Origin of the sequence: Modestobacter muralis, from assembly GCF_010682105.1 — a bacterium.
Taxonomy (GTDB): Bacteria; Actinomycetota; Actinomycetes; order Mycobacteriales; family Geodermatophilaceae; genus Modestobacter; species Modestobacter muralis.
Window position 1 is genome coordinate 56331 of the sequence record NZ_JAAGWH010000013.1, and the last position, 221431, is coordinate 277761.

Genomic DNA, 221431 nt, shown 5'->3' on the forward strand with positions numbered 1-221431 from the left:
GCCCGTCTCGACGCCGGGCGCGAGCTGACCCGCGAGGAGGTCGACCTGACCGCGCTGGTGGTCGACACCGTCAGCGACGCGCACGCCGCCGGGCCCGGGCACCACTGGCAGGTCGAGCTGCCCGACACCCCGGTCGTCGTGCCCGGTGACCCGGCCCGGCTGCACCAGGTGCTGGCCAACCTGCTGGCCAACGTCCGCAACCACACCCCGGAGGGGACGACGGCGACCGTGCGGCTGCGCGCCGAGGACGGTGCGGCGGTGCTGCAGGTCCGCGACGACGGGCCGGGGGTGCCGCCCGCGCTGCGGGCGCACGTGTTCGAGCGGTTCGCCCGCGGCGACGCCTCCCGGTCCCGCACGGCCGGGAGCACCGGGCTGGGCCTGGCGATCGTCGATGCGGTGGTGACCGCGCACGGCGGCCGGGTGGAGCTGGACAGCGAGCCGGGCCGCACGGTCTTCACCGTCCGCCTGCCCGCGGGCGGCTGACGTCAGGCCGGCACCTGGTCGGCCGCCACCTGCTCGTAGACCTGGGCGTGCAGCCGCCGCACCGCCGCCCGCTGCTCGGACCGCCAGGCGTGGTCGACCCGCCCGGGCGCCGGGCGGGTCAGCGCCGCCACCACCGCAGAGGTGAGCGAGGCGCCGTCCAGCCCCGCCCGCGGGTCGTTGCCGTACAGCACCACGTCGGACCACTGCTGGCCCTGCCAGCCACCGGCGGGGACGACCGCACGCGTGCCCGCGTCGCGGCACAGCTCGACCCAGTCCGAGTGCGACCCGCCCCACCACGGCAGCACCGAGACGTGCAGCTCCTGCAGGTGCCGCACCCAGCCGGCCGGCCCGGCCTCCCAGCTGCGGGCCACCTCCAGCTGGCCGCCCTCGGCCAGCTCCAGCAGCTCGGGCAGCCGGGCCGCCAGGTCGACGTCGGGGTGGACGTCGACACGCAGCCGGCCGCCCCCGGACACCGCGCCGGACAGCGTCGCGCGGACCAGCCCCAGCGGGTCGTGCACCTGCGGACCGAGCCGGCCCAGGTGCAGCCCGACCAGCCGGGTCTCCCGGCCGACACCCGGCGTGGGCGGGGCCAGCGACGGGTGGGCGACGACGATCGCCGTGCGCCCGAAGCGGTCGGCGATCTCGTCGGCGGCGCCCGGGGTCAGGGTGAGCACCACCTCGGCGGTGGCCAGCAGCGCCCGCAGGTGGTTGCGGTGCCGGGCGGGCAGCAGCGTGCCCTCGGCGCTCTCCCGCGGGAGGAGGTCGTGCACGGTCACCACGAGCGGGACGCCGCTGCGCCGGACGGCCGCCGTCCAGGCCTCCATCTCCGGCACCGTCAGGTGGTCGAACCCGCCGTGCAGGTGCAGCACGTCGACGTCGGCGGCGTGGGCCAGCAGGTGGTCGGCGTCCAACCAGGGGCTCGGCGAGGCCTCCGGGCCGACCCGGACGACGCCGGCGGGCAGCACGGCGTCGAGGTACGGGGTCGCGAACGGGACGGTCGCGACCCGGACGGGTCGCGGCCTGCGCGCCTCGGGCACTGCGCTCACGCGGTCGTACGCCTCCTGCGGTCGAGCACTGCGACGGCAGGAGCGGTGCTCTCGATGAACGGTGCACATGGTTGTGCCACACCGATCCTCTACCCGGCGCATCCGGGGCCGAACCGGGACGTGGCCCCGACCACCCGTCCGGGTGGCGCCGACCGCCGGCCTGGTCGATCCGGGGGCTCGCCGACCGGCGCGTGGAGTCGCCATGTCGACCGCCGTCAAGTGGCGCATGTCCCCGCAAGACGGGCCCGGCTTCGGTGACTTCTGCCCCGCGTCACGGGGGACGGAGGCCGCTCCCCCGCACTAGCGTCGCGACATGCTCTCGACGCTCGTGGTCCTCGCCGGTGTGCTCGTCGGGCTGCTCGTGCTGCTCACCCTGATCGTGCACCTGTCCGCCCGGCCCGCGACCCGAGGGCACACGACCGGCGTCCGGACGGCGCCCTGGGTGGCCGACTCCGGGCAGCCGCACCCGGACACCTGGTCACCGATGTCGACCACCAGCACCCAGCGCCGCGTCGTCCGCTGAGCCCCGCGGGCGGCCCCGCTAGGCTCGCGCCGATGACCAGCGACGCGCCTGCGCTGCAGGTCTACCCGATCGGGCAGCTCATCGGCGTGCGCGCGGTCGTCGACCAGTTCGACGTCCGGGTCGGCGCCGGCCTGCACAGCCTCACCGCGGCCGACTTCGGCGTGTGGGCGATGGCCCACGGCCCGGCCGACCACGTGCCCCGCCCCTGGACGCCGGCGGCGCTGGCCGAGCAGGCCGCGGCGGTCGGGCTGGCCGGCTTCCCCGAGCGGCTGGCCCGGCTCGAGGCCGACGGCCTGGTCGCGCTCGCCGCCCCCGGCACACCGTCGGCCCGCGAGCTCGCCGAACGGGTGCGGATGGTGCCGCTGGTCGTCGGGCTCGGCAACAGCGCCCAGGCGCCGGACGTCTACTCGGTGGGCCTGCCCGGCCGGCCACTGGCCGTGCTGTCGGCGGCTGCCTACGACCTCTTCGAGTGGGCGCACATGGAGACCAGCCTGTGGCAGGCCTGCGAGGGCGCGGCCGAGACCGCCGCCCGGGTGGGCATCTCCGACGCCCAGTCGACCGACCCCGAGGAACTGCTGAGCTCGCTGCTGGGCGACCTGCACCGGCTGCTGACGCCCAACGCCGTCTGCCTGGACACCTGGGCGGTCGGCTGATGCCCGCGCCGTACGACGAGCCGCTGGTCCTCCCGCTGGGCCACCCGATGGGCCCCTTTCACGCCTCCCGCGGCGAGGCGCCCAGCTACTGGGTGGTGCGGCTGGGCTGGGACAGCCCGCTGCTGCACGACCGGGCCACCGCCGACGTGTGGGCGCTGGCGCACGGCCTCCCCGACCGGGTGCACGACACCCCGTGGACCCGCTCGGCCGTCCGGGCGGCCGCCGCCGAGGCCGGCCTCCCCGACCTCGACGAGCGGCTGGACGGCCTGGTCGCCCGCGGTCTGGTCGCCGAGGTCACCCCGGGCACGGACGTGGCCGAGCAGTTCGCCCGCACCCACCGGGTGCAGTCGCTGCTGCTCGGCCTGGGCGCCCAGCCCGACTCGCCCGGGGTCGACGGCATCGGCCTGCTGGGCCGCCCGCCGCTGGCCCGGGTGCGGCCGGACACCTACGAGTTCTGGCAGTGGGCGCACCTGTGGCCCACGCTGTTCGACGCGGCCGCGGGCCTGGCCGAGATGGCTGCGCAGGCGCCGGGTGCCACCGCCGAGGAGACCGACCCGGCCACGGTGCTGGACCGGGTGTTCCGGCAGCTGCACACCCTGCTGTCGGGCAACGCCGTCTACCTGGACCGCTCGCTCGCCGTCGCCGACGCCGCCCGCACCTCCGCCGGCGGCTGAGCGGCGCTCAGGCCAGCTCGGCCCGGTCGCCGTCCACCCGCACGTGCCCCTCGGCGACCAGCTTGTCCAGCGTCGCCCGGGTCGACTGCGCCGCCGCCGGCAGGACGGCGGGGACGACGTCGGGGTACACGGCCGCGACCAGCTCGGGCACGGTGCGCGGGGCCACGGCCAGCAGAGCCAGCAACTGCGCCTCCCGGTGCGCCCGGTGGTCGACGAGGTGGCGCAGCACGGCCGAGGGGTCCAGGGTCAGCTCCGGGCCGTGCCCGCAGTACAGCGCGGCGGGACCGAGGTCGTGCAGCCGGCGCAGGGAGTCCAGGTAGGCCAGCACGTCGCCCTCCGGGTGGCTGACCACCGAGGTGCCGCGGCCGAGCACCGCGTCCCCGACCAGCACCGTCCCGGAGGCCAGCCGGAAGGCCAGGTGGTCCGCGGTGTGGCCGGGCGTGGGGACGACGTCCAGCGTCGTCCCGGCCAGGCGCAGGCGCTCGCCGGGCGCCAGCAGACGTCCACCGGGCCCGGTCACGGCGGGTGAGGCCGCGGCGACCGGGGCGCCGAAGTGCCGGCCCCAGGGACGGGCTGCGGCGGCGTGGTCGCCGTGGTGGTGGGTGACCAGCACCGCGACCACCCGGGCGTCGCGCGCGGCGAGCGCCGCCTCGACCGCGGCCAGGTGCGCCGGATCGTCGGGACCGGGGTCCACCACGACAGCCTGCCCCGACCCCGGCTCGCCGACCAGGTGGGTGTTGGTGCCGTCCAGCGTCATCGGCGAGGCGTTGGGCGCCAGCACCCGGGTGACCAGGGGCTCCGGGTCGGCGACCCGCGCCATCGTCCCCGGAGCCGGCAGGCCCCAGGTGCTCCGCGGGTCCACCGGCGCGCTCACGGACGGCACGGTAGCCCCGTCGTGGGCGCACCCGCCGTCCACCCGGCCACGTAGCGTCGACCTCATGCGCGCACCTGCGACCCTGCTCAAGGCCGGCCTGACCGCCACGGCCGCCCTCGTCCTGCTGACCGCCTGCGGTGGATCGGAGGACGAGGCCACCGACGCCGCGGCCGCCTCCGCCCCGACCTCCAGCTCGGCCGCGTCGTCGAGCCCGGCGGCTACCGGCTCCAGCGCCACCGCCTCCGGCGGGTCCGACGACCCGGCGGTGCAGGCCTTCTGCGACCAGGCTGGACAGGCGCTGACCCAGGTCAGCCAGAGCCTGGCGTCCCCCGACGCCGCCCAGGTCGCCCCGGCCCTGGAGAAGGCGGTCACCGACCTCGAGGCCGTCCAGGTCCCGGCGGAGATCAGCGGCGACTGGGACGCCGCCAAGGAGCTGTTCGCCGGCCTGCGGGACGCCGTGAGCGGCGTCGACCTGAACACCCAGGAGGGCCAGGCGGCCGTGCAGGCCGAGGCGACCCGCCTGCAGGCGGAGACCGGCGAGGCCCAGGCCCGGCTCGACGCCTGGACCAAGGAGAACTGCGCGGCCTGAGGCCGTCGACCCGGGCGGCCCACGGGGCGCCCGGGTCGCCTCAGCAGCCGCGGATCGTGATCCCCCGCGCCCGCAGCCACGGCACCGGGTCGACCTGACCGCCGTACATCAGGCCGTTCGGGTGCACCTCGAAGTGCACGTGCGGCCCCGTCGACTGGCCGCGGTTGCCCACCTCGGCGATGCGCTCACCGGCGCGCACCCGTTCCCCGTCGGCCACGAAATAGCGGTTGATGTGCCCGTAGACGGTGATCGCGCCATCGTCGCCGCGGATGTAGACCGCCAGCCCGAAACCGGTGGCCGGCCCGGCCCGCTCGACCACACCGGTCGCGGCGGCGTAGATGGGCGTGCCGATGGGTGCGGCGATGTCGACCCCGTAGTGCGTGACGCCCCAGCGGGCGCCGTAACAGCTGCTGGTGCGCCCGACCGCCGGGCGGACGTAGCCCGACCCGCCGTCGTCCTGTCCGGCCCCGCTGTCGGTGCTGGTGTCCGCGGCGTCCTCCTCGGTGGAGGCGTCCGCCGCCGCGGCCGCCCGCGCCCGCCGGTCGTCCTCCTCGGCCTGCGCGCGGATCCGCGCCTCCTCCTCCTGCCGGGCCTTCTCCTCGGCGGCCTTCTGCGCCTGCCAGGCCTGGAAGGCGTTGCGGGCGCCCTGCAGCTCCAGCAGCGCGACCTCGGCGTCCTGCAGCTGCTGGTCCAGCTGCGCCTTCTGCTCGGCGGCCTGCGTCAGCGCGGTCTGCTGGGCGGCCAGCTGCTGGTCGGCGGCCGCCTTGGCGGCCTCGGCCGCGGCCTCCGCGGCGGCCTTGTCGTCCCGGGCGTCCTGCGCGGCGGCGTCCGCGGCGGCCTGCTGCACGCGCGCGTCCTCGAGCATCCCCAGGACGTCGACCTGGTGGTCGCCGACGTAGTCGAGGATCGCCGCCTTCTGGATCAGCTCGGTCGGGCCGTCGGCGTCGAGCAGGGCCATCTCGCTGGTGAGCTCGGATCCGTTCTTGTAGGTGTCCCGGGAGAAGTCGGCGATCCGGGTCTGCGACGCGGTCACGGCCTCCGCTGCGACCTGCAGGTCGCGGGCGGTCTGCTGGGCGGCGGCCTCGGCCAGCTGCCGGGCCTCCTCCGCCGCCAGGTAGGCGGTGCCGGCGGCCTCCGCCTGGAACTGCACCTGCTCCAGCCGCGCCTCGGCGTCGGCCACCAGCCCGGTGATCCGGGCGACCTCCGCGGTGGCAGCGGCCTGGGCCGCCGCCGCGCCCTCCAGCTGCTCGTCGGAGGGGTTGACCGGGTCAGCCCACGCGGTGCCCCCGCCGGCGCCCAGCACGGCGGTCACCGCGAGCGCAGCGGCCAGCCCGCCGCACGCCGTCCGGGCCAGCCACCGGGACGCACGCGGCAGCCGGCCGGGGGCCGGGCACGGGGGTGCCGGGGACGGACGCAGCACGAGCCGCGGCATGGTCGCTCCTGGGGACGGGGATCCTGCAGACGAGCTCCTGCAGGGGGACTCCCCCGAGGGTCGCACCGACCCCATCCGTCCCCAAGGCAACACGCGGCGCAGTCGTCACATGACTCACCGCAGTCAAGATCGCGGTTCGCGCCCCAGCTCCTCGGCCAGCTGGGTGAGCTCGTCGCCGCCGGCCATCATCGTGGTCAGCTCCTCGCGGCTGACCTCGCCCTTCGCGAAGTCACCCAGGCTGCGCCCGCGGTTGAGCAGCAGGAAGCGGTCGCCCACCGGGTGCGCGTGATGCGGGTTGTGGGTGATGAAGACGACGCCGAGGCCCTGGTCGCGCGCTTGGGCTATGTAGCGCAGCACGACCCCCGCCTGCTTGACCCCCAGTGCCGAGGTCGGCTCGTCGAGGATCAGCACCCGGGCCCCGAAGTGCACGGCCCGGGCGATCGCCACCGACTGGCGCTCACCACCGGACAGCGTGCCCACCGGCTGGTCGACGTCGCGCACGTCGATGCCCATCGCGGCCAGCTCACGCCGGGTGACGTCCTTGGCCGTCGCGCTGTCGAACCGGCGGAACGGGCCCCAGCCGGTGGTCGGCTCCGACCCGAGGAAGAAGTTCCGCCAGATCGCCATCAGCGGGATCATCGCCAGGTCCTGGTAGACCGTCGCGATCCCGGCGTCCAGCGCCTCCCGGGGGGCGCTGAAGCGCACCGGGGCGCCGTCGAGCAGCAGCTCGCCGCGGGTCGGCCGGTGCACGCCGGACAGCACCTTGATCAGCGTGGACTTGCCCGCGCCGTTGTCGCCCAGCACGCAGGTGACCTGACCGGCCCGCACGGTGGTAGAGATGCCGTCCAGGGCGATGACCGAGCCGAAGTCCTTGCCGATGTCACGCAGCTCGAGCAGCGGCGCGCCGGTGGCTGCGGTGTTCGCGGCGGTGCTCATCGGCGGGCCGCCTCTGCGTAGCGGCGGACGGCACGGTTGCTCAGCACGGCCAGCAGCAGCATCGCGCCCAGGAAGAAGTAGAACCAGTCGGCGTCCCAGCGCAGGTAGACGATCCCCTGCTGGGTCATGCCGAACACCAGCGCCCCGAGCGCGGCACCGATCGCCGAGCCGAAGCCACCGGTGAGCAGGCAGCCGCCGATGACCGCCGCGACGATGTAGATCAGCTCCTGGCCGGTGCCGGTGTTGGCCTGCACCGAGGTGAGCCGGACGGCGGTGATGGAGCCGACCAGCCAGGCCGCGGCGGCCGTGGTCATGAACAGGGTGATCGTCGTGCGCGCGGCGGGCACGCCGACGTTGCGGCTGGCGACCTCGTCACCGCCGGTGGCGAAGACCCAGTTGCCGAACCGGGTGCGCAAGAGCACGTAGGTGGCCACCGCCGTGGCCAGCAGCCACCACACGACGGCGATGCGGAACTGCTGCCCGAACACGCTGAACGTCGACGCCAGCACCAGCTCGGCCGAGTGGTAGCCCGGCGCCTCGGCGATGCCGCGCACCTGCACCGTGCCGGTGAACAGCTTCGTCAGCCCCAGGTTCAGGCCCTGCAGCATGAGGAAGGTCGCCAGCGTGATGATGAAGCTGGGCAGCCCCGTGCGGGTCACCAGCCAGCCGTTGAGGGCGCCGATGGCCAGCGCCAGCACCCCGGCCACGGCGATGGCCACCCAGATGTTCTGGCCGAACCGGACGGCGACGATCCCGACGGTCAGCGCGGTCGTGCCGGTCAGCACGCCCGCCGACAGGTCGAAGTGCCCGCCGATCATCAGCAGGGCGACCGCGACCGCCATGATGCCCAGCGTCGAGGCGACGTCCAGCCAGTTGGCGATCCCGCTCAGCGACCGGAAGACCTGGCTCTGCGCGGAGAAGAACGCCAGGATGACGACCGCCCCGATCAGCGACCCGAGCTCGGGCTTGACCAGCAGTCGGCGCCACAGGCCGACCGCCGCGACCCGCTCGTCGGCCCGCGCCGGGCGGCCCACCGGCGCCTCGCGGGTGGCGCTCAGCGGGTGCCCGCCGAGGCCAGGTCGGCGATCGTGTCGACGTTCTCGGCGTCGACGATCCCCGGGCCGGTGAGCACCGCCCGGCCGCCGCCGACGGTGTTGAGGTTCTCCGCGTAGAGCTTGAGCATCACGATCGGCAGGTAGCCCTGCTCGTACTGCTGCTGGTCGACGGCGAAGGAGACCGTGCCGGCCTGGATCGCGGCGATGACGTCGCCGTTGAGGTCGAAGGTGGCGATCTCGGCGGTGGACCCGGCGTCGGAGGCGGCCGAGGCGGCGATCGGGGCGACGGCGGAGTTCAGCGTCAGGACGGCGTCGATCGAGGGGTCGGCCTGCAGCTGCGAGGTGATCGTCGACTGCGCGCCCTGCAGGTCGTTGATGTCGACCTGGAGCAGCCGGACGTCGGTGCCCAGGCCCTGCGAGGCGCCGTCGCAGCGCTGCTCGAGGCCGATGTTGCCCGCCTCGTGGACGACGCAGAGGACGTTCTTGCGCCCCTCGGCGGCCAGCCGCTGCCCGGCGCCCTGACCGGCGATCGTCTCGTCCTGGCCGACGTGGCCGATCGCGCCGAACTCGACGGACCGGTCGGCGCCGGAGTTGATCGTGACCACGGGGATGCCGGCGGTGCGCGCCGCGGCCAGCGAGTCCTCCAGCGCGTCGGGGTTGGCCATCGAGACCACGATCCCGTCCACGTCCTCGTTGACCGCGGCCTCGATGAGCTGGGACTGCCGCTGCGGGTCGCCGTCGCTCTGGTAGTCGACTCCGACGCCGAGGTCGTCACCGGCCTTCAGCGCGCCCTTCTGCACCACGTCCCAGAAGGCGTCCCCGGCCGAGCCGTGGGTGACGACGGCGAACTGCAGGTCGCCGTCCGCGGCGCCGCCGCCCCCGCCGCTCGGGGCTGCTGCGGTGGTCTCGCTCTCGCCGCCGGAGTTCTCGGTGGAGCAGCCCAGGAGCACCAGGGGTGTCGCGAGGGTGAGTGCCAGCAGCCGCTTGCGTCGAGCCATGATGTGCCTGTCCTCCTGTGTGGCGGCGCAACGCTGCCCCGCTGGTGCCCTCCCGCGACGACCCCGACCAGGGCCACGACGGGGGAAGTGTGCGGCACCGGCGTGCGCCGACGCCTGTCGTCAGCCCCTGATCATGCCCGGCGCGCCGCGCGATCGTGGCACGGACTCCCCGACCCGACCAGCGCGTCGCCACCGGACACCCCGCCGCCGCCCTCCTGCGGGCACACCAGGGACCTCGAACGCGCCACCTACGCTGGCCGGGTGGACGTGATGGGCTCAGGGCACGAACAGGTCGTCTTCTGCTCCGACCCGGGGTCGGGGCTGCGCGCGGTGATCGCGATCTACTCCACCGCGCTCGGGCCGGCGCTGGGCGGGACGCGCTTCTTCCCCTACGCCTCCGAGGAGGCGGCGGTGACCGACGCGCTGGCCCTGTCGAGGGCGATGGCCTACAAGAACAGCCTCGCCGGGCTCGACCTGGGCGGGGGCAAGGGCGTCATCATCGGCGACCCGCGCACCGACAAGACCGAGGCGCTGCTGCGCGCCTACGGCCGGTTCGTGGAGAGCCTGGGCGGGCGCTACCTCACCGCCTGCGACGTGGGCACCTACAACGCCGACCTGGACGTCGTGGCCCGGGAGACCCGGTTCGCGCACGGCCGGTCGGAGGCCTTCGGCGGGTGCGGCGACTCCTCGGTGCTCACCGCCGCCGGGGTCTTCCAGGGCATGCGGGCCGCGGCACTGCACCACTGGGGCTCCTCGTCGCTGGCCGGCCGCACCGTCGCCGTGGCCGGCGTGGGCAAGGTCGGCTCGCACCTGGTCGACCTGGTCGTGGCCGACGGCGCGTCCGCAGTGGTGACCGACGTCGACCGGGCCGCCGTCGACCGCGTGCTGGCCCGCCACCCCGGCGTGACCGCCGTCGCCGACACCGCGGCCCTGGTGCGCACCCCGCACGACGTCTACGCCCCCTGCGCGCTCGGTGGCGCCCTGGACGACGAGACCGTCGCCGTCCTGCCGGCCCAGATCGTCTGTGGCGGGGCGAACAACCAGCTGCCGCACGCGGGGAGCGCCGAGCTGCTGCGGGAGCGCGGGGTCCTCTACGCACCCGACTACCTGGTGAACGCCGGTGGGGTGATCCAGGTCGAGGACGAGCGGCACGGGTTCTCCTTCGCCCGCGCCGAGGCGCGGACGGCGACGATCTTCGACATCGCCCGGCACGTCTTCGCCACCGCCGACGCCGAGGGCGTCTCCCCCGCGGTGGCCGCCGACCGGCTGGCCGAGGAACGGATGCGCTCGGTGGGCCGGCTCGCGACCATCCGACTCCCCCACTAGGCACCTCGAGGCCCGTCGTTCGTGAGACGACGGTCACGGAACACCCCCTGCAGAGGGGGCTCGGGGGAGGGGACGCGTGCCCGTGACCGATCCGTGTCGTAAGCTGCCCCCAGGACACAGTCACTCAGTCGGGGTCGCCACACGGGCCGTCCAGCCCAGTGCTGGACGACGACCCGCACTCCGTCACGAGGGGGTCGAGCCATGGGGCGCGGCCGAGCGAAGGCCAAGCAGACACGCGTGGCCCGTGAGCTCAAGTACAGCTCACCCAACACCGATCTGACGGCACTCCAGCGCGAACTCGCTGGACAGCCGTCGTCGTTCCCGACCCGTGCGCCGAAGGACGACGACGACGAGGACGAGCCCCCGGCCACCTGGCTGGGGGACGACGAGGACGACGACTGGGCTGCCACCGGTCGTTGACCCCGAGGTCGACACACGTCCCACCGCGACACCGCTGCCCCTCCCGGGTGCAGCGGTGTTCTCGCGTGCTCACCGCCGGCTCCGGCCGGTCACGTCGAGGAGCCCCGACACCACTGGTGCCGGGGCTCCTCGGCATGCCCGGCCTCAGGCCCCGCAGACACGGGGCGAGGCGAGGGGGTCCTCCGTCAGCGGTAGGAGCCGACCAGCCGGGCCGAGGCGGCACCGTCGGACGCCGACAGCGTGCCGGCGACCCAGGCGGGCACCCCACGGTCGGCCAGCAGGGCCAGGGCCGCGTCGGCCTGGTCCGGCGCGACCGCAGCGACCATGCCCACCCCGCAGTTGAAGGCCCGCTCGGACTCCGCGCGGGGCACGCCGTGGGACTCCATCAGCGAGACGGCGGCCGGCAGTGCCCAGGTGCTGCGGTCGAGCACGGCCTCCAGCCCGTCGGGCACCACGCGCACGGTGTTGCCGGCCAGCCCGCCGCCGGTGATGTGGGCGAAGGCGTGCACGCCCGACACGCCGAGCTCGGCGACCAGGGCCAAGCAGTCCAGGGCGTAGATCCGGGTGGGCTCGAGCAGGACGTCGCCCAGCGGGCGGTCCAGTCCGGCCGGCGTCCCGGTGAGGTCCAGTCCCGCGCGGTCGACGACCCGGCGCACCAGCGAGTAGCCGTTGGAGTGGAACCCGGAGGAGGCCATCGCGATCACGACGTCGCCGTCCCGGACCCGCTCGGGCCCCAGCACGGAGTCCTCCTCCACGACGCCCACGGCCGTCGCGGCCAGGTCGTAGTCGTCGGCGCCCATCAGGTCGCCGTGCTCGGCGGTCTCCCCGCCCACCAGGGCCGCACCGGCCAGGGTGCAGCCGGTGGCGATGCCGGTGACGATCGCGGCGATCCGCTCGGGGACCACCCGCCCGCAGGCCACGTAGTCCTGCAGGAACAGCGGCTCGGCACCGCAGGCCACCAGGTCGTCGACGACCATCGCGACCAGGTCGATGCCGACCGTGTCGTGCCGGTCCAACGCCCGGGCCAGGGCGATCTTGGTGCCGACGCCGTCTGTCGAGGAGGCCAGCAGCGGGCTGCGGTACCTCGCGACGTCCAGCCGGAAGAGGCCGGCGAAGCCGCCGAGCCCGCCGACGACCTCGGGGCGGTTGGTGCGCTCGACCGCCGACCGCATGAGGGTCACCGCGCGCTCGCCGGCGTCGATGTCGACCCCGGAGGCGGCGTAGGTGAACTCGCCGGACCGGTCCTGCTGCGTGCTCACGTCGTAGGGCTCCTGCGGGTCAGGGACGGCTGAGGGCGTCGTCGGCGCCACCGGGGACGGTCGGGCTGCCGGCCTGGCGCCCGGTCCAGCCGGTGACGGCGGCCGCCTCGTCACTGAGCGCGCGGCGGCCGATGCCCTCCAGGACGTGCTTGCCCAGCACCGTGGGCTCGGCCAGCGGGATGGGGTACTCACCGGTGAAGCACGCGGTGCACAGCCGGTTGGCCGGCTGCTCGGTGGCGGCGATCAGGCCCTGCTCGGAGACGTAGGCCAGCGAGTCGGCGTTGATCGAGGCGCGCACGCCGTCAACGTCCAGGCCGTTGGCGACCAGCTCGGCCCGGCTGGCGAAGTCGATCCCGTAGAAGCACGGCCACTTCACCGGCGGGGAGGAGATGCGCACGTGCACCTCGACGGCGCCGGCCTCGCGCAGCATCCGCACCAGGGCGCGCTGGGTGTTGCCGCGCACGATCGAGTCGTCGACGACGACGAGGCGCTTGCCGCGGATGACGTCGCGCAGCGGGTTGAGCTTGAGCCGGATGCCCAGCTGCCGGATCGTCTGGCTGGGCTGGATGAACGTGCGCCCGACGTAGGAGTTCTTGACCAGGCCGAGCCCGTAGGGGATGCCCGAGGCCTCGGCGTAGCCGACGGCGGCCGGGGTGCCCGACTCCGGCACCGGGATGACCAGGTCGGCCTCGGCCGGGTGCTCCTTGGCCAGCCGGCGGCCGATCTCGACGCGGGCGGCGTGCACGCCGCGGCCGGAGATCGTGGTGTCGGGGCGGGCGAGGTACACGTACTCGAAGACGCAGCCCTTGGGCTGGCTGTGCGCGAAGTGCTGGCTGCGCAGCCCGTCCTCGTCGATCGCGATCAGCTCACCGGGCTCGACCTCGCGGACGTAGGAGGCGCCGCAGATGTCCAGGGCGGCGGTCTCGCTGGCCACGACCCAGCCGCGCTCGAGCCGGCCCAGCACCAGCGGGCGCACGCCCTGCGGGTCACGGGCGGCGTAGAGCGTGTGCTCGTCCATGAACGTCAGGCTGAACGCGCCCCGCAGCCGGGGCAGCACCTCCATCGCGGCCGCCTCGACCGACATGTCGGGCTTGGCGGCGATCAGCGAGGTGATCAGGTCGGAGTCGGTGGTCGCGGCGAACGCCCCGCTCACGCCCTCGTCGGCGGCCGCGCTGGCCAGCTCGGCGGTGTTGACCAGGTTGCCGTTGTGACAGAGCGCCAGCCCTGTCCCGGCACCCGTGGTGCGGAACGTGGGCTGGGCGTTCTCCCACGTGGAGGCGCCGGTCGTGGAGTAGCGGGTGTGGCCGACGGCGATGTGGCCGCGCAGGCTGCCCAGCGTCGGCTCGTCGAACACCTGACTGACCAGGCCGAGGTCCTTGTAGACCACGACGGAGGAGCCGTCGGACACCGCGATGCCGGCCGCCTCCTGACCGCGGTGCTGGAGGGCGTAGAGGCCGAAGTAGGTGAGCTTCGAGACCTCCTCGCCGGGTGCCCAGACGCCGAAGACACCGCAGGCGTCCTGCGGGCCGGGGTCCTGGGGGTCGAGGTCGTGCGTCAGCCGTCCATCACCGCGGGGCACCTGCTGAGCGTACCGGCTCGCAGGTCCTCCCCCGGGTGGGAGTTCTCACCCGGGGAGGACGGTCACGTGCCGGATCCCCTGCCCGACCTGCGCTTCCGTGGTCGGGCGACCACGCCGCGCCACCCCTGGGGAGCGGGAGTGGTCACTCCCGCCCCCCGGTTCCGTCAGGCGACGTTCCCGGTCTCTGCCGTGACGGTCGTGTCGTCGCCGTGCCCGGTGTGAACGACGGTGTCGCCGTGCAGGGTCAGCAGCCGCGCCCGGATCGAGGCCAGGATCGTCGGGTGGTCGCTGAACGAGCGGCCGGTGGCCCCCGGGCCGCCGCAGAACAGGGTGTCGCCGGTGAAGACGGCCCCCAGGTCGGCGGCGTGCAGGCTGGTGCTGCCCGGCGAGTGGCCCGGGGTGTGCAGCGCGGTCAGCGTCGTGCCGGCCACCGTGAACCGCATCAGGTCGGCCAGCTCGCCGTCCGGCAGCGCCACCGGGTGGACCATCCGCCAGAGCATCGTGTCGGCCGGGTGCAGCCAGACGGGGGCGTCGGTGGCCTCGCGCAGGTCGACCGCGGCGGTGACGTGGTCGTTGTGCCCGTGGGTCAGCAGGATCGCCTTGACCCGCCGGCCACCGATGGCCTCGACGATCGGCTCGGCCCGGTGCGGGGCGTCGATGACGACCACCTCGTCGTCGTCGCCGACCAGCCAGACGTTGTTGTCGACGTCGAAGTCCTGCCCGTCGAGGCTGAACACCCCGCTGACGACGGCCTTCTCGATGCGGGCCGTCATCAGAAGACGACCACGCTGCGGAGGACCTCGCCCTTGTGCATCTTGTCGAACGCGGCCTCCACCTGGTCCAGGGCGATCGTCTCGGAGACGAACGCCTCCAGCGGGAAGCGGCCCTGCAGGTAGAGGTCGACCAGCATCGGGAAGTCCCGGCTGGGCAGGCAGTCGCCGTACCAGGAGGACTTCAGCGACCCACCGCGGCCGAAGACCTCCAGCAGCGGCAGGGTGATCTCCATGTCCGGCCGCGGCACGCCGACCAGGACGACGCGGCCGGCCAGGTCACGGGAGTAGAAGGCCTGCTCGTACACCGCCGGGTGGCCGACGGCGTCAATGGTGACGTCGGCCCCGAACCCGCCGGTGAGGGCCTTGATCGCCTCCACCGGGTCGTTCTCCTTCGAGTTGACGGTGTGCGTGGCGCCAACGTCCTTGGCCCACTGCAGCTTCCGGTCGTCGATGTCGACGGCGATGATCGTGGTCGCGCCGGCCAGCGCGGCACCGGCGATCGCGGCGTCGCCGACCCCGCCGCAGCCGAAGACGGCGACGCTCTCCCCGCGCTGCACGGCACCGGTGTTGATGGCGGCACCCACTCCGGCCATGACGCCGCAGCCGAGCAGCCCGGCCGCCGTCGCCGGCGCCTGGGGGTCGACCTTCGTGCACTGACCGGAGTGCACGAGGGTCTTCTCGGCGAAGGCCCCGATGCCCAGCGCCGGGCTGAGCTCGGTCCCGTCGGCCAGCGTCATCTTCTGCGCGGCGTTGTGGGTGTCGAAGCAGTACTGCGGCTGGCCCTTGCGGCAGGCCCGGCACTCGCCGCACACCGCCCGCCAGTTCAGGACGACGAAGTCCCCGACGGCCACGTCGGTGACGCCCTCGCCGACCGCGGAGACGATCCCGGCCGCCTCGTGCCCGAGCAGGAAGGGGAACTCGTCGTTGATCCCGCCCTCCCGGTAGTGCAGGTCGGTGTGACAGACCCCGCAGGCCTGCACGTCCACGACGGCCTCACCCGGCCCGGGGTCGGGGACGATGATCGTCTCGATGGTGACGGGAGCGCCCTTGCTGAGGGCGACGACGCCCTTGACCTCGTACGGCATGGGGCCAGCCTAGGTACATCGGCAGACCGGCCGCTTCCTGTACTCCAAGCGGCCACACCGCTGCCCTGTGCAACGAATTGGTCTCGGCGTCACCAGGATGAGCGGGGTCGGCGCGCCGAGCTGCGCACGGGGTCGTACCGTCCCACCGGTCGCGATGCAGCTCACAGGATGTGACTCACGCGGCTGGCTCGTCCGCCCGGCCGCGCCGTCACGTCACCTCGGAGGTCTCCGTGGCAGTACCCAGCTTCCTGGCCCGGGAGCGCATCATCGCGCGCCCTGGCTTCAACCGGTGGCTCATCCCACCGGCGGCGCTCGCCGTGCACCTGTGCATCGGTCAGGCCTACGCGACCAGCGTCTACAAGGCCGCCCTGGTCGCGAACTTCGAGTCGAACCTGAAGAACATCGGGTACATCTTCTCTCTCGCCATCGTGATGCTCGGCCTCTCGGCCGCGCTCTTCGGCACCTGGGTGGACCGCAACGGCCCCCGCGCCGCGATGTTCGTCTCGGCCGTCTTCTGGTCGACCGGCTTCCTGGTCGGCTCGCTGGGCATCGCCACCGACCAGCTGTGGCTGCTCTACCTGGGCTACGGCGTCATCGGCGGCATCGGCCTGGGCATCGGCTACATCTCGCCGGTGTCCACGCTGATCAAGTGGTTCCCGGACCGTCCGGGCCTGGCCACCGGCATGGCGATCATGGGCTTCGGTGGCGGTGCGCTCATCGCGTCCCCGCTGTCGCGTCAGCTCATGAGCTGGTACGACCCGAACTACGTCCCCTCCGGCGTCGGCGCCAACGTCGCCAGCGGTGACGCGGTCGCCAAGCTGTTCCTGACGCTGGGCCTCGTCTACCTGGTCTTCATGCTCTTCGGCGCCTTCATCATCCGCGTGCCCGCCGCCGACTGGAAGCCCGCGGGCTTCGACCCGGCGTCGATCAAGGCCAAGCCGATGATCACCACCGACAGCGTGTCGGCCGCCAACGCCATCAAGACCCCGCAGTTCTGGCTGCTGTGGGTCGTGCTGTTCTGCAACGTGACCGCCGGCATCGGCATCCTCGAGCAGGCCAGCGGCATGATCCAGGACTTCTTCCGCGAGGGCGGCAGCTCCACCGTCGCCGTCACGGCCGCCGCGGGGTTCGTCGGCCTGCTGTCGCTGTTCAACATGGGTGGCCGGTTCGTCTGGTCGTCCACGTCGGACTACGTCGGCCGCAAGGGCATCTACATGGTCTACCTGGGTGTGGGCCTGGTGCTCTACGTCCTGCTGGCCACCGTCGGCAACAGCGCCACCTGGCTGTTCGTCGTCCTCGCCGCGCTGATCATCAGCTTTTACGGCGGTGGCTTCGCCACCGTCCCGGCCTACCTGCGCGACCTCTTCGGCACCTACCAGGTCGGCGCCATCCACGGCCGGCTGCTGACCGCGTGGGCCGCCGCCGGTGTCGCCGGCCCGCTGATCGTCAACGGCATCCTGGACTCGCGGGGCAAGGTCGGCGAGCTCGAGGCTGCTGACTACCGCCCGGCGCTGTTCATCATGGTCGGCGTGCTCGCCGTCGGCTTCGTGGCCAACCTGCTGATCCGCCCCGTGGCCAGCAAGTTCCACGAGCCGAAGGCCGCTGTCGACGCCTTCACCTCCCCCTCCACCACGGAAGCGAGCGTCACGCGATGAGCACCTCGGTCAGCAACGAGCCCCAGCGCGGGACCACGCACACCCCGGTGGGCCTGATCGCCTTCGCCTGGGCCCTCGTGGGCGCTCCCCTCGCCTACGGCCTGTACCAGACGGTGAAGACGGCCAGCCAGCTGTTCTGATCCACCGCACACCGGACGCCCCGCCTGCTCACCGAGCAGGCGGGGCGTTCTGCGTCTGCGGGGCGTCCTGCTGCGGCCGGGATCAGGTCACCTGATCGTGCGTGCTCCTGGCTCACCGCACGACGTGAGCCAGGAGCACGCACGGTGAGCCAGGACCACAGATCACGGACGACGGACGACGGCGGCGGCGCGCGACCGCCGGGGCTCAGGCGTGGCGCAGCGGGGGCAGCGGCAGGTGCGCCGAGAGGTCGGCCCGGTTGCCGCTCGCGACGACCCTGCCCGCGGCGACCGACTCCGCCCAGCTCAGCGCCCCGGTGGCCAGCCGCAGCCAGGTCGCGGCGTCGGTCTCGATGACGTTGGGCGGTGTCCCGCGGGTGTGCCGGGGTCCCGGCACGCACTGCACCGCCACGAACGGCGGCACGCGCAGCTCCACCGAGCGCCCGGGCACCTGCTGGGCCAGCCAGCGGGCCGAGGTCTTCACCGCCGCGCCCAGCACCGGGCGGGGCGGCTGTTCGGACTCCCCCGCCAGCCACCCGGCCACCGGCGCCAGGACGGCGCGCAGCTCCTCGGCCGAGATGGGCGCCAGCCCGGCCATCAGCTGCTCGGGACGGTGCCCGCCGGGACGGCGCCCACGACCAGCTCCGGGCTGCCGAACAGGGCGGGCAGGGTGCCCGTCCAGGCCGTGCGCAGCTCGTCCAGCGGCAGCTCCAGCAGGCCCTCGACCACCAGGGCGTCGCCGCCCGTCGTCCCGAGCTCGGTGACCGGGACGCCGGCCTCCGCCGCCGCGGCGCGCACCGCGGCCGGGTCGGCGGTGGTGACGACGACGCGGGCGCCGGACTCGGCGAACAGCGCAGCCGTCGGGTCGCCCTCGACGCGGAGCGCCGCGCCGGTGCCGTACCGCAGCGCGGACTCGGTCACTGCCTGGGCCAGGCCACCGTCGGCCAGGTCGTGGGCGGAGCTGACCAGGCCCTCGGTGGCGAACCGGGCCAGCAGCTGGGCCAGGGTGCGCTCGGCGGCCAGGTCCAGCCGGGGCGGCAGCCCGCCCAGGTGCCCGTGGACGACCGCGGCCCACGCCGAGCCACCGAACTCCGGCCGGGTCTCCCCGAGCAGCAGCACGGTCTCGTCGGCGGCCCGCCAGCCGGTGGGCACCCGGCGGCGCACGTCGGCGTGCACGCCCAGGACGCCGATCACCGGCGTCGGGTTGATCGCCACGTCGCCGGTCTGGTTGTAGAGGCTCACGTTGCCGCCGGTGACCGGCAGGCCCAGCTCGCGGCAGCCGTCGGCCAGGCCGCGGACGGCCTCGGCGAACTGCCACATGACCTCGGGGTTCTCCGGGGAGCCGAAGTTGAGGCAGTTGGTGACCGCCAGCGGGACGGCCCCGGAGACGGCCACGTTGCGGTAGGCCTCGGCCAGGTTCAGCTGGGCGCCGGTGTAGGGGTCCAGCCGGGCGAAGCGGGCGTTGCCGTCCAGCGCGAGGGCGATGCCCAGGTTGCTGGACTCGTCGACCCGCAGCACGCCGGCGTCCTCGGGCTGGGCCAGCACGGTGTTGCCGCGCACGTAGCGGTCGTACTGCTCGGTCACCCAGGACTTGTCCGCACCGTCCGGGCTGGACACCAGCGCCAGCCAGTCGGCGCGCAGGTCGGCCGAGGACGACGGCGGGGCGTCGGCCTGCAGGGCGTCCAGGTCGGCGGGGCGGGCCATCGGCCGGTCGTAGCGCGGGCCCTCCAGGGCCACGGTGCGCGGCGGGACGTCGACGATCCGCTCGCCGTGCCAGTCGATGGTGAGCCGGTCGCCGTCGGTGACCTCACCGATGACGGTGGCCAGCACGTCCCACTTGGCGCAGACGGCCAGGAACGCCTCGACCTTGTCCGGTTCGACGACCGCGCACATCCGCTCCTGCGACTCGCTCATCAGGATCTCGGCGGGGGTGAGCGTGGAGTCGCGCAGCGGGACGGCGTCGAGATCGATGCGCATGCCGCCGGAGCCGGCGGCGGCCAGCTCGCTGGTGGCGCAGGAGATGCCGGCGCCGCCCAGGTCCTGGATGCCGGTGACCAGGCCGGCCGCGAAGACCTCCAGGCACGCCTCGATCAGCAGCTTCTCGGTGAACGGGTCACCGACCTGCACGGCCGGGCGCTTGGCCGGGCCCTCGGCGTCGAAGGTCTCACTCGCCAGCACCGAGACCCCGCCGATGCCGTCGCCGCCGGTGCGGGCACCGAACAGCACGACCTTGTTGCCGGTGCCCTCGGCCTTGGCCAGCTGCAGGTCCTCGTGCCGCATGACGCCCACGCACAGGGCGTTGACCAACGGGTTGCCGGCGTAGGTGGGGTCGAAGAGCAGCTCGCCGCCGATGTTGGGCAGGCCGAGGCAGTTGCCGTAGCCGCCCACGCCGGCGACCACGCCGGGCAGCACCCGGGCGGTGTCGGGGGCGTCGGCCGCGCCGAAGCGCAGCGAGTCCATGACGGCGATCGGGCGGGCGCCCATGGTGAGGATGTCGCGGACGATGCCGCCGACCCCGGTGGCCGCGCCCTGGTAGGGCTCGATGTAGCTGGGGTGGTTGTGCGACTCGACCTTGAAGGTGACCGCGTAGCCCTCGCCGACGTCGACCACGCCGGCGTTCTCGCCCATGCCGACCAGCAGCGCGTCGCTCTTGGGCAGGTCACCGAACCGGCGCAGGTGCACCTTGGAGGACTTGTAGGAGCAGTGCTCGCTCCACATGACCGAGTACATGGCCAGCTCGGCGGTGGTCGGCCGGCGGCCGAGGATGTCCTTGATCGAGGCGTACTCGTCGTCCTTGAGCCCGAGCTCGGCGAAGGGCTGAGCCGTGTCCGGCGACTGCCCGGCGCGGTCGACGGTGTCCAGGTCGGGCATCGACCGGACGGCGGCGTCGGCCGGGCCGTCGGCGGCGTGCGGGGTCGACGTCACGTCGGCGGTCACGCGATCACTCTGCTCGACTCCGGGATCGTTCCGCTCCTCGGTCGCTGGCGCTCCCTGCGATGCTCGCTCACCCGTCGTCATCGGGACCCGACCAGCGAGGTCAGCACGGACGTGAAGAAGCCCAGGCCGTCGGTGCTGGGGCCGGTGAGGCTCTCGACCGCGTGCTCGGGGTGCGGCATCAGGCCGACCACCCGGCCGTCGGCACTGGTCACCCCGGCGATGTCGCGGGAGCTGCCGTTGGGGTTGCCCCCGACGTAGCGGACGACCACGCGGCCCTCGCCCTCGAGCCGGTCGAGGTCGGCGTCGGCGGCGACGTAGCGGCCCTCGCCGTTCTTCACCGGGACGACGATCTCCTGGCCCGGCGTGAACGACGACGTCCAGGCGGTGTCGGCGCGCTCGACGCGCAGCCCCTGGTCGCGGTTGCGGAAGTGCAGGTGGCTGTTGCGGGTCAGCGCCCCGGGCAGCAGCCCGGCCTCGCACAGCACCTGGAAGCCGTTGCAGATGCCCAGCACCGGCAGGCCGGTGCCGGCCGCGGCCACCACGTCGGCCATCAGCGGCGAGCGGGCGGCGATGGCGCCGGCCCGCAGGTAGTCGCCGTAGGAGAAGCCGCCGGGCAGGACCACGGCGTCGACGTCCTTCAGGTCGTGGTCGCCGTGCCAGAGGGAGACGGGCTCACCGCCGGCGAGCCGCACCGCGCGTGCGGCGTCGACGTCGTCCAGGGAGCCCGGGAAGGTGATGACACCGATGCGCACGATCAGTCCTCAGTCAGTCGGGAGGTGCAGTTCGACGTCTTCGATGACGGGGTTGGCCAGCAGCGTCTCGGCGATCTCGCGGAGCTCCGCGGCGTCGGGGGTGCCGTCCACCTCCAGCACGAAGTGCTTGCCCTGGCGGACACTGCGGACACCGGAGTGACCGAGCCGGCCCAGGGCGCCGAGCACGGCCTGCCCCTGCGGATCGGAGATCTCTGGCTTCAGGACGACGTCGACGACCACGACTGGCACGGGCGCCAGGGTACCGGCACCGCCGGACCGCCCCGGACGGGCGCTGTCACCCGGACGGGTGCACGGGCCCGGCCGTTCCGCTGGAGGAACCCGGCGCGGTTGTCGATGATGTCCGCAACCAGGCCGCCACCGGGCGGTCTCACGCGCACGACGGAGGTGGGCATGATCGCGGGCACCGCGAACGTCGACTACCCGGCTGCCGCCACGGGCCTCAGCGTCCTGCCCCTCGGCTCGGACGAGGCGCTGACCAGCCGGGTCCGGCGGGTCGACGACGGCTACCTGTACATCAGCATCCCGCGCACCCCGATCGGCGAGAACGCCTTCTTCGTCTCCCGCGACATGCTCGACGTGTCCTGGCAGGCCGACGACGGGCTGCGCTCGGCGCCGGCGGAGTCGGTCTCCATCGCCACTGACGGGACCTGGAAGGTCAGGCTCACCGGCGCGGCCAGCAGGCTCCAGCGCCGGGACGCCGTCCGTGCCCCGATCGGGCTCCCGGTGTCGGTCAACTGGGGTCGCCTGACCCTCGAGGGGAGCACCGTCGACCTCAGCGAGGGCGGCGCCCTGTGCGTCTTCCGGGGCGGCGGCGAGCTCGGCGTCAACGTCCCGTTCCCGAAGAAGGACCAGCACCTCTCGCTCCGGCTGAACCTCTACTCCGACGAGCTCGTGATCCCCGTCGTGATCGTCCGGCGGAAGCCGCGGGAGGACGCCCTGCACGAGTGGTCGCTGCGGTTCGTCGACCTGCCCGAGGCCTCCGCCGACCTCATCCGCTCACACGTCTTCACCGCACTGCGCAACGCCCGCGCCCGCGGCCTCGCCGCCCTCTACTGAGGCCGGCGCCCGGCCCCCGTCGGGGTTCGGGCCTCAGCTCCAGCTGCGGCCGGTGAGCTTCTCGTAGGCGGTCACGTAGCGCTCGCGGGTGGCGGCGACCACGGCCTCGGGCAGCTCGGGGGCCGGGGAGACCCGGTCCCAGCCGGAGGTGGTCAGCCAGTCCCGCACGTACTGCTTGTCGAACGAGGGCTGCGGTGCGCCCGGGGACCAGGTGATGGCCGGCCAGAAGCGCGAGGAGTCCGGCGTCAGCACCTCGTCGCCCAGCACGAGCGTGCCGTCTGCGGTGCCGAACTCGAACTTGGTGTCGGCCAGCACGATCCCGGCGTCCTCGGCGATCTCCGCCCCGCGCCGGTACAGGGCCAGCGTCAGCGCGCGCAGCGCCTCGGCGCGCTCGGCGCCCACGGCGTCGACGACCTGCGCGAAGCCGATCGCCTCGTCGTGCTCCCCCACCTCGGCCTTGGTCGAGGGGGTGAACACCGGCTCGGGCAGCCGGGAGCCCTCGACCAGCCCCGCGGGCAGCGCGACGTCGACGATGGCGCCGCTGCGCTGGTACAAGTGCGTGCCCGACCCGGACAGGTAACCGCGGGCCACGCACTCGACCGGCAGCATCTCCAGCCGGCGCACCAGCATCGACCGGCCGGCGAGCTCCGCCGGAACGCCCTCGGCCAGCAGGGCGTCGCCGGTGGCCAGCAGGTGGTGCTCGGCGCCGTGCTCGGCCAGCACCGGGGCCAGCTGCTCGAACCACCACACCGACAGCGCGGTGAGCACCCGCCCCTTGTCCGGGACCGGGGTGGGCAGGACGACGTCGTAGGCGGAGATGCGGTCGCTGGCGACCAGCAGCAGCCGGTCGTCGTCGACCGCGTAGACCTCGCGGACCTTGCCCTGCGCGACGAGCTCGAAGGGCAGGGTCATGACAGTGCGGCGAGCCGGTCGAACAGCGGGCCGAGGTTCTGCACGTAGCGCTCGGGCCGGCAGATCTCGTCCAGCCGGGCCTCGTCGAGGGTCACGCCGTCGGCCGCCGCCCGCTCGCGCAGTGTCTGGCGGAACGGCGTCCCGTCCTGCCAGGTGCGCATCGCCGCGGACTGCACGAGGGCGTAGGACTGCTCGCGGCCCATCCCGCCCTCGACCAGCTCCAGCAACACCGAGGAGGTGTAGATCAGCCCGCCGGTGGACTCCAGGTTCGCCCGCATCCGCTCGGCGTCCACGACCAGGTTCTCCACCAGGCCCGCGGTCAGGTCCAGCAGGTAGTCGGTGGTGATCGCCGCGTCGGGCAGGTACACGCGCTCGGTGGAGGAGTGCGAGATGTCCCGCTCGTGCCACAGCGGGATGCCCTCCATGACCGGCACGATCGCCGCGCGCACGACCCGGGCCAGCCCGGCGATGCGCTCGGAGCGGATCGGGTTCTTCTTGTGCGGCATGGCGCTGGAGCCCTTCTGGCCCGCGCCGAAGGCCTCCGACAGCTCCCGCACCTCGGTGCGCTGGCCGTGCCGCACCTCCAGGGCGATCGCCTCGCAGACGGTGGCGATGATCGCCAGCGCGGCGACCCACTCGCTGATGCCGTCGCGCAGCACGACCTGGGTGGAGGCGTCGGCGGCGCGCAGGTCCAGCGCCTCGGCGACGGTGACCTCCACCGAGGGGTCGATCAGCGAGTAGGTGCCGACAGCACCGGAGATGGCGACGACGCCGACGGCCTCCCGTGCCCGGCGCAGCCGGTCGCGGGACCGGGCGGCGGCGAAGGCGAGGTCGGCGACCCGGTGGCCCCAGACGTCGGGCTCGGCGTGCACGCCGTGGGTCCGGCCGACCTTGATGGTGTCGCGGTGGGCCAGCCCGTGGTCGCGCAGCGCGGCGACCAGCCGGTCGGCCTTGGCCAGCAGGACGTCGGTGGCGTCGGTGAGCTGGACGGCGAGGGCGGTGTCCAGCAGGTCCGAGGACGTCATGCCGTGGTGGACGTAGGCCGCAGCCGAGCGGGGCTCGGTGTTGTCCGCCCACGCGGTGAGGAAGGCGATGACGTCGTGCTGCGTCGTCTCCTCGATCTCCGCGACCCGCTCCGGCGTGGGCGGCGGGGCGTTGCGCACCGGCTCGACGACGTCGGCGGGCACCCGCCCGGCGGCCGCGTGCGCCTCGAGGACGAGTGTCTCCACCCGGCACCACAGCTCGTACTTGTGCTGATCGCTCCAGACCCGGCCCATCTCGGGCAGGGTGTACCTGTCGATCATGCGGGCACCGTCTCGGACTGCTCAGCTCGTCGCACCACGGCTCCATCCTGTCGCACGGTCCCGCGCGGGGCCCCATCACCTCGGAGGACGCCGATGTTGCACCGGGCCAACCACGCGGCCCGCCGGGCCCGTGACCGGATCAGGGCGGCCCGCGAGCACGACCCGCACGCCTGGCCGGAGGGCACCGTGCTGGTGCTCGAGGACGGCAGCCGCGCGGTCGTCGACCACGTCGAGGAGGCCGGCTCGGTCCCGTACCCGCCGGCCCGGGGCGACGGTGCCCACCCGGTCGGCAGCCCGCACCCGGACGCACCGGACGCCGACGTCCCGGGCGGGGTCAGCGGGCCGCCGGACCCGGGCGGCCCACCCCCGACCGCCGGGCGCGACCGCAGCAGCGGCAGCCTGCTGGGCCCCGACGGCGCCCTGCGCGCGGCCGAGCGCGACGTCCCCAACGGGCTGCGGATCGCCGCGGCCTGGTCGTGGCGGTCGATCGCGGTGGTGGCCGCGCTCTACCTGCTGCTGCGGGCGGCGGGCTACGTGGCCGTGGTCGTCGTCCCGGTGATCGTGGCGCTGCTGCTGGCGGCGCTGCTGCAGCCGGGGGCGGCGTTCCTGCGCCGCCGCGGCTGGCCGTCCTCGCTGGCCGCGCTGACCATGCTGGTGGTCGGGCTCGGCGTGGTCGCCGGCATCGTGACGCTGGTCGTGGAGGAGTTCGCCTCCGGCTACGACGACCTCGCCTCCCAGGTCGACGAGGGCCTGACCCAGGTGCAGGACTTCGTCACCCGCACGCTCCCGATCACCGACGGCCAGATCACCGACGCCGTCGAGAGCGCCAACCAGGCCGTCGTCGACAACCGGGACCTGCTCACCTCCGGCGCGCTGACCACAGCCGCGACGGTCGGCGAGGTGCTCACCGGCGCCCTGCTGACCCTGTTCACGCTGTTCTTCTTCCTGATGGACGGCCGGCAGATCTGGCTGTGGGTCGTGGGGCTGACCCCCGCGAACTCCCAGGCCTACCTCGACGAGGCCGCCCGCCGCTCCTGGCGCACCCTGATCTCCTACGTGCGGGCGACGGTGGCCGTGGCCGGCTTCGACGCGGTCGTCATCGGCGTCGGCCTGCTGTTCCTCGGGACGCCGCTGGTCGTGCCGCTCGCGGCGCTGGTGTTCCTCGGCGCCTTCATCCCGATCATCGGGTCGTTCCTGGCCGGCACGGTGTCGGTGCTGGTGACCCTGGTGGCGGTCGGGCCGGTGCGGGCGCTGATCGCGTTCGGGATCATCGTGCTGGTCATGCAACTGGAGGGCCACGTGCTGCAGCCGCTGCTGCTCGGCCGGGCGGTGTCGGTGCACCCGCTGGCCGTGGTGCTGGGCATCGCCGGTGGCCTGCTGATCGGCGGCATCTTCGGCGCACTGATCGCGGTGCCGGTCATCGCCTGCGCGAACGTCGCCGGCACCTACCTGTCCCGGCGGACCGAGGGGCCGCGGCCGCCGCAACCGGACACCCGCCGGGCGAAACGGCTGGTGACGACCGGCTGAGCTCGGCCGCCGTGGCGGCCGGGCCCAGACCGACCTGGCCGGGTCAGGCGGCGGTGGGGACGCCGGCGCCGGTGTAGGCGCCGGCCGCGATGTCGGCCAGCAGCGTCGGGCCGGTGGGCGTCCAGCCGAGCAGCTCCTGGGTGTGCGTGCTCGACGCGCTCAGGTCCTGGCCGAAGAACGCGCCCAGGAACCCGAAGTGGGCCACGGCGTCCTCCGGCGCCACCGAGGTGACCGGCAGCCCGAGCGCCGCACCGATGGCCTCGGCGACCGCCCGGGTGGGCACGCCCTCCTCGGCCACGACGTGCAGCCGGGAACCGGCCGGCGCCTGCTCCAGCCCGAGCCGGACCAGCCGGGCGGCGTCCGAGCGGTGCACCGCCGACCAGGCGTTGGTGCCGTCGCCCACGTACCCGGAGACGCCGGTGCGACGGGCTGCGTCGACGAGCATGGACACGAAGCCGTGGTCGCCGGTCCCGTGCACGGTCGGGGCGAAGCGCAGGCTGATGCTGCGGACGCCCCGGGCCACGTGCTCCAGCGCCAGGTTCTCCGCGCCCCCACGAGGAGCGTCCGGGCCCGTGAAGGGCGAGGCGTCGGACTCCAGCACCGGGCGGCCGCTGACCAGCCCGGCGACGCCGGCGGCGAGCAGGAACGGCCGGTCGGTGCCCTCGAGCACCTCGGCCAGGGTCTGGACGGCGGTCCGCTCGGCCCGGTTGGTGGCCGCCATGTCGGCCCAGTCGTGCTTGTTGGCCAGGTGGACGACGCCCTCGGCCTCGGCTGCCCCCCGGCGCAGCGCGTCGAGGTCGTCGAGGTCGCCGTGCAGCGGAGCGGCCCCCTTCTCCTGGAGCGCGGCGGCAGCGGCCGGCGTGCGGGCCAGCCCGACCACCTCGTGGCCGGCGGCCAGCAGCTCGTCGACCGTGGCCGCCCCGATCCAACCGCTCGCGCCCGTGACGAAGACCTTCATGTCCTGCTCCTCTGCGTGGTGACGTCAGTTGCTGTCGTCACCCTACGCCTCGATGTCAGTCGCTGTCATGACTACGCTCGTGCCGTGGCCAGGTGGGAGTCGGGGACGCAGGAGCGCCTGCAGCGTGCCGCCCTCGACCTGTTCGCCGAGCACGGCTACGACGGGGTCACCGTCGCCCAGATCGCGGCGCACGCCGGCCTGACCGAGCGCACGTTCTTCCGCTGGTTCGCCGACAAGCGCGAGGTCCTCTTCCGCGGCCAGGAGGAGTTCGAGCAGGCCTTCCTCACCGGGATGACCGCAGCGCCGGACGGCGACGCGATGTCCCTGGCGATGGCCGGGCTCGCCGGCGGTGCGGCGCCCTTCACCGCCGAGCGGCACCCCTGGGCCCGCGCCCGGCAGCGGGCGATCGACGCCCACCCCGCCCTCCGGGAGCGCGAGCTGCTCAAGCTGTCGGCGCTGGCCACCGCGCTGACGGGGGCCCTGACCGACCGCGGGGTGGGCCCGGTGCCGGCCGCGCTGGCGGCCGAGAGCGCGGTGGTCGTCTTCCGCACGGCCTTCACCGCCTGGATCGCCGGGGACGGCGCACGCCCCTTCGCCGAGGTGCAGGCCGAGGTCCTCGCCGAGCTGCACGCCCTGCTGGCCGCCGCCCGGGCCTGACGAGGACGGCCGATCCGCCGTCGACCGCCGCGGAGGACGACCGGCGCGCTCAGACGGTGATGCGCCCCTCGACGGCGGCCAGCGCGATGTCGGTGCGCCAGTGCGCACCGGCCAGCCGCACCGACGCCAGGCGCTCGTAGACGGTCTGCCGGGCCGCGGCGAGGTCCTCGCCCACCGCGGTCACCGACAGCACCCGACCGCCGGCGGAGTGGACCAGGCCGTCGGGGCCGACGGCGGTCCCGGCGTGCAGGACGCCCTCGCCGTCGGCACCGGTGACCGGGTCGCCCAGGCGCGGGCGCTCCGGGTAGCCCTCGCTGGCGACGACGACGGTCACGGCCGCCCCGTCGCGCCAGCGCAGCGGCGGCTGCTCGGCCAGCGTCCCGGTGGCGGCGGCGTGCAGCAGCCCGGCCAGCGGGGTCTCCAGCAGCGGCAGCACGACCTGGGTCTCGGGGTCGCCGAAGCGGGCGTTGAACTCGACCACCCGGACGCCGGCCGAGGTCAGCGCCAGCCCGGCGTAGAGCAGGCCGCTGAACGGCTCGCCGCGGCGGCGCATCTCGTCGACGGTGGGCTGCAGGACGGTGACCAGGACCTCGGCGACCAGCCCGGCCGGCGCCCAGGGCAGCGGTGCGTAGGCGCCCATGCCGCCGGTGTTCGGGCCGCCGTCGCCGTCGTCGCGGCGCTTGGCGTCCTGCGCGGGCAGCAGCGGCACCACCGTCGTCCCGTCGGTGAGGGCGAACAGCGACACCTCGGGGCCGTCGAGGAACTCCTCGACCAGCACGGAGTGGCCGGCGTCCAGCACGGCCTGGCCGTGGGCGAGGGCGGCGTCGTGGTCGGTGGTGACCAGCACGCCCTTGCCGGCCGCCAGCCCGTCGTCCTTGACCACGTAGGGGGCGCCGGACTCGGCGAGGACGGTGTGCAGCTCGCCCGACCCGCCGACCGCCCAGGACCGCGCGGTCGGGACGCCGGCCGCGGTCATCACGTGCTTGGCGAAGGCCTTGGAGCCCTCGAGCTGGGCGGCCTGCGCCGACGGGCCGAAGCAGGCGATGCCGGCGTCGCGGACCGCGTCGGCGGCACCGGCCACCAGCGGCACCTCGGGGCCGACGACGACCAGGTCGGCCTGCCACTCGACGGCCAGCGCGGCGACGGCGACCGGGTCGGTGGCGTCCAGCGCGAACGGTGCGGCGATCACCGCGGTCCCCGCGTTGCCCGGCGCGCACGCCAGCGCGGTGACCGCGGGGTCGGACTGCAGAGCCACGCACAGGGCGTGCTCCCGGGCACCGGAGCCGATCACGAGGACGCGCACGCTGCAGAACGTACCGATCACCCGGCCGGCCGACCGTTCTCCTCTCCCGTCACACCGACGACTGAGATCTCCCTCACACGGGTGGGGCGACTCTCCAGGTGAGCGCGTCGTCCACCGATCTGACTCCATGACGTCGGCGCGCGTTCACGACACGGCCAGGGAACTGGAGTTCCCTGGAGGCATGCAGGAGACCGGCCTGAAGGCCGTTCGCTCGCCCAGCCTGGAGCGCTCGCCGCTCGTCATCGGGCACCGCGGCGCGCCGAGCTATCGACCCGAGCACACGCGAGCCAGCTACGAGCTGGCCATCGACCTGGGCGCCGACCTCATCGAGCCCGACCTCGTCCTCACCCGTGACCTGCACCTGGTCGCGCGGCACGAGAACGAGCTGTCCCGGTCGACCGACGTCGCCGGCCACCCCGAGTTCGCCGACCGTCGGCGCACCCAGGAGGTGGACGGCGAGGAGCTGACCGGCTGGTTCGCCGAGGACTTCACCCTCGCCGAGCTGCGCACCCTGGGCGCCGTCGAGCGCACCCCCGGGATGCGCCCGATGAACACCGCCTACGACGGCCGCTACGGCGTCCTCACCTTCGCCGAGGTGATCGAGGTGGCCCGCAGCCGCTCGACCTCCGGCCGCGTGGTGCGGGTGCAGGCCGAGTTGAAGTCGCCGTCCTGGTACGCAGCCCAGGGGATGCCGATGGTGGAGCTCGTCGCCGACGAGCTGCGCCGGATGGACGCCGCCTGCCAGGGCGGGTCGGTGGTCGTGCAGGCCTTCGACCCCGCTGCGCTGCGCGAGCTGCACGACGACCTCGGCCCGGACGGCCCGAAGCTGGTGCAGCTGATCGACGAGGAGGGCGTCCAGGACGCCCTGGTCACCCCCTCCGGGCTGCGCGAGATCTCGACCTACGCGCAGGGCATCGCCCCGCACAAGGGCCGGATCCTGCTGCACGGGGCCGACGGCGGGCTGGTGGGCGTCTCCGACCTCATCACCCAGGCCCATCGCGCCGGGCTGACCGTCGAGCCGTGGACGCTGCGGCCGGAGAACGTGTTCCTGCCCGCGCACCTGCGCCGCGGCGGCGACCCCCGGGGCTTCGGCGACGCCCAGACCGAGGCCCGCCTGCTCTTCGCCCTCGGGGTCGACGGCGTGATCACCGACGCCCCGGAGACCGCCTACCGGGCCCGCTCGGAGCTCTCCGCCGCCGCCATGGCCCCGGTCCGCCCCCGCGTCTGAGCCCACCGCCCCACCGACTGTGCGCTCGTCGGGCCGTCAGCACCCCGGACAGCCCGCCGAGCGCACACTCGCGTGCCGGTCGGCCGCACCGCTGCCCGGCCCACCGACTGTGCAGTCAGCGGGCCCCAGCACGGCCGGGCACCCCGCTGAGCGCACAGTCGGCGTCGTCCGGAGTCGGGGACGCACGGGTGAGCCGACGTCGGCACGCGACCACGGCGTCGCCGGAAGCGACTGTGGGCTGACGTCGCGGAGCCGGAGGCTCCCGACGTCAGCGCACGAAGCGGCTCAGCACGAGCCGGGGACCCTGCCTGGCCGCGCTGCGGCCCGGCAGGGTCGCTAGATCAAATCGTGCAGGACGACGTTCTCGTCGCGGCCGGGGCCGACGCCGATGACGCTGACCCGGGCCCCGGAGAGCTCCTCGAGCCGGCGGACGTAGGCCTGGGCGTTGGCCGGCAGGTCCTCGAAGCGACGGCAGGCGGTGATGTCCTCGAACCAGCCGGGCATCTCCTCGTAGATCGGCTTCGCGTGGTGGAAGTCGGTCTGCGTCATCGGCATCTCGTCGTGCCGCACGCCGTCGACGTCGTAGGCCACGCAGATCGGCACCGTCTCCAGCCCGGAGAGGACGTCGAGCTTGGTGAGGAAGAAGTCGGTGATGCCGTTGACCCGGCTGGCGTAGCGGGCGACGACGGCGTCGAACCAGCCGCAGCGGCGGTCGCGGCCGGTGGTGACGCCGACCTCGCCGCCCTGCTTGCGCAGGTACTCGCCCCACTGGTCGTGCAGCTCGGTCGGGAAGGGACCGGAGCCGACGCGGGTCGTGTAGGCCTTGAGGATGCCGACGACCCGCTCGATCCGGGTCGGGCCGACACCGGCGCCGACGGCCGCGCCACCGGCGGTCGGGTTGGACGACGTCACGAACGGGTACGTGCCGTGGTCGACGTCGAGCAGGGTGCCCTGGGAGCCCTCCAGCAGGATCCACTCCCCCGCGTCGAGGACCTTGCCCAGCAGCAGCCGGGTGTCGACGATGCGGTGCTTGAGCGCCTCGGCGTAGCCGGCGTACTCCTCGACGACCTCGTCGACGTCGATGGCCTTGCGGTTGTAGACCTTGACCAGGATCTGGTTCTTCTCCTGCAGCGTGCCCTCGAGCTTCTGCCGCAGGATCGACAGGTCCAGCAGGTCCTGGACCCGGATGCCGTTGCGGGCGACCTTGTCGCCGTACGCCGGGCCGATGCCGCGGCCGGTGGTGCCGATCTTGCGCTGGCCGAGGAACCGCTCGGTGACCCGGTCCAGGGCCCGGTGGTGCGGCATGATCAGGTGCGCGTCGGAGGAGATCACCAGGCGCGAGGTGTCGACGCCGCGGTCCTCCAGGCCGGCCAGCTCACCGATCAGCACCTCGGGGTCGATGACCACGCCGTTGCCGATGACCGGCGTGCAGCCGGGGGTCAGGATGCCGCTGGGGATCAGGTGCAGCGCGTACTTCTCGCCGTCCGGGGTGATCACGGTGTGCCCGGCGTTGTTGCCGCCCTGGTAGCGGACGACGTAGGGGATCCGACCGCCGAGGAGGTCGGTGGCCTTGCCCTTGCCCTCGTCGCCCCACTGGGCGCCGATCAGCACGACTGCGGGCATGGGGGGTCTCTCCTCGTCCACGATCTGCACCGGGGGTGCCCGGTCGGCCAGGTGGCAGGGTATCCGCATGCCTGCGACGCACCTCGACCTGCGCGGCCTGGCGGCGTCCCAGCCGCCGTCCCGCCGGCACGTGGCCTCGGTGGTGGACGGCGCCGAGGAGGTGCACCTGCTCGGTCCGGTGCCGGGCCTGGCCGCCGTCCTGGCCCGGCTGTGGAAGACCGAGCGGCTGCCCGCCGTGCCGGTGAGCTGGGAGCCGGCCGACGACCCGGCCTCTACCGCGCTGGCCCGCTCCTTGGGTGTGGGCAGCGGCGGCGAGCGCGAGCTGCCGCTGGTCCGCGACGACCACGGCGGGGTGCTGCTGCACAGCGGCCGGGTCACGGCCCTCGGCGAGCCGCGGCGCGCGCTGGGGCGGCGGTTCGGCGCGCAGGCGTACTGCGACGACACCCGGGTCGCCGACGGGCTGGTCACCCGGATCGACGTGCGCCCGGACTGGACGGCGGTCGACCGGCTCGCCGTCGCGGTCACCACGCTGCCGCTGCGCCGGGTGGGCCGTACGGGCGGCCGGGCGCTGCAGTTGGCCTGCGAGCCCGCCCAGGTGACCCGGGACGGCGTCCCCGTCGACCGGCAGGTCACCAAGTGGACCTGGTACGCCGACGACCGGGTGCGCTGGCGCCTGCGCGGGTGAGGCAGGGCCCCGGCGCTGGACGGGCCTGTCGGCGGGGCCGTCGTCGCCCCCTCCCGGGCTCGGGGCAGGCCCCTGCGGCGGGGCCGGCCAGCAGGTGGAGACTGGGCACACCGCCCGAGCCCGAGGAGGCCGCGCTGCTGTCGTCCCGTCGCGCCCGTCACCGTCGTCGCAGCGCCCGGTGAACCCCGACCGGCTGTCCTACGCCGGCGCGGCCCCGGTGACGCGCCGCTCCCCCGGACGACGGCTGCTGGACCGGTTGCTGGCCCGCCCGAGCATCGGCGCGCTCCTGGGCGTCGGCCTCGTCCTGCTGATCTTCGCGCCGCAGGCGCCCGGGCTGCTGAGCACCGGCAGCCTGGCCACGGTGCTCGACGTCGCCGCCCCCCTGGGCATCGGCGGGGTCGCGGTGGCCCTGCTGCTGGTCGCCGGCCAGTTCGACCTGTCGATCGGTGTCGTCTCGGTGTCCAGCAGCCTGCTCACCGCGCTGCTGGTCACCGAGCTGGGCCTGGGCCTGTGGCCCGCGCTGGTGGTCTCGCTGACCGCGGCGCTGCTGGTCGGTGCGGTCAACGGACTGCTCGTGGTGATCACCGAGCTGCCCAGCTTCCTGGTCACCCTGGCGACGTTCCTGGTGCTGCAGGGCGGCTCGCTCGCGGTCGCCTCCGCGGTGGCCGGCTCCTCGCGGGTCAGCGGGCTGGCGCAGGCCCCGGGCTGGGACTCCGCACTGGCCGTCTTCGGCGCCACCGCCCAACTGGGCGAGGGCCGGTTCCGGATCTCGCTGGTCTGGTGGGTGCTGGCCACCGCGCTGACCAGCTGGCTGCTGTGGCGCACCCGCTTCGGCAGCTCGGTGTTCGCCACCGGGGGCGCCGGGCGGGCGGCCCACGAGCTGGGCGTCCCGGTGTGGCGCACCACCGTGCTGCTGTTCCTGGGCACGGCGTCCGCCGGCTGGTTGATCGGCACGATCGGCCTGGTCCGGCTGGGCGGCGTGCAGGTCGACCCGGCGCTGGGCGCGGAGATCGAGTTCATCGTCGTGGCCGTGATCGGCGGGTGCCTGCTCACCGGTGGCTACGGCTCGACCGTCGGCGCGGCGCTGGGCGCACTGCTCTACGGCATCGCCCGCGAGGGGATCGTCCTGGCCGGCTGGGACCCGCGCTGGTTCCAGTCGTTCCTGGGCTCCCTGCTGCTGGTCGCGCTGCTGCTCAACGGCGTGGTGCGCCGCCGCCTGGGCCGGGTGCCGCTGTCGTGAGCACCGCGGCCGGGAGCACGGCGGACGGCGGCAGCACGCCGCCGGTGCTGGAGCTGCGGGGGGCGACCGCGCGCTTCGGCAGCGTGGCCGCCCTGTCGTCGGTGGACCTCGCGCTGCGCGGCGGGCAGGTCACCTGCCTGCTCGGGGAGAACGGCTCGGGCAAGTCGACGCTGGTCGGCGTCCTGTCCGGGATGCGGCGGCTGTCCGAGGGCGAGCTGCTGCTCGACGGGCGCCCGGCGCGGTTCCGCTCACCACGCCAGGCGCGGGCCGCCGGCATCGCGACCGTCTGGCAGGACCTGGCGATCGCCCCGCTGATGTCGGTGTGGCGGAACTTCTTCCTCGGCGCGGAGCCCACCCGCGGGCCGCGGCCCCTGCGCCGGCTGGACGTCGCGCGCGCGCAGCAGGTCACCACCACCGCGATGGCGGGCGTCGGCGTGGTGGGGCTGGACCCCGACCAGCCGGCCAGCGCGCTGCAGGCCGGTGAGCGGCAGAGCCTGGCGATCGCCCGGGCGCTGCACTTCGGTGCGCGGGTGCTGGTGCTGGACGAGCCGACCGCCCCGATGACGGTGGCGCAGCGGGCCCTGGTCCTGCAGTCGGTCGTGGCCGCGCGGGAGGCCGGGCTGGCCGTGGTGTTCGTGACGCACAGCCCGCAGTACGCCCACCTGGTGGGCGACCGGTTCGTGCTACTGGGCGGCGGCCGGGTGGCCGGCGACCTGACGGCGGAGGACGTCGACGTGCACGACCTCACCCGGCTGGTCGCCGGCGGCGACGAGCTGTCCCGGCTGACCGAGGCGCTGCGCTCGGCCCGCCCCGGCCACTGAGCGGCCCCTCCCGTCGTCGGGAGGGGCCGGTGGTCAGTTGGTGAAGACGCTGACACCACCCGGGCCGACCAGCAGGCCGACGACGATGAGGACGATGCCCCACAGGACCTGCTTGCGGATGATGGCGAAGATGCCGGACACCACGAGGATGACGGCGAGGATCCACAGGATCGTGGCCATGGGAGAACCCCTCTGCTCGGGGCGACGCCCCACTGGCGTCGACCGGCGGCTGACGCTAGACCTTGATCAACAACTCCGCATCTGGACGATCGCGGGTCGTTGACCTGGGCAATGACCACCGGGCCCGCCGTCCGACGTGCGGACGGCGGGCCCGGTGGGTGGAGTGCCCCGGGACGGGGTGTCGGTCAGGCGGCCAGCGAGGGGTCGCAGTCGGCGAGCAGCTGCAGGCAGCGTGCCTCCTCGTCGACCTCCCCGATCACCCCGGCGGCCTCGGCCAGCACGGTGACGCAGCGCAGGAAGCCGCGGTTGGGCTCGTGCGACCACGGCACCGGGCCGAAGCCCTTCCAGCCGTTGCGGCGCAGGGCGTCCAGGCCGCGGTGGTAGCCGGTGCGGGCGTAGGCGTAGGCCTCGATCGTGTTCCCGGCCTGCAGCGCGGCCTCGGCCAACGCGGCCCAGGCGGCACTGGAGGTCGGGTGGGCCGCGGCCACCTCGGCCGGGTCGGTGCCGGAGGCCAGGGCGGCGGTGCCGGGGTCGACGGGGAGCAGGGTGGGCGGGGGCTCACCGAGCAGGTTGTGACTGTGGGTCATCGGGTCAGCCTGCCTGGGACTGGCCGGCGGACAGCAGGTCCTCGCAGGCCTGCACCACGCGGTCGGCCATCGCGCCCTCGGCCACCTTCATGTAGGTGCGCGGGTCGTAGAGCTTCTTGGTCCCGACCTCGCCGTCGACCTTGAGCACGCCGTCGTAGTTGCTGAACATGTGCCCGGCGATGGAGCGGGTCAGCGCGTACTGGGTGTCGGTGTCGACGTTCATCTTGACCACGCCGTAGGTGATGGCCTCGCGGATGTCGGACAGGTCGGAACCCGAGCCGCCGTGGAAGACCAGGTTGAACGGCTTCTCCGCCGTGCCGAACTGCTCGGCGACGACCTCCTGGCCGCGCTTGAGCACGTCGGGCCGGAGCTTGACGTTGCCGGGCTTGTAGACGCCGTGCACGTTGCCGAAGGTGGCGGCCAGCAGGTAGACGCCCTTGTCACCGAAGCCGAGGGCCTCGGCGGTGCGGACGAAGTCGCCGTCGGCCGTGTAGAGCTTCTCGTTGATCTCGTGGGCGACGCCGTCCTCCTCGCCACCGACGACACCGATCTCCAGCTCGAGCACGATCTTGGCTTTGGCCGCCTCGGCGAGCAGCTCCTGGGCGATCTCGAGGTTCTCGGTCAGCTCGATGGCCGAGCCGTCCCACATGTGCGACTGGAACAGCGGCTCCTGACCGGCGGCGACACGGTCCTGGGAGATCGCGATCAGCGGCCGGACGTAGGTGTCCAGCTTGTCCTTGGGGCAGTGGTCGGTGTGCAGCGCGACCTGGACCGGGTAGCGCTCGGCGACGACGTGGGCGAACTCGGCCAGCGCGACCGCACCGGTGACCATGTCCTTGACCCGGGTGCCCGAGCCGAACTCGGCACCGCCGGTCGAGAACTGGATGATCCCGTCACTGCCGGCATCGGCGAAGCCGCGCAGGGCGGCGTTGATCGTCTCGGAGGACGTGCAGTTGATCGCCGGATAGGCGAACCCGCCCTCCTTCGCCCGGGTGATCATGTCGGCGTAGACCTCGGGGGTCGCGATGGGCATGCGGTGCACTCCTGATGTCGGGACCAGCGGTGGTGCTCTGCTCGGGGCAGTATCCCGCCGGGTGATCGACTCGCGCCCGTCCGGGGTCCTCCCGCCCGTGCCGACCGCTCCGTGACCGACCTCACCCACCCCCGGCGGGGTGGGCCCACGAGTCCTGCCAGCTCCCGGCCAGGTCCGGCCCGTAGCCTGCCCGGCGATGACGATCGAGGCAGCACCCGCGTTCCTGGACTCCACCCAGCTGCTGAACACCTTCGGCCTGGTGGGCCTGCTGGCGGTCGTGTTCGCCGAGACGGGGCTGCTGGTGGGGTTCTTCCTGCCCGGTGACTCCCTGCTCTTCACCGCGGGCATGGCCGCGGCCGGCGGCTTCGCCGGGGTCACCCTCGCGCCGCTGTGGGTGCTGCTCCTGCTACTGCCGCTCGCCGCGATCGCCGGCAACCTGGTCGGCTACTGGATCGGGCACCGGGCCGGGCCGGCGGTCTTCAAGCGCCCGGAGTCCCGGTTCTTCAAGGCCGAGCACGTCGAGCGGGCGAACGCCTTCTTCACCCGGCACGGGGCCCGCACCATCGTGCTGGCCCGCTTCGTGCCGATCCTGCGCACCTTCGCCACGGTCATGGCCGGGGCGTCCCGGATGGACCTGCGGGTCTACGTCCTCTACTCGGTCGTCGGCGGTGTCCTGTGGGCCGCCGGCGTCACCGCGCTGGGCTACTGGCTGGGGCAGGTGTCGGTCATCCACGACCACATCGAGCTGTTCGCGATCGGCGTCGTCGTGCTGTCCCTGGTCCCGGTGGCCTTCGAACTGCTCCGGGCCCGGCGCCGCGCCGCCTGAACCGAGGACCCCTCGCCCCCACGCCTCGTGGAGGGGCCGATCAGGCCAGGTCGAGGTCGGCGAGGGTGAAGACGGCGCGGTACTCCAGGCCGGCGGCCTCGACCGCGGCGCGGGCGCCCCGGTCGACGATGACGGCGACCGCCACCACCTCGGCGCCCGCCTCCTGCAGCGCCTCGACGGCGGCCAGCGGGCTGCTGCCGGTCGTGGACACGTCCTCCACCACCAGCACGGTGCGCCCGGCGACGTCCGGGCCCTCGATCCGGCGCTGCATGCCGTGGGTCTTGGTCTGCTTGCGCACCACGCACGCGTCGAGGAAGCCCTGGCCGTCGGCGGCGGCGTGCAGCATCGAGGCGGCCACCGGGTCCGCACCGAGGGTGAGCCCGCCGACCACGTCGTAGCGCAGGTCGCCGGTGAGCTGGCGCATCACCCGGCCCACCAGCGGGGCCGCCTCGTGGTGCAGCGTCACCCGGCGCAGGTCGATGTACCAGTCGGCCTCCTGGCCGGAGGACAGCGTGACCTTCCCGTGCACCACGGCCAGCTCGACGATGAGCTCGAGCAGCCGGTCGCGGTCGGGGTAGGCGGCCCCGTTCCAGGGGCCCGCCCCGAGGGACGAGGGGTGGGGGGGAACGGGGTCCTTGTGCATGGAGCGACCCTACTGAGGGCTCACCGGCCCCCGCGGGTCAGCCGGCGGGGGCGAGGACCTGGTCGACGACGTAGACGACGGCGTTGGCGGTGGGCACGTCACCGCACACCAGGGCGGCCGGCGCGGCCCCGGCCAGGGTCTGCTCGGCGGCCACCGTCGGGGCGTCGGCCGGGCCGGCGATGGTCACCGTGTCGCCGTTGAGCGTGCGGTGCCGCCCCGGCAGCTGGTCCGGGCTCAGGCGGCCGGCGATCACGTGGTGGGTCAGCACGGTGGTCAGCCGCGGCACGTCCGCCAGCAGCGCGGGCAGCGCGTCGGCGCCCAGCGCGTCGAAGGCGGCGTCGGACGGCGCCAGCACGGTGACGTCCTGCCGGCTGTTGACCGCGTCGACCAGGTTGGCGGTGAGCACGGCCGAGGTGAGCGTGCTCAGCTGCGGATTGGTGCCCACCGCGCCCGCGACCGGCGTCGCCGCCAGCTCCTCGAGGCTACCGGGGCCGTCCTCCGGGAACATCGCGCACCCCGGACCCACCGGCCCGCGGGGGGCGGTGGCACCGGCCGTCGACGTCCCGGCGCTGCTGACCGCGGCCACAGTCGCGTCGTCGGCGGAGCCGGTACAGGCGGCCAGCCCGGCCAGCAGGACCGGGACGGCGGCGACGCGGGACAGGACGGTGGCTCGGGGCGGCCGGGGGGCCTTCACGGTGCTCTCCTGATCGTGGGGACGGACGACGCCGGCGCCGGCGAGTGGGGTGCCGGCCGTCGCAGCATCGCACTCGGCGCGGCAGCCACCCGCGCCCCGCTCCGGGCGTGCCACCCTGGGCCGGTGAGTGCCACGCCGTCGTCGTCCCGTCCGGCCGCCCCCGTGCCGGGCAAGCCCGGCATGCCCGCCTCGGTCAAGGTCTCCGTCGGCGTGCTCGCCCTGCTCGGGGTGCTGCTGCTGCTCAACGCGCTGTTCACCGCGCTGGCGTTCGACACCGTCGTCGACCTGTTCGCCGACGCACGGCCGGGCTCCCCGCGGTCCGAAGCCGTCCAGGCGGTACAGGTGACTCTCGTGCAGGGCGTCGTGTTCGGTGGACTCGGCGCGCTCGCCGCCTGGGGGCTCGCGCGGCGGCGCGGGTGGGCCCGGCTGACCGGTCTGGCCGTCGGGATCGGCCTCGGCGTGGTCACCCTGGTCGGGGCCGTGGTCGCCGGGCTCGCCCCCACGTCCCTCCTGGTCCTGGTGCTGTGCGTCGCAGCGGTCACCAGCCTGTTCGCGCCGACCACGGCCGCGTGGGCACCGCGCGGCCCACGCAGCCGGGTCTGACCCCGGTCACCAGCGGGCCCGGCGCTGCCCCTCGGCCCGGTACCAGGCACTGGACGGCCGCAGCGCCAGCAGCACGACGCCGGCGGCCTGGAGCAGCAGCCCGAGCACGGTGAGCACGCCGCTGCCGGGCGCACCCGTGGCGCCGCCGACGGCCAGCCCGACCACCCCGAAGAGCAGGCTCAGCCCGGCCAGCACCCAGAGGGTGATGCGCGCCCAGTTGCGGCCGGTCCAGGCGAACCACAGCACCACCAGGTAGCCGGCGAGGAACAGCAGGCCGATCACCGCGCCGATGACGGCACCGGTCTCGGCGAGCTCCCGGACCGACTCGGAGTCCACGTCCTGCTGGGCCGCGGCCTGGTCGATCACCTCGTCCCAGTTGGCGAACGTCAGCAGCGACGAGATCAGGCCGACCAGGACGTTGAGCACGAAGGCCGCGATGCCCGCCTTCACCGTGCTCGGGCGGGGCGTCGGCGGCAGCTGGGCCTGCTGCTGCCCGGGGGCCGCCGGGTAGCCCCAGGCCTGCTGGCCGTACGGCGCCTGCTGGCCGTACGGCGGCTGCTGGCCGTGGGCGGGCTGGCCCTGCGGACCGTAGGAGGGCTGCTGCCCCCAGCCGGGCTGCCCGTACTGACCCTGCTGGCCGTACCCGGGCTGCTGCTCGTAGCCCGGCTGCTGCCCGTACGAGGGCTGGCCGTAGGAGGGCTGGCCGTACGGCGACTGCCCCGGGGGCGGCTGCTGCCCGGAGGGCGGCTGCTCGACGTGCCCGCCCTGCTGCGGGTCCTGCGGTGCTGACGTCATGGGAGCTCCTCGGTGACCTGCACGGGCGGACGCCCATGATCCTGGGGCATCCGGGGCGTCACCGGCGAGCTCCCGCCACCGGCTCGGCCGCGCGTCGCGCCACGGGCCGGGCCACCCACTCCCGGCTGTCGCGGTGCAGCAGCGAGCCGAGCAGGACCACGTTGAGCAGGCCACCGGCCACGCCCAGGACGCCGACGTCCGCGCCGAGCAGCCACCCGCCGAGGCGGACCACGGACCCCGTGGCCGACCACAGCACCAGGACGGCCCACGCACCCCGGCCGTGCCGGTCGAAGGCGGTCAGCAGCGCGTGCCAGCCGGTGGCGAGGCCGGCGTACAGCAGGGTCAGCAGGAGCGGGCCCGGTGACCAGCTCGCCCAGGCGACGAGGACGGCCCCGATCGCCCCCCACAGGAACAGCGCCGTCGTCACCCGCCCGATCACGACCACCCAGCGGGCAGCCTGGACGTGCACCCGACCCTCGACCATCGCCGTTCTCCTCCCCGTCCGGCGCCCGGTGCGCCGTGATCCGAGGACCGTACGAGCTGCTCAGCGCCCCAGGTCAGCGTCGTCCACAGGCTGTGGACGGAGTGCAGCGCCAGCCGGCGCCCCCGGCGGAGGTGACCGCACCGTGACCTCGAACGGGTGCGCGGCGGTGGGCTTCCTGTGTGCGCAGGCCCTACGCTCCGCTGGGTGACGACGCCCTCAGGTCAGCAGCCGGAGTACCCCCGCCCCGACGACCAGCCGTCGGGCCCGAACGCCGGCTCCTCGAGCTACGGCCAGCCCGCGGGCTCCGGTCAGCCGTGGGACGCCAAGCCCCCGCAGGACTACACCCAGCAGTTCCCCGCGCAGGGCAGCCCGCAGCAGGGCTACGGCCAGCAGGGCTACGGCCAGCAGGGGCCCGGCCAGCAGGGCTACAGCCCGCAGGGGTACGGGCAGCAGGGCTACGGGAACGCCCCCGGCGGCTACGACCAGGGCGCCCCGGCGAAGCAGAACGGCTTCGGGATCGCCGCCCTGGTGCTGGGCATCCTGTCCATCCCGGCCGCGTTCTTCACCTTCCCGGGCATGATCCTCGGCCTGCTGGCGATCATCTTCGGCATCCTCGGCCTGCGCCGGGTCAAGGCCCGCCGCGCCGACAACAAGGGCATGGCGATCGCCGGCCTGGTCACCGGCATCATCGGCTTCGTCCTCGGGACGATCCTGCTGATCGCCGCGATCGCCTTCGTCTCGACGGCCCAGGACTGCATCACCGACTTCAACTCGACGGGCGACCAGCCCCAGTACGAGCAGTGCGTGCAGGACAGCGTCGGCTGACCCGACCTGGACCGAGGGCCCGTCGACCGCAGCAGCGGTCGGCGGGCCCTCGTCGTCCCGGGCGGGATCAGCCGCGGGTGACGCTGAGCCCGGCGTCGCCGGCGGTGACGTCGGCCGGCCAGTCGACCAGCACCCGGTCGCCGTCCCGGATCTCGCCGGACAGCAGGGCGCGGGCCAGCTGGTCGCCGATCGAGGACTGCACCAGGCGGCGCAGCGGGCGGGCGCCGTAGACCGGGTCGAGGCCGTTGAGCGCCAGCCACTCCCGGGCCGCGTCGCTGACCTCCAGCGTGAGCCGGCGCGGGGCCAGCCGCCGGGCGAGCACCCCGACCTGGATGTCGACGATGCCGGCCAGCTCGTCGGTGCCCAGGGCTGCGAAGGTGACCACGTCGTCGAGCCGGTTGAGGAACTCGGGCTTGAAGTGCCCGCGGACGACGTCCTGCACGGCCAACCGCTTGGCCTCCTCGGGGATCGACTGGTCGGCGATGACCTGCGAGCCGAGGTTCGACGTCAGCACCAGGATCGTGCTGCGGAAGTCGACCGTGCGGCCCTGCCCGTCGGTGAGCCGGCCGTCGTCGAGCACCTGCAGGAGCACGTCGAACACGTCGGGGTGGGCCTTCTCCACCTCGTCGAGCAGCACCACCGTGTACGGGCGGCGCCGCACGGCCTCGGTCAGCTGCCCCCCGGCCTCGTAGCCGACGTAGCCGGGCGGGGCACCGACCAGCCGCGCCACCGAGTGCTTCTCGGAGTACTCGCTCATGTCGATGCGCACCATGGCGCGCTCGTCGTCGAAGAGGAACTCCGCGAGCGCCTTGGCCAGCTCGGTCTTGCCGACGCCGGTGGGCCCCAGGAAGAGGAACGACCCGGTCGGCCGGTCGGGGTCGGCCACGCCGGAGCGAGCCCGGCGGACGGCGTCGGCCACCGCGCGGACGGCGGCGGGCTGCCCGACGACCCGCTTCGCCAGCTCGTCCTCCATCCGCAGCAGCTTCTGCGACTCGCCCTCCAGCAGCCGGCCGGCCGGGATCCCGGTCCAGGCCTGGACGACCTCGGCGATGTCGTCGGCGCCGACCTCCTCCTTGAGCATGGAGTCACCGGCCGCCACCGAGGCCTCCGCGGCGCGCAGCTCCTTCTCCAGCGCCGGCATCCGGCCGTAGCGGAGCTCGGCCACCCGGGCCAGGTCGCCGTCGCGCTCGGCCCGCTCGGCGTCGGTGCGGACCGCCTCCAGCTCCTCCTTGGTGCGCTGGATGCGGTCGATGGCCGTCTTGTCCTGCTGCCAGCGCGCGGTCAGCTCACCGAGGGCCTCGCGACGGTCGGCCAGCTCCTCGCGGAGGGTGGCCAGCCGGGCCAGGGACGCGGGGTCGTCCTCCTTGCCCAGCGCCATCTCCTCGATCTCCAGCCGGCGCACGACCCGCTCGACCTCGTCGACCTCGACCGGCCGGCTGTCGATCTCCATGCGCAGCCTGCTGGCGGCCTCGTCGACCAGGTCGATCGCCTTGTCGGGCAGGAAGCGCGCGGTCACGTAGCGGTCCGACAGCGTGGCGGCCGCGACGATGGCGCCGTCGGTGATCCGGACGCCGTGGTGGACCTCGTAGCGCTCCTTGAGCCCGCGCAGGATGCCGATCGTGTCCTCGACCGTGGGCTCGCCGACGAGGACCTGCTGGAAGCGGCGCTCCAGGGCGGCGTCCTTCTCGATGTGCTGACGGAACTCGTCGAGGGTGGTGGCCCCGACCATCCGCAGCTCACCGCGGGCCAGCATGGGCTTGATCATGTTGCCGGCGTCCATCGCGGAGTCCCCGCTCGCGCCGGCCCCGACGATGGTGTGCAGCTCGTCGATGAAGGTGACGATCTGACCGGCGGAGTCGGTGATCTCCTGCAGGACGGCCTTGAGCCGCTCCTCGAACTCACCGCGGAACTTGGCGCCGGCGACCATGGCGGCCAGGTCCAGCGCCATCAGCCGCTTGCCCTTGAGGCTCTCCGGGACGTCGCCGGCCACCATCCGCTGCGCCAGGCCCTCGACGATCGCGGTCTTGCCCACGCCCGGCTCGCCGATCAGCACCGGGTTGTTCTTGGTGCGCCGGGAGAGGACCTGCACGACCCGGCGGATCTCGGTGTCCCGGCCGATGACCGGGTCCATCCGCCCTTCGCGGGCGCGCTCGGTGAGGTCGACGGCGTACTTCTCCAGCGCCTGGTAGGTGTTCTCCGGGTCGGCGGTGGTGACCTTGCGGCTGCCGCGCACCGAGCGGAAGGCGGCGACCAGGGCCTCGCGGCTCGCGCCCACCCCGGTCAGCACGGCCCCGGTCTCGCCGTCGGTGGAGGCCAGCCCCACCAGCAGGTGCTCGGTGGAGACGTACTCGTCGCCCAGGGCGCTCGCCTGCTCCCCCGCCGCGTTGACCGCCCGGAGGAACTCACGGGACGGCGACGGCGCGGCCAGGTTGGAGCCGGAGACGCTGGGCATCCGACGCACCGCGGCGTCCGCCTTGGCCCGGACGTCGGCCGGGTCGGCGCCGGTCGCCTTCAGCAGTGGACCGGCGATGCCGTCGGACTGCTCGAGCAGGGCGATGAGCAGGTGCAGGGGCTCGAGCGCGGGCTGCCCGCGGTCGACCGCCAGTCGCTGGGCGGCGGCGACGGCCTCCTGCGCACGGGTCGTGAGCTTGTTCTGCGCCATGATCGGTACGGGTGTCCTTCCTGCGGTGCGGTGCGGGGCGTTCCGGTGGTCCAACGGAGCAGGAGTTGAGTGTGTTCCGCTCAACCTGACGTCGTCGGACCACGGTCCGGGAGGACCTCCGAGTGCAGACTGTGGCGCACCACTGGTCACGGATCACAACGACACGGCGGCCTTCTCTTCGGTCGCGCCCTACTCTGGTGGGCATGACGGACACCCCGTCGCCGAGCGTGGCACTCGACGACCAGCTCTGTTTCGCCCTCTACGCCGCTTCGCGGGCGGTCACCGCCCGCTATCGGCCCATGCTGGACCAGCTGGGGATCACCTATCCCCAGTACCTGGTCCTCATGCTGCTGTGGGAGGAGGACGGGCAGACCGTCGGTCAGCTGGGCAGCCGACTGGCGCTGGACTCCGGCACGCTCTCCCCCCTGCTCAAGCGGCTCACCGCCGCGGGCCTGGTGACCCGGCACCGTCGGACCGATGACGAGCGCTCGGTCTCCGTGCGGCTCACCGACGCCGGCCGGGCACTGCACGAGCCGGCCTTCGCGGTGAACGCGGCGATGATCGACGCCCTCGACCTCGACGAGGACCAGTTCGCCGAGCTGCGCGACCAGCTCCGCATCGTCACCGAGCGCGTCACCCAGCCCAAGGCCGACGTCCGCGCCTGAGGTCGGGGCTCTCGCCCGTCCTGCCGGCCCCTGCGACGGGCCCCGGCCCTCGCTCGTCGTCGTGCGCACCGTTCCGCGGTGGCGGGAACACCGCCGCTGCGGAACGGTTGTGCACCACGAGGACGGTGACCGACCGCGACGCACCTGCGCGCCGTGGGGTCACCCCGAGACGAGGAGGTCCGATGCCCACCCGCACCGCACGCACCGCATGGAACGGCTCTCTCCAGGAGGGCTCCGGCCAGGTCGAGCTGTCCAGCTCCAAGGTCGGCACCTACGACGTCAGCTTCCCCAAGCGCGCCGCTGACGAGGCCGGGGGCACCACCAGCCCCGAGGAGCTCATCGCCGCGGCCCACTCGGCCTGCTTCGCGATGCAGCTGTCCGCCGTCATCGGCGAGGCCGGCGGCACCGTGGAGAGCCTCGAGGTCTCCGCCGACGTCTCCCTCGGCCCGGACAAGGACAACGGCGGCTTCAAGCTGACCGGTATCACGATCACCGTCCGCGGCGAGGTCGACGGCCTCGACGCCGCGGGCTTCGACAAGGCAGCCCAGGCCGCCAAGACCGGTTGCCCGGTGAGCAAGGCCCTGACCGGCGTCGACATCACCCTGGACGCCGCACTCGCCTGACGCACGACCCCGGCGACCTCGTCACCTGACGCCGGCCCCGGACACCACGAAGGCCCGTCTCCCCACCGGGGAGACGGGCCTTCGTCGTGCGCCCCCTCGCAGGGGGTCCTCGTTCAGGCGCGGGACCTCGCGGACGCGCCGGCCAGCTCGGCGTCGACTGCGGCCGTGCTGCCCTCGGTGCTGTCCTGCATGCGCTCGTCACCGGACTCGGTGCGCAGCGCGACCTCCCGGATGAAGGCGATGGCCACGATGGTGATCAGCGACAGGACGGCGGCGACGGCGAAGATGCGGCCGGTGGCGTCGCCGTAGGACACCCGGATCAGCTCCTGCAGCGGGGCCGGGGCGTCGGCCAGGCTGGCCAGCCCGACGTCCGCGGAGCCCGCCGCGGCGGCCGCACCCGGCACGTCGGCCAGACCGCCCTGGATCAGGGTGCCCACCCGGGCGCTGAGCACGGCACCGAGCACGGAGACGCCGATGGTGCCGCCGAGGCTGCGGAAGAAGGCCACCGCGGAGCTGGCCGCACCGAGGTCGCGGGCGGCGACGGTGTTCTGCACGGCGAGCACCAGGTTCTGGTTGGTCAGGCCGATGCCGACGCCCAGGACGGCCAGGAAGACGCCGAGCAGCAGCATGTCGGTGGTGTGGTCGATCGTCGACAGCAGCCCGAACCCGACGGCGACCAGCACCGAGCCGACGACCAGGAACGCCTTCCACCGGCCGTAGCGGGAGATCAGGATGCCCGAGACGGTCGAGGAGGCCACCAGCCCGCCGATCATCGGCAGGGTCAGCAGCCCCGCCGCGGTCGGCGAGTAGCCGCGGGAGATCTGCAGGTACTGGCCGAGGAAGACGGTGGACCCGAAGAGCGCCACACCGATGACCATGCTGGCCACGATCGCGAGGGTCGTCGTCCGGTCGCGGAAGAGCCGGAGCGGGACGATCGGCTCCTTCGCCCGCAGCTCGGTGACGACGAAGGCCACGATGGCCAGCACCCCACCGGCGACGAACAGCACGGTCTCCAGCGAGGCCCAGTCGAACTGGTGCCCGGCCAGGCTGACCCAGATCAGCAGGGCCGAGACGCCGGCGGTGAGGAAGGCCGCACCCAGGTAGTCGATCGACACGGAGCGCTTGACCACCGGCAGTTGCAGGGTGCGCTGCAGCAGCACGAGCGCGACGACGGCGAAGGGCACGCCGACGTAGAAGCACCAGCGCCAGCCCAGCCACGAGGTGTCGACCAGCAGCCCGCCGATCAGCGGGCCGGCGACGGTGCCGATGGCGAAGACGCCACCGAGCAGCCCGGAGTACCGGCCGCGCTCGCGCGGGCTGATCATCGCGGCCATCGCGATCTGCACCAGCGCGGTCAGGCCACCGAGACCCAGGCCCTGCAGCGCACGCCAGCCGATGAGGGTGGGCACCGACTGGGAGAGCCCGGCCAGCATCGACCCGACGATGAAGACGACGATCGAGATCTGCAGCAGCAGCTTCTTGCTGAACAGGTCGGCGAGCTTGCCCCAGATCGGGGTGGAGGCCGTGGAGGCCAGCAGGGTCGCCGTGACCACCCAGGTGTACTGCGACTGGCTGCCCCGCAGGTCGGTGATGATCGTGGGCAGCGCGTTCGACACGACCGTCGAGGACAGGATGGCGACGAACATCGCCAGCAACATCCCCGACAGCGCGCTGAGGATCTGCCGGTGGGTCATCCGGCCCTGCTGCTGGGCCGGCGCCTCGGCCGCGGGCGCGGCGGGGCCGGCGGCGGGCCGGACGGGTGCGGGGGTGCTCATCTGCGTCTCTCCTGAGGGGTGGTCCTGGTGGTGCAGGGTCGGCGGCCCGCCGGGGCGGGCGCCGGGGTCAGTCGGCCGGCCGGGCGGGCTGCCGGCGGGCGGCGCGGTCGAGGCCGTCGGCCAGCCGCCCGAGCTGCTCGGTGAACACGCGGGCCTCCTCCTCGGTCCAGTCGTCGAGGGCGGCGAGGGTCCAGTGGCTGCGGACGTCGCGGGTGTGGGCCAGGGCGGCGGCCCCGGCTGCGCTGAGGCTGATCAGGCTGGCCCGCCCGTCGACCGGGTCGGGACGGCGCTCGAGGTAGCCGGCGCGCTCCAGGGCGGCCACCTGCCGGCTGGCCACCGACACGTCGATGCGGGCAGCCGAGGCCAGCGCGCTGCACCGCTGCGGCCCGTCCTGCTCCAGCGGCACCAGCAGCGCCCAGCCGTAGGAGGGCAGGTCGCCGTAGAGGTCGGTGGCGACGCGGTGGCCGAGCTGCTTGGCCGTGCGGACCAGCCGGGCGAGGCCGGCACCGAGCTGCTCGGAGGTGTCCCGGGTCAGGTGCACGACGCCCTCCTCCACTCGGTCGGTACCGGCCAGGTCGCTCGGTACATGTAGACAGCAACCATCTTCACCCCAGTCGTTGTTCCGTGCAACCACCGGCGGGGTGAGTCGCGCCTCAGCGCAGCGGCCGTCGCCGCGGGCGGACGGACCCGCTACGTTCCGGAGCACAGCCGCCGGCGCCGGCCGGCGCCAGGCACCGGGGAGCACCATGAGCGCGGTCGACGGCGTGGAGGTCACCGGCCCGATGGGGCCGCGGTTCGACGAGGTGCTCACCCCCCGGGCGCTGGGCCTGGTCGCCCTGCTGCACCGTGAGCTGGAGGGCCGCCGTCAGGAACGGCTGCGCGCCCGCCGCGACCGGGTGGCGGCGCTGGCCGCCGGCGGCACGCTGGACTTCCTGTCCGAGACCGCCGCCGTCCGCGCCGACGACTCGTGGCGGGTCGCGCCACCGGCCCCCGGACTGGTCGACCGCCGGGTGGAGATGACCGGCCCGACCGACCGCAAGATGACGGTCAACGCGCTGAACTCCGGCGCCCGGTGCTGGCTGGCCGACCAGGAGGACGCCAACTCCCCGCTCTGGGAGAACGTCGTCAACGGCCCGCTGAACCTCATGGACGCGATCGACCGCACCATCGACTTCACCTCACCCGCCGGCAAGCGGTACGAGCTCAAGCCGGACGACGAGCTGCCCACGATCATCGTGCGCCCGCGCGGCTGGCACCTGCCGGAGAAGCACCTGACCGTCGACGGCGAGCCGACCTCGGGCAGCCTGGTCGACTTCGCGCTCTACCTCGCCGCGTGCGGGCAGAAACAGGTCGACCGCGGGCAGGGCCCGTACTTCTACCTGCCGAAGATGGAGAGCCACCTCGAGGCCCGGCTGTGGAACGACGCGTTCGTGCTCGCGCAGGACCACCTCGGCATCCCCCGCGGCACCATCCGGGCCACCTGCCTGATCGAGACCTACCCGGCCGCGTTCGAGATGGAGGAGATCCTCTTCGAGCTGCGGGAGCACTCCGCCGGGCTGAACGCCGGCCGCTGGGACTACCTGTTCAGCGTGATCAAGACCTTCCGCACCCGGGGTGCGGACTTCACGCTCCCCGACCGCAACTCGATCTCGATGACCGTCCCCTTCATGCGCGCCTACACCGAGCTGCTGGTGCGCACCTGCCACAAGCGCGGCGCGCACGCGATGGGCGGCATGTCGGCGTTCATCCCCAGCAAGGACCCGGCCCGCAACGAGTTCGCCTACGGGAAGATCACCGAGGACAAGACGCGCGAGGCCGAGGACGGCTTCGACGGCTCGTGGGTCGCCCACCCCGGCATGGTCCCCACCGCGATGGCCGTGTTCGACCGGGTGCTCGGCGAGCGCCCCAACCAGCTCGACCGGCTGCGGGAGGACGTCGCGGTGACCGCCGCGCAGCTGCTGGACGTGGCGTCGACGCCCGGACAGGCCACCGAGGCGGGGCTGCGCGCGAACGTCAGCGTCGGCATCCAGTACGTGGAGTCGTGGCTGCGCGGGTCGGGCGCGGTCGGGATCAACGGCCTGATGGAGGACGCCGCGACCGCCGAGATCAGCCGCAGCCAGGTCTGGCAGTGGCTGCACACCGGCGTCACGCTGGCCGACGGGCAGCGGGTCACCACCGAGCTGGTGCAGCGGGTGGTCGAGGAGGAGATGGCGGCCCTGGCCGCGGCGCGGGGCGACGCGTTCGCCGCGGGGCGCTGGGACGAGGCCCGGGAGCTGTTCAGCCGGCTGGCGCTGGCCGACGAGTACTCCGACTTCCTGACCGTGCCCGCCTACGAGCGGATGCCCTAGGGGCGGGCGGCAGGGTCCGCCCCTGACCTACGAGCGGTCGGGGGTGGACGTGGCCTTCAACTCGGCCTCGCGGGCCTCGCCGAGGCGGTTGAGCCGGCCGAGCAGCGTGGCCAGCGTGGCCACGTCGGTGGTCTCCCAGCCGGAGAGGTCGGCCTCCCAGCGGGCGCGGCGTGCGTCGCGCAGCTCACTGAGCCGGGCGTGCCCCTCCCGCGAAGTCGACAGCACCTGCGCGCGGCCGTCGTCGGGGTCCGCGGCCCGGTCGACCAGACCGAGGTCGACCAGTGAGGCCACCTGCCGGCTGACCGTGCTCTTGTCCAGCCCGAGGCGGGCCACCACGTCGCTGGCGCGCAGCGGGCCGGCGTCGTCGAGCAGCACCAGCAGGCCGTAGGCAGCCCCGTCCAGCTCGTGGTGCAGCTGCCCGGCGAGCCGGGCCTGGATCGCCCGGCCGCGGCGCAGCAGCAGTGCGACCTCGCGCTCGAGGGTCACGAAGGCCTCGTGGCTGTCACCGGTCGAGCGGGCCTCGCCGGGGGCGTCCTCGGCGGCGGTGCGGGGTGCGCTGTCGACGGTCACGGTGATCTCCACGCTCGAGGCGGACTGTGCGTTCCCGGAACCTGTCACGGATGACCACCCGGGCGCCAGACCACCAGCGCCGAGCTGGACGTCCGGGGCACCAGGTCGCGCCGGTAGGTGGCCGACACCGCTGCCTCGGCCGCGATCCGGCCGGTCTCGGCGACCTCGAGCTCGTCGAGCAGCTCGGTCACCCGGACCTGCAGGGCCTCGACCCGGGACTCCAGCTCGATGATCCGCTTGATGCCGGCCAGGTTGACGCCGTCCTTCTGGCTCAGCCGCTGCACCTCGCGCAGCAGCGCGACGTCCCGCGGGCTGTAGCGGCGGCCGCCGCCGGCGGTGCGGCCCGGCCGCACCAGGCCCAGCCGGTCGTACTGCCGCAGCGTCTGCGCGTGCATCCCGGCCAGCTCGGCAGCGACCGAGATGACGAAGACGGGTGCGTCCTCGGCGAAGGACCGCCCCGGGTCGGGCAGGGTCATCGGGCACCTCCGTTCCGCAGCATGTCGGTGATCTCCGGCCGCGGGTCGTCGGGCAGCTCCGCGGCGAGCTTCTCGATCGCCTCCTTCGCGCCCGGGGTCAGCCGGGCCGGGACGGCGACCTCGACGGTGACCAGCAAGTCGCCCACGGCGGCCTTGCCGACCACGCCGCGGCCGCGGACCCGGAAGGTGCGGCCGCTGGCGGTGCCGGCGGGCACCTTGAGCGAGACCGAGCCGTCGAGGGTGGGCACGGTCAGCGTCGTCCCGAGTGCGGCCTCGGCGAAGGAGACCGGCACGGTGAGGGTGAGGTCGTCGCCGCTGCGGCCGAACAGCTCGGAGCCGGTGACGTGCACGACGACGAAGAGGTCGCCGGCCGGTCCGCCGCGCCGCCCCGGGGCGCCCTTGCCGGCCAGCCTGATGCGCTGCCCGTCCTTGACCCCGGCCGGGATGCGGACGGTGATGGTGCGCGTCTGGTTGGTGACCCCGCTGCCCTTGCACTCCGGGCACGGGTCGTCGACCACCGAGCCGGTGCCACGGCACTCCTTGCACGGCTCGGAGAAGGCGAAGGAGCCCTGGCTGCGGCTGGTGACGCCGGCGCCGTTGCAGACCGGGCAGGTGTGCGGGCTGGTGCCCGGGCGCGCGCCGCTGCCGGAGCAGGTGCCACAGGTGCCCGGGCTCTGCATGCGCAGCGGCACGGTCACGCCCAGGACGGCCTCGTCGAAGGCCAGGGTCGCCTCGGTCTCGACGTCCTGCCCGCGGGCCGGGCCGGTGCCCGCGGTGCGGCTGCGGGTGCCCCCGGCGCCGCCGGGCGCCCCGGCCCCACCGGTGAACAGGCCGCCGAAGAGGTCACCGAGACCCCCGGCGCGGCCACCGGCGCCGGGTGTCCCGGCGCTGCCGAAGATGTCGCCGAGGTCGAAGGCCTGGCCGCCGCCCGCGCCGCCCCCGGGGAACCCACCGGGGAAGCCGCCCGTGCCACCGGCACCGGGCCGGAACCCGCCGGAGCCGAACAGCCGGCGGGCCTCGTCGTACTCCGACCGCCGCTTGGGGTCCGAGAGCACGTCGTAGGCCTCGGAGACCTCCTTGAAGCGGGTCTCGGCCGAGGCGTTGTCCGGGTTCTTGTCCGGGTGCAGCTCACGGGCCAGCTTCCGGTACGCCTTCTTGATGGCCGCGGCGTCGGCGTCCTTGGCGACGCCCAGGGCCGCGTAGTAGTCCTTCTCGATGAAGTCCCGGGTGCTGCTCATCGGGCGCCTCCTCTCTGCAGTGCTGACGGGCGGACCCCACCCCCGGGTGCCGGGGGCGGGGTCCGCCGGGTGGTCGTGCTCAGCCGGCGGACGGGCCGGGCTGGTCGGTCTCGCCGTCGATGACGACGGCAGGCTCGGCGACGGGGGCCGGGGTCTCCGGCTCGGTCACCCCGACCATCGCCGTGCGCAGCACGCGGTCGCCGCGCCGGAAGCCCGGGCGCAGCACCGTGGTGGCGGTCGGGACGGTCACCTCCGGGGAGGTGTCGCTGAGCACCGCCTCGTGCAGCGCGGGGTCGAACGGGTCGCCGGGCACCCCGAAGGTGACCACGCCGAGCCCGTCCAGCAGCCCCAGCACGCGGTCGGCGACCACCTTGAAGGCGCCGGTCAGGTCGCCGTGGTCGCGGGCGCGCTCGATGTCGTCGACCACCGGGAACAGCTGGGCGGCGAAACGCTCGGCCGCCTGGTCGACGACCACGGTGCGGTCGCGCTCGACCCGCCGCCGGTAGTTCGCGTACTCCGCGGTCACCCGCTGCAGGTCCTCGGTGCGCTCGGCCAGCTGCCGCGTGGCGTCGTCGGCCCCGGCCGGGGCCGACTGGTCACCGGAGGCGGCCAGCGCCTCGTCGAAGCCGCTCATGTCGATCTCGTGCTCGTGCTCGCTCATGTGTTCTCCCTGGTCGGGCGGGGTGCCGGCCGCATGGGTGCCGGCCGGCACCGGTGCCACGCCGCTGGTCGGGTCGTGGTGCCGCTCGTCCGGACCGACGGCGGCTCCTCGTCCTGCTGGCTCATGGTCTCCTCCGCCGCCACCGGCCCGGGGAGCCGGGCCGGTGGCGACGGGGGGAGACGCTGGGGTCAGCGCTTGTCGGAGTCGTCGTCCACGATCTCGGCGTCGACGACGTCGTCGTCGGAGCCGGCGGCGGAGTCGGACGCGGTCGCGCCGGTGGCGCCACCGAAGCCGGCCTCACCCGCGGGACCGGACGCGCCGTCGGCCTGCGCCTGCGCGTAGAGCGCACCGCCGACCTCCTGCGAGACCCGGGCGACCTTCTCCTGGGCGGCCTTGATGGCGGCGATGTCGGAGCCACCGAGGGCGCCGCGCAGCTCACCGAGGGCCTCGCCCAGCTCGGTCTTCTTCTCCTCGGGGATCTTGTCGCCGTTCTCCGCGAGGAACTTCTCCGTCTGGTACTGCAGCGACTCGGCGAGGTTGCGGGTCTCGGCGTCGTCGCGGCGCTTCTTGTCCTCCTCGGCGTGCGCCTCGGCGTCGGCCATCATCCGCGCGATGTCGTCCTTGGGCAGGGCCGAGCCGCCGGTGATGGTCATCGACTGCTCCTTGCCGGTGCCCAGGTCCTTGGCGTGGACGTGCACGATGCCGTTGGCGTCGATGTCGAAGGCCACCTCGATCTGCGGGACGCCGCGGGGCGCCGGGGGCAGACCGGTCAGCTCGAACATGCCGAGCTTCTTGTTGTAGGAGGCCATCTCCCGCTCGCCCTGGAAGACCTGGATCTGCACGGACGGCTGGTTGTCGTCGGCCGTCGTGAAGATCTCCGAGCGCTTGGTCGGGATCGTGGTGTTGCGCTCGATGAGCTTGGTCATGATCCCGCCCTTGGTCTCGATGCCCAGGGACAGCGGGGTGACGTCGAGGAGCAGGACGTCCTTGACCTCACCGCGGAGGACACCGGCCTGCAGCGCGGCACCCACGGCGACGACCTCGTCGGGGTTGACGCCCTTGTTGGGCTCCTTGCCCCCGGTGAGCTCGCGGACCAGGTCGGACACGGCCGGCATGCGGGTCGAGCCACCGACGAGGACGACGTGGTCGATGTCGCCGACCTTGATGCCGGCGTCGCGGATGGCCTGGTTGAACGGGGCCTTGGTGCGGTCGAGCAGGTCCTGGGTCAGCCGCTGGAACTCCGCGCGGGTGATCGTGATGTCCAGGAACATCGGGCCGTCGGCCCCGGCGGTGATGTAGGGCAGGTTGACGTTGGTCGACTGCGCGCCGGACAGCTCGATCTTGGCCTTCTCGGCGGCCTCGCGGAGGCGCTGCATGGCCAGCTTGTCCTTGGACAGGTCGACGCCGCTGGAGACGTTGAACGTCTGCACCAGGTGCTTGACGACCCGCTCGTCCCAGTCGTCGCCGCCGAGCTTGTTGTCACCGGCGGTGGACTTGACCTCGATGACGCCGTCACCGATCTCCAGCAGGGACACGTCGAACGTGCCACCACCGAGGTCGAAGACCAGGATGGTCTGCTCGGTCTCGCCCTTGTCCAGGCCGTAGGCCAGCGCGGCCGCGGTGGGCTCGTTGACGACGCGCAGGACGTTGAGGCCGGCGATCTCACCGGCCTCCTTGGTGGCCTGGCGCTGGGCGTCCTCGAAGTAGGCCGGGACGGTGATGACGGCCTCGGTGACCGGCTCGCCCAGGTAGGTCTCGGCGTCCCGCTTGAGCTTCTGCAGGATCCGCGCGCTGATCTCCTGCGGGGTGTACTGCTTGCCGTCGATGTCGCCGGTCTTCCAGGTGGTGCCGATCTCGCGCTTGACGCTGCGGATCGTGCGGTCGACGTTGGTGACCGCCTGGTTCTTGGCCGACTGACCGACGAGGACCTCGCCGTTGCGGGCGAAGGCCACGACCGAGGGGGTGGTGCGCGCACCCTCGGCGTTGGCGATGACGGTGGGCTCGCCGCCCTCGAGGACCGCGACGACCGAGTTCGTGGTGCCGAGGTCGATTCCGACTGCTCGTGCCATGGAAGGCCTCTCCTGTGGTTGCGAGTGGGTGGTGCTGGTCGAGGAGCCGAGGGACCACCGCGCGCTCACGTGAGCCATGCGCCGGGTCCGCTCAACTTTCCTGCCCAGCCTAACGGCAGACCCCGCCGTGGTGTTCCCGCCCCCCGGACACGACCCCACCCACACGCGCCACCACCGCACGACCCGGGCCGGGTGCGTGCGGTGGTGGGCGGACTGGACCCGGCTCAGTCGCCGGGCACCCCCGTGGGGACCGCGGGGACCGGGACGGTGTCCGTGGGGGCCGCGGGCGTCGGGGCCGCCGCGGTCGGGGTGGCGACCGTCGCCGGGAAGACCGGCAGCGACACCTCGGGGCGGTCGGTCACCAGGTCGCACAGCGCCGGGTCGTCGAGGCCGCCACCGGTCGGGTCCAGCACGTAGGTCTGCGGGAAGGCGTGCGGCACGGGGACACCGTCGGCCGCCAGCGGCTGCCGCAGCACCCGGCTGCACCCGTCGGCCCACCACTCCTGGAAGCCGACCTGCAGGGGCCGCCCGTCCTGGTCGTAGAGCAGCACGCCCTGCAGCGGGGTGCCGTCCGCGGCGTAGGGCAGCACGTCGGTGACCGGCCCGTACCGCGACACGAGCGGGAAGTCACCGACGGCCTGGTCGTAGACCACCGGGGTGGCGTACCCGACGTCGTAGGACGGCGACTGCGTCCCGCCCACGGCCACGACGAAGGACAGCAGCGCGAGCACCGAACCGCCGACGGTCAGCAGCCGGGTGTTCGACGGCGACAGCTGCCGGCGCCCGAGGGCGACCGAGCCGGCGACCGCGCCGCCCACCAGCAGCAGGCCGAGCACCCGGCTGCCCAGCGGCGCGGGCACCGGGAAGTCCCACTGGTCGGCCAGCGCGCAGGGCAGGGCGATCAGCAGGTACCCGCGCAGCACCCACCACGCCGGCCGCAGCTCACCCCACAGCCGCCGGACCTCGTCGGTCAGCGGGTGGGCCTCGACCCGGGCGAGCAGCCGCCGGACCTCGTCCCGGCGCGGTGACGGACGGACGTTGCGCTGCGCCGGCAGGCCGGCGGCGGCACGGAGCTCCTCGGCGTAGGCGGCCGGGGAGCCCAGCCGGATGACGACCGGGCAGTCGTCGCCCTCCTCGGCCAGGGCGGCCAGGTGCTGCTCGAGGTCCTCCAGGAGCGCGGCGCGCTCCTCGGCGGGCAGGTCGGCGAGCTCGCGCTCGACGTCGGCCAGGTAGTCCCGGGCCTCCTGCGACGCCCCGGGGGCGATCGGCGCGGTCACGCCGGCGCCCCGTCGAGCAGTCCGTCGACGGCGTCGACGAACGTCCTCCACGTCTTGCCCGAGTCCTCCAGCACCGAACGCCCCCTGTCGTTGATCGCGTAGTACTTGCGGTGCGGCCCCTCGTCGCTGGGCACGACGTAGGACGTCAGCGCCCCCGCCTGGTACAGCCGGCGCAGCGTCCCGTAGACCGACGCGTCGCCCACCCCTTCCAGGCCCGCGGTGCGCAGTCGGCGGACCACGTCGTAGCCGTAGCCGTCGGCCTGGCGCACCACGGCGAGCACCGCGACGTCCAGCACGCCCTTGAGCAGTTGACTGGCGTCCACCGCCACCTCCTCCACCCGACGTCACCGGGTGGCGCCGTCCGCGGTAGTGCACCATGCGCACTAGTGCGGACGGGCGAGGAGCTGCGGCGTGTCGGGGCCCGGACGGCGGAGGCGACACTGGAGCGCATGACCGCTCGCCCGCAGGCCCGCCGCACCCCGGGCGGACACCGATGAGCTCCCCCTTCGGTGGGGCCCGGCGCCGTGGGGACGCCGAGCGCGCCGCCGCCGACCGCAGCACCCGCATGCACTACGCCCGGGACGTCAACGACGAGCGGGCGCTGGCCGACGACCGGCCGACGATCCGCCGGAACCGCAACTGGACCTGGCTGGCCGTGGCGGTGGTGGTGTTCGCGGTGCTGGCCCTGGCCAACACCCGCGGGCCGGGCGAGGTGCCGATCACCGCCGACTGCGCGACGCCACGGATCGCCGTCGAGACCAGCCGGGTCGTCGCCGGGACCCCGCTGCGCTTCCGGCTCACCGGCCCCGAGGACACCGCCTACGTGGTCACCCTGGACGGCGCCCCGGTGCGGGGGGACGCGGGCAACACCGTGACCTACACCGAGACCGCCGCCGGACCGGCGCTGCGGCTGCAACAGTGCCTGAGCCCCACGCTGGCGCTGGCCACCCCGGCCGGCGACGGGCCGCACGAGCTGGCGCTGCTGCGGCTGGCCGGCGACGGCACGACCGCTCCGGCCACCGCCGTGACGCTGACGGTGACCGGCACCCGCTGACCTGCTGGAGGGGCAGTCCGCCCGCTGCTCTCCCGGACCCGGCGCCAGGGAGACCCCACCACTCCCGAGCTCGCGGCGGGACCCGGCAGAGTGGCCCCGTGCTCCTCCACCTGCGGGTGACGGTGCCGACCGAGCGGTCGGCCGCCGTCCACGACCTGCTCACCGACTGCCCCGGCGTCGCCCACCTCGCCGTCCTCCCGGGAGCGGCGCTGCGCCCGGCCGGCGACCTCTTCCTCGTCGACGTCGCCCGCGAGTCCGCCGACGCACTGGTCGACGGCCTGCGCGAGCTGCACGTGGACACCGACGGCGGCATCGCCATGGAGACGGTCGACGCCGCGGTCTCCCGCAGTGCGGAAGAGGCCGAGGACCGTGCACCCGGCGACGGCTCGGACGCCGTGGTGTGGGAGCAGGTCATCCGGACGACGGCCACCGACGCCGCGCTGTCGGTGTCCTTCCTCGCCTTCCTGACCATCGCGACCCTGCTGGCCGCGGTCGCGATCGTCACCGACTCGGCGATCCTGGTGATCGGGGCGATGGTGCTCGGGCCGGAGTTCGGCCCGCTGGCGGCGCTCGCGGTGGGCCTGGTGCACCGCCGGCGGGCGATGACCCGCCGGGCGCTGGTCACCCTGACCGCCGGGTTCGCGGTGGCGATCGCGTCGACCACGCTGGCCGCGCTGCTCGGCCGAGCACTGGGCTGGTTCGGCCCCGAGCTCCTCACCCAGGACCGGCCGGCCACCTACTTCATCACCCACCCCGACCGCTGGTCGCTGGTCGTCGCGGTGCTCGCGGGGGTGGCCGGCGTGCTGTCGCTGACCTCGGCACGCTCGGGCGCGCTGGTCGGCGTCTTCATCTCCGTCACCACCGTGCCCGCGGCCGGCGCGATGGCCCTGGGCCTGGCCCTGGGCGATGCCCGCGAGTTCGGCGAGGCGACCGCGCAGCTGGCGGTCAACGCCGCCGGCATCCTGGGCGCCGCGCTGGTCACGTTGGCCCTGCAGCGGGCGGTGTGGCACCGGGTCCCCCAGGTCACCCCGCGGGTGCAGCAGGTCGGCCACGCCCGGACCTGACCGCACCCGAGAGATGCGGCCGGCTGCCTGCGGAGCAAGATGACCGGACGTGACCAGCCGCGCCGCCGCACCACCGACCGCCTCCTCGCGGCGGGGGCTCCTCCTGGTCGGCACGGCCATCGTGCTGACCGGCTTCAACCTGCGGACGGCGGTCAACAGCGTCGGCCCGGTGCTCGAGGAGATCGAGCGCGGACTGGGCATCTCCTCCGGGCTGGCCGGGCTGATCACGAGCATGCCGCTGATCTGCTTCGCGCTGATCGGCTTCGCCGGCCCGCCGCTGGCCGCCCGGTTCCGGGACGGGCACGTGCTGGCCGCGGCGCTGCTGGTGATGACGATCGGCCTGCTCGCCCGGGTCTCGGTGCCGAACGTGTGGGTGTTCCTGCTGGGCACGGTGGCCACGATGGTCGGCGGCGCGCTGGGCAACGTGCTGCTGCCCGGCCTGGTCAAGCGCTGGTTCCCCGACCGGACCGGACTGCTGGTGGGCGCCTACAGCACCGCGCTGGCCATCGGAGGCGCGGTCGCCAGCGTCTCCACCGCGCCGATCGCCGAGGCCGCCGGTGTCGACGGCTGGCGCTGGGGCCTGGGCATCTGGGCGGTGTTCGCGCTGGTCGCGGCGCTGCCGTGGCTGGCCGTCCCGGTGCGGCCGGGCGCCTCGCGCGGCAGCCACGTCGCCGTCCGGCTGCGGTCGCTGACCCGCAGCCGGCTGGCCTGGCTCATGGCGGCCTTCTTCGGGCTGCAGGCGATGCAGGCCTACGTGATCGTGGGCTGGACGGCGCAGTACCTGCGCGACGAGGGCATGTCGGCCCACGCGGCCGGCTACCTCGTCGGGCTCAACGCGCTCGTCGTCATCCCGCTCAACGCCGTCGTCCCGCTGGGGACGGTGCGCCAGCACTGGCAGCGGCCGATGCTGCTGGGGTTCATCGCCTGCTACCTGGCCGGCTGGACCGGGCTGCTGCTGGCCCCGCTGACGCTCACCTGGCTGTGGGTCTGCCTGCTCGGCCTGGGCATGGGCACCTTCGCGATGATCCTGGCGCTGTTCGGGCTGCGCGGGCGGACCCCGGAGTCGGTGAGCGCGCTGTCGACCGTCGCCCAGGGCTGGGGGTACGCCCTGGCCGGGGTCGGTCCGCTGCTGGTCGGCCTGCTGCGCGGCCTCACCGGCGGGTACACCGGCATGTTCGTGCTGGTCTACGTGGGCGTGGGCCTGCTGCTGGTCACCGGCTGGAGCATCTGCCGGGAGCGCTACGTCGACGACGAGGTCCCCGGCCTCACCGCCGGCCGGGCGCCGCAGCCCCCGGTGACCGAGGCCGCCGGCCTCGACGCCCCGGTCGTCGTCCCGCCGCGCTCGTGACCGGGCTCCTCCCAGGGCCCGCCGCGAGCCTGGGTCCTTCGTCTACACCGACAGCTGCAGGGCGCGGAGCAGCTCCGTCGCCCGGTCGCGGGGCAGCTCGGGCGAGCGGGTGAGCAGGGCGACGGCGACGACGTAGGAGTCCCCGCCGGACCAGCCGTGGCCGTCGGCGGTGATCTCCGCGATGTGCCGGGCGACCTTGGGCTCGCGGCTGTAGGCCCCGAACTCCAGCCCCATGGCCAGGAAGTTGGCCACCTGGTAGCCGAGGTCGGCGGCGGTGGCCAGCGTGGCCGCGGGGTCGGAGTAGCTGGGCAGGGCGACCAGCAGGTGGTCGAAGCCGGCCTTGAGCAGCCGGAGCACGAGGTCGTTGCCGTACCAGCCACCCCACAGCTCCGGCATCCGGATGTCGCCGTCCGGGGCGGGGATGTAGGGCGGGTTGGCGATGACGGTGGAGACGTCGCGGCCGGCCGGGGAGTCGGCCCAGGTGAAGAAGTCGCCGAGCTTGACGCCGTAGCGGTCGCTCACGCCCAGCCCGCCGATGGTCTGCCGGGCCTTCTCCACCGAGGTCGGGCTGATGTCGGTGCCGTGCACGCGCAGGCCGGGCACCGCCCGCACCACGTGCGCGATCGCCCGGGCGTCGCCACTGCCCAGCTCGGCCACGCCCTCGGCCTGCCAGGGCACCAGCGAGGCGTACTGGGTGAGCAGCAGCTGCACCGAGAACGCGTAGTGCGCCGACTCCTCCGCACAGTCGAAGAAGCCGTGCTCGGGGTCGGTGGCCGGCGGCGGCGGGAGGAGCACAGCGGTGTCCCGGGGGTCCATGGAGAGCGCTCTACCCGCTCAGGCGCCCGTCATCCGGCCGTGCACCACAGTTCATCCCCCCGTGTCCTCCGCGTCAGGACGCCGGGTCGGCCCGGCGGGTCTCGGCACGGGAGAAGTTGCGGTACGAGCGGGACGGCGTCGGGCCGCGCTGGTCCTGGTAGCGGGAGCCGTAGACGGCCGAGCCGTAGGGGTGCTCGGCGGGTGAGCTGAGCTGGAACAGGCACAGCTGGCCGATCTTCATCCCGGGCCACAACGTGATCGGCAGGTTCGCCACGTTGGACAGCTCCAGGGTGATGTGGCCGGAGAACCCGGGGTCGACGAAGCCGGCCGTGGAGTGGGTGAGCAGCCCGAGCCGGCCGAGGGAGGACTTGCCCTCCAGTCGTGCCGCCAGGTCGTCGGGGACGTGCACGACCTCGAGCGTGGAGCCCAGCACGAACTCACCGGGGTGCAGCACGAAGGGCTCGTCGCCGACCGGCTCGACCGCGGTGGTCAGGTCGTCCTGCTGCAGCGCGGGGTCGATGTGGGTGTAGCGGGCGTTGTTGAACACCCGGAAGTACCGGTCCAGCCGGACGTCGATGCTGGAGGGCTGCACCATCGCCGGCTCGTAGGGCTCGATGCCGAGCCGGCCGGTGGCCAACGCGGCCCGGATGTCGCGGTCGGACAGCAGCATGGCGCGGAGTCTAGGGACCGGCCCCGACGCCCGTCCGCCCTGCCCGGAGGAGGGACCTCCCGGAGCGGTCGAGCGGCTTGCTAGGCTGTTCGTCACGGGCGAGAGCCCGACGCGGGTGTAGTTCAATGGTAGAACATCAGCTTCCCAAGCTGACAGTGCGAGTTCGATTCTCGTCACCCGCTCCACAACAAGGGCCCAGGTAAACGGCGTGTCAGCCGAGCCTGGGCCTTCGTCGTTCGTAGGGCCAACGGGGCCGCGTGCCCGCTACGTGCCCGATCCCCCACTAAAGCCCGTCCTGCGGGTCATGTGCGCCGTGACCGCTGCCGGTGTCCTTGAGCGGCCCACTCAGGGACAGTTCGCCCGTCCCAGGAGCGCCTGATGGCCAGCGCCGCGCGTGGACGCCTGAGCATGTTCCAGAGCGCTGAGATGGGGAGGGCAACTCCGGCGCGCGCTTGCTCATCCTCTGCGAGATCGATCTGAAGCTCCGGACTGCTGGTCCAGTCCATGCTCCCTCTCACCGTGTGCTTGCCCGGCGGTAGAGGGACATCGGCGAACTCCCCCTGCTTCAGGCGAGCAACCTCGCGACCGTCGACCTGGACGACCAGACGGCGAAGGATCCCTCCACCGTCGTGGGGACGCTGCACGTGAAGACTGGCCACGACTGCGCAACGTACTGGTCCGTTGGTTCGTGTAAGGGTCGCCGGCCGGGCAGTCACCGCGATGGGTGTCCCTGGGGCACCCATGTCCCAGAGCGGCCCACTCTGAGACAGCCGTCGCTGCCTCCCGTAGCCCTTGACTGCGACTTGCTTATGCGCCCTTAAGCGCGTTCTGGGCGAAGGTTGCCAGTCGTGGCATCAGCCGCGTCGCGAGAGGTCGCCGCACCGGTTGCTCGGCCGTGGCCGCAACGCAACGCAACTCTACGTCAGCGACTTCCGACGATCGACTGACGAAGCTTACCAAGTTCCATTTGTGCCACCTCATGGACGGCAGCCTCCCACTCCCCGCGGGCGGCGCCATTCGTTGGGTCTAGATCAACTGCCGTCTGGATCAGGCCCCATGGGGTAACGCCAAGAAAATCGTTCGCCACTTGAGCCTTGAACAACTCTAAAGCTTGCGGTGAGCAGTTGGCCTGGATCATGCCGAAGCATGCAATATAAACCTCCCTGCATGCCATTACGAGACCGTTCGTTGTGGCGTCGAGTGGTGCGCTCGCCCCCATCGCCCCTCGGAAGCCCGCTGGCGTCATGCTCGACTCGATGCTATTGATCCACGAAATGAACCAACCCTCGCTGGGGAAGCCGTCCGCGTTGGCTGAAGTTTCCCCAATCACAGCGGCGGGTTCCTCCAGGTGAAACAGCTTGTCAATGCCGTGGGCGACGGCCACCAATGCCTCAGCGTTGCTTCTCAGGAAGAAGAAGTCGCCGCTGTAACTCTCGCTACCATCGGCAACATCAACTGCCGGCTTGATCAAGCGAATCCCCAGGCGGATCCCACCTGTTGCCAGGCGGTCTACCGACGTGCCGCCCACGCGCTCCGCAGGAATCGAAAACTCAATAGAACCCCTGTGGACCGACCCGACGAGCAGGCGTGTGCTGGTAGCGACTAGGACAGGTTGTAGGGGCTTGTCCACGGACGTTACAATATAGTGAATGTCTTGAATTTCGTTCGCCGATAGCACGTTAGTGAGCGACTGCTGAACGCGAGCCAGCTCGCGCGCATCGGCGGACGCACCGTCCGCAAACCGCTTCAGTCGCGGGTCTAGTTCCACGGCCCTTGGAAATAGCGCCATTTCGATCGTTCCTCCAGTACGGAACCTACAGCGACGTTCTTACCGAAACCTCAGCCGCGCACGGGTGGCCGGCGGACGTTTTCTATTCGTGCGCGGCTGAGGACGCCTTGGACACGAACCGGCCTAACTCGGCGAGTACAGGTCAGAAGGGCAGAGCCCGTGACCTCGGTGGCGGGCCATTGGGTCAAGATGCCACCTCTGCTGGGCGTCTGTGCTCCGCTGGTCATCTCGCTCGTATAGGTCGGCATGTAGCAGCCAGTCAGTGCAGCGCTCTACGGAGGTCAATTCGCACGGTAGCCACCAGCGGCATCACGCCGAATCAGAAGGCCAGTCACTTGTGGAAGCGATCTCTCAGACCATTGGAGCACCAGTAGCCGTCTTGGCAGCCCCAGTTGCATTGCGTCGTTTGACCTGACCCCTTGCCGTTGCAATTCGGGCAGCGCGTGTGCTTCGTCCGCTTCCTCTCCTTACCGCAATACATGTCTTTATCGCTGCCGTATGACATATCCCACCTTCAGGTTGGCTTTGATTCTAGACGCCGTTGGCATGGGGCGATGGCACTTCTTAGCATGCGGTCCCGACTCGGGTCCTTTATGGCCTCCTCCTCTTCGTAGGGCGATACGATGGATGGTTCGGGGATTACGCTCCCCAGAAGGCAGACTCAACCGATCCGACGGATGCCAGGGATCCATCGAGACCCTTCCAGGTACCTGCGATCGGGATAGGAGAGTTATCGAACTCTGGCGGCACGAACCACATTTCGCGCGACTGACTGTCGTCCCAGATCGCGAGATAGAGGCGTCCCCCATCGGACAACTCCTGCGCCACGAAACGCGCAGGTGGCACCCGCCTGGTGCTGACCTGAGTCGACTCTAGGTTCAGAATGTTGCTTGGAGGGCGCCACTGGATGTCCACAGGCCCTCCGGCCAGGTCGTAACAGCGGCTAGCTGCTGCTACGAAGTTCACGAGGCACTGGTCCACACTAAGCCGTGAGGAGAACTTCCGACCAATGAAGGCGTTGGAACTAGAGAGAGATGAGGAGGTATTTCGCCTTCGAGAAAAGATTCCCATACGGCACGGCCCTTCGCAGAGGAGGGAGGGGCTATGAGGCCCAGCGACCGACGACCCGCGCCCCGTTGGTGGCGTGGAGCATGCCAGCTCCCCTACTGCTATGACTAGGGGTAGACGTCCCAGGCCGCGCTCGGCGGTCGACCACCGGTTGGCGGGGGGACGCTGACCGGGGCCCGAGGCCCGGGGCCACCGGGGGACTCGGCGCGGAATGAATCCAGAGACGTACAACCTTTTGCACCTCTGCGCAAGCGCTGACCCGTACGCGTCCCGGAGGGTCGGACGCCCGAGCGATAGCCCTGAAGCCGCCTTCAGGGACGTGGGTGGTGGCGGACAAAATCTGCAGAAGAGGCCCTAGATGCCGCACCCGTGAGCAGCGCGTTGAGGGCTGCCGCGACCGCACGGTCCCGCTCCGGCGTGGTGTGCAGGTAAATGCGAGCGGCCCGCGTAGACGAATGGCCCATGCGCGTCATGAGGTCCGACAGGTTCGCCCCGGCATGAGCGGTCAGGGTGTTGCCGGTGTGCCGCAGATCGTGGAAGTGCACGCCCGTCACCTCGGCGTGAGCCATCGCCGCCCGCCAGTGCTTCTGGAACCCGCTGCGCCGGATGTGGACCCCGGTCGGCCCCGTGAACACGAGGGCGGCGCCGTCGGCGGCGACGTAACGGCGCAGGTGCTCCCGCAGCTCGGGGAGCACAGCCTCGGGCAGCGCCACAGTGCGGCGCCCGGCGGCAGACTTGGGCGGCCCGACGACGAACTTCCCGTACGGCTCGCTGGCGGAGACCCGCACGTGCACCAGGCCGGCCTCAGCATCGACCGCTCCCCGCGTCAGCGCCGCTAGCTCACCCCACCGGAGACTGCCGAAGGTGCCCAGCAGCACCAGCATCCGGAACCGGTCGGGAACACCGTCCGCGAGGGCGTAGACCTGCGCGAGGGTCAACAACGGCCGCTCCGGAGGGCGCTCGGTCGAAGCGCCGCGGATCTGGCACGGGTTGCGCCGCACCAGCCGGTCGTCCTCCGCCGTTGCCATGACCGACTTCAGCAGTCGGTAGGCCTTGGCGACCGTGGACTCTCCCAACCCGCCGGCCAGGAGATTGGCCCGCCACAAGCGGACCTGCGCCGGGGACAGGTCCCCCACCGGAACGTGCCCGAGGCCGGGAACGATGTGCAGCCGCAGCAGTCCCTCGTAGAGCTGCACCGTGCGCGGGCGCAGACCCGGGCGCTCCCTGATCCACGCCGACCCGTACTGCGCCACCGTGACCCGCGAGGACTCCGGCTTGGACAAATCGCCGCGCAGGAGGTCGCTCTCCGTCGCGGCGAGCCAGCGGTCGGCGTCGGCCTTGCGTTCGAACGTGCTCGGGGCGCTGTGGTCGACACCGTCGGTGCCGAGGTAGCGGGCCTGATAGCGACCCGAGGGCAGCTTGCGGACGCGCCCGAAGCGGCGCCGGGCGGCCATCAGGAGGCCTGGCCGAGGTACTGACGGACCGGCGCCTGGCAAGGCTGCACCATCCCGGCCTGGACGTACTCCGCCAGCGCGGACTCGGGGATGCGGACGTGCCGGCCTAGGTGCAGGAACCGGATACGTCGTTCAGCGATCAGGCGACGGGGAAACCGCGAGGTCGTGCCGAGCAGGACTGCGGCCTCGTCGACGGTCAGCAGCTTTTCCACCGGGTGCGCTCCTTCTGTGTCGTGGTGGCTCATGTGCCGTAGGTGCGTGCGCTTGTCGAGGGGTGCGAGCGGGTGCGTACTTTCGCGTCTCTCCAGTCCCGGACCCCGTCACTGCCGGTCGCAGCCAGAGCGGCGTCCCCAGCGGTGAGCCAGCCGATCCCGGCCAGGGCCCAGTCCGACAGGACCAGCGTGGAGTCCTCGGCGGGGTCGTCGTCCTGCCAGCCGGTCGTGCCCTCGTCGCAGCTCTCACCGCGCAGGCGTTGCAGCTGCCACCGCTTTCGGGCCGTCCGCAGGCGGCCGAGGGTCGTGGAGTAGCGGCGAGATTTAGTGGAGAAGTGCCCCCGGAACCCGAGCATCGCCGCCCACCGCACCAGCCCCGCGTAGTGCTCCCCGCCCGTTGACGCGACGTCCAGGACGGTCGCGAGCAGCCGGCAGATGTGGGCGTTCACCCCGAGCCGGGCCGCAGCCTCGGGAGAGCGCAATCGCTGCGGAAGACCGAACTCCTCGCACGCCTTGGTGGCGTACTTCGCGATGTAGGCCGCAACCGTCTCCGGATGCAGGTCCCTGGACTGTTCCCGGCCATCGTCGCGGCTCGCGGTCGAGGTGACCGGGCGTGCGTCGACCTGCTTCCCGAATCGCAGCCGCAGGCCGGGCTCCCCATCGCTGGCCGGGGGTGCGTCGTAGGCGACGAGAGCAGCGGTCTCGCGGATGACGTCGGCCAGCACCTCAGCGGGGACATCGACCAGCGGAACCGGGAACGGGTGTTCTCCCGTGACGGCAGACGCCGGACCGTCGAGGCGAATCAGTGCGTGGAAGTGGATGACCCCACGGCGCTGGAACTCCGCCACCTTCGCGAAGGAAAGCCGGGCCAGCTGGACGAGGCGGGTCTGCGTCATCCCCAGCCGGGCGGCGAGGCGGCGGCGCAAGGTGATGGTGAACCGACGCCACAGCTCAGGGGCGTGCCACTGCCACACCACGTGCTCGGTGTAGCGGTAGCAGTCCCGGCACAAGGGCTGACCGAGACGGGAGTCCCCATCAGCATGGACCGCGTTGCAGCCGACCGGCCGCCCGTGCTGGCAGACGACACGGCGCCTCGGGTGGCAGCGCCCGAGTCCACCCTGCCCGGTGCGAGTGGTGTGGACCGGCCCGAACGAGGGTGCGGTCACCGTCGCGAACACCATCGGGTGCGCCGCGACGCTCTCAGGGACACCCTTCATGCCGCCCGCAGCGCCAGCGGCGAGCAGGTGCCAGGTGTCGCCCTTGTACTCATGCGAGCACGACGGGCAGACCGAGGCCCGCCGGTTCCCGCACCGGACGTAGAGCACTCCATCCGGCTCGCCGGTCGTGGAGTACGTCGACAGGACTTCCCCGGTGGTCTTGTCCAGGGTGGTCGCAGAGCCGGTCAACCGGATCGGCGACGTGCAGTGCCCGGCGGCGGCGGCCTGCTCAGCCCACCGGTTGAAGTTCGGGGACAGCAGGCGCGCGGCGACCTGACGCTCGACCACGACCGGATCGACGCGGCACGCCAGCGACGACGAGGAATCGGTGACGGTCATGCCGCGACCGGTCCGGTCTGAGGAGAGACCTCGTCTTCCACCAGGTGCAGCGTGGCGGGGGCGTCGTTCGTCCCGCTGCCGGTGTCGCTGGTGGTCGGGTCGCTGGGTGCGGCGTACTCGATGGCGAGAGCGGCGATGTGGTCGTCATCGAGGTAGGCGGAGCGGACGCGGACCGGTTCGCGCTGACCGTCGACCTTCACGTACGTCACCCCGGGACTGGTCTCCGGGATCTGGTGGCACAGAGCCCCGGCGTCGCGGGCCCCGTCGCCGAGGACCATGTCGACCTGGGCCTTCTCGTCCAGCCGCAATGCGATCTTCGTCGGGAATAGGTTCCGCAGTCCGACGACCTCCTTGCGGGGGTCCTGCAACGCTGCGACGAGGACGACACCGGGAGCGCGCCCCTGAGTGGCGATCATCGCCAGGGCCTTCTCCGCCCGGTCCCTGAGCTTGCGGTCCGGGACGTACGCCGTCAGTAGGGCCAGCTCGTCCACCAGGACCACCAGGAGCGGCTCGGCCACAGTCGGCTCGTGCTTGCGGGTCGTTCCCGCGAGGCGGGCAGCGCGGGCCGCAAGAACGGTGGCGGCTTCCTCGAGCAGCTCCACCCCCGTCTCTGCCGTGGTGGCGAGGTGGGTGAACAGGGGCCGCCCGGGGGCGAGTTCCATGCCGCCCTTGCCGTCCACCGCCCACACCTGCACAAGACCTGACCGGATCGTCGGTCCCAGCGCGCGCAGCAGCGACCAGATGACCCCGCCCTTACCGGCGCCGGTCACGCCGACGATGAGCAGGTGCGTCCCGGCCAGGCGCAGGCGCCAGGGAGTCCCGTCCTCCTGCACGCCAACCGGCAGCGCCACCAGGTTCGGCACCGCCTCGACCGGCAGTGGTGCAAGGACCCCAGCAAGGGAGTCGGTGAACAGCCACGACACGTCCGCGGTGTTCGGCCCCGTGGCACGCACCCGCACCGAGCGGGCACCGAACGCCGACGCGAGGGTCTCGGCGCAGCCGGCGAGATCATCGACGGTCTGCCCAGCCAGGACCCGGACCCGAGCGGCGAGGACCATCCCCGTTCGGGAGGACCAGCGCAGCTGCGACAGGCCCGGGGTCCAGAACGTGCGGGCACCGGTCCGGTGGGACACGCGGACAGTGGACAGGCCCACCGCCTCGCACGTGCCGCGCCACTGCCTGCGAACGCTGCGGCGCTTGCAGTACCGGAAGCGCGGGCCCGCGACCCGCACCGACCAGAACTCCGGGTAACCCAGCCGCACGACCAGGACGACGACCACGATCACGACGACCACGACCAGCAGGACCGTGGACCCGTAGGAGCGGTACACAGCCAGCACGACGAGACCGCCGAAGACGGTGCCGGGGTAGCGCCAGACGACCTGGACGATGGTTACGGACACGGACCAGGCGAGACCGAGGACGCCGCCGACGAGGGCTTCGAGCCACGCGTCCTCACTGGCACCGCCATTCACCTGACCGCGTGCGGCCGGTGCGCGGCCGATGGGTGTGCCCTGGGGACGGGGGTGCAGGGACATCACGCGGCCCGCCCGTCATCGGCCTTCGCAGCCGTACGCGAGCCGGCTCCCGAGGGTGCGCCAGCGGCCCCACTGGGAGCGCTCATCCGCGCAGCACGCAGTGACCACGCCAGTCGGGGACGAGCCCGGTTCGTGTCGACCCACGGCGTCGCGGTCAACCCCTCGAACACCACCGGACGGAACGGCAGCCCCGGGATCTCGTCCGGCGGGACGGGCTGGTGCTCCCCCGCGATCTTGACGACGACCTCAGCTTGCCCACGCCGGGATTCGGGGTCGGCATCGAGCACACGCACCGCCCACAGCCGCTCGCCGGTGTTCTAGTCGCGGGACTGGATGTCGACCTCACCGGCCTGCTTGCGGTCGAAGTCCTGCACCGCCTCGACCTCACCGACGACGAACGCGCCGTGCGGGAACACGAGGTCCTGTCCCAGCGGAATCGCACCCTGGATCGCCATGCTCACTCCTTGCTCCGAGCCACCCCCTTGGCGGCCTGTAGGAGGACCTTCGCGGTTGACGGGGGGACGTCATCACCACACAGTGGGACGTCTAGGGACGTCCTATCGACCCAACAGACGTCCCTGGACGTCCTAGCGAGCTATCTCAGGAGAGACCTTGGCGAACGAGCGGCTCCGCGACGCACTGTCCAAGCAGGGCCTCTCCCCGACGTCAGTGGGCGAGCGCCTCGGGGTGGACCCGAAGACGGTGACCAGGTGGGTGAGCTTGGGTCGTCCGCCATACCCGAAGTACCGGGCCCAGCTCAGCGCGCTGCTCCACGAGTCCGAGACCTGGCTGTGGCCTGACGCGGTCAGCGCCGAACGCGCCGAGGAGGCGTCCCGGTCGGAGGTCGTGCAGGTCCACCCCCACCGCGCATCGATCAGCGGGGACGAGTGGCTGCGCATGTTCTCGTCCGCCACCGCGTTCGCCGACGTCCACGTCTACGCAGGTCTCTTCCTGCCTGAGCAGACCCCGGCGATCCTCGACGTGCTGCGCGCGAAAGCCGCCGACGGCGCGAGGGTGCGACTCCTGCTCGGTGACCCGGACTGCCCGGCGGTGGCACTGCGCGGCGAGGAGGAGGGCATCGGCTCCCAGGCCGTCAGCACGAAGGTGCGCAACGCCCTACAGCTGCTCAAGCGGCCGCTGGCGAAGGCACCCGGTGTACACGTGCGCCTGCACACCTCGACGCTCTACACCTCGATCTACCGGGCCGACGACACGATGATCGCGAACCCGCATGTGCTCGGGCTCCCGGCAGCGCAGGCACCGGCGATGCAGCTACGACGGCTGTCGGCCGGCGGCCTGTTCGACACCTACGCTGCGATGTACGACAGGGTCTGGGACGAGGCCCGACCCGCCTGGGGGTAGAGGGAGACAGCAGTGGGCCGCACAGAGCACTTCCACGACCCCAATGGGCCACGCCCCAACCGCATCGTCACCGCGGCCACCGCGTTCGTGCAGGACGAGGCGGGTCGGGTGCTGCTCATCCAACGGTCAGACAACGGCCTGTGGGCCCTGCCCGGTGGCAGCCAGGACGTCGGGGAGTACATCGCCACCACTGCCGAGCGGGAGACTCACGAGGAAACCGGCTACCGCGTCTCGGTCACCGGCTTCATCGGTGTCTACTCCGACCCCGGCCACGTCATCGCTTACGACGACGGCGAGGTTCGCCAGCAGTTCGCCCTCTCGTTCCGCGCCGCCCTCGACGGGGGCGAGCTGGCGACCAGCGACGAGACACCCAACGTTCGCTGGGTCTCTCTAGGGGAGCTGGACGACCTGCCCATGCACCCGTCCGTGCGGCTACGCGTGGACCACGGCCTCGCGCACGCCCCGACGCCCTACATCGGCTGACCGGAGCTGGCCGGCCCCAAGCCTGCCCTCGGCTCCTGAGCATCGCCGCTGCTGAGGTGTCTCTACGCCGCCCACTATGGGTTGCCGCCTTGAGTTGGCGCGCCGCATGACGCAGGGCAGCTGAAACACTCAGCCCATGCCAGAGCGGATCATGTTCGTCCAGCTGAAGACGGGACACAACACCGACCAAGGTCCGTGCTGGATCAGCTGGGTCAGGCTTTCCAAGACCTGGCAGACCGCCTATTGGCATGGGAAGACGCTGCGCCGTTGGACAGGGATGTTCGACGCGAACTTCTTCGACGCAGAGACGCATGAGGACTACTGGCTCTCAGGACCGCATCGCGACCGCCGGGATACCCGGTACAGCAGCGTCGTCCCTGAAGTCGATGAGGACGCTCGCCGCGACTATGAGTCCTTCCTGTCCGGCGAACCGCTCCCCGGACGAGAACAGGGCTGACTACGCGGCTATCCCTGAACCCGCCTCGCGGGCGGTGTCCCTGAGCGGCCCACTATGGGACACGTTCTAGGGCGTCCGCGTCACACGCTTGACCGCCGCTTCAAGCTCCGGGGCGATCGCCAACATGCAGCGCCCCACGAGGCTCCCGCGTCCATACCGCTCAACGACCTCGCAGACCCGACCCTTCACATCGAGTCTGGTCCCGTCCGGCCCCGTGGTCGCATCGCTGGCCCAGAGAACGTCGCGATAGGTACCTGGCACATCCTCGAACTCGGCCAACTCACTAGTGAGACCTCGCAAACCGGCCTCCACACGCGAGCAGCTGTGGTGCGCAACCAGATCCACCACCTGATCCGGCCAACCTTCACGCCGTAGGAATCGAGCCCCGTCAACAGGATGGAACCCCGTGTCCCGGAGAGCTGGCGCGTAACCGACGTCATGTAGCCACGCAGCCGCCACTACAGGGGCGGGGTCCAAACCGATGCCCCCCGCATATTCAGCAGCCGTCGCCGCGACCATTTGGCTGTGCTGCCAACGCAGCGGCAGCGATTCCGCCAGGTGCCGCTCCGCTAGCAGTTGGGCCGCACGAGTGTCCATACCCCATTCTCCCAGCACGCCTCACGGTGTCTAGGCACTCCCACGCCGACCAGCCAGCCCATGTGAGCTGTGAGGAGTTTCTTTACTCCGTCAAGGCGGCGTGCTGCGCCCGCCGCACCCGGTCAACGAAGCGCGTTTCACCACCCTGCGCGCGGCCTCCGGCCGTGCTCAGGCGGCTCACGCGCTTCGTTGCCCCGGGCATCGAGGCGAACGGTCCTTCGCGGCGGAGATCCTACCCATTTCCTGGATGTAAACCTGGGACAACAACGCCGTCCGACGCGATGAAAAGTTCAGTTGCAGTCACCACTCTGTGTGCCGAGTATCTGAGCCAGAACGTACTCTGTCGACGTTCCTTATACGCGTCCACGATCTCAGGTGCCCTGTCGTAAGTCATGATCCATTTGCGATCGGCGTACTTGTTCAGGCACGCAGCCAACCGCATATGATCTTGATGCTCGAACGCGTTGAGATAGAGACTGCCACCCTTCTCGTAATAGGGTGGGTCAATGTAGAAGAATGAACTGGACCGCCGAGAATACTTGCGGAACAGGTCAATGCCATCCATGTTGGTAACAGTGATCGACTTAGCTAGCTGTTGGATGGTTTGCAAGCGCGCGATGAGCGTACTGCGATAGAACCGTGCGTCCACCTTGTAGGCGCCCTCTTGCTTCATTCCGCCAATTACGCCGGCACCCAGAACGCCCGATCGGCTCGTACGATTCAAGAAGAGCGTAGCAAAGCCCAGGGACAGAAGGTCTCCTACATCAGTGGCTCGATAGACTTCGCGCTGCTTGAGCCATTCCTCTAGGGTGACATCTACAGTGCTCACCAGATTGGACAACTCGGCGTTCTGATGAACGGCACTATGCCAGAAGGCATAGATGGCCGGGTCTAAATCATTGATCACGATGCGCGAGACATCATTGCTCTTGAGCAGCGCCAGGGCGGCCCCCGCTCCCCCGGCATATGGTTCCAAATACACCAGTTCTGGGTCATTCGCGGCAACGACGCATCGCCGCAGAAACTCCGTGAGCTTCTGCTTGCCACCCGGATACCTTAGTGGAGTGACTGGATCGCGAAGACTTACAGGTATTTCGATTCGGTCAACGGCGGGCAGCCCCATGCGACCCTCCTGAGTAGCCTTCACTTCGCCGCATACTCTCTGATGTGTTTTGTCCAGGCGGCGAGTTCGCCTATTAACTCATCATGAGTATGCATGTGAAGAGCATCCGCAGGGCAGACGGAAGCCTCATCCACAGCGTTCAACGACGTAACTCTAAGGCGATCAAAGATTATACCAAAGTCTCGTTCGTCTCGTCGCGCCATTCCGCGCATGACTTCTTCACGACTGTGAGTCTTGGTGCTGCCCGCCGTAGCGTGCAGGGTGAAGGGCATAAACATCGCTGGCACCCAGTGCTTCGCTGGAATATCTTCGAACCATTCGTGAAAGTATCCGTCGATGTGTGTCGTGATCGACTTGCCCCGCCAGTTCTTGCCGGAGGCGACCTGGCCGTACATGACAAGGCTTCCATAACTCTTGTCGGGAAATGAGCGCCACGCTACTACGTCGACGGTCCCATCCTTTTCAGCTCCGCTCGCCCAAGCCGGCGCGGCTTGCCTGAGCTTACCAAAGCCCAGGCTGTCGACGATAGTCTGCAAAGCTGCGGTGTACGACTTGGCCGAGTCGATCCTGGGCCAGCCGAACCAATATGCATCTCCGCCGATGAAATGTGCCGCCGCCTTGAAGGACAGAATCTGCATGATCCTGTCACTCGCGCGCTTTAACTCCGGAAGCTCATCGCCGACAGCAGCCTGCATTACAATTGATTGTCGACAAAGCGCGATCATCAAGCACGCTACGTAACAGTTGCGCCCACTCTGCACTCCTGCCGTGGTTGCAGCTGCGACGGACAAGGTGAAATCCTCTCCGCGCGCCTTCAGTTCAAATGGGTAAGAGTCACCCATGACTTCAGCTCGGTATGACAACTCGGTCCATACTCTTTCGAGTAGTTGATCGCGTTCTGGGTCCAGGATCTCTTCATCAAGGCTTTCATCTGTTTCCTCATCGAAGAAAGTCCGATGAGGGGTGAAGTCCTCAACTAGCCCTAGTACGCGCGCCAAGCTAGCTGAGGAGACGGTATTAGTGCCGCCACACAGCAAGTTGGCTTCTAGCCAGTCGGCCTGATCGCTAGCTGTTGCAGTTTCTTCAAACGGTTCAACGCGCATGTCAAGCGTCCGACCGATCGGTCGCTACGGACTCCAACTCCGCCTTCATTGCACTATGAATTCCCCGAACTGTACGCAGGGTCGCTTCCGCGACATCCACCAACGCGGGATCACCGCCATATAGACCAATATCACCCGAGACGGATTTGGCTTGACTATACAACTCCCACAACCCGTTCAAGAACCTCTCGGCCTTGTCTTCCACCTCCTCGTAGGCCACGTCCAGATCATTAGTTCCCGCGAGCGACTGGATCGCATGAGGACTTTCAAGGACCGCCAGAAAGCGCTTAAGATCCGGGTTCTGGCTCTTGATGATCGGCTTCTTGTTGCCCTGGCCGTAGAGCCAGACCATAACGTTACCCAGTTGCTCTGAATGCTGCGAATCAACTGGATTCACAGGTAACAGGGAGGCCGCCGAGGGAAGTCCGAGGTAGTCGCGCATGGCTGGCCGAGCGAGACCTGTGTATAGATGCGAGAAAGCGAATCTACCCTGCACTTTTCCTCTATCGAAACCTTGCTCCTCGCTTTGGTGAAGAACTCGATAGCCGTTGACCAACCGCACCACCGTATTATTACTATCACCCAGTCTTCGACTGACGGCGGAAACGTCAGGATCATCCGCAAGCCACTCGGCAGCGAACTTGGCCTTCGCGAAAGAGTCCCACTTGAACGCGCCGTTGATGTGCTTAAAGCCGATGTAATCTCTAGCCTCGGCCCTGCTCTCGACGAACCACACCATCACTTCGGAGGGGTTGGAGGCGGGGTGCCTCGCAACAGGCACGGAGACGCCCAGCTTCTCCGCTGAATGACCGTCATTTAGCAGCCGCAATGCGGCGAGTCGCCTATTGCCCTCGATTACCACATTATCCAGATTGAGAACGGCGTCGTGCCGAAGAACGATAAGCGGCTCATAGTCCATCCACCCTGACGCCCCAATGGACTTGATTAGCTCGTCCAGCGCCGCGTAGGTATTCAAGTACTCAATGGCGTCCGGCTCGCCAGCGAGCTTCTTGTCGGGCATGCGTGGATTCAGCAAGTCAAGGTTCAGATCTTCTGGGGGCATCTGAGCCTTCTCGAACTCACTCATAATTCAGCTGTCCGTCCTGTGTTCACTTACGCCAGCTCCGGCTGACCCGATCGTAGGGGCCAGCGGGGCCGGCGCCTGCCACTGCGACCGCCGAGAGGGCCGTGAGCCGCCGAACTGAGGCGGTTGAGCCAAGCAGCTCAGGCTCCCGAGGCACTGAGGGGCACTCGGCGGACCCTTCAGACCCACATCCAGCGCTGACCTGAAAAAGTTTGATCAGTCGGCGTGACCACGCGCACAGCCCAGGCGGCCGGTGGGCGGCAAGGCTCAGCACATGGGGTCGAGCTCCCCGTGCGGTGGACACTCACGCGAGTTCGAGTAAGAGGTTCACCTTGGTCGTGCCCGCCGCGTGCCCGTCCACAGGGTACGAGAGGGGCGATCCCGGTGGATCGCGGTAAGTCGATGTGCTGCAGCAAAGGGGGCCCCAGGCCGGTAACCGAGTCATTAAGCAGCTTCCCAAGCTGACAGTGCGAGTTCGATTCTCGTCACCCGCTCTCCGCTCCCCCGGCCGGCGCCTCAGCGCGGCCAGACCGCCGCCACCACGCGCTCGCTGGCGTGGCCGTCCTCCAGTGCGCACCAGCGGGCGACGAAGCGGGCCTGGTCGTCGGCGTGCGCCGCCGCCACCGCCGGCAGGTCGAGCAGCGCCTCGGTCAGCGCCTCCTGGTCCAGCACGACGGGACCGGGCGCCCCGGTGCGCAGGTCGAAGGTGAAACCGCGCAGCCGGCCCTCGTAGTGCTCGAGGTCGTAGGTGAACAGCACGATCGGCTTGCCCGTCACCGCGAAGTCGAACATCGACGACGAGTAGTCGGTGACCAGGACGTCCGCGGCCAGGTACAGCTCGGAGATGTCCGGGTACGCCGACACGTCCTGCACCCGTCCGCTGCTGGCCGGTCGGGTCTGGTGGCCCATGAAGTAGTGCAGCCGCAGCAGCAGGACGGCGTCGTCCCCGAGCCGTTCGGCGAGTGCCGCGACGTCCAGCCCGAGCGGTGCGTCGACCGCGCCGTCGGCCTCGTCGTCGCGGTAGGTGGGCGCGTAGAGGACGGCCGTCGTGCCCTCGGGGATGCCGAGCTGCGCGCGGACGCGGGCACGGCGGGCGTCCGCGTCGGGGGCCGAGAGCACGTCGTTGCGCGGGTAGCCGGTCTCCAGGACCTCGCCGGTGTACCGGAACGCCGACCGCAGCAGGTCCGTCGCCGCCGGGCTCGGGGTGATCAGCAGGTCCCAGCGGGCGATGTCCTCGTCGAGCTCGGCCAGCAGCTCGTCCGGGGGCAGCCAGGCGGCGTCCCGGTGGATCCGCTTGAGCGGCGTGCCGTGCCAGGTCTGCAGGTAGGTCGCGCCCGGCTTCTTGGTCCAGCGGTCGAGCTGGACGTGCGAGTTGACCACCACGACGTCGGCGGACTCCAGCGCCGCCACGGCCGCCGGCGTGCCGATCGGCACGGTCACCGTGCCCGGCGGGAAGGCCGCGGCGTGCCGCGGGTCGGCGAGCCACACGTGCTCCTCACCGCCGCCGCGGGCCCGCAGGGCCTCGTACAGCGCCCGGGGGTTGTCGGAGTAGCGGCCGTTGAACGCGTTCCAGACGATCTTCATCGCGGCCCATCCTCGTCCGCCAGGAGCCAGGCCGCGGTGTCGACCGGCAGCACGCCGTCCGGCGCGGGGCCGGAGACGAGCACGGCGCGCAGCCCGGCCGGCAGTGCGACGTCCGCGGGCCCGAAGTTGACCCACACCGTCGTCGTCCCGCGGGTGAAGGCCAGCACCCCGTCGGGGGCCGGGGACCAGGCCAGCGGTCCGGCGCCGGTCATCAGCTCGCGGCGCAGGTGCAGCGCGCGGCGGTAGAGCGCCAGGGTCGAGTCCGGGTCCTGCTCCTGGGCGGCCGCGGTGAGCGGCCCCCACCCCGGCGGCTGCGGCAGCCAGGGCTCGACGGCACCGGGCGGGGAGAAGCCGTACGGGGGCCGGTCCCCCGACCAGGGCAGCGGCACGCGGGACCCGTCGCGGCCGGGGTCCCGACCGCCGGAGCGGGTGTGGATGGGGTCGAGCCGGCGCCCGGTCGGGATGTCCTCGACCTCCTCGAGGCCGAGCTCCTCCCCCTCGTAGACGTAGACCAGCCCGGGGAGCGCCGTGGTGAGCAGCGCGGCGGCCCGCGCCCGGGTCCGGCCCAGCGCGAGGTCGGGCTCCTCGGTGCCCCAGCGGGCCCGCTCGGACTCGTTGGACCCGCGCTCGGGCCACTGCGTGCGGGCGTAGCGCGTCACCTGCCGGACGACGTCGTGGTTGGTCAGCGCCCAGGCGCTCGGCGCACCGGTGAGCGCGGCGGTCGCCAGCCCGCGCTCGACGACGCGGCGCCACGGACCCTCCCGCCAGGCCACGTGCAGCGGCTCGAACTCGAAGGCCATGTGCAGCTCGTCGGGCCGCAGGTACAGCGGCAGCCGCTCCGGCCGGGCCACCCACGCCTCGGCCACGAACACCCGCGGCGGGTCGTAGGAGTCGGCGACCTGGCGCCACTCCCGGTAGACCTCGTGCACCTCGTCCTGGTCCCAGCCCGGGTGCTCCTCGGTGCGCCGGTCCCGGCCCAGGCCGTCGGGCAGGCCCGCCTGCTTGACCAGCCCGTGGGCGACGTCGACCCGGAAGCCGTCGACGCCGCGGTCGAACCAGAACCGCAGGACGTCGAGGAACTCGGCCCGCACCTCGGGGTGGCGCCAGTCGAGGTCGGGCTGCTCGGGGGCGAAGGAGTGCAGGTACCACTCCCCCGGCCGGCCGTCGGCGTCGGTCGTGCGGGTCCACGACGGCCCGCCGAAGCAGCTCTCCCAGTCGTTCGGCGGCAGCGCACCGCCCTCCCCCCGGCCCGGCCGGAACAGGTAGCGGGCCCGGGCCGCCGCGTCACCGGCGAGCGCGGCCCGGAACCAGGCGTGGGCGTCCGAGGTGTGGTTCGGCACGATGTCCACCAGCACCCGCAGGCCCAGCTCGTGGGCCTCCCGGACGAACGCCTCGGCCTGCTCGAGCCCACCCAGCGCGGCGTCGACGTCCCGGTAGTCGGCGACGTCGTAGCCGTTGTCGACCATCGGCGAGGGGTACCAGGGGGTCACCCAGACCGCGTCGACACCGAGCTCGGCCAGGTACGGCAACCGTGTCCGCAGGCCGGCGAGGTCGCCGACCCCGTCCCCGTCCCCGTCCGCGAAGCTGCGCGGCAGGACCTGGTACACCGCGGCGGTCCGCCACCACGGGGACGGGGTCGGTGACGACACGTCAGCAGTCGACCTTGTACAGGTACTCCTGGACCTCGGGCGTCGCGACGTTCTCCGGGGTCGCGAAGACGAACGGCACCGTCTGGTTGCGCTCGACCTGCTCGTCCTTCGACAGCGCCACCGCGGCGTCGACGCCGAGGGCGCCCTCGCGGTAGGGGTACTGCACGATGACGCCGTCGACGGTGCCGTCCTCCAGCGCCTGGATGATCGGCTCGGAGGTGTCGTAGCCGATCACCTTCACGTCGCCGGTGCGGCCGGCCTCGCGCACACCGGTGATCGCGCCCTCGGTGCTGTTGGTGGCCATCGTGTAGATGCCCTTGAGGTTCGGGTTCGACGACGCCGCACCGGAGGCGATGGAGGCCGCGGTGGCGGTGGCGTTCTCGTCGTACTGCACGCCGAGGTAGGTGATGCCCGGGAAGGCCTTGAGGCCCTCGGCGAAGCCCTGCTCACGCAGCTCGCCGATCGGGTTGCCCGGCGTCTGGTTGATGGCCAGCACCTCACCCTGCCCGCCGATCAGCTCGGCGAGGTTCTCCGCGGCCAGCCGCCCGCCCTCGAGGTTGTCGGACTGGATGTTGGCGCTGCCGATGGAGGTGTCCTCCAGGTCGCCGTCGATGGTGATGATGTCGACGCCGGCGTCCTTGGCCTCGGTCAGCGGCACGGCCATGGCCGTCGCGTCGGTCACCGAGATCATGATCGCGTCGGGGGCGTTGGCGACGATGGCGTTGACCACCGAGGTCTGCGCGGCCACGTCGAAGGTCGGCGAGCCCTGGACGCTGAAGTCGATGCCGAGCTCGGCCGCGCGGTCACGTCCGCCGCAGCCGACGGTGCTGTAGAAGGGGTTGCCGGTCAGACCGGGCACGTAGACGACGGACAGCTTCTCGTCGCCGCCGGCGGCCTCGCCGGACCCACCGCTGTCGCTCCCACCGCAGGCGGCGAGGACGAGGGCGGACGCGGCGAGGACGGCGGCCATGGGGGTGCGGTGCACGGGGGCTCCTGGGGTTCGGGGTGGGGCGACGGGAGGAGTCAGGGCTGGTTGCGCCGGCGGCGCTTGAGCTGGTCGAGGTAGACGGCCACCACCAGGACGATGCCGATGGCGACCTCCTGCCAGAACGGCTGGACGTTGAGCTGGATGAAGCCGTTGTTGAGCACGGTCGGGATGGCCATGCCGATCACCGTGCCGATCACCGTGCCGACCCCGCCGAAGAGGCTGGTGCCGCCCAGGACGACGCCGGTGATGACCTCGAGCCCGTCGCTCGTGTGGCCGCTGATCGTCGTGGTGGCGAAGCGGGTGAGGGAGAGCAGACCGGCCAGGCCGGCCAGCGTGCCGTTGGCGGTGTAGAGCCAGAAGGTGTGCCGGTCGACGTCGACGCCGGCCCGCCGGGCGGACTCCTCGTTGCTGCCGATGAGCTGGGTGTGCCGACCGAACCGGGTCTGCGACAGCACGAACCCGCCGATCAGCGCCACGATCGCGGCCACCCAGACCAGCCAGCTGACGCCCAGCGGGCGGTCGGTGGCGACGCTGATCATCGCCTTGGGCACGGTGCGCACGTCGGTGCCGTTGCTGATGAGCAGCGCCGCACCCAGGGCCGCGCCCATGGAGCCCAGCGTGGTGATCAGTGCGGGCACCTTGAGCTTGGAGATGACCAGCCCGTTGACCGCGCCCCACGCCGCGCCGGCGAGCAGGGCGGTGACCACCCCGAGCACCACGGTGCCGGCGCCGTCGCCGCCCTGGGTCTCCATCACCTTCGCGGCGCACACGCCGGAGAAGACGAGCACCGAGCCGATGGAGATGTCGAACCCGGCGGCCACCAGCACGAACGTCGCGCCGACGGCCATGACCAACAGCACCGCCATGTCGGTGAGCACGTTGCGCAGGGTGACCGGGGTCGGGAAGGAGTCGGGCGCGGCGAAGGCGAACACGAGCACCAGCACCAGCAGGACCGCGGTCATGTAGGCCGGCGAGGAGCCGAGCAGGCGCCGCCCGCGACGGCCCTTCGCGGTGGTGCCGGTGCGCTCGGCGTCCGGGGCCTTGGCCGGGTCGATGGCGGTCACCGGTGGTCTCCGGGGGTGTCGGTCCGGACGTCCAGCGCGCCGGTCATGGCCCCGACGAGCTGCTCGACGGTGGCCGTGCGCGCCTCCAGGTCGGCGACCATCCGCCCCAGGCGCAGCACCTGCACGCGGTCGGCCGCCTCGAGCACCTCGGGCATGTTGTGGGTGATCAGCACGACGGCGACGCCGGTGCTGGCGACCCGGCGGACCAGCTCGATGACCTTGCCGGTCTGGCGCACGCCGAGCGCGGCGGTGGGCTCGTCCATGATCACGACCCGGCGGGCCCACATCACCGCCCGGCAGATGGCCACGCTCTGCCGCTGACCACCGGACAGCGCCCCGACCGGCGCGTCCAGGTCCTTGACGTCGGTGCCCATCGAGGTGAAGGCCTCCTCGGCGCGGGCCCGCATCGTCTTCTTGTCCAGCATCCCGAGCCGGCCGGCCAGCCCGGGCCGGAGCAGCTCCCGGCCGGCGAAGGCGTTCTCGGCCGGCCCGAGCTCGGGCGCGAGCGCCAGGTCCTGGTAGACGGTCTCGATGCCGAGTTCGCGGGCTCGGGTCGGGGAGCCCATCTGCACCGGCTTCCCGTCGATCAGCACCTCGCCGCCGTCGCGCTGCAGGGCACCGGACAGGATCTTGATGAGGGTGCTCTTGCCGGCGCCGTTGTCGCCGATCAGGGCGGTCACCTCACCGGCGCGGGCGGCGAAGTCGACCTCGCGCAGGACGTCGACGTGGCCGAAGGACTTCACCACGCCCCGGGCCTCGAGCACGACGCTCATGCGGGGAGCAGGCGGGGACGACGGGGCGGTGTCACGGGAGGGCCTCCAGGCAGGGCGTGGTACGTGCGCGGGTGGCACCGGTCAGCCGACCGTAGCGGCTCGGCGGCGCCCGGGCAGCGCCGAGCGCCCGGGCTCCGCACCGGTCGCCAGAATTATGTAGCAGGCAACCGAATCACTCCGCCCCAGGGTTCACACAGTGGGACGGCCCGCGCGGACGACGCCGGGACGCGCGGCCGGTGCCCTGCTCGTCGGTGCAGGTCAGTGCGCCGTCGGGGCCGGGCTGCACCAGGGCCGGCCGTGGGCGAGGGTGATCGGATGAGCTCCCTCCCCACCGTGCGGTCCCTGCCGACGGCCGACCTCGACAGGACCGAGCGGGCAGCCCTGCGCCGCTTCCTGGACGCCGCCTACGGCGGCCGGTTCGGCGAGGAGTCGTGGGCGCACGCCCTCGGCGGGGTGCACGTGCTCGCCACCGTCGACGGCGAGCTGGCCGGGCACGCCGCGGTCGTCCAGCGGCAGCTCGTCGCCGGTCCGCACACCCTGCGCACCGGCTTCGTCGAGGCGGTCGCCACCGCCCCCGCGCTGCGCCGCCGCGGGGTGGGCAGCGCGGTGATGGCCGAGGTGGAGCGGCTGGTGACCGGTGGCCACGAGCTCGGCGCGCTGTCGGCCAGCGAGGACGGCCGCGGGCTGTACGCGGCGCGGGGGTGGGTCCCGTGGGCCGGTCCGCTGGCCGCGCTCACCCCGGACGGCGTCGTCCCCACGCCGGACGAGGAGGTGTTCGTGCTGCCCACCCCCGCGACACCGGCCGGGCTCGACCCCGCGAGCCGGCTGGTCTGCGACTGGCGCCGCGGCGAGCTGTGGTGACGCCAGGTGCGCCGTCCACGCGCCGCGGGGGCACGTGGACGGCGCCGGTCGGCTAGGCAGCCTTCTGGGGGACCATCCCGTGCGGGTCGATGACGTACTTCTTGGCCGCGCCGGAGTCGAACTCCGCGTAGCCCTGCGGTGCCTCGTCCAGCGAGATGGTGGTCGCGTTGACCGCCTTCGCGATCTGCACCTTGTCGTGCAGGATCGCCATCATCAGGCCGCGGTTGTAGCGCATCACCGGGCACTGGCCGGTCGTGAACGAGATGGACTTCGCCCACCCGGTGCCCAGCGACAGCGACAGCGCGCCGACCTTGGCCGCCTCGTCGATGCCGCCCGGGTCACCGGTGACGTAGAGCCCGGGGATGCCGATCGCGCCGCCGGCGGCGGTGATCTCCATCAGCGAGTTCAGCACCGTCGCCGGGGCCTCCTTGCCCGCGCCCTCGCCGTGCCCGCGCGCCTCGAAGCCCACCGCGTCGACCGCAGCGTCGACCTCGGGCACGCCCAGGATCTGCTCGATCTGGTCCTGCGGCGAGCCCTTGGACACGTCGACGGTCTCGCAGCCGAAGCTGCGGGCCTGCGCCAGCCGGCCCTCGTTGAGGTCGGAGACGATGACCACCGCGGCGCCCAGCAGCTGGGCACCGACCGCCGCGGCGAGCCCGACGGGGCCGGCGCCGGCGATGTAGACCGTCGACCCGGGCTTCACCCCGGCCGTGACCGCGCCGTGGAAGCCGGTCGGGAAGATGTCCGACAGCATCGTCAGGTCCAGGACCTTCTCCAGGGCCTGGTCCCGGTCGGGGAACTTCAGCAGGTTCCAGTCGGCGTAGGGCACCGTGACGTACTCGGCCTGCCCACCGACCCAGCCGCCCATGTCCACGTAGCCGTAGGCGGCGCCGGGACGGGCCGGGTTCACGTTCAGGCAGATGCCGGTCTTGCCCTCCTTGCAGTTGCGACAGCGCCCGCAGGCGATGTTGAACGGCACGGAGCAGATGTCGCCGACCTCGATGAACTCGACGTCGGAGCCCTTCTCGACGACCTCGCCGAGGATCTCGTGACCGAGCACCAGGTTCGGCGGTGCCGTCGTGCGGCCGCGGACCATGTGCTGGTCGCTGCCGCAGATGTTGGTGGTGACCACCTTGAGGATCACGCCGTGGTTGAGCTTGCGGCCCACGTTCGCCGGGTTCACACCCGGCCCGTCCAGCAGTTCCAGCTTCTGGTAGTCGGTCTCGTGGACCTCGACCTTGCCCGGCTCGATGTACGCAACGCCTCTGTTGCCAGCCATCTGGGAGCTCCTCTGTCCTGGGGACGCCGCCGGGCCGGGGAACTCACCCGGCGGTGCATGCGCTGGAGGGCATGTGGGCCCGAGTGTGCTCCTGATCACTCCCGGCGTGCACCCGGGCCGACCTGTGAGTTCAGGCGGGCAGCAGGAGGGTGGCGTAGAGGGTCAGACCCGGCCCGAAGGCCAGCGCGACGACCGGGCCGTCGACGTCCCCGAGCTCCTCGAGGACGAGCAGCACGGTCGCCGAGGAGCAGTTGCCGTGCTCGGCCAGCACCCGGCGCGAGGCGCTCAGCTGCTCCTCGGCCAGGCCCAGGGTGTCCCGGACGACGTCGAGGATGCGCGGCCCGCCCGGGTGCACGGCCCAGCCGGCGACGTCCTCGCTCCGCAGGCCGGCGGTGGCCAGCAGCTCCTCCACCACGCCCCCGACGTGCCGGCCCAGGACGTCGGGGACCCGCGGCGAGAGCCCCATCAGGAAGCCGAGGTCGGTGACGTCCCAGGTCATGTGGTCGGCGGTGGCCGGGTCGGTGCGGGCGACGGTGGCCGCGATCCGGCGTCCGCGCCCGGCGCCGGGCTCGATGACGACGGCGGCGGAGGCGTCGCTGAACAGCGAGTGCGTCACGACCTGCTCCAGCTCCGGCAGCGCGGGCTGCACGTGCAGGCTGGTGAGCTCCAGGCACAGCAGCACCGCGGGCCGGGACCGCGCGGCGACGTAGTCACCGACCGCGCCGAGCCCGGGGAGGGCTGCGTAACAGCCCATGTGCCCGATCAGCAGCCGCTGCGTGCCCAGCGACATGCCGAGGTCGCTGGCCAGCCGGATGTCCAGCCCCGGGGTGGCGTAGCCGGTGCAGGTGGCGACGGCGAACAGGCCGACGTCGCCCGGGGCGAGCCCCGCCCCGTCCAGTGCACCGGCGACGGCCTGCTTGCCCAGCGGCACCGCCTCGGTGATGTAGCGCTCCATGCGGGCGCCGGTGCCCCACTGGGTGAGGTCCTCGTCGCCCGGGTAGGCCACGGCGTGCCGGGTGGTCACCCCGGCGGCCATGAAGACCCGCTCGGCCGCACGGACGCCGTCGTACTGCGCGGCGAAGAACTCGTCCCACACGTCGCGCTGGGTGTAGGTGGCCGGGAGCGCGTGCCCCGCGCCGGTGATCACCGCTCCACTCATGGCCCGACCGTACGTGCGGCGTCGGCGGTGCGCCGCCCGGTCGTGCCCCGCTTGCTGCCGACGCCGGCGAAGAGGATGCCGCTGTAGGCCATGGCGCGCATGCGGACGACGTCGCGCCGGCCCCGCCGCCAGGCCACCAGGTCGCGCACGGAGGGCCGCAGCCCCCACAGCCGCAGGTCAAGCCCCGCCCGGTCGGCGGCGGCCAGCAGCTCGCGGCGGTCGACGAACAGCGCCGGGTCGTGGATGCCCTTCGGCGGGCCACCGGGCAGGCGCTCGGCGACCGTCACCGCGACCAGCCCGGCCAGCCGGGTGCCGGCGATCGAGTCGACGACCAGCACGCCACCGGGCCGCAGCAGCCGGGCGCTCTCGGCGAGCACCTGACCGGGGTCCTCGACGTGCTCCAGGATCTCGCCGGCGGTGACCACGTCGGCGCACCCGTCGGCGAGCGGGACGGCGAGCACCGACCCGCGCACCACCGTGACCCCGTGCTCGCGGGCCGTGCGCAGGCCGGCCAGCCCGATGTCGACCCCGACGTGCCGGTAGCCGAGCCGGGCCACGTGCGGGGCCATCAGCCCGCCGCCGCAGGCGAGGTCGACCAGCAGCGCCCCCGGCCGGGCCGCGGGCGGGACGAGATCGGCGCGCGAGGCTGCGAGCCAGTGCAGCATCGCGAAGCCGCCCGTCGGTTGCCACCACTGGTCGGCCAGCTGGTCGTACTGCGCGGGGTCGTTGGGGCGCACCCGCCGGACGCTAGCCCTCGGCCCCGCCCGACCCACCCCGTAGCGGGTCGTGGCCCCAGTTCATCAGGCTGTACCGCCACTTCGAGGTCTCGACGTCCTCGTGCTCGGGCTCCTGGGCCAGGTGACGCTGCACGTAGCCGTGCACCTTGCGCATGTGCGCCAGGTCGTCGTCGGTGAGGTCGGCCTTCTTCGTGTGCAGCAGCTCGACGATGCGGCGTCCGGACTCGTGGCCGGTCGACTCGGCCGCGCCGTCCTTCTTCTGGCCGACCGACTGCGACTCCTCGGTGGCCAGCCACCCCTCGAGCTCACCGGCGGTCATGTTCACCGACTCGCCGAACTCGCGGCGGATCGTGTCGCTGTCTGTGTCCGCTCCGGACATGTCCGTCCTCCGTGTGTCTGGCCGTGGAGTCCCCGGGTACCGCGGACGCATGCTCGGGAAACCGGCGGCCGGGGGCCGCGTGCCGCACGGCCGCCTGGACGACGAGCTGGTGCAGCGGACCGCCGAGCGCCGCGGCGAGAGCCCCGACCAGGTGCTCGACCGCAACCTCGCCGAGCTGCTGCAGGAGCTGCGGGTCGCCTTCACCGGCGTGCAGCTGCTGTTCGCCTTCCTGCTGACCCTGCCGTTCCAGGCCCGCTTCGACTCACTCGACGACGTCGGGCTCACCGTCTACACGGTCACCCTGCTGTCGACGGCGCTGGCCACGCTGACCCTGGTCGCACCCGTGTCCTTCCACCGGCTGGTGTTCCGGCGGCAGCAGAAGGCCGCCCTGGTGGCGGTGGCCGACCGGCTGCTGCTCACCGGGCTGGCGCTGCTCCTGCTGGCGATCACCAGCGCCACGCTGCTCGTCCTGGACGTGGCGCTGGGCCGGCCCTCGGCGGTGGTCGGCGCCGTGGTCGTGGCGGTGTTCGGCGTCGTCCTCTGGTACGTGCTGCCCATCCGGCAGCGTCGCCTCGGCCCCGTCGGGGACGCCACGCCGCGCCCGTAGGCTCCGCGCCCGTGGTGATCACCAGGAGGCCCCCGTGTCCGTGACCGTGGTCGGCAGCCTCAACGAGGACGTCGTGGTGACCGTCGACCGCCTGCCCGGGCGGGGCGAGACCGTGGTGGGCTCGGCCGTCGCCGTGCTGCCCGGCGGCAAGGGCGCCAACCAGGCCGCCGCCGCCGGCCGGCTCGGTGCGGGCGTCCACATGGTCGGCCGGGTGGGCGCCGACCCTGCCGCGGGCCGGCAGCTGGCTGCGCTGGCCGACGCAGGGGTCAACGTGGGCCGCGTGCAGCGCACCGACGGCGTCCCGACCGGGACGGCGACGATCCCGGTGGAGGCCGCCGGCGGCGAGAACCTGATCGTGGTGGTGCCCGGGGCCAACGCCCGGCTCACCGCCACCGACGTCGACGTGGAGTCGGTGCACCGCGCCGGGGTGCTGCTGCTGCAGCTGGAGGTGCCGCTGGCCACCGTGCAGGCCGCGGCCGCCGCGACCCGGGGCACCGTGGTGCTCAACCCGGCCCCGCCCCAGCCGCTGCCCGGTGAGCTGCTGGCCCGGGTCGACGTCCTGGTGCCCAACGAGCACGAGCTGGTCCGGCTGGCCGGCGCCGAGCCCGGCGCGCGCACCCCGGCCGAGCTGGCCGCCCTCGCCCGCGGCCTGGCGCCGTCGGTGGTGGTCACCCTCGGCGAGCGGGGCGCGCTGGTCGTCACCGGCGACGCACCGCCGCTGCTGCAGGCCCCGCCGCCGGTCATCCCGGTCGACACCACCGGCGCCGGCGACAGCTTCTGCGGTGCACTGAGCAGCGCACTGGACCGCGGCCGCTCCCTGGCCGACGCGGTGCGCTACGCGGTCACCGCGGCGGCGCTGTCGACCACCGGGCCCGGCGCCCGCGGCGCCCTGCCCGACGACGACGCGGTCCGCGCACTGCTGCCCCGCACCCCGGAGGCCGTTCCCGTCGGCTGAGGGTTGCCGGTCGGCGGCCCGGGGCAGGAGGGCGGACATGACCGAGACCACAGGACGCACCCCGCACCCCGAGGAGCCCGCCGAGGGCCAGCCGACGTCGGACGACGTCACCGAGACCGGACGCACGCCGCACCCCGGTCAGCCCGCCGAGGGCGCCGAGGCCGCTGCCGAGGGCGTCGACCCCGACAACCGCATCAGCGGCGCCTGACCTCCGACTCCTGCAGAGCGGCCGGTGCCGCGGGGTCCGGCGTGCCCGGCGACGGGTCCGCCGGCTCGGTCGCGCCCGGCTGCGGTGCGGCCGGTCCCGGCCGGGCCGGCGCCGGGCGGTCGGGACGGCGTCGCGGCGGTGCGGTCGGAGGCCGCACGGACGGGCCCGCCGGGCGGGACGGCACCGTGCTCACGGGACCGCCACCGCGGCCGGCTGCTCCTCGGGGGTCCGCGTGCCCCAGCCCGAGTGCCGGCGGTACACGGAGACGGCCCGGCAGACCAGGTAGATCGTGAACGAGATCGTGGTGACGAACGGGCTGATCGGGATCGTGCCGCCCAGCGCCAGCAGGATGCCGCCGACCGCCGAGACGACCGCGAACACCGTGCTCAGCAGCGGGGCGAGCACCGGGGAGGCCGTCACCCGGAAGGCCGCGGCGGCCGGGGTGACCAGCAGCGAGAGCACCAGCAGCGCCCCCACCACCTGGACCGCCAGGGAGACGGCGAGCCCCAGCAGCAGGGTGAAGGCGATCGAGAGCAGCCCGGCCGGGAGCCCGCGGGCCGCGGCGACCTCGGGGTCGACGCTGATGAACATCAGCGGGCGCCACAGCAGCGCCAGGCCGGTCAGCACCACGACCGAGACCCCCACCAGCCAGCCCAGGCGCACCGTGTCGACGGCGACGATCTGCCCGGTGAGCAGGCCGAACTTGTTGGCCGCCCGCCCCTCGTAGAGCGACAGGAACAGCACCCCCAGCCCCAGACCGAAGGGCATCAGGACACCGATCACGGAGTTGCGGTCCCGCGCCCGGACGCCCAGCCAGCCGATCAGCCCCGCGGCGAGCACCGAGCCCAGCACCGAGCCCAGCGCGACGCTGCCGCCCAGCAGCAGGGCCGCGGCGGCGCCGGCGAAGGAGAGCTCGCTGATCCCGTGCACCGCGAACTGCATGTCGCGGACCTGGACGAACACCCCGATCAGGCCGCCCACCACCCCGAGCAGAGCCGCTGCGATGAGCGAGTTGTGGACCAGGCCCAGCAGCTCGCCGTAGTCGCGGAAGTCGAAGAGGCGGTCCATCAGGCGTCTCCTCCGGCCGGCCGGCGGCCGGGGTCGGCGGGGGTGAGGTCGTGGTGCGTGCAGCCACCCGGTTCGTCCGGCGTCCCGACCACCACGACCCGGCCGCGGACGTTGAGCACGTCGACCGGGGTGCGGTAGAGCTCGCTGAGGGTCGCGGAGGTCAGCACCTCGCCCGGCGGGCCGATGCGGTGCTGGCCGTTGGCGACGTAGAGCACCCGGTCGACCAGGTCGAGCACCGGGTTGATCTCGTGGGTGACGAAGACGACCGCGGTGGCGTGCTCGCGCCGCCGCCGGTCGATCATCCCGGCCACCGCACGCTGCGAACGCAGGTCGAGGGAGAGCAGCGGCTCGTCGCACAGCAGCAGCGTCGGGTCGGTGGCCAGCGCCTGGGCGATCCGCACCCGCTGCTGCTCCCCGCCGGAGAGCAGCCCGACCGGGGCGTCGGCGTACCCGGTGGCCCCGACGGCCTCCAGCGCGTCGGCGATCCGCTGCCGCTCGGCGGCCGAGCGGCGTCGCGGGCCGAAGCGGTGGCCGTCGATGCCCAGGGCCACCAGGTCGCGGGCACGCAGCGGGGTCGCGGCGTCCATCGACTTCTGCTGGGGCACGTAGCCCACCCGGTGCCGGCCGCGCGCGGGCGGCAGGCCGGCGATCAGCAGGTCGCCCGCCGACAGCGGCTGCTGACCGAGCACGGCCTTGAGCAGGCTGGACTTGCCGGCGCCGTTCGGGCCGAGCACGGCGATGAACTCGCCGGGCTGCACGTCGAGGTCCAGGCCGCTCCACAGCACGCGGTCGCCGAAGGACAGCCCGGCGCTGCGCAGGCTGAGGGCAGGGACGGGCGCGGTCATCGGCCGCAGGATCTCACGCAGCAGGGACCGGGGACGAGCGCCCGCCGCTGCGGCCCCCTCCGGTGCGGCGTCCGCGTGTCGTCCGACGGCGTCCCCGCCCCGCTGTCCGGGCGGGACAATTCGTGATAGACGTCTCATCACCCGATGGGGTGCGCGAGTCCGGAGCGGTTTCGCTCACGGTGACGACCAGGGAAGGTGGAGCCCATGCCACAGGACCAGGACAACCGGCCGAACGACGAGACGACCAGCCCCCCGGTCGAGGCCGCGCAGCAGCCCACGGCGGGTGCGGTGTCCCGGATGCTGGCCAACCCGCGTCGCACGCGTCGCGCCTGACCCACCCGTCCGGCCCGCCCCACGGCCACCGCCGACCCCCTCGGGCGGTGGCCCGGGGCAGGTCGCCGGACCGTCACACCCGCCCCACCGAGCACCGGGAACCCCAGGTCACACCACCTGTACCGGTGACGGTGCGCAGTCGGTCCGACACGTCGGCGTGCCGCGAACCGCTCCGTCACGAGGTGCTGCACGATCGCTCGTGTGACTGCCGCTGCACTGCCTCTGCACCTCACCGAGGACGCCGCCCCGGCCCGCCGTTCGCGCGCCGAGCGCCAGGAGATCGTCCTGGACACCGCCGAGCGCCTGTTCTCCGCCCGCAGCTCGCGCAGCGTCGGCATGGACGAGCTGGTCCGGGAGACCGGGTTGGGCAAGATGACCGTCTACCGGCTCTTCAAGAGCAAGGACGACCTGGTCGGCGCCTACCTCTCGCGCAAGGCCGCGACCGTGCTGTCGGCCATCGACGCCGAGCTGATCCGGCTGGAGGACGACCCCCGCGCCGCGCTGCTGTCGGTGGTCGACGCCGTCGAGCGGGACGTCACCCGCGCCGGCTTCCGCGGCTGCCCCTTCACCAACGTCAGCAGCGAGTACGACGACCCGCAGCACCCGGCCCGCAGTGCGGCCGCCGACTACAAGTACGAGCTGCACATGCGGCTGCTCGCGCTGGCCGGTGAGCTGGTGCCCGACGCCGCCGAGGACCTCGCCGCCCAGGTGCACCTGATCATCGACGGGATGCAGCTGTCCGGCGGGCTGCTGGGGCCCGACGGCCCGGCCGCGCACGGCCGCCGGCTCGCCGAGCGGCTCGTCGACTCGGCCGTCGCCGGGCACTGCTGAAGGACCCACGGCCCCCCACCACTCGCACGCTCGCGGTGGGACCCTGCAGCGGGGCCGACGGGCAGAGCGGCGGCGCTGCCCCCACGATGGGTCCGTGACCGACCGCTCCCGCCCCGACCTCGACGACGACGTCGTCTCCGCCCTCGGCAAGCTCTCCGAGTCCCTGGAGACCGTCGAGCAGGCCCGTGGTCTGCTGTACGGGTTCCACCAGCTCACCGGCAAGGCCGACCGGCTGTTGCAGGAGGCCGTCGAGGAGTTCCGCGCGACCGGGAACACCGAGCTCGCCGACTCCCTCGAGCGCGAACTCGTCGGCCGCAACGTGATCGCCGACCGGTGGACCTTCCAGATCGTGGAGGACTTCGACGCCAGCTACTGGTCGGCCTTCCGCGCCGCCGACCAGCAGGCCCGCGACCAGCTCTCCGGCGGTGACCGGCACGTCCTGGAGGCGCGGATGAAGCAGCGCGAGCGCACCGTCGGCCACCCCCGCCATGAGGCCGGCCCCGCCCTGGACTGACCGGCACGCATGACGTGCGTCGTCCCCGGGCAAGGCCAGGGGACGACGACGTCCGCGCCCGCGGCACTCGCTCGACCACCGACCACCCTGGAGGAGCGACCATGACCGAAGGCAGCGGCACCGGCTACGGCGACGCACTGGAGGACGGGTCCGCGCCGTCGCCCGAGAACCTGGTCGACGGCACGCCCGGCAACGACCGGTCCGACGGCGGGGAGCAGGACACCGTGCTGCTCACCGACGACGAGGCGCAGCGCGACGACGAGGTCACCCGCCCCGGCAACGCCTGAGGCCACGCCCTCCGCGGCTAGGCTCGCCGGGTGCTGCTGACCGCTGCCCCGACGGCCCTGGCCGAGGTGGAGTGGACCGCGCGGGAGGCTGCGCACCAGCGGCGGATGGACACCTGGGTCGCCCCGCACGCCGAGCGCCGCCGCACCGGCGTCGCCCACCCGGTGCTGGACTTCCTCTTCACCTACTACTCCGAGACGCCGGGCCGGCTGCGGCGCTGGCACCCCGGCGTGGGCGCCGTCCTGCTCGGTGACGCCGCGCGCGAGCGGCTGACCTGGCCGCTCTACGCGGAGGTCGACGTGCGGGGGGCCGACGGTGGGGTGGTCCGCGGCGTCGGGCTCGACGTGCCGGCGTTCCTGGCCAAGCGGCGGGCCGCGGCCGGGTGGGTCGAGGGCCTGCTGGGCGCCACGGCGGGCCGGGCCGGGCAGTTCGGCTGCTTCGGCATGCACGAGTGGGCGATGCTCTACCGCCCCGAGGACGGCGAGGTGCGCCACGCGCTGCCGTTGCGGCTGGGCCAGGCGGGCACCGACGCCGTCGTCGAGGCGCACAAGGTGCAGTGCAGCCACATCGACGCGTTCCGCTTCTTCACCCGGGCCGGCGTCCCGCGCAACACCCTGCGCCCCACCCGCGACACCCAGCAGGACCTGGAGCAGCCCGGCTGCCTGCACGCCACGATGGACCTCTACAAGTGGGCGTACAAGCTCAGCCCGGCCACCCCCGGCGAGCTGCTGGCCGACTGCTTCGCGCTGGCCGCCGACGTCCGCGAGCTGGACATGCGGGCCTCCCCCTACGACCTCACCGCCCACGGATACGCCCCCGTCGCCGTGGAGACGCCGGAGGGCAAGGCGGCCTACGTCGCGGCCCAACGCGGGTTCGCCGCCCGCGGCGCCGTCCTGCGGGAGCGGCTGCTGGCCGTCTGCCGCGACCTGCTCGACGCCGGCTGAGGCCCTACGGTCGCAGAGGTGAGCACCGACCGCTGGCTGCACCTCGACGGCACCGCCAACACCCGTGACCTGGGCGGCCTGCCCACCACCGACGGCGGGACGACGGCGTCCGGGCGGGTGCTGCGCAGCGACAACCTGCAGGACCTCAGCCCCGCCGACGTGCACCGGCTGGTGGCGGAGATCGGCCTGACCGAGGTGGTCGACCTGCGCACCACCGCGGAGATCCTGCTGGAGGGCCGCGGCCCGCTGCGGGACGTCGCCTCGGTGACCCACCGCCACGTCGGCCTGCTCCCCGAGCGCGGGCTGCGCACCGACGTGTTCGCCGCCGAGGTCGACGACGACGAGCTGCGGGCGCAGCTGCCCGCCGGCTGGGGCGAGTCGGTGCTGCCGCGCCAGGTGGGCCCGGGCGAGGAGGCCGAGCCACCCGCCGTCCGCTCCTACCTCGGTTACCTCACCGACAGCCCCGACCAGGTCGTGGGTGCGCTGCGGGCACTGGCCACCGGCGGGCCCGGCGCGGCGGTGGTGCACTGCGCCGCGGGCAAGGACCGCACCGGCGTCGTCTGCGCGCTGGCCCTGGCGGTGGCCGGGGTGGACAGCGAGACGATCGTCGCCGACTACGCGCTGACCGCGCAGGTCATCGACGCGATCGTGGCGCGGCTGGCCGCCACCGACACCTACGCCGAGGACATGGCCCGCCCCGTCGAGCACCACACCCCGCGGGCGGACACGATGCGCCGGGTGCTGGCGCTGGTCGACCAGCGCTGGGGTGGCCCGCTGGCCTGGCTGGAGCAGCACGGCTTCGGCGCCGACGACCAGGTCGCCCTCCGCGCCCGCCTGCGCTGAGCAGGGCCCGGACAGCAGAGGACCCCGGCTCCCGCTGGGAGTCCGGGGTCGCGGTGCGTTGCTGAGCTCACCCTCCGCCGGAGGGCGGCGGCGTCAGCGCAGGATGTTGGTGAACTGGGTGCTGTTCGCCATGGTCAGCAGCTCGTCCCGCATCGCGGGGCTGCTCGTGCGTGCGACGGCCTGGTCCAGGGCGCGGCGCGTACGCGACGCCTGCCGACGCTGACGCCAGCTGGAGGTCACGCTGCTCATGTCACTGCCTTCTTCCGGTGGTCCCGAGTGGTTGTTACGCCTGTATTAAAGCAGGCGCAACGGCTTCTATTCCATCGGATCGCAGGGTGTGTCGCTCAACTCCCCGACGTATCCGTCATCCGAAGGGGTGACGAGCCGTCGATCCTTCACCCGCCGGACACCTGCGCCGCCCGCCGGTCACCGGCACGACGTACGAGAGCCCCGCCGGTCTCCATCGACCGGCGGGGCTCTCTGCTGGAGCGGGCTCACCCAGGGTGGCCACCGGCACGGGGCCGGCGGCGGGGCGGGCTCAGGAGCCGGCGAGCGCCTCCCGGGCCGCGGTCCGTGCGGACTGCGGGTCGGCCGCGGTCAGGGCGGCCTCGGCGGCCCGCTGACAGGCGGCCAGGTCCACGGTGGCGAGCCGGGCACCGACCCCGGCGATCGAGGGAGTCGCGCACGACAGCGAGCTGATCCCCATGCCGACGAGCACGCAGGCCAGCAGCGGGTCGGCCGCGGCCTCGCCGCAGACGCCGACCGGCTTGCCCACCCGCTGGCCGGCGGCGGCGGTGGCCGCCACGAGCGCCAGCAGGGCCGGCTGCCAGGGGTCGGTGAGGTCGGCCAGGTCGGCGCTCAGCCGGTCGGCGGCCAGCGTGTACTGCGAGAGGTCGTTGGTGCCGATGGACAGGAAGTCCAGGTGCTCGAGGAAGCGGTCGGCGAGCACCGCGACCGAGGGCACCTCGACCATGACCCCGGGCGTGAGCCCGCGCTCGCGCACCTGGGCGGCGAACTCCGCGGCCTCGGTCACGGTGGCGACCATCGGGGCCATCACCCACGGGCTGGTCCCGGTCTCCCGGGCGGCCTGCGCGATGGCGTCGAGCTGCCGGACGAGCATCCCGGGGTCGCGACGGGCGGTGCGCAGCCCGCGCACGCCCAGCGCGGGGTTGGCCTCGTCCGGCGGGGTGGCGAAGGGCAGCGGCTTGTCGGAGCCGGCGTCCAGCGTGCGGACCACGACCTTGCCGTCGGGGAAGGCGGCCAGGACACCGGCGTAGATCTCGACCTGGTCGGACACCGAGGGCTCCTCGGTGCGACCGAAGAACGCCAGCTCGGTGCGCAGCAGCCCGACCCCCTCGGCCGCCGCCGCGGCGGCGCCGCGCGCCCCGGCGCCGTCCTGGACGTTGGCCAGCACCTGGACCGGGTGGCCGTCGCGGGTCGCGCCCGGACCGCGGTACTCCGCCAGCGCGAGGGCGGCGGTCTGCGCGGCCGCCACCTGCTGCTGCGCCTCCGCCGGGTCGGGGTCGACGGTGACGGTGCCGTGGTCGCCGTCGACCAGCACCAGCGCGCCCTCCGGGACGTCGTCCAGACCGCCGACGGCGACGACGCACGGGAGCCCGAGCTGCCGGGCGATGATCGCGGTGTGGCTGGTCGCGCCGCCGAAGCGGGTGGCCAGCGCGATGATCCGGGTCGGGTCGAGCCCGGCGGTGTCGGCGGGGGCCAGGTCGTCGGCCAGCAGCACCGACGGCGTCTCCGGCGAGGGCACCCCGGGCTCCCCCTGGCCGGTCAGCTCGGCCACGATGCGGTCGCGGATGTCCCGCACGTCGGTGGCCCGCTCGGCCATGACGCCGCCCAGCCCGGAGAAGAGCTCGACGAACTGCTCGGCCGCGCCCACGGTGGCGACCTCCGCGGTGGCCCCGGTGAGGATCCGCTGCTCGACGGTCGACAGCAGGCCGCGGTCGCGCGCCAGCTGGGCGGTGGTGTTGAGGACCTCGGCGCTCACCCCGGTGGCGGCGGCGGCACGCTCGGCGAGCCGCTCCGCGACCGCCCCGGCCGCTGCCGTGAAGCGCTCCCGCTCGGCGGCACGGTCGGCCTCCGCCACCTCGGGCCCCGGCGTGGCCGGCAGCTCGACGGAGCCGACGGGGCGCACGACCGGGCCGACGGCGACCCCGGGGACCACGGGGGTCCCGGTCAGCACGGTCGGGCCACCGAGCTCCGGCCCGGCGGTCGCGGTGGAGGAGAGGGACGACATCGGGACCTCGCGTTCGAGTAGGGGCCAGGGGGGCGAGCTGCCGCGGCGGGACACGCTCCCGGCGGACCCCCGGGCCTGCTGGTGACCAGGCTCACGTGCAAGTCTTGACTTGTCAATCGATCGCAGATAAAACAACGGACAACCAGCCTCAAGACAACATGATCGGGCATGTCCCGGGCACGCGTCCGCACCCATCCCACCAGCCGACCTCATCACCACACCACCCGGGAAGGTGTCCGTGTACGCAGAGGAACGCCAGCAGGCCATCGTCGGGCTGGTGACCCAGCGCGGCCGGGTCGCGGTCACCGCGGTCGCCGAGCGCTTCGGGGTGACCACCGAGACGGTGCGCCGCGACCTCGCCGTCCTCGAGCAGGTCGGCATGCTCCGCCGCGTGCACGGGGGCGCGGTCCCCATCGGCGCGCTGACCGTCGTCGAGCCCGGGCTCGGCGAGCGCCGCAACACCCGCACCGACGCCAAGCGCCGGATCGCGGCCTGCGCGCTGCAGTTCGTCCCCGGCGGGCACGGCAGCCTGGTCCTGGACGGCGGCAGCACCACCGCCGCGCTGGCCGAGGTGCTGCCCGGTGACCGCGACCTGCTCGCCGTCACCAACTCGGTGCCGATCGGCGCCCGGCTGGCCGGGGTCGCCGGCATCTCCCTGCACCTGCTGGGCGGCCGGGTCCGCGGCGTCACCCAGTCAGCGGTCGGCGAGTCCACCGTCCACGCGCTCGCCGACCTGCGCGCCGACGTGGTCTTCCTGGGCACCAACGGGATCAGCGCCCAGCACGGCTGCTCGACCCCCGACGAGGCCGAGGCGTCGGTGAAGCGCGCCATGACCCGGGCCGGCCAGCGGGTGGTCGTCCTGGCCGACAGCAGCAAGCTCGGCCGCGAGCACCTGGTGCGGTTCGCCGGGCTGGAGGAGATCGACGTGCTGGTCACCGACGACGAGGCCGACCCCTCCGTCGTCGCCGACCTCGAGGCGCAGGGGATCGAGGTGCTGCAGGCATGACGACCTCCCCCGGCCCGCAGGTGGTCACGCTGACCGCCAACCCGAGCCTCGACCGCACGCTCACCCTGCCCGGCCCGCTGCACCGCGGCGGCGTGGCCCGGCTCGCCCCCAGCACCACCGAGCCCGGCGGCAAGGGCGTCAACGTGGCCCGCGCGGTCGCCGCGGCCGGCGTCGACGTCCTGGCCGTGCTGCCGGCGGCGGCCGACGACCCGTTCGTGCGGGCGCTCACCGCGATCGGGCTGCCCCCGGCCGTCGTCCCGGTGCCCTCGCCGGTGCGCACCAACTACACGCTCACCGAGCCCGACGGCACCACCACCAAGCTCAACGAGCCCGGCGCCGCCCTGGACGACGACGTCCGCGCGGCGCTGGGCTCGTTGTTGACCACCGCCGCCGGCAGCGCACGCTGGGTGGCGCTGTCCGGCTCGTTGCCCACGGGCACCCCGGTCGACTGGTACGCCCAGCTGGTGCGCCAGCTGCGGGCCACCGGCGTCCGGATCGCCGTGGACACCTCCGAGGCGCCGCTGCTCGCGCTGCTGGCGGCCGGCCCCGAGGCGGCCCCGGACCTGGTCAAGCCCAACACCGAGGAGCTGGCGCAGCTGGCCGGCACCACCGAGGCCGCCCTGCTCGCCGACCCCGCCGCCGTCCGGGCCGCCGTCGACGACCTGCACCGCCGCGGGGTCGCCGAGGTGCTGCTCACGCTGGGGGCCGACGGCGCGATGCTGTCCACGGCCGCCGGGTGCTGGTCGGCCGCGCCGCCACCGACGACGGTGCGCAGCACGGTCGGGGCCGGGGACTCCAGCCTCGCCGGCTACGTGCTCGCCGACCTGGCCGGCGCCCCGCCGGAGGAGCGGCTGGCCACCGCGGTCGCCTACGGCTCGGCCGCCGCAGGGCTGCCCGGCTCCGCCGTCCCCCGCCCCGACCAGGCCGACCCCGGCGCCGTGTCCGTCCAGCCGACCGCCTGAGCCGGGAGCACACTCGGTCCAGCACGTCCTGTCCACCAGCTCAGCGCCGAGCTCCCGGAGGTACGTCCGATGTCCACGCTCATCACGACCGACCTGGTGGCGCTCGACGCCGACCTGGGCACCGACAAGGCCGCGGTCGTGCACCGGCTGGCCGCGCTCGTCGCCGGGGCCGGCCGGGCCACCGGCGCGGACGCCCTGGCCCAGGACGCGCTGGCCCGGGAGGCGAAGGCCCCCACCGGGCTGGCCGGGGGCATCGCCATCCCGCACTGCCGGTCCGCGGCGGTCACGCAGGCCTCGCTGGCCTTCGCCCGGCTGGCGCCGCGGGTCGACTTCGGTGCACCTGACGGGCCCGCGGACCTGGTCTTCCTGATCGCCGCCCCCGAGCACGGCGACGCCGACCACCTGACCCTGCTCACCGCGCTGGCCCGGGCGCTCGTCCGGCCGGAGTTCGTCGCCTCGCTGCGGGCCGCGCGCACAGCGGCCGAGGTGGTCGGCCTGGTCGAGGAGGTGGTCTCCCCGACTCCGGCGCCCGCCGTTGCCGGGGCCGGCACCGGGGCGGGGGCCACCGCGACGACGTCCGGCGCCACCCCGCCGACCGCGACCGGCACCAGCAGCGCCCGCAGCCTGGTCGCGGTCAGCGCCTGCCCGACCGGCATCGCGCACACCTACATGGCCGCCGACAAGCTCGCCGCCGCGGCGAAGGAGATGGGCGTCGACCTGCAGGTGGAGACGCAGGGCTCGTCCGGCTCCACCCCGCTGGACCCCGGCGTGATCAGCCGGGCCGGCGCGGTCATCTTCGCCGTCGACGTGGGCGTCCGGGACCGGGACCGGTTCGCCGGCAAGCCGCTGGTCCAGTCGGGCACCAAGCGCGCGATGAACGAGCCCGAGGTGATGATCCGCGAGGCGCTCGCGGCCGCCGACGACCCGGACGCCCGGCGGGTGCCCGGCGCCGCCGGCGACGGCGGGCGGTCCGCCGACACCGGCGACCGCCCCGGCACCGGCTCGGAGGTCCGCCGCTGGCTGCTCACCGGGGTCAGCTACATGATCCCGTTCGTGGCCGCCGGCGGCCTGCTCATCGCGCTGGGCTTCCTGCTCGGCGGGTACCGGATCGTCACCGGCAACCCCGCCTCGGCGGCCGGCCAGAGCTACGCGCTGAGCTGGGCGCTGGACAACAGCTTCCTGGACCTGCCCGGTGGAGCGGAGGGTGAGGGGCTCTACGACGGGTTCCGGGGCTACCTCGGGGCGCTGTGCACGGTGCTCGGCCAGGCCGCGTTCGGGTTCCTCGTCCCGGCGCTGGCCGGCTACATCGCCTACGCGATCGCCGACCGCCCCGGCATCGTCCCCGGCTTCGTCGTCGGCGCGGTCTCGGTGACCATGGGCGCCGGGTTCCTCGGTGGCGTGGTCGGCGGCATCATCGCCGGCTTCGCGGCACGGTGGATCGCCGGCTGGGCGTTGCCCGCGTTCGCCCGCGGGCTGCAGCCGGTGGTGATCATCCCGCTGCTGGCCACGTTGATCTCCAGCGGCCTGATGGTCGCCCTGCTGGGCCAGCCGCTGGCCGCCGCGCTGACCGGGCTGGGGAACTTCCTCACCGGGCTGACCGGCGGCTCGATCGTCCTGCTGGGCGTGATCCTCGGTCTGATGATGTGCTTCGACCTCGGCGGGCCGGTGAACAAGGCGGCCTACGTCTTCGCCACCACCGGCATCGGCGTCGCCGAGCCGAGCCCGGCCAACCTGCAGATCATGGCCATGGTGATGGGCGCGGGGATGGTGCCGCCGCTGGCGATGGCGCTGTCGACGGCGGTCCGGTCCCGGCTGTACACCCCCGCGGAGCGGGACCAGGGCAAGGCCGCGTGGCTGCTCGGCGCCTCGTTCATCTCCGAGGGCGCCATCCCGTTCGCCGCCGCCGACCCGCTGCGCGTCATCCCCTCGATGATGCTCGGCGGTGCCACCACCGGCGCGCTCGTCGGCGTCTTCGGCACCGAGCTGCGGGCCCCGCACGGCGGCGTCTTCGTCTTCTTCGCCATGACGCAGGCGGTGCTCTTCGTCGTGGCGGTGCTGATCGGTGCGATCGTCGGCGGCCTGGCCGTCACCGTGGCCAAGAGCATCGGCCGGCAGAACGGCACCACCCCCGGGGCGGCGTCCGAGGCGGCCATGTCCGGGGCTGCGGCACCGGGTGGCGCTGCCGTGCGCGCGTCCTCCTGAGACGATGATCGTCAGCCCGCCCCCTCCAGAAAGCAGGCATCGATGCCCTCGAAGACCGTGACCGTCGGCTCCGCCGTCGGTCTGCACGCCCGCCCGGCCGCGCTGATCGCCGAGGCCGTCGGCCAGTCCGGCGTGCCCGTGACGCTGGCGACCCCCGGCGGCAACCCGGTCGACGCCGGCTCACCGCTGATGATCATGACGCTGGGCGCCAAGCAGGGCACCGACGTCGTGGTCAGCTCCGACGACGAGGCCGCACTGACCCGCATCGCCGACATGGTGGCCAGCGACCTCGACGCTGACTGACCCCAGCCCCTGCCCCCACCGTCCTGCGGTGGGGGCAGGGCGGTGGCTCAGACGCGGGCCCGGCCGAGCGGACCGTCAGCGCCGCGCGAGCAGGGCGGCGGCCAGGCTGCCGCGCACCGGCAGGCCGGGCAGCAGCAGCATCTGCGCCAGGTGGTACGCGTCGGGCTGACCCACCCAGGTGCCGGAGCCGACCTCACCGGTGGGGGTGAGCTCGTGGTGCCAGCTGCCGGTCGAGGGGTCCAGGAACAGCCGGTCGCCGAGGTCGGTCCAGGTCCGCTGCAGGGTGGCCGCCCGCGGGTCGCCGGTCACCGCGTACCGCACGGCCGCCGCGGCGACGGCCTCGCAGAGGACCCAGTGCATCCGGGCGCCCACCACCGGGGCGTCGGACCAGTCCAGCGTGTACGGGAAGCCGTCGTGCCCGTCGGCGGCCCAGCCACGATCGGCGGCGGCGACGAAGAGCCGGTCGGCGTCGGCGGTCAGCCAGCCCGGGCCGTGCTCCCCCAGCGCGGCCGCCAGGTGCAGGCACAGCCGCGACCACTCGAACTGGTGCCCGACGGTGACGCCGTAGGGCCGGAACGGGTCGGCGGGGCGGTCCCGGTTGAGCTCCGGGAGCGGCTCCCAGTCGGGCGTGAAGTGCTCGGGCAGCCGCCAGTCCCGCTCGCGGGCCCAGCCGTGCACGACCCGCTCGACCGCCCGCAGGGTGTGGGTGCGCAGCCGGGCCGCCGTCCCGGGGTCGGTGGCGGCGAGCGCGTCGGCCGCGGCCAGCATCGCCTCGACGCCGTGCATGTTGGCGTTGGCACCGCGGTAGTCCTCGCCGGTGGTCCACGTGCGGTCGAAGGACTCCCGGGCCAGGCCCTGCTCGTCGTCCCAGAACCGGCCCTCCCACACGTCGAGGGCCTCGTCGAGCAGCGCCCGCCCGCCCTCGACGCCCGCCGCCGTGGCGCTCGCACCCGCCAGCACCACGAAGGCGTGCACGTAGGCGGCCTTGGTGTCGTCGTCCGTGCTGGAGCGCCAGCCGCCGTGCTCGGCGTCGTGCAGCGGGCCGGTGCGCAGCGCGTCGACGCCGTGGGCGGCGAGCCCGGCGGCGCCGGGGTGGTCGAGCAGCGCACCGAGCGCGAAGACGTGCGTCATCCGGGTGCTGATCCAGGTCTCGACCGGCCGGTCGAGCAGCTCCCCCGTGTCGCCCAGCCAGCCGAAGCCGGCCGGCACCGCCGAGCCGGCGGCGAAGGCGAGCAGTGGCTCCAGTCGAGTGCGCATCAGAAGGTGAGGGCGGTGCCCGGGTCGTGCAGCAGGGCACCGACGTCGGCGAGGAACCTCGACCCCAGCTCCCCGTCGATGACGCGGTGGTCGAAGGACAGCGCCAGCGTGGTCACCTGCCGCGGCACGACCTCGCCCTTGTGCACCCAGGGCATCGCGCGGACCGCGCCGAAGGCCAGGATCGCCGACTCGCCCGGGTTGAGCAGCGGCGTGCCGGTGTCGACGCCGAAGACGCCCACGTTGGTGATCGTGATCGTGCCGCCGCTCATGTCGGCGGGCGTGGTGCGTCCCGCCCGCGCGGTGGCGGTCAGGTCGGCGAGCGCCGCGGCCAGCTCGGGCAGGGTGAGCGCGCCGGCGTCCTTGACGTTGGGCACGACCAGCCCGCGCGGGGTGGCCGCGGCGATGCCGAGGTTCACCCGGCTCTTCACCACGATCTCCTGCGCCGCCTCGTCCCAGGAGCTGTTCACCATCGGGTGCCGCTTCGCGGCCAGCAGCACCGCCTTGGCCACGAACAGCAGCGGGCTGACCTTCACCCCGGCGAGCTCGGGGCGGGCCATCAGGCGCTGACGCAGCTTCATCGTGCGGGTGACGTCGACGGTGAGGAACTCGGTGACGTGCGGCGCGGTGAACGCGCTGGCCACCATGGCCGCGGCGGTGTGCTTGCGGACGCCCCGGACGGGGATCCGCGTCTCGTCGAGGACCACCTCGGTGCGCGCCGTGGCGGCGCCGGCCGGGTGGTCGGACAGGCCCCGCACCGCGTCGACGTCGGCACGGGTGACGACCCCGCCCGCGCCGGTGCCGGTGACCGCGGCCAGGTCGACCCCGACGTCCCGGGCGTACTTGCGCACCGGCGGCTTGGCCAGCGGGCGCAGCGGCCCCGAGCCGGGCACCGTCGAGGTCGGCGCGGCGGCCTCCGTGTCGGCGGCGGCGACGTTCGCCTCCGCGGCCCGCCCCACCTCCAGGCCGCCGTGCCGGACCGGCTTGACCGTCACGTCGGGCGCGCTGGCGAGCAGCGGCGGCCGCTCGGCCCCGCTGCCGGGGTCGGCCTCCGGGAGGACCTGCGGGGCCGCCGACCGGCGCGGACGGCGGGCCGCCTCGGTGGTGCGCGGCCCGTACCCGACCAGGACGGCGCTACGCCCCCCGGGAGGCGCGGCCGGCGCGGCAGCGTCCCCGCCGACGTCGATGGTGATGATCGGCGCGCCGACGTCGACCGTCGTCCCGGCCTCGACGAGCAGCGCGGTGACCGTGCCGGCGTACGGGCTGGGCAGCTCGACGGCGGCCTTGGCGGTCTCGACCTCGCACAGCGGCTGGTTGACCGTGACGGTGTCGCCCACCGCGACCAGCCAGGCGAGGAGGTCACCCTCGGCGAGCCCCTCACCGATGTCGGGCAGGGCGAACTGACGCAGGTCGGCCATCAGAACCCCAGCGATCGGTCGACGGCGTCGAGGACGCGGTCGAGGTCGGGGAGGTAGTCCTCCTCCAACTTGGACGGCGGGTACGGGGTGTCGTACCCACCGACGCGCAGCACCGGCGCCTCCAGGGAGTGGAAGCAGGTCTCGGTCACCCGGGCGGCGATCTCCGCGCCCAGGCCCAGGGTCACCGGCGCCTCGTGCACGACGACGCAGCGGCCGGTGCGGCGCACGGAGTCGTACACCGGGTCCAGGTCCAGCGGCGAGAGCGTGCGCAGGTCGACGACCTCCAGCGAGCGGCCCTCGCCGGCGGCGACCTCGGCGGCCTGCAGCACCGTCTTCACCATCGGGCCGTAGGCCAGCACGGTGACGTCGTCGCCGCCGCGCACGACCCGGGAGCCGAACAGCGGGCCGGGCGTGGCGTCGGTGTCGACGACGCCCTTCTCCCAGTACCGCCGCTTGGGCTCGAGGAACACGACCGGGTCGGGGTGCGCGACGGCCTGCTGGATGCCCCAGTACGCGTCGGCCGGGGAGCTCACCGCGACCACCTTGAGACCCGCGGTGTGCGCGAAGTAGGCCTCCGGGCTCTCGCTGTGGTGCTCGACCGCACCGATGCCGCCACCGAAGGGGATGCGGATGACGATCGGCATCGGCAGCCGGCCACGCGAGCGGGCGTGCAGCTTGGCCACCTGGGTGACGATCTGGTTGTAGGCGGGGAAGACGAACCCGTCGAACTGGATCTCGCAGACCGGGCGGTACCCGCGCATGGCCAGCCCGACCGCGGTGCCGAGGATGCCGGCCTCGCCCAGCGGGGTGTCGACCACGCGCTGCTCGCCGAAGTCCTTCTGCAGGCCGTCGGTGATCCGGAAGACCCCGCCGAGCCGGCCGATGTCCTCGCCCATGAGCACGACCTTGGCGTCGTCCTCCATGGCGCGGCGCAGGCCCAGGTTGAGGGCCTTGCCGAGGGTGAGCGTGTCGGTCATGTCAGGCCTCCTCGAACGAGGCGTGGTACGCGACGAACTCGGCCCGCTGCTGGGCGAGCTCCGGCGTCGTCTCTGCGTAGACGTGGTCGAAGATCTCCGTGCCGGCGGGATCGGGCATCTCCCGGGTGCCGGTGCGGATCCGCACGGCCAGCTCGTCGCCCTCGGCGTCCACGGCGTCGAAGAAGTCGCGGTCGGCGGCCCCGGTGCGCGCCAGGTGCGCCTTGAGCCGGGCGATCGGGTCGCGCAGCGCCCACTCCTCCAGCTCGCTGGCCAGCCGGTAGCGGCTCGGGTCGTCGGAGGTGGTGTGCGCGCCCATCCGGTAGGTGAACGCCTCGATGAAGGTCGGCCCGGAGCCCTCGCGGGCGGCGGCGAGCGCGGCCCGGGTCACGGCCAGGACGGCGAGGACGTCGTTGCCGTCGACCCGCACGCCGGGGAAGCCGAAGCCCGACGCCCGCTGGAACAGCGGCACCCGGGACTGCCGCTCGATCGGCGCGCTGATCGCGTACTGGTTGTTCTGGCAGAAGAAGACCACCGGGGCGGCGAACGTCGCCGCCCAGATCATCGCCTCGTTGACCTCGCCCTGGCTGGTCGCGCCGTCGCCGAGGAAGGCCAGGGCCGCGCCGTCCGCGCCGTCCCGCTGCATGCCCATCGCGTAGCCGGTGGCGTGCAGCGTCTGTGCGCCGATGACCACCGTGTACAGGTTGAAGCGGGTGGCCACTGGGTCCCAGCCACCCTGGTCGACGCCGCGGAACAGGCTCATCACGTGCAGCGGGTCGACGTCGCGGGTCCAGGCGACGCCGTGCTCGCGGTAGGTCGGGAAGGCCATGTCCGCAGCCGCCATCGCCCGGCCGGCCCCGACCTGCGCGGCCTCCTGGCCCTGCAGCGAGGCCCACAGCCCGAGCTCGCCCTGCCGCTGCAGTGCGGTGGCCTCGACGTCCCACCGGCGCACGAGCACGAGGTCGCGGTAGAGCGCGCGCAGCTCCTCGGCGGAGACGTCCAGGGAGTAGTCGGGGTGCTCGACGCGCTCGCCCTCGGGGGTGAGCAGCTGCACCAGGTCGGGCTGGTCGGGGAGGTGCGGGGCACCGTCCCCCGGTACCGGGTCGACCAGCTCCGTGGTCCGGGACAGCACGCTCACAGGGGTCTCTCCTCGCCGTCTCGCACCAGGGACACCGGCGATCCCGCGGTTGGGGCCGGGGCCACGCTGGTTGTGGCGCAGCTCACCATGGAAGCACACCGACCGTCCATCAGGAGAACATCCACTGGTCGATCTGCGCAACCACCGCACCCTGTGGTGCGCATCGCGCCCTTACTAGGACGTCCACGCATGCCAGACTGAGCACCGTGACCGCCCGGCTGGACGCCACCGACGCACGGCTGATCCTCGCTCTCTCCGAGGACCCCCGCTGCACGGTGCTCGCCCTGGCCCAGCAACTGGGCCTGGCCCGCAACACGGTGCAGGCCCGGCTGGCCCGGCTGGAGTCCGCCGGCGTCCTGGACCCCTTCGAGCGCCGGGTCCGCCCCGAGGCCCTGGGCTACCGGCTCGGGGCCTACATCACGGTGCAGGTGGTCCAGCGCGGCCTCGACGACGTCGCCGCGTCGCTCGCCGCGATCCCCGAGGTGCTCGAGGTGGTCGGACTGTCCGGCGTCATGGACCTGCTGGTGCAGGTGGTGGCCGTCGACGCCGACGACCTGTGGCGGATCACCGAGCAGCTGCTGGCCGTCCCCGGTGTCCAGCGCACCGACACCAACCTGGCGCTGCGGCGGTTCGTCGACCACCGGATGACCCCGCTGCTCGAACGCGCCGCCTCTACCGCCCGCCCCGGGGACTGAGCCCGCTCAGCGCGGCCGGCGGATCCGCACCGGCCCGCGGGCGGTCGCGACGTCGACCACCTCGCCGCGCTGGGTGACCTCGGCCTGACCGGCCGCCACCAGCCGGCCCGCCGCCGCGCGCGCCGCCGGCATCAGCTCCCGCCAGCCCTCGGGGTCGACCGCCCGGGCGGCCTCCGACGGGCAGATGGTGGTGCCCGGACGGCGCTGGTCGAGCAGCTCGTCGATGGTCCGCTCCAGCACCCGGTCGACGTCGTCCACACCGCGAGCCTCCCCTTCCGGACGCCGACGCGCAGCAGGTGCTGGCGCGGACACCCCCGGGAGGAGGACGCTGCCCGCGTGCGCCGCCTGGTGGTCCTCGTGCTCGGTGCGTTCGTGCTGCTGACCGCGGGCTGGGTGGTGGCCCCCGCGGCGTCGGCCTGCAGCTGCGCGCCGGCGTCGATCGCCGAGCAGGTCGAGCGCGCCGACGTCGTCTTCACCGGCACGCTCGTGTCCCGGGAGGTGCTGCACCCCGTCCCGGGGGTGGTCGGCAGCGACGACCCGGCACTGCACGTGTTCGCCGTGCAGACCCTCCTCAAGGGGACGGCGTCGGCGCTGCAGGAGGTGGTCTCCGCGGACTCCTCGGCGTCCTGCGGGCTCGCACTGGACGGGGACGGACCGTTCCTGGTCCACGCCACCGACCCGCCCGGTGGTCCGGAGGGCCGGCTGACCGCCAGCCTGTGCGGCGGCACCGCCCCCGCCGACGCGGACCTGGTCGCCGAGGTGCAGGCGCTGACCGGCGGCGCGGTGCCCGAGCAGCCGAGCGGCCCGGTCATCGGCATGGCCGAGGGCAGCTCGACGACCACCGTGGCCTGGTTGGTCGCGGGCCTCGTCGGGCTGACCGTGCTCGTCGGGGGCCTGGCCGCGCTCGCGGGGCGGCGGGCCGACCGCCGGGCACTCACCGTCGTCGTCCTGACGCGCGACTGACCTCACCGTCTGCCCGGCGTGGCGGCCCGGGTAGGCGGCGGTCATGGCTGAGCAGACCCCGATCCGGACGATAGGCACGGGCAGGCGCGGGATCAGCACGCTGGGGTGGGTGCTCCGCGGCGCGGCCGCCGGCGCGGCGGGGACGACGGCGCTCAACGCCGTCACCTACCTGGACATGACGTTCCGCGGCCGGGGCACCAGCTCCACGCCCGAGCAGACCGTCGAGGCGCTCGCCGAGAAGGTGCACGTGCAGATCCCCGGTGACGAGGAGACGCGGTCCAACCGGGTGCAGGGGCTCGGCCCGCTGACCGGCCTGGCCGCGGGCATCGGTGCCGGCGTGCTCGCCGGCCTCCTGCGTGCCGCCGGCTTCCGGCCCGCGCTGCTCGTGGGCATCGCGCAGAGCACCGTCACGGTGCTGATCGGGTCCAACGGCCCGATGACCGCCCTCGGCATCACCGACCCGCGCACCTGGTCGGCCACCGACTGGGTCAGCGACGTCGTCCCGCACCTGGCCTACGGCGCCGTCACCCACGCCACCCTCGCCGCGTTCGACCGCGACTGAGGCGTCATGGAGTCCCAGCGCAGCGTTTACCGAGCGCTGGGACTCCAGGACGCACCAGACTGACGGCGTGGACGAGATCACCACCGAGGCGGAGCTGCGCGAGCTACTGGGCGAGCCGACGCCGCGGAGCGCTACCACGGCGAGCAGTACGGGGCCGGCCTCTACCCCGCCGGCTGACCCGCCAGCGAGGCGGTGACCGCCGCCTCGACGTGCAACCGCGTGGTGGGGAAGACCGGTACCGGGCTGTCGGCCTCGCCGACGAGCAGCTCGATCTCGGTGCAGCCCAGGACCACGCCCTGCGCACCGGCGTCGACGAGCCGCCGGATCACCCCGCGGTGGACCTCACGCGACTCCTCCCGGACGACGCCCAGGCAGAGCTCGTCGTAGATGACCCGGTGCACCTCGGCCCGGTCGTCGGCCGGCGGGACGAGGACCCGCAGCCCGTGCCCGGCCAGCCGGTCGCGGTGGAGGTCCTGCTCCATCGTGAACGCGGTGCCGAGCAGCCCGACCGTGTCCAGGCCGGCAGCGGTCACCGCGTCCGCGGTGGCGTCGGCCAGGTGCAGGAGCGGGATCCCGACCGCGGCCTGCACCTGGTCGGCCACCTCGTGCATCGTGTTCGTGCAGATCAGCAGCAGCTCGGCGCCGGCGGCCTCCAGCCCCCGCGCCGCGTGGGCGAGCAGCTCGCCGGCCTGCGCCCACTCCCCGGCGACCTGCAGCCGCTCGACCTCGGCGGAGTCCAGCGAGGCGAGCACGCACCGGGCCGAGTGCAGGCCGCCCAGCCGCTCGCGCACCAGCTCGTTGGCCAGCCGGTGGTACTCGCGCTGGACTCCCAGCTCATCCCGCCCAGCATCCCGATCACCCGCTGCCGGGGCGGCGCCTCGTGGAGTCCCAGGGGTGCGTCTCCCGCGCGCTGGGACTCCACGGGCCGGGGGGACGCCGTCATGCCGGCGCCTGCCAGCCGCCGTCGTCGACCCCGCCGGGCACCGGCGCCTCGGAGTCGTAGGGGGTGCGGGTGAAGACGAAGGTGGCCAGGTCCAGGTGGTCGGGGGCGATCCGCAGGGTCTCCCCGGCGTAGTAGCCGTCCAACCCGACCCAGGTGCCGTCGGGGCGCGGGGCGAAACGGCTGGCCCGCCCACCGCGGCCGGGCAGCGGCCCGAGGTGCAGCAGCCCGCCGGCCTGGGCGCGCAGCACGTGCGGTGCCGGACCCCAGAACCAGACGCCGAGCAGGTCCAGCGGCAGCGGCGGGGCCGACGGCGTCCAGGCCTCCACCACGCGGGGCTCGGCGGCGCGCAGGTCGGCCAGCAGCCCGGGCACCAGCGGGTCCAGGCCACTGGTGGTGTTGGCCAGCGTGACCGCACCGGCCTGCTCGACCCGGTCCACGAAGACCCCGGCGAGGAACCCCGGCATCGACCCGCCGTGCCCGACCAGGGTGTGCCCGTCCACGCGGAGCACCTGCAGGCCCAGGCCGTAGGCCGACCAGCCGGGAGCGGAGGGGTCGACGCCGGCGGGCACCGTCATCTCCTCCAGCGTCGCGGGCGACAGCACGTCCCCGGTGTCGCCGAGCAGGAAGACGCCGAGCCGGGCCAGGTCCGCCAGGGTGGCCCACAGCTGCCCGGCCGCGGCCATCACCCCGGCGTCGTGCTCGGGCTCGGGCAGCACCACGTCGGCCCACGGGTGCACCGCCGACCCCGTCGCCGCGCGCCCGCTGGGCCGGGGCGTCGTCCGGGTCATGCCCAGGGGGGTGAGCACCTCGTCCCGGACGACGTCCTCCCACGGGCGCTGCCGGTGCCGGGCGACCAGCTCACCGAGGAGGCCGTAGCCGAGGTTGGAGTAGTGGAAGCGGCGGGCCGCCCCGAGGACGACGTCGTCCCCGGTCAGCCGGAGGTCCTCCAGAGTGCCGCCGGGCACCCGCTCCCACCAGCCGCCGGGGCTCTCGGACCCGGCGCCGGCCAGGTGGGACAGCAGCTGGCCGACGGTGCGGTCGCCGAGCGGGGTGCCGGGGACGTGCTGCTCGAACGGGTCGTCGAGCCCGAGCCGGCCCTCGTCGCGCAGCCGCATGACCACCAGCGCGGTGACCGTCTTGCTGATCGAGCCGAGCCGGTACTGGACGTCGTCGTGCGGCTCGGCGACCTCACCGCGGCCGGTGGACCAGGCCAGCCCGCCGTCTCGGACGACCCCGGCGAGCAGGCTGGGCGCCCGGCCGTCGCGCTGCACCCGCGCGGTGCGGGCCAGCAGGGTACGGGCGGTGGACGGGAGCACCGGTTCGGCCATGTGCGGAGGCTAGCCAGCCGAGGCGGCCCTGGTCTCCCCCACGGGCAGCCGGCCGGTGCGCTGCGCCCAGCGCTCGAACCAGACGGTGCACAGCGGCGGCACCGAGGCCACCAGGGCCAGGAGTGCCGTCTGCGGCGTCCAGCGGAGCACCCGCCAGGCCAGCAGGGCGACCCCGACGTAGACCACGAAGACGGCGCCGTGCACCGGGCCGGCCAGCTGGACACCCACCTCGGACGTCTTGAGCACCCACTTGACGAACATCCCGGCCAGCAGGAGCACCCAGGTCACCGCCTCGGCGACGGCGACGACGCGGAAGGTGCGGGCGACGGTGCGCGGGTCGGTCAGTGCGGCGGGCACGGGGCTCCTCGGGTGGTCCGGTCGGTGGCCCCCATCCTGCCCGCGGACCCTGTGCGTCTCGGCGGGCACACCCCGCACGCACGAGTGCCCCGGGCGCCGGCTGGCGACCGGGGCACTCGTGCCGGCCTCGTCCAGGGGCTCGCCCGAGCTCGCGGGGCGAGGAGGACGAGGCCCTCGGTCAGCCGAGGCGGCGCATGGCGGTGATGGCACCGACCGCGTCGATGCTGGAGACCTTGACCACGTCACCGGACGTCGGCGCGTGCACCATCTGCCCGTCCCCGATGTAGATGCCGATGTGGTAGACGGGACTGCCGTAGGCCACGAGGTCACCCGGCTGCAGATCGCCGCGAGAGACGGCCCGCCCCGAGGCGGCCTGCAGCCGGCTGGAGTGCGGCAGCGAGACGCCGGCGGCGGCGTAGGCGTAGGCGACCAGACCTGAGCAGTCGAACGAGTCCGGACCAGCGGCAGCCCACACGTAGGGGTCACCACGCTGGGCCATCGCCGCATCGACAGCGGCCTGGACGGCGTTGCCGCCGACGGCAACGGGTGCCGGAGCAGCAGCCGCGACTGGGGCCGCAGGCGGAGCAGCGGACCGGGTCGCCCGGGAAGCCGCCGGGGCAGGCCGCTCGACGGTCGCACTGGACGAGGCAGCACTGGACGCGCTGGGCTCGGCTCGGGTTGCCGCCTCCTCGCGGGCTGCGGCTGCGGCTGCGCCGGCTGCGTGCTGCTCAGCGAGCTGGCGGGCCCGCTCGCGCTCCTCGGCGCTCAGCCGCTCGAGGTCGGCCTTGTACCGGTCGATCTCGGACTGCAGCTCCGCCTGCTGACGGGCCACCTCCTCGACCTGCGCCTGCGCGGTGGCGGCGGCGGCGTCGGCGGCGGCCTTGGCCTGCGCGGCTGTCTGGGTGGCCTGCTCGGCCGCCCCGAGGACCTCGTTGTTGTGGTCGGCGATGGTGTCCAGCGTGCCGACGCGGTCGATCATCTCCTCGGCGGAGGTGCTGGTCAGCATGGCCTGGAGGGTGTCCAGCCGGTCGCCGGTGTAGGCGCTGCGCGCCACCTCGGTGACCTTCTCGCGGGCGGTGCCCACCGCGGCGTCGGCGGCGCCGACCGCGGCAGCGGCCTGGGCGGCGGCGGCCTGCTGGTCGGACAGCTGCACACGGGCGTCGTTGAAGTGCTCGGTGACGACCTCGAGGTCGTGACCACGGGCGGCGACCAGGGCCGCGGCCTCCTCCGAGCTGGCCGGCGTTTCAGGCGCGGCCCACGCGGGAAGAGAGGTGAGGGAGACGACACCGGCGGCGGCCAGCGCGATCAGGACGGCCGCCGTGGAACGGCGGCGGGCAGAGCTGAGCGAACTCGCCATGTGAGGCGGGTGTTTCCCTTCTTCCACTCGCCGCCTACCGAGTTAGCTGACGGGTTCGGGCGGGAAGACGCCCGGCACCACACGGCCCGTACGGGTCGCGCGGAGCTTCACCCCAGTGCTGCGGTGGGTCCCCGGTCCACTGGCCCGCAGTGCTGCACGGGCCGCTGTGGTTCGGCGGCGGTCCAGGCGGTCGCTCCCCGGGAGGGGGCTGAGGTGCCCGTCCGGACCGCCGCCCACCGTAAGCGTGTGATCGGGAGATGACAAACGGTCGGGCGCAATTTGTGCAGAAACTCCTGGCGTGTGCCAGGACACGCTCACCGAGCGTGACAGGCTCGCCGGATGTGGGGCCTGGGACGGCGCGAGTTCAGCCTCGTGCTGCTGCGCCGGATGGCCGATCTGCGGCCTGACCTGGTCACCGACGCCCTGCCCCGGCTGTCCGCCGACCGCGCGGAGGCCCGCGCGGCGCACCGCCGTTGGCAGGCGCTGCAGCACTCGGCGACGGGCCCGCACGGCGTGTCGCGGTACGCCACCGTCCTCGGTCCGGCCGACGAGTGTGAGGAGCGCCGCTGGGGTGAGGTGTCCCTCACCGTCCGGCGGTGGCCGCTGCCGCTGTGGCCGCACCTGCGCTGGGAGGTGGTCTCCGTGCCCGGCGGACCGCTGCTGACCGAGCAGCTCGTGCGGGCGGCGGGCTCGCCGGTGCCCGCGGCCGCCCCGGACGACCTGCGGGTGTGGGAGCACGTGGTGGGCGACGTCGCCGTGCTGCCCGGCGCCCGGGAGGTCGACCCCGGCGTCACCAGCCGCTGGGAGGTCACCGTCGGCCCGGTGCGGGCGCAGTTCGTCTGGGGGCTGTTGCAGGAGGTCCACCCCGGCCCGCCATGATCGGTGTCGTGCCGAGCCTCTCCCCCGCTGCCTGGGACGACCCGGTCGTGCAGCAGCTCACCACCGCCCAGCAGGACGAGCTGCGGACCCGCTACGAGGGCAAGGGCGAGCCCGGCGTCCACCCGTCGGCCGACGACGTCGCCGTCGTCCTGGTCGCCCGGGACGACGACGGGTCGCCGGTGGGCTGCGGCGCGCTGCGGGCGCTGGAGCCGGGCGCGGCCGAGGTCAAGCGGATGTACGTCGTCCCCGCCGCCCGGGGCCGCGGGGTGTCCCGGCTGGTGCTGGCCGGGCTGGAGGCCGAGGCGCTCGCCCGCGGCTGGACCACGCTGCGGCTGGAGACCGGCCCCCGCCAGCCGGAGGCGATCGGGCTGTACACGGCGGCCGGCTACGTGCCGGTCGGCGCCTTCGGCCACTACGTCGGCGACCAGGACGCCACGCACTCCCTCTTCTTCGCCCGCGACCTGACCTGAGCGCGGACTCACAGCCGCCTTGGCGGGCGGTACCGGCCCGCACCTGGTCACATGGTCGCGTGCAGGTGGCGAGAGAGGCGCGCGGCCTGCTGGCGACGATGCGGGAGCGGCTGCGCGGCCGGGACACCGCGTTGATCGCCGCCGGGCTGACCTTCTACGCCGGCATCGCCGTCGTCCCGGCGCTCGTGCTCTCGCTGGGCCTGACCAGCTGGGTCGCCGGCACCGACCAGGTGCGCACCCTCACCGGTGAGCTGGCGTCGGTGCTGCCGGCCGAGCTGGGCGCCCCCGCCGCGGTCGCCCGGCTCGCCGAGGCCGGCACCGGGCTGAGCGTCCTCGGCGCGGTGCTCACGCTGCTGCCCATCTCCCTCTACGGCGAGGGGGTGCGCCGGGCGCTGCTGCGCTTCAGCCCCGCGCACGACCGGTTCACCGCCTGGCGCGGCCGGCTGGCGTCGCTGCCGCTGCTGGTGCTGGCGCCGCTGCTCCTCTACCCGCTGCTCCTGGTCGGGCGGCTGCTGGCCCGGCTCTCCGAGACCCCCGGGTTCGGTGCGACCCTCGGCGGCTTCTCGGCCGGCTACTACTCGGTGCTGTTCGCCCTGACCCTGCCGCTGGTGTGGGTGTTCCGGGTGGTCGCGGCCGGGCGGCTGCGCTGGCGGGCGGTCCTGGTCGGCGCGCTGTTCACGGCCGGCTCGCTGTCGGGGTTCCTGCAGGGCTTCGTGCTCTTCCTGGCCCTTCCGCTGGACCTCGGCGCCCCCTTCGGCGGGCTGACCGTCGTCGGCGGGGTGGTCGCCGTCGGCTTCTGGCTGTTCATGCTGCAGTTCGTGCTCATCGCCGGGTGGCTGTTCACCGAGGCGATCGACGAACGGCTGCGCCGGGGAGCGCCCGCGCTCAGTCGCTGAGCGGGTGCTCCTCGATCAGCCGGTCGCGCTGCTCGGCCACGTCGTAGGAGGGCTCGGGCAGCCGCGGGTCCAGGTCGGTGAGGGTCTCCAGCAGCAGCCGGCCCACCGCCCAGTTGCGGTACCACTTGCGGTCGGCCGGGACGACGTACCAGGGCGCGGCGTCGGTGCTGGTGCGCTCCAGGACCGTCTCGTACGCGCGCTGGTAGTCCGGCCACAGGGCGCGGTCGTCGAGGTCGGACGGGTCGAACTTCCAGCGCTTGGCGGAGTCGTCGAGCCGGGCGAGCAGGCGCTGCTTCTGCTCCCACGGGGAGATGTGCAGCAGCACCTTGACCAGGGTCACGCCGTCGTCGACGAGGTGCTGCTCGAACCGCACGATCTCGCGGTACCGCCGCTCGACCACCGGCGGCGGGGCCAGCTGCCGCACCCGGCCGGCCAGCACGTCCTCGTAGTGCGAGCGGTCGAACACGCCCAGCATCCCGGGCCAGGGGACGGCGCGCCGCACCCGCCAGAGGAACCCGTGGCGCAGCTCCTCCGGCGTCGGCCGGCCGAAGCCGGTGACCGCGACGCCCTGCGGCTGGACCGCGCCCACGACGTGCCGGACGACGCCGCCCTTGCCGCTGGTGTCCATGCCCTGCAGCACGAGCAGCACCCGCCGCCGTCCGCCGGTGACGCCCTCGGCGTAGAGCCGCTCCTGCAGCTCTGCCAGCCGGCGTCCCTCGGCGACGGCCACCTCCCGGGTGTGCTCCTTCTCCCCCGGCACCAGCGGGGTCGACCGCGGGTCGATCTCGCGCAGCCGGACGGGGGCCGCAGGAGCACGCAGCGTCTCGCGCAGGGAGGGGGCCATCCCCTGAGCCTAGGGACGCCGGGCTGCTCAGCCGGCGAGCTGGTCGGGCAGCGGCTCGCGGTGCAGGACGACGAGGCTGCTCACCGCCCGGGTGAGGACGACGTAGAGCCGGTGCAGCCCGCGCGGCTCGGCGGCCACGATCGCGGCGGGCTCGACCACCACCACGTGGTCGAACTCCAGGCCCTTGACCAGCGTCGCCGGCACCACCGCGACCCGGGCGGGCTCCGAGCCGTCGTCGGAGAGCGCGGCGACGTCCAGCCCGGCGGCGGTCAGCAGCGCGACGACGTGCGGCACCGCGGCGTCGGCGCAGACCACGCCGGTCGAGCCCTCCGTCGTCGCCAGCTCGGACACCACGGACGCCAGCGGTCCGGCGAGGGTGGTGACCGGCCGCAGCCGCAGGGCGCCGGGGTCCCGGCGGACGGCGGTCGCCGCGCCCAGCCCCGGCGCGATCGTCGGCAGCAGCCGGTTGGCGAGGTCCAGCACCTCCCCGGGCACCCGGTAGCCCCGGGTCAGCGGGCGCACCGTGGTCTCCGGGCGGCCCAGGGTGGCCAGCGTCTGCGCCCAGTCCTGCGCCGCCCACGGGCTGGTGGCCTGGGCCAGGTCACCGAGCACGGTCAGCGACCCGGCACCCAGCCGGCGGGCGACCGCGCGGCACTCCATCGGGGAGAGGTCCTGGGCCTCGTCGACCATCACGTGCCCGTAGCCGGGGGTCCGCTCGAGCATCCCGGCGACCTCGTCGACCAGGACGGCGTCGGCCGGCGTCCACCGGGCGCTCTTCACCGACCGGGGCAGCACGGGCCAGTGCAGCAGCGCCTGCTCCTCCTCGGTGAGCACGCCGCGCGCGGCCCGGGCCAGCACCTCGGGGTCGGAGAACAGCGAGGCGACCAGCCCTGCGGCGTCCACGGCCGGCCAGACGGCGTCGCAGAAGGCGCGCACCTCGGCGCTCCGGGCGCACCGGCGGGTCTCGGCGTCGGTGGGGCTGCCGCCGCCGGCCTCCTTGAGCCGGCGCGCGTACTCGGCCAGCGACATCGCCAGCCGCTCCCGGCCGGCGGCGTAGTGCACCAGCTGGGCGGCGTCGACCCCGCTGGTGCCGGCCCGGCGCAGGTCGTCGACGAACCGCTTGAGCCGCTCCTCACCGATCCGGTACTTCTTCCCGGAGAGGCTGACCTGCACCGAGTCCACCGGCTTGCGGATCCCGCTCCACAGCGCCCGGCGCAGCACCTCGGCCATCCGCGGGTCGCCCTTGAGGACGGCGACGTCCGGGGCGTCCTGCGTGCGGACGGTCACCCGGGCGGTCAGGTCGGCGACGGTGGCCTGGTCGACCTCGACCTCCCCGAGCGCGGGGAGCACCTGCTCGATGTAGCGCAGGAACGCCTTGTTCGGACCGACGACGAGCACGCCGGTGCGGGCCAGCTGGTCGCCGTGCGTGTAGAGCAGGTAGGCGGCCCGGTGCAGGCCGACGGCGGTCTTGCCCGTGCCGGGCGCGCCCTGGACGCAGATCGACTCGGTCAGCGGCGCCCGGACGATGTCGTCCTGGTCGGGCTGGATGGTGGCGACGATGTCGCGCATCGGGCCGCTGCGCGGGCGCTCGATCTCCGCCCGCAGCAGCTCACCGGCACCGCCGTCGTCCTCGCCCTCGGCCAGCCGCTCGTCCTCGTAGCTGGTGAGCTCGCCGGCGGCGAAGCCGAACCGGCGACGGCGGGCCACGCCCTGGGGGTCGGCGGCGCTGGCCTGGTAGAACGGCCGGCTCATCGGCGCCCGCCAGTCGATGACCACGGGGTCGCCGGCGTCGTCGCGGACGTGCCGCCGGCCGATGTGGAAGGTCTCCGGCGCCCCGTCCGGCCCGGCCTCGGCGGTGCCGTCGGTGCGGCCGAAGAACACCGGCACACCCGGGTCGGCGGCCAGGGAGAGCAGCCGCTGGGCGCGGGCGGCGCCGAGGCGCTCGGAGGCCCAGGCGTCGACGCCGGCGTCGGTCACCGACACCGCCGCGGTGCGCATCCGGCCGAGGCAGACGGCCGCGCGGGCGAGGTGTGCGCGCTCGGCGGCGAGGACGGGATCGGGGGCGGTGGTCTCGGGTGCGGCGGAGGGAGACACGGTCGCAGGACGGTACGCCGCGAGGCGGTGACGATCCGCCGCCGACGCGCCCGGGGATGTGTAGACGGGGTGTTTCCGGATCAATCACAGGCATGACCAGTGACCCGACTCAGCCCCCAGTCATCGGGGCCACCGCAGACGACCGGGACGGACGACCGGTGGGCACGATCACCACGGTCTTCCTCGACGACGTGACCGGTCAGCCCACGTGGGTGGGCCTGACCAGCGGTCAGCACGCCGCCCCGCAGAGCGACGAGGTGCCGGTGATCGCGCCGGTCACCGGCAGCGCGCTGTCCGACGGTCGGCTGCGGCTGACCGTCTCCGCCGACGCGGTGCAGTCCGCGCCCCGGATCGCCCAGCCCGACCGGCTCACCCCGGCCGAGGAGACGATGCTGCGCGAGCACTACAGCGGCACGTCTGCCCGGGGCACGTCCGCAGGGCTCACCCACGACACGACCCAGCAGCCGCCGCGCACCGCCGTCGGCACCCTCGACGACACCGGCATGACCCTCTCCGAGGAGCAGATCCGGGTCGACACGGTCGTCGAGCCGTGGACCCGGGCGGTGCTGCGGATCGAGGAGTTCACCGAGGAGGTCATGGTCCCGGTGACGGTCACCCGCCAGCGCGCCCGGATCGACCACCTCCCGATCACGACGCACACCGGGGGCACGAACGGCGGCCTGACCGACGGCGCCGTCGGCGGCCGCGACCGCTCGACGAGCAGCACCGGCTGGGTGACCCTCTACACCGAGGAGCCCAGGGTCACCGTCGAGCGGGTGCCGTCCGAGCGGGTGCGGCTGGCCACCTCGTGGGTCACCGAGGACACCGTCGTGACCGACGAGGTGCGCCGCGAGCGGGTCGAGCTCACCACCACCGACACCGTCTGACCCGGCGGCGTCCCCCGGGGCCCGGCCACCACCGGGCCCCGGGGCGGTCACCCCTCGGTGCGGTCGCCGAGCCACCAGTCCAGCGCCGTGGTGACCAGGTCCGGGGTCACGACGTGGCCGCCGTCGAACTCGTGCCAGCGGACGTCGTAGCCGTCGTCCCGCAACTGCGCGGCGACCCGGCGCCCGCAGCGGTCGATCGGGAGCACGCGGTCGTCGGTGCCGTGGCCGATCCAGAAGTGCGGCCGGCCGAACCGGCCCGGGGCGGCGACGAAGCCCGGGGAGAAGGCGAGCACCGTGTCGGCCAGGTCGCCGTTGGCCACCCCCAGGCTCAGCGCGTAGGACGCGCCGTCGGAGAACCCGCCGAGCGCGACCCGGCTGATCGCGCAGCCGGCGAACACCGCGTCCAGGGCGGCGTCCAGGACGGCGACGTCCCGGCCCAGCCCGCCGTGGACCAGGTCCCAGGTGGCGGCGGCCGACGTCGGCGCGAGCACCAGCACCCCGCGGGCGGCGGCCAGGTCGCCGACGGCCCGCAGCGCGTCCTCGGCCGAGCCGCCGGCGCCGTGCAGGAAGACCAGCAACGGCCGGGGCGCGGCGTCACCTGGCGGGACGGCGAGCAGCGCCTCCGCCCCGGGCCCCAGGTCGAGGCGGGTCACGCCGGGCGGGGGCGGCGCCGCGGTGCGGACGTCGTGCGGACGACTGTCGAGGCGGCCGTCCGCCGCGCGGGAGGTGGACATGCCCCTCCCCTACCCCGTTCACGGAGTCCCAGCGCTGCGTTCCCGGCGCGCTGGGACTCCACTACGTGCGGTCAGCCGGCTCGACGACGTGCACGCGGACGGCGCGGAACTGGCCCGGGGTCTCCAGCAGCACCGCCTTGGTGGGCTCACCGACGTCCAGGGCGGGCAGCTGGGGCAGGGCGGCCAGCGGGCGCAGCCGCGGGTCGGAGAGCACCTCGGCGACCATCCCGCGGTCCCCGCCGGTCGCCAGCCCGACGGTGGCCGCAGCGTGCGGCAGCAGCACCCGCGCGGCGGTCTCCACGGTGTGGCTGACGACGGCGTCGGCCTGGTTGCCCCGGCGTCGGGCGAACCGCTGCTGCGACTGGCCTCCCGCGGCCGTGCGGCCCTGCACCTGCCGGGCGTCGACCTTGGACACGACCAGCTCCGCCCCGTCGAACACCCCGACCGCCCACCGCCCACGCCGGACGAGCAGGACCGCGGTGCGCCGGGGCACCAGCGCGGCCGCGGTGAAGGTGGTGAGCGGGGCGGGGCCGGGCGTCCAGCCGTAGGGGGCGGTCAACCGCACCGTCGTGGTGTCCGCGCAGGTCAGCGCCAGCTCCTCCCCGTCCACCTGGACGTCGAAGGCCCCGTGCCGGTCGGCCACGCCGTCCAGCCACCGGCCCAGCCGCTCCGGGACGACGCCGAGCACGCGTCCTCCGCCGGCGGCGGGCTGCGGGCGCGTCACCGGGTGCGCAGCGCGAGGAGCCGGTCGAGGACGTCGCCGGTGCGCAGCCCGTCGTGCTCGAACTCGTTGGTGACCCAGGCGCGCACGTTGCCCACGGCCTCCGCCGTCTCCAGGGACAGCCCGGCGTCGACGTACATGTCGTCGAGGTAGACCGCCGCGTCGACCGGGACGTCGTTGGCCGCCAGCCGCACCGGGTCGTAGAGGGTGGGGAAGGCCTCGACCTCGGCCAGCGCCCGGGCCGCCGGGCCGAACGCCTTCAGTGAGGCGATCTCCTCGAACATCCAGGGGAACACCATCTCGCCGGTGAACGGCAGGGGCCGGACCCCGCCGTCGAACTGCGGCCCCCGCTCGGCCTCGGCTGCCCACCCCGTGGCGCCCGGTCCGGAGGCGTAGATGGCCTCCTGCAGCGTCATGTAGAGCGGGTTGTCCCAGTAGGAGGTGCGCCGGGCGACCTCGTCGAGGAACCCGTCGGCGGGCTCCTCGTCGTCGTCGAGGGCCTCGTCGACCAGCCAGTGCAGTTCCTCGGCGCCGGACTGCGTGCCGAGGGCGTGACCGAGGATCTGCAGGCGCCGCACGGTCAGCCGGTCGCCGTCGGGCAGCAGCACCGGGGCGGCGTCCAGCCGGTCGGCCAGCGCGGCGAGCCGGGCGGCGTCGCCGGGGTACCGCTGGTGGAACCGCCGGGTCTTCGCCGCCACCCGCGGCCAGGTGCGCCGGTAGACCTCGCGGGCGTCGGCGTGCAGGCCGGCCAGCCCGCCGGTGACCAGGCAGCGGTCCAGCCCCTCGGGCGCCTGCGACAGGTAGGTCAGCGTGACGAAGCCGCCGTAGCTCTGGCCCAGGGTGGTCCAGCGACGGCCGCCGTAGACCGTCGTCCGCAGGTGCTCGGCGTCGGCGACGACCGAGTCGGCGCGGAAGGCGAGCAGGTGTCGGGCCGCGGCGGCGGGGTCGGGGAACCGGCTGATCGAGCGGCCGGTGACCCGCGCACTGCGGCCGGTGCCGCGCTGGTCGAGCAGCACCACCCGGAAGTCGCGCAGCGCCCGGGCGAGCCAGCCGCCGCGGGTGGGCCGGGGCGACTTCCCGCCCGGGCCGCCCTGCAGGAACAGCAGCAGCGGCAGGTCGTCGTGCCGGCGGTCGGGGGCGACCAGTTCGCGGGCGAAGACGGTGGTGGTGCCGGCGTCGGGGTCCGACCAGTGCAGCGGCACCGTGACCTCGTGCTCCCGGACGACGGCACCCGGGATCTCGTAGGTGCTCAACGGGCCAGCGCCGGGGTGGCGGCGTGCTCGGCCGGGACGTGCAGCACCCGCTGCCCCAGCGCCACGGCCACGGCGGCCACCCCCGCGGCGACCGTGGCGACGGCGAAGCTGGCGTTGGCCCCCACCGCGTCGACGATCTTGCCGGCGACCGAGGCGCCGACGGCGACGCCGAGGGCCAGGGCGGTGCCGATCCAGGTGAACGCCTCGGTGACCGCCGCCCGCGGCACCAGCACCTCGGCGAGGGTGAACGCGCTGATCAGCGCCGGGGAGACCGCGATCCCGGCGACCACCACCAGCGGCAGCATCAGCCAGTAGCTCTCGGCGAACAGCAGCGGCAGGGTCAACACGGTGAGCAGGGTGAGCACGCCGACCAGCCGGTGCCGCAGCGGGACCTGCCAGTGCACCGTGCCCCAGCCGATGCCCGCGCCCATCGAGCCCACGGCCAGCCCGGCGATGAGCAGCCCGGACAGCGAGCGCGCGCCGACCTCGTCGGCGAAGGCGACCAGCGAGATCTCCAGCGTGCCCAGGATCGCGCCGATCGAGGCGCCGACGACGAACAGCACCCGCAGCCCCCGCACCCGCATGGCCGAGGCGCCTTTGCGGTGCTCGCGTTCGGCCGGTGGCGGTTCGGTGCGCCGCTGGGCGACGAACAGCACGGTCCCGACGGCGGCCAGGGTGAAGGCGGTGACGACACCGGAGGTCGTGTGCCCGGTGGTGGACAGGAAGGTGACCAGCACCGGGCCCACGATGAAGACGAACTCGTCGACCACCGACTCCATCGCCAGCGCGGTGGGCAGCCGTGGTGTGCCGCGGAGCAGGTGGGTCCAGCGCACCCGGATCATCGAGGAGACCGGCGGGAGGCTGGCCCCGGTCAGGGCGGCGGTGGCGAAGACCGTCCACAGCGGCCACTGCTCCTTGACCGCCATGAGGAACGCGCTGCCGGACAGCACGAAGACCACCAGCACGGCCAGCAGCACGCGGCGCTGGGCGTGGGTGTCGGCCAGCCGGCCCACGACCGGGCCGGTGATCGCGGCCGCGACGGCGCCGGCCGCGGCGACCGCCCCGCCCAGCCCGTACGACCCGGTCTCCGACTGCACCAGCAGCACGCTGCCCAGGCCCACCATCGACAGCGGCAGCCGGCCGATGAAGGCCGCCAGCACCATGGGCAGGGCGTGCGGCGTCCGCAGCACGTGCAGGTACGGGTTGGGCACGGGCGGACTGGCCTCCGTCAGCGGGATGGACGCCTCGTCACGCTAACCGAACGGACCGTGACCCGCGGGACGAACGGCGGGTCAGGCGGCGCCCGTGTCACCCGGCCCGGAGACGGCTGCGCGGCGTCTCGAGCTCGTCGCACACCAGGCTGGGCAGCTCAGGTGAGTGCGGGCATCACGGCGTCTCCTGGGTGCAGCAGCACCACGTGCACCGGCGGGTGGTCCCCCAGCCGCCACGCTGCGGCCGGGGGATCGGGCCAATCTACCGACCCGATCGCATACGTCCAGGACGTCTGGACGGGATGTGACGCAGGTCGCCCGGGGAAGCCCGCCGGGCGCCGGCCCGTTGACCGGGGACGTGACGACTCCCCAGCTGCTCCAGCCCCTGACCCTGCGCGGGGTGACCCTGCCCAACCGCCTCGCGGTCGCCCCGATGTGCCAGTACTGCGTGACCGACGGGGTCGTCGGCGACTACCACCTGGTGCACCTGGGCCGCTTCGCCCTCGGCGGGTTCGGCCTGGTCATGGTCGAGGCGACCGGCGTGACCGCCGACGGGCGGATCAGCCCCGGGGACGTCGGCCTGTGGGACGACGGGCAGGTCCCGGGCCTGGCGCGGATCGCCGCCTTCCTGCGCGAGCACGGCAGCGTGCCGGCGATCCAGCTCGCCCATGCCGGCGGCAAGGCCAACACACTGCGTCCGTGGGACGGCTCCGGCCAGGTGACCGCCGAGAACGCCCGGCCCGGCGACGTGCCGTGGACGCCGGTGGCCGCCAGCGCCGTGCCGATGGGCGAGGGCTGGAGCGCCCCGCACCCGCTGACCGTCGCGGAGATGGCCGGCGTCCGCGAGGCCTTCGTCGCGGCCGCCCGGCGCGCGCTCACCGCCGGTTTCCAGGTCGCCGAGGTGCACGCCGCGCACGGCTACCTGCTCAACCAGTTCCTCTCCCCGCTCACCAACACCCGCGACGACGGGTACGGCGGCTCGCTCGAGGGCCGGATGCGCTTCCCGCTGGAGGTCGTGGCCGCCGTCCGCGCGGTGTGGCCGGAGGACCTGCCGCTGGTCGTCCGCGTCTCCGCCGTCGACGCCACCCGCGACGGGACGACGCTGGCGGACACCATGGCCTTCGCCCGCGAGCTGAAGGCGCTGGGCGTGGACGCGATCGACGTCTCCGGCGGTGGGATCGGCGGGGGCTGGGAGCACCCGATCGGCTACGGCTACCAGGTGCCCTTCGCCGCGGCGATCCGCGAGCAGGCCGGCATCCCGACCATGGCCGTGGGCCTGGTCGTCGACCCGCAGCAGGCCGAGGCGGTCGTGGCCACCGGCCAGGCCGACCTGGTCGCCGTCGCCCGCGAGGCGCAGGACGACCCGAACTTCGCCGTCCATGCGGCCCGGGCGCTGACCGGGGGCTACGACACCTACCCGGTGCAGGCCGGCCCGCGGCTGGCCTCGCGGGACCGGCTGTTCGAGCGGCTGGGCCCGTGGACCGGGCCGGACCCGGTGCGGGTCGAGCAGCCCGCCGCCCAGGCCTGAGCCACCTGGCCGACCGGGGGGCCGCCGCACGACGCGGCTCCCCGGTCGGCGGGGCGGCTCAGCCCCGCCCGTAGGCCGGGCCGACCTCGACGAGGAAGTCGTCCCAGGCCGGGGGCACCGGACCTCCGATGACCTCGGCGTCCAGCTTGTCGAGGTACCAGTGCCAGCCCAGCGCGAAGTCCACGACGTCGGTGCCCGGGGCGAAGAGCTGGGTGAAGAGCAGCACCGCCTCGTCGCCCTCCTGGTCGAGGTCCAGCTCCACCCGCCAGCCGCCCTCGGTGTCCCACTCGACCACCAGCCGGACCGGGGCGGCGCACGCGACCACCCGCATCGGCTCCCCCACCGGGGTGTCCTCGTGGGTCATCGTGAAGGTGCCGGCGCCCCCGGGCTCCCGGAGCCCGTCGTAGGTCCCGATCCAGCGGACCAGCCGGTCCGGCTCGGTGAGCGCGGCCCACACGTCGGCGACCGGCACCGGCCACCGTCGCCGGAAGCGCAGCTGCACCCCCTCGGCCAGCACGTCGACCTCGCCCGTCCGTCCCTCGCCTGCCATCACGCCGTCCTCCTGCGTCGGGGGCCCAGCCTGGCCGTCGGCGGCGCGGTTCACCAGGGGTCGGCGCGGGCAACGCTGCTGCCATGACCGTCACCGACCCCGACACCCCGGACCCGCTGAACGACCCCCGCACCCTGCAGGCCGACCCCGGCGCGCTCGGTGAGGGCGAGGACCTCGCCTCCACCGAGGACGACGCGGTCTCGACCGGCGAGGACGAGCTGGCCAGCTCGCGCACCGAGGCCGACGAGGCCGGCGGCGGCGACGTCACCGGCGGGTCGTTCGCCGGCGCGATCGGCGAGGCACCGAGCGCCGACCAGACCTGAGACGGACCGGTCCGTTTCCGTCCGGCGATCGGCGGGAACGTGACCGGGCACACGCGTCCGGAGGCCCAGCCACGGCCCGGTGGGCGCCTGTCCCGAGGAGCAGCCATGGCCACCGGTGAGACCGGCTTCGCCGACGTCACGTTCGACCTCATCTCCGTGCAGTACCACTCGCTCAAGGCCGGGCACGACTACGGCCAGTACGTCCGGGACGCCGAGAACGCCGGCCTGGACGACGTCGCCTCGTTCTTCCGCGAGGTGATGGAGCAGGACACCCAGCGCGCGAAGCGTGCCCACGACCTGCTGCGCCAGCTGTCCGGCACCGAGCACGGCGGCCCGGCCACCACCTGAGCCGCACATCGGGAGGACCCCCGCCCGCAGAGTCGAGCGCTGCCCCCGAGGTGAGGGCAGCGCTCGACTCTGCTCGCCCCCTCCCCGGGGCCCCGGTGCCCGCCCGACACCGGCCGAGGTCGTCGCGCTCTGCCGCCCCGACGGGGGACGATGGCCCGGTGATCACGACCGCGCTGACCCGCTGGTTCGACCTGGACGCACCCGTGTTCGGGGCACCGATGGCGGGGGTGGCCGGCGGTGCACTGGCGCGCGCGGTCTCCCTGGGCGGCGGCCTGGGGATGATCGGCGTCGGCGCCGACACCGACCCGGACTGGGTCGTCGAGCAGGGCCGACTGCCGGCCGAGGCCGACGTCTCGCACGGCGTCGGGCTGATGGCCTGGGCGCTGGAGCGCCGGCCGGAGCTGCTGGCGGCCGCGATCGCCACCGAGCCGGTGCTGGTCTCGGTGTCCTTCGGCGACCCCGGCCCCTACGTCGGCCCGCTGCACGACGCCGGGATCGCGGTGGCCACGGCGGTCAACTCCCGCGCGGACCTGGACCGGGCGCTCGAGGCCGGCGCCGACGTGATCGTCGCGCAGGGCACCGAGGCCGGCGGGCACACCGGGCAACGCTCGACGCTGCCGCTGCTGCAGGAGGTGCTGGCCGCGACCGACCGGCCGGTGCTCGCCGCCGGCGGGATCGCCACCGGCGCCGGGCTGGCTGCCGTCCTCGTCGCCGGCGCCGCGGGCGGCTGGCTCGGCACACCGTTCCTGGCCAGCCTGGAGGCTGCGAACACGCCGGCGATTCGAGCCCGGGTGCGCACCGCGTCGGGCGACGACACGATCCTGACCAGCGCGTTCGACATCGCCCAGGAGCTGGGCTGGCCGGCGCGCTGGCCCGGCCGCGCCCTGGTGAACGAGTTCACGGAGACCTGGCACGGCCGGGAGGACGAGCTGCGCGGTGACACCGCGGCCACCGCACAGGTGCGCCGGGCGCGCACCGAGGGCGACCTGGCGCACGCACCGGTCTACGCCGGGGAGTCCGTCGGCCTGCTCACCACCGAGCGGTCGGCGACCGACGTCGTCCGCGCACTGGTGGCCGACGCCGAGAAGGCGCTGCAGCGCGCGGCCCGCCTGGTCCGCTGATCCGGCCCCCTCGCAGGGTCCCGTCGCGAGCTTGCGAGGGGCGGGGGGCGAGGGGGTCCTTCAGGCGTCGTCGCAGCCCTCGGCCGCGGGGACGGTGACCAGCGGGTGGCTGTCGGACCAGGCCCGCTCGAGCAGCTGCAGCAGCGTCTCGGCCGGCTGGGCGCCGGCGGCGCCGTAGGTGCGGTCGACGACGAAGAACGGGACGCCGGTCGCGCCGAGGGCACGGGCGGTGTCGAGGTCCTCGCGGACGGCGGGCAGGAACCGCCGGTCGGCCAGGGCGGCGCGCGCCTCGGCCTCGTCCAGACCGACCTCGACGGCCAGGGCGACGAGGGAGTCGACGTCGAACACCGAGCGCTGCTCCTCGAAGTGGGCGTGCAGCAGCCGCTCCTTCATCGCCCCGCCCAGCCCGTGCTCGGCGGCCAGGTGGATCAGCTCGTGGGCCCGCAGGGTGTTGCCGCTGACGCCGTCGGCGAGGTGGTAGTCCAGGCCCTCACCCGCGGCGACGTCCTCGACCCGCTTCATCTGCCCGGCCATCTGCTCCACCGTGCTGCCGTACTTGGCGGCCAGCGCCGGCAGCGTCGGCTCGGTGTGGCCCTCGGGGATGCTCGGATCGAGCTGGAACGAGCGCCACACCACCTCGACCTGGTCGGCGTGCGGGAAGCGGGAGAGCGCCGTCTCCAGCTTCCGCTTGCCGATGTAGCACCACGGGCACACGACGTCGGACCACACCTCGACCTGCATGAACCGACCGAACCCCGCGCGGGGTCAGCTCATTCCCCGGCCTCGGGCGCCCGAACCTGCGCCCGGCCGTTGCCGGGGGTCGGGTCCAGGAACACGTACTTCACACCGGAGTGCCGGGCGACCAGCCGGCGCTCGGCCTCGTCGGAGGCCCGCTCGATGTCGGCCACCGACGCGCGGTCGTTGAAGTCGACCTTGGCCGCGACCAGCAGCTGGCCCGGGCCGATCACGGTGGTGAGCAGGAAGGGGACGTCGTCGATCTGGTCCATCGCGGCGAGCTCGTCCTTGAGCTCCTGCTGGGTGGTGCCGGGGACCGCCTGCCCGATGAGCAGCGACACGTTGGCCCGGGCCAGGGAGCCCGCGACGGCGATCAGCAGGACGCCGATGAGGATCGCGCAGATGCCGTCCCACAGCGGGTCGCCGGTCACCTGCTCCAGGAACAGGCCGAGGGCGGCTAGCACCAGACCGACCAGCGCCGCGCTGTCCTCGAAGGTGACCGCCTTGACCGTGGTGTCGGTCGTGGTCGCGAGGTACTGGCGCGGGGTGATCCCACGCTCCGCCGCCGCCCCGCGCACCTGGCGGACCGCCTTGAGCAGCGAGCTCCCCTCGAGGAGGAAGGAGATCGCCAGGATCACGTAGGAGACGGTCGGCGAACCGGCCTCCTCGCCCTTGCGGATGGTCTCGACGCCCTGCCAGATCGAGAAGCCGGCGCCGACGCCGAAGGTGCACAGTGCGGCCAGGAAGGCCCAGAAGTAGGTGGCCCGGCCGTAGCCGAAGGGGTGCTGGGCGTCGGGCGCCCGGCTGCCGCGCTTGAGCGCGATGAACAACAGCACCTCGGTGATGGTGTCGGCGAAGGAGTGCGCGGCCTCGCTCATCATCGCCGAGGAGTGGCTGATCAGGCCGCCGACCAGCTTGGCGACCGCGATGGCGAGGTTGGCCGCCCCGGCGACGATCACCGTCCCGGTGGACTCCCCACCGCCCTTCTCGCCCCCGCCCTTCTGGCCCCCGCCCCTCGCTCCACCGCCCTCGCGGGTGGCCTCCTGGATGAGGGCGTGCTCGCTCGCCGGAGCCGGTTGCGTCATGCACCGACCGTTGCCCCGGTCCGGTGATCGACAATCCCGCACAGGTCAGCCGGCGGGCTGCAGTTCCTCCGTCGCGGGACGGCCGACCGGACGGCACGCGTCCACCGCCGCCTCCGACGGGTCGGGGCCCCCGGGCACGTACTGCTCGCCGATCCGGATGATCTCGGCCAGCCGCTCGCGGGCTGCGGTGAGCTCGGCGATCTGCCGGTCGATGCCGTCGCGCTGCTCGGCCAGCCGGGCGATCATGGCCGGGGTGGCGACCCCGGTGTGCACGCACGGCAGCACCTCCAGGACGTCCCTGCTGGTCAGCCCAGCGGCGTAGAGCTGCTGCACGAACCGGACCCGGCCCACGGCGCTCTCGGGGTACCGGCGCTGCCCGCTGGGCGTGCGCTCGGCCTCCAGCAGCCCCTGCTCCTCGTAGTAGCGGAGCGCGCGCACGCTCACGCCGGCACGGGCGGCGACCTCACCGATGCGCAGCACGGGACCTCCTCGGGTGTTCGGGCTCACACTTGACCCTGACGTCAACGTCAGGTTCTAGCGTCCAGGAGAGCACATCCCGAACCCGAGGAGAACCCCATGGACATCACCGGATCCGTCGCCCTGGTCACCGGCGCGAACCGCGGCCTCGGCCGCCAGTTCGCCCAGCAGCTGCTCGAGCGCGGGGCCAGGAAGGTCTACGCGACCTCCCGCCGTCCCGAGCTGATCGACCTCCCGGGCGTCGAGGTGCTGCGGCTGGACGTCACCGACCCGGAGTCGGTCGAGGCGGCGGCCGTGGCCGCCGGCGACGTGAGCCTGGTCGTCAACAACGCCGGGATCAGCACCGGCGCGAACCTGGTCACCGGCGACCTGGCCGAGGTCCGGCGGGAGATGGACACGCACTTCTACGGCACGCTCGGCGTCGTCCGGGCGTTCGCCCCGGTGCTGGCCCGCAACGGTGGCGGCGGGATCGTCAACGTGCTGTCGGCGCTGTCGTGGTTCTCCGTCGACGGCGCGAACGCCTATGCCGCGGGCAAGGCGGCGGCGTGGAGCCTGACCAACGGCGTCCGGCTCGAGCTCCGGGGGCAGGGCACCCAGGTGACCGGCGTGGTGCTGGGTGCGGCCGACACCGACATGATGGCCGGCTACACCGGTCCGATGAGCGACCCGGCCGACGTCGTCCGGGCCGCGCTCGACGGCGTGCAGGCCGGTGACTACGAGGTGCTGGTCGACGACTGGAGCCGGCACGTCAAGGCATCGCTGGCCGCCGACCCACGGGAGTTCTACGTCCAGTCGGCGGCCTGACGGGACGGGGGCCCCGCTGCCGCAGCAGCGGGGCCCTCGTTCAGCGGACGCCGACGAGGTCGACGACGAAGACCAGGGTGGCGCCGGGCTTGATGACGCCGCCGGCGCCGCGGTCGCCGTAGGCCTTGTGCGCGGGGATGGTGAGCCGGCGGCGGCCGCCGACCTTCATGCCGGCGATGCCCTCGTCCCAGCCCTGGATGACCATGCCGACGCCGAGGCGGAACTCCAGCGGGTCGCCACGGTCCCAGGAGGCGTCGAACTGCTCGCCACCGTCGTGGGTCACGCCGACGTAGTGCGCGCTCACCAGGCTGCCGGCGGTGGCCTCGGGGCCGTCACCCACGACCAGGTCCTCGATCACCAGCTCGCTGGGGGCCGGACCGGAGGGCGGCTCGACGTCGGGGCGGGTCAGCTCTGCCACGGTGTTCTCCTGGGGGATCGGGCGCCGGGAGGGGTCCCGGCGGACTGCGCCCCATCCAACCCGCCCGGCGCCCGGCACCGCGACCGGGCCTCCTCCTGCCACCCCGGCAGCGGGACCGGTAGGTTCCGTGTCCGGGACGGGTCGGGTGACCGGTCCCGGACGTGTGCTGCCCCCGGGCAGCCCGTGCCGGTGTCGACTGGAGGTGGACGTGGCCCCCGAGCTCCCCGCGGGTTCGGACGCTGCCGACCTCTTCGCCGGTGGCGGCGAGGCGGGCCGGCTGATGGCCGCCCACGGCTGGGCCCGCACCGCCGTCGGCCCGGTCGAGAGCTGGCCGCAGGGCCTGCGCTTCGCCGTCCGCACCGTGCTGGCCTCCCGGTTCCCCATGGTGCTCACCTGGGGCCCGGACTTCCTGCAGTTCTACAACGACGCCTACGCCCCGTTCATCGGTGCCAAGCACCCGGCGATCGGGGAGGACATCCGGGTCACCCTGGCCGAGGGCTGGGACGCCCTCGCCGGGCCGGTGGAGCACGCGATGGCCACCCGCGAGGCCTCCTGGCTGCCCCGGCTGCCGCTGCTGCTCGAGCGCGCCGGCTATCGCGAGGAGACCTACTTCACCGTCTCCCACGCCCCGGCGTTCGGCGACGACGGCACGGTCGCCGGCATGCACGCGGTCTGCACCGAGGTCACCGGCGAGGTGCTCGGCGAGCGCCGCCAGGAGCTGCTGCACGCGCTGTCCACCGCCGACGGCGCCCTGGGCGACGAGCCGGCGGTGCTCGACGGGCTGTGCGCGGCGCTGGCCGGCGACCCGCTGGACGTGCCCTTCGCCGCGGTCTACCTCGACGACGACGGCGGGCTGCGCCGGGCGGCCACGGTCGGCTGCGCGCCCGAGCGGCTGCCGGCGACCGTGGCCGACGCCGCCGGGCTGCCGGGCCGCGTCTCGGACCTGCGCATCGTCGGCGGCATGTGGGAGGACCGGGTCCGCCACGCGGTCGCGCTGCCCCTGACCGGCTCCGCCGGTGACCGGGTCGGTGTCCTGGTGCTGGGCGTCAGCCCGAACCGGGCGCTGGACGAGGAGTACCGCACCTTCCTGGCCCTGGTGGCCGGCCAGGTCGCCAGCGCGCTGGGCAACGCGCGGGCGTTCGAGGCCGAGCGGCGGCGGGCGGAGTCCCTGGCCGAGCTGGACCGGGCCAAGACCGCGTTCTTCTCCGACGTCAGCCACGAGCTGCGCACCCCGCTCACCCTGCTGCTGGGGCCGATCAGCGACGTCCTGGCCGCCGAGGGCCTGCCGCCGGGCGCGCGCGACCAGCTGACCCTGGCCCGGCGCAACGGCCAGCGGCTGCAGCGGCTGGTCAACGACCTGATGGACTTCGCCAGCATCGAGGCCGGCCAGGCGTCCGCCGTGCGCGTGGCCACCGACCTCCCGGCGTTCACCGCCGAGCTGGCCGGGGTGCTGCGCGCCGGGGCGGAGAGGGCCGGGCTGAGCCTGACCGTCGACTGCCCACCGCTGCCGCACCCGGCCGCCGTCGACCCGCGGATGTGGGAGAAGGTCGTGCTGAACCTGCTCTCCAACGCGGTGAAGTACACCTTCGTCGGCGGCATCGAGGTCCAGCTGCGCGGCACGGACGACGCCGTCGAGCTGACCGTGTCCGACACCGGCATCGGCATCCCCGTCGAGGAGCTGCCGCTGGTGTTCGACCGGTTCCACCGGGTGGCCGGCTCACTGGCCCGCAACCGCGAGGGCACCGGGATCGGCCTGGCGCTGGTCCGCGAGCTGGTCGCCCTGCACGGCGGCACCGTCGGGGTGACCAGCGAGCCCGGCCGCGGCAGCACCTTCTCCGTCACCGTGCCCTACGGCACCCCGGACGCCGCGGGCGACGCCGAGCACCCTGCCGCCCCGTCGGAGGCCGCGCGCGGCACCGCGGACGTGTGGGAGACCGACGCCGCACCGCGGGAACAGCCGGCCGAGCCGACCGACTCCTCGGTGACCGTGCTGGTCGTCGACGACAACGCCGACATGCGCACCTACCTGACCCGGCTGCTGGCGCCCATCTGGCGGGTGCAGACCTGCGCCGACGGCGAGGAGGCGCTCGCCGCCGTCGCCGAGCACCTGCCCGACGTGGTGGTCACCGACGTGATGATGCCGCGGCTGGACGGGTTCGAGCTGCTCCAGCGGCTGCGGGCCGACCCCGCGACCCGTGCCGTCCCGGTGCTCATGCTCACCGCCCGGGCCGGGCAGGAGGCCGCCGTCGAGGGCTTCGACGCCGGCGTCGACGACTACCTGGCCAAGCCCTTCCAGGCCGCCGAGCTGATCGCCCGGCTGCGGGTGGCGATCGACCGGGCCGCCGGCGTCCGGGCCGCGGCCGGGGCCGACCCCGCCCCGGCTCCCGGCGCTCCCGCGGGCCCGCCGCCGACCGCTCCCCGGACCGGGCCGGGCGCCCGGGCCGACGTGCGGGCCCTGGTGCCCGCCAGCCGCCAGCCCGCGGCGCCGGTCGTCCCGGCCGCTGCACCGGCGCCGGCGCCGCCGGCTCCCCCGGTGCACTTCGACTCCTGGCGCTTCCCGGCGTCACCGCGCGCGATCCCGGGGCTGCGGCGGGCGCTGCGCCGGCTGCTGGAGTCCGCCGGTCTCACCGAGGACCAGGCCTACGACCTGCTGCTGGCGGCCTGCGAGGCCGCGACCAACGCCGTCGAGCACGCCCAGGACCCGATCGAGCCGTTCATCGACGTCACCGTCGAGGCCTCGGCCACCGGCGTGGTCATCACCGTGCGGGACTACGGGCAGTGGCGGGAGCGCGGCGCGAGCATGGACCGCGGCCGCGGCTCGACCCTGATGAGCGCGTTCGCCGACATCAGCGCCGTCCCGAGCCCGGAGGGCACCACCGTGACCATCCGGGCGTCGCGCGCGGCCTAGGTCAGCCGACCGAGCAGGGCGGGGTGGCCGTGTGCCACGTCGTCCGCTGCTGGAACCAGGCGCCGGCGTCCAGCAGCGCGTGCTCCCCGCCGACCGGGGCGGTGAGCTGGGCGCCCACCGGCATCCCCGACACCGGGTGCCGGCCGACGGGCAGGGCCAGCGTCGGCCCGGCGTGCAGCGACCAGGGGGCGGTCAGCAGCGCCAGCCGGCGGGTGAGGGCCAGCACGTCCTCGTCGGTGGCGACCGCCGGGACGTCGACCGGCAGCGTCGGGGTGAGCAGCACGTCGACGGAGGCGAACACCTCCTCCAGGGCGCGCTGGAACTCCGCGCGGGCCTCCAGCGCCTCGGCCCGGTGGCCGTCGCTGAGCCCCTCGCCGACCCGCACCCGGGTCAGCGTCTCGGGCTGGAAGAGGTCCGGGTGCGCCAGCCGCTCGACGTGCAGGTCGGCGACGTCGGCGTAGACCAGCGTGTAGAGCACGTCCAGCGCGGAGCCCATGCCGGGCACCCGCACCGGCACCAGCTCGGTCCCGCCCTCGGCGAACACCTGCGCGGCCGCGGCGACCACCGTGGCGACCCCGGGGTCCAGCGGGTGCGACCAGGACTCCGGGACGCCGATCCGCACCGGCGGCGCGGGCTCCGGCTCGCGCACCGGGCGGCCGGCCAGCACCGCGAACGCCCGGGCCACCAGCGGGACGTCGCGGGCGATCGGGCCCACGGTGTCGACCAGCTCGCTGACGGGGAACGTGCCGGCGTCGGGCACCACGGAGACGCCCGGGCGCAGGCCCGTCACCCCGCAGGCGGCGGCCGGGACCCGCACCGAGCCGCCGGTGTCGGTGCCCAGGGCCAGGTCGACCAGCCCGGCGGCGACGGCGACCGCGGAGCCGCTGCTGGACCCACCGGGGACCCGGGCGGCGTCCCAGGGGTTGCGGGTCGGGCCGGCGGCGGAGTTCGAGCCGGTCAGGCCGAGGGCGAACTCGCTGAGGTTGAGCTTGGCCACGACCTGAGCGCCGGCGGCGGTGAGCCGGGAGACCACCTCGGCGTCGACGTCGGGCACCCGGTCGGCGAAGTACGCCGAGCCGCAGGTGGTGCGCACCCCGGCGGTGTCGATGCTGTCCTTGAGGCCCACCCGGACCCCGGCCAGCGGGCCCTCGGCGGCGTGCGGCAGCGGCGGGTCGATCACCGTGATCACGGCGTTGGTGGCCGCCGTGACCTCGGCAGCGGTGCTCACGTCCGCACCGGCCGGCCGGCGACCACGGCCCCCGGGTGACCGGGCTCGGGTGCCGTTCCCGGCATGGCGGAGCTGTCAGCGGTCACGAGGGGTGAGCCTGCCACCCACCGCCCCGGTTCGGCGTGTCAGCCCCGCGGCGGCCCTGAGGTGTCGGACCGTGGGCCGGTGCGCGTACGGATCCCCCTGCTCAGACTGCAGCTGAGCGCAGCCCTCGTGGCCGCGAGCGCCGGCTGCGCCACACCCGGCGCCGCCGCGCAGCCCGCTGCCGACGCCGGCTGCACGCCGACGCCGGCCGCGCAGGTCGTCCCGGCCGACGGCGTCCTCGTCGGGGTGAACGTCGACTGGGGCGCGCAGAGCCTGGCCGACTACACCGGGCACCTGGGGCACGCGCCCGCGGTCGCGGTCAGCTTCGCCGGGCTGCCGATGTCGGCCGAGGACGCGACCAACGTCGACGGCGCCGTGGAGCAGGTGCGGGCCGGCGGCGGCGTCCTGCTGCTGACGCTGGAGCCGGCCGGTGGGCTCGCCGCGGTCACCGACCAGGTCGCCGGGGAACTGGCGCAGCGGCTGGACGCCTACAACCGGCGGGGGGTGCCCGTCGTCGTCCGGTTCGCCCACGAGATGAACGGCTCCTGGTACGCCTGGGGGCAGCAGCCGGCCGCGTTCGTGGCCGCGTTCCGCCGGGTCGCGGCCGCCGTGCACACCGGTGCGCCGGGCTCGGCGACGATGTGGGCGCCCAACTACGGCGGCGGCTACCCCTTCACCGGCGGCCCGCACCAGGCGGGAGCCGGCGGCACCGACGCCGCGGTGCTGGACACCGACGCCGACGGCGCGGTGACCGCCGCCGACGACCCGTACGCCCCCTACTGGCCCGGCGACGACGCCGTGGACTGGGTCGGGCTGAGCCTCTACCACTGGGGCGACACCGCGCCGTGGGGGGAGAACGAGGTGCCCGAGCCGGGCAAGCTGGTCGCCCAGCTGACCGGGGAGTACGACGGGCTGGGCGGTGACGACCGCGCCGTCCCGGACTTCTACGCCGACTACGGCGTCGCCTACGACAAGCCGGTCGCGGTCCCCGAGACGGCGGCGCTCTACGTCGACGGCGCCGGCGGCGCCCCCGAGCTGGCCGTCAAGCAGGCCTGGTGGCGGCAGGTCCTCGACCCCGGGCTGCACGAGCGACTGCCCCGACTGGCCATGGTCAACTGGTTCGAGTGGGACAAGCCGGAGAGCGAGGTCCACGCCCGGGTCGACTGGCGGGCCGCCGCCGATCCCCGGCTGCGCGACGCCCTGACCGCGGACCTGCCGGCCTGGGCCCGCTGGGCCGGGGACCTGCCCACCTGCCGGCCCTGACCCGCCGCCGGCGGCGCGCGGGGTCAGACCGCCGCGCGCCGCCGGACGACCAGCCAGTGGTTCTCCACGCCGTCGTGCCGGTAGGTGAGCTCGTCGACGACGGCCAGCACCATGGCCAGACCCCGGCCGGACTCGGCCATCGAGTCCGGCATGGCGGCCTCGTCGAAGTCGACCTCGAGCCGCCGTCCGGGGTCCCGGAACCGCGCCTCGAGCCGGTCCGGGTGCACCTCGACCGCCAGGTGGAAGTCCAGCGGCGCCGGGCCGGCCGCGTGCTCGACGATGTTGCCGGCGATCTCGACGACACCGATCTCGAACCGCATGCGGTCGTCGGCCGGCACGTCCTCGTGTGCGGACCAGACCTCCTCGAGCAGTGCGTGCACGCGGTCGAGGGAGGCCGGGACCGCCGGGACGGTGGTCGCGTGGCGCGCGTCAGTCGCCACGGAGTGCCTCGGCGACGCTGCCGTGGGGGCGCAGGACCCGGTCGAGGTTGGTCAGCTGCAGGACGGTCATGACCTGCGGCTGCAGCGCGGCGATGCGCAGGTCACCGCCGGCCTGGCGGGCCGCCTTGAGCCCGCCGATGATCGCGCCCAGGCCCGAGGAGTCCATGAACTCGCAGTGGGCCAGGTCGATCACGACGCGGGTGCGGCCGTCGGCGAGCGCCTCGGCGACCACGGCGCGAAGGTCCGCGGCGTGCACCATGGTCAGTCGCCCTCGCGGGCGGACGACGGCGACGTCGGGGCCGTGTTCGGTGTCCAGCTCGATCATGTCCTCGTCCTCTCGGTGGTCAGGGGTGCCCGGTGGCGGGCGGCGCGCAGCAGGATGCTCAGGACCAGCAGGTCGTAGGCGACCCACACCAGGTTGACGTACGTGCCCTCGGGCGTGGCCAGGCCCAGCTGCAGCCGCGCCACGCCGACTCCGGCGGCCAGGACGAGCACGGCAGCGGCGACCAGTTGCGGCCGGATCAGCCGCCAGGTGGGGCCGACGTCGCCGCCGGACTTGGGGGTGACGACGAAGCCGAGCTCGCGGCCGAGGAACACGTTGCCGACCGCGGTGGTGCAGGCGCGGATCCACAGCGGGAACAGCGCCAGGGTGTACTGCTGCCCGCGCCAGGTCGGCAGCCCGTGGCCCACCGCCCGGAACAGCAGCTGGCTGACCACCAGGTAGGGCACCAGGTGGACCCAGAAGTCGTTGCCGTAGCTGGTCACCGGCTGCACGCCGGCCAGCAGGTACAGGGCCGGGGCGGCCAGGAAGGCCAGCGCGGCGAAGCCGGCCAGGTAGCTCCACATCGTGGCCAGGTACATCAGCTTCTGGCCCATGCCGAGCCCCCGCTGGAGCAGCGGGTTCTCCTTGAGGAACACCTGGATGGTGCCCTGCGACCACCGCAGCCGCTGCTGCAGCATCGCGCCCAGGCTCTCCGGTGCCAGCCCGCGGGCCAGGACCTCGTGGTGGTAGACGGTGTGCCAGCCCAGGGCGTGCAGCCGCATGGCGGTGGCCATGTCCTCGGTGACCGAGATCGTGGCCAGCGGCATGACCGGCTGCGCCTCGTCGGCCCGGTCCACCTCGACCGAGGTGACCAGGGCCTTCACCGACTCCAGCGCGCCCAGCGGTGACCAGTCCCGCTGCGCCAGCCGGGTCAGCACGACGTCGTCGGTGAGGGTGGCGGTCGAGCCGTGACCGCCTCCGGACGGCAGTGCCTCGATCTCGGCGAGATCGGCCTGCAGCTGGGCCAGGTCGTCGGCCACGACGTCGCGGCCGGCGTCGTCGACGCGCTGCTGGAACCGCTGCGTGATCTCCGAGACCGGCTGCCCCGCGGCGAGCTCGGTGCGGGCGCGGTCGACGGCGACGTCCACGGCGTCCAGGGCGGCCACCACGGCCGGCCCCTGCCGGACGGCGTCCTTGCGGGCCCGGGCCACGACGGACTTCGCGGCCCGCAGCGCCCGGGTGACCCCGCGCTCGACGTCGCGCACGTAGCCGACGATGCCCAGCTGCATCAGCGCCTCACGGCGCACCACGGCGTTGGAGCCGCAGAAGTAGGCGGAGTTCCAGCCGTCCTTGCCCTGCTGGATCGGGCCGTAGAAGAGCGGCGCCTGGCTGCCCAGCACGTCGGCGTCGTCGACGTTGGAGAACCACTGCGGCGTCTGCACCAGCGCGACCCGCGGGTCGTCGAACCAGCCCAGCGTGCGGGTGAGGATGTCCGGCGCGGGCACCTGGTCGGCGTCGAGGACGAGCAGGAACTCGCCCTCGGTGACCAGCAGCGCGTTGTTGAGGTTCCCGGCCTTGGCGTGACGGGGGCGGTCGGTCCAGTCGGCGCTGCGGGTCAGGTAGCCGATGCCGGCCGCCTGGACCGCCTCGCGCAGCTCCTCGCGGGCGCCGTCGTCGAGGACCCAGGTGCGGTGCGGGTGCCGGATGGCCAGCGCGGCGCGGGCGGTGCCCATCACCAGGTCGACCGGTTCGTCGTAGGTGGTGACGAAGACGTCGACGGTCGCGTCCGCCGGGGCCGGGGGCGCGTCGCCCCGCTGCCGGATCCGCAGCACGGTCAGGCCGAGGAAGAAGACGTCGATCAGGCTGAAGGTCTCGGCCAGGGCCAGCGGCACGGCGATCCACCAGGCCGACCAGTTGACCGACTCCAGCCAGCGCCAGACGAGGTAGTCGACCCCGGCGATCATCGTGAGGACGACGAGGACGCGGACCAGGACGCGGCGGAACGGGGAGACGCCGCGCAGCGCGCGGTGCCGGCTCACGACTCGCGCCGCACGGCGACCACCGTGACGTCGTCGACCCGGACGCCGAGCCGGCGGGCCAGGACGGTGAACCGGTCGATGAGGTGGGTCGCGTCGACGCAGTCCCGGACGACCTCGGCGATCTGCTCCAGGGAGTCCAGCGTGCCGTCGTAGAGGTCGAGCAGGCCGTCGCTGAAGGCCAGCGCGGTGTCGCCGGGCTCCAGGTGCACGACCGACTCCGTCCAGGTCTGGTCGGCCAGGACGCCCAGCGGCAGCCCACCGGACTCCGGCCGGTGCGCCGTGCCGTCGGCCCGCACCAGCAGCATCAGGCCGTGGCCGGCGTCGGCGTAGCGGAGCTCGTTGCGCGCGGGGTCCAGCTGGGCGTGGCAGAGGGTGACCAGCCGGCCGGTGCGCTCGAGGTCGTCGTGCAGCGTCGCGGCCGCCTCGGTCAGCGCGTGCCCGGGGTCGCCGTCACGGGTGGTGGAGCGCATGACCGCGCGCACCGTCGCCATGATGATCGAGGCGGGCAGCCCCTTGCCCATCACGTCGGCCAGCGTGAGCACCAGGTGGCCGTCGGGGCTGTGGTACCAGTCGAAGAAGTCGCCCCCGACGCTGCCGGCGGGCATGCACATTCCGGCCACCTCGTAGCCGGCCACGGTCGGGACGCAGCGGGGCAGGAGGGCCCGCTGCACCCGCGCGGCGCTGTCGAGCTCGGCGGTGCGGTCCAGCTCGCGCTGCACCCAGGAGGCGAGCTCGGCCAGCATGTCCTGCTCGGCGTCGGTGAAGGTGCGCGGGTTCTCGTCGACCAGGCACAGCGCGCCGACCCGGTGGCCGCCGGCGCCCGTGAGGGGGTGCCCGGCGTAGAAGCGGATGTGCGGGGAGCCGGTGACGGAGGGGAAGTGGGAGAAGCGCTCGTCGGCGGTGGCGTCCTCGACGACGAGGGTGGTGGCATCGCGGATCGTGTGGTCGCAGAAGGCCGTCTCACGAGGTCCGTCGCCCAGGGCCATCGGGCCGTGCTGGGACTTGTGCACCTGCACGGAGTCGGTGACCAGGGTGACCGCGGCCGCGGAGACGCCGAACAGCGCCTGGGCCATCCGGGTGATCCGGTCGAAGCGCTCCTCGGAGCCCCCGTGCAGGACGTCGAGCATCTCGAGGGCACGCAGTCGGGCCGGTTCGTCGACCGCCGGGGCGGTCACCTCGAGGGCGGTCTGCACAGTGGTCTCCTCACGCTGATCACCCGGGCGTTCAGCCCGGGCCGGTGGAGGACCGGCGTGCTGCCCTCCACCGACTGCATCGGCGGCGGGGCGGTGGAGCTTGAGCGCTCAGGCAGACCCGGTGACGGCGACCGTTCCGGCGCCGGGCGGACCAGGCGTCAGAGGGCCTGTGCGGCGCGTGTGTCGTCGATGGAGGGGTGGTCGGCGAACAACGGCGGCAGGTACCGGAGCATCAGCACCGACCAGGTGAGGTGGGTCAGCGCGGGGGCCTGGATGCCCCCGGTGATCCGCCGCTGCCAGGCGAACAGCAGGCCCATCGGCACCGAGGCGAGCACCAGTGCCGGGTTGCGGGTGGCGACGGTGGCCAGCGTGTAGACGGCGGAGGACTTCAGCACCGGGTGGTCGACGCCGACCGCGGCGTACAGCGCGCCGCGGAAGAACACCTCCTCGGCGACGCCGTTGGCCAGGGTGGTGGTGGTGACCAGCGCCGGGTTGCCCTGCTGGGCGTAGCGGAGCACGCGGGTGATCGCCGCCGCCAGCGGCGGCACCTGCTTGGCCACCAGGGCCGCGGCGTAGAACGCCCCGAACGCGGTGACCCCGCCGGCGACCGGGGTGATCAGCGGCCGGCGCAGCGTGGCCCGCGGCGTCTGCATCCAGCCCAGGTGCAGCGGGCCGGAGGCGATCCCGCCGGCCACCCACGTGGCCGCCACCCCGAGGGTGAGGGCGTAGAAGGACGCGGAGTCCGGTTTGCGCGACAGCGAGACGCCCAGCAGCCCGGCCCCGGCCACCGACACGACACCGGTCACCCGACGGCGACGGCGGAAGGCCGCGTCGGACTCGTGGTGGTCGCGGGGCACCTTGTCGATGAGCCACGAGGGCAGCCGGTCGAGCAGCCGGGTGAGGCCGTCGTCGGAGATGAGGGACTCCCCGATGCGGCGCCGGTCGCGGGTCACCGGACGGTCCCGATCCCGGCGGCGGTGTTGCCGTGCCGGGCCGCGCGCCGCGCCCTCGCGCGTTCCCCGAGCGCGGTCAGCACGGCGTCGTCGTAGGGCATCGGGTCGAAGGGCACGATGCGTCGGATCGAGTCGTCGCGCACCACGACCTCGTTGCTCATGGAGTCGATCAGCGACCGGCCGGTCTGCAGGTCGACGTCGGTGACCAGGGACAGCCAGCGCGAGGACAGCTGGGGCGTCAGCAGCGGCACCGGCACGATCAGCAGCCGGCGCCCCTGGATCTCCGCGACCCGGGTCAGCATCTCCAGGTACTCGAGCACCTCCGGGCCGCCCACGTCGAAGTGGCGTCCCTCGGCCTCGGGGGCGTCGAGGACACCGACCAGGTACCGGACGACGTCACCGACCGCGATCGGCTGGGTCCTGGTGTGCACCCAGCGGGGCGTGATCATCGCCGGCAGGTGCGCCACCAGCTGCCGGGTCATCTCCCAGGACACGCCGCCGTGGCCGACGATGATCCCGGCCCGCAGCACCGTGACCGGCACCCCGCCACCGGTCAGCAGCTTCTCGACCTGGCGGCGGCTGCGCAGGTGCGCGGAGAGGTCGTCGGCGTCGTCACCGAGGCCGCCCAGGTAGACGATCCGGCCCACCCCGGCGTCGGCGGCGGCGCGGGCGAACGCGCGGGCCGCCTCGGCGTCCCGCTCCTGGAAGTCGGCCGAGTCCAGCGAGTGCACCAGGTAGTAGGCGACCTGGCAGCCCTCCAGCGCAGCCCGCAGCGAGGCCTCGTCGGCGACGTCCCCGGCGACCGGTGTGCCGGCTCCGGAGTAGCTCTCCGGGCGCCGGGTCATCGCGCGCACCTCGTGCCCGGCCTCTTCCAACGCAGGCGCGAGCCTGCTCCCCACGAACCCCGACGCTCCGGTCACCAGTACTCGCACCACCCCAGACTGTCCTCCCCGGGCCGTGGGCGCGATTCGGGAGTGCACGACGGATCGGCGCGGGACGTCGCCCCGGGGCATGATCGGGCGGTGGACGCCCCGGGCAGCGAGCGCAACGTGCTGGGCGGTGTCCTGCAGCCCTGCGGCACCGACCCGATGACCGGCTTCACCCGCGACGGCTCCTGCCGCAGCGGGCCCGAGGACGTGGGCAGCCACACGGTGTGCGCCGTCGTCTCCGCCGAGTTCCTGGCCCTGCAGCGCCGGCTGGGCAACGACCTCAGCACCCCACGCCCCCAGTACGGCTTCCCGGGGCTGCGGCCCGGCGACCGCTGGTGCGTCGTCGCCGTCCGCTGGAAGCAGGCCGCCGAGGCCGGCGCCGCAGCCGGGGTGGTGCTGGCGGCGACCAACGCCCGGGCGCTGGAGGTGGTGCCGCTGGAGCTGCTGCGCGCGCACGCCGTCGACGTCCCCGACGACGCCTCCTCCCTCGGGGAACAGCCCCCCGGCGGCCTGGGTTGACCGCAGCGACCGCCCCCCACCCCCGGAGCTGACGTGAGCGACCTGCTGGACCTGCCCCTCACCACGCTGGACGGCGAGCCGACCACGCTCGGCGCGCTCACCGCGGGCTCGGCCGCGCTGGTGGTCAACGTCGCCAGCCGCTGTGGCCTGACCCCGCAGTACGAGCAGCTGGAGGCGCTGCAGCAGGAGTTCGCCGGCCGCGGGTTCACCGTGCTGGGCGTGCCGTGCAACCAGTTCGCCGGCCAGGAGCCCGGGACGGCGGAGGAGATCGCCACGTTCTGCTCGGCCACCTACGGCGTCACTTTCCCGATGACCGGCAAGCTCGAGGTCAACGGCGCGGGCGCCGACCCGCTCTACCGCTCGCTCACCGCCGTCCCGGACGCCGCCGGCGAGGCGGGGGACGTGCAGTGGAACTTCGAGAAGTTCCTGCTGTCGGCCGACGGTGAGGTCGTCGCCCGGTTCCGGCCGGGGACGACGCCCGACGCCCCCGAGGTCCGCGCCGCCATCGAAGGGGTCCTGGCATGACCGCCCCCAGCCGCCCGCCGGTGCCGCCGTTCACCGCCGAGACCGCCGCGCAGAAGGTGCAGGCGGCCGAGGACGGCTGGAACAGCCGCGACCCGCAGCGGGTGGCGCTGGCCTACACCGAGGACTCCGTCTGGCGGAACCGGGACACCTTCCTCACCGGCCGCGCCGCGATCGTCGAGTTCCTCACCGCCAAGTGGGAGCGCGAGCAGGACTACGTGCTGCGCAAGGCGCTGTGGGCCTTCACCGACGACCGGATCGCCGTGCGCTTCCAGTACGAGTGGCACGACGCAGCCGGCCAGTGGTGGCGCAGCCACGGCAACGAGAACTGGGAGTTCGACGCGCACGGGCTGATGAGCCGTCGCGAGGCGAGCATCAACGACGTCGCGATCACCGCCGCCGAGCGCCGGATCACCGGCCCCCGCCAGCCCGGTGAGCCGGAGATCCCCCTGCGCTGAGCTGCCGGTGCGCCTGCCTCGGTCGGCGGCAGGCGCACCCGCTGGTCAGCCCTGCACCGCCGCCGGGTCCATCCACACCGACTCCCAGACGTTGCCGTCGGGGTCGGCGAAGCTGGTCGAGTACATGAAGCCGAGGTCGTCGGTCGGCCGCCACGGCTTGCCGCCCGCGTGCAGCGCCCGGGCCAGCAGGTCGTCGACCTCGGTGCGGCTGTCGGCGGAGAGCGCGTTGATCACCGAGGTGGCCTGCGCGGGGTCGCCGACCTCACCGGTCACGAAGCTCGCGAACTTCTCCCGGGTCAGCAGCATGACCCAGACGTTCTCCTCGACCACCACGGCGGCGGCCGTCTCGTCGCTGAACTGCGTGTTGGCCTGGAAGCCGAGCGCGGCGTAGAACGCCTTCGCCCGCTCCAGGTCGGTGACGGGCAGGTTCACGAAGATCGTGCGCACGGGGTCCTCCTCGGTGGGGCCGGCCGGTCGGCCGGTGGGAGTGGGGCCGGTGCGGCCGCACGTGTACTGGGACCGGCCGGCCGGTGAGAAGTCATCGGACCGCCCGCTGCGCGCCGGCCGATCTCCCCCGCTGCCGCGGCCTGCGCCACGGGGTCCGGCGGGCCGGCCGTGCGCGGCACTCGCCACGGGCGGGGTCGGACTGTGAGGATGGCGGTCCCCGCACGAGGGGCCGGGTGATCGTCTCCCGGGCAGGTCCGAGAGCATGTGCGGGTCCGCGGGGACACGGGCGACGCCAGGTGAGGAGCGCAGACGGTGAGCACGACCAGGAGCAACCGGGCCAAGGCCGCGATCACCACCGTCAGCCTGACCGGTGCCGCCATGGGCTTCCTGACCGCCTGCGGTGCCGGCGGGGGCGAGGACGACAACGAGGCCCGCGAGGTCTACTGCGTCGACGAGCAGGACAACGTCGTCGACGAGGACCAGTGCGAGGAGGCCGAGCGCAACGGCGGCGTCGGCCTGGGCGGGCTGCCGTTCTTCTTCCTGCTCGGCAGCTTCGGCGGCAACCGCTACTCGGTCGGCCAGCGCATCCCGCAGCAGTACACGACAGCCGGCACCCGGGTGAACCCCTCGGACACCGCCGCGCGGTCCCGCAGCGGGCTGCCCAGCAGCGGCAAGGTCACCTCCGGCACCCGCGTCTCCGGGGGGATCGGCTCCGGCAGCGCCGGGGGGAGCAGCGGCTCGTGAGGCGGCTCTACGGCAAGGCCCGGCTCGGCTGGGAGGCCGAGATCGAGAGCCAGGGGCTGGTCTACAACAAGACCACCGTCCCCGACGGCGACACCCGCTCCTACTGGCGCGAGGACGTGTTCTACGACTTCACCGCCGCCGAGGTCGACCGGCTGGCCGAGGTCACCGACCAGCTGTTCGCCGCCTGCGTGGAGGCCGGCGAGGTCGCGCTGGCCGACGAGAAGCTGCTGGACCGGATGCGCATCCCGCGCGACGCCCGCGACGTCATCCGCGCCACCTGGGAGTACGAGCCGCCGAGCATCTACGGCCGGTTCGACCTGTGGTGGGACGGGCAGGCCACGCCCCGGCTGCTGGAGTTCAACGCCGACACCCCGACGTCGCTGGTCGAGGCCGCCGTCGTGCAGTGGGCCTGGCACCTGGAGACCGGGCAGGGCACCGACCAGTGGAACCAGCTCGACGACCGGCTGGTCGCGGCCTGGCAGCGCAACCTCTCGCGCTGGGAGGCCCACTACGGGCGCCGTCCGAAGGTGCACCTGGCCTGGACGTCGGGCGACACCAGCGGTGAGGACTGGATGACGGTGGCCTACATGGCCGACTGCGTGCAGCGCGCGGGCTACGAGACGACCGTGCTCACCACCGAGGAGCTGGGCCTGGACACCGGCGACGCCCGGTTCTACGACCCCCTGGGCAACCGGATCGACGTGCTCTTCAAGCTCTACCCCTGGGAGTGGCTGCTCGCCGACGAGTACGGCCCCTCGGTGGTCGCCGACATCCGCGTGCCGGGCGGGACGACGTGGATCGAGCCGGTCTGGAAGATGCTCTGGGCCAACAAGGGCCTGCTGCCGGTGCTCTGGCAGCGGTACGCCGACGACCCGGTGATCTCGCGGTACCTGCTGCCGTCCTACTTCGGCGACGACCCACGGGCCGCCGAGCTGCAGGCGACCGGCTTCGCGCGCAAGCCGCTGCTCGGCCGGGAGGGCAACAACGTCGAGCTGATCGCCCCTGGCGGGGAGACCCTCGCCTCGCTCGGCGGGCGTTACGGCGCCGAGGGCTGGATCGTGCAGCAGCTGTGCCCGCTGCCCGACTTCGCCGGCCCCGACGGCCCGCACCACCCCGTGCTGGGCACCTGGGTCGTCGACGGCGAGGCCGCCGGCCTGGGCATCCGCGAGTCCGACGGCCTGATCACCGACGACCTGTCCTTCTTCGTCCCGCACACGATCGACTACAAGCGCCCCCCGAACACCACCTGGTCCGCCTGACGCCCGTCGACCGCCCTGCCCCTGGACGAGACGCCCCTCGTGATCGCCACGTCGGGCAGCAGGCCGTGCAGCCTGGCGTTGGGGCAATCGCGCGCGTGCCGCCCCTGGCGCGCCGACTGCGTGTCGCCTCGGCGAGCGTGGCGGCCTGCGGTGCTCCTGCGTCGCTCCGTCTGGCGGCGGGCCGGATGACCCGTCTCAGACCTCAGCGCCCACCTCCCTGCCGCGTGAGACGACGAGAGCCACCGTGCGCAGTGCGGTCACGTCCGTCATCGGATCGCCGTGCACGAGCAGGAGGTCAGCGTCCAGCCCCCGTCGCAGACGGCCCGTGCGGTGCCCGAGACGGCAGGCGTCCGCGGCGATGCTGGTCGCGGATGCCAGGGCCGCCGACGGAGGGACGCCGCTCTCGACGAGATCGCTGACCGCGACGGGCAGGACGCCGTGCGGCTTGCCGGCGCTGATGCCGGAGTCGGCGCCGCTCACGAGGGTGACGCCCGCGCGGTGGAGCTCACCCACTTGCTCGAGCCGGCCCTGCCAGGTCATGCCGGTCCGCGCCATGACGGCCAGGATCTGCGGTGGCGGCTGGGCACTCAGGTCACGGCCGAGGGTGGGACAGACGGCGATGCCGGCCGCTGCGATGCGCTCGGCCAGCTCCGGCGGCGTCCGTGTCCCCTGAGCGGTCATGCAGGAGCAGTGCTCGATGCCGTCGGCCCCGGCGTCGACGACCTGCTCGACGGCCGCGAGGGCGTGCGCGTGGGCGGTCACGGGCAAGCCCAGCCGGTGCGCCTCGTCGCAGGCTGCCCGCACCTCCTCGAGACCGAACTGGCACGCCAGCACGTCGGTGGTCATCGTCATCGCCCCGCCGCTGGCCATCAGCTTGACGACGTCGGCACCGCGCTCGTGACGTTCCCTGACAGCCCGACGCACCTGATCGACTCCTGACACCTCACCGCCCATGGACCAGCAGTGCCCCTGCACCGAGGTCAGTGGTGGACCAGAAGCCACGACTGTCGGGCCGGGTCCGCCACGGTGGCGGTCGACCACGGCCCAGTCCACGTCACCGAGGTCCCGCACAGCTGTGACGCCCACGGCCAGCTGTCGTGATCCAGCCTCCGTGACGATGCCGTCGACCTCGCCGGCCGACAGCTCCGGGAGCTGGTCCAGTGCCCGGGGACCACCGTCGCCGCACAGGTGCACGTGCGCATCGACGAGGCCCGGCAACAGCGTGGTGCCGGGCAGGTACGTGACCGGGCAGCCGTCCGGTACGGCTGCCCCTGCCGACTCGACGCCCAGGATCCGACCGTCCTCCACGAGGACCAGCGCGCCACCCGGCACGGCGCGCTCTCCGTCGAAGGCCACATCGGCCCGGTAGGCGTGCACCCTGGCTCCCCGCCGTGCGGCCTGGCTCGGACGCTGCGCAACGATCCTCGGGCCTCATCGCCCCCGTCAAGGGCACCGCGAGCCAGGCGGGTCGGTCCCCGCACCCAGCCCCTGGATCAGCTCGACGACGACCTCTCCAGGGCCGCCGCGGCGGGGAGCCAGTCGAGCGTGCCGCCGTGCGGGGCGGTGTACGCCAGCGGCCGGCCGTCCAGGGCGAGCAGGAAACGGGACTCCTCCGCCGCCGGGGGCTCGGGCAGGCGCTGGCAGACGCCCGGCAGCACGGGCACACCCTCCTGCGAGATCCACCGCACCGGCAGCCCGGTGACCGTCTGCACGAACTCCTCCCGCGCCTCGGTGGAGAGGTAGGCGAGCACGGCGGTGTGGAAGACGACGACGGTCGCCTCGCGCGGCATCCGGGCCACCAGCCCGGGCAGCTGCTCGACGAGGTCGCCGCGCACGATCTCCGCGGGCTCCCGGGCGGCGACCGCGGCCGCGGCGCCCAGCCGGTCGCGGCGCTCGTCCATCCCCGGCCAGATCAGCGCCTGCAGCCAGGCGACGTCCTCGGGGTCGGCCGGGTCCAGCGGGTTCAGGTCGGCGCCGGCCCGCGCGACGACCTCGGGCATGCGCGTGGGGACCGGTCCGTCACCGGTCACCGTGCACCGCAGCTGCACCGGGCTGCCGGCGTCCCCGACCCGGACGCCGTCGTAGCTGTAGCCGTACCGGTCGGGGTACAGGCAGAGCCCGGCCGAGGCGCCGACCTCGATCAGCGCCAGCGGCCCGGGCAGCGTCGCCAGCACCGGCAGGAGCGCCGCGCAGCGGGCGGCCTCGTTGGTCTGGGTGGCCCGGGCGAGCATCGTGGCCCGCAGCCGGTCGCCGTCGCCCACCACCCACGCGTGCAGCTGGGCACCGTCCTCCGGTGGGCCGCCGTGCAGGAACGTCAGCGCCCCGAGCAGCAGGTTCGCCTGCCGCTTGGCCTGCGGCAGCGTGCCGAGGAAGCCCAGGACGTCGGCGTCGTCGGCCACCGCCGCGGCCAGTTCGGCGTACCGCGGCGAGACGCCGGCAGCTTCGACCTGGGCGAACCAGCGGTAGTGGCCGGCGAGGTCCTGCAGGTCGTCGTCCAGCGCCCTCATGCCGGCATCATGTCGTCGTCAGGTCGCGGGTGGCGGAGCCCGCCGCGTGCAGCAGGTCCTCGCGGGTCGGGTCGACCAGCACCCGGCCGTCGGGGCGGACGACGAGCGGCCGGTCGGTGTCCGGCAGCCCCGCCTCGGCCAGCAGCCGCCGGGCGGCGTCGTCCTCGGCCGGGTCGAGCCACTGGTGGGCGATGCCGTCGTCGGCCAGCCGCCCGCGGAGCTCGACGCTGGCCGGCCACCGGCGGTCACCGACCACCCGCAGCCCGCTGGCCTGCCCGATCAGCATCGCCCGGCGGAGCAGGAACGACCGGGTGACCAGGTCGTTGAGCTCGCGGTTGCGGGCCAGCAGCGAGCGCAGCCGCTCCAGCGTGACCACGACGACCTCCCCGGCCTCCGCGACGACCAGCGACCGCACCGGGCGCTGGCCGGCCAGCTGGTTCAGCCCGCCCAGGAAGCGGCCGGGCCCGTGCACCGCGATCACCCGGTGGGCGGTGCCGTCCACGCCGTCCACCGAACCCTCCACGATGGCGACCGAGCCGGCCAGGACCACGAAGAAGTCGTACTCGGCCGCCCCCGAGCGCAGCAGCACCTGCCGGTGCTCGGTGCGCACCCGCCGGCCGACCCGCTGGAACTCCCGCAGGTGCGCCGCGCTGAGCCGCGGGGTCGACCCGTCGTCGGCCGACTCCTCGAAGTGGCCGCCGGGCACCTTGGTCAGCCCGGGCAGCTGCGCGGTCGGCGACAGGGTCACGGTGCGCACCGGTGCGCCGGGAGCCGGCAGCTCCCGCCGCTCCGGGCCCCGCGGGTCGGAGTCCAGCAGGGCGGCGGCCAGCGCGTCGGTGACCGTCGGGCCCTCGTGGCGGACGCCGTTGACGAAGAAGGTCGGGGTGCCGGCGACCCCGCTGGCCTCGGCGGAGGCGACGTCCTCGCGGACCCGCGCGGCGAACGTGCCGTCGCCGAGGTCCTGGGCGAACCGGCCCAGGTCCAGGCCGAGCGCGGCGGCGTGGTCGAGCAGCTCACCTGCCTCCAGCTGGTCCTGGTGGGCGAACAGCCGGTCGTGCATCGCCCAGAACGCGCCCTGCGCCCCGGCGGCCTCGACCGCCTCGGCGGCGAGCTCGGCGTGCGGGTGCACGTCGGGCAGCGGCAGGTGCCGGAACACGTAGCGCAGGTCGTCGCCGAACCGACCGCGCAGCTCCTCGACGACCCCGGTCGCGCGGCCGCAGAACGGGCACTCGACGTCGCCGTACTCGACCAGCTCCAGCGGCGCGTCGGCCCGGCCGCGCACGTGGTCGCGGGCGGGGTCGACCGGCGGGTCGAGGCGGCGCGGGCCGGTGGGCTGCTCGACCGGGTCGCGGCGGGCCAGCCAGCGGAACCAGCCGAGGCCCAGCGCGGCCGCGACGACGGCGGCGGCCAGGATGCCGACCATCGCCTCGTCGCGCAGCGCCGTGTCGGGGAAGGCCAGGTCGGCGACGAACAGCGAGACGGTGAACCCCAGGCCGGACAGCGCGGCACCGCCCCAGACGCTGCCCGGACCCACGCCCGGCGGCAGCGAGCCCAGCCGCAGCCGGACCGCCAGCGTCGCGGCTCCCCCGACGCCGACCAGCTTGCCGACGACCAGGGCGGCGGACACCCCGAGCGTGACCGGTGAGGTCAGCGCCCGCCCCAGCAGGTCGCCGTCGAGGTGCACCCCGGCGTTGGCCAGGGCGAACACCGGGACGACGACGTAGCCGCTCCAGGGCACGAGCAGCGCGCCGATCCGCTCCTTGGGCGAGATGGCGCGCTCGACCGAGAGCTTCGCCTGCCGGGCCAGGGAGACCTGCGGCGACTGCCGGAAGGCCCGGGCCAGGACGCCGGCGGACTCGACCTCGGCCCGCCGCGGCGGGTAGGCGCTGACCAGCAGGCCCAGGACGACGGCGCCGATGGTGGCGTGCACCCCGGAGGCGTTCATCGCCAGCCACATCGCCGTGCCGACCGCGAAGTACGCCGGCCCGCGCCACACCTGGAGCCGGGCCAGCACCTGGAAGGCGAGGATGCACAGCGCGGCGACGGCCAGCGCGGTCAGGTCGACGTCCTCGGAGTAGAAGACGGCGATGACGGTGAGCGCCCCGATGTCGTCGACCACCGACAGCGAGAGCAGGAAGACCCGCAGCTGGGTGGTGGCCCGTGGCCCGGCCAGCGCGAGTGCGCCCAGCAGGAACGCCGTGTCGGTGGCGATCGGGATGCCCCAGCCGTTCGCACCCGGGCCGCCGGCGTTGAAGGCGAGGTAGATGGCCGCGGGCAGCGCCAGCCCGGCGAGGGCGGCGATGACCGGGATCGACAGCCGGCTGCGCTGGGTGAGCTCGCCCATCTGCAGCTCGCGGCGGACCTCCATGCCGATGAGGAAGAAGAAGAAGCACATCAGGCCGTCGTTGACCCAGTGGCGCAGGTCCTCGGTGACGCCCGTCGCGCCCAGCCGCAGCGAGAACTCGGTGTGCCACACCCGGTCGTAGGTCCCGCTCCACGGGGAGTTGGCCCAGGCCAGCGCCAGCAGGGTGGCCAGCACCAGCAGCCCGGCGCTGGCCGCCTCGGTCTGCAGCATCCGCCGCGCCTGGGCGGACAGCTGCGCCATCAGGTGGCGGGACCCTGCCCTCGTGGTCGTCCGGGGTGCTGACACGTCGCTCTTCCTACCTGTGCGGGATGACGATCGGGAGTCGTCGCCGACCACGGTGTCCGACGCGCCCGGAGGCTCCTGCCCTGCCGTCGAAGGGCCCGCGCCACCCCGACATTCCCCGGCGTCCCCATCCGGTCGTGCACCACAGGCGTGCGGGGCGGCATCCCGGGTAGCTGGGCGGGGTGACTGCTGAGACGACGGCGAACGACGTGGAGGCGGCCCTGGCCGTCCCGACCACCCCCGGCGGCGGGCAGGTGGTGCTGGTCATCGGCGCCTCCTCCGGCATCGGCCGGGCGAGCGCGATCGAGTTCGCCCGGCGGGGCGCTTCGCTGGTGCTGGTGTCCCGGAGCGCGACCACGCTCGCCGACGCAGCCGCCGACTGCCGGGCCGCCGGCGCTGCGGCCGTGGAGTGCGTGCCGGCCGACGTCCTCGACCCCGCGCAGGTGCAGGCCGCCGTCGACCGGGCGACCGGCACGTTCGGCCGGCTGGACGTCGTGGTGCACGCGGCCACCGTGATGGCCTACGGCCGGATCGAGGACGTCCAGCCCGAGGTGTTCGAGCGGGTCGTGGACACCGCCGTCCTGGGCACCTTCAACGTCTTCCGCGCCACGCTGCCGGTGCTGCGGGCCCAGCGGCGCGGGCACGTGGTGGTGGTCAGCTCGCTGCTGGCCTCGATCACCGCCCCGACGATGGGCGCGTACGTGACGGCGAAGTGGGGGCAGCTCGGGCTGATCCGCACGCTGCAGCAGGAGTTGCGGGAGCTGCCCGACGTGCACGTCTCGGCCGTCGCCCCGGGTGGGACGACGACGCCGATCTACGACCAGGCCGCGACCGTGCTCGGCAACACCGGTCACCCGCCGCCCCCGGTCTACACCCCCGAGCGCGTCGCCCGGGCGGTCGCGGACCGGGTGGCGAACCCGCGGCGGCTGAAGCAGTCGGGGTTCCTGAACCCGGTGATCATCGCCGGGTTCCGGCTCTTCCCGCCGGTCTTCGACGCCCTCGTCGGACCGCTGCTGCGGGTCTTCGGCATGTCCCGGGACACCGTGCCGCCGACCACCGGCAACGTGTTCGCGCCGGTGCCGGGGAAGGAGTCCACCCGGGGCGACTACTGGGGGATCTGAGCCTCAGGCGGCGTGAGCGGGCAGCGCCCGTCCTCGCCGGCGGGACACCACGAGTGCCACGGCGGCGACGAGCCCGGCCCCCACCATCACCATCGTCATGCCGAGGCCGTTGCCGTCGGCGGGCAGCGACGTGCCCGCCGGGCACTGGCTGACCGCGCTGGCGTTCGACAGGGTCACGCCGTCGAGTGTCCAGCTGCCTCCCCACGCGTCCGAGGCCGGCACGGTGAGGGCGAAGGCGCCGGGGTGGCTGCCGGGGGCGAAGCTGGTCGGCTGCACGCCGTCGTACCGGCTGGGGGTGATCACGTTGGCCGGTCCACGGGGGATGGTCTGCGTGACGCCGGTGTTGTTCACGTAGCCGAGCAGCACGCTGACGCTGCCGTCGCTGTTGGGCTGGTAGCAGGAGGCCGTCGGGGTCACCGTCCCGGCCGCCTGGGCGGTCGCCGGGCTGATCAGCAGCGCGGCGAGGGCCACCAGTCCGGCCAGCAGCACGTGCCGGGCCCGTCGTCCTGCAGGGTCAGCCGTCCTGCGCGAGCGCGTCATGCACCTGTCCTCTGCCCGAACGGCGGCTGGTCCGCCCATCGGAGCTCCATCGGCAGGCGGACGCCGGCAGGACAGATCCGCGGGGCAGGTGCTCACCCGTCGGAGGGAGATGCGTCCTCGCGGCGCACGGCTGGCCGGGCTCCGCCCCCCGCGGGGAGCGGAGCCCGGCCGGGCCGTCAGGGCTCGACGGTGACCTTGATGGCCTCGCCCTTCTGCACGATGGAGAACGCGTCGAGGGCGCGCTCCAGCGGCAGGTGCTCGGTGATGAGGTCCTTGACCGGCACCTGGCCGCTGGAGATGTACTCCAGCGCCCGCTTGTTGTGCTCGGGGGCGGACCCGTTGGCGCCGTGGATGTGCAGCTGGCGGTAGTGCACGACGTTCGAGTCGCAGGTGATGGTCGGGTTGGTCTTGGGCAGGCCGCCGAAGAAGGAGATCCGGCCGTTGCGCGCGGCCATCGCGATGGCCTGCTCCTGGGTGATGTTCGCGGCGGTGGCGGTGATGATCACGTCGGCGCCCCGGCCGTCGGTGAGCTCCATGACCCGGGCGACCACGTCGACCTCGGCGCCGTTGATCACCTCGTCGGGCTGCACGGCGGCCGCCGACATCGCCAGCCGCTCGGCGTTGACGTCGACCAGGAACACCTTGCCCACCTCGTGCACGCCACGGGCGATGCGGATGTGCATGCAGCCGATCGGGCCGGCGCCGAAGACGACGAGGGTGTCGCCCTCCTCGATGCCGAGCAGCTCCTGGGCGTTGATGGCGCAGGCGAAGGGCTCGGCGGCCGAGGCCTCGTCGAAGCCGACGTTCTCCGGGATCCGGTTGAGCCCGTCGACCGCGAGGACCTGCTGCGGCACGATCATGTACTCGGCGAAGCCGCCGTCGTACTGGTAGCCGATGGAGGTCTGGTTCTGGCACACCGCCATCCAGCCCTTGCGGCACTCGTGGCAGTGCCCGCAGGGCACGGCCGCGATGACCTGGACGCGGTCGCCCACGGCCCACTCGCTGCCGTACGTGCTGTTGACGTCGGACCCGACCTCGACGACCTCGCCGGCGACCTCGTGGCCCATGATCCGCGGCGGGGAGATGTTCTGGTGGCCGTTGTGCAGGATCTTGACGTCGGTGCCGCAGGTGGAGCAGTTGCGGACCCGCAGCTTGACCTCACCCGGGCCGCACTCGGGCTCCGGGACGTCCTCGAGCCGGACGTCCTCAGGGGCGTAGAAACGCAAGGCCTTCATGTCGTCCTCCGGGGGACTGAGTCGATGACGTGGGTCGATGACGTGGAGCTGGGGCGGTGACCCGGAGCTGTGCCTCCGGCGCCAGGTGCGACCGCGACCCGGCGTGTGTCGCTGAGCACTGTAGAACGGGACACCGCCACCCGGTTGTTTGGTAGTCCTTGCGATCGTGTGGCTTTGGGTCTCTTGACCGCGCCCGAATTGCCCGTTATACAGACGTTCACAGATTGCCGTGACCGCCATCACAGGGTCACGTCACTGCTCTCCCTCCAGCCCGAGCGACCCGCGTCGACCGGTCACAGTTCGTCACTCAGAGAGGTCCCCATGGCCACGACCACCCACTCGGCCGCACGCTCGGGAGGTGTGCGGCTCCACGTCCAGCGGTTCGGCACCTTCCTGTCGAACATGGTGCTGCCCAACATCGGCGCGTTCATCGCCTGGGGGCTGATCACCGCGCTCTTCATCGAGACCGGCTGGATCACCACCATCGGCAAGGCGCTGGGCTACACCGGCGGCTACGGCTTCGTCGAGGACCTCGGCGCCTGGGGCTCCGGCTCCGAGGGCACCGGCATCGTCGGCCCGATGATCACGTACCTCCTGCCGCTGCTCATCGGCTACACCGGCGGCCGGATGATGTACAACGACAACCTGCGCGGCGGCGTCGTCGGCGCCATCGCCACGATGGGCGCCATCGCCGGAGCCAGCGTGCCGATGTTCCTGGGCGCCATGATCATGGGCCCGCTCGGCGGCTGGAGCATGAAGAAGCTCGACGCGCTGTGGTCGCACAAGATCCGCCCGGGCTTCGAGATGCTGGTCAACAACTTCTCCGCCGGCATCTGGGGCGGGTTCCTCGCCGTCATCGGCTTCGTGCTCGCCGGGCCCCTCGTCGAGGCCTTCAGCACCCTGGCGTCCAAGGTGGTCAACACCCTGGTCGACAACGGGCTGCTGCCGCTGACCTCGATCTTCATCGAGCCGGCCAAGATCCTGTTCCTGAACAACGCCATCAACCAGGGCATCCTCACCCCGCTGGGCACCACCGAGGCGGCCCAGGCCGGGCAGTCGATCCTCTTCCTGCTCGAGGCCAACCCCGGCCCGGGCCTGGGCCTGCTGCTGGCCTTCGCGCTGTTCGGCCGCGGTGCGGCCAAGGCCTCGGCGCCCGGCGCGATCCTCATCCAGTTCGTCGGCGGGATCCACGAGATCTACTTCCCCTACGTGCTGGCCAAGCCGAAGCTGATCGCCGCGGTGATCCTCGGCGGCATGGCCGGCGTGGCCACCAACGTCGTGTTCGGCTCGGGTCTGCGCTCGCCGGCCTCCCCCGGTTCGATCATCGCCGTCTGGGCCGCCTCCCCGCCCGGCGCCCTGGTCGGCGTCACCGCGTCGGTCCTGGTCGCCGCCGGCGTCACCTTCCTGGTCGCCGCCTTCCTGCTGAAGCTGGACAAGAGCAACGACGACGGCGACCTCACCGCGGCCACCGCGGCGATGGAGGCCAACAAGGGCAAGAAGTCCTCGGTCGCCGGCACGCTGGTCGGCTCGGGTGCTGCGCGCGGCAACGGCCCGATCCACTCCATCGTGTTCGCCTGCGACGCCGGCATGGGCTCCTCGGCCATGGGCGCCTCGGTGCTCCGCAAGAAGGTGCACGGCGCCGGGTTCACCGACGTCACCGTGGTCAACAAGGCCATCTCCAGCCTGACGGACACCTACGACCTCGTCGTCACCCACGAGGACCTCACCCAGCGGGCCGAGCAGCGGACCGGGTCGGCGCGCCACGTGTCGGTCAACAACTTCATGGACAGCCCGCGCTACGACGAGATCGTCGAGCTGCTGCAGCAGACCAACGGCGCCGCCGGCGCGAACGGCGCCGCTGCGGTCGACGGTGCAGCCGTGGGCATCCCCGGGGGCCGGTCCTCCGGGGGCGGCGACCTGCTCTCCCGGGACAGCATCGTGCTCGACGGGCGCGCCTCCGGGCGTGACGCGGCGATCACCGAGGCCGGCGAGCTGCTGGTCGCGGCCGGTGCGGTGGACGGCTCCTACGTCCCGGCGATGCACGAGCGGGAGACGTCCGTGTCGACCTACATGGGCAACCTGCTGGCCATCCCGCACGGCACCAACGAGGCCAAGCCCGCGATCCGTCGCTCGGCGATCTCCTTCGTGCGCTATCCGCAGGGCATCGACTGGAACGGCAAGGAGGTCAAGTTCGTCATCGGTGTCGCCGGTGCCGGCGACGACCACCTGAAGCTGCTCGGGAAGATCGCGGAGGTGTTCACCGACTCCGCGCAGGTCGCCCGGCTCGAGGCGGCCCGCACCCCGGCGGACGTGCAGGCCGTGCTCGGCGCGATGCAGCCGGCCTGACGCAGCACCCCCGTCCCGGGGACGACCTCCTCGGGACGGGGCGCCTCGACGGCCCCGGTCCGGACCTCAGGGTCCGGGCCGGGGCCGTCGTCGTCTCAGCGGGCCGTCGTCAGGGCAGCGGGCCGTCGTCGGGTCAGCGGGCCGTCGTCAGGTCAGCGGGCGTAGCGCGCGGCGGCGCGCTCGCGGGCCTGGGCGGCGAGCACCTCGCGGTCGCGGGGCGGCGCGGGGGTGACCAGGTCGGCGAGCAGGTGCTCGGTGGCGTGGGCGATCTCCTCGACCGCCCGGTCGAACGCGGCCTGGTTGGCCTGCGAGGGCTTCGTGGAGCCGCTGACCTTGCGCACGTACTGCAGCGCTGCGGCCCGCACCTCCTCCGACGTCGTCGCGGGCGCGAGGTTGTGCAGCACGTGGATGTTCCGGCACATGCCCGAGACCGTAGGGCCAGATCGGCCAGGACGGGCCCTAGAGCGAGCCGGTCACCGTCGTCGTCGGGCGGCCGCCGCGGGCGAGCTCACGGCTGATCACCATCCGCTGGATCTGGTTGGTGCCCTCGAAGATCTGCATGACCTTGGCCTCGCGCATGTACCGCTCGACCGGGTAGGCGCTGGTGTAGCCGTACCCGCCGAGCACCTGGACGGCGTCGGTGGTCACCCGCATCGCGTTGTCGGTGGCGACCAGCTTGGCGATGGCCGCCTGCTGGCCGTAGGGCTGCCCGGCGTCCTTGAGCCGCGCCGCCGACAGGTAGGTCGCGCGCGCGGTCTCGACGGCGGCGGCCATGTCGGCGAGCAGGAAGGCCAGCCCCTGGTGCTCGATGACCGGGACGCCGAACGCCTCCCGCTCCCGGGCGTAGGCGACCGCGTCGTCCAGTGCGCCCTGCGCCAGCCCGGTGGCCACCGCGGCGATGCCGAGCCGGCCGGCGTCCAGCGCGGCCAGCGCCAGCGGGAGCCCGTCGCCCTCCGCGCCCACCCGCCGGTCGGCGGCGACCCGGACGCCGGCGAACCGCATGGTCGCCGTGGTCGAGGCGGTCAGGCCCATCTTCGACTCGGCCCGGTCGGCCGACAGCCCCGCGGACCCGGCCGGGACGACGAAGCAGGAGACCCCGCGCGACCGGTCGGCGGAGGTGCGGGCCATCACCGTGTAGGAGTCGGCCTGACCGCCGTGCGTCGTCCAGGCCTTCTCCCCGGTGAGCACGTACTCCTCACCGTCGCGGACGGCACGGGTGCGCATGGCGGCGGCGTCGGAGCCGGCGTGCGGCTCGGACAGGCAGTAGGCGCCCAGCAGCTCACCGGACAGCAGCTCCGGCAGCAGCGTCGCCTGCTGCTCGGGCGTGCCCGCGGTGGCCAGCGCCCAGCAGGACATGCCGTGCACGCTGACCCCGACCGCGACACCGGCCCACACCGCGGCCAGCTCCTCCAGCACCTGCAGGTGCACCACGGCCGGCTGCGCTCCCCCGCCGAACTCCTCGGGGTACGGCAGGCTCAGCAGCCCGGCCTTCCCCAGCGTGCGGAAGACCTCGCGGGGGAAGCAGGCCTCGGCCTCCGCCGCCACGACCCGGGGAGCCAGCTCCTCGCGGGCCAGCTCGCGGGTCAGGTCGAGCAGGTCGGCGGCCTCCTGCGTGGGGACCAGACGGCGGACGGGCACAGCGCACCTCCGGGAGCGGGACCTCGTCGTCCCGGCGCCCCCGACGGTACCCAGGGGCAGCCCCCGGGCCGGGCCAGGTCGTGGGGGCCACCCGCAGGTCGGGCCCGGGCGACCGGTGCCGGCTCCCGGGCAGGTGCCCTGGTCACCCCAGCACGACACGACCGCGCGGTGGGTAAGGTGAGCCTTCCCAACCTCGTCGGGTCTGTCCGCCGTCCTCCAGGAGCCGCTCGTGGCGCAACGCACGGCTGCCCGGCCCCTCGAGGAGGCAGCGCCCCGCCGCGGCCTGCTGCAGGGCACCGGCAGCCGGGCGGCAGGGCTGTGGGTGCTGCTGGTGGTCGCCCTGGCCGTCTGCGCGCTGAGCATCAGCGTCGGCACGCGGCCGATCGGGCTGGGCACGGTCTGGCACGCGCTGCTGGACTCCTCCACCCCCGGCGACGAGACGGTGATCGTCCGCCAGCTGCGGGTGCCGCGGACCCTGCTGGGCGTCCTCGCCGGGCTCGCGCTGGGCGCCTCGGGCGCGTTGATGCAGGGCCACACCCGCAACCCCCTGGGCGACCCGGGCCTGCTGGGCGTCACCGCGGGCGCGGCGTTCGCCGTCGTGCTGTCGATCTCCCTGCTCGGCCTGCGCACGCCCAGCGCCTACATCTGGCCGGCGCTGGCCGGCGCGCTGCTGGCCAGCATCGCGGTGTTCGCGATCGGCTCCGCGGGCCGCGGCGGCGCCACCCCGGTCAGCCTGGCGCTGGCCGGCTCGGCGCTGACCTACCTGATGTTCGCGCTGGTCCAGTCGATCACCATCCGCGAGTCCACGACGCTGGACGCCTTCCGGTTCTGGATCGTCGGTGCGCTGGCCGGACGGGACGCGAGCGTGGCCGTCCAGGTCGCCCCGTTCGTCGTCGCCGGCCTGGTGCTCGCGGTGGTCAACGCCCCGGCGCTGAACCTGCTCGGGCTCGGCGAGGACGTCGCCCGGGGACTGGGCCAGCGGGTGTGGCTGGCCCGCGTGGTCGGGCTGGCCGCCCTGACCCTGCTCGCCGGTGCCGCGACCGCCGCGTGCGGGCCGATCGCCTTCGTCGGGCTGGTCGTGCCGCACGTCGCCCGCGCGCTCACCGGCCCCGACCACCGCTGGCTGATCCCGGCCTCGGCGCTGCTCGGCGTCATCGCGCTGCTGCTGGCCGACGTGCTGGGCCGGGTCGTCGCCCGCCCCGGCGAGCTGCAGGTGGGCATCGTGCTCGCCGTCGTCGGCACCCCGTTCTTCATCGCCCTGGTCCGCCGCCGCCGGCTGGTGCAGCTGTGACCCTGGCCGCGCCCACCCGCACCCCGGCGTCCCACGCCCGCCCGCGCCGCACGCTGCGCCTGGGCCCGGTGTCGGCCACCTACCGCCGGCGGTCGCTGGTCGTGCCGGTGCTGGTGCTGCTGCTCCTGCTGCTGGTCGCCGCGCTCAGCCTGGGCCGCGGCGACTACCCGATCAGCGTGCCCGAGGTGCTCGGCGCCCTGGTCGGCACCGGCGAGGACACCGTGCGCTTCATCGTGCTGGACCTGCGGGCCCCGCGGGTCGCCGTCGCCGTCCTGGTCGGGCTGGCGCTGGGGGTCTCCGGCGCGCTGATCCAGACCTTCGCCCGCAACCCGCTGGCCAGCCCCGACGTGCTCGGGGTGACCGGCGGGGCGGCGATCGGTGCGGTCAGCGTGATCGTGCTGGGCGGCAGCGGCACCACCGCCGCCGGCGTGCTGGGCGGGCTCGGACTGCCGGCCGCCGCGCTGCTCGGCGGGCTGGTCATGGCCGGGCTGATCTTCGGCCTGGCCTGGCAGTCGGGCATCGACGGCTACCGGCTGGTGCTCGTGGGCGTCGGGCTCTCGGCGATGGCGCAGGCGGTGGTCTCCTACCTGCTCACCCGCAGCGCGCTCTTCGACGCCGCCGCCGCCAACGTGTGGCTGACCGGCTCGCTCAACGGCCGCGGCTGGGACCAGGCGCTGCCGCTGGCCCTGGCGCTGCTGGTGCTGCTGCCCGCCGCGCTGGCGACGACCCGGGTGCTGGGCGTGCTGCAGTTCGGCGACGAGACGGCGCGGGCGCTGGGCGTGCGGGTGCCGCTGGCCCAGCTCGCCGTCGTGCTGGTCGCGGTCGGGCTGGCCGCGTTCGCGGTCTCCGCGGCCGGTCCGATCCAGTTCGTGGCGCTGGTGGTGCCGCAGATCGCCGTCCGGCTGACCGGCGGCTCCCGGCCCCCGCTGCTGACCTCCGGGCTGCTCGGGGCGCTGCTGCTCACCGCCAGCGACCTCGTCGCCCGCACCGCGCTGCCCGAGACGTTCCCCGTCGGGGTCATCACCGCGGTCGTCGGCGCCCCCTACCTGCTCTGGCTGCTGGTCCGCGGAAGGCGGCGATCCACCCTGTGACCGCACTCGACACCCCTGGTACCGCGCAGGTGCGCCTCGCCGCGGACCGCGTCCGGCTGGCCTACGGCGACAAGGTCGTCGTCGACGACCTGGACCTGCAGCTGACCGACGGGTCGTTCACCGCGATCGTCGGCCCCAACGGCTGCGGCAAGTCCACGCTGCTGCGGGCGCTGGGCCGGCTGCTGCGCCCGACCGGGGGCAGCGTGCTGCTCGACGGCCGGGCGATCACCTCCCGGTCCACCCGGGAGGTGGCCAAGGTGCTCGGCATGCTGCCGCAGACCCCGCTGGCGCCCGAGGGGCTCACCGTCGCCGACCTGGTCGCCCGCGGCCGGCACCCGCACCAGAGCTGGCTGCAGCAGTGGTCCAGCGACGACGAGGCCGTGGTCACCGAGGCGCTCACCTGGACCGACATGGCCGACCTCGCCGACGCCCCGGTCGACGCGCTGTCGGGTGGGCAGCGGCAGCGGGCGTGGATCTCGATGGCGCTGGCCCAGGGCACCGACCTGCTGCTGCTCGACGAGCCCACCACCTACCTCGACCTCGCCCACCAGGTCGACGTCCTGGAGCTCATCGCCCGGCTGCACACCGAGCGCGGCCGCACGGTCGCCGTCGTCCTGCACGACCTGAACCTGGCCGCCCGGTACGCGCAGCGACTGGTGGCGATGAAGGACGGCGTCCTGGTCGCCTCCGGGACGCCCGAGGAGGTGCTCACGGAGCAGTTGCTGGCCGAGGTATTCGAGCTGGAGGCCCGCGTCGTCCCCGACCCGGTCACCGGCACCCCGATGGTGATCCCGGTGCGCCGCCTCCGCCGCTGACGAGGCGCCGGGGCGTGGACGACGCCCCCACCGGACCCCGTGACCGGGAGTGACCGACACCGCGCACCCCGCTGCCCCGTCGGGGCCCGGCGCAGGACACACTGGACGGTGATGGACGTGCTCTCCGAAGGACCGGTCACTGACGCGCTCTACTGGGTGCGGGGGCCCGGCCTGCACGCCCTGCTGATCGTCCTGGGCGCGGTCCTGCTGGCCCGGCTGGTGAGCTGGGCGGGCAAGCGGATCACCGACCGGATCGACGCCGCCGCGACCGGATCGGACGCCCTGGTGCGGTCCGAGGCCGCCAAGCACCGGCACTCGCTGACCCAGGTGCTGACCTGGGCGGCGATCGTGCTGATCTGGTCGATCGCGATCTTCTTCGTCCTCGAGACGCTCGGGGTGCCGGTGACCGGTCTGGTCGCGCCGGCCACCGTGCTCGGCGTGGGCCTGGGTTTCGGCGCGCAGCGGATCGTCGGCGACGTGCTGGCCGGCTTCTTCCTGATCACCGAGCGGCAGTACGGCTTCGGCGATGTGGTCGCCATCCAGGTGGTCGGCGGCGGCGACCCGGCCGAGGGCACCGTCGAGGACGTCAACCTGCGGATCACCCGGTTGCGCTCGGTGAACGGCGAGGTCGTGATCGTCCCCAACGGGCAGATCGTGAAGGTCGTCAACCTCTCCCGCGACTGGGCCCGCGCCGTGGTCGACGTCCCGGTGCCGTCCTCGGCCGACGTCAACCGCGTGCAGCAGGTGCTGCGCGAGGTGGGCGAGCGCGCCTTCGCCGACCCCCGGCTGCACCGGCTGCTGCTGGACGCCCCGAGCGTGATGGGCGTGGAGAGCCTGGCCCTGGACGAGGTCAACCTGCGGATCGTGGCCCGCACCCTGCCCGGCAAGCAGTTCGAGGTCGGCCGTGACCTGCGCGCCCGGGTGGCGCTGGCCCTGTCCCGGGAAGGCGTCTCCCTGCGGGCCACCGCGCAGGAGGACGACGTCCGCGACGAGGCGCTGGCCGAGGACCGGGCCCGCAGCGGGGGTGCCGCGTGACCCGCCCGGCCGACGACCGGCCCACCACCGTGCTCCCGCAGCAGACGGTCGAGCAGCCCTCGGTGACCACCTCGCCGGCGACCCGCCGGAGCTACACGTGGCACCGCCGGATCCCGGCGCGGATCGGCCGCGCGCGCACCTCGACGGTGGTCATCGGTGCGCTGTTCGTGCTGCTGGGCGGGCTGAACGTCGTGCTGCCCACCGACCCCTACGTCACCGTGCCCACCGAGTACGGCGACGTCCGGGTGCGCTCCTCCCAGCTGGCCCGCACCCCTGCCCCGACGTCCACGCCGGCCTCCGAGGCGCCGTCCCTACCGGCCACGACGGAGGCGCCGGAGACCACCGCGACCACCAGCGCCCCGGGCACGACGCCCGGCGAGGACAGGGAGACGCCGTCCCCGTCGTCGACGCGCAGCAGCGTGACGGAGGACGAGGAGACGACCGCGCCGACGACGTCCGCGGAGCCGACCTCCAGCAGCCGGTCGACCGCGAGCAGCGAGCCCTCGCAGACGGCGGGGACGGCCACCCCCACGGGCACCGCCGACCCGACCGGCTGAGCGCTCAGAACGAGGTGACGACCGCGATCCCGGGTTCCCGGCCGATCGCGGCCAGCGCCGCCCCGGCGTCGTCGAGGGCGAGCTGCTGGGTGACCAGGCGCTCGGGGTGCAGCCGGCCGGCGGCGATCAGCGAGAGCATCGCGGGGTAGTCGGCGGCGGCCATGCCGTGGCTGCCCAGGACGGCGAGCTCGCCGGCGATCACCAGCTCCATCGGCACCTCGGGGCGGCCCAGCGCTGGGGGCAGCAGGCCGACCTGCACGTGGCGACCGCGGCGGCGCAGGCTGCGGATGGAGTTCAGACAGGTCACCGCGGCGCCCAGGGCGTCGATCGAGACGTGCGCCCCGCCCCCGGTCAGCTCCGCGACGGCGGCCGGCACGTCCACGGACCCGGACACCACGTGCTCGGCACCGGACCGGCGGGCCAGCTCCAGCGCGCCGGGCGCCACGTCGACCGCGACCACCCGCGCCCCCGCGGCGACCGCGACCTGGACGGCGGACAGCCCCACGCCGCCGCAGCCGTGCACCGCCACCCACTCCCCCGGCCGCACCCGGCCGACGCCGGTCACGGCGCGGAAGGCGGTGGCGAACCGGCAGCCGAGGCTCGCGGCGGTGGCGAAGCCCATGCCCTCGGGCAGCGCGACGAGGTTGACGTCGGCGGCCTCCAGAGCCACGAACCGCGCCAGCGAGCCCCAGTGGGTGAACCCGGGCTGCGTCTGGCTCTCGCACACCTGGCCGGCGCCCTCCCGGCAGGGCGCGCAGTGCCCGCACGCGCAGACGAAGGGCACGGTCACCCGGTCCCCGACCGACCAGTTCCGCACCCGGTCCCCGACGGCGGCGACGGTGCCGGCGAGCTCGTGGCCGGGCACGTGCGGCAGGACGACGTCGGGGTCGTGACCGAGCCAGCCGTGCCAGTCGCTGCGGCAGATCCCGCTGGCTCCGACCTCGACGACCACGCCGTCCCGGGACGGCGTGGGGTCGGGCACCGCCCGGACGCCGAGCGGACCACCGAACTCCTCGAACACGAGCGCGCGCACGGGCCAGAGCCTGCCACCGGCCCGACCGGGCGACCCCGGCAGACTGACGCCGTGGACGACCTCACCGCTCTCCGGCAGTCCTGCGACCGCGCGCTGGCCGGGCACGGCCCCCAGACCGCCGCCGACCTGCTGGCCACCGTGCCCGGCGACACGGCGGTCGACCGGTACGGCGCCGGCGGGGTGGTGGCCGAGCTGGAGACCGAGGTAGCCGGGCTGCTCGGGCAGCCCGCGGCGGTGTACCTGCCCAGCGGCACGATGGCCCAGCAGGCCGTGCTGCGGGTGCACGCCGGTCGGCGCGCACGGCAGACCGTCGTCTTCCACCCGCAGTGCCACCTGGAGGTGCACGAGGGGCGCGCGCTGGAGCGGCTGCACGGGCTGCTGGGCCGCCCGGCCGGGCACCGCGACCGGCTGCTCACCCTCGCCGACCTGGAGGCCGTGGCCGAGCCGCCGGCCGCGCTGCTGCTCGAGCTGCCCCAGCGCGACCTCGGCGGCCGACTGCCGGCCTGGGACGACCTGGTCGCGCAGACCGACTGGGCCCGCGGCCGCGGTGCCGCGGTGCACCTGGACGGCGCCCGTCTCTGGGAGGCCGCCGCCGGGTACGGCCGCCCGCCGGGCGAGGTCGCGGCGCTGTTCGACACCACCTACGTCAGCTTCTACAAGGGCATCGGCGCGCTGGCCGGGTGCTGCCTGGCCGGGCCGGCCGACGTCGTCGCCGAGGTGCGCGAGTGGCGCGGCCGGATGGGCGGCACGCTGTTCGGCATGTGGCCCGGCGCGGCCTCGGCGCTGACCTGCCTGCGCCGCCGACTGCCGCTGTTCCCCGGCTACCTGGAGCGCGCCCGCGAGATCGCCGCCGCGGTGCACGACCTGCCCGGCGTCGCCGTCGTGCCCGACCCGCCGCAGACGCCGATGCTGCACCTGCTGCTGCGCACCACCCCGGAGCAGTTCACCGCCGCCGCCCGCGGCCTCGCCGAGCGGGGCCTGTGGACCTGGGAGCGGGCGATGCCCACTGCCGACCCGGCCGTGCAGCGCGTCGAGCTCTCGATCGGCGACGCGACCATGGCGCTGACGGTGGACGAGGTCCGGGGCGCCGTCGCCGCGCTGGCGGGCAGCTCAGCGGCGGTGGCCGGCTAGCGCGCCAGCAGGACGGCCCAGCTGTTGCGTGCCGCAAGCGTCCCGGCGGTCAGGCGTCGCATGGCAGACGTCGAGGGCGTCGCATACCGTCAACCGCACGCGGTGCTCCATCCAGACGTAGCGCGGTCCCCCGTCGTCGCCGGTAGTCGGCACCAGCCCGGAGCAGCCCGGGACCCAGTAGAGAGACCAGATGACCGCAACGACTCTGGAGGGCTCCACGCCTCCCCCCGCCCGGGAGCCCCGTCCCGAGCGCGCCCGTGACCGTCAGGTGAGCGTCTACGCCGAGCTCTCGCAGCAGGTGAAGGACGCCGGGCTGCTCGACCGCCGGAGCCGGTGGTACGTGGTCATGATCGCGCTGACCGCGCTGGCCTTCATCGCCACCTGGGCCGGGATCGTCGCCCTCGGCGACTCGTGGTGGCAGCTGGGCATGGCCGTCGTGCTGTCCCTGGTGCTCACCCAGTTCGCCTTCTTCGGCCACGACACCGCCCACCGGCAGGCCTTCGGGTCGCACGCGGTGAACGAGTGGTCGGCCCGGGTGCTCTCCTGCGGGATCACCGGCATCGGCTACGGCTGGTGGATGCAGAAGCACAACCGGCACCACAACGCGCCCAACCAGATGGGCAAGGACCCGGACATCGTCTCCGAGGTGCTCGCCTTCACCCCCGACGACGCCGCCGAGCGGATGACCGGGCTGCGCGGCTGGTTCACCCGGCACCAGGGCTGGGCGTTCTTCCCGCTGCTGGGCTTCGAGGGCACCGCGCTGCACGCCAACAGCATCGCCACGCTGGTCCGGGAGAAGACGATGCCGCGGCGCCGGCTCGAGCTGGCGATCATCGCCGTCCGGCTGGTGGCCTACGTGGTCGCGGTCTTCCTGATCATGCCCCCGCTGCTGGGCGTGGCCTTCATCGTCGTCCAGCAGGCCGTGTTCGGTCTGCTGATGGGCGGCTCGTTCGCGCCCAACCACAAGGGCATGCCCATCGTGCCGAAGAACGCCAAGGTCGACTTCCTCCGTCGCCAGGTGCTCATGTCGCGCAACATCCGCGGCGGCCGGGTCACCGACTTCATGATGGGCGGCCTGAACTACCAGATCGAGCACCACCTCTTCCCCAGCATGCCGCGGCCGAACCTGAAGAAGGCCCAGCCGCTGGTGCGCGCGCACTGCGCCAAGCACGGGATCAGCTACACCGAGACCTCGCTGGTCGGCTCCTACCGCGCGGTCGTCCGGTACCTGAACCGCGTCGGCATCGCCGAGCGCGACCCGTTCACCTGCCCGCTGGTGGCCTCGGTCCGCAACTGACGAAGGACCCCCTCTCCCCCCACCCTTCGCAGGCTCAGGGCGGGACCCTGAGAGGGGGCCTGACCGACCCGGCCCGGTTCCCTGTGGGGAGCCGGGCCGTCGTCGTCAGCGGGTGGTCAGCACGACCAGGACGACGACGAGGACGAAGAACGCGGCGACCGTGGCGAGCGCGGCCCAGTGCCGGCGGCGGGTGGTGACGCCGTCGAGCACGCCGACGAGGAGGTCCTCGGGCACGGTCGTCGTCCGCGCGGCGAACGCGGCCCGCAGCGCCGCCTCCACCCCGGCCGCCGGACGGTCGTCGGGCGGCAGCAGCTCCTCGAGCCGGCCCAGGGCGCGCAGGGTGTCCGGGGCGACCGACCCCTCCGGGACGCCGAGCAGCCCGGCCGTCTCGTGCACCGAGAAGCCCTCACCCAGGCGCAGGACCAGCAGCGCCCGCAGCTGAGCAGGCAACCGCCCCAGCGCCGTCGTCAGCGCGTCGCGCACCGGCGGGGCCGGGACCGGCACCAGCGAGACGCCGCGCAGCAGCGGGGTGGCCGCCACCGCCTCGCGCAGCTGGGTGCGCCGGTGCCAGCGGGGGTGCTCGGCCAGCAGCTCCGCGCGGGCGGCGGACGCCCGGTCGGCGGCGGGCAGCTCGCCCCAGCGCCGGTGGACGGCGCCCAGCGCGGCCGACGCCAGCTCCGCGCCTTCGGTCCGGTCACCGGTGAGCAGGTACGCCGTGCGCAGCAGCGCCGGCGCCTGCTCGGCCACGAAGGCCGCGAACGCGCTCCTGCCGGCGGTGTCCATGCTGCCTCCTCCCGCCGTCCTGGGCACCCATCGTCACCCACGCGGCCGGCGGGGCGGTCGTCAGCTCCCGGCAGCAGGCTCCGGCCAGCCGGCCAGGTGCCCGATCCAGGCCAGCGCCAGCCAGGCGCCGGTCAGCGACCCGGTGACCTCGCCGTCGGTCAGGTCCAGCCGCCAGGGCGAGGTCGACTCCCTCGGCCGGCGCGATCCGCTCCCGGGCACCGCGCGCACCACCTGCCAGGTCGCGACCGGCAGCTGCCGTGCGGGCCGTCCGGGCCCGGTGACCCAGACCGCCTCCCGGGTGGCCTCCACCGGCTCGGCCGGCGCCCCGTCGGGCCAGCGGAGCTCCAGGACACCGAGGCCCAGGTAGTCGGCCGGGTCGGCGGGCACCGACCAGCTCGCCGGACGGGCACCGAGCGCGGCGTCGGCGCCGAGGGTCATGACCGCGGAGACCGCGTGGAACACCCCGCCCAGCACCCGGCCGACGCGGGCCTCGGGTGGTGGGTCCTGCACGGTCCAGTCGACCAACCGGCGCAGCTGCGCGTCGCTCATCGGGTCAGCGTGCCGAACGGGACCGCGCCCCTCCTGCGCGCCACGACCACGGAGGCGGTCGCGGCCACCACAGCGGCGAGCAGCCACTCGACGCCTGCCAGCCAGGAGCCCTGGTCGCCCGTGGCGTCCACCCGGTCCATGTCCACCAGCAGCGCCCGGACCCAGCCGACGACCAGCGCCACCGCGACCAGCCAGAGACCGACGGCGGCCAGCGAGCGGTGGAGCGCGTCGACCAGGACGATCGGCGGGACGACCAGGACGGTGAGCGGCACCGCCCAGACAGCGACCAACAGCAACAGGGCCAGCACCATGTCCACCTCGGCAGTCTGCCCGAGCCACCGCGCCCGGAGGGGCGTGATCGGGACGGATCAGAGCGAGATCTCGGCGATGATGTGCGGGATCTGCGGCGGCAGCTCGCGGGCCAGGAAGCCCAGCCGGCCGACCGACGCCGCCAGCCGCTCCCCGGCCCGCCCGTGCAGGTAGGACGCCCAGACGGCGGCCTGGGCCGGCTCGGCCCCGCGGGCCAGCAGCCCGGCGACCACCCCCGCGCGCACGTCGCCGGACCCGGAGACGCCGAGCCCGGCGCCCCCGCTCTGGTCCTGCCACAGCCGGCCGTCGGGGTCGGCGACCCAGCTGGTCGCCCCGCCCAGCCCGACCACGGCGTGCGCCAGCTCGGCGAGCCGGCGGGCCGCCCCGGCCGGGTCCTCGTCCAGCTCGTCGGCGTCGGTGTGCAGGGCGATGGCCAGCTCGGTCGGGTTCGGGGTGAGCACGACGCGGCCCTCGAGCCGGTGCAGGCAGCTGGGGTCGGCGGTGACGGCGGCCAGCCCGAGCGCGTCCAGCACGACCGGACAGCCCAGCTCGGGCAGCAGCTGCTCGACGAACTGCCGGGTCTGCGGCTCGTCGGCCATCCCGGGCCCGATGAGCACCGCGGACGCCGACCGGGCCAGGTCCAGCACCAGCTCCGCCGCGTCGCCGCGGATGGCGCCCTCCTCGGTGGAGGGCACGCCGCGCACCAGCGCCTCTGGCAGGGCGATGGAGATGTGCGGGGCGACCTTCGACGGGACGACGACCTGCAGCTTCCCGGCCCCGGACCGCAGCGCCGCCTCGGCCGCCAGCGTCACCGCCCCGAGGGTCTCGGTGCTGCCGCCGATGACGAGGATCGAGCCACGGGACTCCTTGCCGCCGGTCGGTTCGGGCAGCTGCCAGCCCCGGAGCACCGGGGGCGTGACCAGCGTGGCGTCAGGCTGGGGACGGGACATCGTTCTCCTCGGTCACGGGGGCGCCGTCGCCCGGGCCGGCGTCGAGCAGGTGCTCGACGCCGTTGAAGCCGGTCAGGGCGAGCGCCCCGCCGTCGGTGGACTCGTAGCGGGTGACCGAGGTGTTGGCGACCTGCTCGGTGCGGTCGACGTCCAGCAGCTGCTGTTCGGACAGCTCCTCGACCACGTAGCGGAAGACCATCACCACGGCCTGGTGCGAGACGCACATCAGCCGCTCGCCGTCGTGCCGCAGCGCCTCGGTGGCCAGCAGGCTGCGGACGCGCAGCGCGACGTCGGCCCAGCTCTCCCCGCCCGGTGGCCGGTAGTAGAACTTGCCCAGCAGGTCACGGCGGCGGGCCTCCTCGGGGAACTCCGCCCGGATGCCCTCGCGGGTCATGCCGTCGAAGGCACCGAAGTCGCGCTCCCGCAGCCGCTCGTCGTGGCGGATGGTCAGCCCCAGCCCGCTGGCGTCGACCGCCCGCCGCGCGGTGGTGGCGGCCCGCGCGAACGGCGAGCTCAGCACGGTGGTGGGCTGCTGGTCCGCCGGCAGCCGGGCCAGCCACGCGCCCAGGGCGTCGGCCTGCTCCTCGCCGGTCGGCGACAGCGGGACGTCGGGGTCGCGGACGTCGAGGGTCAGCCGTTGCGCCCCGCTGCGGTGGGCCTGGGCGTCGGCCAGGTTGCCCATGCTCTCGCCGTGCCGCACCACCCACAGCGCGCTGGGCCCCGGTCCCCGTGCCATCGCGTCGTCCCGTCCGTCGTCGCGGTGCCCCTGCTGGACGCCGCCCGCCGTCGGACAGCCGATCACCCCGGTGGCCAAAGCGCGAGCCGGAGGCTGGACGTCGTCCGGGTGGGTGCGGAGGATGACCGGATGGCCGCAGAGGACGCGTTCGAGCGCCGCGCGTTCGCCACGCCCGCGGACTTCGACGCCTGGCTGGACACCGAGCACGACCGGGCTCCCGGGCTGTTCGTGCTGATGGCCCGGAAGTCCTCGGGCATCCCGTCGATCACCGCGCCGGAGGCGGTGGAGGTGGCGCTGTGCCACGGCTGGATCGACGGGCGCGGCAACCGCGTGGACGACGTCTGGTTCACCGTGCGTTACACCCCGCGCCGGGCCAGGAGCGTGTGGTCGCAGAAGAACGTGGCCACCGTCGCCCGGCTCGTCGCGGACGGGCGGATGCGCCCGGCCGGCCTGGCCGCGGTGGAGGCCGCGCAGGCCGACGGGCGGTGGGACCGTGCCTACGCCGGCCCCGCGACGATCACGGTGCCCGACGACCTGGCCGAAGCGCTGGCCGCCGAGCCCGCGGCCGAGGCGGCGTTCCGGGCGCTCGACGGCACGAACCGGTACTCGGTGCTGTGGCGGGTGCACACCGCGGCCACGCCGCAGACCCGGGCGAAGCGGGTCGCCGCCCTCGTCGCGATGCTGGCCGAGGGCCGCCGCCTCCACTGACCGGCCGCGCTCCAGGGGATCGCCGCGAGCCTGCGAGCGGTGGGGGGGCAGCAGGGTCCTGCCTCAGTCGGCCGGCGGGTGCTCCGCGCGGTGGACGCGCAGGTACACCGGCACCCGCTCCACGAGGGCGCCGAGGAGCACGACCGCGATCCCCCACAGCACCCCCGGGGAGCCGTCGGTGACCCGGAGCGCGACGAAGGCGGCGAGCACGCTGACCCCGACGAGCACGAGGTCGTCGAGCAGCGCGTCGCGGAAGGTCGCCGGTCGGGTGCGGTCACCACGCAGCCAGGAGGTCACCGGCGCGGCACCTCCTAGCCGGTGACGCGGCGGGCGCCGACGTAGCCGCCCTTGTCGACGCCGGTCACGGCGCCGGCCTGCCGGAGGCGCTGGCGTGCACCATCTGGCCGTTGCTGACGTAGAGGCCGACGTGGCTGATCGGGGAGTAGGAGAAGACCAGGTCACCCGGCTGCAGCTCGGCCCGGGACACCGGGACGACCATCTCGGGAGGGCGACATCTCCAGGTGCGCGTGGCAACGGAAGGCAGGGAGGCGGCCGCAGTCGGTCGGCCCGCCGCGCTGGGGGTCGATCGGTCCGCAGGACCGCTCAGTCCCACAGACCCCGCGCGCCACTCCGGCCCCGCGGCGAGCCGCTCCTGCCCCACGCGTCACCGAGCAGCTGGCGCCGCGAGCGGGGGCGCGCGGGGGCGACGAGCCGGTCGGCGACGGCACCGGTCACGAAGGCGTAGACGGCCTTGCCGGCCACGTCGACGACCTGGTCCTGCCGGGACCACGTCCACGGCGGCGCACCCACGCCGGTCGCGTTCTCCAGGGTCTGGTCGACGGCCAGGCGCACCGAGGTGTGCCAGGCGTTGGCCCGCCAGCCGCGCAGCCCGGCGGCCGACCAGACCCCGCGCAGCGCGCCGACGGCCGCGCCGGCGCCCCAGTGCATGAGGTGGTTGCGCACCAGCGGGCGCGCGGACTCCGGCAGCCGGACGCCGGTGGTCAGCGCGGTGAGCGTGCGGCCCGGGACGTAGCTGTCCGGCCGGTGGGTCACCTGCTGTTCCAGCTTCTCTGCCGTCGTCATGGCCGCCACGCCGGCCAGTCCGGCCACCGCGCCCCGCACCGCTGCTCTCGCCCACATGGACACCGGGCTACCCCCGCCGTCCCGGCCGCAAAGACACCCCGCCGTCCCGGTCCGGGACGACGACGAGCCGCCCACCGGGTGATGGTGGGCGGCTCGTGCGGGTGTCGGGTGGGTCAGCCGGCGGCGGGCTCGGAGGAGTCGAGGGCGTCGAGGGCGGCGACGTCGCGCAGGATCGCCTGGAGCTCGGCGGAGGACCACGCCTCACAGCAGTTGCAGGTGCCCGTGGGGGTGAAGCTGTGCAGGCCGAGGCTGCCGCCGGCCTGGTCCTCGGCGAGGGCGAGCTGGCCGTCCTGGGGGTTGCGGTGGCACTGGCACGACGAGGCGCACATGCCCAGCCCCCACCCGGAGACGATCACCGACGCACCGTTCTCGTGGACCTTGCCCAGCTGGAAGATCGAAGGCTTCTGGTACGTCATGTCGGGCTCCCCTCGCCGTCCTGCCGTTGTGGCAGGGGGTCGTCGTCGGCGTGCTGAGGGGAAGTAGACAGGAACTGTGTTTCCTGTCCGTGATACGAGGGCACGAAACGCGGTCACTGGGTCTTTCCGGTCTCAGTCGCCACGCTCGTCACAACGGACCCGTCCGTCACAGTGACGCGTACAGCCGCAGGTGCGCCGCCGCGGCGGCGTCCCAGCTGTGGCCCTGGGCAAGCGCCCGGCCCACCGCCCGGCGCTCCGCCCCGACGTCCGCGAGCAGTCCGTCGGCGAGGCCGGCCGGGTCGGCGGCGAAGGTCGCAGCCGTGCCGAACACCTCCCGCAGCACCGGCAGGTCGCGCGTCACCACCGGGACGCCGGCCGCCAGCGCCTCCATCGCGGCCAGGCCGAAACCCTCCTTGACGGAGGGGAAGGCGAAGACGTCGGCGGCGGCGACGAGGGTCGGCAGCTCGCCGTGGTCGACCGGCCCGAGGACGACGGGTGCCACCCCCAGCTCGGCGGCGCGGTCGAACACCCGGGCGCGGTAGTCGCGGTAGTCGAAGAGGGTCTCCCCGCCGGCGACGACCAGGGACAGCTCCGGGCGCACGGCCTGCACCCGGGCCATCGCCTCGACCAGGTCCAGGGTGCCCTTGCGCGGCTCGATCCCCCCGACGGCCAGCACGTAGTGCCCCAGTCGGTCCCGCCAGGCATGCCGGCCCGCCTCGCCTGCCGGCCCGGCCGCGGCGGTGAACCGGTCGGCCTCGACGCCGTTGGGGATCACGGTGGCCACCCGGCCCCAGCCGGTCGCCACCTCGGCGGCGACCGCGGCGGAGACGCAGACCAGCGCGTGCGGGGTGACGACGGCGCGCTCGTGGCAGGCGGCGAGCTCCGGGGTGGTGAAGGTGTCCAGGTGGTGCACCGTGCGCACGCAGTCGGGGACGGCGTTGGCGCTGATGCAGTCCTGGGCGTGCACGACGTCATAGGGGGTCTGGCCGGGACCCTCGTCCCGGAAGGCGGCGCCGAGCACCGCGATCGACCGCAGGATCCGCGCGCCGACGTCCTCCCCCGGCACGTCGGGGAACGGCACCAGCCGCAGCGTGACCGCGGGGTCGACGGGGCGGAAGAACGCGGCGTCGCCGCCGCGGCCCAGCGACCAGACGCTCACGTCGTGCCCGGCGCGGGCCATCGCCTCGGCCAGCGCGAGGGTGTGCACGACGCCGCCGCGCGGCCGGGTCGAGTACGTCAGCAGCGCGATCCTCATGCACAGGCCCCCGGGCTGCTCACGAGTAGGCCTCCGGCCGGCGCTCGCGCAGGTGGTCGAGCACGGTGCGGGCGCGGCCGACCTCACCGGCGACGTCCACGTCGGCCAGCGCCAGTCCGGCCTTGGCCCAGGTGCGGGCGAGGACGTCGCCGCCGGGCCCGACCACCTTGGACTGGCCGAGGAAGCGCAGCCGGCCCATCGTCCCGGTCTGGTTGGCCGACACCCACACCACCTGGTTCTCCGCCGCCCGGGCGCAGTCGTAGAGGTCGAAGAGCCGGGACTGGCGGTCCTGCACCAGCCGGGGCGCCCGGTCCGTGAGGCTGGCCGGCCACGCCGAGAGGCAGGCCAGCACCTGGGCGCCGTCGCCGGCGAGCGTGCGGGCGGCCTCGGGGAAGGTCTTGTCGTAGTCGATGAGCATGCCGATGCGGCCGAGCGGGGTGTCGAAGGCGGTGAACGCCCCGCCGGGTGCGTAGGCGGGCAGCTCACCGGCCGGCTGGTGCACCTTGCGGTGCCGGCCCAGGACGCCGTCGCCGGTCACGCACACCGCGCTGTTGTAGTGCTGGCCGCCGGCGGACTCGCGGTAGCCCAGGCAGACCACCAGGTCACCGGCGGCCTCGGTCACCCGCGCCAGCTCGGTCGACCCGGCGTCCAGGGCCGGGGGCAGGCCGGTGTCGTCGCCGCGGCCGAGGTCACCGAGGTAGCCGCCGATCGTGGCGTCGGGGAAGACCAGCAGCTGCACGCCCCGGTCGCGGGCGTCTGCCAGGATCGCCTCGACCTTGGTCAGGCACTGCCCGACGTCCCGCCCGAAGTGCGCCGCGACCGCCGCAATTCTCACGCGCCGCCCCAGGCATTGGTACCGATACCTGCGTCTCGGGCCCCCATGACGCAGGTCTTGGTACCTGTGCCTCGCACGGTCACGCCATGCGGGCGGCCGAGGACGCCGCGGCCACGGCCAGCGAGCGGGTCAGGCCGGTCGGCGTCCCGGTGAGGTCGGTGATCCGGTCGGCCAGGAACTCCGCGTCCCGGGCGATGCCGGCGAACCGGCCCGAGCCCCAGGTGTGCAGCCACGGCAGGCCCAGCACGTACAGCCCTGGCGCCGAGGTGACCCCGCGGACGTGGGTCGGGTAGCCCGCGCCGTCGAACACCGGCACGCGCACCCAGCTCCAGTCGGCCCGGAAGCCGATCGCCCACACCACCGACGAGATCGCGTCCACGTCCAGGGACGTCGGGTCGGCGTCCGGCGCCCAGACCGGGGTGTACCGCGGCTCGGTCGGGGCGTCGATCCCCGAGCGCTCGATGTGGGCGTCGACCAGGTTCTTGGCGTTGTCGTCGACCCGGTCGGCGGCGTCCAGGTGCCGGGTCAGGTTGGGCGCGAAGGACAGCACCCCGCCGTCGAGCCCGGTGAGCGTGCCGTAGAGCTGCATGCCCTCGGTGGCGAAGCGGCGCAGGTCGATGTCGCGCCCGCCGTCCCGGCCGGTGACGTAGTGGTTGGTGCCCATGCGGGCGGCCTCGCCGTCGCGGTGCTGCTCGACGGGCATGTCGTAGTGGCTCATGTCGTGCAGCCACTCGACCATGTCGCGGCCGCGGTACCGGCGGGCGATCCGCGGCGCGCTGCCGACGGCCAGGTGCACGCGGTGGCCGGCCAGGTGCAGGTCCTCGGCGATCTGCGCGCCCGACTGCCCGGTGCCCACGACCAGGACGTCGCCGGCGGGCAGCTGGCCGGGGTTGCGGTAGGCCTGCGAGTGCAGCTGGGTGACCCGCTCCGGCAGCTGACCGGCCCAGGGCGGGAGCACCGGCAGGTGATAGCCGCCGACGGCCAGCACGACCTGGTCGGCGGCGACGTCCCCGGCGCTGGTGGTGAGCAGGTAGCCGCCGTCCGGCGCCGGGGCGAGCTTCGTGACGGCCACGCCCTCGTGCACCGGCGGGTCGAAGGAGGCCGCGTAGCTGCGGACGTACTCGACGATCTCGTCGCGCACCATGAAGCCGTCGGGATCCTCGCCGGTGTAGGGCCAGCCGGGCAGCTGGCACTGCCAGTTGGGCGTGACCAGGCAGAAGGAGTCCCAGCGTGCGTCGGCCCACTCGTGGGCGATGGTGTCGCGCTCCAGGACGACGTGCTCGATGCCGCGCTGCACCAGGTGCCAGCTCAGCGACAGCCCGGCCTGGCCACCGCCGACGACGGCGACCGGGACGCGGGCGGGCAGCCCGGTGCGAGTGGGCGCGGCCTGGGCCAGCGTCATGCCCCCACCAGCGCGCCGTAGGCGTCGGGACGGCGGTCGCGCAGGTGGCCCATCGACCGCCGCGCGCCGTCGAGGGTGGCCCGGACGTCGACCGTGGCCACCGCCATGCCGGGTGCGACGCCGGTGGTGGCCAGCACGTCGCCGCCGGGCCCGACGACCTTGGCGCTGCAGACGAACCGCAGCCCGCCGAAGGTGCCGGCCTGGTTCGCCGACAGCCACACGATCTGGTTCTCCAGCGCGCGGGCCTGGTCGAAGAGGTCGAACCGGCGGGTCCAGCGGTCCTCGGCCAGGTCGGTCGCGGCGGCGGTGCGGGAGCCGGGCCAGGCTGACATGCAGGCGACGATCTCGGCGCCGTCCATGGCCAGCGTGCGGGCGGCCTCGGGGAAGGCCTTGTCGTAGCAGATCATCATGCCGATCCGGCCGACCGGTGAGTCGAAGGCGCGGAAGCCGTCGCCGGCGGCGTAGCTGTTGCCCTCCCCCAGCGGCTGGTGGACCTTGCGGTGCACCCCGAGGACGCCGTCGCCGGTCACCGCGACCGCGGTGTTGTAGCGGGTGCCGCCGTCGGCCTCGCAGAGCCCTGCGGTGACCACCATGTCCCCGGCGATCCGGGCGAGGCGGGCGACCTCGGGGCCGTCGACGTCCAGGGCCGGGGGCAGGGCGTGCTGCGGCGTCACCTGCGCGACGCCGTGCTCACCGAGGTCGGCGAGGTAGCCGCCGAGGGTGGCCTCGGGCAGCGCGAGCAGCTGCACGCCGCGGCTGCGCGCCTCGGCGACGAGCTGCTCGATCCGGGCGAAGACCTCGCCGAGGTCGCGCCCGAAGGGGGCGGCGACGGCGGCGACCGTGGTGCTGGGCATGGGTGCTCCTGTCCTCAGGCCGGCCCGAGGCCGGTGACCGGCCCGGGGACGGCGGTGGTGAGCGAGCCGTCGGGCCAGCGCAGCTGCACGCCTGCGCCGGGGACGAGCGCGCCGCAGACGGCGGTGGTGGCGGGTCCGGCGTCGGCGACGGGCGCGCCGGGGACGTCGGTGGTGAGGAACGCGGTGCCGGGGAAGCAGCTCGCCCAGTCGCCCAGGGAGGCGGCGGCCGGCCGCGGGACCGCGGCGACGTCGAGGACCGCGCCGCAGCCGCTGGCCTCGGCGAGCATGCCCAGCGTGCCGACCAGCCCGGCCATGGAGACGTCCTTGGCCGCGGCGGGGCCGGTGCGGGCGACGAAGGAGCCCATGGTCTGCAGCTCGGCTGTCGACCGGCTGCTGGTGGAGTCCCACTGCCGGCCGGTGTGCCCGCGCCGCCAGCCCCCGCCGAGGTCGGCGGTCAGCCGCACCTCGTGCCCGGCGCGGCCACCGCCGGCAGGCACCGGGCGGGACGTCTGCCCCAGTGCGGTGACGCTGAGCGAGGCCGGGACGCCGAGCTGGGTGTGCCCACCGAGCACCGGCACGCCCCACGCCCGGCTGGCGTCACGCAGCCCGGCGAGCACCCGGGCGGCGAAGGAGGCGTCCCGGGCACCGAGGGCGTCCAGCAGGCCCAGCGGTGCCGCGCCCATGGCGGAGAGGTCGTTGACGTTGACCAGCACCCCGCACCAGCCGGCCCACTCCGGGTCGCGCTCGACCATCGAGGGCAGGATCGCGTCGCAGGCGGCGATCACGTCGGTGCCGGGCACGGGGGCGCCGTCGTCACCGACGAAACCGGCGCCGCCCAGGTGCAGGCCGCCGAGCAGCGCACCGAGCGGGGACTTGGTCGCCCGGGCCAGCGCGGCGAGCCGCCCGATCGGCCAGGTCATCGCGGTGTGCGGCCGGCCACCGAGGTCGGTGGCGCCGGTGGCCCGCCAGCCGAGCCGGGTGAACAGCGCCGCGTACCGGTCCTGCACGGTCGCGTCGAAGCGCAGCACGCCGGCCGCCTCGGCCCGCGCGCAGGCGGCGGTGACCAGCGCGGCGCCGAGCCCGTGCGGTGCGCCCGGGGCGACGACCAGCCGGGAGCCGGTCCACCAGCCGACGTCGGGTCCGCCCGGGTCGGCCGGGGCCAGCCGGACGCCGCCCAGCACCGTTCCTGTTGTTACACGTGCAACCAGCGTGACGGAACGCGGGTCGTCGTCCGTGCCGTCGCGGTCGGAGCCGGCGAAGAGGCCCTGCTCCTCGACGAAGGCCCGCTGCCGCAGCGCGCGGTGGGCGGCGACACCGGCAGCGTCGGCCTCCTCGACCTGCCAGGCCGGACCGGTCGGGGTGTGGCGGAAGTCGACCAGCAGCACGCTGCGCTCCAGCGCGGCCCGCTCCTCGGCGGCCATGTTCGCCACCACGGCCGCTCAGGCCCCGGCCGACTGGAGGGCGCTGCACGCGCCGCAGGCGGCGCAGCCGGCGCCCTGGTCGGCGCCGCGCATGCCGAGGCCGCGCAAGCCCGCGGCGACCCGGTCGGTGACGTCCTGCAGCACCGCGGGGTCGGGGGCGCCGACGCCGTCGGCCACCGCGAGCGTGCCGGCGAGCGGGCGGTAGGGGACGACGAAGGGGTAGACGCCGGCCTCGGCCAGCTCGAGGGCGCCGGCGACCAGCTCGTCGGGGTCCTCCCCCAGCCCGACCAGCAGGTAGGTCGAGACCCGGTTGCGGCCGAAGACCCGCACCGCCTCGGCCCACGCCGCGCGGTACTGGCTCATCGGCACGCTGGCCTTGCCCGGCATCCACCGCGCCCGGACGGCGTCGTCCAGCGACTCGACGTGGATGCCGATCGCGGTCGCCCCGGCCTCCTTGAGCTCGGTGATCGCGTCGAGGTCCTCGGGCGCCGGCGGCTCGCACTGCACCTGGACGGGCAACCCCGGCACCGCAGCGGTGACCGCCCGCACGCAGCGGGCGAGGTGGCGGGCGCCGCGGTCCCGGCCGGTCGTCGTCCCGGTCGTCATGACCATCTGCCGGACGCCGTCCAGCCGGACGGCGGCCTCGGCGACCTCGGCCAGCTGTGCGGGAGTCTTGACCGCGGTGGTGGAGCCCGCGGCCAGCGAGGCCTCGATGGCGCAGAAGCGGCAGCGGGCGGCCTCGTCGTAGCGGATGCAGGTCTGCACGACCGTCGTCGCCAGGACGTCCTTGCCGTGCAGGCGGGCGAGCTTCTCGTAGGGGACGCCGTCGGCGGTGGTCAGGTCGTAGAAGCGCGGGCGGTCGATCGGGGTGGCCTCGAGCCCGAGGTCGGCGCCGTCCAGCAGCAACCGGCCGCCGCGGATCGAGTACGGGGAGTCGGGGTTGAGCGGCAGGGCCGCGCCGTGCCCGCCGAGCAGCACGTGCCCGTCGTCGCTGGGGCCCGCACCCGCCCGGCGGGTCACCTGCGCGTCGACCCGGACGCCGAGGATCGCCAGGTCAACGCGGTGGCCCACCGAGGTCGACGCTCTCGTCGGCGTCTGGGTCATGACGGCCGGCTCAGAGGTTGTACGTCGAGTTGATGATGGCGCCCTTGCGGGCGTAGTGGATGAGCGCGTCCTGCACGTCCAGCGGGTGGCAGGGGATCGTGCCGGCGATCAGGTCCTCCTCGCGGAGGCCGTGCAGGCTGAGCCCGAAGCGGCAGACGTAGACCGTGCCGCCCTCCTCGATGAACCGCTCGATCTGGTTGTTGATGTTCTGCTCGCCCGGGAAGCCGGAGTCACCGGTGGTCGGGAAGCCGCGGGTGGCCATCGCGTTCATCGCGCCGGGGCCGTAGAAGTACAGGACCGACTCGTAGCCCTTGCGCAGCGCGCGCAGCGCCTGCAGGCAGGCCACGAAGGCCACCGAGGACTCGTGCGCGATGCCGTGCACGAGGGTGAAGTAGGACTCGCCCTCGCCGGCCTGGTAGTCGGGGAAGATCTTGGTCGAGCCGTAGATGTTGCTGCCCTTGGGGAGCGAGGGGTGCACGATCTCGCCCTTGCTGGTGTCCTGGGCGACCTTGAGGTCCGCGTCGCTGATCAGCGGGGTGCCGGTGGTGGCGGGCAGGGTGGTGGTCATCTGGATCTCCTCGGTCGGGTTCAACAGCCGTGCAGGGACTCGAAGTTGTGGCGGAAGAAGAGGTCGGTGAGCTCGCCGCCGCCGGTGGCCGCGACCAGCCGGGCGTGCTCGCCGGCGAAGTCGCCCCACGGCTGGTCGGAGGCGAACAGCACCCGGTCGGAGCCGATGCCGTGCCGCTCGATCTCGGTGGCGAACCAGCGCGGGGCGAAGCCGATGGCCCAGCTGGTGTCGGTGTAGACGCGCTTGCCGGCGGCGACCCAGGCGAAGAAGAGCTGGCCGATGAGCTTGATGTGGCCGCTCATCCCGCCGCCCATGTGCACCAGGTGGACGGCGACGTCGTCGGCGTACCGGTCGACGAGCTTCCCGACCTGGTCGAGGTCGCTGGCGGCACCCGGGCTGGTGTGCACGTGCACGACCAGGCCGTGCTCGCGGGCGGCGCCGAAGACGGCGTCGAGCTGTGGCAGGCACGTCGGGTCGTCGACCCCGCCGCCGAGCAGGAAGGACAGCTTGAGCGCCGCGACGCCGTCCTCACCGGCGAGCGCGAGGGCCTTCTCGGTGGCGAGGGCGTCCTGCGGGCGAGGGCTGGTCCAGAGCCCGGCCAGGACGCGGTCGTCGCGCTGGGCCGCCTCGACGACCAGCTCGTTGAGCGCGAAGGACGCCGTCGGGTCCGGGACGCCGTAGTTGGGGATGACCAGCGCCCGCTCGGTGCCCTCGGCGTCCAGGTCGGCGATCAGCTCGTCGATCGTGGCGCGCGCGGTGGTGTCCGGGTTGACCGGTGGGCCGCCGTAGAAGGGGAACGCAGGGAGGACGCCGAGGTGCCGGTGCGCGTCGTGCACCAGCCGCGGGGCCCTCGTCGTCATGGCGAGAACGGTGGTCGCCGGACGTGTCGCCGTGGTGACGTCCGGAACGAGATGCCGTTACCAGAGCCGCACCACGACCGCCCCCGGTTTCGGCCGCGTGGCCGAGTCCGCACGGGGCGGCCGTTGTGCGTTCAGGGCTGTCTCCCACGCGGTGAGACAGCCCTGAGCGCACAGGGGCGGGTCCCCGTCGTGGCAGAGGGACCCGGCGACTGTGCGCTCATCGGGGTCCCCGGGTGCTCCGGACCCCGCTGGGCGCACAGTCGACGGGTCAGGCGAGGTCGAGCTCCACCTCGGGGTAGAGCGGGTGGGCGTCGACCAGCTCGGCGGCCCGGGCCCGCACCCGCTCGGCGACGGCGGGGTCCAGCCGGTACTTGACCTTCGAGTCGCCCTCGGCCTGCGTGTTGCTCAGGACGTCGACCATCAGGTCGCCGACCTCGGCCAGCTCGGCCTCGCGCAGCCCGCGGGTGGTCAGCGCCGGGGTGCCCAGCCGGATGCCGGAGGTGTACCAGGGGCCGTTCGGGTCGGCCGGCACCGAGTTGCGGTTGGTGACCAGGCCGGCGTCCAGCAGGGCTGCCTCGGCCTGCCGACCGGTGAGCCCGTAGGCGCCCACGTCGGCGAGCACCAGGTGGTTGTCGGTGCCCCCGGTGACCAGCCGGGCACCGCGCCGCAGCAGCTGGTCGGCGAGCGCGCGGGCGTTGGCCACGATCTGCTGCGCGTAGTCGGCGAACTCCGGACGCCGCGCCTCGGCCAGCGCGACTGCCTTGGCCGCCATGACGTTGGGCAGCGGGCCGCCGAGCACCATCGGGCAGCCGCGGTCGACGGAGGGGGCGTACTCCTCGGTGCAGAGCACCATCCCGCCGCGCGGGCCGCGCAGCGACTTGTGCGTGGTGGTGGTGACGACGTCGGCGTGCGGCACCGGGTCGAAGTCGCCGGTGAGCACCCCGCCGGCGACCAGGCCGGCGAAGTGGGCCATGTCCACCAGCAGCGTGGCGCCCACCTTGTCGGCGATCTCGCGCATCGCGGCGAAGTCGACCCGCCGCGGGTAGGCGGAGTACCCGGCGACCAGGATCAGGGGCCGGAACTCCCGGGCCTGCGCGCGCAGCGCCGTGTAGTCGATCAGGCCGGTGGCCGGGTCGGTGCCGTAGCTGGACTGCTCGAACATCTTCCCGGAGATGTTCGGTCGGAAGCCGTGGGTGAGGTGGCCGCCGGCGTCCAGGCTCATGCCGAGCATCCGCTGGTCGCCCAGCGCCCTGCGCAGCTGCGCCCAGTCGGCCTCGCTGAGCGCGTCGACGTTCTTCACCCCGGCCCCGGCCAGCGCCGGGGTCTCCACCCGGTGGGCCAGGATCGACCAGAAGGCGACCAGGTTGGCGTCGATCCCCGAGTGCGGCTGGACGTAGGCGTGGTCGGCGCCGAACAGCGCGCGGGCGTGCTCGGCGGCCAGCCGCTCGACGGTGTCGACGTTCTGGCAGGCGGCGTAGAAGCGCCGTCCCGGCGTGCCCTCGGCGTACTTGTCGCTGAACCAGTTGCCCATGGCGAGCAGGACGGCGGGCGAGGCGTAGTTCTCGCTGGCGATCAGCTTGAGACTGGAGCGCTGGTCGGCGAGCTCCTGGCCGATGGCGGCGGCGACGGCCGGCTCGACCTGGGCGATGACGTCCAGGGCACTGGCGAAGGCGGCGGTCTCGCGGCTGACGGTGCTGGTCACAGGAGCTCCTCGGGTCGTTCGGGAGCCCAGGCGCGCGGCAGACGTCGGGACGACGGGGCCGCTCCCCGGTGGTCGATCCCACCTGCGATGCGCCAGTCACGGCCCACCCCGAGGCTAGCCGGACCTCCGACGGCGCACCAGCACTGCGCGCCCCCGACCCGGTCCGGCGTGCGATCGGTCACGGCGCCGCGGCGTCCGCGCAGCCCAGACGCCCGCGAGCCGTCCGACGCCGCACCTGCGATGGTTGACCTCTCAATCGCGTCCTACCGTCGGGGCACCGGGCAGCGCGCCGGCCGGGCCCCCACCGTCGCGGGCCGCTGGCGCCCCCATCCCACGGACGAGGAGCACCCCATGAGCACGAAGACGACCGCACGTCAGGACATCGGGCTGCTGGCCCTGCGCGTCGGTCTGGGCGGCACGCTGTTCGCGCACGGCGCCCAGAAGCTGTTCGGCTGGTTCGGCGGCCACGGCATCGCCGGCACCACCGGCGCGATGACCGCGATGGGCTTCCAGCCGGCGAAGACCAGCGCCGTCCTGGCCGGGCTCGGCGAGGCCGCCGGCGGCGCGCTGCTCGCGGCCGGCCTGGCCACGCCGGTGGCCGGAGCTGCCGCCACCTCGACGATGATCGCCGCCGGCGCGGTGCACAAGGACGGCGGCTTCTTCGCCACCCAGGGCGGCTACGAGTACACCGCCGTGCTGGGCCTGGCCGGCGCCGCGCTGTCGATCGCCGGGCCGGGCCGGTACTCCCTGGACGAGGTGCTGGGCGACCGGCTCAACCGCCCGTGGATGGCCACCACGGCGTTGACCGCCCTCGGCGGGGCCGCCATCGCCCTCGTCGTCCGGCGCAACCAGGCGGTCGAGGCGGCAGCGGTGCCCACCGCCGACGACCAGCTCGCCGCCAGCGAGCTCGGCGAGCACGCCGGCGCCTGACCCCGCTCCCGGCCGGCCGCAGGTGAGACCCGCGGCCGACCGGGGTAGGTGCCGCCCATGTCCATGAGCGCACCGTTCGACCCGGTCCAGCCCAGCACCGACGACGGCATCCCCGCCGCGGACGCCGGCACCGGCGCCCCGCCGCCCGCCGAGGGATTCGGCGTGGGCGGCGAGGAGCCCGACCGCCCGGAGGAGAACGGCGCGGAGTCGCCCGTCGCCGGCCGGACGTCCGACACCCCCTTCCGGACGCCGGACCCCACCGAGGTCCACCGCGCCGACTGATTCACCCCCGGGGGCCATGTTCGCGAACATGGCCCCTGAAGGCGGCGGTCCGGGGCGGCACGCCTGACCTTGCCGGAACGGCAAGGGGATTCCTCGTTCTGCGACTGCGGTGCCGACGATGTCGGGACCGTCGTCGAGGAGGAACCATGACCGCCCCCCTGCACCACCGCACCGTCCCCACCCCGTCCGGTGACCTGCACCTGGTCGAGCAGGGCACCGGTCCGCTCGTCCTGCTGCTGCACGGCTTCCCGGGGACCTGGCGTGCCTGGCGGGCCCAGCTCCCCGCGATCGCGGCCGCCGGGTTCCGGGCCATCGCGCTTGACCTGCGCGGCAACGGGACGTCGTCCGCGCCGGCCGACGTCCCCGCCTACCGACTGGAGGCGCTGGTGGACGACGTCGTCGCCGTGGTCCACGCCCTCGGTGAGTCCACCGCCGTCGTGGTCGGGCACGACGTGGGCTCCCCGGTGGCCGCCGGCGCCGCGCTGCTCCGCCCCGACGTGGTGCGGGCCGTCGGGCTGCTCGGCGTCCCGTACTCACCGCCCGGCGGCCCCCGGCCCAGCGACGTCTTCGCGATGATCGGCGGGGCGGACGCAGACTTCTACGTCAGCTGGTTCCAGCAGCCCGGCCGCGCCGAGGCCGACATCGAGCGCGACCCGCGGACCTGGCTCACCGGCTTCACCACCGGGCTGTCCGGGGAGTCGCACACCTCCCCCGGGCCGGACGGGCTGTTCTTCGTGCCTGCCGGTGCCCGGATGTCCGACCGGTTCCCCGACGGCCCGCCGCCCGCCTGGCTCGACCCGGCCGACCTCGACGACGCGGCCGCCGAGCTCGCCCGCACCGGCGCCACCGGCGCGCTGAACCGCTACCGCAACGCCGACCGGGACTGGGCCGACCTCGCCGGCCACACCGGGGCCCGGCTGACCCAGCCGGCGGTCTTCATCGGCGGTGAGCTCGACACGACCAGCACCTGGCTCGCCGACGTCATCGCGGCGCAGGCCGAGACGCTGCCCGGGCTGTACTCGTCGACCCTGCTGCCCGGCTGCGGCCACTGGGTGCAGCAGGAGCGCCCCGAGGAGGTCAACCAGCTGCTGACCGCCTGGCTGGCCGACCTCCCCTGACCTCCCCGGGGGCCATGTTCGCGAACATGGCCCCCGTCAGCCTGGGGGCGGACGTGGCCACTTCCGCTCCCGGGGCGTCAGCTGGCGGGGCTGACGGAGCTCATGTTGAAGTCCGGGACGCGCAGCATCGGCATGGCCGCGCGGGTGAACCAGTCGTTCCACTCGCGGGGCAGCGTCCGCTCGGTGAGGCTGGCCTCGGTGGCCCGGGAGAGCAGGTCGACCGGCGACTCGTTGAACCGGAAGTTGTTCACCGCCCCGGTGACCTCGCCGTTCTCCACCAGGAAGACGCCGTCGCGGGTGAGGCCGGTGACCAGCAGGTTCTGCGGATCGACCTCGCGGATGTACCAGAGCGTGGTCAGCAGCAGCCCGCGCTCGGTGTTCGCGATCATCTCCGCGGTGGAGGCGGTGGCCGTCGGGTCCTCCAGGACGAGGTTGTCCAGCGCCGCCGTCGCCGGGGCGCCCTGCTTGGCCGCCCAGGACCGCGGGCGCACCAGATTGGTCAGCACGCCCTCGCGGATCCAGTCGACCGCAGGGGTGGCCATGCCGTTGTCGAACACCGACGCGCTGCCCGACGAGCCGCCGACCACCTGGAACGGCGAGGTCTCCAGCCCGGGGGCGTGCGGGTCGCTGCGCAGGGTCAGCGGCAGGGTGGCCAGCCGCTCGCCGATCCGGTTGCCGCCGCCAGCCTTGGCGTAGACGCTGCGGCCCTCGTCGGCGTCCCGGGCCTCCATCGCCCAGTAGGCGACGATCATCAGGTCGCTGACCGTGGACGGCGGCAGCAGCGTCTCGTAGCGGCCGGCGGGCAGCTCGACGCGGCGGGCGGACCAGGCCATCTTCTGCGCGACCTCGGCGGCCAGGTCGGCGACCGAGACGTCGGTGAAGTCGCGGGTGCCGACGCCGGCCCACACCGAGCGGCCGAAGTCGCTGCTCTTGCCGTTGAGCTCGACCCGGCCGGTGGGCTGGTCGTGCCGCAGCCGCAGGCCGGTCGACGTGCCCAGCCACGTGGTGGCCATCTGGTGCTCGGCGAACCCGAACAGCAGCTGGTCGCGGCTGCGGGCGTCGCCGAACGCCTCGCCCAGCGCGGGGGCGAAGTCGGCGAAGACGTCGATCGAGGTGGTCGCGGCGGGGGCGTCCCAGTCGCCGGAGCCGGGCGGGGCCTCGGTCAGCAGCGGCATCGCGTCCTCGGCGGGGCCGGCGTCCCGGGCGGCCTGCTCGCTCTGCCGCACCAGCTCGGCGACGTCCGGCGTCCCGGTCCGGGCGACCGTGCCGACCGCCGTGCCGGAGCCGCCGTCGACGAAGGAGACCACCACGACCTGCCGCGAGCGCATCGCGCCGTTGGTGGTGAGGCTGTTGCTCGCCCAGCGGAGGTTGGCCTCGGAGCTGTCGGTGACGTAGACGACCTGGCCGTCGGCCTCCGAGGCGGCGAGTGCCTGTTCCACCAGCTGCTGGGGGTTCATCGTCCACCCTCCTGCTTCGTGTTGAGGATGGCCGTGTTCTCGAACAGCGCGCTCGGGCAACCGTGGCTGACCGGCGCGACCTGGCCGGGCTGGGCCTTGCCGCAGTTGAACGCCCCGCCCAGCACGTAGGTCTCCGGACCGCCGACCGCGGTCATCGAGCCCCAGAAGTCGGTGGTCGTGGCCTGGTAGGCGACGTCGCGGAGCTGGCCGGCGAGCTGCCCGCCCTCGATCTTGTAGAACCGCTGGGCGGTGAACTGGAAGTTGTACCGCTGCATGTCGATCGACCAGCTGTTGTCGCCGACCACGTAGATGCCGCGCTCGACCCCACCGATCAGCGCCTCGGTCGAGGGGCCGTCGGGGGCGGGCTGCAGCGAGACGTTGGCCATCCGCTGCACCGGCACGTGCGCGGCGGAGTCGGCGAACGAGCAGCCGTTGGACCGCTCCATCCCACGGAGGCGGGCCATGTTGCGGTCGACCTGGTAGCCGACGAGCACGCCGTCGCGGATGAGGTCCCACTGCTGGCCGGCCACGCCCTCGTCGTCCCAGCCGACGGTGGACAGGCCGTGCTCGGCGGTGCGGTCGCCGGTGACGTTCATCAGCGGCGAGCCGTACTGCAGGTCGCCCAGCAAGTCGGGCGTGGCGAACGAGGTGCCGGCGTAGGCCGCCTCGTAGCCCAGCGCCCGGTCGAGCTCGGTGGCGTGCCCGATCGACTCGTGGATGGTCAGCCACAGGTTGGAGGGGTCGACGACGACGTCGTAGCGGCCGACCTCGACCGAGGGCGCCTTGACCTTCTCCCGCAGCAGCTCGGGGAGCTGGGCCAGCTCACCGCGCCAGTCCCAGCCCTCCCCGTTGACGAACTCCCAGCCGCGGCCCACCGGCGGGGCGAGCGTGCGCATCGACTCGAAGGTGCCGGTCACCCGGTCGACGGTCGAGGCGGTGAACTCCGGGTGCACCCGCACCCGCTGCTGCCGGGTGCGGGTGCCCGCGGTGTCGGCGTAGAACTTCTGCTCCTTGACCTGCATGACGCTGCTGCTCACGTGCTCGACGCCGTCGGCGGCCAGCAGCTGCTCGGACAGCTCGGTCAGCAACGCCGTCTTCTCCGCGTCCGGGACGGCGAACGGGTCGACCTCGTAGGCCGAGACCCACTCCCCGTCGTAGCTGGGTTCGGGCGCGAGCTCCACGCGGTCGGTGTTCATCGCCGCGGACACCCGGGCGACGGCCACGGCCTCCTCGGCCAGCCGCACGGCCTCGGCCGCGGTGAGGACGACACCGGCGGCGAAGCCCCAGGTGCCCTCGTGCACCACACGGACGGCGAGGCCGAGGTCCTCCCCGTCGGCCAGCGCCTCCAGCCGGGCGTCGCGCAGCCGCACGGTCTGGGTGCGGATCCGCTCGACCCGCAGGTCGGCGTGCTCGCAGCCCAGGTCGACCGCGCGGGTCAGCGCCGCGTCGGCGAGAGCGGACAGCGGGAGCGCGAGGAAGGACTCGTCGACGGAGCGTTTTCCAGCCACGCCACGTGTCTACCAGCCGGGCCGCGCGCCGTCCGCGCGACCGCGGACCTCAGGCGGACGGCGGCGTCCCCCCGTCGGCGCTCCAGGCCGGCTTGCCGCCCGCGGCGGTCGAGGTGACCTCCGAGCCCACGAGCAGGAACCGCGTCCAGCTCCGCCGGCACACCGGCCTCAGCCCGTCGGAGTACCGCGCCCGCTTCGCGGCCCGTCTCGAGCCGGCGAGGGACGACCGGCCGCTGCCACGGTGAGCCCCACGGCGGGCTGCCGACCGGCCGGCCGTCCGCGCGCCCCCGCCTGCGGGCGGCCGGGTGCTGCCAGGCTCGTGCCGTGCCGACCCACCTGCGTGCCGTGGACCGGGCCTGGGTGCTGACGACCCTGGTGCTGCTCGCGGCGTCCGTGGCCGTCGCCGTCCTGGCGCTGTCCACCGCCGACGGCGTCACGCAGCTGACCGACATCGACTACTCGACCGAGTTCGTCAGCGCCTGGTGGTGGCTGGCCTTCCTGCTCGCACCGGTGCCTGCCCTCGCCTCCCGGCGGAGCACGAGCGCGGCGGCCGCGGTCCAGGTCGTGGCGCTGGTCGTGCCGCAGTTCGTGGCCGCGGCCGTCTGCGTCGGCCGCTACCGGTCCTCGGGCTGGGGCGACGGCCTGGAGGTGTTCGCGTACCTGCACCCGCTGCTGCTCACCGCGGTCACCGTGGGGCTGGTGGCCGTGGCCCGTCGGCGCAGCTGACCGCTCAGCCGAGCTCGCTGTCCACCCAGCACCAGCGCCACGCCTCGTCGGGCTCGGCGCTGACGACCACCGGGTGCCCGACGGTGCCGAAGTGCGCGCGGGAGTGCTTCTGCGGCGAGGAGTCACAGCAGCCCACGTGCCCGCAGGTCAGGCAGCGGCGCAGGTGGACCCACGTCGTCCCCTCGCGGACGCAGTCCTCGCAGGCCGCGGCCGGGGCCGCCTCCCCCGCCGGCGCCAGCCGCAGGTGCGCGCAGCCGGCCTCGCGCGGCCGCGGCACCAGGGCCCGGTCGCGCTCGGTCGACTCCAGCTCCTCGTGCCGGTCGAGCAGCGACTCCTCGACGTCGATCTGGCCCATCGCCGCCTCGAGCACGTCGCCGGGCGCCGACCCGGCGTCCCGGGCCGCGACGATGACGTCCCGCTCCGCGTCGAGCATCTCCATCCGCAGCCGGGCGTAGACGCTCGAGGGCGTCTCCTGGTCGGCCAGCGGCCGGCCGAGGCGCTCCCAGCTGGCGTGCGACCGGGCGATCGAGCGATCGCGGAGCCGGTGGACGACGCCCGCGGGCTCGTCGCCGGTGACGAGCTCCTCGAGCCGCGCCAGCCCGGCGGCGTTGGCGGCGTCGCTGAGCTCGGCGGCCCGCAGCGCGTCCTCGGCCGGGTCCGGGGCGGGCAGACCGACCCGGCGCACCAGCCAGGGCAACGTCGAGCCCTGTACGAGCAGGCTCCCGACGACGACGGTGAACGCCGCGAGCAGCAGCACCTCGCGGTTGGGCACGTCCTCGGGCAGCACCTGCGCGGCGGCCAGGGTGACCACCCCGCGCATGCCCGCCCACGACACCAGCCCGGCGACGGCGGGGCTCCATGCCTCGCGGCGCATCCACGGCGTCCCGACGGCGAGGATGCCGGCCAGGCCGAACACGAACGCGAACCGGACCACGATCGTCGCGACCAGCACGCCGAGGCAGACCACGACGATCCGCCCCGCACCCAGGCCGCTGTCGGCGGCGCCGGAGAGCAGACCGGGCAACTGCAGCCCGATCAGCAGGAAGACGCCGTTCTCCAGCACGAACGCCACGGTGCGCCAGGTGATCTGCTCGGTGACCCGGGCCGTGGCCGTCTGGACCTTCGGCGAGTAGTGCGCCAGCGTCAGCCCGGTGACGACGGTGGCCAGGACGCCGGAGGCGTGCACCTCCTCGGCGGCGAGGAAGGCCAGGTAGGGGGCGACGAAGGACACGAGCGTGTCCAGCACCGGGTCCCGCAGCCGGGCCCGCGAGACCGCCAGCACCGCGGCCACCACGCCGCCCACCAGCACCGCACCGACGACGGCCCACACGAACTCGCCGGCGACCTCCGGGGCGGAGGGCGAGGAGGTCAGCGCGGACACCGCAACGCTCAGCGCGATCAGCGCGGCGGCGTCGTTGACCAGGCTCTCGTGCTCCAGCAGCGTGGCCACCCGCCGGGGCAGCCCCAGGCGGCGGCCGACCGCGGAGGCTGCGATCGCGTCCGGTGGCGCGACCACCGCACCCAGCGCCAGCGCAGCGGCCAGGGCAACCCCGGGCAGCAGCAGCCAGGTCACCCAGCCGACGAACAGCGTGGTGACGACGACGAGCACCACGCTCATCGCGATGATGCTCGGCTTGTTGTGCTTGAAGTCGAACAGCGAGGTGCGCGACGTGGTGGCGTACAGCAGCGGTGGCAGCACGGCGAACAGGACGACGTCCGGGTCGAGCTGCACCTCGGGCACGTGCGGCACGAACGACGCCGCGGCGCCCACGACCACGAGCACCAGCGGCGTCGGCCAGCCGAAGCGGTCGCAGATCCCCGCGACCACGCCGACGGCGATGACCAGGGCCACCAGTTGGGCGGTCAGCTCCATGCGGCCGGTTCACTCACGCGCAGGATCCTCTCAGTGCAGGTGCGTCATCCAGTCGGCAGGCACCCGGCCGGCCGGGCCGGGCACCGGCTGGTCGGCCGGGTGCGCGGTGGGCGCGGCGAGCGGTGCGCCGTCGGCGAACTCGCCCTCGACGTAGTCCCAGAACCAGCCCTCGCCGGGCTCGAAGCTCTGCACGACGCGGTGGCCGGTGCCGTGCGCGTGCGCGGTGGCGTGCTGGTTGGGCGAGGAGTCGCAGCAGCCGACGTGGCCACAGGCCGCACAGCGGCGCAGGTGCAGCCACCACGAGCCGGTCGCGTCACAGTCCGCGCAGCCGGTGCCGCTCGGCGGGGCGGTCGGGTCGATCTGGTCCATGGGGTGCTCCTCGAAGACGGGTGGCGCCGGCAGTCTGCCCGCCTGCGGGAGGTCAGCGGAAGCTCGTGCTCTGCTCACCGTGGTGAGCAGAGCACGAGCTGCTCAGACCTGGTCCTCCGCGCCGCCGTCGAGGACGGTCCAGAACTGGGCGATCCGGCCGTCCACGAGACGCGGGACGGCCAGGCCGCCCAGCACCGGGTCGCCGTCCGGCGGGTCGAGCGGCCACGGCCCCATGCCCAGGTCACCGATGCCGCGGAACCACCTCCCGGGGTTGCAGCCGCCCGGCTGACGGGTAACCGCCGGGCATGCCCGACGCACCGGACGACGTCACGCTGACCTTCGGCGGCACCGCCACGACCCTGCTGCGTCTGGGGCCGTTCACGCTGCTGACCGACCCGAACTTCCTGCACCGCGGCCAGTGGGCGCACCTGGGCTACGGCCTGCGCAGCCGGCGGCTCACCCAGCCGGCGCTGCTGCCCGCCCAGCTGCCGACCCTGGACGCCGTCCTGCTCAGCCACATGCACGGCGACCACTGGGACCGGGTCGCCACCCGCTCGCTGCCGAAGGCCACGCCGGTGATCACCACCCCGGAGGCCGCCGGCTGCCTGGCGAAGCGGGGGTTCACCGACACCTCGGACCTGCGTCCGTGGCAGACCCACGAGCTCACCCGCGGGGACGCCGTCCTGCGGGTCACGAGCGTGCCCGGGGTGCACGGCCCCGGCCCGCTGGCCCGGCTGCTGCCGCAGGTGATGGGCAGCGTGCTCGAGCTGGTGCGGGGTGGGGCGGTGACCTGGCGCGGCTACGTCACCGGCGACAGCCTCTTCCGGCCGGTGCTGGGCGAGGTGCTGCAGCGCTGCGGCCCGCTCGACGTCCTCGTCCCGCACCTGGGCGGCACCAAGGTCGCCGGCATCACCGTGACCATGGACGCCCGGCAGGGCACCGACCTGGTCGAACTGCTGCGCCCACCGGTCACCGTGCCCGTGCACTACGACGACTACGGCCTGTTCAAGAGCCCGATCGGGGACTTCGTCGCCGAGGTGGCCGCCCGCCGGGCGCCGGGCGAGATCCGCGTCGTCGGCCGCGGCGAGACGGTGTCCCTGCGGGCCTGATGGAGTCCCAGCGCATCACTTTCCGAGCGCTGGGACTCCGTCACGGATGCGGCGGGCGGTGCGGCGGGCGTCCCGGTCGACGCCGTCGATGATCGAGCTGTTGACCCGCGTCTGCCAGGGCAGCCCCATCCAGTGCAGCCCCGGCACCGGGGAGGCGCCCCGGTCGTGCATCGGGAGGCCGGCGTCGTCCAGGGCGCCCGGGACGTCGATCCAGCCGGTCTCCGGCAGCGACCCGGTGCGCCACAGGACGGCGGACACTTCGACCGTGCGGCCGTCGTCCAGCCGCAGCGCGGTGCCCTGGGCGCCGACCACCCGTCCGGTGAGCCAGCCGACGGCGCCGTCGTCCCGCAGGCGGGCGAGGTCGCGGCCGATGATCGCGTCACCGCGCCGGCGGACGCCGCGGGCCACCTGGCTGTCGCTGCCGGCGTTGAGCAGCCCGGACAGCAGCAGCCACCAGTAGAGGCCCACGCCCCACCGCCGCTCGGGCAGGAAGCGCGGCTCGCGCGGCGCGACCACGGTGACCTGGTGCGTGGCGGCCAGCTCGACGGCCAGCTGCGCGGCGGAGTTGCCGCCGCCGACCACCAGCACCGGACCGGGCGGGACGTCGGCCGGCCGGTGGTGGTCCGCGGAGTGGAACTGGTGGACGGCCGGGTCCAGCTGCTGCGCGGCGGCGGGCAGCTGCGGGCGGGTGAACGGGCCGACGGCCAGCACCACCTGCCGGGCACGGACCGGTCCGTCCGGGGTCTGCGCGCAGAAACCGTCCGGGGGCCGCGTCAGCCGGGTGACCGGCGTGCCGGTGCGCACGGGCACGCCGAGCCGGGCGGCGTAGTCGCGCAGGTAACCGGCCATCTCGGTGCGGCTGGGCGTGGGCGTCGGCCCGGCCGGGAAGCGGCCACCGGGGAGCTGGCTGAACCGGCGCGGGGTGAACAGCTGCAGGCTGTCCCAGCGGGACAGCCAGCTGTCCCCCACCTCGCCGGCGTCGACGACCACGACGGGGAGCTCACCTGCCGGATGCTCCCCCTCCCTGCGCGGGCCCGGCCTCCCGGGTCAGGTGGCGGTGCGGCTGCTCTTGCGGAGGTACATCGACCGGTCGGCGAGGGCCAGGACGGCGTCGGGGTCCTCGCCGGGGTGGCCGCTGACACCGCCGATGCTGACGCTCACCAGCAGCTGAGTGCTCCCGGTGTCCAGCGGCTCCTGCATGCGCCGCTGCACACGGCCGACGAGCCCTGGCACCTCGGACTCGTCCAGGCCGGGCAGCAGCAGCACGAACTCGTCGCCCCCCAGTCGGGCGACCAGGCCACCGGACCCGGCGAACTCACCCAGCCGGGACGCCACCTCGACCAGGAGCTGGTCACCCCGGGCGTGGCCGTGCTGGTCGTTGACCGCCTTGAAGTCGTCGACGTCGCAGAACAGGACGGCGCAGCCCGCCCCCACCCCGGACTGCAGGTGCACGTGCAGTGCGTCGAAGAGCCCGCGGCGGTTGGACGTACCGGTCAGTGCGTCGGTGGTGGCCTCGCGGTGCACCTGGTCCTCGCGCGCACGCTGCTCGGTGACGTCGATGGCGACGATGGCGATCGCGTACGGCCGACCGGACTCGTCGGTCACCACGCTGTTCTGCATCGACATCCGGCGCCAGACGCCGTCGGCCCGGACCCAGTCGGCCTCCTCGAGGAAGGACGCCCCGCCGGACAGTGCGGCGGCCACGGCACGCTGCGCCCGTGGCACGTCCTCTGGGATGACGTAGACCTCCCAGAACGGCCGACCGAGCAGCGCCGCCTCGGGCCGACCGGTGAAGCGCTGCATCGCCGGGTTGGCCAGCAGGATGCGGCCGCCCCCGTCGACCATGGCGACCAGCGCCGTCGTCGCACCGACGATCGCGCTCGTCAGGTCCCCTGGCACGACGGAGCTCCTCCCATGCCCGGTGGATCGACGTGACCCTGGGACTGCTGGTGCCCTCACGGCGGTGACCTCACTCGCCCGGGCGACGGCGGGGTGGACGCCGAGTCGGGCGCCCGTTGACACATCGGCTAACCATGATAGCTTTTGGCTAACGCAGTAAGCCACTGCACCACCAGATGCCTGGAGGCAGACATGACCGAGTTCCTCCCCGTCGACGGCGGCACCCTGGCCTACGAGGTGACCGGCACGACCGGCCAGCTCCTCGTGCTCGCCCACGGCATGGGCGACAGCCGGGAGGCCTACCGCTTCCTCGTCCCCGCCCTGGTCGATGCCGGCTACCGGGTCGCCGCGGTGGACCTGCGCGGCTGCGGCGAGTCCAGCGTCGAGTGGCCCTCCTACTCGCGGACCGCCATCGCCGGCGACCTCCTCGCCCTGGTGCGCCACCTCGGCGGCCCGGCCGTGCTGGTCGGTCACTCCATCTCCGGCGGCGCGGTCACCATCGCCGCTGCGACCGCACCCGAGCTGGTCACCGCGGTGGTCGAGCTGGCGCCCTTCACCCGCAAGCAGTCGTTGAGCCTGGGCGACCTGCGGGTGGCCTCCTACCGCCGGGGCATGCGCCACCTGCTCGGCGCCACGGTGTTCGGCAGCACCGGCCAGTGGGCCGCGTACCTGGACGTCGCCCACCCCGGCACCAAGCCCGCCGACTGGGACGTCCGGATGCGCGAGATCACCGCGATGCTCGCTCAGCCGGGCCGGATGAAGGTCCTCAAGGCGATGGGCAACACCCCGCCGGTGGACGCCGGGGAGCAGCTGCGCAACGTGCGCTGCCCGGTCCTGGTCGTGCAGGGCAGCGCCGACTGCGACTGGGTCGACCCGAAGGCCGAGGGCGAGGCCATCGTGGCCGACCTGCCCGCCGGGCTGGGCCGTCTGGTGATGGTCGAGGGCGCCGGCCACTACCCGCACGTGCAGTTCCCCGCCGAGGTGGCCACCGCGATGCTGACCTTCCTGGCCGGCGCGCGTGCCTAGGGCAGGACTGGGCACGGCCGCGGTGGTCGCGGCCGGCGCCGACCTCGCCGACGAGATCGGCTTCGCCGCCCTGACCATGGGCGGGCTGGCCGAACGGCTCGGCGTGCGCACCCCCTCGCTGTACAAGCACGTCGCCGGCCAGGAGGACCTCAACCGCCGCATCGCCGCCCTCGCCCTGGACGAGGCCAGGCACACGATCGGTGCGGCCATCCAGGGCCGCGCGGGCCGTGACGCGCTGCGGGCCGCCGCCCGTGCGCTGCGCGACTTCGTCCTGACCCACCCCGGCCGGTACGCCGCCACCATCGGCCTGGACCTGAGCAGCCCCGACGACCCGGTCGCCCTCGCAGCGGCTCGGAGCCTGGAGCCCTTCAGTGCCGTGCTCCGCGGCTACGACATCGCCCCGGGCGACGCCACCCACGCCCTGCGTGCCCTGCGCAGCATCTTCCACGGCTTCGCCACCATCGAGGCCGGCGGTGGCTTCCAGTGGGGCACCTCCACCGACGAGAGCTTCGACTGGCTCGTCGACCTGGTCGACCTGGGGCTGCGCGCCCGGCCGACGCAGCAGTCCGAGCCCCCCTCCCCCGCCCCGACCGCACACCGTGGAGCACCGTCGTGACCAGCACCGTGCCCGCCGTCCCGACCGCCCCCGCCGCGACCGGGGCCCCGGGCGTGGTCACCGGCCGCCCGCGGACCTGGCTGCAGGCCGAGGGCCTCGCCCTCGCCGCGGCCGGCCTCGTCGCCCACGCCACCACCGGGGCGCCGTGGTGGCTGGTCCCGGCGCTGTTCCTCGTCCCGGACCTCGCCGCGCTCGGCTACCTCGCCGGCAACCGGGTCGGCGCGTGGGCCTACGACCTGGCGCACACGGCACCGCTGCCGGTGGCACTGATGGCCGCGGGCCTGGCCTGGGACGTCTCCGCCCTGACCGTCGCAGGCGGTGTCGGCCTGGTGCACCTGGGCCTGGACCGCGCGCTGGGCTACGGCGTCACGTACGACTCCGGCTTCGGCCACACCCACCTGGGCAGCAAGGGCCCGGACGCCGACCACGGCCGAGCACAGCACCGCTGACCCACACGCACCGTGCTCGGACGGCGACGACGGCCCCCCGACGTCCCCGATCCGGTCAGTCCTCGGAGGAGGGCATGACCGCCCACACCACCTTCTGGTCGCCGGGGGCGAACCACCCGCAGGACAGGGCGAAGTCGGCGATCATCCCGAGTCCCATCCCGCCGTCGCTCGGGTCCCGGGTCGACGTGGGCCGCGGCGGGTCCTCCGCGGCCCGGTCAGCGACCTGCAGCAGGACCCCACCCGCGCTGGTGCAGACCTCGACGTCCACCGGCGCCCGGCCGTGGCGCAGAGCGTTGGACATCAGCTCGTCCAGGGCGAGCACGGACTCCTCGACGCGGTTCTCGCGCGACCGGGGTGCCTCCTCGGTGGCCGCGGCGACCCAGGCCCGGAACTCGCGACGGACCGACGGCAGGTCCCGCAGGTGCTGCGGGGACCACGACCTGCAGTTGTAGCCGCGCGGCGGTCGCGCCTCGAGCCACGGCCGGACCTGCTCCTCTGTCACGCGACCCCTCCGTGCTGTCGTGTCCCGTCGGGCGTGCCACGCAGGACTTCCCGACAGCCGACCGGGTGACACGTCGGCGACCAGACCATCTCGCACCGGATGACCGGTGCCCGAGGGGTCAGCCCTCGATGTCGCCGGCGGGGAGGCCACCGAGGATGCCGCGGGCCAGTTCGTCGTCCCGCGGCGGGCCGCGCCACTCCACGAGCAGCAGCGAGGCGTCGTCGCTGGTCCGGCCACCGCGGGCGTCCATGAGGGCGTGGGAGAGGAGGCGCACGGTCTCGGCCACGCTCGCCCGGGCGGTGTCGGCCTGCTCGACGAACTCCCGCAGTCGCGCCTCACCGAACTGGGCTCCGTCGGCGAGCCGTTCCTCGACGACGCCGTCGGTGAAGAACAGCACCCGGTCACCGGGTCCCAGCTGGACGGTGGACACCTGGGGGGCGGCCCCGCCGAAGCCCACGGGCCGGGTGATGGGGCCGGTGAGCTGGTCGACGGCTCCACCGGCACGGATCAGCAGTGCGGCGGGATGGCCGGCGTTCACCCAGCTCAGCACGCCGGTCACGGTGTCCAGCCGGCCCACCTGCGCCGTGGCGAAGCGACCCGGGTAGGTGGCGGACAGCACGTCGTCCATGTGCACGTACAGGTCCGGCAGCGACATCTCCGACCGCCGTCCGTGCCGGTAGGTCGCCACCACGATCGTCGCCATCGTGGCCGCCTCCAGCCCGTGGCCCATGGCGTCGAAGACCGCCAGGTGCAGCACGTGGCCGTCCAGGGCGTAGTCGAAGCTGTCCCCGCCCACGTCGTAGGCCGGTTCCAGGATGCCCGCCAGGGCGACGTCGGGGGTGGTCATCACCAGCGGGGGCAGCGTCTGCCACTGCAGGTGCGCCGACAGGCTCATCGGTGCCGCGGTGCGCACCCGGGCGAACGTGGTCGTGTAGAGCGACTTGGTGACGATCAGGTCCGCGGTCAGGCCGGCCACGCGCTGGGCCAGCCGGCGGTCGTTGTCGTCCACCTCCGGCAGCGTGAAGGCCAGGACGCCGACCCGGTCGGAACCGTCGAGCATCGGCAGGAACATCCGCACCGACCCGTCGGGCAGCTCCTGCTCGATGCGGGCGTCCTGGGTGAAGGCGCGTCCCGGCCAGCTCCCCGCGATCGGGCAGGACTCGCCCACCAGGCCCTGACCGGTCAGCGGGTTGAGGGTCCGCTGGTCGTAGTCCTGCAGCCAGATGCTGACGTCGGTGCCGCCGACGGCGGCGATCTCCTGGGCCACCAGCAGCCCCACCAGGCGGGCCGGCATGAGGTGGGCCCGGTCCAGCAGGGAGCCCAGCACGCGCTCCCCGAGGCTCTCCTCGCGCGAGCGCCCCTGCTCGTCGACGAAGCCCACCCCGGCCGAGGCACCGGGCGCCGGGCGTAGGAGACCGCGGTCGTCCGCACCGTCGTTGCTCATGCGCTCCCCTGTCACGTCCCGCCCCATGACAGGTGACCGGTCGGCGACCCAGGCGCACCGGCCGCGCACCGGCGTCGTGCAACGCCGCGCAGACCCGCAGGGCAGCGCGACGGCGTGACGATACGCCCGGCGAGCCCACGGTCAGGAGACCGGCGCAACGGTGCGTCGCGGGCACCCCGAGCCGCCGCCGCTGCCCGGTCGGCCGCCGCACCGGGCGGGAGCGCTCGGGGAGGACTACACATGGAGGGGATCGGTCCTCTGGAACGGGGGCCGACCACCTCGGTCAAGCAGCGGCCACAGATCCGTCGCAGTAGAGAGCTGGCCGAACACCTCTGCGGGGCCCGCTCATGCGCACTGTCCCTCCCGACCTCTCCTGGCCCGCCCACGCTCCGCCGCCCAGCACGTCCGGCTGGTCGTGGACGCCGAGGGGGCTCGCTGAACTGTCGGCCATCCGACGCGAACTCCGGACCGTCCTGACGATGCAGTCCACCCCCGGCGATCAGCTCGAGCAGCAGGACGCCCAGGAGCGGCTGGTCCTCGTCTTCGACGAGATGTCGTCCAACGCGCTGCGGCACGGTGCCCCGCCGGTCACGACGGCCGTGAACCGGACGGCCGGCGGCTGGCTGCTCGTGGTCACCGACAGCGCCACGGCGACACCTCCCCGCCCCGACCCCGGACGCGACCCGGCCAAGGGCGGCCTCGGCCTCCGGATGATCGCCGACCTGGCCAGCGCCCACGGCTGGTACCCCGGCGACGGGCGCAAGAGCGTCTGGGCGCCGATGTCGGCCGGCGGCGGCGCCGTCAGCAGGACCGCGCGGGGCCGCTGAGCGCCGTCGGTGGACCGACCGACCCCGCCCACCGGACCGGACACCTGGCGGTCAGCCCGCGGCGGGCCGGTCGGCGCGCAGCAGGGCCAGCAGCGACCGCTGGCCCGTCCCGTCCAGCCCGGCGGCGTGCAGGCAGTCCTGGAGGGTGGCCTGGACCCGCTGCCGGGCCCGCAGGCTGGCCTCGGTGAGCGCGAGCGCCCGGACCCGCCGGTCGGCGGGGTCAAGATGGCAGTGGCGTGAGACATGAAGGCCTCCGGGTGGGGAGCGGTTCCCAGACAGCTCCACACCTCACTCGGAGGTCTTCCTCATGTCACCAGCCGCCGTCACCAACGTCCGTGGTCAGTACAGCTAGCGGCCGGCGAGCCGCATCGCGCGGGTCTGCACGGCGGCGCGCAGGGCGGCCTCGTCGACCGTGGTCGAGACGCCGTCGGCCACGACCTGCCGGCCGGCCACCCAGGTGTCGCGCACGTGCCGGGAGCCCACCGACCACACCAGGTGGGTGAGCAGGTCGGTGACCTCGCCGACGGGGACGAACGCGATGTCGTCGGTGTCGACGTGCACCAGGTCCGCGCGCCGCCCGGCGGTCAGCTGCCCCAGGTCCGGGCGGCCGATCGCGTCGGCCGCCGCACCCGTGGCCAGCCAGAACGCCTCCGGGGCGGTGAGCGCCATGGCGTCCCGCTCGCGCAGCCGGGCCAGCTGGGCGGCCAGCCGCAGGTCCTCGAACAGGTCGAGGTTGTCGTTGGAGGCCGGGCCGTCGGTGCCGATGCCGACCCGGATGCCCAGGTCGAGCATGTCCCGCAGCCGGGCGGTGCCGCTGGCCAGCTTGGTGTTGCTGCCCGGGCAGTGCGCCACCGCGACGTCGTACTCCCGCCACAGCTCGAGGTCGCCGTCGTCCATGTGCACGCAGTGGGCGCCGAGCACCCGCCCGCCCAGGACGTCGTGGGAGGCCAGCAGCTGCGGCACGCTCAGGCCGTGGGTGGCCAGCAGGTCGGCGCCCTCGGTCGCGGTCTCGGCGACGTGCACGGTCAGCAGCAGGTCGTGTACGCGGGCGGCCTCGGCGGCCTGGGTCAGCACCGGCAGCGGCACCGTGTAGGCCGCGTGCGGGCCGATCCCGTACTCGACCTGCGCGTCGCCGTCGGCCGACAGCCGGACGGCGGTGTCCAGCTGCTCGTCGAAGGTGCCGAACCCGGGCAGCCCGATCAGCGGGTTTGCGATCACCGCCCGGGCGCCGGTCGCCCGCAACGCCGCGGCGATCTGCTCGGGGTGGAAGTACATCTCCACGCTGGTGGTGACGCCGTGCCGCAGCATCTCCGCCGATGCCGCGGTCATCGCGACCTCGACGTCCTCCGGGGTGAGCCTCGCCTCACGCGGCCACATCACCTCGCGCAGCCAGCGGTCCAGCGGCAGTCCCTCGCCCTGGCCGCGGAACAGCACCATCGGGGAGTGCGCGTGGGTGTTGACCATGCCCGGGACCAGGACGCCGGACAGCGCCGTGACCTCGGCGTCCGGGGCCGGCGGGGCGTCGGCGGCGGGTCCGACCCAGCGGATGAGGCCGTCGTCCACGTCGAGCACGGCGTCGGGGACGACGGTGCCGGCGCGGTCCCCGACCACGACGGCGCGGGCGGTGAATCGCTGCACCATGGCGCGCACCCTACGGTCGCCCCCGGCGCGGAGCAGGGCGGCGCACAGAGGACGCCGATACCGTGTGGCCCATGTCCGTCCTCGCCGCTGCCGCAACCGACGAAGGCGGGATCACCGGCTTCCTGCTCGACCTCGTCGAGAAGCTGGGTGCGCCCGGCGTCGGTCTCACGATCCTGATCGAGACCGTCATCCCGCCGATCCCCAGCGAGGCGGTGCTCGGCGCCGCCGGGGTGCTGATCAACGACGGCCGGCTCAACGTCGTCCCGGTCGTGCTGTTCGCCACGCTGGGCTCGGTGATCGGGGCGCTGGTCCTCTACTGGATCGGCCGCGCCCTCGGCCCGCGCCGCTCGCACGCCTTCCTCGACCGGCTGCCGCTGGTGGAGACCACCGACGTCGACCGCACCTTCGCGTGGTTCGAGAAGCACGGCCGGTCGGCGGTGTTCTTCGGCCGGATGGTGCCCATCGTGCGCAGCTTCGTGTCCGTGCCCGCCGGGGTCGTGAAGATGCCGCTCCCGCAGTTCCTGCTGTTCACCACCGCCGGGTCGCTGATCTGGAACAGCGTGCTGATCGGGCTGGGCGTGGCGGCCGGCGACTTCGTCGAGGCGAACCTGCACTACCTCGACTACGTCGTGGTGGCCGCGGTCGTGGCGTTCGTGGGCTGGTTCCTCTACCGCAAGTTCAGCGGCCGGATGGACCGGCCGGCCAAGGCCGGCGTCCACCTGCCCGCCGACCCGCGGGACGACGAGACCCGGTGACCGGGGGCCGCACCCGTCCCGCGGTCGTCGCCTTCGACGTCAACGAGACCCTGCTCGACCTCGCCCCCCTCGGGGCGGCGCTGACCGAGCAGGGCGCGTCGGCCGACGCCCTGCCCGCGGTGTTCTCCCGCACGCTGGTGACCGGGTTCGCCGGCGCGGCCATGGACACCTGGTTCCCGTTCCGGGCCGCCTTCGAGTCCTCCGTCGCCCAGGTGACCGGGCTGCCGACCGCGGCCTGCGCGGCCGTCGCCGACTCGTTCATGGAGCTCTCGCCGCACCCGGACGTCGAGCCCGCGCTGCGCCGACTCGTGGGCGCCGGCGTGCGGGTCGTGACGCTGAGCCACGGGGCGCCCGGGGTGGCCGAGGCCGGGCTGACCCGTGGCGGCGTCGCCGTGCTGGTCGAGCGGATGCTGACCTCGGAGTCGATCCGGGCGTGGAAGCCCGCCCGCGAGGCCTACCTCTGGGCGGCCGGCGTCTGCGGCGTCGCACCGGAGCAGATGGCGCTGGTGGCGGCGCACTCCTGGGACGTGCTGGGCGCCCGGCGCGCCGGGCTCACCACCGGCTTCACCTCGGGGCGGTCGGAGCAGGTGTTCGCCGACGTCCTCGGTGCCCCGGACGTGCAGGGCGCCACGCTGGTCGAGGTCGTTGACGCGCTGCTGGCCCTCCCTCCCCGGTGAGGGAGGTCGACACCCCGCTGGGCCCCGCGCACGTGCACCGGCACGAGCCGGACGGCGCGGTGCGCGGCACGCTCGTGCTCGGCGGCGGCGCGGGTGGCAGCGTGGACGCCGCCGACCTGGTCGCGGTGGCCGAAAGCGCCTGCGCGGCCGGCTGGCGGGTGCTGCGGGTCGAGCAGCCCTGGCGGGTGGCCGGGAGGCGGATCGCCCCCGCTCCGGCCCGGCTCGACGAGGGCTGGACAGCGGTGCTCGCCACCCTCCGGGACGACGGCGTCCTGACCGGGCCGCTGGTGCTCGGTGGCCGCAGCGCCGGGGCCCGGGTGGCCTGCCGGACGGCGTCGGCGGCGGGCGCTGCCGGGGTGCTGGCGCTGGCGTTCCCGCTGCACCCACCGGGCCGGCCGGAGAAGAGCCGCGCCGCCGAGCTCGCGCTGGCCGGCGTCCCGCTGCTGGTGGTGCAGGGCGCGACCGACGCGTTCGGCGGCCCCGCCGAGGTCACTGCCGTGCTGCCCGCGGGCGGTCGGGTGCACGCGGTCGTCGGTGACCACTCGCTGAAGCAGGACGTCACCGCCGTGGCGACCGCAGCCGCCGACTGGCTCAGCACGCTGTAGTGGAGTCCCAGCGCGTCGTCTTCCGAGCGCTGGGACTCCATCAGCCGCTCAGCGCCTGCGGCGGCGGAGCACCAGGGCGACGAGGAGGGCCAGCAGTCCGGCGCCGGCGGCCGGGGCAGCGAACCGGGACAGCGCCGAGGCGTCGCTGACCTGCAGCCGGTCGATCGGCTTGGGGTCGACCTCGGCCAGCGGCCGGCGCGGTGAGTCCGGCGTGCTCCTGCTCGGGCCACCACCCGCGGGCTTGTTCGGCGGGGCGGTGGTGCCGGTCGGCGGCTTGCTCGGCGCCTTGCGCGGGGTGACCGGGGCGCTGACCGGTGCAGTGGCCGGCGTGCTGCTGGCCGCCGCCGGAGCGGAGCTGCTCGCCGCCGGAGCAAAGCTGCTCGCCGCCGGAGCAAAGCTGCTCGCCGCCGGAGCGGAACCGCTCGCCGCCGGAGCGGAGCTGGCCGCCGCCGGAGCGGAGTCGGTCGCGGCCGGAGCGGTGCTGGCCGCCGCCGGAGCGGTGCCACCGGCGGCCGGGGCCGTGTCGGTTGCCGCAGGAGCGGTGTCGCCCGCGGCGGGTGCACTGCTGGCGGCGGGGCTCTCGACCGGGACCACGATGGCCTGCGTGGCCGGGTCGATTGCCCGGTCGTCGCTCGACGGGGTGTCGGTCGCAGCGGCGTCCGTCGCCGCGGACCCGGCCGGCGGCACGCTGGCCGCGATCGGCGTGGTGGCCGGGCCGGCCACCGGGGCGACCGGCTGGGTGCCCGTGCTGGTCGGGCCGCCGGCGGGCGCGCTCTTGCGCGGCGGGGCCAGCGGGTCGGGCAGCGTGGAGCCCACCTTGGCCGGGGCGGCCTTCTTGGCTGCCCTGGCGGGTGCGGCCTTCGCCGGTGCCTTGGCCGGGGCGGCCTTCTTGGCCGGGGTCGTCGCGTCCTGCTCGACCGCGGCTGCCTTGTCGGCCGCCGCGCCGGCGACCTTCTTCGCGGCGGCGCCGGCCTTCTTGGCCGCCCCGCCGGCCGGGGTGTCGCCTGCGGTTCCCTCGATCGACATCGCTGCCTCCTCCACCACTCCTGCGGTCGTCGCCGCCACCTTCGCCACCGCGGCGGTGGCCTTCTCCGCGACCGTCGGCTCGCCCGGGCCCGCGGCTGCCGGCTCGGTCGTGCGCGCAGCTGCCGGCTCGGTCGTGCCCGCGTCGCCGGCGGCGATTTGGGCCGTGAGCCTGTCGGCGAACTGGTTGAGCATCTTGCCCGCGACGTCGGTCATCACGCCGCGGCCGAACTGGGCCGGGCGGCCGGTGATGGTGAGGTCGCTGGAGACGTCGACGCGCGTGCTGCTGCCCTCGGCGGTCAGGGTGACGGTCACCGTCGCCGACGCCGTGCCGTTGCCCCGCTGGTCCTTGCCGCGGCCGTCGAGGACGACGCGGTGCGCCGCCTCATCGGCCTCCACGACCGTGAGCCTGCCCTGGTAGGTCAGGTTGATCGGGCCCAGCTTGACCTTGATCCGGCCGCTGGACTCCGGGCCCTCGACCGAGTCCAAGTCCGCGCCGGGCAGGCACGGCAGGCTGCGCTCGGGGACCCTCAGCGCCCGCCAGGCCTCGTCGATCGGCACCGGCAGGGTGAAGGTGTTCTCGAGCTGCACTGCGGGACCTCCGTGGACGGGCGGCGACGGGGGCGGGACGGCGATCTTGACCGGCCCCCCTACATCCGACCATGCCCGGGACGGCAGCGCAGTCGCGGGCCCGACGGCGCGCCGGAGCCGCTCACCTCGCGGTGTGACGGACCGGTCCGCTCGCCCCGCGGGACGGTCAGCCGGCGGCGAGGGTCCGGTGCCGCAGCCGCGCGGACGCGGCGAGGAAGACCAGGCCGAGGGCAGCGAGCCCGACCCCGACCGCGCTCGGCGCCCGGTAGCCCAGCCCGGCGGCGATGACCAGTCCACCCAGCCAGGCGCCCAGGGCGTTGGCGGCGTTGAGTGCGGAGTGGTTCAGCGCAGCGCCCAGCATCTGCGCGTCACCGGCGACCTCCATCAGCCGCAACTGCAGCAGCACGACCATCGTGGAGGCCGCCGCCGCGACGGCGAACACGGTGAGGGTCAGCGCCACGATGTCGCCGGCGGCCAGCACCATCACCCCGAGCAGCAGCCCGACGGCGATCGTGGCCCCGACCAACGAGCGGAACAGCGCCCGGTCGGCGAGCCGGCCGCCCAGCGCCGTCCCGAGGACGCCACCGAGACCGAAGGCCAGCAGCACCACCGGGACGAAGCCCGCCGAGGTGCCGGCCTCGTCGGTGACGGTGGGCGCGATGTAGCTGTACATGGCGAACATGCCGCCGAAGCCGACCGTGGCGACCAGCAGCGTGAGGACCACCTGCGGACGGCGCAGCGCGCCCAGCTCGGAGCGGATCGTCGCCTCCGACCGCCCCGGGATCGACGGGACGACGGCGAGCACCGCGACCACCGACAGCGCGCCCACCACGACCACGGCCCAGTAGGCCGACCGCCAGCCCAGGTGCTGCCCCAGCCAGGTCGCCGCGGGCACGCCGGCCACGTTCGCCGACGCCAGGCCCAGCATCACCGAGCTCACCGCGCGGCCTCGCTGGTGCGCCGGCACGAGTGAAGCGGCGATCAGCGAGGCGACGCCGAAGTAGGCGCCGTGCGGCAGGCCGGCCACGAACCGGGCCAGCACAAGGCTGGTGTAGCCCGGGGCCACGGCGCTGAGGGTGTTGCCGGCGATGAAGGCGGCCATCAGGCCGATCGCCAGCGACCGGCGCGGCAGGCGGGCGCCCAGCGCGGCGATCGTCGGCGCGCCGACCACCACGCCGAGGGCGTAGGCGGAGATGACGTGCCCAGCGGAGGGGATGCTCGCCTGCACGCCGTCGGCGATGTCGGGCAGCAGGCCCATGGTCACGAACTCGGTCGTGCCGATCGCGAACCCGCCGAGGGCCAGCGCGACGATCGCCAGCACCGCCGTCCGGGTCGCGGGGAGGGTCGGGTCCTGCGTCGTCGCGACGGGCGGGGCTGCACTCACAGCAGGGGCCAAGACGCCGTCCGCGGGCGACATTCCCGTTGGGCAACAGCTCCGGCCCCGACGTGCCGATCATCTCGGGAGGACCACAGACAGGAGCTCCCCATGGCGGCACAGCGGCGTCCGGCACCGAAGAAGCGCACGCGGCCGGCGGCCCGTCGCCGTGCGCAGCGCCGCCCGCGCACCCCGCTGGGTTGGCTGGCGCCGGTGTTGCTGGTCAGCGCGGTGGCCGCGATCGCCGGCGTCCAGGTGGCCCCGGTCGTGGTTGAGCTGACCGCCTCGGGCACCGAGGTGACCAACGGCGTCTCCCGCGAGGCACTGCTGACCACCACGCTGCCGGACACGACCGTCGCGATGTCGGGCACCGGGCAGGCCGGGCTGGGCGGTGAGGAGATCTCCGCGGTGGCCGCCCAGGGCGCACGCAGCAGCCGGTTCGCCGTCCCGCAGCCGCCCCGGCCGGTCGGCATCACGGTCCCGGTCGACGTCTCCTACGGGATCGTGCCGGAGTACACCCAGCGGCCCGACGCCTGCGGCAGCTCCACGACGCCCCGGCGGATCGCCCCGAACGCGGTGGCGGGTGCGGGGTCGGCGACGGTGACGTGGCTGGCCGACGCCCGCGAAGAGGTGCTGTCCTACCGCGTCTCGGCGGTCAGCCAGGAGCTGGTCGGGGGCGAGCAGGCCGGCCCGGTGCCGGTGGTGGTCGCCAAGCCGGGCACCTGCTCGGAGCTGACCGCGACCGTCCCCGGGCTCGTGCCGGGCGACGCGTACGTGATCTGGATGGAGGAGGAGGTGCGCTCCCCCTCCACCGGGGTGGCGCGGATGGTGCACGTGGGCACCTCCGACCCGGTCGTCATCGGCTGACGACCGGGCCGGGGAGGTCAGTGCGCGACGACCGCGGCGCTGTCGGTGTCCGGGTCGGCCAGCTGCCACGGCCGCACGACGACGACCAGGACGACGATCGCCAGCACCAGCGACCCGACGATCACCGTGCCCATGGCCACCGCGTCGTTGCCCAGGATGCCGACCAGCGGGGAGACCGCGGCACCCACACCGAACTGGACCGCGCCGAGCAGGGCCGCGGCGGTGCCGGCCTTGTCGCCGTGCCGGGACAGCGCGAGCGCCGGGGCGTTCGGCAGGGCCAGCCCGACGGCGAAGAGCACGGCCCACAGCGGGACGGCGACACCGAACAGCCCGCCGGTGTCGGTGAGGGCGAGCACGAGCAGCGCGGCCCCGGCCAGGGCACCGGCGATCGTTCCGGCGACCAGGATCTTCGCGGTGGAGAAGAAGCGCAGCAGCACCGGGTTGAGCTGGGTGGCCGCGATCAGCCACACCGCGCCGGCGCCGAAGAGCAGACCGAACTGCTGCTCGTCGAGGCCGAACTCGTCCTGGTAGACGAACGAGGAGCCCGACACGTAGGCGAACAGCCCGGCCATGGTCAGCCCGGCGACGAGCACCAGGCCCACGTAGGCCCGGTCGTGGAACAGCGAGCCGTAGCTGCGCAGCGTGCCGGCGACCCCGTTGCTGCTGCGGCGCTCGGGCGGCAGCGTCTCGCGGACGGCGAAGAAGCCCATGGCGACCAGCAGCACGCCGTAGACGGCCAGCAGCCCGAACACCCCGCGCCAGGAGGTGAACCGCAGGACCTCCCCACCGATGGTGGGCGCGAGGACCGGCGCGACGCCGAGCACCAGGAAGAGCCGGGACAGCATCGTGGCCGCGGCCCGGCCGTCGAACAGGTCCCGGACGACGGCGATCGCGATGACCGCACCGGCCGCGGCGCCGGCGCCCTGGAGCACGCGCAGCAGGCCGAGGACGGCCACGTTCGGGGCGACGAGCACCAGCAGCGAGGCCAGGACGTGCAGCGTCGTGCCGATCAGCAGCGGGGTGCGGCGGCCGTAGCGGTCCGACAGCGGACCGAGCACCAGCTGGCCGAGCGCGAGGCCGACCAGGGTGCCGGTGAGGGTGAGCTGGACCGCCGAGGAGGTGGTCTCCAGCTCGTCGGTGATCGTCGGCAGCGCCGGCAGGTACATGTCGATGGTCAGCGGACCGAGCGCGACGAACGCGCCGAGGGTCAGCGCCGTCCGGGCGGTCTTCGGCTTCTCGGCCACCGGCGACGGCAGCCCGTCGAGCTGGGCCTGGGTGACCCGTCGGGCGGCCGCCCGGGTGTCGTCCTGTTGTCTCTGGTCCTGCGTGGTGGTCACGGGGTCCCCTCATCGGTGCAGTGCGCACGCGAGACCGACGCTGGCCACGTTCGCGGTACGGGAGCCACAAGCATGCACAGGGCAACGACATTCCCGCACCCGACGGGATCCCCCTGGATCAGCGTGTCGCGAGCACCGCGTCGGTCGTCGTCAGGGTGATCAGCGGCGCGTAGAGGGCCATCGCGGCCAGCGCCCGCTCGTGGTCAGCGTCGGTGGCCCCGGCGCAGGCGTCGGTGACCACCTGCACGGGCACGCCGGCGTCCGCGGCCGGCAGTGCGGTGGACAGCACGCAGCAGTCGGTCGACACCCCGGCGAGCAGCAGCGGCCCCTCGCCGGCCAGCGCCGCGAGCTCCGGGCCCCACTTGCCGAACGTGGTGGCGTCGAGCACCAGGGCGCCGGCCGGGTCGTCGAGCAGCGCGTACAGCGGGGCGTCCGGCGGCTGCAGGGCGAACGGGAACTGCTCGTAGTACGGCACCCACGCCCCGGTGGGCTCGGCCGGCGCCACGAACCGGGTGTGCACGACCCGGCCGGCGAAGGCCGCGGTCAGCCGGCGGATCGCCGGGTGCACCGCGGCGAACCCGGGCGCGCCCCACGGCGAGCCCGGGTCGGCGAAGACGTGCTGGACGTCGATCACCGCGAGCAGCCCGGTCATGCGGCCTCCTGCGCCCGCACCGCACCCCGGCGGAGCAGCAATGTGCCGAGGAAGCCGACGGCGAGGGCGACCAGGACGCCGAGGTTGGCGTAGGCCCAGGCGCCGTCCCGGCCGCCCAGCCCGACCGGGCCCAGCAGGTAGCCCTGCCAGTCCAGCCAGCCCGCGTAGGAGTTGGTGACCAGCCCCCAGCCCAGCACCGTGCCGAGCGCCAGCAGCAGCAGGGGCACCGGCTGGGCGGCACCGTAGCGGCCACGCGGGTCGTAGAGGTCGGCCTCGGCGTAGTCGCGGCGGCGCAGCAGCAGGTCGGCCAGGAAGATGCCGCACCAGGCGGCGACCGGGACGCCGAGGGTGATCAGGAAGCCCTGGAACTGGGTGAAGAAGGTGCCCTCGGCGAGGAACACCACCCAGATCGCGCCCAGCACCATCAGCACGCCGTCGATGGAGGCCGCGACCGGGCGGGGCACCCGGGCGCCGGCGGCCAGCAGCGCCAGGCCGGAGGAGTAGATGTCCAGCACCGCGCCGCCGACCAGGCCGAGCACGGCCACCACGGCGAAGGGCACCAGGAACCAGGTGGGCAGCAGGGTGGCCAGCGCACCGATCGGGTCGGCGCTGATCGCCGTGGACAGGTCACCTGACGAGCCGGCCAGCAGCAGGCCGAACACCAGCAGCAGCACCGGTGCCAGCGCCGAGCCGAACGTCGTCCAGCCGACGACGCCGCGAGTGGACGCCGTCCGCGGCAGGTAGCGGGAGTAGTCGGCGGCGGCGTTGACCCAGCCGAAGCCGTACCCGGTCATCACCAGCACCAGCGCGCCGATGAACAGCTCCGCGGACCCGCTGGGCAGCGCGGTCACGCTCCCCCAGTCGACGTCGTCGAGCACCAGGACGAGGTAGACGACGGTGAGCACGCCGGTGACCACGGTGATCACCGCCTGCATGCGCATGATCAGGTCGAAGCCGAGGACACCGCCGGCCACCACGAGCGCGGCGACCACGAGCAGGGCGACCACCTTGGTCGCCGTCCCGCCGCCCCAGCCGAGCTCGGTGAGCACGGTGGCGGTCGCCAGCGTGGCCAGCGAGGTGAGCACGGTCTCCCAGCCGACCGTCAGCACCCAGGACAGGACGGCGGGGACGCGGCCGCCGGTGACGCCGAAGGCCGCCCGGCTGAGCACCAGGGTGGGCGCCGAGCCGCGCTTGCCGGCGATGGCGACCAGGCCGCAGAGGGCGAAGCTGGCGATGATGCCGACGACCCCGGCGACCACCGCCTGCCAGAACCCGATGCCGAAGCCCAGGGTGAACGCGCCGTAGGACAGCCCCAGCACGCTCACGTTGGCCCCGAACCACGGCCAGAACAACTGCCGGGGCGTGCCCTTGCGCTCGCCCTCGGCGATCACGTTGATGCCGTTGGTCTCCACCGCCAGCCGCGGCGTGGGCGCCTCGTACGGCGGTTGTCCGCCGGTCACCTGGTGCGCCATCTCGTCTGCTCCGTCCTGACCGGTGGGGCCGGTTCCTGGCGGCACCGTAACGGCCCCGGGGCATCCGCCCCCACGCGAGCAGCTGCTGGTGCCCGCCGGAGACGGCGACGGCGCCGGACCCAGGTGGGTCCGGCGCCGTCGGGGCGTGGGGGGGGGGTCAGCCGCGCTGGCGCGCGCCGTACCGCTGGTTGAACTTCTCGACCCGGCCCGCGGTGTCCAGCACGCGCTGGTTGCCGGTCCAGAACGGGTGCGAGGAGGAGCTGATCTCGACCGGCACCACGGGCAGCGTCTCGCCGTCCAGCTCGATCGTCCGGCTCGTGGCGACCGTCGAGCGGGTCCGGAAGGTCTCACCCGTCGAGGTGTCCTGGAACACGACGGTGCGGTACTCGGGGTGGATGCCGTTTCGCATGGTGGTTCTCCTCGGTCTGCGCGGGACGTCCACCCCCGGTGGGGCGGGCTGATCGCGACACCCATGGGAACCGTTCTCCCCCCGCCCCTGTTCCCGCCCGGGTCGAGCCGGACGGCGCAGGGTGGAGCCGCGTGCGCACACGGCTCAGCCCCACCCGGAGCGGGTTGAGCCGCGCCACCGGACGTCGAGCCGGGCCACGGCACGGCTCGACGTGCGGCCAGCCGGGTCGACCCGGACGACGACACCGCCACGGCCGACGGCACCCGAGGTCACAGCCGGGGGTCGACCGGCTCGCTCTCCAGCGCCAGGACGGCGAACACGCACTCGTGCACCCGCCACATCGGCTCGCCGCGGGCCAGCCGCTCCAGGCCCTCGAGCCCCAGCGCGTACTCCCGCAGCGCCAGCCCGCGCTTGCGGCCCAGGTTCCGCTCGCGCAGCCGCGTCAGGTTCGCCGGCGCCGTGTAGTCCGGGCCGTAGACCAGCCGCAGGTACTCCCGCCCGCGCACCTTGAGCCCGGGCTGGACGACACCCCGGCGTCCCCGGGTCAGGTTGGCCGCGGGCTTGACCACCATGCCCTCCCCACCGTCGGCGGTCAGCGCCGTCCACCACTCGGTGGCGGCCTGCTCGGCGGCCGGGTCGGTGACGTCCAGGACGTGGCGTGCCGTCGACCGCAGCAGCTCGGGGTCGGCGGCGGCCAGCCGGTCGGCGACCGACAGGTGCCAGGCGTGCGGCCGGTCGGCGAAGGTGCGCCCGGCCGCGCCCAGCACCTGGAAGGCCGCGAACGCGGTGCCGGTGAGCCCGTCGGTGGGCCAGCAGTAGCGGCGGTAGGCGTCGGTGAAGGCCTGCGCGTCGGCGGCGCGGGTGCGCTGGCGGTCCAGCAGGCCGGCCACGTCCAGCCCACGCGCGGCGGCCTGGGCCAGCAGCGAGCCGGCCACCGGCAGCACGGCGCGGGCGGCCGCCCCGACCGAGGCGTACTGGTCGCGGATGAGGTCACCGGCCTTGACCGACCAGGGCAGCAGCTCCCCGTCGAGCAGCACCCAGTCGCTGTCCAGCTCGTCGAACACCCCGGCGTCGGCGACGTCCGTGGCCAGCCGGGCCAGGAACGCCGTCGTCAGATCGGCGCCCAGGAACGCCCGCCCGGTGCGGGTGTACAGCGCGCCGCGCTCCCCCACCGGCCGTCCCGGGTCCCCGGTGGCGTCCGCGCGGCGCACCAGGGCCACCGCGCGCGAGCCCATGTGCTTCTCCTGGCAGACGACCTCGGCGACGCCCTCCCCGCGGTAGTAGGAGAAGGCCTCGGCCGGGTGCTCCAGCAGGTCCTCGCGCGTCGAGGTCGCCACCGGGCTCATCGTCGGCGGCAGGTACGCCAGCGCCTGCGGGGCGAGGGCGAAACGGCTCATCACCTCGATGGCGGCGGCGGCGTTCTCCTCCCGCACCGTGACCCGCCCGGCCAGCCGGGTCTCCACGGCCCGCTTGCCCAGCACGTCGGCGACGTCGAGCACCTCGGCCGGTCGCTCCGGAGCCGGGCCCGCGTCGGGCAGGAACGGCCGGGCCGGCTCGTACCAGGTGCGCTCGGCCGGGACGTCGACCAGCTCGCGCTCGGGGTAGCGCAGCGCGGTCAGCCGGCCGCCGAACACGCAGCCGGTGTCCAGGCACATCGTGTTGTTGACCCACTCGGGCTCGGGCACCGGCGTGTGGCCGTAGAGCACCATCGCCCGGCCGCGGTAGTCCTGTGCCCACGGGTAGCGCACCGGCAGGCCGAACTCGTCGGTCTCCCCGGTGGTGTCGCCGTAGAGGGCGAAGCTGCGCACCCGCCCACTGGCCCGGCCCTGCAGCTCCTCGGTCAGCCCGGCGTGGGCGACCACCAGCGCGCCGCCGTCCAGGACGTAGTGGCTGACCAGGCCGTGGCAGAAGTCGGCGACGTCCCGGCGGAACTCCTCGCTCTCCCCGGCCAGCTGGGCCAGCGTCGTCTCCAGGCCGTGGGTGATCTGCACGTCGCGCCCGCGCAGCGCCTTGACCAGCTTGTTCTCGTGGTTGCCCGGCACGCAGAGCGCGTGTCCGGCGCGGACCATGCCCATCACCAGGCGCAGTACGCCGGGTGAGTCGGGGCCGCGGTCGACGAGGTCGCCGAGGAACACCGCGCGCCGTCCGGCCGGCGGGACGGCGTCCACCGGTCGTCCGTCGGCGTCGCGGGTGACGGTGTAGCCGAGCCGGCCGAGCAGCTCCTCCAGCTCGGCCCGGCAGCCGTGCACGTCGCCGACGACGTCGAACGGACCGGTCTGGTCGCGCAGGTCGTTATAGGCCTTCTCGTAGGTGACCACGACGGACTCGACCTCGTCCACGCTGCTCAGCCGGTGCACCTTGCGGAAGCCCTCCCGACTCAGCCCGGACAGCCCGCGGCGCAGGTCGGCGCGCTGCCGGGCGATCACGGCGCGGTCGAGCTGCCGGTCGGCGCGGGCGGCGTTGCGCTCCAGGCAGACGCCCTCGGGGACGTCGAGCACGATCGCCACCGGCAGCACGTCGTGGTCGCGGGCCAGCTGCACCAGCGAGGCGCGGTCCTCCTTGCGGACGCTGGTGGCGTCCACGACGGTCAGCTTCCCGGCCCGCAGCCGGGTGGCGGCGATGAACTGCAGGACGGCGAAGGCGTCGGCCGTGGCGGCCTGGTCGTTCTCGTCGTCGGAGACCAGGCCCCGGCAGACGTCGCTGGAGAGCACCTGGGTGGGCCGGAAGTGCCTGCGGGCGAAGGTGGACTTGCCCGAGCCGGAGGCGCCGATGAGCACCACCAGCGACAGCTCGGGGACGGCGAGCTCGCTCATGCCGCCACCTCCTGTGCGCTCGTGCGGGTGAAGACGGCCAGCTGGGTGGGCGGCCCGACCTCGGGGTCGTCGGGGCCGATGCCGAGGAACCGGACGGCGTAGCCCCGCCGTCCGGCGACCCCCTGCGCCCAGGCGGCGAACTCCGCGCGGGTCCACTCGAAGCGGTGGTCGCGGTGCCGCATGCCCCCGGCGGCCAGCGCCGGGTAGCGCACGTTGTGCTCGACGTTCGGGGTGGTGACCAGGACGGTCGCGGGGGCGGCGGCGGTGAACACGGCGTGCTCCAGGGCGGGCAGACGGTCGGGGTCCAGGTGCTCGACGACCTCCATCAGCACGGCGGCGTCGTAGCCGGCCAGCCGCGCGTCGGTGTAGGTCAGCGCGCTCTGCAGCAGCGTGAGCCGCGCGCGCTGGCGCTCGGGCATCCGGTCCAGCCGCAGCCGGCGGGCGGCGACCTCCAGCGCGCGGGTGCTGACGTCGACCCCGACCACCTCGGTGAACGCGGGCTCGGCGAGCAGGGCGGTCAGCAGCGCCCCGTTGCCGCACCCCAGGTCGAGCACGCGGTGCGCCCCCGCTGAGCGGAGCGCGGCGAGCACCGCGCCCTGGCGGAGCTGGGCCAGCGGGGTAGGCCGCTCCGGCGCCTCGGCCGGCTCCTCGGCGACGGCGTCGTCCAGGTCGGCTGCGTCGTCGACCTCGGCCAGCCGGGCCATCGCGGTCCCGGTCAGCCGCTTCTGGTGTGCCAGGTAGCGGGCGGCGATGAGCTCGCGCTCGGGGTGGGCGGCCAGCCAGCCCTGACCGGCGCGCAGCAGCTTGTCGATCTCGTCGGCGCTGACCCAGTAGTGCTTGGCGCCGTCGAGCACGGGCAGCCCGACGTAGAGGTGGTTGACCGCGTCGGCGACCCGGTGCGTGCCGGTCAGCCGCAGGTCGACGTGCCGCCCGGCGCCCCACTCCGGGAACTGCTCGTCCAGCGGCAGCTCGGTGGCCTGCACCTGCCAGCCCAGCGGGGCGAAGAAGCGCTCGGCCAGCGCGGCCCCGCCCCGGCAGGACAGCGCCGGCAGGTGCACCTCCAGCGGCAGCGGGGTGTCGGCCAGCTCCGGCCGCTCCTTGCTCACCCCGCGGCGGGCGCTGGCGAACACCTTGCCGAGCGCGACGGCCAGCAGACTGGAGGCGGCGTAGGGCCGGTCGTTGACGTACTGGCCGAGCGCGAAGCCCTCGCCGTCGCCCTTGCCACGCACCAGGGCGATCGGGTCGACCTCCAGCAGCAGCGCGACGGTGCAGCGCTCGTCGGTGGCCTCGGGGTAGAAGACGTGGGCCGTGCCGGTCGAGACCTCCACCTGCTGGGCCCGAGCCGGGTTCTTGTGCAGCAGGAAGCCCAGATCGGTCGCCGGCCGGTGGGTGGTCGACAGCGTCAGCAGCACCGCGGCAGTCTGGCCGCTCCGGGCGTCGGGGGCCACCGACTTCCCGGTGACCCGATCGTGATCTGCATGTGCTTAGGTGAGCCTCACCTGACCACCTCAGCAAGGAGCACGATGTCGTCCCGCACCGCCCTCCGCGGCTCAGCCCTGCTGGCTGCCGCTCTCGTCGTCACCAGCTGCGGCGGCTCCGACGCCGGCGAGGCCCCCAGCGCCGAGGGCAGCGCGAGCCCCAGCAGCTCCTCGGCCTTCCCGGTCACCGTGACCACCGCCTTCGGCGACGTCGAGGTGCCCGAGGAGCCGGTCCGGGTCGTCGCGCTGGGCTGGGGCGACGCGGAGACCGCGCTGGCCCTGGGCGTGCAGCCGGTCGGCGCCAGCGACTGGCTGGCCTTCGGCGGCGAGGGCGTGGGCCCGTGGGCAGCAGGTGAGTACGACCAGGCCCCGGAGATCATCGAGACCCTCGAGCCCAGCTACGAGGCGATCGCCGCGCTGCAGCCCGACCTGATCCTGGACACCAAGTCCCCGGCCACGCCGGAGCGGTACGAGGCGCTGTCGCAGATCGCCCCGACCATCGGCCAGCCCGAGGGCGTCGACCCCTACCTCACCACCTACTCCCAGCAGCTGGACCTGGTCGGCCAGGCGCTGGGGAAGACCGCCGAGGCCGACGCGGTCGCCGCCGAGGTCGACCAGGCCTTCACCGACGCAGCGGCGGCCCACCCGGAGTTCGACGGCGTCGAGGTGGCCGTGGCCGCCTACGGCTCGACCGGTTTCGGCGCCTACGTGCGCGGCGACGGCCGGGTGGACTTCATGGAGCAGCTCGGCTTCACCAACTCGCCGGAGGTGCAGGCGCTCGCCACCGAGAGCTTCTTCGTGCCGGTCAGCGACGAGCAGCTGCCGCTGCTGGACGCCGGCCTGACCGTGGCGTTCCCGATCTTCGTCGACGCCGCGCAGATCACCGGCAACCCGCTGTGGCAGGCGATCCCCTCGGTGCAGGCCGGTCACAGCGTCGTCCTCGACGACCTGACGCTGGCCAACGCCTTCTCCCTCGCGACCCCGCAGAGCATCCAGTACGCCCTGGAGAACGCCGTCCCGCTCTTCGCCGACGCACTCTGAGGCACCGCGCCGGGCCGACTCCCGTCACCGGGGTCGGCCCGGAGCTGTTCCACGTGCAACACCGGCAGCAGGCTCACAGCCGCGGCTGGGCAGGCGTCCAGGGAACGCGACGACGGTGGGGGCACGTCCCCACCTGGAGGTCCCCGTGCTCACCGTCGCCGTCCTGATCGTCTTCCTGCTGCTGCTCACCACCGCGGACCTGCTGCCCGGCCAGGCGGCCGCGCCCGGGCTGGTCGCACCGCGGCGCTGAGCCCCGACGTGCGGCCGCCGCCGGCCGCGACGACGCTGCCCGCATGCTCCCCGAGCCCCGGTCCCCCGGCAGCCGCTCGGCCGCCGTCGGACCGCGGCTGCTGTGGCTCGACGTCTTCAACGCCGCGACGCTGCCCTTCTACTGGGCCGACCTCGAGCCCGAGCGCGGCCGGCCGGACACCGCGCGGCTGCGCCGGGCCGCGGAGTGGTTCGCCGCACGCGGGGTGGCGGTCAAGGGGCACCCGCTGGCCTGGCACACGCTGGCCCCGGAGTGGCCGCTCGGGGAGACCGACGCCGGGATCGAGGCGGCGCTGCGGGCCCGCATCCGGCGCGAGGTGACCGACATGGCCGGCGTCGTCGACACCTGGGACGCGATCAACGAGGCCGTGATCATGCCGGTGTTCGACAGGTACGACGACGCGCTCACCCGGCTCTGCCGCAGCCTCGGCCGGGTCGACACGGTCCGGCTGGCGTTCGAGGAGGCCCGCGCGGCCAACCCGTCGGCGACGCTGCTGCTCAACGACTTCAACATGTCGCCGGCCTCCGAGCAGCTGATCGAGGACTGCCTGGCGGCCGACGTCCGGATCGACGCCCTCGGCCTGCAGAGCCACATGCACCAGGGGGCGTGGGGCGAGGACCGGACGCTGGAGGTGCTGGACCGGTTCGCCCGCTTCGGGCTCCCCCTCCACCTCACCGAGACCACCCTGCTGTCCGGGGACCTGATGCCCCCGGAGATCGAGGACCTCAACGACTGGCAGGTCGACGAGTGGCCCTCCACCCCCGAGGGCGAGGCCCGCCATGCCGAGGAGGTCGTGCAGCACCACCGCACGCTGCTGTCACACCCCGCTGTCCAGGGCGCGACGTACTGGGGGGTCACCGACGCCGGGGCCTGGCTGGGCGCACCCGTGGGGCTCGTCCGGGCCGACGGCACACCCAAGCCGTCCTACACCGCGCTCCACGACCTGGTGAAGGGCGAGTGGTGGCTGGCGCCGACGACGCTGCGCACCGACGACGCAGGTCGGGTGTCCGTCACCGGCCTGCTGGGCGACTACGCGGTGTCCGGCCCGGGCGGGACCGCTGAGGTCGCCCTGGACCAGGCCGGCCCGGTGGACGTCGACGTCCGGCTCAGCTGACCGCTGAGGAGGGAGCCCGGGAGCGGGACCGGCGGACCGGCCCCGCTCCCGGGATGCCGCTCAGAGCGACGAGTTCTTCTCCACGATGCCGCGGCGCACCTCGGCCGGGCGCTGCTGCTCGCCGGCGTAGGAGGTGACGACCACGAGCGCACCGGTGATGGCCGGGATGGCCCACTGGAGCTGGTCGAGCTTGGCCTGCGCGGCCGCGACCTCGCCCTTGGCCGTCTTCGAGGCCTTGGTGCCGCGCTTGGAGGGCGTGGCGCCGTTCTGGGAGACGATCTTGCCCAGGACGCGACTGTAGGCGGTGACGCCCAGGGCAGCGGCGGTGAGCAGCGTCTTGACCGCGGACATGCCGGCCACACCCTGCTGCTGGGCGAGGCGGTCCTTGTTGCCGGCCAGCTGGCCGACGCTGCCGATCAGGTGCGCACCGATGGCGGCGGCGTTGATCGGGGTCCAGCGGTCCCAACCGGCGTTGGCGACGGCGCCGGTGGCCTTGTCGCTGCCGGCCTCGGCCGCAGCGGCGTTGAGGGCGACGGCGTTGGCGAGCGTGCCACCGAACCAGGCGGCGAGGCCGACGTCGTGGAGCGAACGGGAGATGGTGTTGGCCATGTGGGGACTCCTAGGGAGAGGGGGAGGGAGGGGGAGCGAGGTCAGCGGCCGAGGAGGCCGCCGAGGCCTCCACCGCCACCGCCGGCGAACTTGGCGACGAGGTCCATCGGGTTGAGCCCGAACTTCTGCAGCAGGCCCGCGTGCTGGTCGGTGTCGACCTGGTCGGGCAGCTCCGAGTCGGCCTGCGCGGCCTGGTCGTTGTTGCCCTGGGACTTGAGGAGCTCGAGGATCTGGCTCTTGTCGATGTTCATGAGCCCCCGGTACCCGCCGGTCTCCGTTGCACCCCTCCGATCTGCCACGAACTCACCGCGATCTGACTGGCAGGATGCCGAGGTGCCCGCGCTGACCCACTCCGCGTCCGTCGTCGTCGCCACCTCGCCCGAGGAGCTCTACGACCTGGTCTCGGACGTGACGCGCACCGGGGAGTGGAGCCCGGTCTGCCGGGCGTGCTGGTGGGACGAGGGTGCGTCGGCGACGCCGGGTGCCTGGTTCACCGGCCGCAACGAGGTGCCCGGTCGCACCTGGGAGACCCGCAGCCAGGTCGTCGTGGCCGACCGTGGCCGTGAGTTCGCCTGGCTGGTCAGCGGCCGGCTGGTGCGCTGGGCGTTCACCCTCGCCCCGGTGGAGGGCGGCACGCAGCTCACCGAGTCCTGGGAGTTCCTCCCCGCCGGCCTGGAGGTGTTCGCCGAGCGCTACGGCGCGGACGCCCAGGCGCAGATCGAGGACCGCACCCGCTCGGCCCTCGACGGCATCCCGGCCACGCTCGCGGCCATCAAGCGCATCGCCGAGGGCTGAGGTGGAGTGGATCCGCCGGCGTGACGCCGGCGGATCCACTCCACTCAGGCGGTGAAGGCGCGCAGGCCGGTGAGCAGGCGGTCGACGTCGGCGTCGTCGTTGTACGGCGCCAGCCCGACCCGCAGGCCGCCGGTGTCCCCGAGACCGAGGTGCCGGGAGGCCTCGATCGCGTAGAACGAGCCGGCCGGGGCGTTGACCCCGCGCTCGGCGAGGAACCGGTAGGCGTCGGCGGCGCTGCGGCCGGCGAAGGTGAGCAGCAGGGTCGGCGTCCGGTGGTGCGCGCGCGACCAGACCGTGACGCCGGGGAGGTCGCGGACGCCGTCCTCGATGCGGGTGCGCAGCCGGTCCTCGTGCTCCTCCAGCGCCGCCATCGCCGCGACCAGCCGGGTGCGCCGGTCGCCCTCGGGGCCGGCCAGGCCGGCGAGCAGGTCGACGGCGGCGGTGGTGCCGGCCAGCAGCTCGTAGGGCAGCGTGCCCAGCTCGAACCGCTCCGGGACGGCGTTGCTGGAGGGCAGCAGCTTGTCCGGGTGCAGGGTCTCCAGCAGCTCGGGGGCGGCGACCAGGCACCCGCAGTGCGGGCCGAGGAACTTGTAGGGCGAGCAGACGAAGAAGTCCGCTCCCAACGCGGTGACGTCGACCGGGGCGTGCGCGGTCAGGTGGACGCCGTCGACCCAGGTCAGCGCGCCGACCCCGTGTGCCAGGGCGGTGATCGCGGCGACGTCGGGGCGGGTGCCGATCAGGTTGGACGCGCCGGTGACCGCGACCAGCCGGGTGCGCTCGGACAGCAGCGCGCCCACCACCTCCGGCGCCAGCTCACCGGTGGCGGGGTCGAAGTCGGCCCACCGCACGGTCGCCCCGGCGGCCTCGGCGGCCTGCACCCACGGGCGGACGTTGGCGTCGTGGTCGAGCCGGGTCACCACCACCTCGTCCCCGACACCCCAGCCGGCGCTGAGCACCCGGGCCAGGTCGTAGGTGAGCACGGTGGCGCTCCGCCCGAAGACGACGCCGCCGGGCACCCCGCCGGTGAGGTCGGCGACCGCCTGCCGGGCCTCGCGGACGACGGCGTCGGCGTTGCGCTCGGCCTGGGTGACCGTGCCGCGGTTGGACATCGGCTGGGTCATCGTCGCGGCGATCGCGGCGGCCACGACGTCGGGCGTCTGCGAGCCGCCCGGGCCGTCGAAGTGGGCGGCCCCGTCGGTGAGGGCGGGGAAGTGCGCGCGGAGCGCGGCGACGTCGAACGCCCCGACGTCGGTGGGCACGACAGCATCAGGCGCGGTGGCGGTCATGCCCTGATCCTGCGGCATGTCCGCACGCCCCGGCCACCAGGCCCGGGAGGTCAGGCCCGCAGTCCGGCGAGCAGGTGGGCGACCAGGCGGCGGGCGTCGTAGCGCGGGTCGTCGTCGCCGATGCAGAGGTTGCCCACGCCGTACATCAGCTGGAGGGCGTCGACCTCGGTGCGGACCTCACCGGACGAGACGGCTGCGCCCAGCAACGCCGCGCAGGCGGGCACGAGCCGGTCGAGGAACCACGCGTGCAGCGTCTCGAAGCCGGCCGCGTCGGAGTGCATCGCCGCCGCGAGACCGTGCTTGGTCACCAGGAAGTCGACGAACAGGTCGACCCACCGCACCAGGGCGGCGTACGGGGTGGCCTCCTCGGTGAGCAGCGTCGCGCCGGCCGCGGCGCAGGCCTCGACCTGGTGCCGGTAGACGGCGACGACCAGGTCGGCCCGGGTGGGGAAGTGCCGGTAGATCGTGCCCACGCCGACGCCGGCCTCCGCGGCGATGTCCCGCACCGGCGCCTCGACGCCCGCCCGGACGAACACCGCCGCCGCCGCGTCCAGCAGCGCGCTGTTGTTGCGCTGTGCGTCGGCCCGCTGCCGGGGGGTGGGGCGCGCTGCCTCGACGTCGGCCATGACTTCTCCTCGACAAAGCGGAACGTTGTTCCGTATGGTGGTGGAACCGCGTTCCGTTTCGGTCATCATGCCGGGCGGCGACGCCCCACCACAACCAGAGGACACCCCATGACCAGCGCCACCCCGATCGTCTCGGTCCGACCGGTCGTCGTCCCCGCGGCCGGCCGCGGCGCGGACCTGCGGGTCCGCGTCACCGCGCCGACCACCGGGACCGACCTGCCCGTCGTCCTGTTCGCGCACGGCTTCGGCAAGTCGATGGACGACTACGCCCCGCTGGTGGAGCACTGGGCCGCGGCCGGCCTCGTCGTGCTGCAGCCCACCTTCCTGGACTCGCGCACGCTGCACGTGACGCCCGAGGACCCGCGGTACGCCGACATCTGGCGGATCCGGGTCGCCGACCTCACCCGGGTGCTCGACTCGCTGGCCCTCCTGGAGGCAGCCGTCCCGGGCCTGCCCGGCCGCGTCGACCACGACCGCATCGCCGCCGTCGGACACTCCTGGGGCGGCCAGAGCGTCGGCATGCTGCTCGGCGCGCGGGTGCTCGACGCCGCGGGCGTCCCCGGCGAGAGCCTGACCGACCCGCGGATCCGTGCCGGCGTCCTGCTCGCCACCACCGGGACCGGGGAGGAGCTCACCCCGTTCGCGGCGGAGCACTTCGCGTTCATGCGCCCGGACTTCAGCAGCCTGACCACGCCGTCCCTCGTGGTGGCCGGCGATGCCGACCAGTCGGCGCTGTCGACCCGCGGGCCGGACTGGTTCACCGACGTGTTCCGGCTCAGCCCGGGCGCGACCGACCTGCTCACCCTGGCCGGCGGCGAGCACTCCCTCGGCGGGATCAGCGGCCACGGCGTCACCGAGACCACCGACGAGAGCCCCGAGCGCGTCGCCCTCGTCCAGCGCGCCACCACCGCCTACCTGCGCACCGCACTCGGCGTCGACCCCGCCGCCTGGCCCGCCGTCCGCGCCGAGGACGCCGCCCCTGCCGGGCACATCGAGTCGCGGTGACCCCTGGTCAGGCGAGGGTGACGACGACCTTCCGGGCCGAGACGCCGCGGCGCTGCACGTCCATGGCCTCCTGCAGGCACTCGAGGCCGGAGCCGACGACCAGCGGCTCGGGCGCGGCGACGTAGCGGCCCTCGGCGAGCGCGGCGGGCAGGAAGTCGCGGTAGACCGCGGTGCTGACCTCGTTGTGCTTGAGGCTGGTGCCGAACACGAACGGGGTGCGGACGCCGGCCCGGCGGGCCCGCACCTGCTGGGCGACGGTCTTCCCGACGAGCCGGAGCATCGTGCGGGGCAGCGCGAGGCGAGGGCGGTCGGCGTCCCCGAGACCCTCGAAGGAGACCGGCGTGCTGGCCGCGACGACGACCTTCCGGCCGGTGGAGGCGGCGACGACCTGCACGCAGGCCGGCAGCGAGGTGGCGCCGAGGGCCACTGCGCCGACCACGGTCCGGCCCGCCAGGGCGGCGATCAGGTCGGCGACGACGGTCGGGGAGCTGTGGTCGAGCACCTGACCGGCCCCCAGCGACCGCACGTGCTCGTGGTTCCGCGGCGAGGCCGTGGAGACGACGTCGTAGCCGGCGGCCACGGCGAGCTGGACGGCGTTGCTGCCCACGCTGGTCGACCCGCCCCAGACCAGCAGCACCTCACCGGTGCGCTCCGGGGACGCGGTGGGGTGGCGCAGGCCCAGCAGGTCGGTCTGGAACAGCGCCGCGGACGCCGTCGACAGCGCCAACGGCAGGACGGCGGCCCGCTCGTAGGTCAGCGTGTCCGGGATCGGCGAGGCCATCCGCTCCAGCAGCACCGTGTACTGCTGGAACGTGCCCTCGGCCGGGCTGGTGCTGTCCTGGTCGGTCCCGACGGCGTGGCCGAGCACCCGGTCACCGACGGCGAAGCGGGTCACCGCCGACCCGATCTCGACGACCTCACCGGCGACGTCGGAGCCGAGCACCGTGGGGTAGCGCAGCCAGCGGTACGCGACCGGCCCGGCCACCTGGATGACCCAGTCGAGCGGGTTGATCGCGACCGCGTGGCCGCGGACGACGACCTGGTCGGCCCCGGGGGTCGGGTAGGGGGCGGGGCCGACCTCGAGCTGGGCGTACTTCCCGGTGATCCACGCTGCGGTGTTGCTGGGCACGTCGGTCGTCCTCTGCTCGGCGCTCCGGGTCGACGTGATGTCACCCGGTGACATGGGCACCGTAGCAGCTGATGTCACCGGGTGTCATGCCGACTAGGGTGTCGGCATGGGCAGGTGGGAAGCGGACGCCGGCGGGCGACTCCAGTACGCGGCGATGTCGCTGTACTTCGAGCGCGGCTACGACGCGGTCACGGTGGCGGAGATCGCCGAGCGGGCCGGGCTGACCAAGCGCACCTTCTTCCGTCACTACGCCGACAAGCGCGAGGTCCTCTTCGCCGGCGCCCCCGCCTTCCAGGCCGGCGTCGTGGCCGCGGTCGCCGCCGCCCCGGTGGACCAGGCCCCCGTCGACACCGTCATCGCCGCCCTCGCCGAGACCGGCGGCGCCCAGCTCGCGCAGTACGGCGAGTGGGCCCGTGCCCGCCGCGACCTGGTCGAGTCCTCGGCCGACCTGCGGGAACGCGCGCTGATCAAGTCCGCCGACCTGGCGGCGGCGGTCGCGGCCGCACTCCGTGAGCGCGGCGTCGCACCCGGGCAGGCGACGCTGACCGCGCACGCCGCCGTCACCGCGTTCACCGTCGGCTACGACCGCTGGGCCGACGGGAACGGCGTGGGCGACCTGCCCACCGCCGTCCGGGAGACCCTCGCGGACCTGAGGACGGCGCTCACGCCCGGCTGACCGCGGCCACGATCCGGTCCGGGCGCACCAGCACCGACCGCGCCCCCAGCCAGCGCACCAGCTCCGGCGACCCGAGCTCGCCCACCGGGAGCACCCGCCCGGGCCAGCCCGCGGGCACCGGCCCGCCGGCGGTGAGCACCGCCCAGCCTGGGCCCAGCACGTCGTCCAGCCGCCGTCCGCCGGCGACCGGCGGCTGGGGCAGCAGCCCGCCGACCGGCGACCCGGGCGCCACCCGACGACGGCGCACCAGCGGCCCGGGCCGCAGTGGCGGGGTGCGGCTGGACGAGGCGAACGCGGCCAGCCGCGGCACCCGGCGGACCCCGGCCAGCACCACCCGGCGCAGCCAGACCGCCCGCGCGCCGCCGCCGGTCATCAGCCGGCCCAGCAGCACGGCGAGCCGGACCATCGCGGTGGCGTGCGGGGCGCGCTCGGCCTGGTGGGTGTCCAGCAGGGCGTCGTCGGCGCCGCCCAGCACCTCGGCGAGCTTCCAGGACAGCTGGTGGACGTCGCGCAGCCCCAGGCCCAGCCCCTGCCCGATGAACGGCGGAGTCAGATGAGCGGCGTCCCCGCAGAGCAGCACCCGGCCACTGCGCCAGCGGTCGGCCACCCGGGCGGCGAAGGTGTACTCGGCGGCGCGCACCACGGTGCACCCGCCCGCCCCGAACCGGGCCAGCAGCGCGTGCAGGTCCAGGTCGGCCGGGGTCTCCCCCGCGGCCAGCCGGAACTCCGCCCGGTGGCGGTCGCCGGCGACGGGCATGAAGGTGGCCGGCCGGGCCGGGTCGCAGACCTGGTGCACGCCCGGCCAGACGTCCAGCGCCGTGTCGGCGACCAGGTCGACCACCAGCCAGCGCTCGGACGGGCCGAGGTCGCGCATCCACGACCCGATCAGCCGCCGCACCGTGCTGTTGGCCCCGTCGCAGCCGAGCACGGCGTCGGCGACCAGCACCTCCTCGGCACCGGTGGCCCGGTCGAGCACGGTGAGACGGACCGGTCCGCCATGCTGTGCCAGGTGCACCAGCTCGACCCCGCCGCGCAGCCGGGCGCGGGGCTCGGCGGCCAGGGCCCTGCGCAGCACCGCCTCCAGGTCGGGCTGGCTGAACATCGACGCCTGCGGCCAGCCGTGCTCCCCGGCGCCGCGGCCGAACTCCGCGAGCGTGCGGTGCGCGCCGTCCAGCAGCCGCAGCCCGGCCATCGGCCGGCTGACCGCGGTGAACGCGTCGGCGACCCCGGCGGCCTGCAGCACCCGCAGCGACTCGTCGTCCAGGTGGACGGCGCGCGGCTCGGGCCAGGGTTCCTCGTGCCGGTCGAGCACCAGGACGTCGACACCCCGGCGGGCCAGCAGCAGCGCCGCGGTGACCCCCACCGGCCCGGCGCCGACCACGACCACCGTCACGCCGACCGGCCCTTCCAGCTGGTGAAGACCTGCTCCAGCTGGGCCGGGTCCAGTGGCTGCCCGGGCAGCGACCCCTCGGCCGGAGGCCGGAAGCCGTCCATGACCAGGGCCAGCACCCGGCGCCACTGGTCGGGGGCGACGCCGCGGGTGCGGTCCAGCACCGCGCCGACCAGGACGGGCACCAGGGCGACGTCGGCCACCTCGACGTCGGCGCGCACCTGGCCGAGCTCCTTCGCCCGGGCCAGCAGCTCGGCGACCACCGGGCTGATCCGCTCGGTGGCCCGCCCGGCCAGCGAGGGGGCCTGCGAGCCGAGCAGGTACTCGTGCAGCCCGCGGTCGTCGGCCTGCATCTGCAGCATCGCCTCGAGGAACACGTAGAGCCCGCGCCACGGGTCGGCGCGCGCCCCCGCGGTCTCGGCCAGCCGGACGACCTGCTCGACCTGGTCCTCGAAGAGGGCGAGCAGCAGGTCCTCCTTGCGCGGGAACCGCCGGTAGACGGTGCCCACGCCGACCTCGGCAGCCCGGGCCACGTCGTTGTGGCTCACCGCCAGGCCGGTCTCGGAGAACAGCCGCCGGGCAGCGGTGAGGATCCGCTGCCGGTTGGCCTCGGCGTCCCGCCGCAACCGGGTCGGGCCCTCGTCGTCCACGTCGGCTCCTGGAGGGTCAGCGGGCCGCGAGGACCTCGGCCGCCGACGTCCAGTGCCGGACGCCGTACCGGTCGTTGTCGACGGCCTGGAGCGTGCCGTCGCCGCTGAACATGGTGTCGAAGTACTGCATGCCCTGCCAGGCCGGGTAGAGGGCCGTGCGGTCGCGGGAGGCCAGCTTGCCGACGCGGGCTATCGTGCGCAGGAAGCCGATGCCGCCGGCGTACTGCGGCTTGTACGGCTCGCCGGTCAGCTCGGTCATCGTGCGGGCGAGGTCACGGGAGGACACCGTGCTGCCGGCCACCTCCAGGAAGCGGGGCGTGGTCGGGTCCAGTGCGGCCTCGGCGGTGAACGCGGCGGCGTCGTCCTTGGTGGTGAAGTCCAGCGGCTGGTCGGCGTCGTGCCAGTAGAGGACCCGGCCGCGGCCGAACAGCACGAGCGGGGCCTGGCCGGTGAGCATGTCGGCGAAGGCGCCCACCAGGACCGAGGTCGCCTGCAGGGGCGCGGTGTCCAGGCGGGTCATGAACTCCCGGCGCAGCTCGAGGTTGCGGTTGGTGC

Annotated in this window: 231 protein-coding genes, 1 tRNA gene and 2 riboswitches (2 of these 234 only partly in view); of the genes, 91 read left to right on the forward strand and 141 right to left on the reverse strand. The window is 74.1% G+C overall.

Features of this window, described 5'->3' with window-relative positions; all coding sequences use genetic code 11:
- Positions 1–483: the end of an ATP-binding protein gene (locus GCU67_RS04360; protein WP_163609861.1), read on the forward strand. Its footprint begins 996 nt before the window's first position; only the last 483 of its 1479 coding nucleotides appear in the window; its start codon lies beyond the left edge, outside the window; the stop codon is at positions 481–483.
- Positions 484–485: 2 nt separating this feature from the next.
- Here GCU67_RS04360 and GCU67_RS04365 read toward each other — a convergent pair whose 3' ends face one another.
- Entirely contained in the window at positions 486–1529 is a 1044-nt protein-coding gene (locus GCU67_RS04365; protein ID WP_163609862.1) for a glycosyltransferase, read from the reverse strand.
- A gap of 313 nt (positions 1530–1842) precedes the next feature.
- On the opposite strand from GCU67_RS04365, the gene GCU67_RS04370 reads away from it, so the two are divergent.
- From GCU67_RS04370 to GCU67_RS04380, 3 genes are read left to right on the forward strand one after another with little or no spacing between them, the layout of a single operon-like run.
- Positions 1843–2052, forward strand: a complete 210-nt coding sequence (locus GCU67_RS04370; RefSeq protein ID WP_163609863.1) for a hypothetical protein — start codon at positions 1843–1845, stop codon at positions 2050–2052.
- Between the two features lie 32 nt (positions 2053–2084).
- Positions 2085–2705, forward strand: a complete 621-nt coding sequence (locus tag GCU67_RS04375) for a hypothetical protein (protein WP_163609864.1) — start codon at positions 2085–2087, stop codon at positions 2703–2705.
- Positions 2705–3379, forward strand: coding sequence for a hypothetical protein (locus tag GCU67_RS04380; RefSeq protein WP_163609865.1), 675 nt, complete (start codon positions 2705–2707; stop codon positions 3377–3379). The genes GCU67_RS04375 and GCU67_RS04380 overlap by 1 nt, the downstream gene beginning before the upstream one ends.
- A gap of 7 nt (positions 3380–3386) precedes the next feature.
- Here the strand turns inward: GCU67_RS04380 and GCU67_RS04385 are convergent, their stop codons facing one another.
- Complete coding sequence (locus GCU67_RS04385; protein ID WP_163609866.1) at positions 3387–4253, reverse strand: MBL fold metallo-hydrolase; 867 nt, start codon at positions 4251–4253, stop codon at positions 3387–3389.
- A 64-nt stretch (positions 4254–4317) separates the two neighbouring features.
- Here GCU67_RS04385 and GCU67_RS04390 point away from each other — a divergent pair, with 64 nt between their 5' ends.
- Positions 4318–4842 carry a hypothetical protein gene (locus GCU67_RS04390; RefSeq protein WP_163609867.1) on the forward strand — a complete coding sequence of 175 codons (525 nt, stop codon included), beginning with the start codon at positions 4318–4320 and terminating at the stop codon, positions 4840–4842.
- Between the two features lie 40 nt (positions 4843–4882).
- Here the strand turns inward: GCU67_RS04390 and GCU67_RS04395 are convergent, their stop codons facing one another.
- The 4 genes from GCU67_RS04395 to GCU67_RS04410 all read right to left on the reverse strand — a co-directional run bounded on the left by GCU67_RS04395 (position 4883) and on the right by GCU67_RS04410 (position 9263).
- Positions 4883–6274 carry a peptidoglycan DD-metalloendopeptidase family protein gene (locus tag GCU67_RS04395; protein ID WP_163609868.1) on the reverse strand — a complete coding sequence of 464 codons (1392 nt, stop codon included), beginning with the start codon at positions 6272–6274 and terminating at the stop codon, positions 4883–4885.
- A gap of 123 nt (positions 6275–6397) precedes the next feature.
- Positions 6398–7210: an ATP-binding cassette domain-containing protein gene (locus GCU67_RS04400; protein ID WP_163609869.1), complete on the reverse strand. Its 813-nt coding sequence runs from the start codon at positions 7208–7210 to the stop codon at positions 6398–6400.
- Entirely contained in the window at positions 7207–8244 is a 1038-nt protein-coding gene (locus GCU67_RS04405) for an ABC transporter permease subunit (protein ID WP_163609870.1), read from the reverse strand. The genes GCU67_RS04400 and GCU67_RS04405 overlap by 4 nt, the downstream gene beginning before the upstream one ends.
- A 20-nt stretch (positions 8245–8264) precedes the next feature.
- Entirely contained in the window at positions 8265–9263 is a 999-nt protein-coding gene (locus GCU67_RS04410) for a sugar ABC transporter substrate-binding protein (protein ID WP_163609871.1), read from the reverse strand.
- Positions 9264–9533: 270 nt separating this feature from the next.
- Between GCU67_RS04410 and GCU67_RS04415 the strand changes: the two genes are divergently transcribed.
- Both GCU67_RS04415 and GCU67_RS04420 read left to right on the forward strand, forming a co-directional pair.
- Complete coding sequence (locus tag GCU67_RS04415; RefSeq protein ID WP_163610334.1) at positions 9534–10589, forward strand: Glu/Leu/Phe/Val family dehydrogenase; 1056 nt, start codon at positions 9534–9536, stop codon at positions 10587–10589.
- A gap of 201 nt (positions 10590–10790) precedes the next feature.
- On the forward strand, positions 10791–11009 hold the full coding sequence (locus GCU67_RS04420) for a DUF3073 domain-containing protein (RefSeq protein WP_163609872.1): 219 nt from the start codon (positions 10791–10793) through the stop codon (positions 11007–11009).
- Positions 11010–11194: 185 nt separating this feature from the next.
- Here GCU67_RS04420 and purM read toward each other — a convergent pair whose 3' ends face one another.
- The 4 genes from purM to GCU67_RS04440 form a co-directional block, all read right to left on the reverse strand.
- On the reverse strand, positions 11195–12268 hold the full coding sequence (gene purM / locus GCU67_RS04425) for a phosphoribosylformylglycinamidine cyclo-ligase (RefSeq protein ID WP_163609873.1): 1074 nt from the start codon (positions 12266–12268) through the stop codon (positions 11195–11197).
- 19 nt (positions 12269–12287) lie between these two features.
- Positions 12288–13847, reverse strand: coding sequence for an amidophosphoribosyltransferase (gene purF, locus GCU67_RS04430; protein WP_163609874.1), 1560 nt, complete (start codon positions 13845–13847; stop codon positions 12288–12290).
- A gap of 164 nt (positions 13848–14011) precedes the next feature.
- Complete coding sequence (locus GCU67_RS04435) at positions 14012–14620, reverse strand: MBL fold metallo-hydrolase (protein ID WP_163609875.1); 609 nt, start codon at positions 14618–14620, stop codon at positions 14012–14014.
- Positions 14620–15705 (reverse strand): S-(hydroxymethyl)mycothiol dehydrogenase, encoded by a 1086-nt coding sequence (locus tag GCU67_RS04440; protein ID WP_163609876.1) that lies wholly within the window; start codon positions 15703–15705, stop codon positions 14620–14622. Before GCU67_RS04440 ends, GCU67_RS04435 begins: the two co-directional genes overlap by 1 nt.
- A 230-nt stretch (positions 15706–15935) precedes the next feature.
- On the opposite strand from GCU67_RS04440, the gene GCU67_RS04445 reads away from it, so the two are divergent.
- Both GCU67_RS04445 and GCU67_RS21120 read left to right on the forward strand, forming a co-directional pair.
- On the forward strand, positions 15936–17360 hold the full coding sequence (locus tag GCU67_RS04445) for an MFS transporter (protein ID WP_163609877.1): 1425 nt from the start codon (positions 15936–15938) through the stop codon (positions 17358–17360).
- A complete protein-coding gene (locus tag GCU67_RS21120) occupies positions 17357–17500 on the forward strand; it encodes an MFS transporter small subunit (RefSeq protein WP_170311006.1) in 144 nt (47 codons plus the stop codon). The genes GCU67_RS04445 and GCU67_RS21120 overlap by 4 nt, the downstream gene beginning before the upstream one ends.
- Positions 17501–17705: 205 nt before the next feature.
- Here the strand turns inward: GCU67_RS21120 and GCU67_RS04450 are convergent, their stop codons facing one another.
- The 4 genes from GCU67_RS04450 to purS all read right to left on the reverse strand — a co-directional run bounded on the left by GCU67_RS04450 (position 17706) and on the right by purS (position 21435).
- A complete protein-coding gene (locus GCU67_RS04450) occupies positions 17706–18095 on the reverse strand; it encodes a sterol carrier family protein (protein ID WP_211660762.1) in 390 nt (129 codons plus the stop codon).
- Complete coding sequence (purL, locus tag GCU67_RS04455; RefSeq protein WP_338104762.1) at positions 18095–20434, reverse strand: phosphoribosylformylglycinamidine synthase subunit PurL; 2340 nt, start codon at positions 20432–20434, stop codon at positions 18095–18097. The genes GCU67_RS04450 and purL overlap by 1 nt, the downstream gene beginning before the upstream one ends.
- Before the next feature lie 77 nt (positions 20435–20511).
- Positions 20512–21186 (reverse strand): phosphoribosylformylglycinamidine synthase subunit PurQ, encoded by a 675-nt coding sequence (gene purQ / locus GCU67_RS04460; RefSeq protein ID WP_338104763.1) that lies wholly within the window; start codon positions 21184–21186, stop codon positions 20512–20514.
- Positions 21187–21195: 9 nt separating this feature from the next.
- Complete coding sequence (gene purS, locus GCU67_RS04465) at positions 21196–21435, reverse strand: phosphoribosylformylglycinamidine synthase subunit PurS (protein WP_163609878.1); 240 nt, start codon at positions 21433–21435, stop codon at positions 21196–21198.
- A gap of 162 nt (positions 21436–21597) precedes the next feature.
- Here purS and GCU67_RS04470 point away from each other — a divergent pair, with 162 nt between their 5' ends.
- A complete protein-coding gene (locus GCU67_RS04470) occupies positions 21598–22263 on the forward strand; it encodes a flagellar brake protein (protein WP_163609879.1) in 666 nt (221 codons plus the stop codon).
- Between the two features lie 33 nt (positions 22264–22296).
- Here the strand turns inward: GCU67_RS04470 and GCU67_RS04475 are convergent, their stop codons facing one another.
- Complete coding sequence (locus GCU67_RS04475; RefSeq protein WP_163609880.1) at positions 22297–23175, reverse strand: phosphoribosylaminoimidazolesuccinocarboxamide synthase; 879 nt, start codon at positions 23173–23175, stop codon at positions 22297–22299.
- Positions 23172–24479: an adenylosuccinate lyase gene (purB, locus tag GCU67_RS04480; protein WP_163609881.1), complete on the reverse strand. Its 1308-nt coding sequence runs from the start codon at positions 24477–24479 to the stop codon at positions 23172–23174. Before purB ends, GCU67_RS04475 begins: the two co-directional genes overlap by 4 nt.
- 93 nt (positions 24480–24572) lie before the next feature.
- Here purB and GCU67_RS04485 point away from each other — a divergent pair, with 93 nt between their 5' ends.
- Positions 24573–26006: an AI-2E family transporter gene (locus GCU67_RS04485; protein WP_163609882.1), complete on the forward strand. Its 1434-nt coding sequence runs from the start codon at positions 24573–24575 to the stop codon at positions 26004–26006.
- A 43-nt stretch (positions 26007–26049) separates the two neighbouring features.
- Here GCU67_RS04485 and GCU67_RS04490 read toward each other — a convergent pair whose 3' ends face one another.
- Complete coding sequence (locus tag GCU67_RS04490) at positions 26050–26964, reverse strand: SDR family oxidoreductase (protein ID WP_163609883.1); 915 nt, start codon at positions 26962–26964, stop codon at positions 26050–26052.
- A gap of 84 nt (positions 26965–27048) precedes the next feature.
- Between GCU67_RS04490 and GCU67_RS04495 the strand changes: the two genes are divergently transcribed.
- The gene (locus tag GCU67_RS04495) at positions 27049–27621 is read left to right on the forward strand and encodes a TetR family transcriptional regulator (RefSeq protein WP_163609884.1); all 573 of its coding nucleotides are present in this window, start codon (positions 27049–27051) and stop codon (positions 27619–27621) included.
- 49 nt (positions 27622–27670) lie between these two features.
- On the opposite strand, the gene purD is transcribed toward GCU67_RS04495, so the two are convergent.
- Complete coding sequence (gene purD / locus GCU67_RS04500; protein WP_163609885.1) at positions 27671–28924, reverse strand: phosphoribosylamine--glycine ligase; 1254 nt, start codon at positions 28922–28924, stop codon at positions 27671–27673.
- A 181-nt stretch (positions 28925–29105) separates the two neighbouring features.
- On the opposite strand from purD, the gene GCU67_RS04505 reads away from it, so the two are divergent.
- Positions 29106–30152 (forward strand): glycerophosphodiester phosphodiesterase family protein, encoded by a 1047-nt coding sequence (locus GCU67_RS04505; RefSeq protein ID WP_163609886.1) that lies wholly within the window; start codon positions 29106–29108, stop codon positions 30150–30152.
- A gap of 336 nt (positions 30153–30488) precedes the next feature.
- On the opposite strand, the gene GCU67_RS04510 is transcribed toward GCU67_RS04505, so the two are convergent.
- Positions 30489–31775 (reverse strand): adenylosuccinate synthase, encoded by a 1287-nt coding sequence (locus tag GCU67_RS04510; protein WP_163609887.1) that lies wholly within the window; start codon positions 31773–31775, stop codon positions 30489–30491.
- Positions 31776–31842: 67 nt separating this feature from the next.
- On the opposite strand from GCU67_RS04510, the gene GCU67_RS04515 reads away from it, so the two are divergent.
- The 3 genes from GCU67_RS04515 to GCU67_RS04525 all read left to right on the forward strand — a co-directional run bounded on the left by GCU67_RS04515 (position 31843) and on the right by GCU67_RS04525 (position 34521).
- Complete coding sequence (locus GCU67_RS04515) at positions 31843–32460, forward strand: hypothetical protein (protein WP_163609888.1); 618 nt, start codon at positions 31843–31845, stop codon at positions 32458–32460.
- A 178-nt stretch (positions 32461–32638) separates the two neighbouring features.
- A complete protein-coding gene (locus GCU67_RS04520; protein ID WP_338104764.1) occupies positions 32639–33700 on the forward strand; it encodes an ABC transporter permease in 1062 nt (353 codons plus the stop codon).
- Positions 33697–34521: an ATP-binding cassette domain-containing protein gene (locus GCU67_RS04525; protein WP_163609889.1), complete on the forward strand. Its 825-nt coding sequence runs from the start codon at positions 33697–33699 to the stop codon at positions 34519–34521. Before GCU67_RS04520 ends, GCU67_RS04525 begins: the two co-directional genes overlap by 4 nt.
- Before the next feature lie 33 nt (positions 34522–34554).
- Here GCU67_RS04525 and GCU67_RS21125 read toward each other — a convergent pair whose 3' ends face one another.
- The 3 genes from GCU67_RS21125 to fbaA all read right to left on the reverse strand — a co-directional run bounded on the left by GCU67_RS21125 (position 34555) and on the right by fbaA (position 36321).
- The gene (locus tag GCU67_RS21125; protein WP_170311007.1) at positions 34555–34701 is read right to left on the reverse strand and encodes a GPGG-motif small membrane protein; all 147 of its coding nucleotides are present in this window, start codon (positions 34699–34701) and stop codon (positions 34555–34557) included.
- A gap of 185 nt (positions 34702–34886) precedes the next feature.
- Positions 34887–35288, reverse strand: coding sequence for a DUF3151 domain-containing protein (locus GCU67_RS04530; protein WP_163609890.1), 402 nt, complete (start codon positions 35286–35288; stop codon positions 34887–34889).
- A 4-nt stretch (positions 35289–35292) separates the two neighbouring features.
- Positions 35293–36321, reverse strand: coding sequence for a class II fructose-bisphosphate aldolase (gene fbaA, locus GCU67_RS04535; RefSeq protein ID WP_163609891.1), 1029 nt, complete (start codon positions 36319–36321; stop codon positions 35293–35295).
- A gap of 196 nt (positions 36322–36517) precedes the next feature.
- On the opposite strand from fbaA, the gene GCU67_RS04540 reads away from it, so the two are divergent.
- Positions 36518–37147, forward strand: a complete 630-nt coding sequence (locus GCU67_RS04540; protein WP_163609892.1) for a DedA family protein — start codon at positions 36518–36520, stop codon at positions 37145–37147.
- A 40-nt stretch (positions 37148–37187) separates the two neighbouring features.
- On the opposite strand, the gene pyrE is transcribed toward GCU67_RS04540, so the two are convergent.
- Positions 37188–37790 carry an orotate phosphoribosyltransferase gene (pyrE, locus tag GCU67_RS04545; RefSeq protein ID WP_163609893.1) on the reverse strand — a complete coding sequence of 201 codons (603 nt, stop codon included), beginning with the start codon at positions 37788–37790 and terminating at the stop codon, positions 37188–37190.
- Between the two features lie 37 nt (positions 37791–37827).
- Complete coding sequence (locus GCU67_RS04550; RefSeq protein WP_163609894.1) at positions 37828–38484, reverse strand: fasciclin domain-containing protein; 657 nt, start codon at positions 38482–38484, stop codon at positions 37828–37830.
- Between the two features lie 123 nt (positions 38485–38607).
- On the opposite strand from GCU67_RS04550, the gene GCU67_RS04555 reads away from it, so the two are divergent.
- Positions 38608–39087 carry a hypothetical protein gene (locus GCU67_RS04555; RefSeq protein ID WP_163609895.1) on the forward strand — a complete coding sequence of 160 codons (480 nt, stop codon included), beginning with the start codon at positions 38608–38610 and terminating at the stop codon, positions 39085–39087.
- Between the two features lie 6 nt (positions 39088–39093).
- Here the strand turns inward: GCU67_RS04555 and GCU67_RS04560 are convergent, their stop codons facing one another.
- Together GCU67_RS04560 and GCU67_RS04565 are read right to left on the reverse strand one after the other, a co-directional pair.
- A complete protein-coding gene (locus tag GCU67_RS04560; RefSeq protein ID WP_163609824.1) occupies positions 39094–39882 on the reverse strand; it encodes a DUF6264 family protein in 789 nt (262 codons plus the stop codon).
- A 58-nt stretch (positions 39883–39940) separates the two neighbouring features.
- Positions 39941–40366: a hypothetical protein gene (locus GCU67_RS04565; protein WP_163609896.1), complete on the reverse strand. Its 426-nt coding sequence runs from the start codon at positions 40364–40366 to the stop codon at positions 39941–39943.
- Between the two features lie 204 nt (positions 40367–40570).
- Here GCU67_RS04565 and GCU67_RS22690 point away from each other — a divergent pair, with 204 nt between their 5' ends.
- Entirely contained in the window at positions 40571–41191 is a 621-nt protein-coding gene (locus GCU67_RS22690) for a DUF4190 domain-containing protein (RefSeq protein WP_163609897.1), read from the forward strand.
- 67 nt (positions 41192–41258) lie between these two features.
- On the opposite strand, the gene clpB is transcribed toward GCU67_RS22690, so the two are convergent.
- Complete coding sequence (gene clpB / locus GCU67_RS04575) at positions 41259–43853, reverse strand: ATP-dependent chaperone ClpB (RefSeq protein WP_163609898.1); 2595 nt, start codon at positions 43851–43853, stop codon at positions 41259–41261.
- Positions 43854–44056: 203 nt separating this feature from the next.
- Between clpB and GCU67_RS04580 the strand changes: the two genes are divergently transcribed.
- Both GCU67_RS04580 and GCU67_RS04585 read left to right on the forward strand, forming a co-directional pair.
- On the forward strand, positions 44057–44518 hold the full coding sequence (locus GCU67_RS04580; RefSeq protein ID WP_163609899.1) for a MarR family winged helix-turn-helix transcriptional regulator: 462 nt from the start codon (positions 44057–44059) through the stop codon (positions 44516–44518).
- Positions 44519–44700: 182 nt separating this feature from the next.
- On the forward strand, positions 44701–45141 hold the full coding sequence (locus GCU67_RS04585) for an OsmC family protein (RefSeq protein ID WP_163609900.1): 441 nt from the start codon (positions 44701–44703) through the stop codon (positions 45139–45141).
- Positions 45142–45254: 113 nt separating this feature from the next.
- On the opposite strand, the gene GCU67_RS04590 is transcribed toward GCU67_RS04585, so the two are convergent.
- Both GCU67_RS04590 and GCU67_RS04595 read right to left on the reverse strand, forming a co-directional pair.
- Entirely contained in the window at positions 45255–46916 is a 1662-nt protein-coding gene (locus GCU67_RS04590; protein ID WP_163609901.1) for an MDR family MFS transporter, read from the reverse strand.
- A 67-nt stretch (positions 46917–46983) separates the two neighbouring features.
- Positions 46984–47457, reverse strand: a complete 474-nt coding sequence (locus GCU67_RS04595) for a MarR family transcriptional regulator (protein ID WP_163609902.1) — start codon at positions 47455–47457, stop codon at positions 46984–46986.
- Positions 47458–47662: 205 nt separating this feature from the next.
- Here GCU67_RS04595 and aceB point away from each other — a divergent pair, with 205 nt between their 5' ends.
- Positions 47663–49264: a malate synthase A gene (gene aceB, locus GCU67_RS04600; RefSeq protein ID WP_163609903.1), complete on the forward strand. Its 1602-nt coding sequence runs from the start codon at positions 47663–47665 to the stop codon at positions 49262–49264.
- 27 nt (positions 49265–49291) lie between these two features.
- Here the strand turns inward: aceB and GCU67_RS04605 are convergent, their stop codons facing one another.
- The 7 genes from GCU67_RS04605 to GCU67_RS04635 form a co-directional block, all read right to left on the reverse strand.
- Complete coding sequence (locus GCU67_RS04605) at positions 49292–49834, reverse strand: MarR family winged helix-turn-helix transcriptional regulator (RefSeq protein WP_338104766.1); 543 nt, start codon at positions 49832–49834, stop codon at positions 49292–49294.
- A 44-nt stretch (positions 49835–49878) separates the two neighbouring features.
- Complete coding sequence (locus GCU67_RS04610) at positions 49879–50310, reverse strand: heat shock protein transcriptional repressor HspR (RefSeq protein WP_163609905.1); 432 nt, start codon at positions 50308–50310, stop codon at positions 49879–49881.
- Positions 50307–51548 (reverse strand): molecular chaperone DnaJ, encoded by a 1242-nt coding sequence (gene dnaJ, locus GCU67_RS04615; RefSeq protein WP_163609906.1) that lies wholly within the window; start codon positions 51546–51548, stop codon positions 50307–50309. Before dnaJ ends, GCU67_RS04610 begins: the two co-directional genes overlap by 4 nt.
- 79 nt (positions 51549–51627) lie before the next feature.
- Complete coding sequence (gene grpE / locus GCU67_RS04620; protein WP_246214581.1) at positions 51628–52209, reverse strand: nucleotide exchange factor GrpE; 582 nt, start codon at positions 52207–52209, stop codon at positions 51628–51630.
- A 188-nt stretch (positions 52210–52397) separates the two neighbouring features.
- Positions 52398–54278, reverse strand: coding sequence for a molecular chaperone DnaK (gene dnaK / locus GCU67_RS04625; protein WP_163609907.1), 1881 nt, complete (start codon positions 54276–54278; stop codon positions 52398–52400).
- A 224-nt stretch (positions 54279–54502) separates the two neighbouring features.
- Complete coding sequence (locus tag GCU67_RS04630; protein ID WP_163609908.1) at positions 54503–55555, reverse strand: HAAS signaling domain-containing protein; 1053 nt, start codon at positions 55553–55555, stop codon at positions 54503–54505.
- Positions 55552–55878, reverse strand: coding sequence for a PadR family transcriptional regulator (locus GCU67_RS04635; RefSeq protein ID WP_163609909.1), 327 nt, complete (start codon positions 55876–55878; stop codon positions 55552–55554). The genes GCU67_RS04630 and GCU67_RS04635 overlap by 4 nt, the downstream gene beginning before the upstream one ends.
- Positions 55879–56048: 170 nt before the next feature.
- Between GCU67_RS04635 and GCU67_RS04640 the strand changes: the two genes are divergently transcribed.
- The 3 genes from GCU67_RS04640 to GCU67_RS04650 all read left to right on the forward strand — a co-directional run bounded on the left by GCU67_RS04640 (position 56049) and on the right by GCU67_RS04650 (position 59021).
- On the forward strand, positions 56049–56609 hold the full coding sequence (locus tag GCU67_RS04640) for a hypothetical protein (protein WP_163609910.1): 561 nt from the start codon (positions 56049–56051) through the stop codon (positions 56607–56609).
- Positions 56610–56707: 98 nt separating this feature from the next.
- On the forward strand, positions 56708–57673 hold the full coding sequence (locus GCU67_RS04645; RefSeq protein ID WP_163609911.1) for a DUF389 domain-containing protein: 966 nt from the start codon (positions 56708–56710) through the stop codon (positions 57671–57673).
- A 49-nt stretch (positions 57674–57722) separates the two neighbouring features.
- Positions 57723–59021 (forward strand): MFS transporter, encoded by a 1299-nt coding sequence (locus GCU67_RS04650; protein WP_163609912.1) that lies wholly within the window; start codon positions 57723–57725, stop codon positions 59019–59021.
- Positions 59022–59063: 42 nt separating this feature from the next.
- Here the strand turns inward: GCU67_RS04650 and GCU67_RS04655 are convergent, their stop codons facing one another.
- Both GCU67_RS04655 and dcd read right to left on the reverse strand, forming a co-directional pair.
- On the reverse strand, positions 59064–59837 hold the full coding sequence (locus GCU67_RS04655; protein ID WP_163609913.1) for a class I SAM-dependent methyltransferase: 774 nt from the start codon (positions 59835–59837) through the stop codon (positions 59064–59066).
- Positions 59838–59910: 73 nt separating this feature from the next.
- Positions 59911–60507, reverse strand: a complete 597-nt coding sequence (dcd, locus tag GCU67_RS04660) for a dCTP deaminase (protein WP_163609914.1) — start codon at positions 60505–60507, stop codon at positions 59911–59913.
- A 111-nt stretch (positions 60508–60618) separates the two neighbouring features.
- Between dcd and GCU67_RS04665 the strand changes: the two genes are divergently transcribed.
- Positions 60619–60692, forward strand: a tRNA-Gly gene (locus tag GCU67_RS04665).
- 737 nt (positions 60693–61429) lie between these two features.
- Here the strand turns inward: GCU67_RS04665 and GCU67_RS04670 are convergent.
- From GCU67_RS04670 to GCU67_RS21265, 6 genes are all read right to left on the reverse strand, one after another.
- On the reverse strand, positions 61430–62137 hold the full coding sequence (locus GCU67_RS04670; RefSeq protein ID WP_163609915.1) for a hypothetical protein: 708 nt from the start codon (positions 62135–62137) through the stop codon (positions 61430–61432).
- A 1538-nt stretch (positions 62138–63675) separates the two neighbouring features.
- Positions 63676–64818, reverse strand: coding sequence for a tyrosine-type recombinase/integrase (locus tag GCU67_RS04675; protein ID WP_163609916.1), 1143 nt, complete (start codon positions 64816–64818; stop codon positions 63676–63678).
- A complete protein-coding gene (locus tag GCU67_RS04680) occupies positions 64818–65030 on the reverse strand; it encodes a helix-turn-helix domain-containing protein (protein WP_338104767.1) in 213 nt (70 codons plus the stop codon). The genes GCU67_RS04675 and GCU67_RS04680 overlap by 1 nt, the downstream gene beginning before the upstream one ends.
- 29 nt (positions 65031–65059) lie before the next feature.
- The gene (locus GCU67_RS04685) at positions 65060–66586 is read right to left on the reverse strand and encodes a replication initiator (protein ID WP_211660764.1); all 1527 of its coding nucleotides are present in this window, start codon (positions 66584–66586) and stop codon (positions 65060–65062) included.
- Positions 66583–67644, reverse strand: a complete 1062-nt coding sequence (locus GCU67_RS04690; protein ID WP_163609918.1) for an FtsK/SpoIIIE domain-containing protein — start codon at positions 67642–67644, stop codon at positions 66583–66585. The genes GCU67_RS04685 and GCU67_RS04690 overlap by 4 nt, the downstream gene beginning before the upstream one ends.
- A 797-nt stretch (positions 67645–68441) precedes the next feature.
- On the reverse strand, positions 68442–68579 hold the full coding sequence (locus tag GCU67_RS21265) for a hypothetical protein (protein ID WP_211660765.1): 138 nt from the start codon (positions 68577–68579) through the stop codon (positions 68442–68444).
- Positions 68580–68736: 157 nt separating this feature from the next.
- Here GCU67_RS21265 and GCU67_RS04700 point away from each other — a divergent pair, with 157 nt between their 5' ends.
- From GCU67_RS04700 to GCU67_RS04710, 3 genes are all read left to right on the forward strand, one after another.
- Positions 68737–69486: a helix-turn-helix domain-containing protein gene (locus GCU67_RS04700; protein WP_163609919.1), complete on the forward strand. Its 750-nt coding sequence runs from the start codon at positions 68737–68739 to the stop codon at positions 69484–69486.
- A 12-nt stretch (positions 69487–69498) separates the two neighbouring features.
- Complete coding sequence (locus GCU67_RS04705; protein ID WP_163609920.1) at positions 69499–69969, forward strand: NUDIX domain-containing protein; 471 nt, start codon at positions 69499–69501, stop codon at positions 69967–69969.
- Positions 69970–70105: 136 nt separating this feature from the next.
- A complete protein-coding gene (locus GCU67_RS04710) occupies positions 70106–70426 on the forward strand; it encodes a hypothetical protein (RefSeq protein ID WP_163609921.1) in 321 nt (106 codons plus the stop codon).
- Positions 70427–70492: 66 nt separating this feature from the next.
- Here GCU67_RS04710 and GCU67_RS04715 read toward each other — a convergent pair whose 3' ends face one another.
- The 9 genes from GCU67_RS04715 to GCU67_RS04755 form a co-directional block, all read right to left on the reverse strand.
- A complete protein-coding gene (locus tag GCU67_RS04715) occupies positions 70493–71023 on the reverse strand; it encodes an HD domain-containing protein (RefSeq protein ID WP_211660766.1) in 531 nt (176 codons plus the stop codon).
- Positions 71024–71255: 232 nt separating this feature from the next.
- Complete coding sequence (locus tag GCU67_RS04720; protein WP_163609922.1) at positions 71256–72146, reverse strand: DNA adenine methylase; 891 nt, start codon at positions 72144–72146, stop codon at positions 71256–71258.
- 20 nt (positions 72147–72166) lie between these two features.
- A complete protein-coding gene (locus tag GCU67_RS04725) occupies positions 72167–73249 on the reverse strand; it encodes a hypothetical protein (protein ID WP_163609923.1) in 1083 nt (360 codons plus the stop codon).
- A gap of 1 nt (position 73250) precedes the next feature.
- On the reverse strand, positions 73251–74336 hold the full coding sequence (locus tag GCU67_RS04730) for a hypothetical protein (protein ID WP_163609924.1): 1086 nt from the start codon (positions 74334–74336) through the stop codon (positions 73251–73253).
- Between the two features lie 513 nt (positions 74337–74849).
- Entirely contained in the window at positions 74850–75917 is a 1068-nt protein-coding gene (locus GCU67_RS04735; protein ID WP_163609925.1) for a CDP-glycerol glycerophosphotransferase family protein, read from the reverse strand.
- Positions 75914–77566, reverse strand: a complete 1653-nt coding sequence (locus GCU67_RS04740) for an alpha-amylase family glycosyl hydrolase (RefSeq protein WP_163609926.1) — start codon at positions 77564–77566, stop codon at positions 75914–75916. The genes GCU67_RS04735 and GCU67_RS04740 overlap by 4 nt, the downstream gene beginning before the upstream one ends.
- Position 77567: 1 nt before the next feature.
- Positions 77568–78551 (reverse strand): ABC transporter substrate-binding protein, encoded by a 984-nt coding sequence (locus tag GCU67_RS04745; RefSeq protein WP_211660767.1) that lies wholly within the window; start codon positions 78549–78551, stop codon positions 77568–77570.
- Between the two features lie 38 nt (positions 78552–78589).
- Positions 78590–79618: an ABC transporter permease gene (locus tag GCU67_RS04750; protein ID WP_211660768.1), complete on the reverse strand. Its 1029-nt coding sequence runs from the start codon at positions 79616–79618 to the stop codon at positions 78590–78592.
- A complete protein-coding gene (locus GCU67_RS04755; RefSeq protein ID WP_163609927.1) occupies positions 79615–80391 on the reverse strand; it encodes an ATP-binding cassette domain-containing protein in 777 nt (258 codons plus the stop codon). The genes GCU67_RS04750 and GCU67_RS04755 overlap by 4 nt, the downstream gene beginning before the upstream one ends.
- 315 nt (positions 80392–80706) lie before the next feature.
- On the opposite strand from GCU67_RS04755, the gene GCU67_RS04760 reads away from it, so the two are divergent.
- Positions 80707–81252 carry a GNAT family N-acetyltransferase gene (locus GCU67_RS04760; RefSeq protein ID WP_163609928.1) on the forward strand — a complete coding sequence of 182 codons (546 nt, stop codon included), beginning with the start codon at positions 80707–80709 and terminating at the stop codon, positions 81250–81252.
- Between the two features lie 52 nt (positions 81253–81304).
- Here GCU67_RS04760 and fdhA read toward each other — a convergent pair whose 3' ends face one another.
- The 4 genes from fdhA to GCU67_RS04780 form a co-directional block, all read right to left on the reverse strand.
- Positions 81305–82531, reverse strand: a complete 1227-nt coding sequence (gene fdhA, locus GCU67_RS04765; protein WP_163609929.1) for a formaldehyde dehydrogenase, glutathione-independent — start codon at positions 82529–82531, stop codon at positions 81305–81307.
- Positions 82532–82661: 130 nt separating this feature from the next.
- On the reverse strand, positions 82662–83690 hold the full coding sequence (locus tag GCU67_RS04770) for a type III polyketide synthase (RefSeq protein WP_163609930.1): 1029 nt from the start codon (positions 83688–83690) through the stop codon (positions 82662–82664).
- Positions 83687–84427 (reverse strand): methyltransferase domain-containing protein, encoded by a 741-nt coding sequence (locus GCU67_RS04775; RefSeq protein WP_338104768.1) that lies wholly within the window; start codon positions 84425–84427, stop codon positions 83687–83689. The genes GCU67_RS04770 and GCU67_RS04775 overlap by 4 nt, the downstream gene beginning before the upstream one ends.
- 10 nt (positions 84428–84437) lie before the next feature.
- On the reverse strand, positions 84438–84806 hold the full coding sequence (locus GCU67_RS04780; RefSeq protein ID WP_163609931.1) for a DUF3140 domain-containing protein: 369 nt from the start codon (positions 84804–84806) through the stop codon (positions 84438–84440).
- Positions 84807–84855: 49 nt separating this feature from the next.
- On the opposite strand from GCU67_RS04780, the gene GCU67_RS04785 reads away from it, so the two are divergent.
- Genes GCU67_RS04785 through GCU67_RS04795 form a run of 3 tightly spaced genes read left to right on the forward strand, consistent with a single transcriptional unit; the run spans position 84856 to position 86576 of the window.
- Positions 84856–85413, forward strand: a complete 558-nt coding sequence (locus GCU67_RS04785) for a DUF6328 family protein (protein ID WP_246214582.1) — start codon at positions 84856–84858, stop codon at positions 85411–85413.
- Between the two features lie 34 nt (positions 85414–85447).
- Complete coding sequence (locus GCU67_RS04790) at positions 85448–86368, forward strand: PfkB family carbohydrate kinase (protein ID WP_163609932.1); 921 nt, start codon at positions 85448–85450, stop codon at positions 86366–86368.
- Positions 86369–86405: 37 nt separating this feature from the next.
- Positions 86406–86576, forward strand: coding sequence for a hypothetical protein (locus tag GCU67_RS04795; protein ID WP_163609933.1), 171 nt, complete (start codon positions 86406–86408; stop codon positions 86574–86576).
- Positions 86577–86765: 189 nt separating this feature from the next.
- Here the strand turns inward: GCU67_RS04795 and GCU67_RS04800 are convergent, their stop codons facing one another.
- Together GCU67_RS04800 and GCU67_RS04805 are read right to left on the reverse strand one after the other, a co-directional pair.
- Positions 86766–87644 carry a metal ABC transporter permease gene (locus GCU67_RS04800; RefSeq protein WP_163609934.1) on the reverse strand — a complete coding sequence of 293 codons (879 nt, stop codon included), beginning with the start codon at positions 87642–87644 and terminating at the stop codon, positions 86766–86768.
- Entirely contained in the window at positions 87644–88489 is an 846-nt protein-coding gene (locus GCU67_RS04805; protein ID WP_211660769.1) for a metal ABC transporter ATP-binding protein, read from the reverse strand. Before GCU67_RS04805 ends, GCU67_RS04800 begins: the two co-directional genes overlap by 1 nt.
- 204 nt (positions 88490–88693) lie before the next feature.
- On the opposite strand from GCU67_RS04805, the gene GCU67_RS22265 reads away from it, so the two are divergent.
- The 6 genes from GCU67_RS22265 (at position 88694) to GCU67_RS04830 (ending at position 92239) form a co-directional block, all read left to right on the forward strand.
- Positions 88694–88822, forward strand: a complete 129-nt coding sequence (locus GCU67_RS22265; RefSeq protein WP_276508393.1) for a hypothetical protein — start codon at positions 88694–88696, stop codon at positions 88820–88822.
- Between the two features lie 201 nt (positions 88823–89023).
- Positions 89024–89653, forward strand: a complete 630-nt coding sequence (locus tag GCU67_RS04810) for a TetR family transcriptional regulator (protein ID WP_163609936.1) — start codon at positions 89024–89026, stop codon at positions 89651–89653.
- 94 nt (positions 89654–89747) lie between these two features.
- Entirely contained in the window at positions 89748–90167 is a 420-nt protein-coding gene (locus tag GCU67_RS04815; protein WP_163609937.1) for a hypothetical protein, read from the forward strand.
- A 101-nt stretch (positions 90168–90268) separates the two neighbouring features.
- Positions 90269–90454 (forward strand): hypothetical protein, encoded by a 186-nt coding sequence (locus tag GCU67_RS04820; protein WP_163609938.1) that lies wholly within the window; start codon positions 90269–90271, stop codon positions 90452–90454.
- Between the two features lie 30 nt (positions 90455–90484).
- Positions 90485–91396, forward strand: a complete 912-nt coding sequence (locus GCU67_RS04825) for a 3-methyladenine DNA glycosylase (RefSeq protein ID WP_338104769.1) — start codon at positions 90485–90487, stop codon at positions 91394–91396.
- 18 nt (positions 91397–91414) lie between these two features.
- A complete protein-coding gene (locus tag GCU67_RS04830) occupies positions 91415–92239 on the forward strand; it encodes a tyrosine-protein phosphatase (protein ID WP_163609939.1) in 825 nt (274 codons plus the stop codon).
- Positions 92240–92332: 93 nt separating this feature from the next.
- Here the strand turns inward: GCU67_RS04830 and GCU67_RS04835 are convergent, their stop codons facing one another.
- Both GCU67_RS04835 and GCU67_RS04840 read right to left on the reverse strand, forming a co-directional pair.
- Complete coding sequence (locus GCU67_RS04835; protein WP_163609940.1) at positions 92333–92488, reverse strand: hypothetical protein; 156 nt, start codon at positions 92486–92488, stop codon at positions 92333–92335.
- Positions 92489–92777: 289 nt separating this feature from the next.
- Positions 92778–94490: a putative PEP-binding protein gene (locus GCU67_RS04840; RefSeq protein WP_163609941.1), complete on the reverse strand. Its 1713-nt coding sequence runs from the start codon at positions 94488–94490 to the stop codon at positions 92778–92780.
- 238 nt (positions 94491–94728) lie between these two features.
- Here GCU67_RS04840 and GCU67_RS04845 point away from each other — a divergent pair, with 238 nt between their 5' ends.
- The 4 genes from GCU67_RS04845 to GCU67_RS04860 all read left to right on the forward strand — a co-directional run bounded on the left by GCU67_RS04845 (position 94729) and on the right by GCU67_RS04860 (position 98963).
- Positions 94729–95496 carry a DeoR family transcriptional regulator gene (locus GCU67_RS04845; protein WP_163609942.1) on the forward strand — a complete coding sequence of 256 codons (768 nt, stop codon included), beginning with the start codon at positions 94729–94731 and terminating at the stop codon, positions 95494–95496.
- Entirely contained in the window at positions 95493–96458 is a 966-nt protein-coding gene (locus GCU67_RS04850; RefSeq protein WP_163609943.1) for a 1-phosphofructokinase family hexose kinase, read from the forward strand. The genes GCU67_RS04845 and GCU67_RS04850 overlap by 4 nt, the downstream gene beginning before the upstream one ends.
- 69 nt (positions 96459–96527) lie before the next feature.
- Entirely contained in the window at positions 96528–98660 is a 2133-nt protein-coding gene (locus GCU67_RS04855) for a PTS fructose transporter subunit IIABC (RefSeq protein WP_163609944.1), read from the forward strand.
- Between the two features lie 42 nt (positions 98661–98702).
- Positions 98703–98963: an HPr family phosphocarrier protein gene (locus GCU67_RS04860; RefSeq protein ID WP_163609945.1), complete on the forward strand. Its 261-nt coding sequence runs from the start codon at positions 98703–98705 to the stop codon at positions 98961–98963.
- Positions 98964–99038: 75 nt separating this feature from the next.
- Here the strand turns inward: GCU67_RS04860 and GCU67_RS04865 are convergent, their stop codons facing one another.
- The 4 genes from GCU67_RS04865 to pdhA are packed head-to-tail and all read right to left on the reverse strand — an operon-like array spanning position 99039 to position 103747.
- A complete protein-coding gene (locus GCU67_RS04865; protein ID WP_163609946.1) occupies positions 99039–100220 on the reverse strand; it encodes an AGE family epimerase/isomerase in 1182 nt (393 codons plus the stop codon).
- Positions 100220–101635, reverse strand: a complete 1416-nt coding sequence (locus GCU67_RS04870; RefSeq protein ID WP_163609947.1) for a dihydrolipoamide acetyltransferase family protein — start codon at positions 101633–101635, stop codon at positions 100220–100222. The genes GCU67_RS04865 and GCU67_RS04870 overlap by 1 nt, the downstream gene beginning before the upstream one ends.
- The gene (locus GCU67_RS04875) at positions 101635–102612 is read right to left on the reverse strand and encodes an alpha-ketoacid dehydrogenase subunit beta (protein WP_163609948.1); all 978 of its coding nucleotides are present in this window, start codon (positions 102610–102612) and stop codon (positions 101635–101637) included. Before GCU67_RS04875 ends, GCU67_RS04870 begins: the two co-directional genes overlap by 1 nt.
- Position 102613: 1 nt before the next feature.
- Positions 102614–103747 carry a pyruvate dehydrogenase (acetyl-transferring) E1 component subunit alpha gene (gene pdhA / locus GCU67_RS04880; RefSeq protein WP_163609949.1) on the reverse strand — a complete coding sequence of 378 codons (1134 nt, stop codon included), beginning with the start codon at positions 103745–103747 and terminating at the stop codon, positions 102614–102616.
- Positions 103748–103953: 206 nt separating this feature from the next.
- On the opposite strand from pdhA, the gene GCU67_RS04885 reads away from it, so the two are divergent.
- Positions 103954–104442 (forward strand): Lrp/AsnC ligand binding domain-containing protein, encoded by a 489-nt coding sequence (locus GCU67_RS04885; protein ID WP_163609950.1) that lies wholly within the window; start codon positions 103954–103956, stop codon positions 104440–104442.
- Positions 104443–104448: 6 nt separating this feature from the next.
- Here the strand turns inward: GCU67_RS04885 and GCU67_RS04890 are convergent, their stop codons facing one another.
- Complete coding sequence (locus GCU67_RS04890) at positions 104449–104700, reverse strand: DUF3253 domain-containing protein (RefSeq protein ID WP_163609951.1); 252 nt, start codon at positions 104698–104700, stop codon at positions 104449–104451.
- A gap of 78 nt (positions 104701–104778) precedes the next feature.
- Here GCU67_RS04890 and GCU67_RS04895 point away from each other — a divergent pair, with 78 nt between their 5' ends.
- Both GCU67_RS04895 and GCU67_RS04900 read left to right on the forward strand, forming a co-directional pair.
- Complete coding sequence (locus tag GCU67_RS04895; protein ID WP_163609952.1) at positions 104779–105405, forward strand: hypothetical protein; 627 nt, start codon at positions 104779–104781, stop codon at positions 105403–105405.
- A 43-nt stretch (positions 105406–105448) separates the two neighbouring features.
- Complete coding sequence (locus GCU67_RS04900) at positions 105449–105967, forward strand: hypothetical protein (RefSeq protein WP_163609953.1); 519 nt, start codon at positions 105449–105451, stop codon at positions 105965–105967.
- 161 nt (positions 105968–106128) lie between these two features.
- On the opposite strand, the gene GCU67_RS04905 is transcribed toward GCU67_RS04900, so the two are convergent.
- The 4 genes from GCU67_RS04905 to GCU67_RS04920 form a co-directional block, all read right to left on the reverse strand.
- Positions 106129–106758: an aspartate/glutamate racemase family protein gene (locus GCU67_RS04905; RefSeq protein WP_338104770.1), complete on the reverse strand. Its 630-nt coding sequence runs from the start codon at positions 106756–106758 to the stop codon at positions 106129–106131.
- A gap of 148 nt (positions 106759–106906) precedes the next feature.
- Entirely contained in the window at positions 106907–108238 is a 1332-nt protein-coding gene (locus tag GCU67_RS04910; RefSeq protein WP_163609954.1) for a serine hydrolase domain-containing protein, read from the reverse strand.
- A gap of 9 nt (positions 108239–108247) precedes the next feature.
- Entirely contained in the window at positions 108248–108595 is a 348-nt protein-coding gene (locus tag GCU67_RS04915) for a DUF3817 domain-containing protein (protein ID WP_163609955.1), read from the reverse strand.
- A 178-nt stretch (positions 108596–108773) separates the two neighbouring features.
- Complete coding sequence (locus GCU67_RS04920; RefSeq protein WP_163609956.1) at positions 108774–109952, reverse strand: C40 family peptidase; 1179 nt, start codon at positions 109950–109952, stop codon at positions 108774–108776.
- Positions 109953–109968: 16 nt separating this feature from the next.
- Positions 109969–110139, reverse strand: a riboswitch (cyclic di-AMP (ydaO/yuaA leader).
- Between the two features lie 152 nt (positions 110140–110291).
- Here GCU67_RS04920 and GCU67_RS04925 point away from each other — a divergent pair.
- Genes GCU67_RS04925 through GCU67_RS04935 form a run of 3 tightly spaced genes read left to right on the forward strand, consistent with a single transcriptional unit; the run spans position 110292 to position 112197 of the window.
- Positions 110292–110831 carry a hypothetical protein gene (locus GCU67_RS04925; RefSeq protein WP_163609957.1) on the forward strand — a complete coding sequence of 180 codons (540 nt, stop codon included), beginning with the start codon at positions 110292–110294 and terminating at the stop codon, positions 110829–110831.
- Positions 110832–110839: 8 nt separating this feature from the next.
- Entirely contained in the window at positions 110840–111301 is a 462-nt protein-coding gene (locus GCU67_RS04930; protein ID WP_338104771.1) for a GNAT family N-acetyltransferase, read from the forward strand.
- Positions 111302–111360: 59 nt separating this feature from the next.
- Positions 111361–112197, forward strand: a complete 837-nt coding sequence (locus GCU67_RS04935) for a YhjD/YihY/BrkB family envelope integrity protein (protein ID WP_338104772.1) — start codon at positions 111361–111363, stop codon at positions 112195–112197.
- On the opposite strand, the gene GCU67_RS04940 is transcribed toward GCU67_RS04935, so the two are convergent.
- Complete coding sequence (locus GCU67_RS04940; protein WP_163609959.1) at positions 112187–113041, reverse strand: PPK2 family polyphosphate kinase; 855 nt, start codon at positions 113039–113041, stop codon at positions 112187–112189. The two genes, GCU67_RS04935 and GCU67_RS04940, sit on opposite strands and share 11 nt — an antisense overlap.
- Before the next feature lie 27 nt (positions 113042–113068).
- Positions 113069–115135 (reverse strand): HelD family protein, encoded by a 2067-nt coding sequence (locus GCU67_RS04945; protein WP_338104773.1) that lies wholly within the window; start codon positions 115133–115135, stop codon positions 113069–113071.
- 158 nt (positions 115136–115293) lie between these two features.
- Between GCU67_RS04945 and GCU67_RS22695 the strand changes: the two genes are divergently transcribed.
- On the forward strand, positions 115294–116022 hold the full coding sequence (locus GCU67_RS22695) for a DUF2382 domain-containing protein (RefSeq protein WP_163609960.1): 729 nt from the start codon (positions 115294–115296) through the stop codon (positions 116020–116022).
- A gap of 47 nt (positions 116023–116069) precedes the next feature.
- Here the strand turns inward: GCU67_RS22695 and GCU67_RS04955 are convergent, their stop codons facing one another.
- The 4 genes from GCU67_RS04955 to GCU67_RS04970 all read right to left on the reverse strand — a co-directional run bounded on the left by GCU67_RS04955 (position 116070) and on the right by GCU67_RS04970 (position 119941).
- Positions 116070–116756, reverse strand: coding sequence for an alpha/beta hydrolase (locus GCU67_RS04955; RefSeq protein WP_163609961.1), 687 nt, complete (start codon positions 116754–116756; stop codon positions 116070–116072).
- Positions 116757–116817: 61 nt separating this feature from the next.
- A complete protein-coding gene (locus GCU67_RS04960) occupies positions 116818–117444 on the reverse strand; it encodes an acVLRF1 family peptidyl-tRNA hydrolase (RefSeq protein ID WP_163609962.1) in 627 nt (208 codons plus the stop codon).
- Positions 117445–117476: 32 nt separating this feature from the next.
- Positions 117477–118730, reverse strand: coding sequence for an alpha/beta fold hydrolase (locus GCU67_RS04965; protein WP_163609963.1), 1254 nt, complete (start codon positions 118728–118730; stop codon positions 117477–117479).
- On the reverse strand, positions 118727–119941 hold the full coding sequence (locus tag GCU67_RS04970) for an MFS transporter (protein ID WP_163609964.1): 1215 nt from the start codon (positions 119939–119941) through the stop codon (positions 118727–118729). The genes GCU67_RS04965 and GCU67_RS04970 overlap by 4 nt, the downstream gene beginning before the upstream one ends.
- 358 nt (positions 119942–120299) lie before the next feature.
- On the opposite strand from GCU67_RS04970, the gene GCU67_RS04975 reads away from it, so the two are divergent.
- Positions 120300–121469, forward strand: coding sequence for an oxidoreductase (locus GCU67_RS04975; protein ID WP_163609965.1), 1170 nt, complete (start codon positions 120300–120302; stop codon positions 121467–121469).
- Between the two features lie 58 nt (positions 121470–121527).
- Here GCU67_RS04975 and GCU67_RS04980 read toward each other — a convergent pair whose 3' ends face one another.
- Positions 121528–122019 carry an SRPBCC domain-containing protein gene (locus tag GCU67_RS04980; RefSeq protein ID WP_163609966.1) on the reverse strand — a complete coding sequence of 164 codons (492 nt, stop codon included), beginning with the start codon at positions 122017–122019 and terminating at the stop codon, positions 121528–121530.
- 83 nt (positions 122020–122102) lie between these two features.
- Here GCU67_RS04980 and GCU67_RS04985 point away from each other — a divergent pair, with 83 nt between their 5' ends.
- From GCU67_RS04985 to GCU67_RS04995, 3 genes are all read left to right on the forward strand, one after another.
- Entirely contained in the window at positions 122103–122342 is a 240-nt protein-coding gene (locus GCU67_RS04985) for a hypothetical protein (RefSeq protein ID WP_163609967.1), read from the forward strand.
- Positions 122343–122447: 105 nt separating this feature from the next.
- The gene (locus tag GCU67_RS04990; RefSeq protein ID WP_163609968.1) at positions 122448–122690 is read left to right on the forward strand and encodes an acyl carrier protein; all 243 of its coding nucleotides are present in this window, start codon (positions 122448–122450) and stop codon (positions 122688–122690) included.
- A gap of 158 nt (positions 122691–122848) precedes the next feature.
- Positions 122849–123811 carry a nitronate monooxygenase gene (locus GCU67_RS04995; RefSeq protein ID WP_163609969.1) on the forward strand — a complete coding sequence of 321 codons (963 nt, stop codon included), beginning with the start codon at positions 122849–122851 and terminating at the stop codon, positions 123809–123811.
- 60 nt (positions 123812–123871) lie between these two features.
- On the opposite strand, the gene GCU67_RS05000 is transcribed toward GCU67_RS04995, so the two are convergent.
- From GCU67_RS05000 to GCU67_RS05010, 3 genes are read right to left on the reverse strand one after another with little or no spacing between them, the layout of a single operon-like run.
- Positions 123872–124552, reverse strand: a complete 681-nt coding sequence (locus GCU67_RS05000) for a DsbA family oxidoreductase (protein ID WP_163609970.1) — start codon at positions 124550–124552, stop codon at positions 123872–123874.
- Positions 124553–124581: 29 nt separating this feature from the next.
- Complete coding sequence (locus tag GCU67_RS05005) at positions 124582–125631, reverse strand: cation diffusion facilitator family transporter (RefSeq protein ID WP_163609971.1); 1050 nt, start codon at positions 125629–125631, stop codon at positions 124582–124584.
- Between the two features lie 45 nt (positions 125632–125676).
- The gene (locus tag GCU67_RS05010; RefSeq protein ID WP_338104774.1) at positions 125677–126111 is read right to left on the reverse strand and encodes a MerR family transcriptional regulator; all 435 of its coding nucleotides are present in this window, start codon (positions 126109–126111) and stop codon (positions 125677–125679) included.
- A gap of 96 nt (positions 126112–126207) precedes the next feature.
- Here GCU67_RS05010 and GCU67_RS05015 point away from each other — a divergent pair, with 96 nt between their 5' ends.
- The gene (locus GCU67_RS05015) at positions 126208–126912 is read left to right on the forward strand and encodes an SDR family oxidoreductase (protein ID WP_163609972.1); all 705 of its coding nucleotides are present in this window, start codon (positions 126208–126210) and stop codon (positions 126910–126912) included.
- A 40-nt stretch (positions 126913–126952) separates the two neighbouring features.
- On the opposite strand, the gene GCU67_RS05020 is transcribed toward GCU67_RS05015, so the two are convergent.
- The gene (locus tag GCU67_RS05020) at positions 126953–127330 is read right to left on the reverse strand and encodes an FKBP-type peptidyl-prolyl cis-trans isomerase (RefSeq protein WP_163609973.1); all 378 of its coding nucleotides are present in this window, start codon (positions 127328–127330) and stop codon (positions 126953–126955) included.
- Between the two features lie 208 nt (positions 127331–127538).
- On the opposite strand from GCU67_RS05020, the gene GCU67_RS05025 reads away from it, so the two are divergent.
- A complete protein-coding gene (locus GCU67_RS05025; protein WP_163609974.1) occupies positions 127539–130238 on the forward strand; it encodes an ATP-binding protein in 2700 nt (899 codons plus the stop codon).
- Between the two features lies 1 nt (position 130239).
- Here GCU67_RS05025 and GCU67_RS05030 read toward each other — a convergent pair whose 3' ends face one another.
- A complete protein-coding gene (locus GCU67_RS05030; RefSeq protein ID WP_163609975.1) occupies positions 130240–131466 on the reverse strand; it encodes an amidase family protein in 1227 nt (408 codons plus the stop codon).
- Between the two features lie 165 nt (positions 131467–131631).
- Between GCU67_RS05030 and GCU67_RS05035 the strand changes: the two genes are divergently transcribed.
- Positions 131632–132813, forward strand: coding sequence for a glycosyl hydrolase (locus GCU67_RS05035; protein WP_211660771.1), 1182 nt, complete (start codon positions 131632–131634; stop codon positions 132811–132813).
- 23 nt (positions 132814–132836) lie between these two features.
- On the opposite strand, the gene GCU67_RS05040 is transcribed toward GCU67_RS05035, so the two are convergent.
- From GCU67_RS05040 to GCU67_RS05065, 6 genes are all read right to left on the reverse strand, one after another.
- Complete coding sequence (locus GCU67_RS05040) at positions 132837–133253, reverse strand: ATP-binding protein (protein WP_163609977.1); 417 nt, start codon at positions 133251–133253, stop codon at positions 132837–132839.
- Positions 133243–133578 (reverse strand): STAS domain-containing protein, encoded by a 336-nt coding sequence (locus GCU67_RS05045; protein WP_163609978.1) that lies wholly within the window; start codon positions 133576–133578, stop codon positions 133243–133245. The genes GCU67_RS05040 and GCU67_RS05045 overlap by 11 nt, the downstream gene beginning before the upstream one ends.
- Complete coding sequence (locus GCU67_RS05050; protein WP_338104775.1) at positions 133575–135554, reverse strand: glycosyltransferase family 2 protein; 1980 nt, start codon at positions 135552–135554, stop codon at positions 133575–133577. The genes GCU67_RS05045 and GCU67_RS05050 overlap by 4 nt, the downstream gene beginning before the upstream one ends.
- On the reverse strand, positions 135551–136747 hold the full coding sequence (locus tag GCU67_RS05055; RefSeq protein ID WP_211660772.1) for a PP2C family protein-serine/threonine phosphatase: 1197 nt from the start codon (positions 136745–136747) through the stop codon (positions 135551–135553). Before GCU67_RS05055 ends, GCU67_RS05050 begins: the two co-directional genes overlap by 4 nt.
- Positions 136748–136905: 158 nt before the next feature.
- Positions 136906–137700, reverse strand: a complete 795-nt coding sequence (locus GCU67_RS05060) for a CPBP family glutamic-type intramembrane protease (RefSeq protein WP_163609979.1) — start codon at positions 137698–137700, stop codon at positions 136906–136908.
- On the reverse strand, positions 137697–138680 hold the full coding sequence (locus GCU67_RS05065; RefSeq protein ID WP_338104776.1) for an NAD(P)H-binding protein: 984 nt from the start codon (positions 138678–138680) through the stop codon (positions 137697–137699). The genes GCU67_RS05060 and GCU67_RS05065 overlap by 4 nt, the downstream gene beginning before the upstream one ends.
- 42 nt (positions 138681–138722) lie before the next feature.
- Between GCU67_RS05065 and GCU67_RS05070 the strand changes: the two genes are divergently transcribed.
- The 3 genes from GCU67_RS05070 to GCU67_RS05080 are packed head-to-tail and all read left to right on the forward strand — an operon-like array spanning position 138723 to position 140128.
- Entirely contained in the window at positions 138723–139148 is a 426-nt protein-coding gene (locus tag GCU67_RS05070; protein WP_163609981.1) for a DUF2237 family protein, read from the forward strand.
- A gap of 33 nt (positions 139149–139181) precedes the next feature.
- On the forward strand, positions 139182–139673 hold the full coding sequence (locus GCU67_RS05075; protein WP_163609982.1) for a glutathione peroxidase: 492 nt from the start codon (positions 139182–139184) through the stop codon (positions 139671–139673).
- Positions 139670–140128, forward strand: coding sequence for a nuclear transport factor 2 family protein (locus GCU67_RS05080; RefSeq protein ID WP_163609983.1), 459 nt, complete (start codon positions 139670–139672; stop codon positions 140126–140128). Before GCU67_RS05075 ends, GCU67_RS05080 begins: the two co-directional genes overlap by 4 nt.
- A 45-nt stretch (positions 140129–140173) precedes the next feature.
- Here GCU67_RS05080 and GCU67_RS21665 read toward each other — a convergent pair whose 3' ends face one another.
- A complete protein-coding gene (locus GCU67_RS21665) occupies positions 140174–140575 on the reverse strand; it encodes a VOC family protein (RefSeq protein ID WP_163609984.1) in 402 nt (133 codons plus the stop codon).
- 312 nt (positions 140576–140887) lie between these two features.
- Here GCU67_RS21665 and GCU67_RS22700 point away from each other — a divergent pair, with 312 nt between their 5' ends.
- Together GCU67_RS22700 and GCU67_RS05095 are read left to right on the forward strand one after the other, a co-directional pair.
- Positions 140888–141319 (forward strand): hypothetical protein, encoded by a 432-nt coding sequence (locus GCU67_RS22700; protein WP_163609985.1) that lies wholly within the window; start codon positions 140888–140890, stop codon positions 141317–141319.
- On the forward strand, positions 141316–142578 hold the full coding sequence (locus GCU67_RS05095; protein ID WP_163609986.1) for a glutathionylspermidine synthase family protein: 1263 nt from the start codon (positions 141316–141318) through the stop codon (positions 142576–142578). Before GCU67_RS22700 ends, GCU67_RS05095 begins: the two co-directional genes overlap by 4 nt.
- 195 nt (positions 142579–142773) lie before the next feature.
- On the opposite strand, the gene GCU67_RS05100 is transcribed toward GCU67_RS05095, so the two are convergent.
- The 3 genes from GCU67_RS05100 to nhaA form a co-directional block, all read right to left on the reverse strand.
- The gene (locus tag GCU67_RS05100; protein ID WP_163609987.1) at positions 142774–143955 is read right to left on the reverse strand and encodes an amidohydrolase family protein; all 1182 of its coding nucleotides are present in this window, start codon (positions 143953–143955) and stop codon (positions 142774–142776) included.
- 116 nt (positions 143956–144071) lie between these two features.
- Positions 144072–145085, reverse strand: coding sequence for a DUF2332 domain-containing protein (locus GCU67_RS05105; RefSeq protein WP_163609988.1), 1014 nt, complete (start codon positions 145083–145085; stop codon positions 144072–144074).
- A 7-nt stretch (positions 145086–145092) separates the two neighbouring features.
- Positions 145093–147690 (reverse strand): Na+/H+ antiporter NhaA, encoded by a 2598-nt coding sequence (nhaA, locus tag GCU67_RS05110; RefSeq protein WP_163609989.1) that lies wholly within the window; start codon positions 147688–147690, stop codon positions 145093–145095.
- A gap of 224 nt (positions 147691–147914) precedes the next feature.
- On the opposite strand from nhaA, the gene GCU67_RS05115 reads away from it, so the two are divergent.
- Positions 147915–148853: an SDR family NAD(P)-dependent oxidoreductase gene (locus GCU67_RS05115; RefSeq protein ID WP_163609990.1), complete on the forward strand. Its 939-nt coding sequence runs from the start codon at positions 147915–147917 to the stop codon at positions 148851–148853.
- A 3-nt stretch (positions 148854–148856) separates the two neighbouring features.
- Here the strand turns inward: GCU67_RS05115 and GCU67_RS05120 are convergent, their stop codons facing one another.
- Positions 148857–149393 carry a hypothetical protein gene (locus GCU67_RS05120; protein ID WP_163609991.1) on the reverse strand — a complete coding sequence of 179 codons (537 nt, stop codon included), beginning with the start codon at positions 149391–149393 and terminating at the stop codon, positions 148857–148859.
- Between the two features lie 176 nt (positions 149394–149569).
- Positions 149570–150628 carry a zinc-dependent dehydrogenase gene (locus GCU67_RS05125; RefSeq protein ID WP_163609992.1) on the reverse strand — a complete coding sequence of 353 codons (1059 nt, stop codon included), beginning with the start codon at positions 150626–150628 and terminating at the stop codon, positions 149570–149572.
- 321 nt (positions 150629–150949) lie between these two features.
- Here GCU67_RS05125 and GCU67_RS05130 point away from each other — a divergent pair, with 321 nt between their 5' ends.
- Positions 150950–152974, forward strand: coding sequence for a PTS mannitol transporter subunit IICBA (locus tag GCU67_RS05130; RefSeq protein WP_163609993.1), 2025 nt, complete (start codon positions 150950–150952; stop codon positions 152972–152974).
- A gap of 152 nt (positions 152975–153126) precedes the next feature.
- On the opposite strand, the gene GCU67_RS05135 is transcribed toward GCU67_RS05130, so the two are convergent.
- Positions 153127–153396, reverse strand: coding sequence for a DUF2277 domain-containing protein (locus tag GCU67_RS05135; protein WP_163609994.1), 270 nt, complete (start codon positions 153394–153396; stop codon positions 153127–153129).
- Positions 153397–153433: 37 nt separating this feature from the next.
- Entirely contained in the window at positions 153434–154612 is a 1179-nt protein-coding gene (locus tag GCU67_RS05140) for an acyl-CoA dehydrogenase family protein (protein ID WP_163609995.1), read from the reverse strand.
- A gap of 229 nt (positions 154613–154841) precedes the next feature.
- Between GCU67_RS05140 and GCU67_RS05145 the strand changes: the two genes are divergently transcribed.
- The 5 genes from GCU67_RS05145 (at position 154842) to GCU67_RS05165 (ending at position 159401) form a co-directional block, all read left to right on the forward strand.
- Positions 154842–155903, forward strand: a complete 1062-nt coding sequence (locus tag GCU67_RS05145; protein ID WP_163609996.1) for an iron chelate uptake ABC transporter family permease subunit — start codon at positions 154842–154844, stop codon at positions 155901–155903.
- A complete protein-coding gene (locus GCU67_RS05150) occupies positions 155900–156994 on the forward strand; it encodes an iron chelate uptake ABC transporter family permease subunit (RefSeq protein ID WP_163609997.1) in 1095 nt (364 codons plus the stop codon). Before GCU67_RS05145 ends, GCU67_RS05150 begins: the two co-directional genes overlap by 4 nt.
- Positions 156991–157809, forward strand: coding sequence for an ATP-binding cassette domain-containing protein (locus tag GCU67_RS05155; RefSeq protein WP_163609998.1), 819 nt, complete (start codon positions 156991–156993; stop codon positions 157807–157809). Before GCU67_RS05150 ends, GCU67_RS05155 begins: the two co-directional genes overlap by 4 nt.
- A gap of 117 nt (positions 157810–157926) precedes the next feature.
- The gene (locus tag GCU67_RS05160; protein ID WP_338104777.1) at positions 157927–158844 is read left to right on the forward strand and encodes a mechanosensitive ion channel family protein; all 918 of its coding nucleotides are present in this window, start codon (positions 157927–157929) and stop codon (positions 158842–158844) included.
- Positions 158841–159401 (forward strand): hypothetical protein, encoded by a 561-nt coding sequence (locus tag GCU67_RS05165; protein ID WP_163610000.1) that lies wholly within the window; start codon positions 158841–158843, stop codon positions 159399–159401. The genes GCU67_RS05160 and GCU67_RS05165 overlap by 4 nt, the downstream gene beginning before the upstream one ends.
- Before the next feature lie 4 nt (positions 159402–159405).
- On the opposite strand, the gene GCU67_RS05170 is transcribed toward GCU67_RS05165, so the two are convergent.
- The gene (locus GCU67_RS05170; RefSeq protein WP_163610001.1) at positions 159406–160434 is read right to left on the reverse strand and encodes a zinc-binding dehydrogenase; all 1029 of its coding nucleotides are present in this window, start codon (positions 160432–160434) and stop codon (positions 159406–159408) included.
- 51 nt (positions 160435–160485) lie between these two features.
- Between GCU67_RS05170 and GCU67_RS05175 the strand changes: the two genes are divergently transcribed.
- Positions 160486–161565 (forward strand): beta-eliminating lyase-related protein, encoded by a 1080-nt coding sequence (locus tag GCU67_RS05175; RefSeq protein ID WP_163610002.1) that lies wholly within the window; start codon positions 160486–160488, stop codon positions 161563–161565.
- A gap of 190 nt (positions 161566–161755) precedes the next feature.
- A complete protein-coding gene (locus GCU67_RS05180; RefSeq protein WP_163610003.1) occupies positions 161756–162862 on the forward strand; it encodes a fatty acid desaturase family protein in 1107 nt (368 codons plus the stop codon).
- 105 nt (positions 162863–162967) lie between these two features.
- Here the strand turns inward: GCU67_RS05180 and GCU67_RS05185 are convergent, their stop codons facing one another.
- From GCU67_RS05185 to GCU67_RS05205, 5 genes are read right to left on the reverse strand one after another with little or no spacing between them, the layout of a single operon-like run.
- Entirely contained in the window at positions 162968–163645 is a 678-nt protein-coding gene (locus tag GCU67_RS05185) for a sigma factor-like helix-turn-helix DNA-binding protein (RefSeq protein ID WP_163610004.1), read from the reverse strand.
- A gap of 60 nt (positions 163646–163705) precedes the next feature.
- Positions 163706–164194 carry a hypothetical protein gene (locus tag GCU67_RS05190; protein ID WP_163610005.1) on the reverse strand — a complete coding sequence of 163 codons (489 nt, stop codon included), beginning with the start codon at positions 164192–164194 and terminating at the stop codon, positions 163706–163708.
- Positions 164191–164511 (reverse strand): hypothetical protein, encoded by a 321-nt coding sequence (locus tag GCU67_RS05195; RefSeq protein ID WP_163610006.1) that lies wholly within the window; start codon positions 164509–164511, stop codon positions 164191–164193. Before GCU67_RS05195 ends, GCU67_RS05190 begins: the two co-directional genes overlap by 4 nt.
- A gap of 51 nt (positions 164512–164562) precedes the next feature.
- On the reverse strand, positions 164563–165453 hold the full coding sequence (locus GCU67_RS05200; protein WP_163610007.1) for an NAD(P)H-hydrate dehydratase: 891 nt from the start codon (positions 165451–165453) through the stop codon (positions 164563–164565).
- Positions 165434–166189, reverse strand: coding sequence for a histidine phosphatase family protein (locus tag GCU67_RS05205; RefSeq protein WP_163610008.1), 756 nt, complete (start codon positions 166187–166189; stop codon positions 165434–165436). Before GCU67_RS05205 ends, GCU67_RS05200 begins: the two co-directional genes overlap by 20 nt.
- 129 nt (positions 166190–166318) lie before the next feature.
- Between GCU67_RS05205 and GCU67_RS05210 the strand changes: the two genes are divergently transcribed.
- Positions 166319–166897 carry a YdeI/OmpD-associated family protein gene (locus GCU67_RS05210; RefSeq protein ID WP_163610009.1) on the forward strand — a complete coding sequence of 193 codons (579 nt, stop codon included), beginning with the start codon at positions 166319–166321 and terminating at the stop codon, positions 166895–166897.
- A 63-nt stretch (positions 166898–166960) separates the two neighbouring features.
- Here the strand turns inward: GCU67_RS05210 and GCU67_RS05215 are convergent, their stop codons facing one another.
- From GCU67_RS05215 to GCU67_RS05275, 13 genes are all read right to left on the reverse strand, one after another.
- Complete coding sequence (locus tag GCU67_RS05215) at positions 166961–167194, reverse strand: hypothetical protein (protein WP_163610010.1); 234 nt, start codon at positions 167192–167194, stop codon at positions 166961–166963.
- Between the two features lie 64 nt (positions 167195–167258).
- Positions 167259–167396, reverse strand: coding sequence for an NlpC/P60 family protein (locus GCU67_RS05220; RefSeq protein ID WP_163610011.1), 138 nt, complete (start codon positions 167394–167396; stop codon positions 167259–167261).
- 104 nt (positions 167397–167500) lie between these two features.
- Positions 167501–168037, reverse strand: coding sequence for a hypothetical protein (locus tag GCU67_RS05225; protein ID WP_246214583.1), 537 nt, complete (start codon positions 168035–168037; stop codon positions 167501–167503).
- A 116-nt stretch (positions 168038–168153) separates the two neighbouring features.
- Positions 168154–168456, reverse strand: a complete 303-nt coding sequence (locus tag GCU67_RS05230; RefSeq protein ID WP_163610012.1) for a hypothetical protein — start codon at positions 168454–168456, stop codon at positions 168154–168156.
- Between the two features lie 166 nt (positions 168457–168622).
- The gene (locus tag GCU67_RS05235; RefSeq protein ID WP_163610013.1) at positions 168623–169711 is read right to left on the reverse strand and encodes an MSMEG_0565 family glycosyltransferase; all 1089 of its coding nucleotides are present in this window, start codon (positions 169709–169711) and stop codon (positions 168623–168625) included.
- Between the two features lie 19 nt (positions 169712–169730).
- On the reverse strand, positions 169731–170546 hold the full coding sequence (locus tag GCU67_RS05240) for a carbon-nitrogen hydrolase family protein (protein WP_338104778.1): 816 nt from the start codon (positions 170544–170546) through the stop codon (positions 169731–169733).
- A gap of 79 nt (positions 170547–170625) precedes the next feature.
- Positions 170626–171948: an MSMEG_0569 family flavin-dependent oxidoreductase gene (locus tag GCU67_RS05245; RefSeq protein ID WP_163610014.1), complete on the reverse strand. Its 1323-nt coding sequence runs from the start codon at positions 171946–171948 to the stop codon at positions 170626–170628.
- Positions 171945–172802 carry a carbon-nitrogen hydrolase family protein gene (locus tag GCU67_RS05250; protein ID WP_163610015.1) on the reverse strand — a complete coding sequence of 286 codons (858 nt, stop codon included), beginning with the start codon at positions 172800–172802 and terminating at the stop codon, positions 171945–171947. The genes GCU67_RS05245 and GCU67_RS05250 overlap by 4 nt, the downstream gene beginning before the upstream one ends.
- 14 nt (positions 172803–172816) lie before the next feature.
- On the reverse strand, positions 172817–174223 hold the full coding sequence (locus GCU67_RS05255) for an MSMEG_0567/sll0787 family protein (RefSeq protein WP_163610016.1): 1407 nt from the start codon (positions 174221–174223) through the stop codon (positions 172817–172819).
- An 18-nt stretch (positions 174224–174241) separates the two neighbouring features.
- Positions 174242–175294 (reverse strand): MSMEG_0568 family radical SAM protein, encoded by a 1053-nt coding sequence (locus tag GCU67_RS05260; RefSeq protein WP_338104779.1) that lies wholly within the window; start codon positions 175292–175294, stop codon positions 174242–174244.
- A gap of 43 nt (positions 175295–175337) precedes the next feature.
- Positions 175338–175895 carry an MSMEG_0572/Sll0783 family nitrogen starvation response protein gene (locus GCU67_RS05265; RefSeq protein ID WP_211660775.1) on the reverse strand — a complete coding sequence of 186 codons (558 nt, stop codon included), beginning with the start codon at positions 175893–175895 and terminating at the stop codon, positions 175338–175340.
- A gap of 20 nt (positions 175896–175915) precedes the next feature.
- On the reverse strand, positions 175916–176755 hold the full coding sequence (locus GCU67_RS05270) for an amidohydrolase family protein (protein ID WP_163610018.1): 840 nt from the start codon (positions 176753–176755) through the stop codon (positions 175916–175918).
- 268 nt (positions 176756–177023) lie between these two features.
- The gene (locus GCU67_RS05275) at positions 177024–178457 is read right to left on the reverse strand and encodes a glycine hydroxymethyltransferase (protein WP_163610019.1); all 1434 of its coding nucleotides are present in this window, start codon (positions 178455–178457) and stop codon (positions 177024–177026) included.
- A gap of 17 nt (positions 178458–178474) precedes the next feature.
- Positions 178475–178567, reverse strand: a riboswitch (ZMP/ZTP riboswitch).
- Between the two features lie 241 nt (positions 178568–178808).
- Here GCU67_RS05275 and GCU67_RS05280 point away from each other — a divergent pair.
- The 3 genes from GCU67_RS05280 (at position 178809) to GCU67_RS05290 (ending at position 180787) form a co-directional block, all read left to right on the forward strand.
- The gene (locus GCU67_RS05280) at positions 178809–179387 is read left to right on the forward strand and encodes a DoxX family protein (RefSeq protein ID WP_163610020.1); all 579 of its coding nucleotides are present in this window, start codon (positions 178809–178811) and stop codon (positions 179385–179387) included.
- A 63-nt stretch (positions 179388–179450) separates the two neighbouring features.
- Positions 179451–179669: a hypothetical protein gene (locus tag GCU67_RS05285; protein WP_246214584.1), complete on the forward strand. Its 219-nt coding sequence runs from the start codon at positions 179451–179453 to the stop codon at positions 179667–179669.
- Positions 179670–179815: 146 nt separating this feature from the next.
- Entirely contained in the window at positions 179816–180787 is a 972-nt protein-coding gene (locus GCU67_RS05290) for an alpha/beta fold hydrolase (RefSeq protein ID WP_163610022.1), read from the forward strand.
- A 77-nt stretch (positions 180788–180864) separates the two neighbouring features.
- Here the strand turns inward: GCU67_RS05290 and GCU67_RS05295 are convergent, their stop codons facing one another.
- Entirely contained in the window at positions 180865–182244 is a 1380-nt protein-coding gene (locus GCU67_RS05295) for a metallopeptidase TldD-related protein (RefSeq protein WP_163610023.1), read from the reverse strand.
- Positions 182241–183752 (reverse strand): metallopeptidase TldD-related protein, encoded by a 1512-nt coding sequence (locus GCU67_RS05300; protein ID WP_163610024.1) that lies wholly within the window; start codon positions 183750–183752, stop codon positions 182241–182243. The genes GCU67_RS05295 and GCU67_RS05300 overlap by 4 nt, the downstream gene beginning before the upstream one ends.
- Before the next feature lie 324 nt (positions 183753–184076).
- Between GCU67_RS05300 and GCU67_RS05305 the strand changes: the two genes are divergently transcribed.
- Positions 184077–184478, forward strand: coding sequence for a hypothetical protein (locus GCU67_RS05305; RefSeq protein WP_163610025.1), 402 nt, complete (start codon positions 184077–184079; stop codon positions 184476–184478).
- Positions 184479–184482: 4 nt separating this feature from the next.
- Here GCU67_RS05305 and GCU67_RS05310 read toward each other — a convergent pair whose 3' ends face one another.
- The 3 genes from GCU67_RS05310 to GCU67_RS22275 all read right to left on the reverse strand — a co-directional run bounded on the left by GCU67_RS05310 (position 184483) and on the right by GCU67_RS22275 (position 186954).
- Positions 184483–186351: a cation:proton antiporter domain-containing protein gene (locus GCU67_RS05310; RefSeq protein ID WP_163610026.1), complete on the reverse strand. Its 1869-nt coding sequence runs from the start codon at positions 186349–186351 to the stop codon at positions 184483–184485.
- 30 nt (positions 186352–186381) lie between these two features.
- Complete coding sequence (locus GCU67_RS05315; RefSeq protein ID WP_163610027.1) at positions 186382–186720, reverse strand: UBP-type zinc finger domain-containing protein; 339 nt, start codon at positions 186718–186720, stop codon at positions 186382–186384.
- A 102-nt stretch (positions 186721–186822) separates the two neighbouring features.
- Entirely contained in the window at positions 186823–186954 is a 132-nt protein-coding gene (locus GCU67_RS22275) for a hypothetical protein (RefSeq protein WP_276508394.1), read from the reverse strand.
- A 71-nt stretch (positions 186955–187025) separates the two neighbouring features.
- On the opposite strand from GCU67_RS22275, the gene GCU67_RS05320 reads away from it, so the two are divergent.
- On the forward strand, positions 187026–187829 hold the full coding sequence (locus GCU67_RS05320; protein WP_163610028.1) for an MBL fold metallo-hydrolase: 804 nt from the start codon (positions 187026–187028) through the stop codon (positions 187827–187829).
- Between the two features lie 15 nt (positions 187830–187844).
- On the opposite strand, the gene GCU67_RS05325 is transcribed toward GCU67_RS05320, so the two are convergent.
- Positions 187845–188819 (reverse strand): NAD(P)-binding domain-containing protein, encoded by a 975-nt coding sequence (locus GCU67_RS05325; RefSeq protein WP_163610029.1) that lies wholly within the window; start codon positions 188817–188819, stop codon positions 187845–187847.
- 57 nt (positions 188820–188876) lie between these two features.
- The gene (locus GCU67_RS05330; RefSeq protein WP_338104780.1) at positions 188877–189728 is read right to left on the reverse strand and encodes a GGDEF domain-containing protein; all 852 of its coding nucleotides are present in this window, start codon (positions 189726–189728) and stop codon (positions 188877–188879) included.
- 192 nt (positions 189729–189920) lie between these two features.
- Between GCU67_RS05330 and GCU67_RS05335 the strand changes: the two genes are divergently transcribed.
- The 3 genes from GCU67_RS05335 to GCU67_RS05345 are packed head-to-tail and all read left to right on the forward strand — an operon-like array spanning position 189921 to position 191819.
- Positions 189921–190754: an alpha/beta fold hydrolase gene (locus GCU67_RS05335; protein ID WP_163610031.1), complete on the forward strand. Its 834-nt coding sequence runs from the start codon at positions 189921–189923 to the stop codon at positions 190752–190754.
- Positions 190747–191370, forward strand: a complete 624-nt coding sequence (locus GCU67_RS05340) for a TetR/AcrR family transcriptional regulator (protein ID WP_338104781.1) — start codon at positions 190747–190749, stop codon at positions 191368–191370. Before GCU67_RS05335 ends, GCU67_RS05340 begins: the two co-directional genes overlap by 8 nt.
- Positions 191367–191819: a DUF4260 domain-containing protein gene (locus GCU67_RS05345; protein WP_211660776.1), complete on the forward strand. Its 453-nt coding sequence runs from the start codon at positions 191367–191369 to the stop codon at positions 191817–191819. The genes GCU67_RS05340 and GCU67_RS05345 overlap by 4 nt, the downstream gene beginning before the upstream one ends.
- A gap of 55 nt (positions 191820–191874) precedes the next feature.
- On the opposite strand, the gene GCU67_RS05350 is transcribed toward GCU67_RS05345, so the two are convergent.
- A complete protein-coding gene (locus GCU67_RS05350) occupies positions 191875–192321 on the reverse strand; it encodes an ATP-binding protein (protein ID WP_163610032.1) in 447 nt (148 codons plus the stop codon).
- A gap of 118 nt (positions 192322–192439) precedes the next feature.
- Positions 192440–193765: a PP2C family protein-serine/threonine phosphatase gene (locus GCU67_RS05355; RefSeq protein WP_163610033.1), complete on the reverse strand. Its 1326-nt coding sequence runs from the start codon at positions 193763–193765 to the stop codon at positions 192440–192442.
- A 347-nt stretch (positions 193766–194112) separates the two neighbouring features.
- On the opposite strand from GCU67_RS05355, the gene GCU67_RS05360 reads away from it, so the two are divergent.
- Positions 194113–194592 (forward strand): ATP-binding protein, encoded by a 480-nt coding sequence (locus GCU67_RS05360; RefSeq protein ID WP_163610034.1) that lies wholly within the window; start codon positions 194113–194115, stop codon positions 194590–194592.
- 9 nt (positions 194593–194601) lie between these two features.
- A complete protein-coding gene (locus tag GCU67_RS05365; RefSeq protein ID WP_163610035.1) occupies positions 194602–194832 on the forward strand; it encodes a hypothetical protein in 231 nt (76 codons plus the stop codon).
- A gap of 108 nt (positions 194833–194940) precedes the next feature.
- On the opposite strand, the gene GCU67_RS05370 is transcribed toward GCU67_RS05365, so the two are convergent.
- The gene (locus GCU67_RS05370) at positions 194941–196233 is read right to left on the reverse strand and encodes an amidohydrolase family protein (protein ID WP_163610036.1); all 1293 of its coding nucleotides are present in this window, start codon (positions 196231–196233) and stop codon (positions 194941–194943) included.
- A 71-nt stretch (positions 196234–196304) separates the two neighbouring features.
- Between GCU67_RS05370 and GCU67_RS05375 the strand changes: the two genes are divergently transcribed.
- From GCU67_RS05375 to GCU67_RS05385, 3 genes are read left to right on the forward strand one after another with little or no spacing between them, the layout of a single operon-like run.
- Positions 196305–196988: a DedA family protein gene (locus tag GCU67_RS05375; protein ID WP_163610037.1), complete on the forward strand. Its 684-nt coding sequence runs from the start codon at positions 196305–196307 to the stop codon at positions 196986–196988.
- Positions 196985–197665 carry an HAD-IA family hydrolase gene (locus GCU67_RS05380; protein WP_163610038.1) on the forward strand — a complete coding sequence of 227 codons (681 nt, stop codon included), beginning with the start codon at positions 196985–196987 and terminating at the stop codon, positions 197663–197665. Before GCU67_RS05375 ends, GCU67_RS05380 begins: the two co-directional genes overlap by 4 nt.
- Positions 197662–198270 carry an alpha/beta family hydrolase gene (locus tag GCU67_RS05385; RefSeq protein WP_163610039.1) on the forward strand — a complete coding sequence of 203 codons (609 nt, stop codon included), beginning with the start codon at positions 197662–197664 and terminating at the stop codon, positions 198268–198270. The genes GCU67_RS05380 and GCU67_RS05385 overlap by 4 nt, the downstream gene beginning before the upstream one ends.
- Positions 198271–198318: 48 nt before the next feature.
- Here GCU67_RS05385 and GCU67_RS21275 read toward each other — a convergent pair whose 3' ends face one another.
- Entirely contained in the window at positions 198319–199884 is a 1566-nt protein-coding gene (locus tag GCU67_RS21275) for an SRPBCC family protein (RefSeq protein WP_338104782.1), read from the reverse strand.
- Positions 199885–200050: 166 nt separating this feature from the next.
- Positions 200051–201268, reverse strand: a complete 1218-nt coding sequence (locus GCU67_RS05395; protein WP_338104783.1) for an MFS transporter — start codon at positions 201266–201268, stop codon at positions 200051–200053.
- A 102-nt stretch (positions 201269–201370) separates the two neighbouring features.
- Between GCU67_RS05395 and GCU67_RS05400 the strand changes: the two genes are divergently transcribed.
- A complete protein-coding gene (locus GCU67_RS05400) occupies positions 201371–202126 on the forward strand; it encodes a hypothetical protein (RefSeq protein ID WP_163610041.1) in 756 nt (251 codons plus the stop codon).
- 17 nt (positions 202127–202143) lie between these two features.
- Here GCU67_RS05400 and GCU67_RS05405 read toward each other — a convergent pair whose 3' ends face one another.
- From GCU67_RS05405 to GCU67_RS05430, 6 genes are all read right to left on the reverse strand, one after another.
- The gene (locus GCU67_RS05405; RefSeq protein WP_338104784.1) at positions 202144–203463 is read right to left on the reverse strand and encodes a multidrug effflux MFS transporter; all 1320 of its coding nucleotides are present in this window, start codon (positions 203461–203463) and stop codon (positions 202144–202146) included.
- A 118-nt stretch (positions 203464–203581) separates the two neighbouring features.
- Positions 203582–204115 carry a cysteine hydrolase family protein gene (locus GCU67_RS05410; protein ID WP_163610042.1) on the reverse strand — a complete coding sequence of 178 codons (534 nt, stop codon included), beginning with the start codon at positions 204113–204115 and terminating at the stop codon, positions 203582–203584.
- Entirely contained in the window at positions 204112–205587 is a 1476-nt protein-coding gene (locus GCU67_RS05415; protein WP_163610043.1) for a purine-cytosine permease family protein, read from the reverse strand. Before GCU67_RS05415 ends, GCU67_RS05410 begins: the two co-directional genes overlap by 4 nt.
- Positions 205588–205744: 157 nt before the next feature.
- Positions 205745–205996: a type B 50S ribosomal protein L31 gene (locus GCU67_RS05420; protein WP_163610044.1), complete on the reverse strand. Its 252-nt coding sequence runs from the start codon at positions 205994–205996 to the stop codon at positions 205745–205747.
- 269 nt (positions 205997–206265) lie between these two features.
- The gene (locus GCU67_RS05425; RefSeq protein WP_163610045.1) at positions 206266–208809 is read right to left on the reverse strand and encodes a polynucleotide kinase-phosphatase; all 2544 of its coding nucleotides are present in this window, start codon (positions 208807–208809) and stop codon (positions 206266–206268) included.
- Complete coding sequence (locus tag GCU67_RS05430; RefSeq protein WP_163610046.1) at positions 208806–210221, reverse strand: 3' terminal RNA ribose 2'-O-methyltransferase Hen1; 1416 nt, start codon at positions 210219–210221, stop codon at positions 208806–208808. Before GCU67_RS05430 ends, GCU67_RS05425 begins: the two co-directional genes overlap by 4 nt.
- 111 nt (positions 210222–210332) lie before the next feature.
- Here GCU67_RS05430 and GCU67_RS05435 point away from each other — a divergent pair, with 111 nt between their 5' ends.
- Together GCU67_RS05435 and GCU67_RS05440 are read left to right on the forward strand one after the other, a co-directional pair.
- Positions 210333–211328 (forward strand): iron-siderophore ABC transporter substrate-binding protein, encoded by a 996-nt coding sequence (locus GCU67_RS05435; RefSeq protein ID WP_163610047.1) that lies wholly within the window; start codon positions 210333–210335, stop codon positions 211326–211328.
- Between the two features lie 293 nt (positions 211329–211621).
- On the forward strand, positions 211622–212710 hold the full coding sequence (locus GCU67_RS05440; RefSeq protein ID WP_163610048.1) for an endo-1,4-beta-xylanase: 1089 nt from the start codon (positions 211622–211624) through the stop codon (positions 212708–212710).
- A gap of 60 nt (positions 212711–212770) precedes the next feature.
- Here GCU67_RS05440 and GCU67_RS05445 read toward each other — a convergent pair whose 3' ends face one another.
- On the reverse strand, positions 212771–213319 hold the full coding sequence (locus GCU67_RS05445; RefSeq protein WP_163610049.1) for a hypothetical protein: 549 nt from the start codon (positions 213317–213319) through the stop codon (positions 212771–212773).
- A gap of 41 nt (positions 213320–213360) precedes the next feature.
- On the reverse strand, positions 213361–213570 hold the full coding sequence (locus tag GCU67_RS05450) for a hypothetical protein (RefSeq protein WP_163610050.1): 210 nt from the start codon (positions 213568–213570) through the stop codon (positions 213361–213363).
- Between the two features lie 82 nt (positions 213571–213652).
- Between GCU67_RS05450 and GCU67_RS05455 the strand changes: the two genes are divergently transcribed.
- Positions 213653–214114, forward strand: a complete 462-nt coding sequence (locus GCU67_RS05455) for an SRPBCC family protein (RefSeq protein ID WP_338104785.1) — start codon at positions 213653–213655, stop codon at positions 214112–214114.
- A gap of 44 nt (positions 214115–214158) precedes the next feature.
- Here GCU67_RS05455 and GCU67_RS05460 read toward each other — a convergent pair whose 3' ends face one another.
- Together GCU67_RS05460 and GCU67_RS05465 are read right to left on the reverse strand one after the other, a co-directional pair.
- Entirely contained in the window at positions 214159–215400 is a 1242-nt protein-coding gene (locus tag GCU67_RS05460; RefSeq protein WP_163610052.1) for a cysteine desulfurase-like protein, read from the reverse strand.
- A gap of 50 nt (positions 215401–215450) precedes the next feature.
- Positions 215451–216026: a TetR/AcrR family transcriptional regulator gene (locus tag GCU67_RS05465; RefSeq protein ID WP_163610053.1), complete on the reverse strand. Its 576-nt coding sequence runs from the start codon at positions 216024–216026 to the stop codon at positions 215451–215453.
- A 108-nt stretch (positions 216027–216134) separates the two neighbouring features.
- Here GCU67_RS05465 and GCU67_RS05470 point away from each other — a divergent pair, with 108 nt between their 5' ends.
- Complete coding sequence (locus GCU67_RS05470; protein ID WP_163610054.1) at positions 216135–217031, forward strand: alpha/beta hydrolase family protein; 897 nt, start codon at positions 216135–216137, stop codon at positions 217029–217031.
- Positions 217032–217038: 7 nt separating this feature from the next.
- Here the strand turns inward: GCU67_RS05470 and GCU67_RS05475 are convergent, their stop codons facing one another.
- Complete coding sequence (locus GCU67_RS05475) at positions 217039–218160, reverse strand: alcohol dehydrogenase catalytic domain-containing protein (RefSeq protein ID WP_163610055.1); 1122 nt, start codon at positions 218158–218160, stop codon at positions 217039–217041.
- 106 nt (positions 218161–218266) lie between these two features.
- Here GCU67_RS05475 and GCU67_RS05480 point away from each other — a divergent pair, with 106 nt between their 5' ends.
- Entirely contained in the window at positions 218267–218836 is a 570-nt protein-coding gene (locus GCU67_RS05480) for a TetR/AcrR family transcriptional regulator (protein ID WP_163610056.1), read from the forward strand.
- Here the strand turns inward: GCU67_RS05480 and GCU67_RS05485 are convergent.
- The 3 genes in view from GCU67_RS05485 to GCU67_RS05495 are tightly spaced (at most 16 nt apart) and all read right to left on the reverse strand, a layout consistent with a single transcriptional unit that may run on beyond the window.
- Positions 218823–220229, reverse strand: coding sequence for a bifunctional 3-(3-hydroxy-phenyl)propionate/3-hydroxycinnamic acid hydroxylase (locus GCU67_RS05485; protein WP_163610057.1), 1407 nt, complete (start codon positions 220227–220229; stop codon positions 218823–218825). The two genes, GCU67_RS05480 and GCU67_RS05485, sit on opposite strands and share 14 nt — an antisense overlap.
- Entirely contained in the window at positions 220226–220876 is a 651-nt protein-coding gene (locus tag GCU67_RS05490; RefSeq protein WP_163610058.1) for an SbtR family transcriptional regulator, read from the reverse strand. The genes GCU67_RS05485 and GCU67_RS05490 overlap by 4 nt, the downstream gene beginning before the upstream one ends.
- A gap of 16 nt (positions 220877–220892) precedes the next feature.
- Positions 220893–221431, reverse strand: partial view of an NmrA family NAD(P)-binding protein gene (locus tag GCU67_RS05495; protein ID WP_163610059.1) — the 3' portion only. The gene runs 349 nt beyond the window's last position; the window shows 539 of its 888 coding nt (coding positions 350–888); its start codon lies beyond the right edge, outside the window — the gene reads right to left on this strand; it ends in the stop codon at positions 220893–220895.

Excerpts from the sequence above, each read along its gene's own strand:
- GCU67_RS05280 (WP_163610020.1), top strand. The coding sequence starts at position 178,809 with ATGAGCACGAAGACGACCGCACGTCAGGACATCGGGCTGCTGGCCCTG.
- GCU67_RS04370 (WP_163609863.1), top strand. The coding sequence starts at position 1,843 with ATGCTCTCGACGCTCGTGGTCCTCGCCGGTGTGCTCGTCGGGCTGCTC.
- aceB (WP_163609903.1), top strand. The coding sequence starts at position 47,663 with ATGAGCGCGGTCGACGGCGTGGAGGTCACCGGCCCGATGGGGCCGCGG.
- GCU67_RS05420 (WP_163610044.1), bottom strand. The coding sequence starts at position 205,996 with ATGCGAAACGGCATCCACCCCGAGTACCGCACCGTCGTGTTCCAGGAC.
- GCU67_RS21125 (WP_170311007.1), bottom strand. The coding sequence starts at position 34,701 with ATGGCCACGATCCTGTGGATCCTCGCCGTCATCCTCGTGGTGTCCGGC.
- GCU67_RS05105 (WP_163609988.1), bottom strand. The coding sequence starts at position 145,085 with ATGAGGGCGCTGGACGACGACCTGCAGGACCTCGCCGGCCACTACCGC.
- GCU67_RS05290 (WP_163610022.1), top strand. The coding sequence starts at position 179,816 with ATGACCGCCCCCCTGCACCACCGCACCGTCCCCACCCCGTCCGGTGAC.
- GCU67_RS04735 (WP_163609925.1), bottom strand. The coding sequence starts at position 75,917 with ATGAAGATCGTCTGGAACGCGTTCAACGGCCGCTACTCCGACAACCCC.
- GCU67_RS04675 (WP_163609916.1), bottom strand. The coding sequence starts at position 64,818 with ATGGCCGCCCGGCGCCGCTTCGGGCGCGTCCGCAAGCTGCCCTCGGGT.
- GCU67_RS04875 (WP_163609948.1), bottom strand. The coding sequence starts at position 102,612 with ATGACCGACACGCTCACCCTCGGCAAGGCCCTCAACCTGGGCCTGCGC.
- GCU67_RS04860 (WP_163609945.1), top strand. The coding sequence starts at position 98,703 with ATGCCCTCGAAGACCGTGACCGTCGGCTCCGCCGTCGGTCTGCACGCC.
- GCU67_RS05225 (WP_246214583.1), bottom strand. The coding sequence starts at position 168,037 with ATGTGGGCGAGAGCAGCGGTGCGGGGCGCGGTGGCCGGACTGGCCGGC.
- GCU67_RS05425 (WP_163610045.1), bottom strand. The coding sequence starts at position 208,809 with ATGAGCGAGCTCGCCGTCCCCGAGCTGTCGCTGGTGGTGCTCATCGGC.
- GCU67_RS04865 (WP_163609946.1), bottom strand. The coding sequence starts at position 100,220 with ATGCGCACTCGACTGGAGCCACTGCTCGCCTTCGCCGCCGGCTCGGCG.
- GCU67_RS04395 (WP_163609868.1), bottom strand. The coding sequence starts at position 6,274 with ATGCCGCGGCTCGTGCTGCGTCCGTCCCCGGCACCCCCGTGCCCGGCC.
- GCU67_RS05135 (WP_163609994.1), bottom strand. The coding sequence starts at position 153,396 with ATGTGCCGGAACATCCACGTGCTGCACAACCTCGCGCCCGCGACGACG.
- GCU67_RS05435 (WP_163610047.1), top strand. The coding sequence starts at position 210,333 with ATGTCGTCCCGCACCGCCCTCCGCGGCTCAGCCCTGCTGGCTGCCGCT.
- GCU67_RS05045 (WP_163609978.1), bottom strand. The coding sequence starts at position 133,578 with ATGATCGAGCTGGACACCGAACACGGCCCCGACGTCGCCGTCGTCCGC.
- GCU67_RS22275 (WP_276508394.1), bottom strand. The coding sequence starts at position 186,954 with ATGGGGCCGTGGCCGCTCGACCCGCCGGACGGCGACCCGGTGCTGGGC.
- GCU67_RS05235 (WP_163610013.1), bottom strand. The coding sequence starts at position 169,711 with ATGAGGATCGCGCTGCTGACGTACTCGACCCGGCCGCGCGGCGGCGTC.
- dnaK (WP_163609907.1), bottom strand. The coding sequence starts at position 54,278 with ATGGCACGAGCAGTCGGAATCGACCTCGGCACCACGAACTCGGTCGTC.
- GCU67_RS04855 (WP_163609944.1), top strand. The coding sequence starts at position 96,528 with ATGTCCACGCTCATCACGACCGACCTGGTGGCGCTCGACGCCGACCTG.
- GCU67_RS05130 (WP_163609993.1), top strand. The coding sequence starts at position 150,950 with ATGGCCACGACCACCCACTCGGCCGCACGCTCGGGAGGTGTGCGGCTC.
- GCU67_RS04800 (WP_163609934.1), bottom strand. The coding sequence starts at position 87,644 with ATGGACCGCCTCTTCGACTTCCGCGACTACGGCGAGCTGCTGGGCCTG.
- dnaJ (WP_163609906.1), bottom strand. The coding sequence starts at position 51,548 with ATGAGCAGCACCCGGGACTTCATCGAGAAGGACTACTACGCGGCCCTG.
- GCU67_RS05410 (WP_163610042.1), bottom strand. The coding sequence starts at position 204,115 with ATGACCGGGCTGCTCGCGGTGATCGACGTCCAGCACGTCTTCGCCGAC.
- GCU67_RS05375 (WP_163610037.1), top strand. The coding sequence starts at position 196,305 with ATGTCCGTCCTCGCCGCTGCCGCAACCGACGAAGGCGGGATCACCGGC.
- GCU67_RS05245 (WP_163610014.1), bottom strand. The coding sequence starts at position 171,948 with ATGACGCTGGCCCAGGCCGCGCCCACTCGCACCGGGCTGCCCGCCCGC.
- GCU67_RS04415 (WP_163610334.1), top strand. The coding sequence starts at position 9,534 with ATGGGCTCAGGGCACGAACAGGTCGTCTTCTGCTCCGACCCGGGGTCG.
- GCU67_RS04560 (WP_163609824.1), bottom strand. The coding sequence starts at position 39,882 with ATGACGTCAGCACCGCAGGACCCGCAGCAGGGCGGGCACGTCGAGCAG.
- GCU67_RS04725 (WP_163609923.1), bottom strand. The coding sequence starts at position 73,249 with ATGCGCGTTGAACCGTTTGAAGAAACTGCAACAGCTAGCGATCAGGCC.
- GCU67_RS05335 (WP_163610031.1), top strand. The coding sequence starts at position 189,921 with ATGACCGAGTTCCTCCCCGTCGACGGCGGCACCCTGGCCTACGAGGTG.
- GCU67_RS05460 (WP_163610052.1), bottom strand. The coding sequence starts at position 215,400 with ATGACCGCCACCGCGCCTGATGCTGTCGTGCCCACCGACGTCGGGGCG.
- GCU67_RS04450 (WP_211660762.1), bottom strand. The coding sequence starts at position 18,095 with ATGGCCGGGCTGGCGCCCATCTCGGCCGAGGAGCTGCGCGCCGTCCTG.
- GCU67_RS04730 (WP_163609924.1), bottom strand. The coding sequence starts at position 74,336 with ATGAGTGAGTTCGAGAAGGCTCAGATGCCCCCAGAAGATCTGAACCTT.
- GCU67_RS04590 (WP_163609901.1), bottom strand. The coding sequence starts at position 46,916 with ATGAGCACCCCCGCACCCGTCCGGCCCGCCGCCGGCCCCGCCGCGCCC.
- GCU67_RS04470 (WP_163609879.1), top strand. The coding sequence starts at position 21,598 with ATGATCGCGGGCACCGCGAACGTCGACTACCCGGCTGCCGCCACGGGC.
- GCU67_RS04485 (WP_163609882.1), top strand. The coding sequence starts at position 24,573 with ATGTTGCACCGGGCCAACCACGCGGCCCGCCGGGCCCGTGACCGGATC.
- GCU67_RS04655 (WP_163609913.1), bottom strand. The coding sequence starts at position 59,837 with ATGGACCCCCGGGACACCGCTGTGCTCCTCCCGCCGCCGCCGGCCACC.
- GCU67_RS04390 (WP_163609867.1), top strand. The coding sequence starts at position 4,318 with ATGCGCGCACCTGCGACCCTGCTCAAGGCCGGCCTGACCGCCACGGCC.
- GCU67_RS04690 (WP_163609918.1), bottom strand. The coding sequence starts at position 67,644 with ATGGTCCTCGCCGCTCGGGTCCGGGTCCTGGCTGGGCAGACCGTCGAT.
- GCU67_RS05190 (WP_163610005.1), bottom strand. The coding sequence starts at position 164,194 with ATGAGCGACGCGCAGCTGCGCCGGTTGGTCGACTGGACCGTGCAGGAC.
- GCU67_RS05185 (WP_163610004.1), bottom strand. The coding sequence starts at position 163,645 with ATGGACACCGCCGGCAGGAGCGCGTTCGCGGCCTTCGTGGCCGAGCAG.
- GCU67_RS04640 (WP_163609910.1), top strand. The coding sequence starts at position 56,049 with ATGAGCTCCCCCTTCGGTGGGGCCCGGCGCCGTGGGGACGCCGAGCGC.
- GCU67_RS05230 (WP_163610012.1), bottom strand. The coding sequence starts at position 168,456 with ATGACGTACCAGAAGCCTTCGATCTTCCAGCTGGGCAAGGTCCACGAG.
- GCU67_RS04510 (WP_163609887.1), bottom strand. The coding sequence starts at position 31,775 with ATGCCCGCAGTCGTGCTGATCGGCGCCCAGTGGGGCGACGAGGGCAAG.
- GCU67_RS04770 (WP_163609930.1), bottom strand. The coding sequence starts at position 83,690 with ATGAGTGGAGCGGTGATCACCGGCGCGGGGCACGCGCTCCCGGCCACC.
- GCU67_RS04990 (WP_163609968.1), top strand. The coding sequence starts at position 122,448 with ATGGCCACCGGTGAGACCGGCTTCGCCGACGTCACGTTCGACCTCATC.
- GCU67_RS04530 (WP_163609890.1), bottom strand. The coding sequence starts at position 35,288 with ATGACCCACAGTCACAACCTGCTCGGTGAGCCCCCGCCCACCCTGCTC.
- GCU67_RS04760 (WP_163609928.1), top strand. The coding sequence starts at position 80,707 with ATGAGCTCCCTCCCCACCGTGCGGTCCCTGCCGACGGCCGACCTCGAC.
- GCU67_RS04375 (WP_163609864.1), top strand. The coding sequence starts at position 2,085 with ATGACCAGCGACGCGCCTGCGCTGCAGGTCTACCCGATCGGGCAGCTC.
- GCU67_RS21120 (WP_170311006.1), top strand. The coding sequence starts at position 17,357 with ATGAGCACCTCGGTCAGCAACGAGCCCCAGCGCGGGACCACGCACACC.
- GCU67_RS05450 (WP_163610050.1), bottom strand. The coding sequence starts at position 213,570 with ATGAACATCGACAAGAGCCAGATCCTCGAGCTCCTCAAGTCCCAGGGC.
- GCU67_RS05210 (WP_163610009.1), top strand. The coding sequence starts at position 166,319 with ATGGCCGCAGAGGACGCGTTCGAGCGCCGCGCGTTCGCCACGCCCGCG.
- GCU67_RS04840 (WP_163609941.1), bottom strand. The coding sequence starts at position 94,490 with ATGTCGTCCCTCTCCTCCACCGCGACCGCCGGGCCGGAGCTCGGTGGC.
- GCU67_RS04900 (WP_163609953.1), top strand. The coding sequence starts at position 105,449 with ATGGCTGAGCAGACCCCGATCCGGACGATAGGCACGGGCAGGCGCGGG.
- GCU67_RS04820 (WP_163609938.1), top strand. The coding sequence starts at position 90,269 with ATGACCGAAGGCAGCGGCACCGGCTACGGCGACGCACTGGAGGACGGG.
- GCU67_RS05180 (WP_163610003.1), top strand. The coding sequence starts at position 161,756 with ATGACCGCAACGACTCTGGAGGGCTCCACGCCTCCCCCCGCCCGGGAG.
- GCU67_RS04720 (WP_163609922.1), bottom strand. The coding sequence starts at position 72,146 with ATGGGGCTGCCCGCCGTTGACCGAATCGAAATACCTGTAAGTCTTCGC.
- nhaA (WP_163609989.1), bottom strand. The coding sequence starts at position 147,690 with ATGGCGCAGCTGTCCGCCCAGGCGCGGCGGATGCTGCAGACCGAGGCG.
- GCU67_RS05205 (WP_163610008.1), bottom strand. The coding sequence starts at position 166,189 with ATGGCACGGGGACCGGGGCCCAGCGCGCTGTGGGTGGTGCGGCACGGC.
- GCU67_RS04440 (WP_163609876.1), bottom strand. The coding sequence starts at position 15,705 with ATGCCGTACGAGGTCAAGGGCGTCGTCGCCCTCAGCAAGGGCGCTCCC.
- GCU67_RS05125 (WP_163609992.1), bottom strand. The coding sequence starts at position 150,628 with ATGAAGGCCTTGCGTTTCTACGCCCCTGAGGACGTCCGGCTCGAGGAC.
- GCU67_RS04805 (WP_211660769.1), bottom strand. The coding sequence starts at position 88,489 with ATGACCGCGCCCGTCCCTGCCCTCAGCCTGCGCAGCGCCGGGCTGTCC.
- GCU67_RS05465 (WP_163610053.1), bottom strand. The coding sequence starts at position 216,026 with ATGGCCGACGTCGAGGCAGCGCGCCCCACCCCCCGGCAGCGGGCCGAC.
- GCU67_RS04400 (WP_163609869.1), bottom strand. The coding sequence starts at position 7,210 with ATGAGCACCGCCGCGAACACCGCAGCCACCGGCGCGCCGCTGCTCGAG.
- GCU67_RS04780 (WP_163609931.1), bottom strand. The coding sequence starts at position 84,806 with ATGTCCGGAGCGGACACAGACAGCGACACGATCCGCCGCGAGTTCGGC.
- GCU67_RS05295 (WP_163610023.1), bottom strand. The coding sequence starts at position 182,244 with ATGAACCCCCAGCAGCTGGTGGAACAGGCACTCGCCGCCTCGGAGGCC.
- GCU67_RS05445 (WP_163610049.1), bottom strand. The coding sequence starts at position 213,319 with ATGGCCAACACCATCTCCCGTTCGCTCCACGACGTCGGCCTCGCCGCC.
- GCU67_RS05415 (WP_163610043.1), bottom strand. The coding sequence starts at position 205,587 with ATGGCGCACCAGGTGACCGGCGGACAACCGCCGTACGAGGCGCCCACG.
- fbaA (WP_163609891.1), bottom strand. The coding sequence starts at position 36,321 with ATGCCCATCGCGACCCCCGAGGTCTACGCCGACATGATCACCCGGGCG.
- grpE (WP_246214581.1), bottom strand. The coding sequence starts at position 52,209 with ATGAGCGAGCACGAGCACGAGATCGACATGAGCGGCTTCGACGAGGCG.
- GCU67_RS04755 (WP_163609927.1), bottom strand. The coding sequence starts at position 80,391 with ATGAGCGTCGTGCTCGAGGCCCGGGGCGTGGTGAAGTCCTTCGGCCAC.
- GCU67_RS05360 (WP_163610034.1), top strand. The coding sequence starts at position 194,113 with ATGCGCACTGTCCCTCCCGACCTCTCCTGGCCCGCCCACGCTCCGCCG.
- GCU67_RS04475 (WP_163609880.1), bottom strand. The coding sequence starts at position 23,175 with ATGACCCTGCCCTTCGAGCTCGTCGCGCAGGGCAAGGTCCGCGAGGTC.
- pyrE (WP_163609893.1), bottom strand. The coding sequence starts at position 37,790 with ATGCACAAGGACCCCGTTCCCCCCCACCCCTCGTCCCTCGGGGCGGGC.
- GCU67_RS05480 (WP_163610056.1), top strand. The coding sequence starts at position 218,267 with ATGGGCAGGTGGGAAGCGGACGCCGGCGGGCGACTCCAGTACGCGGCG.
- GCU67_RS04610 (WP_163609905.1), bottom strand. The coding sequence starts at position 50,310 with ATGACCCTGCCCGACCCGGGGCGGTCCTTCGCCGAGGACGCACCCGTC.
- GCU67_RS04490 (WP_163609883.1), bottom strand. The coding sequence starts at position 26,964 with ATGAAGGTCTTCGTCACGGGCGCGAGCGGTTGGATCGGGGCGGCCACG.
- GCU67_RS05310 (WP_163610026.1), bottom strand. The coding sequence starts at position 186,351 with ATGGAGCTGACCGCCCAACTGGTGGCCCTGGTCATCGCCGTCGGCGTG.
- GCU67_RS04410 (WP_163609871.1), bottom strand. The coding sequence starts at position 9,263 with ATGGCTCGACGCAAGCGGCTGCTGGCACTCACCCTCGCGACACCCCTG.
- GCU67_RS05015 (WP_163609972.1), top strand. The coding sequence starts at position 126,208 with ATGGACATCACCGGATCCGTCGCCCTGGTCACCGGCGCGAACCGCGGC.
- GCU67_RS05250 (WP_163610015.1), bottom strand. The coding sequence starts at position 172,802 with ATGCCCAGCACCACGGTCGCCGCCGTCGCCGCCCCCTTCGGGCGCGAC.
- GCU67_RS04980 (WP_163609966.1), bottom strand. The coding sequence starts at position 122,019 with ATGGCAGGCGAGGGACGGACGGGCGAGGTCGACGTGCTGGCCGAGGGG.
- GCU67_RS05265 (WP_211660775.1), bottom strand. The coding sequence starts at position 175,895 with ATGACCACCACCCTGCCCGCCACCACCGGCACCCCGCTGATCAGCGAC.
- GCU67_RS04565 (WP_163609896.1), bottom strand. The coding sequence starts at position 40,366 with ATGGTCGAGGGTCGGGTGCACGTCCAGGCTGCCCGCTGGGTGGTCGTG.
- GCU67_RS05000 (WP_163609970.1), bottom strand. The coding sequence starts at position 124,552 with ATGCAGGTCGAGGTGTGGTCCGACGTCGTGTGCCCGTGGTGCTACATC.
- GCU67_RS04580 (WP_163609899.1), top strand. The coding sequence starts at position 44,057 with ATGACGGACACCCCGTCGCCGAGCGTGGCACTCGACGACCAGCTCTGT.
- GCU67_RS04435 (WP_163609875.1), bottom strand. The coding sequence starts at position 14,620 with ATGACGGCCCGCATCGAGAAGGCCGTCGTCAGCGGGGTGTTCAGCCTC.
- GCU67_RS04540 (WP_163609892.1), top strand. The coding sequence starts at position 36,518 with ATGACGATCGAGGCAGCACCCGCGTTCCTGGACTCCACCCAGCTGCTG.
- GCU67_RS04380 (WP_163609865.1), top strand. The coding sequence starts at position 2,705 with ATGCCCGCGCCGTACGACGAGCCGCTGGTCCTCCCGCTGGGCCACCCG.
- GCU67_RS05285 (WP_246214584.1), top strand. The coding sequence starts at position 179,451 with ATGAGCGCACCGTTCGACCCGGTCCAGCCCAGCACCGACGACGGCATC.
- GCU67_RS04795 (WP_163609933.1), top strand. The coding sequence starts at position 86,406 with ATGACCGAGACCACAGGACGCACCCCGCACCCCGAGGAGCCCGCCGAG.
- GCU67_RS04785 (WP_246214582.1), top strand. The coding sequence starts at position 84,856 with ATGCTCGGGAAACCGGCGGCCGGGGGCCGCGTGCCGCACGGCCGCCTG.
- GCU67_RS05005 (WP_163609971.1), bottom strand. The coding sequence starts at position 125,631 with ATGACGCAACCGGCTCCGGCGAGCGAGCACGCCCTCATCCAGGAGGCC.
- GCU67_RS05120 (WP_163609991.1), bottom strand. The coding sequence starts at position 149,393 with ATGACGCGCTCGCGCAGGACGGCTGACCCTGCAGGACGACGGGCCCGG.
- GCU67_RS05320 (WP_163610028.1), top strand. The coding sequence starts at position 187,026 with ATGCCCGACGCACCGGACGACGTCACGCTGACCTTCGGCGGCACCGCC.
- GCU67_RS04870 (WP_163609947.1), bottom strand. The coding sequence starts at position 101,635 with ATGGCCGACCTGCGTCAGTTCGCCCTGCCCGACATCGGTGAGGGGCTC.
- GCU67_RS05355 (WP_163610033.1), bottom strand. The coding sequence starts at position 193,765 with ATGAGCAACGACGGTGCGGACGACCGCGGTCTCCTACGCCCGGCGCCC.
- GCU67_RS04955 (WP_163609961.1), bottom strand. The coding sequence starts at position 116,756 with ATGTCCACCTCCCGCGCGGCGGACGGCCGCCTCGACAGTCGTCCGCAC.
- GCU67_RS04710 (WP_163609921.1), top strand. The coding sequence starts at position 70,106 with ATGCCAGAGCGGATCATGTTCGTCCAGCTGAAGACGGGACACAACACC.
- GCU67_RS04940 (WP_163609959.1), bottom strand. The coding sequence starts at position 113,041 with ATGGCCCCCTCCCTGCGCGAGACGCTGCGTGCTCCTGCGGCCCCCGTC.
- GCU67_RS05270 (WP_163610018.1), bottom strand. The coding sequence starts at position 176,755 with ATGACGACGAGGGCCCCGCGGCTGGTGCACGACGCGCACCGGCACCTC.
- GCU67_RS04925 (WP_163609957.1), top strand. The coding sequence starts at position 110,292 with ATGTGGGGCCTGGGACGGCGCGAGTTCAGCCTCGTGCTGCTGCGCCGG.
- GCU67_RS05220 (WP_163610011.1), bottom strand. The coding sequence starts at position 167,396 with ATGGTCGTCCCGGTGTCCCGGGCCGAGCTGCAGCCGGGTGACCTGGTC.
- GCU67_RS05315 (WP_163610027.1), bottom strand. The coding sequence starts at position 186,720 with ATGGACCAGATCGACCCGACCGCCCCGCCGAGCGGCACCGGCTGCGCG.
- GCU67_RS04685 (WP_211660764.1), bottom strand. The coding sequence starts at position 66,586 with ATGACCGTCACCGATTCCTCGTCGTCGCTGGCGTGCCGCGTCGATCCG.
- GCU67_RS05440 (WP_163610048.1), top strand. The coding sequence starts at position 211,622 with ATGCTCCCCGAGCCCCGGTCCCCCGGCAGCCGCTCGGCCGCCGTCGGA.
- GCU67_RS04850 (WP_163609943.1), top strand. The coding sequence starts at position 95,493 with ATGACGACCTCCCCCGGCCCGCAGGTGGTCACGCTGACCGCCAACCCG.
- GCU67_RS04585 (WP_163609900.1), top strand. The coding sequence starts at position 44,701 with ATGCCCACCCGCACCGCACGCACCGCATGGAACGGCTCTCTCCAGGAG.
- GCU67_RS05400 (WP_163610041.1), top strand. The coding sequence starts at position 201,371 with ATGGCGGCACAGCGGCGTCCGGCACCGAAGAAGCGCACGCGGCCGGCG.
- GCU67_RS05370 (WP_163610036.1), bottom strand. The coding sequence starts at position 196,233 with ATGGTGCAGCGATTCACCGCCCGCGCCGTCGTGGTCGGGGACCGCGCC.
- fdhA (WP_163609929.1), bottom strand. The coding sequence starts at position 82,531 with ATGGCTGGCAACAGAGGCGTTGCGTACATCGAGCCGGGCAAGGTCGAG.
- purB (WP_163609881.1), bottom strand. The coding sequence starts at position 24,479 with ATGATCGACAGGTACACCCTGCCCGAGATGGGCCGGGTCTGGAGCGAT.
- GCU67_RS22265 (WP_276508393.1), top strand. The coding sequence starts at position 88,694 with ATGCCACAGGACCAGGACAACCGGCCGAACGACGAGACGACCAGCCCC.
- GCU67_RS04920 (WP_163609956.1), bottom strand. The coding sequence starts at position 109,952 with ATGGCGAGTTCGCTCAGCTCTGCCCGCCGCCGTTCCACGGCGGCCGTC.
- GCU67_RS04420 (WP_163609872.1), top strand. The coding sequence starts at position 10,791 with ATGGGGCGCGGCCGAGCGAAGGCCAAGCAGACACGCGTGGCCCGTGAG.
- dcd (WP_163609914.1), bottom strand. The coding sequence starts at position 60,507 with ATGCTGCTGTCCGACCGCGACATCCGGGCCGCGTTGGCCACCGGCCGG.
- GCU67_RS05255 (WP_163610016.1), bottom strand. The coding sequence starts at position 174,223 with ATGGCCGCCGAGGAGCGGGCCGCGCTGGAGCGCAGCGTGCTGCTGGTC.
- GCU67_RS04505 (WP_163609886.1), top strand. The coding sequence starts at position 29,106 with ATGCAGGAGACCGGCCTGAAGGCCGTTCGCTCGCCCAGCCTGGAGCGC.
- GCU67_RS04715 (WP_211660766.1), bottom strand. The coding sequence starts at position 71,023 with ATGGACACTCGTGCGGCCCAACTGCTAGCGGAGCGGCACCTGGCGGAA.
- GCU67_RS21265 (WP_211660765.1), bottom strand. The coding sequence starts at position 68,579 with ATGGCGATCCAGGGTGCGATTCCGCTGGGACAGGACCTCGTGTTCCCG.
- clpB (WP_163609898.1), bottom strand. The coding sequence starts at position 43,853 with ATGGCGCAGAACAAGCTCACGACCCGTGCGCAGGAGGCCGTCGCCGCC.
- GCU67_RS04835 (WP_163609940.1), bottom strand. The coding sequence starts at position 92,488 with ATGAGCAGCGTGACCTCCAGCTGGCGTCAGCGTCGGCAGGCGTCGCGT.
- GCU67_RS04515 (WP_163609888.1), top strand. The coding sequence starts at position 31,843 with ATGCCTGCGACGCACCTCGACCTGCGCGGCCTGGCGGCGTCCCAGCCG.
- GCU67_RS05470 (WP_163610054.1), top strand. The coding sequence starts at position 216,135 with ATGACCAGCGCCACCCCGATCGTCTCGGTCCGACCGGTCGTCGTCCCC.
- GCU67_RS05080 (WP_163609983.1), top strand. The coding sequence starts at position 139,670 with ATGACCGCCCCCAGCCGCCCGCCGGTGCCGCCGTTCACCGCCGAGACC.
- GCU67_RS04910 (WP_163609954.1), bottom strand. The coding sequence starts at position 108,238 with ATGGCCGAACCGGTGCTCCCGTCCACCGCCCGTACCCTGCTGGCCCGC.
- GCU67_RS04985 (WP_163609967.1), top strand. The coding sequence starts at position 122,103 with ATGACCGTCACCGACCCCGACACCCCGGACCCGCTGAACGACCCCCGC.
- GCU67_RS05200 (WP_163610007.1), bottom strand. The coding sequence starts at position 165,453 with ATGTCCCGTCCCCAGCCTGACGCCACGCTGGTCACGCCCCCGGTGCTC.